137 protein-coding genes and 7 tRNA genes (1 of these 144 running past the window's edge) are annotated in these 177,990 nt (G+C 69.2%); 74 read left to right on the forward strand and 70 right to left on the reverse strand.

All coding sequences use genetic code 11. The features are described from left to right. Positions 1-1,183 carry the final stretch of an AAA family ATPase gene (locus ENSA7_RS15065; RefSeq protein ID WP_146157712.1) on the forward strand. The gene continues 2,831 nt to the left of window position 1, outside the view, so 1,183 of the gene's 4,014 nt are visible here — the last part of the coding sequence; the start codon falls outside the window, past its left edge; the stop codon is at positions 1,181-1,183. 2 nt (positions 1,184-1,185) lie between these two features. Beyond that, positions 1,186-2,199 (forward strand): mechanosensitive ion channel family protein, encoded by a 1,014-nt coding sequence (locus tag ENSA7_RS15070; RefSeq protein ID WP_106089981.1) that lies wholly within the window; start codon positions 1,186-1,188, stop codon positions 2,197-2,199. On the opposite strand, the gene ENSA7_RS15075 is transcribed toward ENSA7_RS15070, so the two are convergent. The 3 genes from ENSA7_RS15075 to ENSA7_RS15085 form a co-directional block, all read right to left on the reverse strand. Continuing rightward, entirely contained in the window at positions 2,185-3,924 is a 1,740-nt protein-coding gene (locus tag ENSA7_RS15075) for a fatty acyl-AMP ligase (protein ID WP_106089982.1), read from the reverse strand. The two genes, ENSA7_RS15070 and ENSA7_RS15075, sit on opposite strands and share 15 nt — an antisense overlap. Positions 3,925-3,989: 65 nt before the next feature. Continuing rightward, a complete protein-coding gene (locus tag ENSA7_RS15080) occupies positions 3,990-4,307 on the reverse strand; it encodes a 2Fe-2S iron-sulfur cluster-binding protein (RefSeq protein ID WP_106089983.1) in 318 nt (105 codons plus the stop codon). After that, positions 4,304-5,167 carry a decaprenyl-phosphate phosphoribosyltransferase gene (locus ENSA7_RS15085; RefSeq protein WP_106089984.1) on the reverse strand — a complete coding sequence of 288 codons (864 nt, stop codon included), beginning with the start codon at positions 5,165-5,167 and terminating at the stop codon, positions 4,304-4,306. Before ENSA7_RS15085 ends, ENSA7_RS15080 begins: the two co-directional genes overlap by 4 nt. A 121-nt stretch (positions 5,168-5,288) precedes the next feature. Between ENSA7_RS15085 and ENSA7_RS15090 the strand changes: the two genes are divergently transcribed. From ENSA7_RS15090 to ENSA7_RS15100, 3 genes are read left to right on the forward strand one after another with little or no spacing between them, the layout of a single operon-like run. Then, positions 5,289-9,233: a DUF3857 domain-containing protein gene (locus tag ENSA7_RS15090; protein ID WP_146157713.1), complete on the forward strand. Its 3,945-nt coding sequence runs from the start codon at positions 5,289-5,291 to the stop codon at positions 9,231-9,233. Between the two features lie 10 nt (positions 9,234-9,243). After that, positions 9,244-13,140 (forward strand): hypothetical protein, encoded by a 3,897-nt coding sequence (locus ENSA7_RS15095; RefSeq protein WP_106089986.1) that lies wholly within the window; start codon positions 9,244-9,246, stop codon positions 13,138-13,140. Between the two features lie 18 nt (positions 13,141-13,158). Next, on the forward strand, positions 13,159-14,319 hold the full coding sequence (locus ENSA7_RS15100) for a hypothetical protein (RefSeq protein WP_106089987.1): 1,161 nt from the start codon (positions 13,159-13,161) through the stop codon (positions 14,317-14,319). Positions 14,320-14,409: 90 nt separating this feature from the next. Here ENSA7_RS15100 and ENSA7_RS43670 read toward each other — a convergent pair whose 3' ends face one another. From ENSA7_RS43670 to ENSA7_RS15115, 3 genes are all read right to left on the reverse strand, one after another. Next, positions 14,410-16,110, reverse strand: a complete 1,701-nt coding sequence (locus tag ENSA7_RS43670) for an alpha/beta hydrolase (RefSeq protein WP_181233756.1) — start codon at positions 16,108-16,110, stop codon at positions 14,410-14,412. A gap of 140 nt (positions 16,111-16,250) precedes the next feature. Beyond that, a complete protein-coding gene (locus tag ENSA7_RS15110; protein WP_146157714.1) occupies positions 16,251-17,426 on the reverse strand; it encodes a hypothetical protein in 1,176 nt (391 codons plus the stop codon). Positions 17,427-17,781: 355 nt separating this feature from the next. Next, positions 17,782-19,686: a hypothetical protein gene (locus ENSA7_RS15115; protein ID WP_106089989.1), complete on the reverse strand. Its 1,905-nt coding sequence runs from the start codon at positions 19,684-19,686 to the stop codon at positions 17,782-17,784. 319 nt (positions 19,687-20,005) lie between these two features. Between ENSA7_RS15115 and ENSA7_RS15120 the strand changes: the two genes are divergently transcribed. Both ENSA7_RS15120 and ENSA7_RS15125 read left to right on the forward strand, forming a co-directional pair. Continuing rightward, on the forward strand, positions 20,006-21,475 hold the full coding sequence (locus tag ENSA7_RS15120; RefSeq protein ID WP_106089990.1) for a hypothetical protein: 1,470 nt from the start codon (positions 20,006-20,008) through the stop codon (positions 21,473-21,475). Continuing rightward, positions 21,472-22,740, forward strand: a complete 1,269-nt coding sequence (locus ENSA7_RS15125; protein WP_146157715.1) for a cytochrome c3 family protein — start codon at positions 21,472-21,474, stop codon at positions 22,738-22,740. Before ENSA7_RS15120 ends, ENSA7_RS15125 begins: the two co-directional genes overlap by 4 nt. 6 nt (positions 22,741-22,746) lie before the next feature. Here ENSA7_RS15125 and ENSA7_RS15130 read toward each other — a convergent pair whose 3' ends face one another. Genes ENSA7_RS15130 through ENSA7_RS15140 form a run of 3 tightly spaced genes read right to left on the reverse strand, consistent with a single transcriptional unit; the run spans position 22,747 to position 24,931 of the window. Then, the gene (locus ENSA7_RS15130) at positions 22,747-23,472 is read right to left on the reverse strand and encodes a hypothetical protein (protein WP_146157716.1); all 726 of its coding nucleotides are present in this window, start codon (positions 23,470-23,472) and stop codon (positions 22,747-22,749) included. A 60-nt stretch (positions 23,473-23,532) separates the two neighbouring features. Continuing rightward, positions 23,533-23,964, reverse strand: coding sequence for a hypothetical protein (locus tag ENSA7_RS15135; RefSeq protein ID WP_106089993.1), 432 nt, complete (start codon positions 23,962-23,964; stop codon positions 23,533-23,535). A 58-nt stretch (positions 23,965-24,022) separates the two neighbouring features. Further along, entirely contained in the window at positions 24,023-24,931 is a 909-nt protein-coding gene (locus tag ENSA7_RS15140; protein WP_146157717.1) for a hypothetical protein, read from the reverse strand. Positions 24,932-25,240: 309 nt separating this feature from the next. On the opposite strand from ENSA7_RS15140, the gene lepA reads away from it, so the two are divergent. The 3 genes from lepA to ENSA7_RS15155 all read left to right on the forward strand — a co-directional run bounded on the left by lepA (position 25,241) and on the right by ENSA7_RS15155 (position 30,488). Next, the gene (gene lepA / locus ENSA7_RS15145; protein WP_106089995.1) at positions 25,241-27,082 is read left to right on the forward strand and encodes a translation elongation factor 4; all 1,842 of its coding nucleotides are present in this window, start codon (positions 25,241-25,243) and stop codon (positions 27,080-27,082) included. An 8-nt stretch (positions 27,083-27,090) separates the two neighbouring features. Next, on the forward strand, positions 27,091-29,553 hold the full coding sequence (lepB, locus tag ENSA7_RS15150; RefSeq protein WP_106089996.1) for a signal peptidase I: 2,463 nt from the start codon (positions 27,091-27,093) through the stop codon (positions 29,551-29,553). 203 nt (positions 29,554-29,756) lie between these two features. Next, a complete protein-coding gene (locus tag ENSA7_RS15155; protein ID WP_106089997.1) occupies positions 29,757-30,488 on the forward strand; it encodes a hypothetical protein in 732 nt (243 codons plus the stop codon). Between the two features lie 18 nt (positions 30,489-30,506). Here ENSA7_RS15155 and ENSA7_RS15160 read toward each other — a convergent pair. Further along, positions 30,507-30,580: transfer RNA gene (locus ENSA7_RS15160), tRNA-Arg, on the reverse strand. Positions 30,581-30,691: 111 nt separating this feature from the next. Here ENSA7_RS15160 and ENSA7_RS15165 point away from each other — a divergent pair. The 3 genes from ENSA7_RS15165 (at position 30,692) to ENSA7_RS15175 (ending at position 34,456) form a co-directional block, all read left to right on the forward strand. Beyond that, a complete protein-coding gene (locus ENSA7_RS15165) occupies positions 30,692-31,801 on the forward strand; it encodes a hypothetical protein (protein ID WP_146157718.1) in 1,110 nt (369 codons plus the stop codon). A 197-nt stretch (positions 31,802-31,998) separates the two neighbouring features. Beyond that, positions 31,999-32,637: an MlaC/ttg2D family ABC transporter substrate-binding protein gene (locus ENSA7_RS15170; protein WP_244923810.1), complete on the forward strand. Its 639-nt coding sequence runs from the start codon at positions 31,999-32,001 to the stop codon at positions 32,635-32,637. A 13-nt stretch (positions 32,638-32,650) separates the two neighbouring features. Beyond that, complete coding sequence (locus ENSA7_RS15175; protein ID WP_106090000.1) at positions 32,651-34,456, forward strand: hypothetical protein; 1,806 nt, start codon at positions 32,651-32,653, stop codon at positions 34,454-34,456. Here ENSA7_RS15175 and ENSA7_RS15180 read toward each other — a convergent pair. Next, entirely contained in the window at positions 34,453-35,091 is a 639-nt protein-coding gene (locus ENSA7_RS15180; RefSeq protein WP_106090001.1) for a YqgE/AlgH family protein, read from the reverse strand. The genes ENSA7_RS15175 and ENSA7_RS15180 overlap by 4 nt on opposite strands. Positions 35,092-35,193: 102 nt before the next feature. Beyond that, a complete protein-coding gene (locus ENSA7_RS15185) occupies positions 35,194-37,047 on the reverse strand; it encodes a serine/threonine-protein kinase (protein WP_106090002.1) in 1,854 nt (617 codons plus the stop codon). Between the two features lie 268 nt (positions 37,048-37,315). Here ENSA7_RS15185 and ENSA7_RS15190 point away from each other — a divergent pair, with 268 nt between their 5' ends. Both ENSA7_RS15190 and ENSA7_RS15195 read left to right on the forward strand, forming a co-directional pair. Next, positions 37,316-38,524 carry a serine/threonine protein kinase gene (locus ENSA7_RS15190; protein WP_146157719.1) on the forward strand — a complete coding sequence of 403 codons (1,209 nt, stop codon included), beginning with the start codon at positions 37,316-37,318 and terminating at the stop codon, positions 38,522-38,524. 51 nt (positions 38,525-38,575) lie between these two features. Then, positions 38,576-38,659: transfer RNA gene (locus ENSA7_RS15195), tRNA-Leu, on the forward strand. Between the two features lie 528 nt (positions 38,660-39,187). On the opposite strand, the gene ENSA7_RS15200 is transcribed toward ENSA7_RS15195, so the two are convergent. The 7 genes from ENSA7_RS15200 to ENSA7_RS15235 all read right to left on the reverse strand — a co-directional run bounded on the left by ENSA7_RS15200 (position 39,188) and on the right by ENSA7_RS15235 (position 47,851). After that, entirely contained in the window at positions 39,188-40,051 is an 864-nt protein-coding gene (locus tag ENSA7_RS15200) for a DUF4097 family beta strand repeat-containing protein (protein ID WP_106090004.1), read from the reverse strand. 10 nt (positions 40,052-40,061) lie between these two features. Beyond that, positions 40,062-41,348: a hypothetical protein gene (locus ENSA7_RS15205; RefSeq protein WP_106090005.1), complete on the reverse strand. Its 1,287-nt coding sequence runs from the start codon at positions 41,346-41,348 to the stop codon at positions 40,062-40,064. Positions 41,349-41,378: 30 nt separating this feature from the next. Further along, positions 41,379-42,305 (reverse strand): isoaspartyl peptidase/L-asparaginase, encoded by a 927-nt coding sequence (locus tag ENSA7_RS15210; protein ID WP_106090006.1) that lies wholly within the window; start codon positions 42,303-42,305, stop codon positions 41,379-41,381. Then, positions 42,302-42,889, reverse strand: coding sequence for an rRNA maturation RNase YbeY (gene ybeY / locus ENSA7_RS15215; RefSeq protein ID WP_106090007.1), 588 nt, complete (start codon positions 42,887-42,889; stop codon positions 42,302-42,304). Before ybeY ends, ENSA7_RS15210 begins: the two co-directional genes overlap by 4 nt. Then, positions 42,886-44,826: an HD family phosphohydrolase gene (locus ENSA7_RS15220; RefSeq protein ID WP_106090008.1), complete on the reverse strand. Its 1,941-nt coding sequence runs from the start codon at positions 44,824-44,826 to the stop codon at positions 42,886-42,888. Before ENSA7_RS15220 ends, ybeY begins: the two co-directional genes overlap by 4 nt. Before the next feature lie 158 nt (positions 44,827-44,984). Further along, a complete protein-coding gene (locus ENSA7_RS15230; protein WP_146157720.1) occupies positions 44,985-46,724 on the reverse strand; it encodes a metallopeptidase TldD-related protein in 1,740 nt (579 codons plus the stop codon). 8 nt (positions 46,725-46,732) lie between these two features. After that, positions 46,733-47,851 carry a PhoH family protein gene (locus ENSA7_RS15235; protein ID WP_244923811.1) on the reverse strand — a complete coding sequence of 373 codons (1,119 nt, stop codon included), beginning with the start codon at positions 47,849-47,851 and terminating at the stop codon, positions 46,733-46,735. 266 nt (positions 47,852-48,117) lie between these two features. Between ENSA7_RS15235 and mazG the strand changes: the two genes are divergently transcribed. Next, positions 48,118-49,026, forward strand: coding sequence for a nucleoside triphosphate pyrophosphohydrolase (mazG, locus tag ENSA7_RS15240; protein WP_244923812.1), 909 nt, complete (start codon positions 48,118-48,120; stop codon positions 49,024-49,026). Positions 49,027-49,390: 364 nt separating this feature from the next. Beyond that, positions 49,391-49,993, forward strand: coding sequence for a major capsid protein (locus tag ENSA7_RS15245; RefSeq protein ID WP_146157721.1), 603 nt, complete (start codon positions 49,391-49,393; stop codon positions 49,991-49,993). A 23-nt stretch (positions 49,994-50,016) separates the two neighbouring features. On the opposite strand, the gene ENSA7_RS15250 is transcribed toward ENSA7_RS15245, so the two are convergent. The 3 genes from ENSA7_RS15250 to accD all read right to left on the reverse strand — a co-directional run bounded on the left by ENSA7_RS15250 (position 50,017) and on the right by accD (position 53,252). Next, on the reverse strand, positions 50,017-50,802 hold the full coding sequence (locus ENSA7_RS15250; RefSeq protein ID WP_146157722.1) for a hypothetical protein: 786 nt from the start codon (positions 50,800-50,802) through the stop codon (positions 50,017-50,019). A 256-nt stretch (positions 50,803-51,058) separates the two neighbouring features. Next, complete coding sequence (locus ENSA7_RS15255; protein ID WP_106090012.1) at positions 51,059-52,324, reverse strand: bifunctional folylpolyglutamate synthase/dihydrofolate synthase; 1,266 nt, start codon at positions 52,322-52,324, stop codon at positions 51,059-51,061. Positions 52,325-52,331: 7 nt separating this feature from the next. Continuing rightward, positions 52,332-53,252 (reverse strand): acetyl-CoA carboxylase, carboxyltransferase subunit beta, encoded by a 921-nt coding sequence (gene accD, locus ENSA7_RS15260; protein ID WP_106090013.1) that lies wholly within the window; start codon positions 53,250-53,252, stop codon positions 52,332-52,334. 251 nt (positions 53,253-53,503) lie between these two features. Between accD and ENSA7_RS15265 the strand changes: the two genes are divergently transcribed. From ENSA7_RS15265 to ENSA7_RS15275, 3 genes are read left to right on the forward strand one after another with little or no spacing between them, the layout of a single operon-like run. After that, a complete protein-coding gene (locus ENSA7_RS15265; protein WP_106090014.1) occupies positions 53,504-54,031 on the forward strand; it encodes a hypothetical protein in 528 nt (175 codons plus the stop codon). A gap of 24 nt (positions 54,032-54,055) precedes the next feature. Continuing rightward, complete coding sequence (gene purM, locus ENSA7_RS15270; protein ID WP_106090015.1) at positions 54,056-55,144, forward strand: phosphoribosylformylglycinamidine cyclo-ligase; 1,089 nt, start codon at positions 54,056-54,058, stop codon at positions 55,142-55,144. A 9-nt stretch (positions 55,145-55,153) separates the two neighbouring features. Further along, complete coding sequence (locus ENSA7_RS15275; protein WP_106090016.1) at positions 55,154-56,680, forward strand: phytoene desaturase family protein; 1,527 nt, start codon at positions 55,154-55,156, stop codon at positions 56,678-56,680. 19 nt (positions 56,681-56,699) lie between these two features. Here the strand turns inward: ENSA7_RS15275 and ygfZ are convergent, their stop codons facing one another. After that, positions 56,700-57,635, reverse strand: a complete 936-nt coding sequence (gene ygfZ / locus ENSA7_RS42270) for a CAF17-like 4Fe-4S cluster assembly/insertion protein YgfZ (protein WP_181233757.1) — start codon at positions 57,633-57,635, stop codon at positions 56,700-56,702. A 100-nt stretch (positions 57,636-57,735) separates the two neighbouring features. On the opposite strand from ygfZ, the gene ENSA7_RS15285 reads away from it, so the two are divergent. From ENSA7_RS15285 to ENSA7_RS15300, 3 genes are all read left to right on the forward strand, one after another. Continuing rightward, entirely contained in the window at positions 57,736-59,553 is a 1,818-nt protein-coding gene (locus ENSA7_RS15285; RefSeq protein ID WP_146157724.1) for a TolC family protein, read from the forward strand. A 12-nt stretch (positions 59,554-59,565) separates the two neighbouring features. Beyond that, positions 59,566-60,948, forward strand: a complete 1,383-nt coding sequence (locus tag ENSA7_RS15295) for a hypothetical protein (protein ID WP_181233758.1) — start codon at positions 59,566-59,568, stop codon at positions 60,946-60,948. Positions 60,949-61,106: 158 nt separating this feature from the next. Continuing rightward, positions 61,107-62,471, forward strand: a complete 1,365-nt coding sequence (locus tag ENSA7_RS15300) for a protein-disulfide reductase DsbD family protein (protein WP_181233759.1) — start codon at positions 61,107-61,109, stop codon at positions 62,469-62,471. A 12-nt stretch (positions 62,472-62,483) separates the two neighbouring features. Here the strand turns inward: ENSA7_RS15300 and ENSA7_RS15305 are convergent, their stop codons facing one another. The 3 genes from ENSA7_RS15305 to ENSA7_RS15315 are packed head-to-tail and all read right to left on the reverse strand — an operon-like array spanning position 62,484 to position 64,665. Continuing rightward, a complete protein-coding gene (locus tag ENSA7_RS15305; RefSeq protein ID WP_106090021.1) occupies positions 62,484-63,176 on the reverse strand; it encodes a glutaredoxin domain-containing protein in 693 nt (230 codons plus the stop codon). Between the two features lie 28 nt (positions 63,177-63,204). Next, positions 63,205-64,152: a tRNA glutamyl-Q(34) synthetase GluQRS gene (gene gluQRS / locus ENSA7_RS15310; RefSeq protein WP_106090022.1), complete on the reverse strand. Its 948-nt coding sequence runs from the start codon at positions 64,150-64,152 to the stop codon at positions 63,205-63,207. 9 nt (positions 64,153-64,161) lie between these two features. Beyond that, the gene (locus ENSA7_RS15315; RefSeq protein ID WP_106090023.1) at positions 64,162-64,665 is read right to left on the reverse strand and encodes a hypothetical protein; all 504 of its coding nucleotides are present in this window, start codon (positions 64,663-64,665) and stop codon (positions 64,162-64,164) included. 181 nt (positions 64,666-64,846) lie between these two features. On the opposite strand from ENSA7_RS15315, the gene fni reads away from it, so the two are divergent. The 10 genes from fni to ENSA7_RS43675 all read left to right on the forward strand — a co-directional run bounded on the left by fni (position 64,847) and on the right by ENSA7_RS43675 (position 76,978). Next, the gene (gene fni, locus ENSA7_RS15320) at positions 64,847-65,896 is read left to right on the forward strand and encodes a type 2 isopentenyl-diphosphate Delta-isomerase (protein WP_244923813.1); all 1,050 of its coding nucleotides are present in this window, start codon (positions 64,847-64,849) and stop codon (positions 65,894-65,896) included. Between the two features lie 4 nt (positions 65,897-65,900). Beyond that, on the forward strand, positions 65,901-66,872 hold the full coding sequence (gene mvk / locus ENSA7_RS15325) for a mevalonate kinase (protein WP_106090025.1): 972 nt from the start codon (positions 65,901-65,903) through the stop codon (positions 66,870-66,872). Between the two features lie 20 nt (positions 66,873-66,892). Continuing rightward, positions 66,893-67,912 carry a diphosphomevalonate decarboxylase gene (mvaD, locus tag ENSA7_RS15330; RefSeq protein ID WP_106090026.1) on the forward strand — a complete coding sequence of 340 codons (1,020 nt, stop codon included), beginning with the start codon at positions 66,893-66,895 and terminating at the stop codon, positions 67,910-67,912. 5 nt (positions 67,913-67,917) lie between these two features. Then, positions 67,918-70,224, forward strand: coding sequence for a hydroxymethylglutaryl-CoA reductase, degradative (locus ENSA7_RS15335; RefSeq protein ID WP_181233760.1), 2,307 nt, complete (start codon positions 67,918-67,920; stop codon positions 70,222-70,224). Positions 70,225-70,271: 47 nt separating this feature from the next. Then, positions 70,272-71,255, forward strand: coding sequence for a squalene synthase HpnC (gene hpnC, locus ENSA7_RS15340; protein WP_106090028.1), 984 nt, complete (start codon positions 70,272-70,274; stop codon positions 71,253-71,255). A 2-nt stretch (positions 71,256-71,257) separates the two neighbouring features. Further along, entirely contained in the window at positions 71,258-72,196 is a 939-nt protein-coding gene (locus ENSA7_RS15345) for a phytoene/squalene synthase family protein (protein ID WP_106090029.1), read from the forward strand. A gap of 42 nt (positions 72,197-72,238) precedes the next feature. Further along, positions 72,239-73,558, forward strand: a complete 1,320-nt coding sequence (locus ENSA7_RS15350; RefSeq protein WP_146157727.1) for an FG-GAP-like repeat-containing protein — start codon at positions 72,239-72,241, stop codon at positions 73,556-73,558. Between the two features lie 5 nt (positions 73,559-73,563). Continuing rightward, complete coding sequence (locus ENSA7_RS15355) at positions 73,564-74,523, forward strand: hypothetical protein (protein WP_106090031.1); 960 nt, start codon at positions 73,564-73,566, stop codon at positions 74,521-74,523. Positions 74,524-74,650: 127 nt separating this feature from the next. Then, entirely contained in the window at positions 74,651-76,006 is a 1,356-nt protein-coding gene (gene hpnE, locus ENSA7_RS15360) for a hydroxysqualene dehydroxylase HpnE (RefSeq protein ID WP_181233761.1), read from the forward strand. 75 nt (positions 76,007-76,081) lie between these two features. After that, complete coding sequence (locus tag ENSA7_RS43675; protein ID WP_181233762.1) at positions 76,082-76,978, forward strand: hypothetical protein; 897 nt, start codon at positions 76,082-76,084, stop codon at positions 76,976-76,978. Positions 76,979-76,988: 10 nt separating this feature from the next. Here the strand turns inward: ENSA7_RS43675 and ENSA7_RS15370 are convergent, their stop codons facing one another. Together ENSA7_RS15370 and ENSA7_RS15375 are read right to left on the reverse strand one after the other, a co-directional pair. Continuing rightward, entirely contained in the window at positions 76,989-78,119 is a 1,131-nt protein-coding gene (locus tag ENSA7_RS15370; protein ID WP_106090033.1) for an anhydro-N-acetylmuramic acid kinase, read from the reverse strand. Further along, entirely contained in the window at positions 78,116-78,676 is a 561-nt protein-coding gene (locus ENSA7_RS15375; protein WP_106090034.1) for an HAD hydrolase family protein, read from the reverse strand. The genes ENSA7_RS15370 and ENSA7_RS15375 overlap by 4 nt, the downstream gene beginning before the upstream one ends. Positions 78,677-78,894: 218 nt before the next feature. On the opposite strand from ENSA7_RS15375, the gene ENSA7_RS15380 reads away from it, so the two are divergent. Genes ENSA7_RS15380 through ENSA7_RS15390 form a run of 3 tightly spaced genes read left to right on the forward strand, consistent with a single transcriptional unit; the run spans position 78,895 to position 80,794 of the window. Beyond that, positions 78,895-79,395, forward strand: coding sequence for a response regulator (locus ENSA7_RS15380; RefSeq protein ID WP_106090035.1), 501 nt, complete (start codon positions 78,895-78,897; stop codon positions 79,393-79,395). After that, a complete protein-coding gene (locus ENSA7_RS15385) occupies positions 79,377-80,108 on the forward strand; it encodes an ATP-binding protein (protein WP_106090036.1) in 732 nt (243 codons plus the stop codon). Before ENSA7_RS15380 ends, ENSA7_RS15385 begins: the two co-directional genes overlap by 19 nt. Then, a complete protein-coding gene (locus ENSA7_RS15390; RefSeq protein ID WP_106090037.1) occupies positions 80,105-80,794 on the forward strand; it encodes a response regulator in 690 nt (229 codons plus the stop codon). Before ENSA7_RS15385 ends, ENSA7_RS15390 begins: the two co-directional genes overlap by 4 nt. Before the next feature lie 78 nt (positions 80,795-80,872). On the opposite strand, the gene ENSA7_RS15395 is transcribed toward ENSA7_RS15390, so the two are convergent. Next, positions 80,873-81,238 (reverse strand): response regulator transcription factor, encoded by a 366-nt coding sequence (locus ENSA7_RS15395; RefSeq protein ID WP_106090038.1) that lies wholly within the window; start codon positions 81,236-81,238, stop codon positions 80,873-80,875. A gap of 25 nt (positions 81,239-81,263) precedes the next feature. After that, a complete protein-coding gene (locus ENSA7_RS15400) occupies positions 81,264-82,703 on the reverse strand; it encodes a metallophosphoesterase (RefSeq protein ID WP_106090039.1) in 1,440 nt (479 codons plus the stop codon). A gap of 220 nt (positions 82,704-82,923) precedes the next feature. On the opposite strand from ENSA7_RS15400, the gene ENSA7_RS15405 reads away from it, so the two are divergent. Together ENSA7_RS15405 and ENSA7_RS15410 are read left to right on the forward strand one after the other, a co-directional pair. Next, positions 82,924-85,170, forward strand: coding sequence for a (Fe-S)-binding protein (locus ENSA7_RS15405; protein WP_106090040.1), 2,247 nt, complete (start codon positions 82,924-82,926; stop codon positions 85,168-85,170). After that, complete coding sequence (locus ENSA7_RS15410) at positions 85,167-85,484, forward strand: BolA family protein (protein ID WP_106090041.1); 318 nt, start codon at positions 85,167-85,169, stop codon at positions 85,482-85,484. Before ENSA7_RS15405 ends, ENSA7_RS15410 begins: the two co-directional genes overlap by 4 nt. Here the strand turns inward: ENSA7_RS15410 and ggt are convergent. Then, a complete protein-coding gene (gene ggt / locus ENSA7_RS15415) occupies positions 85,481-87,319 on the reverse strand; it encodes a gamma-glutamyltransferase (RefSeq protein WP_106090042.1) in 1,839 nt (612 codons plus the stop codon). The two genes, ENSA7_RS15410 and ggt, sit on opposite strands and share 4 nt — an antisense overlap. 234 nt (positions 87,320-87,553) lie before the next feature. Here ggt and ENSA7_RS15420 point away from each other — a divergent pair. From ENSA7_RS15420 to ENSA7_RS15450, 7 genes are all read left to right on the forward strand, one after another. Beyond that, positions 87,554-87,624 (forward strand) — tRNA-Gln (locus tag ENSA7_RS15420). 73 nt (positions 87,625-87,697) lie between these two features. Next, positions 87,698-87,769: transfer RNA gene (locus tag ENSA7_RS15425), tRNA-Glu, on the forward strand. Between the two features lie 102 nt (positions 87,770-87,871). After that, complete coding sequence (locus ENSA7_RS15430; protein WP_181233763.1) at positions 87,872-88,900, forward strand: N-formylglutamate amidohydrolase; 1,029 nt, start codon at positions 87,872-87,874, stop codon at positions 88,898-88,900. 280 nt (positions 88,901-89,180) lie between these two features. Beyond that, positions 89,181-89,810 carry a hypothetical protein gene (locus ENSA7_RS43680; protein ID WP_181233764.1) on the forward strand — a complete coding sequence of 210 codons (630 nt, stop codon included), beginning with the start codon at positions 89,181-89,183 and terminating at the stop codon, positions 89,808-89,810. A 171-nt stretch (positions 89,811-89,981) separates the two neighbouring features. Next, complete coding sequence (locus tag ENSA7_RS15440) at positions 89,982-90,962, forward strand: hypothetical protein (protein WP_106090044.1); 981 nt, start codon at positions 89,982-89,984, stop codon at positions 90,960-90,962. Between the two features lie 49 nt (positions 90,963-91,011). Beyond that, entirely contained in the window at positions 91,012-91,959 is a 948-nt protein-coding gene (locus ENSA7_RS15445) for a hypothetical protein (protein ID WP_146157728.1), read from the forward strand. Between the two features lie 11 nt (positions 91,960-91,970). After that, entirely contained in the window at positions 91,971-93,554 is a 1,584-nt protein-coding gene (locus tag ENSA7_RS15450) for a B12-binding domain-containing radical SAM protein (RefSeq protein ID WP_106090046.1), read from the forward strand. A gap of 25 nt (positions 93,555-93,579) precedes the next feature. Here the strand turns inward: ENSA7_RS15450 and ENSA7_RS15455 are convergent, their stop codons facing one another. Beyond that, positions 93,580-95,271 (reverse strand): hypothetical protein, encoded by a 1,692-nt coding sequence (locus tag ENSA7_RS15455; RefSeq protein WP_146157729.1) that lies wholly within the window; start codon positions 95,269-95,271, stop codon positions 93,580-93,582. Positions 95,272-95,414: 143 nt separating this feature from the next. Between ENSA7_RS15455 and ENSA7_RS15460 the strand changes: the two genes are divergently transcribed. The 4 genes from ENSA7_RS15460 to ENSA7_RS15475 all read left to right on the forward strand — a co-directional run bounded on the left by ENSA7_RS15460 (position 95,415) and on the right by ENSA7_RS15475 (position 98,761). After that, on the forward strand, positions 95,415-96,941 hold the full coding sequence (locus tag ENSA7_RS15460) for a L,D-transpeptidase (RefSeq protein WP_106090048.1): 1,527 nt from the start codon (positions 95,415-95,417) through the stop codon (positions 96,939-96,941). 50 nt (positions 96,942-96,991) lie between these two features. Beyond that, positions 96,992-97,492 (forward strand): DUF5329 family protein, encoded by a 501-nt coding sequence (locus ENSA7_RS15465; RefSeq protein ID WP_146157730.1) that lies wholly within the window; start codon positions 96,992-96,994, stop codon positions 97,490-97,492. Then, positions 97,489-97,890: a DUF423 domain-containing protein gene (locus ENSA7_RS15470; protein WP_106090050.1), complete on the forward strand. Its 402-nt coding sequence runs from the start codon at positions 97,489-97,491 to the stop codon at positions 97,888-97,890. The genes ENSA7_RS15465 and ENSA7_RS15470 overlap by 4 nt, the downstream gene beginning before the upstream one ends. A gap of 229 nt (positions 97,891-98,119) precedes the next feature. Further along, positions 98,120-98,761 carry an ATP-binding cassette domain-containing protein gene (locus ENSA7_RS15475; RefSeq protein WP_181233765.1) on the forward strand — a complete coding sequence of 214 codons (642 nt, stop codon included), beginning with the start codon at positions 98,120-98,122 and terminating at the stop codon, positions 98,759-98,761. Between the two features lie 241 nt (positions 98,762-99,002). On the opposite strand, the gene ENSA7_RS15480 is transcribed toward ENSA7_RS15475, so the two are convergent. The 10 genes from ENSA7_RS15480 to ENSA7_RS15525 form a co-directional block, all read right to left on the reverse strand. Further along, on the reverse strand, positions 99,003-99,557 hold the full coding sequence (locus ENSA7_RS15480) for an adenine phosphoribosyltransferase (RefSeq protein ID WP_181233766.1): 555 nt from the start codon (positions 99,555-99,557) through the stop codon (positions 99,003-99,005). A 3-nt stretch (positions 99,558-99,560) separates the two neighbouring features. Continuing rightward, positions 99,561-100,343: a 5'/3'-nucleotidase SurE gene (surE, locus tag ENSA7_RS15485; protein WP_181233767.1), complete on the reverse strand. Its 783-nt coding sequence runs from the start codon at positions 100,341-100,343 to the stop codon at positions 99,561-99,563. A 121-nt stretch (positions 100,344-100,464) separates the two neighbouring features. After that, positions 100,465-100,538 (reverse strand) — tRNA-Pro (locus ENSA7_RS15490). 403 nt (positions 100,539-100,941) lie between these two features. Next, complete coding sequence (locus tag ENSA7_RS15495; protein WP_106090053.1) at positions 100,942-101,469, reverse strand: MerR family transcriptional regulator; 528 nt, start codon at positions 101,467-101,469, stop codon at positions 100,942-100,944. Between the two features lie 14 nt (positions 101,470-101,483). Continuing rightward, on the reverse strand, positions 101,484-101,765 hold the full coding sequence (locus tag ENSA7_RS15500) for an integration host factor subunit alpha (protein WP_106090054.1): 282 nt from the start codon (positions 101,763-101,765) through the stop codon (positions 101,484-101,486). Positions 101,766-101,915: 150 nt separating this feature from the next. Beyond that, positions 101,916-102,272 (reverse strand): 50S ribosomal protein L20, encoded by a 357-nt coding sequence (rplT, locus tag ENSA7_RS15505; RefSeq protein WP_106090055.1) that lies wholly within the window; start codon positions 102,270-102,272, stop codon positions 101,916-101,918. Between the two features lie 11 nt (positions 102,273-102,283). Then, positions 102,284-102,487, reverse strand: coding sequence for a 50S ribosomal protein L35 (gene rpmI / locus ENSA7_RS15510; protein WP_052558020.1), 204 nt, complete (start codon positions 102,485-102,487; stop codon positions 102,284-102,286). A 151-nt stretch (positions 102,488-102,638) separates the two neighbouring features. Next, the gene (gene infC / locus ENSA7_RS15515) at positions 102,639-103,442 is read right to left on the reverse strand and encodes a translation initiation factor IF-3 (RefSeq protein ID WP_106090115.1); all 804 of its coding nucleotides are present in this window, start codon (positions 103,440-103,442) and stop codon (positions 102,639-102,641) included. A gap of 253 nt (positions 103,443-103,695) precedes the next feature. Continuing rightward, positions 103,696-103,767: transfer RNA gene (locus ENSA7_RS15520), tRNA-Val, on the reverse strand. Positions 103,768-103,888: 121 nt separating this feature from the next. Beyond that, on the reverse strand, positions 103,889-105,775 hold the full coding sequence (locus tag ENSA7_RS15525) for an AMP-dependent synthetase/ligase (protein ID WP_106090056.1): 1,887 nt from the start codon (positions 105,773-105,775) through the stop codon (positions 103,889-103,891). A 218-nt stretch (positions 105,776-105,993) separates the two neighbouring features. Here ENSA7_RS15525 and ENSA7_RS15530 point away from each other — a divergent pair, with 218 nt between their 5' ends. From ENSA7_RS15530 to ENSA7_RS15550, 5 genes are all read left to right on the forward strand, one after another. After that, entirely contained in the window at positions 105,994-107,838 is a 1,845-nt protein-coding gene (locus tag ENSA7_RS15530; protein WP_106090057.1) for a serine/threonine protein kinase, read from the forward strand. Between the two features lie 121 nt (positions 107,839-107,959). Next, positions 107,960-109,087: a hypothetical protein gene (locus ENSA7_RS15535; RefSeq protein ID WP_146157731.1), complete on the forward strand. Its 1,128-nt coding sequence runs from the start codon at positions 107,960-107,962 to the stop codon at positions 109,085-109,087. Between the two features lie 48 nt (positions 109,088-109,135). After that, positions 109,136-110,980, forward strand: coding sequence for a sigma 54-interacting transcriptional regulator (locus tag ENSA7_RS15540; RefSeq protein ID WP_106090059.1), 1,845 nt, complete (start codon positions 109,136-109,138; stop codon positions 110,978-110,980). Then, on the forward strand, positions 110,980-111,831 hold the full coding sequence (locus tag ENSA7_RS15545; protein WP_106090060.1) for a hypothetical protein: 852 nt from the start codon (positions 110,980-110,982) through the stop codon (positions 111,829-111,831). The genes ENSA7_RS15540 and ENSA7_RS15545 overlap by 1 nt, the downstream gene beginning before the upstream one ends. A 29-nt stretch (positions 111,832-111,860) precedes the next feature. Further along, on the forward strand, positions 111,861-114,062 hold the full coding sequence (locus tag ENSA7_RS15550) for a hypothetical protein (protein WP_106090061.1): 2,202 nt from the start codon (positions 111,861-111,863) through the stop codon (positions 114,060-114,062). 170 nt (positions 114,063-114,232) lie between these two features. On the opposite strand, the gene ENSA7_RS15555 is transcribed toward ENSA7_RS15550, so the two are convergent. Further along, on the reverse strand, positions 114,233-114,550 hold the full coding sequence (locus ENSA7_RS15555; protein WP_146157732.1) for a hypothetical protein: 318 nt from the start codon (positions 114,548-114,550) through the stop codon (positions 114,233-114,235). 350 nt (positions 114,551-114,900) lie between these two features. On the opposite strand from ENSA7_RS15555, the gene ENSA7_RS15560 reads away from it, so the two are divergent. Together ENSA7_RS15560 and ENSA7_RS15565 are read left to right on the forward strand one after the other, a co-directional pair. Continuing rightward, the gene (locus ENSA7_RS15560; protein WP_181233768.1) at positions 114,901-118,584 is read left to right on the forward strand and encodes a DEAD/DEAH box helicase; all 3,684 of its coding nucleotides are present in this window, start codon (positions 114,901-114,903) and stop codon (positions 118,582-118,584) included. A gap of 80 nt (positions 118,585-118,664) precedes the next feature. Continuing rightward, entirely contained in the window at positions 118,665-119,636 is a 972-nt protein-coding gene (locus ENSA7_RS15565) for a M14 family metallopeptidase (RefSeq protein ID WP_106090064.1), read from the forward strand. On the opposite strand, the gene ENSA7_RS15570 is transcribed toward ENSA7_RS15565, so the two are convergent. Both ENSA7_RS15570 and ENSA7_RS15575 read right to left on the reverse strand, forming a co-directional pair. After that, positions 119,605-121,515, reverse strand: a complete 1,911-nt coding sequence (locus ENSA7_RS15570; protein ID WP_106090065.1) for a serine/threonine protein kinase — start codon at positions 121,513-121,515, stop codon at positions 119,605-119,607. The genes ENSA7_RS15565 and ENSA7_RS15570 overlap by 32 nt on opposite strands. A gap of 27 nt (positions 121,516-121,542) precedes the next feature. Further along, positions 121,543-123,582 (reverse strand): serine/threonine-protein kinase, encoded by a 2,040-nt coding sequence (locus ENSA7_RS15575; protein WP_106090066.1) that lies wholly within the window; start codon positions 123,580-123,582, stop codon positions 121,543-121,545. 228 nt (positions 123,583-123,810) lie between these two features. Between ENSA7_RS15575 and hutH the strand changes: the two genes are divergently transcribed. Further along, positions 123,811-125,340, forward strand: a complete 1,530-nt coding sequence (gene hutH / locus ENSA7_RS15580) for a histidine ammonia-lyase (protein ID WP_106090067.1) — start codon at positions 123,811-123,813, stop codon at positions 125,338-125,340. Here the strand turns inward: hutH and ENSA7_RS15585 are convergent, their stop codons facing one another. Next, positions 125,341-126,966, reverse strand: coding sequence for a glycosyltransferase family protein (locus ENSA7_RS15585; protein WP_146157733.1), 1,626 nt, complete (start codon positions 126,964-126,966; stop codon positions 125,341-125,343). It lies immediately after the preceding gene. After that, positions 126,941-130,099 carry a BamA/TamA family outer membrane protein gene (locus tag ENSA7_RS15590; RefSeq protein ID WP_106090069.1) on the reverse strand — a complete coding sequence of 1,053 codons (3,159 nt, stop codon included), beginning with the start codon at positions 130,097-130,099 and terminating at the stop codon, positions 126,941-126,943. The genes ENSA7_RS15585 and ENSA7_RS15590 overlap by 26 nt, the downstream gene beginning before the upstream one ends. A 483-nt stretch (positions 130,100-130,582) precedes the next feature. On the opposite strand from ENSA7_RS15590, the gene ENSA7_RS15595 reads away from it, so the two are divergent. Continuing rightward, positions 130,583-132,940 (forward strand): OmpA family protein, encoded by a 2,358-nt coding sequence (locus tag ENSA7_RS15595; protein WP_181233769.1) that lies wholly within the window; start codon positions 130,583-130,585, stop codon positions 132,938-132,940. A 532-nt stretch (positions 132,941-133,472) separates the two neighbouring features. Here ENSA7_RS15595 and ENSA7_RS15600 read toward each other — a convergent pair. The 7 genes from ENSA7_RS15600 to ENSA7_RS15630 form a co-directional block, all read right to left on the reverse strand. After that, on the reverse strand, positions 133,473-134,228 hold the full coding sequence (locus ENSA7_RS15600; RefSeq protein ID WP_181233770.1) for an FHA domain-containing protein: 756 nt from the start codon (positions 134,226-134,228) through the stop codon (positions 133,473-133,475). Positions 134,229-134,315: 87 nt separating this feature from the next. Beyond that, positions 134,316-137,684, reverse strand: a complete 3,369-nt coding sequence (locus ENSA7_RS15605) for a hypothetical protein (protein ID WP_106090072.1) — start codon at positions 137,682-137,684, stop codon at positions 134,316-134,318. A 35-nt stretch (positions 137,685-137,719) separates the two neighbouring features. Next, positions 137,720-139,393 carry a YncE family protein gene (locus ENSA7_RS15610; RefSeq protein WP_106090073.1) on the reverse strand — a complete coding sequence of 558 codons (1,674 nt, stop codon included), beginning with the start codon at positions 139,391-139,393 and terminating at the stop codon, positions 137,720-137,722. A gap of 83 nt (positions 139,394-139,476) precedes the next feature. Next, entirely contained in the window at positions 139,477-140,289 is an 813-nt protein-coding gene (gene recO / locus ENSA7_RS15615) for a DNA repair protein RecO (protein WP_106090074.1), read from the reverse strand. 21 nt (positions 140,290-140,310) lie between these two features. After that, positions 140,311-141,666, reverse strand: coding sequence for a magnesium transporter (mgtE, locus tag ENSA7_RS15620; RefSeq protein WP_106090075.1), 1,356 nt, complete (start codon positions 141,664-141,666; stop codon positions 140,311-140,313). A 281-nt stretch (positions 141,667-141,947) separates the two neighbouring features. After that, the gene (locus ENSA7_RS15625) at positions 141,948-142,595 is read right to left on the reverse strand and encodes a helix-turn-helix domain-containing protein (protein WP_106090076.1); all 648 of its coding nucleotides are present in this window, start codon (positions 142,593-142,595) and stop codon (positions 141,948-141,950) included. A 105-nt stretch (positions 142,596-142,700) separates the two neighbouring features. After that, complete coding sequence (locus tag ENSA7_RS15630; protein WP_106090077.1) at positions 142,701-143,645, reverse strand: tetratricopeptide repeat protein; 945 nt, start codon at positions 143,643-143,645, stop codon at positions 142,701-142,703. Positions 143,646-143,740: 95 nt separating this feature from the next. On the opposite strand from ENSA7_RS15630, the gene ENSA7_RS15635 reads away from it, so the two are divergent. The 3 genes from ENSA7_RS15635 (at position 143,741) to ENSA7_RS15645 (ending at position 145,641) form a co-directional block, all read left to right on the forward strand. Further along, on the forward strand, positions 143,741-144,721 hold the full coding sequence (locus ENSA7_RS15635; protein ID WP_106090078.1) for a DHH family phosphoesterase: 981 nt from the start codon (positions 143,741-143,743) through the stop codon (positions 144,719-144,721). Further along, positions 144,721-145,236 carry a YkgJ family cysteine cluster protein gene (locus tag ENSA7_RS15640; protein WP_106090079.1) on the forward strand — a complete coding sequence of 172 codons (516 nt, stop codon included), beginning with the start codon at positions 144,721-144,723 and terminating at the stop codon, positions 145,234-145,236. Before ENSA7_RS15635 ends, ENSA7_RS15640 begins: the two co-directional genes overlap by 1 nt. Before the next feature lie 331 nt (positions 145,237-145,567). Beyond that, positions 145,568-145,641: transfer RNA gene (locus tag ENSA7_RS15645), tRNA-Met, on the forward strand. Positions 145,642-145,937: 296 nt separating this feature from the next. Here the strand turns inward: ENSA7_RS15645 and ENSA7_RS15650 are convergent. The 8 genes from ENSA7_RS15650 to ENSA7_RS15685 form a co-directional block, all read right to left on the reverse strand. Then, the gene (locus ENSA7_RS15650; protein WP_106090080.1) at positions 145,938-146,090 is read right to left on the reverse strand and encodes an addiction module protein; all 153 of its coding nucleotides are present in this window, start codon (positions 146,088-146,090) and stop codon (positions 145,938-145,940) included. 21 nt (positions 146,091-146,111) lie between these two features. Beyond that, positions 146,112-146,309: a hypothetical protein gene (locus ENSA7_RS15655; RefSeq protein WP_106090081.1), complete on the reverse strand. Its 198-nt coding sequence runs from the start codon at positions 146,307-146,309 to the stop codon at positions 146,112-146,114. A 5-nt stretch (positions 146,310-146,314) separates the two neighbouring features. Beyond that, positions 146,315-146,512, reverse strand: coding sequence for a hypothetical protein (locus ENSA7_RS15660; protein WP_106090082.1), 198 nt, complete (start codon positions 146,510-146,512; stop codon positions 146,315-146,317). Positions 146,513-146,603: 91 nt separating this feature from the next. Then, positions 146,604-146,996, reverse strand: coding sequence for an addiction module protein (locus tag ENSA7_RS15665; RefSeq protein WP_106090083.1), 393 nt, complete (start codon positions 146,994-146,996; stop codon positions 146,604-146,606). 11 nt (positions 146,997-147,007) lie between these two features. Then, a complete protein-coding gene (locus tag ENSA7_RS15670; RefSeq protein WP_146157735.1) occupies positions 147,008-148,162 on the reverse strand; it encodes a hypothetical protein in 1,155 nt (384 codons plus the stop codon). After that, positions 148,159-148,677, reverse strand: a complete 519-nt coding sequence (locus ENSA7_RS15675; RefSeq protein WP_181233771.1) for a DUF4365 domain-containing protein — start codon at positions 148,675-148,677, stop codon at positions 148,159-148,161. Before ENSA7_RS15675 ends, ENSA7_RS15670 begins: the two co-directional genes overlap by 4 nt. 320 nt (positions 148,678-148,997) lie before the next feature. Then, on the reverse strand, positions 148,998-150,152 hold the full coding sequence (locus ENSA7_RS15680) for a M14 family metallopeptidase (RefSeq protein ID WP_106090086.1): 1,155 nt from the start codon (positions 150,150-150,152) through the stop codon (positions 148,998-149,000). A 156-nt stretch (positions 150,153-150,308) separates the two neighbouring features. Further along, on the reverse strand, positions 150,309-152,231 hold the full coding sequence (locus tag ENSA7_RS15685) for a CBS domain-containing protein (RefSeq protein WP_106090087.1): 1,923 nt from the start codon (positions 152,229-152,231) through the stop codon (positions 150,309-150,311). Between the two features lie 123 nt (positions 152,232-152,354). Between ENSA7_RS15685 and dtd the strand changes: the two genes are divergently transcribed. Both dtd and ENSA7_RS15695 read left to right on the forward strand, forming a co-directional pair. Next, positions 152,355-152,807, forward strand: a complete 453-nt coding sequence (gene dtd / locus ENSA7_RS15690) for a D-aminoacyl-tRNA deacylase (protein ID WP_106090088.1) — start codon at positions 152,355-152,357, stop codon at positions 152,805-152,807. A gap of 41 nt (positions 152,808-152,848) precedes the next feature. Continuing rightward, on the forward strand, positions 152,849-154,030 hold the full coding sequence (locus ENSA7_RS15695) for a serine/threonine-protein kinase (protein WP_106090089.1): 1,182 nt from the start codon (positions 152,849-152,851) through the stop codon (positions 154,028-154,030). 30 nt (positions 154,031-154,060) lie between these two features. Here the strand turns inward: ENSA7_RS15695 and ENSA7_RS15700 are convergent, their stop codons facing one another. The 5 genes from ENSA7_RS15700 to ENSA7_RS15720 form a co-directional block, all read right to left on the reverse strand. Beyond that, positions 154,061-154,642 (reverse strand): hypothetical protein, encoded by a 582-nt coding sequence (locus ENSA7_RS15700; protein ID WP_106090090.1) that lies wholly within the window; start codon positions 154,640-154,642, stop codon positions 154,061-154,063. Positions 154,643-154,706: 64 nt separating this feature from the next. Continuing rightward, entirely contained in the window at positions 154,707-155,447 is a 741-nt protein-coding gene (locus tag ENSA7_RS15705) for an SDR family NAD(P)-dependent oxidoreductase (RefSeq protein ID WP_106090091.1), read from the reverse strand. Between the two features lie 7 nt (positions 155,448-155,454). Next, positions 155,455-156,888 carry an FAD-binding oxidoreductase gene (locus ENSA7_RS15710; RefSeq protein ID WP_106090092.1) on the reverse strand — a complete coding sequence of 478 codons (1,434 nt, stop codon included), beginning with the start codon at positions 156,886-156,888 and terminating at the stop codon, positions 155,455-155,457. 100 nt (positions 156,889-156,988) lie between these two features. Then, entirely contained in the window at positions 156,989-158,122 is a 1,134-nt protein-coding gene (locus ENSA7_RS15715) for a mechanosensitive ion channel family protein (RefSeq protein ID WP_106090093.1), read from the reverse strand. Positions 158,123-158,150: 28 nt separating this feature from the next. Then, positions 158,151-159,497 carry a KamA family radical SAM protein gene (locus ENSA7_RS15720; protein WP_443655656.1) on the reverse strand — a complete coding sequence of 449 codons (1,347 nt, stop codon included), beginning with the start codon at positions 159,495-159,497 and terminating at the stop codon, positions 158,151-158,153. A 116-nt stretch (positions 159,498-159,613) separates the two neighbouring features. Between ENSA7_RS15720 and ENSA7_RS15725 the strand changes: the two genes are divergently transcribed. The 8 genes from ENSA7_RS15725 to ENSA7_RS15755 all read left to right on the forward strand — a co-directional run bounded on the left by ENSA7_RS15725 (position 159,614) and on the right by ENSA7_RS15755 (position 166,610). Then, positions 159,614-160,216: an NADPH-dependent FMN reductase gene (locus ENSA7_RS15725; protein ID WP_181233773.1), complete on the forward strand. Its 603-nt coding sequence runs from the start codon at positions 159,614-159,616 to the stop codon at positions 160,214-160,216. A 17-nt stretch (positions 160,217-160,233) separates the two neighbouring features. Next, complete coding sequence (cutA, locus tag ENSA7_RS15730) at positions 160,234-160,560, forward strand: divalent-cation tolerance protein CutA (RefSeq protein WP_106090095.1); 327 nt, start codon at positions 160,234-160,236, stop codon at positions 160,558-160,560. A gap of 9 nt (positions 160,561-160,569) precedes the next feature. Beyond that, a complete protein-coding gene (locus ENSA7_RS15735) occupies positions 160,570-162,102 on the forward strand; it encodes a metallophosphoesterase family protein (protein ID WP_106090096.1) in 1,533 nt (510 codons plus the stop codon). Between the two features lie 156 nt (positions 162,103-162,258). Next, the gene (locus tag ENSA7_RS15740; RefSeq protein ID WP_244923815.1) at positions 162,259-162,864 is read left to right on the forward strand and encodes an RNA polymerase sigma factor; all 606 of its coding nucleotides are present in this window, start codon (positions 162,259-162,261) and stop codon (positions 162,862-162,864) included. Between the two features lie 11 nt (positions 162,865-162,875). Then, positions 162,876-163,565 carry a DUF1109 family protein gene (locus ENSA7_RS15745; protein WP_146157736.1) on the forward strand — a complete coding sequence of 230 codons (690 nt, stop codon included), beginning with the start codon at positions 162,876-162,878 and terminating at the stop codon, positions 163,563-163,565. 149 nt (positions 163,566-163,714) lie between these two features. After that, on the forward strand, positions 163,715-163,888 hold the full coding sequence (locus ENSA7_RS43685; protein ID WP_181233774.1) for a hypothetical protein: 174 nt from the start codon (positions 163,715-163,717) through the stop codon (positions 163,886-163,888). A gap of 156 nt (positions 163,889-164,044) precedes the next feature. Continuing rightward, entirely contained in the window at positions 164,045-165,820 is a 1,776-nt protein-coding gene (locus ENSA7_RS15750) for a hypothetical protein (protein WP_106090098.1), read from the forward strand. A 97-nt stretch (positions 165,821-165,917) separates the two neighbouring features. After that, entirely contained in the window at positions 165,918-166,610 is a 693-nt protein-coding gene (locus ENSA7_RS15755; protein WP_146157737.1) for a hypothetical protein, read from the forward strand. A 24-nt stretch (positions 166,611-166,634) separates the two neighbouring features. Here ENSA7_RS15755 and ENSA7_RS15760 read toward each other — a convergent pair whose 3' ends face one another. Both ENSA7_RS15760 and ENSA7_RS15765 read right to left on the reverse strand, forming a co-directional pair. Continuing rightward, positions 166,635-168,860: a prolyl oligopeptidase family serine peptidase gene (locus ENSA7_RS15760; protein WP_106090100.1), complete on the reverse strand. Its 2,226-nt coding sequence runs from the start codon at positions 168,858-168,860 to the stop codon at positions 166,635-166,637. An 85-nt stretch (positions 168,861-168,945) separates the two neighbouring features. Beyond that, on the reverse strand, positions 168,946-172,845 hold the full coding sequence (locus ENSA7_RS15765) for a serine/threonine-protein kinase (protein WP_106090101.1): 3,900 nt from the start codon (positions 172,843-172,845) through the stop codon (positions 168,946-168,948). Positions 172,846-172,980: 135 nt separating this feature from the next. Here ENSA7_RS15765 and ENSA7_RS15770 point away from each other — a divergent pair, with 135 nt between their 5' ends. The 3 genes from ENSA7_RS15770 to ENSA7_RS15780 all read left to right on the forward strand — a co-directional run bounded on the left by ENSA7_RS15770 (position 172,981) and on the right by ENSA7_RS15780 (position 177,193). Further along, positions 172,981-174,081, forward strand: a complete 1,101-nt coding sequence (locus ENSA7_RS15770; protein ID WP_106090102.1) for a hypothetical protein — start codon at positions 172,981-172,983, stop codon at positions 174,079-174,081. A gap of 69 nt (positions 174,082-174,150) precedes the next feature. After that, the gene (locus tag ENSA7_RS15775) at positions 174,151-175,320 is read left to right on the forward strand and encodes a DUF1365 family protein (protein WP_106090103.1); all 1,170 of its coding nucleotides are present in this window, start codon (positions 174,151-174,153) and stop codon (positions 175,318-175,320) included. A 94-nt stretch (positions 175,321-175,414) separates the two neighbouring features. Beyond that, positions 175,415-177,193: a C45 family autoproteolytic acyltransferase/hydrolase gene (locus tag ENSA7_RS15780; protein ID WP_146157738.1), complete on the forward strand. Its 1,779-nt coding sequence runs from the start codon at positions 175,415-175,417 to the stop codon at positions 177,191-177,193. Here the strand turns inward: ENSA7_RS15780 and ENSA7_RS15785 are convergent. After that, a complete protein-coding gene (locus ENSA7_RS15785; RefSeq protein WP_106090105.1) occupies positions 177,190-177,927 on the reverse strand; it encodes a pyridoxine 5'-phosphate synthase in 738 nt (245 codons plus the stop codon). The genes ENSA7_RS15780 and ENSA7_RS15785 overlap by 4 nt on opposite strands. Positions 177,928-177,990 lie beyond the last annotated feature (63 nt).

The following is a 177,990-nucleotide window of genomic DNA, read 5'->3' on the forward strand; positions in this document are numbered from 1 at the left end:
GGCGGAGATCGCCAGCGACATCCTCGACGAGATCACCGAGCTCGTGGTCGCGCATCGAGGCACGCTCAGCGCGGTGATCGGCGAGCGCGGGGCCGGCAAGAGCATGTTCTTGCGCAGGCTCGAGGCGGCGTTCGTGCGCGAGGCGCAGGACTTCTCGCAGGCACCGAACGATATGACGGGCGGAGCTGGCGAGGCAGGTCAACCCTCGTCGGTCGAGCGCCACGCAGAGTTTGGTCAGCTCACGATCCGGCGCATTCAGTGTCCGCCTGGCGGCTTCGACGAGCTGCAGCGGGCGGTCGCGGTGTCGATCGGGCTCGAGCCCGACACCCCGGCCGAGCGGGTCATCGCGGCGCTCTCGGAGCAGACGCCCCTGGTGTTTTTGATCGACGACGTCCACCGCCTGGTGAGGCCGGCGATCGGTGGCCTCGAGGGTCTCGATCGCTTCACCGACTTCGCCCGTGAGGTCGGTGGGGATGCGTCCTGGGTTGCGACGATCGGGGCGGCGGCGTGGCAGTACGTGTCGCGCTCGCGCGGCGATCGGGTGTTCTTCGATCAGGTCCTCAAGCTGCCGCGCTGGAACGAGCAGCAGATCGGCGAGCTGATCCGCGAGCGCAGCCAGTCCGCGGCGATCGACCCCAGCTTCGACGAGATCGTGATCCCTCGCCAGTACGACGTCACGACCACCCCGACCAGGCCGGGCGTGGGCAAGCCCGCCGAGATCGAAGACGAGCTGGCTGAGTCCAGCGAGTTCAGCGGCCGTCCCACCGACCGCGAGCGGGCCGAGGTCGGCTTCTACCGAATCTTGTGGGACCACGCGAAGGGCAACCCCGCGGTCGCGCTGCACTTCTGGCGCGAGTCGCTGTGCGTGGTCACCTCCCCGGACGGCGAGTCGGTGATCAAGGTCCGGCTGTTCAAGGAGCCGCCCGCGGCCGCGCTAGACGAGGTCGCCGCGACCTTGCACTTTGTCCTGCGCGGAGTCGTCCAGCTCGGGGTCGCCAGCCCAGAAGATCTCGTCGCGTGCACGCAGCTGCCTCCGGCCGACGTCTCCGACGCGCTGCGCTTCGCGGTCGCCCGCGGCTGGGTCGATCGCTTCGGCGAGCGCGGCGATCGGTTCTGCGTGACCTGGCATTGGTACCGGGCGATCACCGACATGCTTCGGCGTCAGCACCTGCTCGAGATCTAGCGATGATCAAGACCACCACACACACGCCTTCACGCTTCAGCTCGCGGATCGGGAGCGGCCTCATCGGACGGATCGGCCTGGCCGCGGGGTTCGGGGCCCTGGCCCCCCGCGTGGCCCTCGCCGGGCCCGAAGAGGCGCTCGGGGCCCCGCCCGACGCCGAGGTCATGGGCCAGTTCGCCGACATGGTCCGGTGGGGCGGCGTCTTGACCTCGATCGTGGTGTTGTTTGGGACCTGGCTGGTGATCCGGTTCGTCCGCGACCTCGTCGATCGCCTGAGCAAGCAATTCGCCAACCGCCGGCTGCTGCTTCAGAAGCTCGCCACGGTGTTTCAGTTCGTCGTCTACATCGGCGCGGGCGCCACGGTGATCTTGTTGAGCTTGCGGCTCACGCCGGAGGTGCTGACGGTGATCGGCGGGACCGTGGCCGTGTCGGTCGGGTTCGCGGCCAAGGACCTCGTCGCCTCGTTCATCGCGGGGATCATGATCATGGTCGATCGTCCGTTCCAGGTCGGCGACCGGATCACCTTCGGGGGTCAGTACGGCGACATCACGGCGATCGGCCTGCGCTCGGTTCGGCTGCAGACCCTCGACGACAACACCGTCACGATCCCCAACAACCTGTTCATCAACGACATCACCTCGAACGGCAACTACGGCGCGCTCGACATGCAGGTGGTGATGGACTTCTACATTGGCGTCGATCAGGACGTCACCCTGGCCCGCAGCATCGTCAACGAGGCCGCGGTCACCAGCCGCTATGTGTACCTGCCCAAGCCCGTGGTGGTGCTGGTCAACCAGCTGATCGCCGAGAACCACGTGGCGGTCCGGCTGCGGGTCAAGAGCTACGTGCTCGACACCAAGTACGAGAAGGCGTTCGAGACCGACGTGAACCTGCGGGTGCTCGGGGCGTTTCGCCAGCACGGCATCATGCCGCCCGCGGTCCTGCATCGGCAGCTCGACGGGCTCCCCGCGCCGACCAAGCCGGCCGTGCGTCCAACGATGTCACAAGCCGGCTGAGCCGCGCTCGCACAGGATGTCGAGCTCACCGTCGCGCAGCGCGGCCGCGTAGCGAAACCGGCGGAGCTTGCCGCTGGTGGTCTTGGCCACGCTGCGCTGGCGGATCAGCAAGACCCGATCGAGCGCGAGCTCGTGCTCGTCACGCACGCGGGCGAAGATCCGCTCGCACAGGGCGGCGCGCTGATCCTCGGGCATCGTGCGCCGCCCGGTCGCGGCCAGGCACACCTGGCGCTGCCCGTCTGCGAGGGTCGCCATGAACACCACGCAGTCGGCCGCCAGCGCGTCGCTTCCCTCGCCGACGCTGCGCTCGATGTCGTGGGGCTGGTGGATCTGCTCGCCAACCACGATCAGATCCGCGAGCCGCCCGGTGCCGAACAGCTCACCCGCGTGGATGAACCCGGTGTCGCCGGTCCGGAACCACTCGACGCTGGGATCGTCGTCGTGGATGTGAGCGGCGAACCGCTCGGCGCTGGTCTGGGCGTCGCCCCAGTAGCCGCGCCCGACCGACGGACCCCGCAGCCAGATCTCGCCCTCGCGGCCCTCGGCCTGGCGGGTGCAAGTCTGTGGATCGACGATCGCCAGCTGGTGCTCTCGCATCGGCGCCCCGCATGAGACATACGCGCGCGCGTTGGCGTGGGTGGGCGCCACGGGCTCGGCGACGCCGGTCCGCAGCGCGGCCTTGTCGAAGCACACGATCTTCGGCGCGAGCTCGAGCGGCCAGCCGCTGACCATGAGCGTGGCCTCGGCCATGCCAAAGCAGGGCATGAAGGTCTCGGGCCGAAACCCGCACGGGGCGAACCGCTCGCTGAAGCGCTCGAGCGTGGACGCGCGCAGCGGCTCGGCGCCCGACACCGTCAGCCGCCAGCTCGACAGATCGAGCCTCGCGAGGTCCTCGTCGCGGGCCTTGTCGACGCACAGGTCGTACGCAAAGTTGGGCCCGGTGCTGACCTGCGCGCCGAACGTGGAGATGTTCTCGAGCCACGCCATCGGCCGGCGCAAGAACGCGGTCGGTGACATCAACAGGGTCGTGCCACCATGAAACAGCGGATACAGCAGCGACCCGATCAGCCCCATGTCGTGATAAAACGGCAGCCAGCTGACGGTTCGCGCGCCCTCGGGCTGGGCGAAGATCTCGTGGGCGAGGCGCTGGTGCGCGTAGAGGTTGTCGTGGCCGATCATCACGCCCTTCGGCGTGCCGGTCGAGCCCGAGGTGTACTGCAAGAACGCCACGAGCCGCTCGAGGTCGGCGGGCCGGGTCCAGCGGTCGGCGTCGGCCTGGGTGACCTCGATCTCGTCGCTCGCGAGGATCTGCAGCGCCGCCGGGTCGCGCGCCTCGGCTCGGGCAAACTCGACGGTGGGGGCCAGCTCGGCGGTGGTCAGGATCAGGCGCGCGTCGGCGTCCCGGATGATCCTCGACACCCGCGGCATGGTCTTGACGGCCCGCTGCTTGTCGGGAGGAAACGCCGGGACCGCGACCAGGCCCGCGTACAGACACGCCAGAAACACCGCCGGGTACTCGAGCCCAAACGGATACAGCAGCAGCACGCGATCACCCGGCGCGGCGTGCTTGCCCAGCTCGACCGCCAGCGCGCGCGCGCGCCGATCCGCGTCGGCGTAGGTCAGGGTCTCGACCACGGCCTGGTCGACCAGCAGCTGGTAGAGCGGACGGTCGCCGTGTTCCTGGGCCCGGTCACGAAGCACGTCGACTAGCGAGGAGGCGGGCATCGAGGGCCAGGTTTTTCCAGCGCCCCGGCGACGTCAAGCGCGCAGCCCCCTGCACGCGCGAGCGATCAGGGGCAGGGCAAATCGCCGCCCCAGTGCGGGATCCACAGCTGCAGCTGGCCACCACGCGCGACGCGGGTCTTGCACGCCATTCGCCAGCCAGGATCGAGCTGCATGCGACGCTCGAGCTCACCGGGCGCGTCGAGCAGCTCTGCGCCCCGTACGACCCGCACCGCGCACGCTCGACACACACCCTGACCGCGACACGCGTTGCCGAGCGGCGCCTTGGCCCGGGCGGCTGCGGCCAACAGCGTGGTCCCGACGGGCACCTCCAGCGCCCCAAAGTCGCGGCCAAACTGAATCGTCGCCGCCGACGGCCGGGTCATGACCAGTACAGGACGACGCCGGTCACCACCAGCCAGACCGCGAAGTTACCCATGAACACCCAGTCGCGCAGCATCTCCTCCGTGGGGCTCTCGGCGTCGGGGCGCGCGGTGACCAGGTGGATGAAGCGCAGGATCCCGATGATCGGGAACGGCAGGGTGTAGATCAGCGGCGCGTCGCCGAAGGTCTGGGCGACGTGGGTGCTCTGGGTGTAGAGCCCGTAGACCACCGCCGTGAGCAGCGCCAGCGTATGCAGGATCCAGCGCAGCGCGTCGGCGCTGTAGTGCTCGAGCACCGAGCGGGTCTTCGAGCCGGACTGCGTGAGCTCGTGGGCCCGCTTGCCGAAGCCCAGGAACATCGCCAACAAGGCCGTGCAGCTGAGCAGCCAGGCCGACGGCGGGACCGAGATCACCAGCGCCCCCGACAACACCCGCAGCACGAACCCGGCGGCGATCGACAGCACGTCGAGGTAGGGCAGGTTCTTGGTGTAGAAGCAGTACCCGATGTTGAGCGCGAAGTAGCCGCCCAGCGTGGCCGCGTACAGGGGCTCGAGCGCGAACGCGGCAGCGAGCGCGAGCGGCACCGCGAGGATCGTGAAGTTGCGCGCGACGGTCGGCGGCAGCGTGCCAGAGGCGATTGGTCGGTGCTGCTTCTTGGGGTGCGCGCGGTCCTTCTCGACGTCGACGATGTCGTTGATCACGTAGACGCAGCCCGACACCAGGCAGAACAACGCGAACGCGGCCGCGACACGCCAGAGCGCGTCGAGGTCCAGGAGCTTCTGACCGAACACCAGCGGCACGCCAACGAAGGCGTTCTTGATCCACTGCTTCGGCCTCAGGGTCTTGAGCAGGCCCAGGAACACGGCGGGGCGAGACTATGGCACGACGCCGCCGGATGTTCCATCCTCCGGTCAACCGGACGTCCGCTGGCGCCCGCGCTGCCCGTGAGAACCGTCGCGGGTGTCCCTGGAGAAATTTCCGCTCATGCCGCGCTCTCCCGTCCGTCGCCGCCTGCCTGTTTGCTCTCTCGCGCTGGCGACCGTGCTCGCCCTGAGCTCGACCCAGGCCGAGGCGACGCCGGACGCCGCGCAGATCGGCTCTGGGTTCGTCGACTCGCAGATCGGGGGTGAGCTGGGCCTGGGCCTGGGCCTGGGCCTGGGTCCGGGTCCGGGGGCGGGGCCGACCAGCCTCGACCTCGACGCGCCGCTGTGGCAACCCGGCGTGCTCGATCCCGCGGCCGGCCACGTCGGTCGCTGGCAGCGTGAGCTCGAGCGTCGCCAGACGCTGCTCGCCGAGCATGCCGGGCGCGACCACGGGGCCGCGCTGGCGCTGCTCGGGCTGCTGCCCGCGCTGTCCGGCGAGGTCGATCGTGCCACGCTGGTCAGCTTCGTCGACGGGATCCGCGAGGATCGTCGCCGTCACCCTCTGGTCCGCTCGCTCGCGGCTGACCTGCGCGGCGAGCTGTACGAGGACGCGGGTGATCTCACCGCCGCGCAGGCGCTCTACGCCGAGCAGGGCCGGCTGCTGTCGTGGCGGATCGTCGGACCGTTCGACAACGCCAACCGCACCGGCCACGCGCAGGTGTTCGAGCCCGAGACCCAGGCCTGGACGCCGGATCAGAGCTTCGAGGGCAAGCTGGCCGGGGAGCCGCTCGACTGGCGCCCCTACGAGCCGCAGAACACGATGGGTGGCGGCTACATCTCGTTCGACGAGTTCCTGCGGCCCAACCAGTACGTGACGGCCTACGCGACCACGTGGGTTCGTGCGCCCAGCCAGACGAGCGCGGTGATCCACGTGGGGACCGGCGGCGCCCACAAGATCTGGGTGGGCGAGCAGCTCGTCGGCGAGGGCCAGACCTACCGAAGGCCCAACGCGCTGCAGGATGCCTACGCGATCACCCTGCAGCCGGGCTGGAACCGGGTCCTGATCAAGGTCGGCTGCGAAGCCGGGGCGTGGGGGTTCTACGCGCGGATCAGCGCGACCGACGGGGCGCCGATCCCGGGCCTCGAAGCCAGCGGATCCCCGCCCGTCGAGGCCACCGAGCTCCCCGCTGCGGCCCCCCGCGCGACCGAGCTCGATCCTGACGCGGTCCCGGCCAAGCCGCCGCTGTCGCTGCGCGGGCTGTTCGAGGCCGCCGTCGATCCCGATCAGAGCAAGCGCCCCAAGGGCGAGGATCTGCTCGCGCTCGCCGAATTTTACAGCTGGGTCGGCCCGTTCGCGCGCGAGGACTTCACCGCCCGCGATCACGCCCGTGAGGCCGACGCGGCCGTGCAGTCGCCCCGCAGCGCGCTGTTCCTGGCCCTGGCCGAAGATGACAGCGCGCGGGCTCGGGCGGCCTTCGAGCTCGGGGTCGCCCGCGCCGAGCAGCTGGGTGGGGCCGCCCGCGCCGAGCACTCGCAGATGCTCGTCGAGCTGGCCTACTCCAACGCAGCGCTGGGGCTCGAGCGCCGGGCGGAGGCGCTGATCGAGCAGGCCCGCCGCGTCGCCCCCGACGACGCGCTGATCGAGCTCGCGCTGCTCGATCAGCTCGCGTCCGACGGCTTTGATCTCGCGGCCATGAACTGGCTCGACGACCTCGCCGCCCGCTACCCCGACTCGGCCACGATCTTGCGCGAGCAGGCGAGCCGCGAGATCGGGCTGGGTCGGGTGCGCGAGGGCCTGGCGCTGCTCGAGCGGCACAGCAAGGCCCACGGGGGCGACGCGGCCGTAGTCGAGCAGCGGATCGACGCGCACCTGCGGCTCGGCGACATCGATCGGGCCGTGACCTTGGCCCGGAGCCTGGTCGCGGCGGCGCCCGGGCGGCCCAGCGCCTGGCGGCGGCTCGCGGGGATCGAAGAGGCGGCCACCAACTACCAGCTGGCCGTGGCCGCGCTCGAGACCGCCGTCGAGCTCGCGCCTCAAGATCCGCAATTGCACACGGCGCTCGGGTTCCTGCAGAGCCGCGCGGGCGATCAGGCCGGCAGCGTGCTCGCGCTGCAGCGCAGCCTCGAGCTCAACCCCCAGCAGCCGGAGCTGCGTGACCTCCTGACCACGCTCGGGGCCGCGGCCGACGACGTGTTCACCCGCTACGCCGTCGACCTCGAGGACGTGGTCGAGGCCGCCGACGAGGCCGGCACACCCGCGAGCTGGAAGGGTCGCGACTCGGCGGTGCTGCACCGCATGATCGCGACCCGGATCGGCAGCAGCGGGCTCGGCGAGCGACTGGATCACCGGATCATCAAGATCCTCGACGACCGCGGGATCGCCAGCCAGGCCCGCCACGACTTTGGCTACGAGCCCGACGAGAGCTACGTCGAGGTCCGGCGCGCCCGCGTATATCGGGCCGACGGCCGGATCGAGGACATCGGCGTGACCCGCCACTACTCGGTCGGGGCCGCCGGCTACCGCATGTACTACGATCAGCGCGGCGTCGCCGTGCAGTTCCCAGGCCTGCGCGTGGGCGACGTGATCGAGGTCGCGTTCGTGCGCCGCGACGTGGCCACCCGCAACAAGTTCGACGACTACTACGGCGACCTGATCCCGCTGCAGGGCCTCGAGCCCAGCCGCCACTTCGAGTACGTGCTCGAGGCCCCCACGCAGCTGAAGCTGCACTTCAACCACCCTGTCGCCAGCGAGGCAGGGGAGGGCGGCAACACCCAGATCTACCGGCTGACCCGCGACGACCGTCCAGGCCTGCGCTCGGAGGGCGGCATGCCCGGGTGGACCGAGATCGCCGAGTACCTGCACGTGAGCAGCTACGCGACCTGGGACGAGGTCGGCCGCTGGTACTGGGGCCTGGTCGAGGGCCAGCTGTTGATCGACGACGCGATCAAGGCCGGGGTCGCCTCGACGCTCGCCGAGCTGCCAAGCGACGCCAGCGAGCGCGACAAGATCGCCGCGCTGTACCGCCACGTGATCCGCGAGACTCGCTACGTCGGCCTCGAGTTTGGGATCCACGGCTACAAGCCATACCGGACCACCGACATCTACAATCGCCGGTTTGGCGACTGCAAGGACAAGGCGTCGCTGCTCAAGGTCATGCTCGGCGAGATCGGCGTGACCAGCCACCTGGTCCTGACCCGGACCCGCGACCTCGGCACGATCGCCGACAGCCCCGCGAGCCTCTCGGCCTTCAACCACGCGATCGTCTACGTCCCCAAGTACGACCTGTTCATGGACGGCACGGCCGAGCACTCGGGCGCGTTCGAGCTCCCGGCCGGGGATCAGGGCGCGAGCGTGGTCGTGATCGAAGACGGCAAGGGCGCCAGCTTTCGAACCATCCCCTACGCGACCCCGGATCAGAACTCCAGCGACTACGTCCAGCAGGTCCACCTGCAGCCCGACGGCAGCGCCGAGATCGATCACACCATGACCCTGATCGGGACCGACGCCGCGGCCTGGCGCGGGACCCTGGAGTCCAAGGAGAAGCGGGTGGAGCTGCTGACCAAGCAGCTGTCGGCGGCGTTCCCGGGCACCGAGGTCCGCACCGCCAAGTTCCCCGGGATCGAGGACATCCTCGCCCCGGTCCGGGTCGAGGCCAAGCTCACCACGCCCGGCTGGGCCCAGGTCCAGGGACCGGCGTCGGGTGGCGCTGGGCTGCGGTTTCGCGTGCTCGGCCACGAGGTCGAGCTGCTCCGATCGATCGCCCCGCAGGCGCGCCGCGACCAGCCGCTGGTGCTCGGCGTGCCCAACCGCGAGGTCCGCGAGATCGAGTACACGCTGCCGCGCGGGCTCGAGTTCAGTCACACCCCGCAGGCCACCCAGATCGACTCGCCGTTCGGGCGCTTCGTGCTGGAGATCGAGCCCCAGCCGCGCAGCGCCAAGATCACCACCACCCTCGAGTTCTCCCGCCCGCGGGTCGAGCCCAGCGAGTACGGGGCGTTCCGCGAGTTCCTGCGGGAAGTCGACGCCGCTCTCGCCCAAGCCTTTGAAGCCGCCCCGATCCGCTAGGAGCCCCACGATGACCATCCAAGCTCAGTCGCGTCGTCCACTGGCGACGCTGGCCCTGTACCTGCTGGTCTTGCTGATCCCGGGCACGCTGATCCTCAGCGGCTGCCGTCCCCGGGCCAGCGAGCAGATCTTCGATCAGAGCGCCGCGGCCGAGCACGCCGCCCGGCTCGAGGCCTGGCTCGCCAAGCACCCCGACGATCACCGCGCCCGGCTCGAGCTCGCCCACGTGTACTGGCTGCACTTGGCGGACCCCGAGTCTGCGACCACGCACCTGGATCTCCTGACCGCGCTCGACACCCCGCCGCCGCTCGCCCGGTTCTCGCGGGCGATGCTGGCCCAGAGCCACCTGGATCTCGATCGCGCCTGGTCCGAGCACGCGGCGCTGCTGCGCGAGGCGCCGGGCCACGAAGCACGCCGCGAGCGGAGCTTGGCGCTGGCGCTGACGCCGGTGGCCGCCCGCGCGCTCGACTCGCTCGACGGCCTGCGGCGTGACGACGCCGAGCAATTCATCGCGCTGTTCGACGCGCTCGATCTACACGCGCTCCCGGGCGAGGCCGTCGAGCAGCTGCTGAGCACCCGGGCGGCCCTCGCCCGGCGTGAGGGCGAGGACTACCGCGATTTTTATGCCCGCCAGGGCTGCGTGCAGGACTGGGTCGTCGGCGAGCTCGAGGGCTACCGCGGCCCGCTCGAGCTCGCGCGCCTGGAGATCGATCGCTCGTTCACCCCCGACACCACCGGGGCCCAGGCGACCCAGCTCTCGTGCGCGTTTCGGGTCCAAAACCCCGAGCCCGAGTCTGGGATCCGCCGGCTGCGGACCACCGTCGAGGTGCCCGCGACCGAGAGCGAGTTTCGGCTCGCGGTCGGGGCCCAGTATCCGGCGCGTGCCTACGTCGACGATCAGCTGGTCTGGGCCAGCGATCGCACGGATCGCTACCCCGTCGAGGCGCCGACCCTGGTCCTGCCCGTCGGCCCCGGGGTCCATCGGGTCGAGGTTCGCACGGCGATCCCCAGCGAGCGCGCGTGGGTGCTGCTGCGCGCGACCACCCTCGATGGTCGCAGCCTCGCGGTGAAAGCCGACACCCAGACCAAGGGGGACTGGCGGCTCGACATCGATCCGAGTCGGTCCGCGCAAGCGGGCGCCGAGCACATGCTCGAGATCCAGGCGTGGAGCGAGGGCGGCCTGGGCCTGCGGGGCCCCGTGTACGCGCCCCTGCGCGAGTTCTTGGCCCTCGACGACGCGCTCGCCGACGGCGACACCGATCGCGCCGAGCAGGTCGCGTCGAGCCTGCGGCTGGTCTCGCAGGGGTTCGCGGACGCGCACTTGATCCTCGCCGACTTCGAGCGCCGGGATCCCTCGCGCGGCAAGACCAGCTCGGGCACCCGCCAGCAGGCCGAGCTCGAGACCGCGCTCGGCCTCGATCCCTCGCTCGGTCGCGCGCAGCTGTCGCTGCTGTCGATGCGCCTCGATCGTGGCGAGGTCGCCGAGGTCGTCGAGGCGCTCGAGGACATCCCCGATGACGCGGTCTCGGGCGCGGGCAGCCTGCTGCTCTCGATGCTGCGCTTCGACGCCTACCGGCGCCGCGGCAGCGACTTTCAGGCCGAGCAGGCGCTCGCGGCCGCGAACGCGATCAACCCCGACAACTGCGAGGTGCTGATGGCGCGCCGCGAGCTGATCCGCGAGCGCACCCAGGTCGCGGCCGAGGATCAGCTCGCCGTCGAGCTCGCCAAGTGCCCCGGGAGCGTGGGGGTCCGCGCTCGGCTCGCGACCGAGCGCCAGCGCTACGACGACGCCCGCGCGCTGTGGACCGAGCGGCTCGGCCAGATCCCCGATGACCTCGACGCGATGGCGGCGCTCGCCGAGCTCGAGATCGCAGCCGGGGACTACGACCAGGCCGCGGCGTGGCAGCGCCAGATGCTCGAGGCCGCCCCGTACCGGGCCCTGTCCAACCTCGAGCTCGCCGACCTCGAGGCCCACGCGGGGGACAACGAGCTCGCCCGCGAGCTGCTGCTGAGCGCGATCGATCGCTACCCACACAGCTCGCGGCTCCGGGAGATCGCCCAGCGGATCGGGATCCCCGACGATCTGATGCGCTGGCGGATCGACGGCGCGACCGCGCTCGCCGAGTACCGCGGCGACGTCGAGCAGGGCCTCGCTTCTGAAGGCGTCAGCGAGGTGCTGCTGCTCGATCGCGAGGTCAGCATCCTCTACGCCAACGGCGGACACCGACACATCGTCCACCAGATGTTTCACATCCTCAGCGATCAAGCGATCGACGCCCACGGCGAGTTCAGCCAGCCCGGCGTCGAGCTGCTGACCATGCACTCGATCAAGCCCGACGGCACGATCGTCGAGCCCGAGTCGATCCCCGGCAAGGACGGCCTGAGCCTGCGTGGGTTGGCGATCGGGGACGTCGTCGAGATCGAGTTCACCTTTGATCGGGATCCCGAGTCGGCGCTGCCTGGCCACGTGGATCTCGGCCGGTTCCGGTTCCAGTCGCCCGAGGTCCCGTTTCATCGATCGGAGCTGATCGTCCTGACGCCGCAGGCGCTCGCCAGCAAGGTCGCGATCGAGGCGCGCAACAACCCGCCCACCGCGACTCGCCGCACCGTCACCCTGCGCGAGGGCGAGTTCAGCGAGCTGACCTTTCTCGCCCGCCAGGTCCCGCGCCTGGGCAGCGAGCCGGGGGCCCGCTCGATGCTCGACGAGCTGCCGATGATCCAGGTCCACGTGCCGCTGGTCCTCGACGACTGGCTCGATCAGCTGGCCGCGCAGCTGCGACCGGCCCAGCGCAGCAACCCCGAGCTGCGCACGCTCGCGCTCGATCTCACCAGCCAGTACTCCAGCACCTACGACAAGGTCGACGCGCTGTGGCGCTGGGTCGTCGACGAGATCGAAGACGGCGGCGACCTCTCGACGCCGGCCACGGTCACCCTCGCGGCCCGCCAGGGCAGTCGTCTGATGCTGCTGCGGGCCATGTGCGAGGCCGCGGGCATCGACAACCAGATGTGGCTGCTGCGCGATCGCTTCGGTCCGAGCATCTACGAGGGCGGCAACCCGCTGGTCGAGACCTACGACACGGCGATGCTCGCGGTGATCGAGCCAGGCAAGACCCCGCTGCTGGTCGGGACCAGCTCCGAGGTCGTGCCGATCGGCTACCTCTCGCCCAGCTACGCCAACGGCCGGGCGGTGCGCCTGCGGCTGCAGGACGACGAGCCGGCGGGCGGCTACGTCGAGGTGCCTGCGAACCCCGAGCGGCTCGCGGATCTGCGCCGCTGGGAGCTCGACGTCAACCTCGACCGCGACGGGTCTGGGCAGGTCAGCGGAACGATCGAGCTGCGTGGACTCGAGGCGATCATCTGGCGCAACGTGTTCGACCAGGTCGACGTCGATCGCCGGCCCGAGGTGTTCACCCAGGCCGAGCTCTCGCGCATGCTGCCGGGGGCCAGCTTGGATCTCGAGCGGCTCGAGTTCGAGAACGAGTGGGAGATCGAGCTGCCCTTGGTGATCAAGTTCGCCGCCAAGGCCCGCGGCGCTGGGGCCGTGCAGTCGGGTGAGCTGATCATGTTCGCGGCCGCGGTGCCGATCGACCCTGCGACGGCGTACACCCGCCTGGCCAAGCGGTGGAGCGGCATGGTCATCCCCTACGCGCCAGTGCTCGAGGCCCGGGTTCACTACGCGATCGAGGGCCGAAGCTTCTCCGAGGTGCCCGCCGACGTGAACGTGAGCGGCCCGCGGGGCAGCTACACGCGCGAGCTGGTCAGCGGCGGCGTCGGCCAGGGCGAGCTGGTGCTCGAGAGCCGCTCGAGCTTCGCAGCTGGCGTCGTCGACGTGGCGGACTACCCGGCGCTCACGCAATTCGCAGGTCAGCTGCAGGCGGCCGAGCAGCGGCTGCTGCGGGCCCGGTAGGTCCCGTATACTCTCGCGGTGGAGCGATTCTCAGGAGCCGACGAGCTCCCGATCATCCTCGACACGCTGGTCGCCCTCGTCGTCGGTGTGGTGGTGATCTGGGTGGCGCCGCCGCTGTGGTCGTGGTGGCTCGTCGGTCCGATCGCGGCGGTCGTGATCGCGGCTGGGACCGGCTCGCGCTACCGGGTGAGCGTCGACGACAGCGGCGTGCACGTGGTCCTGAGGCGGCTTTGGGTGGTGCCGGTCAAGCGGCTGCGCTATCGGCTCGACGCCTCCGTCGAGCTGTACCTGGGGTCGGACCTCCGACCGATCGGCCTGTGCGTGCAGCCCTACAGCTGCACGCCGGAATTCACCGCCACGTGCTTTCGTGGAGGCCGGCCGGTCCCCGAGCTCGAGCGGATCCGCGGTGAGATCGAAGCGGCGATCGTCCGGGCGCGGGCGCGGGTCGAGGTCGAGCAGCGGCAGCTTCAAGGCCCGCTGGCTGCGCTGGCCAGCGCGCTCGAGATCGACGAGCTCGCGCGTGGGCCAGGCCAACGGTTCCTCCGGGCGACATCCGTCGCGCCGTTCGAGCTCGGGGGCGTCCAGATCCCCACGGGCAGCACCGTCGAGCTCAACGACGCAGACACATGGCTCGACCCTCGCCGCGATGATCAGCTGCGGGGTATCTCGGTCTCGCGCCCGACTTTCGTGCCCCCGCTCGGCCGCGAGCTGCCGGCGGGCACCCGCTTGATCTTCGACGAGGCGCTCAGCCACGTCGCTCTGCTCGTCGTGTCGGGTGAGATCGACGTGGATGGGTTTTGCTGCAGCGGAGAGTGGGGGCTCAGCTTCACGCCCGACGGTGCGCTGCGCAGCTTCACGCTCGCCGGCCCGTGGACCACCCCGACCTGCACCTTGCCCGTCGATGTGTTGGTCCGTCGCACCCGGCGAGAGGACGGCACCCACGGCTGGCGCGTGATCTTGAACTGCGCGCTGTCGCTGCCGGGCGTGGGGCTGCGCAACGGCGACAGGCTGTACCTCGCCGCCGACGGATCGCTGGTGTCGTTCTTTCGCTCGGGCGGGAGCATCCGCGTCGGCGATCAAGAGCTCGAGTGTGGGGTCGTGGCGATCCCGCTGAGCGCGGCGGGGCACGTCGATCTGGTCGCCTGCCGTGAGCGACGCGTCCCGATGCGGCCCTGCTGAGTGGAGCAGCGGGCCTGCGCATTCAGGCGGCGCGGGCCGATGCGCAGGTCGTCAGGGCATGAACAGCCGCTGCGCCCGCAGGCCGACCGGTCATGGGCAGCCGGGTGGCGTGCTCGGGTCGTCTTGAAACTCGACGGTATCGAGGATGATACGACCATCTACGCTACCAAAGGACGGGCCGAAGTGCATCCGCAGGACGGAAATTTGTCGTGGATTGATCGTCGGACAGAACTCCGACAGTGGTATCCGAACGGTCTTCATGAACGTGCGGTGGGAGCAAAACCTCGACTGTCCATATGCATCCATGACCGAATAGTAGTCCTGGGCCGGGATCAGGCCAAGTTCGTCGAACGCCACCATTTCGCCGGACCCAGATTCCATCTCTATTGTGAATCTCAAGTCCATGACCGGCGACTCGTTTTCCACACACTCAGCGCCCATCCCGGTGTCCACTTCTACGACATCGATGGCGTTCGCCACACGGAAGCTCAGGTGCGTCGCCTCGCTGAGATCCAGCGCGCTCACATCCCAAGCGACATCGCCGTCCTCGTCCTGCCACGCGATCTGAAGCACCTGGGTTGTGTGACCGCGATTCCCAGGATCTCCCGTAAATACATCCGCCCAGTCCTGCTGCACGGCGGTAACGGGAGCAGCGAAGCCAGATACAACCACTGGCAGCCCCTCACTCGATGGAGTGATCTGGCCCAAGGCAACCCGCCCCATCGTATCCACAACTATCCGGCGGTCGGTCGTCTTGGTCGAAGGCGCAAATGCGGAGAAGATCATCGGACGCCCATCCGGATTCGCCGGCAGGTAGTCCCACCACTCGGACACCAATACTGGTCCGGGCACGATCTCACCTGTCAGGACGTCGCGGTCGGCGGATCGTCCGAGCAAGAAGTACCCCGTCGCGGCATCCATGTACTCAGCAGCGAGGGCGGCTCCCTTCTTCTCCGCCTCGGCCTCCGGGATCCCGGCGTAGACCTCCTCTTGGCTGACTTTCACGTTGTTACCGTCCTGGAGTGGCCCTCCTCCGAACGCCTCGTGCTCGACATCGTACATCCACAGCACGTACTTGTCCGCCGAGCCTTCAATCCCCAATTCCTCGGGGGACATGAGGTCGTAGTTCCGAATCGCGCCACCCGGCACGTCATTGTCGATGGAGCCTTGGAACACGACGAGAGGGACAGAAAGGTCTGCAGAAAGGTAGCGATCGCCGTCCACCTGTCGGGGAGCGATCCCAATGGCGACTCGCTGCCGGAACATCCCTTCTGGCGACAGCGGGTGCTCCGCCAGATAGCGCGTCGCCAGAAATGCACCTTCACCACCACTACTCTGCCCCGCAATTCCCAGGTCGCAGTTCAGCGACGCGCTGTGCTCCCATTCGAGGGCAAACCATCGTGCGATACACGCCATTCGTGCTCCGCGCGATGCGGCATTGGAACCCAGCGGACCATCGATGTTGGCAACGACGATGCCATTGGGGACAATGCGGCCCCAGATATGTTGATAGCCTCCAGTGATCTGGCCCGTGCCATGCTCGAATATCAAGAGCGGAAACTGGCCGTCCGGGAGCGGACCTCCGTCAAACTCCGCTGGGTGCTCGATGTAGATGTGCAGGTCACCGAACACGTAGTCGTCTGATAGCTTGAAGGTTCCCTCTGGGCCCTCTGCGATGTCAGCACAAAGCGCCATCGCCTCCGCGTCCGAGAGGAACAACTCCTCGGTGGTTCGGCCAGCGAACGGGCCGAACGGAGGTGGACCGGGCTCATCACACGCTCCATCGTCCATTCCGCCAGTCTCGGTTCCGCTACCTGTCTCACCGGTTCCGCCACCTGTCTCACCGGTCCCCCCGTCCACTCCACCTCCCGGGCACGCCAGCATGTTGGCAGCCAAAGCGACCGTGGACCACGCGCGTCGCCGTCGTTGGCTCATGGCCGGCTGCCCCCCACGACCCCTGTCGAGAACGTGATCACCAGTTCGCTCTCGAAGGAGGTCCGGACGAAGTCATCAATGCCGTCACCGTTGGTGTCGATGAAACTCAGGGAGTCATGCGCCGATTCGAACAGGAGTTCCTCCGACATCGAGTCTTGTAGATCTGTCAGCGCGTACACCTTCGAGCTACGCCACACGAGCACGTTGTCGACACCATCGCCGTCCACGTCCCCGAGCCCAACGAAGTGACCGCTCGAGAGCGAGAGTTCGATGCGCTGCCCGAGCGGTTCTGCGCTATCTCCGATCAGCAGAACCGCCTCCGAGTGGCCCCCGCGCCACGCGAGGAAGTCGTCGATTCCGTCACCGTCGACATCCCCCGAGCTGCCCCGGTCGAGTGTCGGAGCGGTAAGGCGCTCCGCATGGTCGACGAGGCCCGCTGTAGAGCTCCACAACACGGCCATCGGCGTCGGAGCGTCGAGATCCGGCGCCGCATCACAGCTTCCCACGGTTCCCAGGAACGCCGCGTCGAGACGTCCATCTCCGTTGTAGTCCCCCGGCGACGCGGACCAGTTCACTCCGCATCCCGGCGCCTCGAAAGTCTGCTTCGGCTCGCTCCATGTGTCCCCTTCGAGTGCGACCACGACGAACTCGGGAATGGTCTGTGCGATCCAGACCTCGCCCTCGGGCCCGGCGAGTTCCAACGTCCCGACAGGCCCCACAGTCGCCCCGGTATTGAGGACACTGGAGATGCCTCCGCTGTCCTTGGCAAGTATGGACGTCGTGGTGCTACCAGCGACGACCACTTCCACGCCGGGCTCGGCGGTGAGATTCGCCGCAGTCATCCAGCCCCCCCCCTCCATGGTCGGGATCAGGTTCGGGTCATTCTGCCCAAGAAACTCCAGCAGCAACAGCGCCCCGTCGACTCGCAGAAGCAGCTCCGCTCCGCCGTCGCCATCGAGATCGGAGGCCAGGTCGAGCTTGCCCGATGCAGGCAACGCAAAGCTCCGGGTGGCGAAGCAGTTCCCCGCGATCTCCATCTCCGGGCACGATGCGGAGCTGTCTGCGGACGACTCAGAGTTGCCGTCCATCGCGCCTGGCTGGCATGCAACCAGTACAGGCCCGAGCAGCACCGCCAGCTGGGCAACACCAACCACCTTTCGCGTCTGCGTCATGGCGTGGAGCATACGAGGCCCGCTGTACCGGGGCATGGGGCCAGACTACTCCCGTTATGGGCTCCTGTCTGGCCCATCGGACCGACGTTACCAGGAGAGCGCGCATGGTGCGCAATGGCGACCCGGAGTATCTGCTGCTTGCCGTGGCGAACGAAAACTCAGCCAAGGACAGCGACCTCGCCTTCGAAGGTGTGATCGTGCCGCTCGACGGTGACTTCGTCTCGCTCGATCTCTCCGATCCAGACAAGCCGGACGAGCCCCGCCGCTCCTGGCAGAGGCGCCCGCGCCGGTTGAAGCCTGAGGCGCTAGATCGCGTGGTGCGGCTTGGCCAAGCGGCCAAGACCTTCGCCGCTGACTACTCGGGCGCCTTCGCCTTGTGCACTTCCAGCGAGGCGGTGAAGGGCTCGCCGGGCACGCGCAGCCGAAACCCCGCGAGCCGCTCCTTCGCGCAGGCTTCATACGCGTCGAGCTGCGCGCGGCCGAGCTTGGCCCCGCTCGCGTTCAGCTCGACCAGCTTGTGCTCGTCAAAGCTCAGCGCCAACGTGACGCCGCGCTTGGGCAGCGGCGCCTCGAGCTCGGTCACGCACGCGATGATCGAGTCGCTAGTTCGCTCGAAGCGGGCCCACTCGTCGGCCGCAGGCTGGGGACCCCGGGTGACCGCGCGCGCGAACGCCAGCGAGTCTGGGCCAAGCTGCAGCCGCGCCGCGAGGGCCCGATCACCGGCCGGATCACCCACTGGATCACCCACGAGCGCAGCCCCAGGCACCCAGCCAACCGCCAAGAAGGCCGGCGTGAGCCCGCCCGAGACGGCCGCGAGCAGATCGACGAGCTGTTGGTGCTGCACGTTGGTGGCCAGGGACAGGCTCACGGTGTGCTCGCGCGGGTAGGCCCGGTGCAGCTCGGCGACCAGCCGCAGCAGGTCGCTGGGCAGCGTTGGCTTGGCGCTGAGCCAGCGACCGTCCACGCGCACCCGCGGACCTCGGCCGCTGAGCTGCACGTGGATCCGGCTGTCCCGCAGCGCTCGCGCGCCCGCGCCCAGATCCTCGGGGCCGGCAATGTAGAGCGGTAGCGCGACGACCACCGGGGGCTGGGCGTCTCGCAGCGCGGCCTCGTGGACCGCGAGCTCGATCACCGAGGTCCGGGCCGAGACCAGCGCGGCCAAGGTCGCGGCGTACTCGGGGGCCGGCACGTCGGGGGCGGAGGCCAGCAAGATCGTGCCCCGGCCATCGCGGACCAGCAGCGCCTCGATCGCCGCGCTCGCGGCGTCTTCGAGCGCGCGCGGATCGAGCTCACGCGGCGTCGTCGAGGTCGGCTCGAGCCGCAGCGATCCAGGCTCGAGCAGCACCACGGGCGCCAGGCTCTCCGCTTGGCCGGTCCCGCGGGGCACCTGCGACAGCACCCAGCCCGGGTCGCGCGGCCGCGGCAGCAGGGCCATGACCGTGTCGCGCAGCTCGGCCTCGCGGGGGGCTCGCGCGGCGACCACGGCCTGCCAGCGCGGGACCTGCTCGAGCGCGGCGCGGTGCCGCTCGAGCAGCGACCACAGCTCGCTCGGGCTGGGCAGCGGCGGCCGGGCGTGGGGGCCGAGATCGTCGAGCCACGCGGAGAGATCTTCTTGCTCGGCGTACAGCGCGTGCACGATCACATCGGCGCGCAGCTCCGGCTCGAGCTCGAGCGCCCCCTCGAGCACGCCGCGGACGTGATCGTAGAGGCGCCAGTGCGCGTTGTCGGCGATCCGCGGGTGACCGGTCTGGGTCAGCACCCGATAGGCCAGGGTCTGGGTGATCAGCGACTCGGCCGAGTCGGGCAAGAACATGTCGGCGCTGAGCAGCATGATCGCGTCGGCGACGAACCGCTGCTCGTCCTCACTGAGCGAGCCCGAAGCCGCGGCCGCGGCGAGATCTTCGAGGGCGTAGGCCTCGTCGAGCAGCCGGATCACGACCTCGCGGCTGGCCTCGATCCCCCGGGTGCTCGCGTAGCCGCCCAGGCTCAGCCACAGGCTCTCGCGGGCCTGCTGGTCGCCGGCGAAGCGGGCCCCGTCATACAGATCCAGCAGGCGATCCAGGCGCAGCAGCCGACCGCGCAGGCCCGCGTCTGCCAGCACCGCGAGCCGCTCGGGATCCTCGCTGGCGGTCGGCCCGACCGTCGAGGCGTCGATCCACCCGGCCGCGAGCAGCTCGCTGGCGGGGGCTCGTGTCCGGGCGCCGGATCCCAGGCAGCCACCGACCAGCAGCGCACCGAGCACGACGGCGCTGATCGGCATCCCGACCTCTCGCTGCCAGCGACTGACAACACCTCGGGCCAAGCGCTGCGAGGAGGGCGAGACGGGCGATCGGGGCAGCCGGGGTACTCGTGGCACGGGCGGGGCGGACATGGGCAGGACGAGAAAGTTCTCGCCCAAACAGTTAGCATGCTCGGCACGGATGATCCCAGGCGCGCCACAGCCAGGCCTCGCAGGTCGTGGCGCAGTCCATCACCTCAGCTCGCGCCACGGTCTGCGCCGACGCAGCCTGGGCTCGAGCGGTCGCGCCCGCCGGCCTCGGGGATGGCGCCACGCCGCGCTCAGCCAAGCTCGTTGCTGCGTGATCCTGAGCGCGTGCGCGTGGTTGATCCCGCGCGCGGCCGCGGCCACCGAGGTCCGCGTTGGCTCGCGCACGATCGGCGAGGGCTACGTGGTCATGGCCCCCGGACCCGAGCCGCGCTTGCTTCGGCGCACGCGGCTGGTCCAGTACGTCAACCTCGGCGTCTACGAGCTGCTCGCCCCGCGCGAGGTCGATCAGTGGCGCCGCGACGAGGCCGACGGGCAGATCGAGATCGTCGCGTCGATGCGGGTCCGCCACGACTTTGGCGACTTCACCCGCGACGCCGGCCCCGACTCTGGCCCGGTGCTGACCAGCGTCGACGGCCGCCAGATCGACCTGATGTACGGCTACGTGCAAGGTCGTCGCCTGGGTAATTTTTTCGACTTCAGAGCGGGGCGCCAGTTCGAGACCAGCGGTCTCGACTGGTACGCGTTCGACGGCGGCTGGGCCCGCGCCACCACCCCGGCCCACCTCGCGGTCGAGGTGTTCGGCGGGCTGCAGGTCAACGGCGCCCACGTGTTCGGCTGGCCGACCTGGCAGCTCGACGGGACCTCCGGCAACGAGCCCGCCGATCGGGCCGGCTCGCCGATGCTCGGCACCGCGATCTCGCTGGTCGAGTACCGCTGGATCCACGCCCGCGTGGCCTACCGTCGCACCTTCACGCCGGCCGGGATCAACCGCAACATCCTCGAGCCAACCGGGGCCGCCGATGGCTCGGTCAACGAAGGGGTGATCGGCGGCGTGGATCAAGAGCTGGTCTCGGCGACGGTGAACATGAACCTGGCCAAGGGCATCCTGTCGCCGTTCGCAGCCGCGCGCTTCAACCTTGGCACCCTGCGCCTCGATGATCTGTCGGTCGGGTTTGGCCTGGCGGTGTCCGAGCGCCACTCGATCCGCGCCCAGTACCTGCGGACCATCCCCAGCTTTGATCTGGACTCGATCTTCAACCTGTTCACGCTGCAGCCGTTCGAGGACGTGCGCCTGAGCTACCAGGTCCGGGCCGGGGGCGGCTGGACGCTGCTCGGGCGCGGGAGCGCGAGGATCTTCCGCAACCAGACCACGGCTGCGCTGGGCGTCGAGCCAGACGCTGCGGTGACGCTGGGGTGGGGTGGGGCGCTCGCGGCTTTGTGGCAACACAAGCGCTTCGCCGTGCGCACCGACGCGTTCGCGCAGGGCGGGGAGGGGGGTCTGCGCGCGGGCGGCAGCGTCGACGGTCAGGTGCGGGTGCTCAACGACCGGATCGGCATCGATCTGCGCAGCTACTTCACGCGCTACCAGGACGACCAGGTGCCCGAGCGCGAGGGCTTCGGTCTGTCGTTTCAGGTCGGCGCCGACTTCAAGCTGTGGGACGGCGTCCACCTCACGCTGCTCGCCGAGGAGCTGCTCACGCCCTACCTGACCCACGCGTTTCGGGGCCTGGCGAACCTCGCCGTCGACTGGAGCTTTCGCGCGGGGAGGCGTCGATCGTGAACCAGCGCGCGGCACTTTCTACCCGGTTGGCGTGCGTGTGCGCGCTGGTCCTGGCGTTCGCGCTGGGCCTGGCCGCGCCGCCGCTGGCCGACGCCTTTGGGCCCAAGCAGCCGATCAGCCAGCCACCAGCCACGGCCGCCCGCAGCGAGGGCCCGCGCCGCCCCGGCGGCCCCGTGTACCCCAAGCAAGACATCCGGGTCCGCATGGATCACGGCCTGCACCTGGCCGAGGGGATCAACTGCAAGCAGTGCCACCAGCGGATCGACCAGAGCCGGCTGTCGTCGCAGAACGACCTCCCGACCGGCGAGGCCTGCGACGCATGCCACGGCGATCAGCACCCGCGGGTGGCCGATGGTGAGCAGCCGCGCTGCGCCGAGTGTCACACCCACGTCGAGGACCAGCGGGTGACCGCGACCTCGATCTTCCCGCGCCCGCACCTGTCGTTCTCGCACCAGGCCCACCTCGCGCGGGGGACCGACTGCGCCACGTGTCACGGCGACATGACCAAGGTCGGGCGGGCCACGATCGCGCAGCTCCCCAAAGAGGCCGCGTGCCTGACCTGCCACGACGGCAACCAGGCCAGCGACAAGTGCAGCACCTGTCACCCGACCGGGCTCGACGGGCGGCTGCTCACGGTGATCGGCGACGACGCCACGATGCCCAAGTTGCTGCCCAAGGGCGCGACCGCGCGCGGGGCCGAGCACGACCTCGCGTTCGTCGAGGATCACCGCGGGATCGCCAAGGCCAACCCCGAGCTGTGTGCCAGCTGCCACGACGACAGCTTCTGCGCCGACTGCCACGCCGGTCCGATCAGGCCGATGCGGCTCCACGCGGGCGACTACCTGACCACCCATGCGATCGACGCCCGGGCCAACACCCAGGATTGCTCGAGCTGTCACCGGCTGCAGACCGAGTGCCGGGGCTGTCACCTGCGCATGGGCGTGACCGCGGAAGGAGAGGAGAGCGCGTTTGGGGTCGGGTCTCCGCTCCGGTTTCACCCCGGCGACTGGAGCGGCCCACCCGGCGCACCGCAGGGCCACGCGCTCCCGGCTCAGCGCAACATCTCGACCTGCGCCAGCTGCCACACCGAAGACGCGTGCCTGGCCTGCCACGCGACCACCCAGGCCGCCAGCCCCGGGCTCGGCTCCAGCCCACACGGCCCCGGGTTTGCCAGCTCGGCCCGGTGCACCGCCCTCGAGAGCCGCAACCGTCGCGTGTGCCTCAAGTGCCACGCGCCCGGCGACGTCGCGCTGGAGTGCCTGTAGCCGGGGTCAAAACACGACCTGAACGCCGACGCCCAGCCCCGCCTGCACCCGGCCCGGGTGCGCGTCGAAGTAGTAGGCCGCGTCCGCGTCGACGCGCACGGAGAACCGGGGCGCGACCGGCCCCCAGCGCTCGGGCAGCGGCGCGCGCAGACCCACCCCGAGCTGGACACCCGTCCGATGGCGGATGAACTCGCCGGTCCCCGCCAGGGTCGGGCCCGGGGCGCGGGCGAGATCGCCGAGCGTGGCCTCGTGCAGGTGGGTCGCGCCCAGAAACACCGTGGGCCGCACCCACTTGGTCCTCGGCGTGCGGACCTCGTAGCGAACCCCAAGCAAGATCTGCCCCGCGAGCAGCGCGGACGCGGCGTCATCGCTCGCGGCCGCGGCCGCGGCCACCGGGGGTCCGGCGCTGTCGGGCTCGCCCGGCGCTACTTCAGCGTGCGAGCCGAGGTGTCGAAAGCTGCTCGGCGCGGGGGCCGGGCGGGCGTTGCTGAACACGCCCTCACCCACGCTCGCCTCCAAATACAGCCCACGCCACAAGCGGACCCCCAGCCCGATCGACCCGCCGCCCCCAAGCGACGGCGCCCCACCAAACCGAGCCCCAGCGCGACCGCCAAGGTGCAGCTCGAACCGACGCTCGTCGAGCTCCGCCAGCGTCGGCGCGACCTTGGCAGGCGGGGCAGGCGGGGCAGGGGAGGCGCAGAGCAACGCAGCGGCGAGCAATCCAGCAGACATGCCGGACCCAACACCGGCCCACCGGCCAAGTGTCACCCTCGTCCGGCGCGCGCGCTCTCGCTAACCGTCGATCACGGAGTACACGGTGAACATCTCGACCTCGGTCATCGCGACCAGCCGATGCTCCCGCTCCGGGTGCACGCGGACCGGGGCCGCGGGCATGATCTCGACGCGATCGGTCTCGTCCCCGTCGATGACCTCGAGCACCGCGCGGCCGCCCGTCAACATCACGACCATGTCCTGCCGCCCGCGGGTCGAGACCAACACCTTCTCGCCCGCGCGGACCCGCAAGATCTTGCAGGTGTAGCCCTTGGCTTTGGCCCACACGAACTCGCCGCCAAACGAGCGCGCCTCGAACGGCTCGCCGTAGTCGTCCTGCTCCTGATCGTCCGCTTCCTCTTCCTCGTCCTCGACCTGCTTGGCGTCGGAGTCGGCGTCCGCGTCGATGTCGTCCTCATTCTCCAGGTCGACCTCGGGATCTACGTGGCTCATGGCGCCGCAACTCTACCCGTTCACTCGGGCGCGCGCGAGGGGCCGTGTGCGGGGTGCTCTAGTCGCCGGGTTTGGGGGTGGGCTTTTGCTTGGGCTTTTGTTTGGGCTTCTGGTTGGGTTTCTGGGCGTCCTTGCCCTTCTTGCCAGAATCGCCCTTCTCGGCGTCGCCCTCGGTCTCGTCGACGTAGACCTCTTCGTCGGGCTTGGCGGCCTCGCTGCCCTTGCGTTTTTGCTGGGCCAGGCGCGCGCGCCTTGCCGCGTCGTGATCCCAGGTGTCGACCTTGCCGTCGCCGTTGACGTCGTAGCCAATGCGGTCGATCTGCTTGCCGACGTAGTAGGTGAACATGTCGGCGCGGCCGTTGGCGTCGCGATCGGTCTCGACCCGAACCAGGCGGGCGTCGTCGTAGACCCGCCACGAGTCCGCGAAGCCGTCTTGATTGAGATCGAGCTCGTCGCGGATCAGCTTGCCCATCTCGTAGTAGCGACCCATGTCGATCCGACCGTCAAAGTCGGTGTCGTACTGCTCTCGGGTCACGTCGCCGCTGGGTGCGTAGTGGATGAACGCGTCGAGCCGACCATCGAAATTGAGATCGGCCTGCTTGCAGGCGATCTTCTCGCCGCCAGCGTCGGTGGCATACAGCGTGACGAGGTCGGCGTAGCCGTCTTGATTGACGTCGACCTGGTGCTCGCGCTTGTTGGTGCGATCGCACCGCTCGCCGTCGATCGTGAGGTACTTGAGATCTTTGGCGTTGCGGTTGCGCCCGGGCCCGTCCGGCTCGCCCTCGCCGACCGTGGCTCCCGGGTCGGGGCCGCCAGGCGCCGCCGGATCCGTGCCCGCCGCCGATTCGTCTGGCGCGTCGGTGTCGCCCTTCTTGCCCTTGTTCTTGCAGCCCGCGCCCAGCGTCAGCACCAACGCCGAGACCAGCACGAGAGCAGCCCCCGGATAACCATGACGACGAGTTCGCACGCTCCCCAAGGGTAGGCTGGCGGTTGCAACCGAGCAAGCGCCGACGCCGTCCCACCGCTCGGCCCAACCGCGAAGGATCGTCCCGCAACGGACATGCAAGCCGTCTTCCGTCGCAGGCGGCATCCCCGCCCACCCCGGGCTCCGCTCGAGCCGACAAGCGTTGTCGCCAGTCCACCGGTCCCAGAGTCCCCGGCAGCCACGTCCACGGCGCACTCCCACCAGGTCCACGCCGCGCCGCCGCCAGTCGGCGAAGTACCCAGCCGACTGTGGGGGGCCTAAAACCATGGTAGTAGCGCGCCCAACCGACCCATGAGCAGCACCGCCAAGCCCGCCGCAGACATCTACGAGCTGCCTGTCCGCGACCATATTCGTAGCTTCTGCATCATCGCGCACATCGACCACGGCAAGAGCACCCTGGCCGACCGGCTGATGGAGCACACCGGCCTGATCGCCGACCGTGACAAGACCGCCCAGTACCTCGATCGGATGGACATCGAGCGCGAGCGGGGCATCACGATCAAGGCCCAGGCCGTGCGCATGAACTACAAGGCCGACGACGGCCGCATCTACCAGCTCGACCTGATCGACACCCCCGGACACGTCGACTTCAACTACGAGGTCTCGCGCTCGCTCGCGGCCTGCGACGGCGCGCTGCTGGTGGTCGACGCGGCCCAGGGCGTCGAGGCTCAGACCCTCGCCAACGTCTACCTGGCGCTCGACGCCAACCTCGAGATCATCCCGGTCATCAACAAGATCGACCTCCCGAGCGCCGACATCGAGAAGGCCAAGAACGAGATCGAGGAGATGGTCGGGCTCGACGCCAGCCAGGCGATCTGTGTGTCGGCCAAGACGGGCGTCGGCATCGACGAGCTGCTCGAGGCGATCATTACCTATGTGCCGCCACCTCGGGCCGACCCCAGCGGGTCGGTCAAGGCGCTGATCATCGACTCGTGGTGGGACAACTACCGCGGCGTAATCTCACTGGTGCGCGTGATGTCCGGGACCTTGTTGCCGAAACAAGACGTCCGGTTCATGGCCACCAACAAGGTGTTCGATGTGCTCGAGGTCGGGGTGTTCGCGCCCGAGCCGCTGAAGCTGACCAAGCTCGAGGCCGGCGAGGTCGGGTTCTTGATCTGCAACGTCAAGGAGGTCGCGGACTCCAAGGTGGGCGACACGATCGTGCTCGCGGACGACCGCGTGAGCACGCCGCTGCCCGGGTTCAAGGTGGTCCAGCAGATGGTGTTCGCCGGGGTGTTCCCGACCGACAGCAACCAGTACGCCGACCTCCGCGACGCGCTCGGCAAGCTCACGCTCAACGACGCCAGCGTGACCTGGGAGCCCGAGACCTCCGACGCCCTGGGGTTCGGGTTTCGCCTGGGGTTCCTGGGCCTGCTGCACATGGAGATCATCCAAGAGCGGCTCGAGCGGGAGTACGACCTCGATCTGATCACCACCGCGCCCAGCGTGAAGTACCGGGTCACCCACCGCCACGGCGCCGTCGAGATCATCGACAACCCGGCCCGGTTCCCCGAGGCCGGCGACATCGAGATGATCGAAGAGCCCATGATCATCGGGCGGATCCAGCTGCCCGAGGAGCACCTCGGGCCGGTCATCAAGCTGTGCCAGGATCGTCGCGGCATCCAGCTGGATCTGACCTACATGACCGAGACCCGGGTCCAGCTGACCTACGAGCTGCCGCTGGGGGAGGTGGTGTTCGGCTTTTACGATCGGCTCAAGAGCGTCTCGCGCGGCTACGCCAGCTTGGACTACGACCACGGCGAGTACCGGCGCGCCGACCTGGTCCGCCTCGATCTGCTGGTCAACGGCGAGAAGGTCGACGCCTTGTCGCTGATCTCTCACCGCGACAACTCGTTCATGCGCGGCCGCGACCTGTGCGTGAAGATGAAAGAGGAGATTCCTCGCCAGCAGTTCGAGGTTGCGATCCAGGCCGCGATCGGGGGCCGGATCATCGCCCGAACCACCGTCAAGGCGCTGCGCAAGAACGTGCTGGCCAAGTGCTACGGCGGCGACGCCAGCCGCAAGCGCAAGCTGCTCGAGAAGCAAAAAAAGGGTAAGAAGCGCATGAAGGCGGTGGGGAACGTCGAGATCCCGCAGGGCGCCTTTCATGCGATCCTCAAGCTGGAGCAGTAGCTCGCCCGATGCCCGACGACGACACCCAGCACGCCGCGCGCGACGAGGCCGCCACGACCGAGGCCACCACGCCCGTCAGCGGCGACGCCAACTCCGAGGTCTCCGGGGAACCGCAGGGCCGCAACGCGCGCGCCAACGTCAAGCGCGGGCCGCGGGTCAGCCGTCGCTCCGCCGGTCACGTGCGCTCGGGCGCGCGCATGCTCAGCAGGGAAGCTGCGCGGATCCTTCGCAAGCACCGCGCGCGGATCGACGCCAAGGTCATCGCCGAGATCGAGGCGACGCTGGCCGAGATCGAGAGCATCCGATCGCAGCGGCCCGACGAAGATCTCGCGGCGCTCGAGTTCCAGGCCGAGCACCTCGACGAGCTGCTCCACCAGCACGCGTCGTTCGCCCGCAAGAGCGCGCTGCGAGACACGATCGAGAACATCGTGATCGCGGTGGTCGTCGCGCTCGGGGTCCGCTCGTGCATCTACGAGCCGTTCAAGATCCCAAGCGGCAGCATGATGCCGACGCTGCGGGCGGGCGATCACATCTTCGTCAACAAGTTCGCCTACGGCGTGCAGATCCCGCTGACCACCAAGGTCGTCGGCGAAGACTGGATCTCGGGCATCCAGCGCGGCGATGTGATCGTGTTCAGGTTTCCGCTCGACGAGTCCGATGACTTCATCAAGCGGGTGATCGGCCTGCCGGGCGACACGATCCGGGTCAACGCCGATCGCCGCAACATTGCGATCAAGCGGGCCGGCGCCGACAAGTTCGAGACCGTCGCGCGCGAGAAGATCGAAGACGAGAAGTGCCAGGCCGAGAACTCGACCCAGACGATCGAGAACTGCACGCTGTACCGCGAGACCCTCGACGAGCACACCTACCAGGTCCGCTACCGCGACGACCTGCGCAGCAACGATCCCAGCTTCCGCACCTTCGAGGTCCCCGACGGCTACTTGCTGGTGATGGGGGACAACCGCAACGCCTCGCACGACTCGCTGGCGTGGACGGTGAGCGGGGACACCGTGACCGCGGCCGGGCTGCTGTCGCGGCCTGACATCCGCGATCTGACCGCGATCGAGAACGAGCGGCTCGAGCTCCACGACGACGGGGACACGATCCGGTCCAACGACGACGGGCACCACGACGAGGTCCGCTACCTGGCCGAGCGCAGCGATCCGGCCCGCGACCTGACCCTCGAGGCCTGGCGGGCGCCGCCGATCGACGCGCGCGCGATCTTCGAGAGCCTCGCGGCCAACTACGGGGCCACGGAGACGACCACCTTTGCCACGCTGATGGGCAAGCAACTGGGCGCCGACGACGATCGGATCGCCGAGTACGGCGCCAAGCTCGGCGAGCTGCGCTACGCCAAGCACGAGGCGACCTCGGAGCTGGTGTTCTGGGCCCCGACCGCAGATGTCGTGTTTCGCCTCCACTGCGGCGTCAAGCGCTGCGCCAAGCCGGCGGATCTGGCCTCGCGGGCTGCTCAGGTGATCAAGTCGTTCGAGGCCAACCCCGACTACGACGCGCGTGAGCTGCTCACCTATGAGTACGGCCGCACCCAGACCTATCCGGGCCGGGGGCAGCGGGATACACGCTACCTCGAGCGTCGGTTTGGATCCGAGCACGACGGTGTGCGCATTCGGGCTTGGCGGGCACCCCATGAGGGTCTGGCGGTGCTGCGCGACGCCGCGCTGGCCGAGTACGGGGCTGGGCCGCTCGCACCGGCCATGCAGGCGCGCTACGAGCTCGCGGCGTTGGCGTCGACCGAGGCCGCCGTCGCCACGGATCTGGGCCCGCAGGCGTGGGTGCTCGAGCACGAGCACGGCTGGACGGTCGTGCACGCCGACGAGGACGAGCAAATGCTGTCCGTGCTCGACTGCGGGCCCAAGCGCTGCAAGTCGCGGACGGACGCGCTCGCCCTGGCGACGACCGTGGCCTCGCGGTTTCCGGTGGTCAACAAGGACCGCGATCGCCTGTCCGAGCTGCTCGGCCAGGCCGACGTCGGCGGGCTCCCGGAGCAGCCGCCCGTGGGGCCACCGATCGGCTATTTCTGGGACCACCTGACCGTCGTGGGCGTGGTCCTCGACGACAGCCACTCGGTCAACATCCAGGTCGAGATCGAGCCGGAAGGGGGCCTCGAGGCCGCTCTGGAGGCTCGCAAGCAGGAGCTGCGCGCACCCGAGGCGGTCGAGGGCCTCGGGCCCGTGGCCTGGTACGCGGACACGCCCAACGGCCACACGTTCTTGTTCAGTGTTCCGGAGACGAAGATGCTCGTCGAGCTGGCGTGCCGGCCGGGCCTGTGTCCGGACCGCGAGACCGCGCGCGCGCTGGCCGAGCGGGCCCGTGAGAAGGGCCTGGATCCCGAGAACTACCTGCAAAAGGGCGTCAGCCGACCGCGGCCATTCGTGCCACGCGGCAACGTCAAGGGCCGCGCCGAAGTCATCTGGTGGCCGAGCACTCGGTTCTGGAAGAACATCGACTGAGTTACGGCCGGAGTAACGGCTGGCGCGCGCCGTCTTGGCCCGAAAGACGGTCTATCGACGACTGCGGGCACGTAGACGTGGCTTGGGCGCCATCTGGGTCCCCCGCGCGTCCCAGATAAAACTCCGATAAGGTAGATTATGTAAAGTAAAATGACTGGCGACCGACGTAAGCTGGATTCTCGGCGCCGGCGTTAGCCCGCCCGATGAGCCGCCTGCACCTGCCGATCAAAGATCCCTGCCACGAGAACTGGGACGCGATGAGCCGCGAAGGTGAAGGTCGCCGGTTCTGCGAGTCCTGCACCAAGCACGTTCACGATCTCTCGGCGATGACGGAACGCAAGGCTCGCAGCGTGTTGGCTGACGAGAGCGCCAAGGGTCGAGTCTGTGTCCGCTACACCGCTGACACCGCTGGCAACATCAATTTCATCCCCCAGACCACGCCCGCCCCGAGCATCTGGCGCATGACGCTGGCCGCGGCTGGCATGAGCCTGGCGCTGCTGACCGGGTGTACAGATTCGACGCCCGACGAGGTCCAGGAGGATCGCTGCGTGTACGAAATTGGCCCCTGGGCGTTCACCGCTGCCCGTGGCGAAGGCACCTGCCCGTCGCCAGATGAGCCCCCGGACCACGTGTTGGTCGGCGAGATCGAGATCGAGCCTGAACCCGCGCCCGAGCCGGTTTACGAGCTCAAGGGTGACATCGGACCCGAGCCCGAGCTGCTGCCGGAGGTCGTGAACCCTGATCCAAGCCCGGTCAGGATGGGAAAGATCGCGGTGGCTCACCCGCCCGAGCCCGAGTCGATTCGTGAGCTGATGGGCGAAGCGCCCTCGATTGAGCCCTGCGACCCCCAGATCGAGCCGGCAAGGCCCGAACTGGAGAAGATGGGCGACGTCGCGTGGGCCCCAGATCCCGACGCCGATCCAGGTTCACAATAGCAGCAGCGACTCGAGTGATGCGCCCGGCAGGATTCGAACCTGCGGCCCCAGGTTTAGGAAACCTGTGCTCTATCCAACTGAGCTACGAGCGCGGTGCGTGAGCACGGACGCGGAGTGTGGCGGGCTCGGCCCGGCGACGCAAGTGGCCCCAGCGTCCAGCAAACCGCCAGCACTGGTGACCCGTCTTGGGTAGATTGCGGCTCGTGCATCGGATCCCTCGGACCGCGCCGCTGCCCGCGAGCTACCTGATCCCGGCGTTCGCGGCCGCGCTGTGGTGGGCGGTCATGACGATGGTCTCCGATCAACCCGCGGCGACCCAGCGCAGCCTCGTGTTTCTGGGTGGCCCGCTCGTGCTCTTGTTTGGTCTGCACGCGCGCCTGTTCGCGTTTCTCCACGCACCCGATCGGATCCGCTGGCTGCCCCTGCCGATCCCGGCCGCGCGTCACTGGCTAGCTGGGATCCAAGCCCACCTGCCCTCGTTCACGCTGGCTGCGATCCTGGCGGCTGGCGCGCTGTACCTGGCGTCAGGCACTGCGCTGGTGGTCGAATTCTGCTGGTTTGCGGTGATCGCGGGCCTGCTCGAGCCGTTCGCCTCGGCGATCGCTGCGATGTTCGGCCGTCGATTTCCCGAGCCCAGTCGCGTGCGCGAGCTTCAGCGCAGCCTCGGCGGCGGCTGGACCACGCCCGAGGCCGTCGTGCATCTGTATGCGCCCGCGCTCGCGCTCGGCTTGGCGGTGCTGCTGGCGATGCCGGGCCAGCTCTCGTGGGAGCGGTGGATCGACGGCCACTCGCTCGGGCCGACCCAGCTGGCGGTCAGCGTCATCCCCCTACTCGTCGCCGTTGGCCTGCGCTTGGCGGCCCCCGCGCTGTACCGCGCGGGCGTCTGGGAGGCGGTCCCGTGGCTGACCGAAGCCACCCGCACGCTGGCCGGGCCACCGCAGCCCGAGCCAACACCGAGCTGGGTCCGAAAGCTGCGCGATCCGTGGGCTCGGCTGATCATCGTGCAGTTCCTGCGGATGACGCCGCTGCCTTACCTGCGCCTGGCGATCGTCGTGGGGCTGGCGGTGCACGCCGCGCTGGCCGAGGGCGCACCCGGTGGACCCGGGATCGCCCTGAGCCTGGCGGCGATCGGCCTGTGGATTGTGCCCGCGGGCACAGTGGCGCGGGCCGGCGTCGCCAGGGCTCGGCTCGCGGGTGCCCTGCCCCTCTCACCCGCCAAACGGCGCGGTCGGAGCGGCTTCGCGGCCACCGCGGCGCTCGCCCTCCCAGCGGTGGCGCTGATCGGCGTGATCTTGCTGCGAGTCCTCGGGTGAGCTCGAGTGTCACTTCGATATGTCCAAGTAACTATTTGATACTACACACTTATCTGCATGCTTCGCGAGCTTTCGACGACTCGCCGCGCGTCAGCCCCGCCTGGCCATACCTGCTGAATACTGGTAGCTCCGGTACCGTCTTGGCCCCGCGAGCTGCGGTGATGTGTGCCGCGCCGACTACCGGAATTCAGAATCAAATGAACCGACTTCGCGCCCGTGTGTTCTCCGCCTCCCTGACTGGACTCCTCGGCCTCGGCGTCGTCGGTGGACTGCTTGCGACACCCGGTGTGGCGCAGGCGACTGAGACCTCCGCGATCGACGCGTTCCGGACCAAGCACGAGGCCGTCGTGAAGCTGGTCAAGGACAAGGCCACCGACGCCCAGCTGCAGGCCAAGGTCGACGAGCTGCTCGACTACGACTACCTCGCCAACGCAGCGCTCGGCGGCCCCGATCGCTACGCCCAGATCTGCGAGGCCCGCTGTGACGACTTCGCTGACCTCCTGACCCGGCTGATCCGCGAGAACTACCTGCGGATGATCCGCAAGGCCGAGAAGCACCCGGTCGAGTATCTCGACGAGGTCGCCGGCAAGAACGACGTCTACAAGGTCACGACCCAGGTCAAGATCGAGAAGAACGGGCGTGAGCAGACCGTCACGGTCGACTACGTGATGCACAAGGTCGACGGCAAGTGGCAGGTCCGCGACATCATCACCGAAGGTGTGAGCCTGGCCAAGACCTACCGGTACGAGATCAACAAGATCGCCAAGGAGCAAGGCATCGACGGGGTCATTCGCAAGCTCCAGGACAAGCTGGACGCGCTCGACGCTGGAGACTGATAAACTGGGTTTGATGGCCCCCCCAGAGGTGCCGGGCACTCCGTCTGGCTCGACCGCGCCCCGACTGATCGGGAGCGCGGTCATTTCGTTGGTTGTGCTGGCGCTTGGACTCGGCTGCACCGAGGCCAGGGTGATCGGCGAGGGGCAGTTCAGCCGTCCGATCGCGCTGGCGTCGGATCCGGGGGCGCCCCTGCCCCGTCTGGCCTGGCTCCCCGGTGAGGCCTGTCCGGGCCCGCTGGGTGGCTGCAGCAGCTTCTGCGTGGGCGCGCCCGATAGCTGCGATCCGTCCGCGTGCCGACCGTTGCTGATCGACAGCGGGACCCCGCTCTCGATCCTGCCGAGCCGCGACGGGACGCTGGGGTTTGGCAAAGAGTGCGTCGAGCTGCGGGCGGCGGGGGGTCTGCTCGACGACCCGATCGAGACGGTACTGGAAGCCTCGACGGCGTCATTTCGGCTGTACGAGGCGCCGATCGTGCGCGCGCCGGGGACCGAGGTGGCCGGCTGGGAATGGGAGGCGGGCGACGATCTCGACCCGATCGCGGCCGGGGGCGTGATCGGTGGCAACATCCTGCGCGACTTCGCCCTGGAGCTGCGTCACCTCGAAGGCGAGACGCCGAGCGTCGCCTTCTTCTCCGAATTCCCGGGGACCGAGACCGTGCTCGCTGATCAGGGCCGGGCTTACCTGCGCCTGCAGTACCCAGGTCGTTTGTTGGGGCGGCTGCGCAACGATAGTTGCGAGCTCGCGCCGGGTCTGGACTGCCGCCTGTCGGGCTTCAACTTCAACCAGGACAACCAAGACCTATTGTTCGAGAGCACCCGCGCGCTCGTCGATGCCTGCGTCGCGCCCCCGCCTTGCGCGGTCAAGTGGACGCAGGCCAATGGCTGCCAGCTCCGCAGTGGTGGTCTGGACTCGAGCGCGTGCCCGGCTGATCCAACCGAGCTCGGAGGCAGCGCGACGTTGCTGGTGGCGACCGGCGTGCCGGGCCTGGTGTTGTTCGAGGACAGCGCCGCCCGGCTGTTGGGCGCGCTCGATCAGCTGCCGAGCTGTGACACGCTCGCGCCCGAGTCGAGCGCGCCCGCGTGTACGCAGGCCGAGCCAGGTCGCCTGGTGTTGCCGGGCTGGCCGGCCCTCGATCAGCTACAGCGGCTGCGAGTGCGCTCGCTGGGAATTGTTCAGGGCCTCGACCAGTCGAGTGGCCCCGCACCTTGCCAGCGCTTGCGCGACCGGCTCAACGGCCTCGTGCGTCAATGCAAAGGTTTCGCAGCCGAAGGCCGCCCCGTGCGACCAAGCGCGAAGTCCGGCTCGTCGATCGCCGGGTCCGCGCTGGTCATAGGCGAGGTGATGCTGGGCGACGACCAGCTCGGCCCCGACACCAGCGCCTGGCTCAGCGCGCTGATCGTCCCGGCAACCGCGGCGCCCGTGCTCGCGCTGCGCCGCGAGATCGTGCCGGAGGGCGCCCAACCCGACGGGCTGATCGGCGGCGCCCTGCTCCGCAACACCGAGACGGTGCTCGACTTCACCGAGCCGGTCGAGAGCCCCGGCGTGCGCGTGCGCTGCCTGGATCCGGGGGGCCGGTGTCTGGCCGCGCCGGCCTGCGAGCCCGAGGGCGGCGGCGTCGAGTTCCCCGACGCCGACCCCGGCCGGACCAGCTGCTGCTTTGGACTCCCGAGCAACCTGATCGCCAGGGTCGTCCTCGAGGGCGAACAAAAGCAGGCGCCCCGGGTCGAGGACGCCTGCTGCTCGGCCCTCCCCCGCGCCGCGCTGGCCGACCTGCAGAGCCCGGCGCTGGATCTCTGCACCGACGTCGACGCGTTCTAATGCAGCCCGACGCTGCCCTGCATCCCGACCAGCCGCTGCGGATCGACCCCGATCGCGTGCAGAGCCTCGACCCACATTCGCTCTGGCTCGCAGTCGAACAGGAAGTCGACGTCGACGCCGACGTCGTCCTCGCCGTCTTCGACCACGGGGACGACGACCCAGCTGCCACCAGCGATCTCAGCCTCGAGCTGGCCGCCGCCCCAGCCGGCGTAGCCGAGCAGGAACATGAAGTGGGCGTCGTCGGCACCGAAGCGGAGATGGTCGGTTCGCTCGGTGCCATCGCCGTCGCGCTTGACGGACTCGAGCGAGGTCGTGAGCCACAACCCCGCCGCGAGCTGATCGGCCTCCGTGTCCCACTCGGGCTGATCATGGAGGAACCACCCGCGGATCTGCTCGACTGGGCCCCCGAGCCGCACGCGGCTGTCAGGGTCGCCAGCCCACTCGAGCGACAGGGACCGCGCCACCTCGAGCAGCGTGGTGCGCATGGGACTGTTGAGCACCAACCCGAGCGCACCGTCTTCGCCGTGATCGAGCAAGAACACGACAGAGCGGTGGAAATTCGGATCTAGCAGCTGCGGGACCGCGCACAGCAGATGCCGAGTGAGTCCGCGCTCGCTGCGATCGATGATGGTCACGAACTCAGCTTAGCCCATCGAAGAGGGCCCGCACACGCGCTCCAGCACAAAGCGTGGCTGGCATCAGATCAGCCCGCGTCCCCGTCTGTCGCCAGCCTGAGCTCACTCGTCCTTGTCTTTGTCCTTACCTTTGGCTTTTTTGCTCGCCTTCTTGGCTTGCTTGGCGGCCTCGTGCTCGCGCCGTTCGGCCGCCGCGGCGTCGTCCTCGGCCTGGTTGCGCGCGCGGTCGGCCGTGGTGTCGGTCTCGGCGTCGGTGACCGTGGAGGTGGACTCATCGGCGGGCGCGGTGCCGTCTGCTGGATTGTCGCCAGTCGGCGTGTTTTTTTCGTGCGTCGCCGCGCTGGAGTCGTCGGCGTCCGCCGCTTTCCTGCGTGGCTTGGGCGACCCCGACGGGGCGGCCGCGGGGGATCGCTCCGGTTGGACCGCGGGTGGCCGGGTGGGGCCGGGGGCCGGCGTGGGGATCGAGGTGGCTTCGGCCGGCGGGTCCGCCTGGGGTGGCGCCGCGTCGATCGCCGGGGTGACATCGCCGGTCGCCGCGACCGCGACCTGGTCCTGCTTGTGGTTGGGATCGGCTGGATCGTGCTCGGCGTGATCGCCGAACAGCATCATGCCGAGGCCGATCGCCGTGAACACCAACAGCAGCGCCACGCCTGCGGCTGCGAGCGGCACCCACGAGCGCGCGCGGTCGTTGCCGGGCGCGTACCCGCTCGCCACGATCGGGGCTGTGACTGACACGCCGACACCCGCGCTCGGGGCCGGATGAGACGCCGTCCATGTCACCTGGCTGCGACTGTTGGAACCTCCTGCATCGGTGCTGGCACCCGCGGGTTGTGGGGTCCCCGCCCCGAGGCTCTCGAACGCCCCCGTCGCGGGTTGACCGATGCCCGCGTGCGAGCCAGTGCGAGACGCGGAGGCGCGTCGTGCCCCAGTGACGGTAGCTGTCGCCGCGGCAACCGTCGCTCCGGTGCGCACAGGCGCGGGCGCGGGCTGCCAGGCCACACCAGATGCGGCGCCAACTGGCTCGCCCGCCGGGTCAGCAAGGACCTGGCCAACGGGCTCGACAGCCCGCTCCTCGGCGGACGCGGCGGCGATCAGCGAAGCCGCGGCCTCCAGCGCCTCGATAGCTTCCCGGGCGTCGGCGAAGCGATCCATCTTCGACTTCTCGAGCAGCTTGTCGACGACGCTGACGAGCGCACGCGGCACGGTCTCCGGCAGCGGCGGCGGCACCTCCATGATCTGCATGCGCAGCAGCTGAGCAGGATCGTCGGACGTGAACGGCGGCCGCCCGGCGAGCATCTCGTAGAAGATGAGTCCGGCCGCGTAGAGATCCGTGCGCGCGTCGACCTTGCCGCCCGCGGCCTGCTCGGGCGACATGTAGCGAGGCGTCCCAAACACGATCCCCTGGCGCGTCAGCTTCTCGGTGCCGCGCTCGTCGAGCAGCTTGGCGATCCCAAAGTCGACCAACTTGGCGATCTCGTCGCCGCGGAAGTCCGTGGTGATGAACACGTTCTCCGGCTTGAGGTCGCGGTGCACGATGCCGAAGTGATGGGCGTGCTCGAGCCCCGCGAGGATCTGCTTGGCGGTGTCGATCGTGGCGGCGGGCGACCACGCGTGACCGAGTCGGGCCTCGAGCTCGCTGCCCGCGAGCAGCTCCATGACCAGGTACTTGGTTCCGTCCTCGGTGGTCCCAAAGTCCGTGACCCGCACACAGTTGGGGTGGTCGAGGCGCGAGGCGCTGGTGGCCTCGCGATCGAAGCGCTTGGACACCGACGCGTCACGACCGATCTCCGGGTGCAGGACCTTGATCGCGACGTCACGATCGAGTCCCGTGTGGCGGGCCTTGAACACCGCCCCCATCCCGCCGACGCCAAGCAGCGAGTCCACGCGGTAGCGATCGTGGAGCGTGGCCCCGACGAGCGCCTCGAGGTCGGGGTGTAGATGCGCCGATTCGCTCACCGAGTCGTCCCCTCACCTGCCCCGAGCTCGGGACCGGACGGCATCGAGTATCCGAACGGAGCTGGCAAAACTCAACCGGCCGGGAGGATCGCTCGGCAACGTATGCTCCCTCACTCCTGGAACATCGCTCGGGTTGGCGTCAGCTCGCTGCCCCCGATGAACCCGTCTGCGTATGCGCCTGCAAGCGGTTGCGAAGCCTGACCCGAGCTGAGAACAACCTGCTTTGAACGCTTGTGAGTCGGAGGCTCGACGCGCTAGCTTGCTGTCGATGGTGCTGCAGCTCAACCCCGGGGACAGGTTCGACAAATTCGAGATTCTCTCGGTCGCCCGCAAGTACGACGGGTCGTGGGTCTATCGGTGCAACGCCGAGGGCTTCGATCATCCCGTCGCGGTCCGGATCTCGCTCGATCCCGTTCAGGCCGAAGAGACAGCCCGCCGCGCGCTGCGAGAGATCACGGTGCTCGAGGAGCTGACCAACAACCATGTGATCCGGGTGTTCGACTCGGGCATGGGCGGCAACGATCACTGGTACATCGTGATGGAGGCGCTCGACGGCGCCCGGCTCGATCACTGGCACGACTTCGATCGTCCCATGTCCGCGCCACAGGCCGTCGGGCTGGTCCATCAGGCCTGCCTCGGCCTGGCAGAGGTCCACGCGCGCGGGGTCGTGCACCGGGATCTCAAGCCCGCCAACTTGTGGGTCGAGCCCGACGGCAACCTCAAGATCATCGACTTCGCGTCGGCGCGCGGGTTCGGGGCTCAAGCGCTCGCGGGTGACAACGTGACCACGCAGCACGTGCTGGTTGGGACCCCGCAGTACGCCCCGCCCGAGCAGGTCTACTCGTCCACGCTGACCACCGCGAGCGACGTCTACTCGCTGGGCGTGATCCTCTACGAGCTGCTCTCGGGTCACTGTCCCTTCTGGGCCGACCGGACCCGCGCCGAGATCGTGCAGCTGCTAGCGGACGATCCCGTCGAGTGGATGAACGCCCACGTCAAGCGGCCGATCATCCCGCTGCGCCAGCACGAACACTGCAAGGACGTGCCCGAGAACCTCGCGGATCTGCTCGAGACCTGCCTGGCCAAAAAGCCCGAAGATCGGCCCAAGGACGCGGGCGTGCTCGCCAACTCGCTGGGCTGGGTGCTCCACCACGAGCTGGGCCAGATGCCGGTCGCGACCTTGTTGGTCACGGATCCAGGCGGCGGCGTGGCCTACCGGATGGTGCCCCCGGGTGCGCATCGGCTCGGGTTTGGGCCAGGCATGGACCTCCGCTTGCGCGCCGAAGGTGACGACGTCGCGTGGGCCTTGCTCGAGTGGGCGGGGCCGCCGAAGCAAGCCGAGCTGCGGGTCCTCGATCCGGGGCGCACGATCACGATCAACGGTCAGCCGATCTCGCCGCGGGCAGCGATCAACGCAGGCGACGAGATCGCGCTCGCCGGCTTTGGGCTGCGCCTGACCTATCCGCGCGAGGCGTGACGCGCCCGCTTGCGGGCGCCCGGTGGCCGTGTTAAAGCTCCGTTCCCGCTCGCCAGAGTGGCGAAATTGGTAGACGCAGCGGACTCAAAATCCGCCGGGGGCAACTCCTTGCCGGTTCGAGTCCGGCCTCTGGTACTCGCCCGGGACCCCCCTCCCGGGCGTTCTCTATTTTAAACCCCCACAGAGACCTTGGCACCGCGCCGAATGCAGCCGCTGGCGCGTCTGGTCGCTTCGCTCCTCGGGGCCGTTTGTTCGCGGGCGTATGTGTGGCCCCCTACAAGGGGGCTCGTCATGCCCCCACAGACGCCTTGGTACTGCGCCGACGCAGCCGTTTGTTCGCGGGCGTATGTGTGGCCCCCTACAAGGGGGCTCGTCATGCCCCACAGACGCCTTGGTGCTGCGCCGACGCAGCCGTTTGTTCGCGGGCGTATGTGTGGCCCCCTACAAGGGGGCTCGTCATGCCCCCACAGACGCCTTGGTACTGCGCCGACGCAGCCGTTTGTTCGCGGGCGTATGTGTGGCCCCCACAAGGGGGCTCGTCATGCCCCACAGACGCCTTGGTGCTGCGCCGACGCAGCCGTTTGTTCGCGGGCATATGTGTGGCCCCCTGAGAGGGGGCTCGAGCTCGATTGCCCCCACAGACAGCTTGGCACTGCGGATCCGTCAGGGATCCGTCGGGGGATCGGGGACCGCGAGCATGCCTAGCTCGACGCGGCCGCCGCCCGCTCGGATGTGGAGCTTGTTGGTCGCGGGTCCGATCGACCGCCGGTAGCTGCCCGCGCCCACGTGCGCGGCGGTGTCGAGCTCGATCACCAGCTCGCCCGCGCCCTCGATGTCGATGTCGTAGTTGTCGACGTCGGCGAGCATGACGGTGACCGAGCCGGTGGTGTCGATGACGAGGTCACGGGCGGCCTCGGCGTTGACGGTGACCGTGCCGATCCCGCTGTAGACATCTACGGCCGCGCTGGTGCTGAGCCGGACGGAGCCCCGCGCTGTCGTGACGCGCAGCTGCTCGGTGCCACCGAGGATCTCGACCGAGCCACCATCCAGATCGACCGAGACGTAGGCGTCGACGCCGCTGACGAACACGTCGCCGGTCCCGACGATCTCGTGGGCGAGGTCTCCGGCGGTCTGCACGTCGAGATGGTCGAGGCTCGTGATCTCACGGATCTCGACGGGCAGCACCGGGCTCAGGCGACCGACGGCGCCCCAGGTCTCCCAGGTCAGCTCGGCCTTGCGGGCGCTGGCCAGCGCGTCGTCGCCGCTGCCGCCGAGGCTGACCCACGTACCTTGCCAGTCGACAAAGCTGCGGGTCCCCTCGCCCGTGAGGATGAGCTCGGTCGCGGGCAGGTGCAGCTGCACGGTGTCGAGTCCAGCGAGGCTGGCCTCGTCGGCGAACTCGACGTCGCCGCGGAACCCAAACACGCACGCCCCTAGCACCAACGCCCCCAGCACCAACGCAGCGACCGGCGCGGCCCAGCTCAGGCGGCGGGTCCGGGGGCAGCTTGGGGTCGCGCGGGGGTCCATGGGGGATCGCTCAGAAGTAGGTCGACAGGTTGAGGCCGAGCTCGAGCTCGGTGGCGTAGCGAGGCAGCGCGCGGTTGGCCGAGTAGTAGCGAGTGGTGAGCGGGATCGCCACGCGCGGGGTCAGGTCGAGAGACACCCGATCGAGCACGAAGTAGCGCAGATCCAGCTGGGCGTAGGGCACCGCGCCAAGCTTAATGACTCGCCGTGGCCGCGCGGCGTCGGGGTCGAGCGGCGCACGGCCCCCGCTGGCGACGATCTGAACGATCGAGCCAGCCGCGAGGTCGACCCACAGGCGCTTGCGGTCGAACACGCGGTAGTCGACCCGGGCGCCGAGCTGCCACACCTGCGGGCCCTCGCTGCCGCCCGGCTTGACCGAGAGATCCGAGACGCCGACCGAGAACCTGCGGGCCGCCTGGCCCATCAGCGAGATGCTCCAGTCGTCGTAGAAGCCGGGCCGCCGGGTGTCGGCGCGGAAGCCCACGGTCATCATGCGGGTCACGCTCAGGCGCAGCCGGTGATCGAGCTTGGGCTCGACCTCCTTGTTGGTGGCGACCCGATAGGCGTCGGTGATCGCGTAGATCCACAGCAGCGGCGCAGCGCTCGAGAACACGCCATAGCCGATCAAGCGGGCGTACTCGGCCGGGAGCGGGCGGGTCCCGTCGTTGCCGAGCCGAAACAGCGCCGACGCGGCGATCATGCTGCCGACGGTGCCGAACAGCAGCCCGGTGCCCTTGCCCCCCTGCCCGTTGAGGAACTGGCCGAGGCCGGGGACCAGGGTCGACGCGAGCGGGCTCGCCCACGCGCGCCACCTGTGGGTGGGCGCGGAGGCGCTCGGCGGTGGGACGGGCTCGGCGACCGCGGCCGCGGCCAGCGTTTCCTCCGCGCGAGCGGCCTCGGCTGCGGCGCGATTGGCCGACCAGACCTCGACCGGGAGCACACGCTCACCGTCCCACGCCAAGCGCAGACCCGAGGCCACGACGACCGGGTCGACCGACTCGGGACCGTGGACGAAATAGACCCCCGGTGGGAGTTGCAGCTCGTCGGGTGGATCGGCGGCGTCGTCCCGCGTGAGTGGAGCGCCGACCGGGCGCCCGTCGGTGTCGAACACCTGGTACTCGCCCGGCTGTGCGGGCGCGAGCACGAGGGTTCCCGGTGGCACCAGCGTCGGCGGTTCGGGGGCGTCGGGCGCTTGGGGCTCGGCGGCGTCGTCCGTGGGCGGCGACGCGGAGACCGGCGCGGGCGAGGCCGCGTCAGGTGGTGCGAAGAGCAAGGTCAACGCGATCGCCGAGGCGAGCACCGGACACTCATACCACGAGGCGGGGCATGGCTACCCTGGCATGCTGGGGGCGGGCCCGACGGTCAGGGCGCCGACAACCTCGACGCCCTCGCGGGCCAGCGCCCAGCTCATGTGCGCGCTGCAGTGGGCCATGCCCACGCTGCCGTCGGGCCCGACCGCGATGAAGCCGACGGCGGCCCCGGTGTCGCGGTGGATCTCCTGGCACAGCTGCTCCGCGGCCGCTTGAATGCCGACGCCCGCGGCCGCCCGACGCAGGAGCTCATAGCAGCCCACGCGACCCATGATCGCTTCGCCGACGCCGGTTCCGAGCGCGGCGCCGAGGGTCGCGTCGGCGTAGAAGCCCGCGCCGATCAACGGGGTGTCGCCGACCCGGCCGGGGAGCTTGAGCAGCACCCCACCGGTCGACCCCAGCGCGCACAGCTGGCCCCGGCGGTCCAGGGCGATCGCACCGACCGTGTCGGCCCGGTTGTCGATCGAAGTCTGGCCCAGGCGGGCCTGCTCGTAGCGCTGCTCGGCCTTCTCGGTCCACACCAGCTCGCGGCCGAACCGACCCACGCCGCAGGCCTCGGCGAAGCGCCGGGCCCCGTCGCCGACCAGCAGCGCGTGCTTGCTGCGCTCCATCACCGCCCGCGCGAGCTCGCAGGCGTCGGCGAGCTCGTGGACGCTGGCGACCGCGCCGGACTGGCGATCGCGGGACCGCATGATCCCCGCGTCGACCTCGAACTGGCCGAGCGAAGTCATGCACGCGCCGCGGCCTGCGTTGAAGGCAGGATCGTCCTCGAGGCTGCGGACCGCCGCGATCGCTGCCTCGACGCACGCGTCTTCGCGATCGCCGAGCTCGATGAGCCGCCCGAGCCCGAGCGACGCGGCGCGCCGGGTCCCCGCGACGGCGGCCTCGTGCAGATCAGCCGCGTTGGTGCCCGCGCCGCCGTGAACCAAGACCAGCCCAGCGGTCACGCTTCGCCCTCCTCGCTGGTGTGGCTGCGCTCGACTACTTCGTCGATATCGTCGAGGTCGTCGAGGTCGCGCGAGCGCGCGAGTCGGGGCACGTAGGGCCGGGGTGGATCGGCGACCTGCAGGGCCCGAAGCACCCGCCGCTCGACCCGATGCATGCGCCGCCCCTCGACGCGATCGCGGTGATCATGGCCGAGCAAGTGCGCGAGCCCGTGCACGACCAACACGGTGGCCTCGTCGAGGCGGGCGGCGTCCGACGGCGCTCGGGCCTGGCGCTCGACGGCGTCCCAGTCGATCACGATGTCGCCGAGCGAGCCCCCTCCCCCGTCCCCCGCTTCAACCAGACGCACCGCAGGCCGAAACGAGAGCACGTCGGTCGGCCCGGTCTCGCCCATGTACGTCAGGTGGAGCTCGGCCATCTCGGCGTCATCGACGATCCGCAGGCCCAGCCAGCGCAGCTGATCCGCGTCGAGCCCGACCCGCTGCGCGGCGCGGCGAGTGCGACGCTCGAGCAGCGCGAGCACGCGGGGTCGCACGCGATCGCGCAAGCTGGGCGCCACGACAAACGACGGTGTATTCAGCATCATGAGTGGGCCAAGGTGATCTTGGTGTAGACCTGCCCGCCGACGAAGGCCTCGAACAGCTCCCGATCGAGCTTGCCCGCGTCGACCTCCATCTCGAGGATCGACAGGGCCCGCTCGAGCGGCACGGCGCGCTTGTAGGGGCGGTCTTTGGCGGTGAGCGCGTCGAAGATGTCGGCGATCGTCATCATGCGGGTCTGGACGGGGATCTGCGGGGCCGTGATGCCGTGGGGGTAGCCGCTGCCGTCGAGGTACTCGTGGTGCTTGCCAGCGATGTCTGGCACCCGGGTGAGCTTGCGGCCCCAGGGGATCTGCTCGAGGAAGTCGAAGGTGTGGCTCACGTGGCTCTGGATCTCGAGCCGCTCGGCGTGCGTCAGGCTGCCACGGGTGATCAGCAGCGACTCGAAGTCGCTCGGCTCGAGCAGCTGGATCTTGCGGTCACCGCCGTCCTCGAACGCCCGCTGCTCGAGGGCGCGAATGCCCGCGGAGCAGTCCTCGTTGAGGATCGACGGCTCGTTGGCGACCTCGACGAGGGCCTGCAGCTGATCGACCTCGGTCAGCATCGCCGCGAGTCGGGCGTTGAACTCGGCCTCGGTCTCGGCCTCGCGGCCCTCGACCGATCGCAGCCGGCCCTGCAGCAGGTGCAGGCGCATGGCCGTGCGCATGTGATCGAAGCGGCTCAGGACCCGGGCGCGCTGCTCGGGATACAGCTTCTTGGCCTTGGTCAGCACGTCCTCGCGGACGCTGACCTTGCCGAAGTCGTGGAGCAGCGCGGCGTACTCGAGCTCGCGCATGGCGTCGCGATCAAAGCGGATGTCGACCAGCGAGCCGGTGGTCGAGCGATCGACGACCTCGGCCAGCCCCAGGGTCAGCGCGGCGACCCGCTCGCTGTGGCCGCTGGTGGTTGGATCCCGCTGCTCGATCGCCTTGACGCTGGCGCGCACGAAGCCGGCGAACAGCGCCTCGATCTCGGCGTAGAGCCGGGTGTTGTCGAGCGCTACCGCCCCCTGGGCCGCCAGCGCTCGACACAGGCGCTCGGCCTCGGCGTCGAACGGGACCACCCGGCGATCGAAGTCCTCGGGCTCGCGCAGCGGCCGGGTGTCGTGCGGGTTCATGCGCGCGTTGATCAGCTGGATCGCGCCGAGCACCTCGCCGTCGGGCGGGCGCATCGGGACCGTGAGCATCGATCGGGTCTGGTAGCCGAGCCGCTGATCGAAGCTGCGATCGTGAGGGAAGCTGCGCCCGTTGCAGCTGCGATCGGCCACGTCGGGGCTGTAGCAGTCACGCAGGGTGATCGGCTCACCAGTCAGCACGCAGGCCCCGACGACCGAGCCCTCGTTGATCGCCAGCTCGAACGCGTCGAACCGCGCGTTGGGCAGCGAGCCGTTCTCGGCGAACCGAAACCGCAGCTTGGAGGGCTTGGCCGACCGGGCTGACGACTCGCTGTCTTGCCCGTCCTCGCGCTCTTTGGGGGCCTCGACCACGTAGATCGAGCCCGCGTCGGCGCCCGTGATCCGCCGGGCCTCCGTCAGGATCAGCTCGAGCAGCAGGCCCGGATCGCGCTCGGTGACCAGCGCCGCGCCAACGTCGAGCAGCTTGTCGACCATCTCGGCGCGGCGACGCTGGCGGGCGGCGCTGAGTGCCGATCGGACGGCGTGATCGACGACGAGCGGCGTGGCTGGCAGTGACAACAGCTGGACCCGCTCCCCGGAGAGCCCCGCGAGCGCGCGGGCGAGCGCGTCGCCAGCCCCGACGATCAGGGCGACGTCAAACCCGGGAGACAACTCGGCGCCCGCGGCGAGCACCGCCAGCTCGGCGCCGCGCTGATGGATCCGGACGCTGTCGACGCCGACGCGCTCGATCTGCGCGGGGTCGAAGCGACGCTCGATGCGAGCGAGCACCCCAGCGAACTCGCCGATCGGTGCAGTGATGGGCTCATCCATGGGGCGCTCGATTATAGCCGCCATCGCGCGAATTCCCCGACCCTGATCGAGATTCCTCCCCCTGCCTACGCCCAAACCCACGCCCAAACCCACGCCCAAACCCAAGCCCAGACCCAAGCCCAGACCCAAGCCAGATCAGATGCGAACCCAGCTGTGAATCACGACGGTTCGCGTCGGCGCCGACGACGACCGCGCTCACGCAGCCTGCCCACGCGGCCGCCCGAGCCGTCGTCCGCGAACGGCGGCGGCAACAGCGGCTCGTGGAAGCCCGAGCGGCTAGCCTGCTGAAGCTCGACCTCCGACAGCAAGATCGCGGGCGCGACCCCGCCGACCGGCACCGAGCCGCTCTCGGCGTAGCAGTAGCCGTGGTCGACGCCGAGCTCGCCGCCGAACGCGACAATGCGTTGCAGCGCCGACAGCGGCGTGCCGATCAGCTCGAGATCTCGGACCCGATGGCGCGCGCCGGTCTCGACATTGAGCAGCTCGACGTGGGCCAGCTCGCCCTTGAACACCTGAAAGTCGTAGCTGTCTGTGGCGGTCTCGCCCGCGCGCACACGATGGATGATCGCGGCGTAGCGCCGGCCCTGGGCCCGAGCGAGCTCGGTGAGCTGGGCCTCGAGCGCGGCCGACGTCGCGTGATGCTGCGGATCACTCTCGACGATGAGGTTGCCCATGCGGGCCATGGGCCGCTCGACGCCCGCGCTGCGACCGTGCCCGTTGGAGCGCGCGGGCGGGCGCTTGGCCGAGCCGGGCGACTTGGCCGAGCCGGGCACGTGCTGATCGGGCAGCGGCGTGCGGTTGCGGAGGAACCCGACCAGCACCCCGTCGCGGACCAGCTCGGCCCGCTGGGCGAGCACCCCCTCGTCGTCGACCCGGTAGCTGCCCCACAGCGAGCGCCCGCCGAGCTCGACGATGCTGGGATCGTCGACCACGTGCAGACCAACCGGCAAGATCCGCTCGCCGAGCATGTGGGCGAAGGTTCGGGTCTCGCCGCGGGCCACCAGCCGGTTGCCCTCGAGCCGATGCCCGAGCGCCTCGTGGAACATGGTGCTGGCGGCCTGGCCCGAGAGCAGCGCCGGGCCAATGAACGACCCTGGGCTGGCAGCCTCGCGCAGCTCGTGGAGCTCGGCGATGACCTCGTCGAACAGCGCGGTCATGGTTGCCTCGTCGAGCATCTCGTCGATCGAGCGACCCGGCCACGCCCGGCTGACCTCGACGTAGACGCCGTCGTCCGTCAGCACGAACCCGCGGACCTCGAACTCGAGCCACAGGTCGGAGCTGCGGACCAGGCTGCCCTCGCTGTCGACCAGCCAGCGGTGCATTCGCTCGCCGCGGATGCACACGGTCGGATCGTAGAACTCGGGGTGATCGAGCAGCCGCCGCGAGAGCGTGACCAGCTCCTGGGTCCAGCGCTGGATCGGGAGCGGCGTGTCGTCGAGGTCCTCGATGTGACGAACGGGCTGCTCGCGGGTGAAGCTCGCAACCTCGTCCCGCAGGTACTCCGAGATCATGGCCTTGCGGTGCTCGTAGTAGTCCTCGAGCGCCTCGTCGAATTTGATCTGCGTCAGCTTCCACAGCGCGCAGCGCAGCGCCATCGGCTCGAGATCGTCGGGCGCCAGCAGCCAGTCGGCGCTCTCTCGATCGCCCTCGTCGCCCGCGAGGCCGCCGTCGAGCACGTTGTCGAACTCGTGTGAGCCAACTCGGACGTCGACGGCGAGGCTGCCGACCTCGCGGTCACGCCGTCGCATCAACGAGCCGTGCGCGGCCTCGAGCAGCAGCTCACGCCGCCGCCGCAACACGTAGCGCAGGTGGTACGGACGCGGACTTCCGGGTACCCGCAGACCCTGGCGCGAGCGCTGCAGCTCGGCGGCCATCGCGTGGAGGATCGGATCGCTCACGCTCACGCTCACTTGTCGCCGCCGTCGAGTCCGGCCTCGGTCGCCGCCTGCGGATCTTGCGAGCCGGCTCCCCCACCAGGCTCGCCGTTGCCCGGCGACAACGCGTGATTCGGGCTCGCGCCGTTGGCGTTGCCGCGCCGACCGTCGCGTCGCTCGGCGCGGTCGCGGGAGTCGGCCTCGTAGGCGCGGACGATGTCTTGCACGAGCGGGTGTCGCATCACGTCGTTGGGGCTGAACGGGCAGACGGACACGGATGAGATCCCGGACAGCACCCGGATCGCGTGGTTGAGCCCGCTGCGCTCGCGGCCGTCGAGGTCCCGCTGCGAAGGATCACCGGTGACGACGGTGAAGGTCCCGACGCCGATCCGCGTGAGCAGCATCTTCATTTGCTCGCGCGTGGTGTTCTGGGCCTCGTCGAGGATCACGAACGCGTCGTTGAGCGTACGCCCGCGCATGTAGGCCAGCGGGGCCACCTCGATCACGCCCTGCTCCATCATGCGCTGGACCTTGGGGCCGTCGAGCATGTCGTACAGGCCGTCGTAGAGCGGGCGCATGTACGGGCTGACCTTCTCTTCGAGGGTGCCCGGCAAGAACCCCAGGTTCTCGCCAGCCTCCACGGCGGGGCGGCTGAGGATGATCCGGCGGACCTGCTTGTCCTGCAGCCGACGCACGGCCATGGCGACCGCGAGGAAGGTCTTCCCGGTGCCTGCGGGGCCGACCCCAAACACCAGGTTGTTGCGGCGCATGGCGTCGACGTAGCGCTTTTGCGCGAGGCTGCGCGGCGCGATGTTCTTGCCGCTGCTCTTGGCGATGATCACGTCATCGTAGACGCCGGTCAGCACCGCCTTGCCGTCTTGCCGGAGGATCTCGATGCCACGCGCGACGTCGGTTGGCAGCATCGGGCGCCCCGCGCGAGCGAGACTAAACATCTGCTCGAGCAGCCGCGTGACCAGGTCGAACCCCTCGGGATCGCCGGCCAGCGTGACCTCGGTGCCACGCAGGTGCAACGCCACGCCGGTGGCGCGCTCGAGCTCGGCGACGACCCGCTTGGATTCGGTTGGAGAGCCAAGCACGAGCTGCAGCGCGCGCTGATCGTTGAACACGAGCTTTCGGGTCTCGGAACTCAAAATAATACCCTTACCAAGCGTGACCCTGCAGCGCGCCACAGCCAACCGGGCGCGCGATCACCATTGGAGCAACGAAGGGAAGGTCGCCGCCGCGTCGACACCCGGGTTCTCTTCAGGGATGCCCGCAAGCGAAGGTACCCGCGGGCTCGGCGGCGTGGTTGTCGTGGTATTGCACGAGGGGCCGACAAGCTACCACGCCGCGGGCGCCGGTCAACGTCGACCCGAACACGCCCGCTGCGGCCCAATCCACAGGAGCAAGACCGGTCTTGGCTGACGATCCCACCCACACCTACGACCCCGACGAGGTCCTCGATCACCGCGTTCACGGGCTGCGAGACGGGCTCGACGGCGTGCGCGACCTGATGGACCGCCTGCTCGGCGAGGACGGGTGTCCGTGGGACCGCGAGCAGTCGCTCGCAAGCTTGCGCCCGTACCTGCTCGAGGAAGCCCACGAGGTGCTCGAGGCGCTCGACCACGACGACCCCGACGAGCACCGCCGCGAGCTCGGGGACTTGCTGTTTCAGATCGTGTTCCACGCGGCGCTGCGCGAGCGCGAGCAGCAGTTCGATCTCGACGGCGTGGTCGAGGCGATCCGCAGCAAGATGCTGCGTCGACACCCGCACGTGTTTGGCCCCGACGGTGGCGCGGCCACGCTCACGCCCGAACAGGTCGAGGCCAATTGGGCGCAGATCAAGGTCGCAGAGCGGCAGGCGGCCAGGGCTCGGGCGCGGGCCAGGCTGGGATCTTCGCAAGATCCTCAACCAGACGCGCAGATCCCCGACCCGCTCGCGGGGGTGCCCGCCTCGCTCCCCGCGATGCAGCGAGCGTGGCGGCTGCAGAACAAGGCCGCCGCCGTGGGCTTCGACTGGCCCGACGTCGAGGGCCCGCTGCACAAGGCCCACGAAGAATTCGACGAGCTCGACGAGGCGATCGAAGCTGGAGATCCCGTGGCGATCGAAGAAGAGTTTGGTGATCTGCTGTTCGTGCTGATCCGGCTCGGGACCAAGCTCGGGATCGAGGCCGAGGCCGCGCTGCGGATCGCCAACCGAAAGTTCGAGCGACGGTTCGGCCACATCATGCGGCGGTGTCACGAGCGCAACGTTGATCCGACGACCGCTGGGCTGGAGATCCTCGACGAGTTCTGGGACGAAGCCAAACGGCTCGAGCGCGGTTGAGGGGTCTCGCCCCCAAGGGGGCGCGCGAGCCCAGTAAAACTCTGGCTAGTGTGCTCGCCAGCGCTGTGAGACCCGTGACAGGGTCGTCGCGCGTCGGCTCCATGGTCGTGCAACCAATGCCGTGGGTTGTCGTTGTTGTCGATGGAGCTCGCTGCGGATCGCCATCGGGCGCGCAGCTGGCCCGACTCCGGAACCGTGGCTGGCCCTGGCCCCTCACTTGCAGCGCTGTTCACCATTCCACCCGCCGCGCGTGCTGGTCCACCCGCCGCGCGTGCTGGTCCACCCGCCGCGCGCGCTGGTCCACCCGCCGCGCGCGCTGGCGGGGCTCCCCTTCCCGACTCATAGTTTCACGAGGAGCGAGTTCATGGCGGTTCCCAATAGCATGGCCTTGCAGCACGGTTATCGGCACCTTGGGCCCGACGTTCAAAACCGCGCTGCGCCTCACCTCAGCGTCGCCGTCGACGCGCTGAACATGGCGCTGCTGACCCTGGATGGATCTCCCGATGAAGGTCGAGACGCCAAGCAGGGTCGAGCCGCCACCGCTCGCCACTTCCTCGCCGAGGCTGCCCTCGGTCTCGCTCGCGCCCGGGTCTACATCCCGGGCGTTCGCACATACGCGGTCAACGTCGTCACCGCCACCGAGCGCGACGTCGATCGCGAGCTCACCCGCCTCCACGAGCTCACCACCAAGTTGCTGTGGCGCAATCACCAGGTGCTTCCGGCCCGCACCCAGGCCTCGCCGCTCGACCCCGAGGACGAGGCGCAGCTCGCCGCGATGGTCCGCGAGCTCGCCACCCATGCCCGGATCGATCGAGCCATGCGTCACAAGTGGCTGGTCGCGGCCGCGCTGTTCGGCGGACTGGCGCCGGTCCTGGGGGTGGCGCTGTACCTGCTCGCCGCCGTCAGCGGCACGGTCGCGGTGGTCGAGCTGGCGCGAGGCGCCCCGCCGCTGTTGCCAGCGGCCTGACGCGTCTGCTCGATTGCGGTGGGCTATCCGGCCGGTAGGAACGGCCCGGCGTCGGACCCCGACTCGCCGCCAGCGTCGGGCGTGCTCGGTGGTGGCGGCGGCACGCTCGGCGTCTGATTGGGGCTGTCGGGGAACTCCACCACCAGCACGGTGTAGCCGTTGTTCCCGGCCTCGAACCGCCAGGTGGGCGTGACCTCCCAGCGCAGATCCAGGACCACCAGCACGTCCTTGCCCGCGCGGTTGACCTTGACCTCGTTGACCGGCGTGTTGAAGAACTTGGTGATCAGCTTGCGGCGATTGTTGCGGATCTTGACCGAGGTCCGCGGGAGCTTGATGGTCACCCGCGCGCTGTCGGTGGTGACATCGGGCTCGACCATGGCGCTGAGCTGAAAGAACACCCGCGAGCTCGCGTCGCCGCGCTCGAACCCGGTCCAGGTCAGCACCGCCGACGCGCCGCCGACCTCCGTGGGCGCGAACGGGGGCAGGTTTCCGCCGCCGAGCGAGACGCCCTGGTAGTAGCCGATCGGGTTGACGGCGTAGAAGGGATCTTCCTCGACCGAGCCGATGTAGTTGGGCCCGAGCGAGCCGCCGCGACTGTAGGACCAGTTGGTCTTCAGATCGGTGTCGGGCGTCCGCTGATCGATGACCAGCGGATCCGCGGGCGTGGCGTCGATCCGGCTGCTGGTTGGCGGTGGCGGGGCGGCGTTGGCTCGGCCGCTCGCTTCGTCGCCGCTGCTCGGCGGTGGCGGTGGGGGCCCAGCCCAGGCGGTGCCGGCGACCAGGAGCAGGGCTGCAGTTCCGGAGGTCACCACTAAACGTCGAGGGCCCATATCCGGGATCGTAGCTAGGCCTGGGCGACTTTTCCAAGAATCTACCGACTGCCCCTGCCCGAAGGTCCTGCACCTGCTTTTATGTTCACTGCCCGGGCTCGCAAAGGTGCCCCCTGCCCGAAGGTCCTGTACCACCCGATCAGGGGGGATCACCGAGCAGGCGTTCAGCCGGCGAAAGGTGCCCCTGCCCGAAGGTCCTGTACCACCCGATCAGGGGGGATCACCGAGCAAGCGTTCAGCGGCGCGACACCGGATCACTGAGTTCTGGCCCATCGAGGCAAACCCCGCCCGCGGCCGTCGACGGCGCCAACTGTGCACGAATCACCCCAACCAGGAAGTGTGACCCACACACGACGAGCCTGGCGCCAGCCGCGAGACGCCGGCGCATCGCGTCCAGCAACGCACGATCCCCTGCGCTCGAATACCGCGGCTCACCGGGCTCGGCGAAGCCTCCCAGATCGTACGCCCCCTCTCCCGCTGGTGGCACCAACCACAGCGGACCGAGCTCGCGCAGCATCGCCGCCATCGCCGGGGCCGGCTTGTCGGCCATGGTCCCAAACACGATCGCGTCCGGCCAGATCAGCAGCCCCCGCAGCGCGGCGCACAGCGCCTCGACGCCGTCGAGGTTGTGGGCGACGTCGAGCCACAGCTCGCCGTCGCCAACCCCCACCTGCTCCAGCCGCCCCGCCCAGCGTACCCCGTCGAGGTGCGCGAGCGTGGCAGCGGGGACGAGCTGCCCCAGCAGCGCCAGCGCCAGCGCGCCGTTGTGCCGTTGGTGGGGCCCTCGCAGACCCACGGGCGGCGCGGCCAAGGGCGTGACGAAGGACAGCGCGGCCCCAAACTCGCGGGCTCGATCCTCGATCGCAAGCCGGGCCGCCGTCGGCTGCTCCACGCTGAAGACTGGCAGCGCGCGGCGGATCACCGCGGCCTTCTCGGCAGCGATCTGCTCGAGCGTGTCCCCGAGGTACGCCTGGTGATCCAGGCCGAAGCGCGCGAAGCCAACGACGTCGGCGCGCACGGCCGAGGTCGCGTCGAGTCGGCCCCCGAGCCCGGCCTCGAGCACGACGACCTTGCAGCCGGCGTCGACGAAGCGGAGCAGGGCGATCGCGGTCAAGACCTCGAAGAAGGTCAGCGCGACGCCGAGCGTGGCCTCGACGGCGGCGAGGCGATCGACGCCAGCTTGGACCTGCTCGTCGGCGATCGCCTGACCATCGACGCGGATCCGCTCGCCGATCCGCTCGAGGTGCGGACTGGTGAACAGGCCGACGGGACCCCGCCCCTGCTCATGACCCAGACCAGGACCCAGCTGCCGCAACCCATGATCGAGCATCGCCGCCGTCGAGCCCTTGCCGTTGGTCCCGACGATCTGAACCACCGTAAACGGCGGGCGCTCGCGCAGCCCAGGCAGCAGCGCGTCCAACACCCGCTCGATCGCGTCGAGCCCCAGCCGCACACCGATCGTCCTGCGGGCGAACAGCGCCACGCGCCAGTCGACGCTCATGTGCGGCTCAGGGCGCGCTGGCCTCGTCGCGGATGATCACGCCGTCGGTCATCGTCTGGTTGGCGCGCGGGATGTGCTCACCGAAGCCGAGCAGGCGCAACAACAGCCCGATCTGGTCGCGCATCTCGAGCCGACTGACGATGCGATCGACCATGCCGTGCTCGAGCAGGAACTCGCTGGTCTGGAACCCCTCGGGCAGCTCCTGGCCGATCGTCTGCTGAATGACCCGCGGCCCCGCGAACCCGATCAGCGCGCGCGGCTCGGCGAGGATCAGATCACCGAGAAACGCGAAGCTGGCCGCGACGCCGCCCGTGGTCGGATGCAGCAGCACGGAGATGTAGGGCAGCCCGGCCTCGCGCAGCTTGGCGCGCGCGGCCGAGGTCTTGGCCATCTGCATGAGCGACAAGATGCCCTCTTGCATGCGGGCGCCGCCGGAGGCCGAGAACACCAGCGCCGGGAGGCCCTGCTCGAGCGCGCGCTCGAACACCAGCGTGACCTTCTCGCCGACGACCGAGCCCATCGAGCCACCCATGAACTCGAAGGCGAAGAAGCCGAGCGAGGCCTCGACCCCGTCGACCTTGCCGGTGCCACACACGAACGCGTCGTTGCGGCCGCTCTTCTTGGTCGCCGCGTCGAGCCGATCTTTGTAGCGCTTGGAGTCCGTGAACTCGAGCGGGTCCCCCGAGCACAGGTGTTCGTGGTGCTCGACCCAGGTGCCAGGATCGACGGTCGTGGCGATCCGCTCGCCCGTTGGCATCACGTGGTGGTGGCCGCAGACGGGACACACGCGCAGGTTTTGAACGAGCTCCTCCGTGTAGGTAATTTCGCTACAAGAATCGCATTTGGTCCAAAGACCAGCCGGAACGGACACTTTGCCGCCGGGTTCGGGTCGCTCGAGAGCGTCTTTCTTGCGTCGCCACCAGGCCATGGTCTGTAATTCCCGTCCGCGAGAGCGCGGCCGGGGTATCATCCCCTCGGCACAACTTGCACGCAAGGCGTGCAAAGCTTCGCGCTCACGCGGCCCGAAGCGTGAAGGATTGTCTGTTCGTGAGTATCGCCAGTAAGCAAACCGACGCTCCCGACAGGTCGGGGCGGCTCGCGGCAGGGCCCTGGCGGTCGGTGACAGATCCAGGCGAAGACGCAGCGGGGCCGGCTCTCCCGCACGGGTCACTGGCGTCCGTGGGGCGCGCGCTTCAGAACATCTTCGAGCGCTACAGCGGCAGCGCGGTCCGGCGGGTGGTCGGGGTGTCGGACGAGTACGGGATCGACGGGCTCTACGTGGCGTTCATCGTCATGCGTGAGCGAACCGCGTGGCCAGCGATGCGCAGTGAAGATCGCCAGGCCCTCGAGCTCGCGTCGCGGCTGATGTCGGGGTTTGCGATGCTGCCCAGCTCCACGTACATGCAGGTGCCGCCGGCCGAGGTCGAGGTGCTCGTCGATCGGATCATGACCTCGGTCGCGCAGTGGGCCCGGCAGCGGCTCAGCTCGGATCTCAAGCGCGAGTACATGGCCCTGCTCGAGGAGTACGCCGAGCGCCTGCGTCCCCTGCTCGAAGACCAGCGTCCCGGCGCGATCAACGATCCCCTGGCGGACCGTCCGGCGATCACGATCGCGCTGATGGAGGCGTTCGAGCAGTGGCTGGCCGCCGACAGCACGCTCCCTGCGCGCCGCCACATGCTGGCGATCCTCGAGGGGTTGTTTGGCTAGAGGCCGCTTGGTAAGTCGGCGCCGATGACCGACGCCAAGCCACTGACCTACGCGAGCGCGGGCGTCGACATCGAAGCCGGCAACGAGGCCGTGCGGCGGATCAAGGCGCTGGTCGAGACCACCCGGCGGCCCGAGCAGATCGACGGGCTGGGCGGGTTCGCAGGCATGATGGCGCTGCCAACCGGGCTGCGCGAGCCGGTGTTGGTCTCGTGCACCGACGGCGTCGGCACCAAGATCCTCGTTGCCATCGCGATGGATCAGCACCACAGCGTCGGCATTGATCTCGTGGCAATGAACGTCAACGACCTGCTGTGCACGGGCGCGCGGCCGCTGTTCTTGCTCGACTACATTGCGACGGGGCGGCTCGAGCCGGGCAAGATCGAGCAGCTGGTCGCGGGCGTGGTCGCCGGCTGCCGTCAAGCTGGGTGCGCGCTGCTCGGGGGCGAGACCGCCGAGCTGCCGGGCATGTACGCCGACGGGCACTACGACCTGGCCGCGACGGCGGTGGGTGTGGTCGAGCGCGGGGAGATCTGGGGCCCGCAGCGCACGGAAGCGGGTGACGTGGTGCTCGCGCTGCCCAGCTCCGGGCTGCACAGCAACGGCTACTCACTGGCCCGCAAGGCGCTGCTGTCTGCTGAGCATGGCGCCCTGGACCTCGCGGATCCGCTGCCGGGCGCCGGGCCCGAGGATCCCCAGACGGTCGGCGAGGCGCTGCTCGAGCCCACGCGGATCTACGAGCCCGCGTTCGCGGCCCTGCGCGCGCTGGCGGGCGGGCCCGTGCACGCGGCGGCGCACATCACCGGTGGCGGGCTGATCGAGAACCCCCCGCGGGCGATCCACGACGGCCTGACAATCGAGATCGATCTCGAGTCGATCGAGCAGCCCGCGGTGCTCCGGGCCGTGGTCGCGTGTGGGGTCGCGCGGGCCGAGCTGCTGCGCACCTTCAACTGCGGGATCGGCATGCTGCTGGTGGTCGACCCGCGCCGCGCCGACGAGGTCCTGGCGGCCTGTGACGCGGCCGGCCAGCCCGCGGTCGGCGTGGGTCAGCTGGTGGCGCGAGGGCCGAGCGACCCCGCGGTGCGGATCACGGGCGCCATCCATGGCTTAGACTGAACTCCTACTTTGGCCAGCGCGACGACCAACCACTACGATCTGATCGTGCTCGGCACCGACTTCGCCGGGCTGGTCGCGGCGGCGCTGGTTGCCCGCCGCGGCAAGCGGGTGCTGGTGATCCCGCACGGCCCGATCGACGGCCGCTATCGGCTCGCGCGTCGGGGCTTCGCGCTCGACACCGCGCCGCTCGTGCACCTGGGCTGCCCGGCCGTACAGCGAGTGTTCGAAGAGCTGGGCCTGTGGACGCAGATCCGCCGCGAGCACCGACCGCTGGGCGAGCTGCTGCACTACGCGCTGGCTGACCATCGGCTCGACGCCGAGCCCAACGACTCGAGCTGGCTGCGAGAGACCCACCGAGAGTGGCCCGAAGATCCCGTCGCCGAGGCGTGGGAGCACCGTCGGCAGTGGAGCGAGGCGACCGACGAGCTGCTCGACGATCTGCTCGGATCCGACAGCGCGCTGGTCCCCGATGGGTTCTGGAGTCGCCGGTTTCTGGCCCGGGTGTCGAATCAGCTGCCGGCCGCCGACTTCGACGAGCTCGGGCCGCTCACCGCTGGGCACCCGCTGCGCGCCCAGTCGCGCGCGCTCGAGGCCTGGCTGCAGCACCTGAGCCCGGCGCAGCTGGGCAAGGCCGCGAGCCTGCGGATCTCGAGGCTGTGGGAGCGCGGCCCCGAAGACCGCAGCGGCGGCGGACCGGGCCTGCGCGAGCAGCTAGTTCAGCGGCTCGAGCTCAAGTCTGGCGAGGTCAAGTCGAACCTGCGGATCGCCGAGATCATGCACAAGCGCGGCCGCGTCACGGGGATCACCCTGCTCGGCAAGCGCGACCGCTACGGCTGCGATCACATGCTGATCGCCACGGATCCGCGCCGGCTGATCGACGGGCCGCTGGTCGCCGCGTCGCTGCCCAAACCGCTGCAGGTCAGCCTCGACAACATCGAGAGCGCCGCGCGGCGGTTCGTGCTCCACCTCGACATCGACGAGCGTGGGATCGGGCCGGGGCTCGAGGGCCTGGTCGTGTGCGTGCCCGAGCGGGCGATCGAGACCAACGAGGGCGCGGGGATGACCTACCTGCGGCTCGAGCCGGGGCCCGGACAAGAGGGTGTTCGGAGCGTGTCGATCGTCCGCGTGCTGGGGCCGGACGAGTCGACCGACGATGTCCGCGAGCGGATCTTGGATGAGCTCGAGCAGCGCGGGGTGCTGCCGTTCGCGCGCCCGTGGCTGCGGTTGATCCACTCGCCCCACGACGGCCGCGAGGCGACCGACGGCGCCGGTCAGCGGCTTGAGGCGTTCGGCGCCGACACGGCCCTGCGCGTGCCGATGGACCCGCTGTACCGGCTGCGTGGGGCCGCGCCGAGTCTGGGTGTGGGGATGCTGCCGCACTCGTCGGGGATCAAGAACCTGTACTTCGCGTCGCGCATGACCTACCCGGGGCTGGGGCTCGAGGGGGAGTTCGCGGCGGGCTGGGCGGCCGCGGGCGCGGTCGCGGCGGCCGGGCGCGCGGGGCTGGGCCGCAACCTGTTCCTTGGTCGGGGCTGAGCGGGTCGGGGCTGAGCGCTCAGCGACGGCCGCCGAGGGTCACCGTCGCTGCCTGCTGGCGACCGGCGCGACCGGGGTCGTCACCCAGCGGTGGGCTTTGAACCGTGATCGTGAGCTCGTCGGCGTGCAGCTGGGCGCCTGGCTTGGCGTGGGCGCGGCGGACGATCGCCAGGCCCTCGAGCGCCTGGGTGTGGCTGGTCAGGTGACCGACCTGGGCGCCGTCGACCTGCAGCGCGATCGGCAGCGGCGACGTGGGCGCGGCGGACAGCTTCACGCGGACCATGACGCGGTTGACCTGGCCGCGGTTGTGGATGCGCGAGAGCGGCTCTTGACCCAAGAAGCAGCCCTTGTCGTACGAGACGGCGTCGACGAACCCGACCTCGGGCGGGAACCGGTCCGCCGCGATCTCGAACCCCCAGGCCGGACGCCCGTGGGCGATCCGGGCGGCGGTGAACGCCTCGGTATCGGCCGGCTCGCCGATCTTGGCGAGCGCCGTGCTCAGGGCCGACTCGGGACCGACCAGCACGACCCCCGGCAACGGGTGGGTGCCCGCGAACGCGCGGACCCCAGCCGGCAGCGCGCCGAGCTGCTCGGGCGTCAGCGTCGCGGCCTCGGTCCATGCGATCGCGCAGGCATGATCGGTCAATGGCTCGAGCTCGACGTCGTCCATGATGATGTGCGCGTCGAGCTTGGCGGTCACGTCCGGGGCGATCTCGGCCGGCAGCAACAGCCACGGCTCGTCCTCCGTGACCGCCAGGACCAGCACCTCGCTGATGATCTTGCCCTTGACGGTGAGCAGCGTGGCCGCCGTCGCGCGCCCAGGTGTGAGCTCACCGACGTCGGCGCTGAGCAGGCCCTGGAGGAAACGCGTGGCGTCGTCGCCCGTGACGCGGACCACGGCGCGAGCTTGGTTCGGGAGCGTGGCGAGCAGGGCGTGTCGGATCGTCGCGGTCACGCCAGCACCATGGCAAGCCTGGTTCCGGGCCGCAACGCGGTCGCGGATCAGGGCGCGCGCGCGGCTTGCCTGGCCCCGAGCGGCGGTGTAGGGGTTGCCGATGCGATCGCGTCGTGAGCGAGTCCCGGCCCCTGGCCGTCCCCGGGTCGCGCTCACTTGTCTGACGGTGGTGCTGCTGACCGCCACCACGGTCCGCGCCGCGCCGCCGCCCTCCCCCGCTGATCCCGTCGCGGATCCGATCGCCGAACCCGCCGCCGTCGGGCCGGTCGTCGAAGGTCCCAGCGCGCCGCCGCCCGTGCTCGACGGGCCCCCGCCGGCCTCGAAGCAGCTGCCCGAGCCGCGCACCGGTCACGCGCCCCCGCTGGTGTTCAGCGGAGCGCCGGGGTCTCAGGGCGGGCTGCTCGGCACCGACGATCCCGTGCGCGCGCTGTTCGAGATGCCCCCGTCGACGCGCGACGACGCCTACGGCCCGCGCCCGGCTGGGATCCCCTCGCTGAGCCGCGAGCAGATCGTGCGCTACGGCCTCGACAACCCCTACGTCAAGGCGGCGGATCAGAACATCGAGGCCATGCGCGCGCTGCTGCGGATGGCCAAGTTCGCGTGGGTGCCGATCGTGCGGACGTCCGCGGTGCTGACCCCGGGCGCGGCGATCGAGTGCGACGACGTCTCGCTGCAGGGCGAAAACGGACAGCCGTTCTCCTATCAGTATTGCCGGGCCGCAGGCGACCCCGCGACCGGCCTCGGTCGCGACGGTGGCGACCCCGCCGACCTCCAGACCGTCGGCGGCTACTTCGACCGCATCGCCCAGGCTGGGATCGCGCTGCGGCTCAGCGCTGAATTCGTCGTGCCGATCACGACCTTCGGGAAGATCCTGAGCGCCAAGAAGCTCGCGACGCAGGGCGTCGAGATCGCACGGCTGCAGCACCTGGCGACCGAGCAAGAGACGCTGCTGCGCATCTACGAGGCCCACGCCGCGCTGTTGCTCGCGCGCGAGAGCGTCGGGATCCTCGACGAGGCGTGGGGGATCATCGGGGCCGAGCGGGTCAAGATCGAGACCGAGCTGGGGATCGGGCCCGACGGCGAGCCCGCGTTCGATGCCGATCCCGAGTCGCTCAACCTCGATCGAGACCCCGACGATCTTACCCGGCTCGAGGTCGGGGAGATCGAGCTGGCCGGGCGCATGCGCGAGGCTCGAATGATCGAGGCCAAGGCGCTGGCCAGCCTGTGGGCGATCGCCGGCAGCGCGGCCCCGCGCGGGTTCGACGTCGCCGAGCAGCGCCTGGCCCCCGACACGATCGAAGGCGGGCTGGCCGAGCTCGACCACTATCGAACGCTGGCCCTGAAGAACCGACCCGAGGCCAAGCTCGCCGACGCCGGCGTCGAGGCCCGCAAGGTCCAGGAGAAGCTCGCGCGCACCAACTTCTTGCCGGATCTCGGGGCCGTCGTGCGGCTTGGCTACGGCTACGCCAACAAGGCCACGCCGGAGATGCGGACGCTCAACTACACCGGCCGACTCAACTACTCGAACGTGTACTTCGGGCTGGCGATGAGCTGGAACCTGGACTTTCACAACAACGCGTTCGCGCTGCAGCGAGCCCGGGCCCAGCGCCGCGAGGCCGAGTACCAGCGCGAGGCGGCCCAGCGACTGCTGGCGCTCGAGGTCGAGGACGCCTACCGCGGGGTCATCGACGCCGAGCAGCAGCTGCGCTTCGCCGAGCTCGCGCGTGACAAGTCGTGGCGGCTGGTCATCTCGGAGCAGACCAGCGGCACGATCGGCGCGAGCAACTTCGAGGATCTCCGCAAGGCGCTGACGAAGTGGGCGGAGTTCGAGTTTCAGCGGTTCGAGGCGGTCATGAAGCGCAACGTCGCGCTGGCCCGGCTCAGCCGCGCGGTCGGTGTGCCGCTGACCTCGCACTGATACACTGCGCGAGTGACGAACTTTTCTGGACGTGGTCAAAACCGAACGATCCTGAGCCTGACGCTGGCGGTCAGCTCGCTCGCCTGCAAACCCCCGCCGGCCGTCGACGACGCGGGGAGCGAGACAGCCGGTGATGGCGACGGCGATCCGACCGGCGACGGCGACGGCGATCCGACTGGCGACGGCGACGGCGATCCGACCGGCGACGGCGACGGCGATCCGACCGGCGATGGTGATGGCGATCCAACCGGCGACGGCGACGGTGATCCATCCGGCTGCGCTGGGGCGCTCGACATCCTGCTCGTGGTCGACAACTCGGGGACCATGGGTGAGGCCCAGGCGCGACTCGCCGCCAGCATGGCTGGGCTCATCGATCCGCTCGACGCGGCGGGGGTCGACTGGCGGATCGGTGTGACCACGACCGACAACGGCAACCCATGGTGCCCGCCGGGGCAGACCACACCGGAGGCCGGGAACTTGGTGTTGAGCTCGTGCAAGAGCCGCCTGGGCGACTTCAACTTCAACAACGGACAGATCGACGCCAGCGACCTCGCGTGCAACGACGTGTGCGAATTTGCCAACGTGGCGATCGCTCCGACGACCACCGAGGTCGACGACACTCCGGCCCCGCGCCGCTGGGTCGAGCGCATCGACGGGGTCAGCAACTTGGCCGATGATCTCGACCCCGCCGCCGCGCTGGCCTGTCTGGTGCCGATGGGCATCAACGGATGTGGCTTCGAACAGCAGCTCGAGTCCGGGTACCTCGCGCTGGTCCGAGCCCAGAACGCGGACGAGATGAACTATGGGTTCCTGCGCAGCGACGCCAGCTTGCTGGTGATCATCGTGAGCGACGAGGTCGACTGCTCCTACAACAAGGGCTGGTCCGAGATCTTCGAGCCGGACGGCAACAAGGTGTTTTGGTCCGATCCCAACTCGCAGTTCCCGACCAGCGCCGTGTGCTGGAACGCGGGCGTGGAGTGCGTCGGTGATCCCAGCAGCTACGCCAGCTGCGATCCGGCGGACTTCGACGTCAATGCAGAGAGCGCGGCGAGTGACGCCGACGCGGTGCTGCATCCCGTCGGCCGCTATGACGCCTTGCTGGATGGCCTCGAGGCTCAGCTGCAGGCGCTCGATCCCACTGCTGCGGTGCAGCTGTCGGTGATCGGGGGCGCGGCCGGGGATGGGACGTTGGTGTACGCGGCGTCACCCGACTCGAACTTCCAAAACTCGTTTGGGATCGGTCCAGGGTGCAGCGCCGGGGACATGGAGGCGCTGCCGCCCGTGCGCATGCGCGAGGTCGTCGAGCACAGCGGCGGCCAGCTTCAGTCGATCTGCGCGGACAGCTACGCGGGGACCCTCGGTAAGCTGGTCGAGCCGTTTACGGCCTGCCCGTAGCGGCAAACGCGACGCTCGGCTGGTCGGCAAATTGCTGCGCGCCTCGACTCGGCGGCCACAGCACGTGATCCAGCCCGCGGCGCAGATCTCGCGTCTGCCTCGATCCCCCAAAAGAGTAGGTCGCGGCGGCCGGCGGGCAGCGTATGATTTGCTCGCCCATGACCTGGGAAAACCTGATCGACCCCACCCTGCTTCGACCCCTGCTGGCCAACGCCGCGTCCGACTGCGGGGGCCTCGGCACCTACGCGTGGGCCTTCGGCCAGGGGGTGCTCGTCGACCTCACGCCGTGCGTGTACCCGCTGATCCCGGTGACGGTCGCGGTGTTCGGGGCCAAGGGGGTCAGCAAGGGGCGCGCGCTGTTCCTGGCGGCGTCCTACGTGCTCGGCATGGCCGCGCTCTACACCAGCTTGGGTGTCGGGGTCGCGCTCGCGGCCGGGGGCGTGGGGTTTGGGACCTGGCTGGCCAACCCGTGGGTCGTGGGCCCGCTGGTGCTGGTGTTGCTCGCGCTCGCGGCCAGCATGTTTGGCGCGTTCGAGCTTCAGCTGCCCTCGGCGCTGGAGAACAAGCTGGCCAACGTCGGCGGCGCGGGTCCATTCGGCGCGTTCTTGATGGGCCTGGTCAGCGGCCTGGTCTCGGCGCCCTGCACGGGGCCGGTGCTGCTCAACCTCCTGGCCTACATCGCGGTCTCGGCTGATCGTCCTGGCGGGGTGCTGTACGGCGGCTCGCTGCTGTTCACCTACGCGCTGGGCATGGGCACGCTGTTCTTCGCGGTCGCGCTCGGGGCCAGCTTGTTCAAGCCTGGGCCGTGGATGGACCACATCAAGAGCGTGTTTGGGATCGCGCTGATCGTGATGGCGTTCTACTTCATGCGGCCGCTGAGCCCGGCGCTCTCGGACTTCGTGATCAACCCGCAGTGGGGTCTGTGGCTGGGCCTGGGGCTCACGGTCGCGGGCGTGGCTGCAGGCGCGGTCCACCGCAGCTTCCACGGTCCCCTGAGCGAGAAGCTGATCAAGGGCACGGCCGTGGCGGTCGCCTCGTTCGGCAGCATCTTGATGCTCAACAACATCTTGTGGGTCGAGCTGACCGCCGACTGGCACGAGGTCGAGACCATGGACGAGCTCGAGGCCGCGGTCGCGCGGGCCGACGAGGCCGGCAAGCCGATCCTGATCGACTTTGGCGCGTCGTGGTGCAACCCCTGCCACGAGCTCGAGGCCAAGACCTTCTCGGCGCCCGAGGTCGAGGCCGAGCTGGCCAAGTACGAGCTCGTGAAGATCGACGTCAGCGATCCAAGCGATGAGCAACAGGCGATGCAGTCGGCGTTTCACGCGGCCGAGCTGCCCAGCGTGGTCGTGTACACCGCCGGCTCCGGGCTCGGCGAGCGGATGGCCGACGTCCGCGCGGGCAAGGCCCAGCCCGAGCCGGCGATGCACGTGACCACCTTCATCGACGCGCCAGCGTTCCTCGAGCGGCTGTCGGGCACGGGCGCGCCCGATCCCCGGGCGGGGATCTGCAGCCGCAGCTGAGCGGTCAGCGCCTCACAGCAGCTTCTCGATCGCGTTCTTGTCGAACCCCCGCAGCAGCTCGCCGCCGATGTCGATCATCGGCACCGAGCCGGTCGGGACGCCCTTGGCCTTGGCCTTGGCCTGCAGCTCGGCGGCGGCCGTGCGGTCCTTCTCGATGTCCTTGGCCACGTACTCGACGCCCTTGCGATCGAGGTACTTCTCGAGCTGCTTGCAGACCCCGCACCACGAGGTCTTGTAGACGATGATCGGCGCCTCGCGGTTGGCGATCTGCTCGAGCGACTCGAGGTCGGTGGGCATCGCGTAGACCGACGAGCGCCCGGTCCCGAGCACGGCCGTCTCGAACTCGTCGCGGTCGACGGGATCGAGCGCGAACCGGCCGTCGGGCAGCGGCGCGTCGAGGTTGGCGACCCAGACTTTTCCGGGCGGGGCCGCGGCTCCGAACACGTTGACCCCGACCCGCGCCCGGGCTTCCGCCGGGACCTCGGCGAGGCTGGTGCAGTCGGCGAACACGCCTCGCTCGCCCGCGTAGGTGAGCACGAACTGGTCGGTGTTGGGGTCGAACACGGGCGGCTCGGCCTTGGCCGGGGTCGCGCGCTCGGCCGCGTCGGCCTGGGGTGGGCGCTCGGGCCCGCACGCGAACACGGCGAGCAGCGAGAGCGACAGGAGACAGGCGCGCGGGGATGGTTGCAGGGCGCGTGGAAGCATGACGAAGGCCGAGTATAGCGGGTGGGGTTCAGCTCGGGCGGGGTTGCGCGTGGGCGAGCTCGGGCACCCCGAGCAGCGGCCCCGGATCGCGCGGGACCCGAGCGAGATCAAAGTCTGCGAGCAGCTCGCGAGGCTCGACACCGTCGCGTTCGTGAGCGGTGTCCAGCAGCCCAGCAGAGACAGCCAGCGCCGCGACGACGCGGCGGGGATCGACTCCCGCGGCCCGCAGGGCCGACAGATCCGGCGCCCCGTGACGCTTGTTGAGCTTGTAGCCGTCGGCGCCGACGATCAGCGGTGCGTGGGCGAAGCTCGGCGTGGGCACCCCCAAGCTGCGTTGCAGCAGGATCTGTCGGGCGGTGCTGTCGATCAGATCGGCGCCGCGCAGCACGTGGGTGACCCCCATCGCGGCGTCGTCGACCACGACGGCGAGCTGATACGCCCAGGCCCCGTCCGCGCGTCGCAGCACGAACTCGCCGACCTCGACCGCGACGTCCTGGCCGCGACGTCCGGCGATCTGATCGTCAAACCAGACCTCGCCGGACGGGACCCGCCAGCGCTGCGACGCGGGCTTGCCCGGGCGACTGGGCCCCGCGCGACAGGTGCCCGGATAGATCGGCTCGGCGCCGTGGGGCGCCGACGCGACCTCGCGCAGCTCCCTGCGCGTACACGTGCACGCGAAGGTGTCGAGCTGGGCGAGCGCGGCCGCATACAGATCACCGCGCTCGGACTGGCGGTACGGGCCGTTCGGGCCGCCGACGTCGGGCCCCTCGTCCCAGTCGAGCCCCAGCCAGCGCAGCTCCTCGAGCTGCCGCGCCTCGTGCTCGGGCCGGCTGCGCTGCGGATCCAGATCTTCCACGCGCAGCACGAACCGACCACCGGCGGCCCGGACCTGCAGCCACGCGAGCAGAGCCGTGCGCGCGTTGCCGAGGTGGAGCCGCCCCGTCGGGCTTGGTGCGTAGCGACCGACGACCGTCATGGATCTCGACTACGACCGCGGGAGATAGCGACTCGGCAGCAGGCCGCCGTCGGTCTCATCCGTCCACGCCAGCGACACCACCCACCAGCGCTCGCCGTGCCGGACCAGCTGCAATGAATTGATCCCGCGGCGAACTTCACCGGCGTCGGCGCTGCGCTCGTAGGTGCTGAACACCTGGGCGAGATCCGCGAAGACTTCGGTGCGGCGGGTCAGCTCGCGCTCGGTGAAGGCCGTGAGCGCGCCGGTCTCGACCGCGGCCGTGGTCCGGGCCACGTAGTCGTCGATCGAGCTGAGCTCACGGTGATCGGGGTGGCGCTTGTCCGAGACGCCCGGCTGGACCCGCACCATCACCGCGCTGGGGTCGAACAAGCCGCGAAAACGATCCCAGTCGGGCCCGCGGCCATGCTCGAAGGACACGGACGCATACAGCGCGTTGACGATCCCGTCGAGCGAGTCGACGTCGTGGGCGTCGCTGGCCGGGCGGGTGTGGGTTTCAGGAGGTGGTTCGTCCATCGTGTCTCGTGCTGGAGCACCAAGCGTATCACCCCAACGTATCAGCAAGTATGACCCGGTCGCCGCGAACGCACCCGGCCGGGCAGCGCCGCCCACCCGACCAGCGGCGTGTGCACCAGGGCACACCGCTGCGCGGGGTTTTGGGATTGTCGCTGCGCCGAAAAGGTGGCATTTGCGGCGGGTGGCGGACCGGCTCGATATCTCACAGCGAAAGAAAGACCACCTGGCGCTCTGCGCGGGCGACAACGTTGGGTTTCGCGAGAAGACTGCCCTATTCGAGCAATGTGAGCTGGTCCACTGCGCGCTGCCGGAGATGCACGCGGACGAGGTCGACTCGCGGGTCGAGCTGCTCGGCAAGACCCTCGCGGCGCCGGTGGTGATCTCGGCGATGACCGGCGGGACCGACGAGGCCGCGAAGATCAACAAGGACCTGGCCCAGGTCGCCGACGAGCTCGGCCTGGCCATGGGCCTGGGCAGCCAGCGGGCGATGTTCGAGCGACCCGAGACGGCGTGGACCTTCGAGGTTCGCGACCGGGCGCCAAACCTGCTGCTGTTCGGCAACCTCGGCCTGGTCCAGGCCCGCAAGATGAGCACCGACGAGATCCGCAAGCTGTGCGCGGACGTCGGCGCCGACGCGCTGTGCATTCACCTCAACCCGGCCATGGAGATCGTGCAGCCGGGCGGTGATCGGGACTTTGGCGGCGGCCTCGAGCTGTTTCGGCGGCTGGTCGACGAGCTGGGGATCCCGGTGATCGCCAAGGAGACTGGCTGCGGCATCTCGCGCGGGGTCGCCCAGATGATCCGTTCGACTGGGGTCGAGCACTTCGACGTCTCGGGCTCGGGCGGGACCAGCTGGGTCGCCGTCGAGGCCCATCGGGCTCAGGACGAAGAACAAAAGCGGCTGGCCCAGGAGCTGTGGGACTGGGGCATCCCGACCGCGGCCTCGGTGCTGCAGCTGCGCGGGCTCGGGGTCAAGGCGATCGCTACGGGCGGGCTACGCAACGGCACCCACGTAGCCAAGGCCGTGGCGCTGGGGGCGATCGCGGGTGGGCTCGCGGCGCCCGTGCTCAAGGCTCACCGCGCTGGCGGGGTCGACGGCGCCCGCGAGTTCCTGAGCGGGGTGATCACGACGGTGCGCTCGCTGATGCTGCTGACCGGGTCGCGCACGGTCGCGGAGCTGCAGCGGGCGCAGCTGATGCTCGGGCCTGACCTCGCGCGCTGGCAGCCCTGACGCCATGACGCTCGAGCTCCAGCGCACGGCCCTCGCCTGCGGCAAGGTCATCCTCCTGGGTGAGCACTCGGTGGTCTACGGGCAACCGGCGCTCGCGGCTGGGCTCGCGCGTGGGCTGAGCTTGCACGCAGCTCCGCTGGCCGATCCCAGCGCCGCGATCGAGCTGTCGATCCCCAGCTGGGCGCTGGATCTTCGCCTGACGCCCGACACCGATCACCCGGTCGCGCGGGCTTGCCTCGAGGTCCTGGCCCACTGCGACGGGCCCGTGACCGGCTGGCGGATCGACGGTGAGGCCCGGATCCCGTGTCGCGCGGGGCTGGGCTCGTCGGCCGCGCTGACGGTCGCGCTGGCTCGGCTCGCGCTCGGGCCCCAGACCAGCGGCGAGCCCGATCTCGACGACGTGGTCGCGGCCTCGCTGGTCGGCGAGCGAGTGTTTCATGGCACGCCTTCCGGGATCGACAGCGCGGTCGCGGCTCGCGGTGGGGTCGTCGCGTTCGAGCGTGGATCGAGCGGCAGCGGCGAGCCCGTCGAGCTCGGCGCGCCGGTGTCGCTGGTCGTGATCCCCAGCGGGATCCCCCGCCAGACCGGGGCGCTCGTGGCCGGGGTTCGGACCCGACGCGATCGCATGCCCGCGGTCATCGATCCGGTGATCGGCGCGCTCGGTCAGCTCGTCGGGTGTGGGCGCGCGGCGCTGGGCGCTGGCGATCTGCACGCGCTGGCCGAGCTGACCACCGTCGCCCATGAGCTGCTGTCGGCGCTCGGGGTCTCGCTGCCGGAGCTGGACCACCTGTGCGCGGCCGCGGTCCGCCACGGCGCGCTCGCGGCCAAGCTGACCGGGGCCGGCGGAGGCGGCTGCGTGATCGCCCTGTGCGATACTCGAGCCGCCGCGCAGGCGGTCGTCTCCGGCCTCACGGGCGAGCGCCCTGCCCTCCCGGCCCCGTTCTTCGTCGAGCTCGAGTCACGCCAATCCTCCTGACCATCCTGTCCATCCTGACCATGAGCCATCCACGTCCATGCCGGGCCACCGCCCACTCCAACATCGCGCTGGTCAAGTACTGGGGAAAGCGCGAGGGCGACGATCCAGCCCTCAACCTCCCGGCGGTCGGCTCGCTGTCGATGACCCTGGACGTGCTGCGCAGCGAGACCGTGGTGGCGCCGGCCGAGCGCGACGGGTTCGATCTCGACGGCGCGACGATCGAGGGCAAGCCAGCGGCCAAGGTGTTCGCGCAGCTGGATCGCGTGTGGGGCCTGGCCGGTCTGCACGGTGAGCGCCCGGCGTGCTCGGTCCGCTCGATCAACCACCTGCCCACGGCGGCCGGGCTCGCGAGCTCGGCCTCGGGCTTCGCGGCGCTCACGATCGCGGCCGCGGGCAGCTTCGGCGTGTGTGAGCAGCTCGACGGGCCCACGCGGGCGCGGCTCTCGACCTGGGCGCGGATGGGCTCGGGCAGCGCCGCCCGCTCGGTGTGGGGTGGGTTCGTGCGGCTCGACGCGGGCGTCCGGGCCGACGGCCGCGACTGCGTGGCCCGCCAGCTGTGCGGCGCCGATCACTGGGATCTGCGCCTGCTGGTCGTCCACACCGCGCGCGGCGCCAAGCAAGTCGGCTCGACCGGCGGCATGGAGTCGTCGCGGCTGACCTCGCCCTACTACCCGGCCTGGGTCGAGAGCTCGGCGGCCGACCTCGACGACGCCCAGGCCGCCCTCGAGGCCCGGCAGTTCGAGGCGCTAGGCGAGGTCATGGAGCACTCGTGCTTCAAGATGCACGCGTGCATGCTAGCGACCCGCCCGCCCCTGATGTACTGGAACGGCGCGACGCTCGAGGTCATCCGCGCGGTCTGGTCGATCCGTGAGTCCGGTGGTCCGCGCGGGTTCGTGACCTCCGACGCGGGGCCCCACGTCAAGGTCCTGTGCGAGGCTGTCCACGCGCCCGCGCTGGCCGAGCAGCTGCGCGCGGTCGCAGGCGTGCACGAGGTCCAGGTCGTGGCGCCCGGTCCCGACGCCAGCCTCGAGCTGTTGTGATGCCCATGACCTCGTCCACCCAAGGTCCCCTCTGTGGCCCCGTCTCTGCCCCCGGAAAGGCGTTCCTGATCGGCGAGTACGCCGTGCTCGAGGGTCACGAAGCGGTGGTCACCGCCGTCGATGTCCGCGCCTACGCCCACGCGCCGCGAGACCAGCACGGCGAGCGCCCGGATCCGACCAGCCCGTTCGTGGCCGCGGCCGTCGAGCTGGTCACTGGCTGGCTGCGCGGCCACGATCACGAGGTCCCCAAGCCCGACTCGCTGCCAGTCGTGACCACCGTCGGGTTCACGACCGGGGCCCGCAAGCTCGGCCTGGGCTCGAGCGCCGCGGTCACGACCGCGGTCGTCGGCTGGTACCTGCGGGCCGCGGGCCTCGATCTGAACGCCCCCCAGGCTCGTCAGGCGGCCATGAACATCGCCCGCGAGGCCCACACGATGGCGCAGGAGGGCCGCGGCAGCGGAGCCGACGTGGCCACGGCGGTCTACGGCGGCACGGTTCGGTTCGCGCTCGGCGGCGGGGTCCAGCCGCTGTCGCTGCCGGGCTGGTTGACGATCGGGTTCTTCGACGCGGGCGCGCCAGCCAGCACGGGCTCGTTGGTCAAGGCGGTCGAAGCCGGCGCGCGCCGGGATCGGGCCAGCTACGAGCTGGCGATCACGGAGCTGGCGTCGGCGAGCCGTCGGTTTCAGTCCGGGCTCGACGAGCAGTCCGACCCCGCGACCGCGTTCGGCATGATCCAGGAGGCCTGCGCGGTCCACAACGAGGGCCTGCGCGCGCTCGCGTCGCTGGCCAAGTCCCCGATCATGTCCGAGCGGATCGAGACGATCCTCGGGGCCTCGCAGTGGGCTGAGCTGGCGGCCAAGCCCTCGGGGGCCGGCGGCGGCGATCTGGTCGTGGTGTTCGCCCGCGACAGCGCGCAGCTCGATCGGGTCGCCGTCGATCTCTACCACCGCTTCGGGATCGCGCTGGTCCGCAAGCTCGAGACCGACGCGAACGGGCTGCGGGCCGAGCCGCGCCCGCCGGTCAACTCGCGGATCCACGGGCTGTTCAAGCGCAGCGTGACGCAGCGGCGCGAGGCCGTCGCGCTCGCGACCGGGCTCGACCCGGCTCGGTTCAAGGACGCCGACGCGACCGCGCTCGATCTAGAGACCGCCAACCACATGGTCGAGAACGTGGTCGGGTTCTTGACCCTGCCAATGGGGATCGCCACCAACTTCTGCCTCAACGGCCGCGACTACCTGGTGCCGATGTGCGTCGAGGAGGCGTCGGTGATCGCGGCGGCCTCGAACGCCGCCAAAATGATCCGCGCGGGCGGGGGCTTCAGCGGCTTCTCCGATCCACCCTGGATGATCGCCCAGGTCCAGCTGGTCCGCGTCGGGCACGACTCGATCGAGGACGTCGCCGAGTGGGTCCGCGCGGACAAGGCCGGTCTGCTCGAGCTCGCGGATGACTCGCACCCGCGGCTGCTCGCCCGGGGCGGCGGCGCCCGGGGCATGGAGGTCCGCACCCTCGACACCGACACGATCGTCGTGCACATGCTGATCGACTGTCGCGACGCGATGGGGGCCAACCTGCTCAACACCGTGGCCGAAGCGATCGCGCCGCGGCTCGAGCAGCTCAGCGGCTGGCGCTCGGTGCTGCGGATTCTCAGCAACCTGGCCGATCGACGGGCATCGCACGTGAGCTGCCGAATCCCCGCCGCGGTGCTCGAGGCCAACGACATCGACGGTCCGCTGGTCGCCGAGCGGATCGAAGAGGCCTCGCGCTTCGCCGAGCTCGACCCCTATCGGGCGACGACCCACAACAAGGGGATCATGAACGGCGTCGACGCGGTCGTGCTCGCAACCGGCAACGACTGGCGCGCGATGGAGGCGTCCGCCCACGCGTTCGCGGTCAAAGACGGACGCTACGGTCCGCTCGCGACCTGGCGCGCGATCAAGGGCGAGGCCGGCCGCACGATCGCGCTTCAGGGTGACATCAGCATCCCGACGGCGGTCGGGACCGTGGGCGGCGCGACGCGAACGCACCCGACAGCGCGGCTTGCGCTGGACATCTTGGGCCAGCCGATGGGCGGCGAGCTGGGCCTGGTCATGGCCGCCGCGGGGCTCGCGTCGAACCTCGCCGCCTTGCGAGCCCTGGCGACCGAAGGCATTCAGCGCGGGCATATGTCGCTGCACGCCCGGACTGTCGCGATGGCAGCGGGCGCACGCGGCGCGGAGGTAGAATCGATCGCCCAGCGGCTGATCGATGTGGGCGAGATCAAACCCGAGCGCGCCGAAGCTCTGTTAGGTCAGCTGCGGGCGGGCGACGACTGACCCCCTCTCGGCTTCCGCCCTCCGCCTTCACTGCGACGACCAAGACCATGGCCACGGGATCCCACACCACCACACCGCGCCTGTTCGCGGTCCCGCTCGCTCACCCCCGCGAGGAGGTCGACGCGCTGCCCGACGCACCCGACGGGGCGCCGCCGGGGCCGTGGACCAAAGAAGCCGCCTACCGGTTTTGCGAGCGGCTCGCGACCAACCACTACGAGAATTTCCCGGTCGCCTCGCGGTTCGTGCCCGCGCCGCTGCGACCCCACCTGTGGGCGATCTACACGTTCGCGCGCACGGCCGATGACTTCGCCGACGAGCCGCGCTTCGAGGGCCGCCGCCGCCAGGCGATCGACGCGTGGGAGCTGTACCTCGAGGCCTGCTACCACCGCGACGTCGATCACCCGGTGTTCATGGCCCTGCGCGACACGGTCCGCCGCCACAACATCCCGATCGGCCCGTTCAAGGCGCTGCTGATGGCGTTCCGCATGGATCTGACCAAGCACCGCTACGCCTCGTTCGCCGAGCTGCGCCACTACTGCACGCACTCGGCCGAGCCTGTCGGGCAGCTCGTGCTGTACGTCCACGGCCACCGCCAGCCCGAGCTGCACCGGTTCTCCGACGAGGTCTGCACGGCCTTGCAGATCGCCAACTTCCTGCAGGATCTCAGCGTCGATATCCCGCGCGGGCGCTGCTACATCCCGCAAGAGGATCTGATCCACTTTGGGGTGACCTGGGATCAGCTGCAGGCCGGCCGCCACACCACCGAGTTCAAGGAGCTCATGCGCTTCTCGTGCGCGCGGGTCCGGACCATGTTCTTGCGTGGCCGCCCCGTGATCCGCAAGGTCTCGCCGGGCCTGTCGCTCGAGCTCGAGGCCACCTGGCGCGGCGGCATGAAGATCCTCGACCTGATCGAGGCCCGCGACTTCGAGGTCCTCGACTACCGTCCCACGCTCGACAAGCGCGACGTCGTCGACATCGCCGGCCGCTCGCTGTTCACGTTTGGCCGGCGGTTCGTGCGGGGCGAGGTCTAGGCATGGCGCTCCCGCTCGACGTGCAGGCGCTGGTCGAGCGCGCCCAGTCGTTGATGCGCCGGGTGACCGCGCGATCGTCCTCGAACTTCAAGTTTGCGTTCTTGTTCTTGAGCCCCGCGCAGCGCGACGCGCTGACCCAGGTCTATCAATTTTGCCGGGTCGTCGACGACATCGTCGACGAGCGCCCGCCGGGGGCCGAGGGGCGCGCGCAGGCCGAGGCCGAGCTGGCCGCGTGGAGCCAGGAGGTCGCCCATATCTATGAGCGCTCGGGTCCGATCCGGACCGATCTCGGCCAGGCCCTGGCCGGGACGATCGAGCACTTCGCCCTGCCCCGCTACGCGTTCGACGAGATCATCGCCGGCTGCGCGATGGATCTCGACATCACGACCTACCCCGATCTCGAGAGCCTCGAGCTGTACTGCTATCGCGTGGCCTCGTGCGTGGGGATCTTGTGCATCGGGATCTTCGGGGATCAGTCCGAGCTCGCGCAGCGCTACGCCAAGCACCTCGGGCTGGCCCTGCAGTACACCAACATCTTGCGGGACGTCGGTGAGGACGCCGCGCGCGGCCGGGTGTACCTGCCGATCGATCTGCTCACCCGCCACGGCCTGAGCGAAGAAGACGCGCTGCGCTGCACCTACGATCGTCGGTTCCTGGCGATGGCCCAGGAATTCCACGACATCGCCGAGTCCGAGTACCAAAAGGCGTGGGCCGAGCTGCCCAACATGCCCAACCTGCGCCCGCTGTTGCCCGCCGAGATCATGGGCCGCACCTACCACCAGCTGCTGGCCGAGCTGCGGTCCCGCCGGTTCGACGTGTTCACCCACCGGGCCGCCCTGCGCCGCCGAGACAAGCTCAAGGTCGCCGCGATCTCGCTCGCGTTGACCAGTCTCCCACTCGAGCTCCCGGGCGCGCGCGCGGTCCGATCCGTGCTGGCTTGATCCGGCCCGACCAGGTCACCGCCGCTCTGATACAGTACCCGCGTGAGCCCACGCCCCTGCTCTCGCTCGCTCGTCGTCGCGGGCATGTTGTCTGCGCTCGGCGGTCTCTCGTGCTTTGACGGCGTCGGCACGGTCGGCGCGGTCTGTGAGGTCGACCAGCAGTGCGGGCTCGATCAGTCCTGCGACAACTCGGTGTGTGGCGTGTGCGGTGACGGCACGATCCAGCCAGGTGAGCTGTGCTTCGGCGCCTCGTCCGAAGAGAACGTGTTCGGCGAGGTCACCGACCTGCTGGCCTTCGATCCCGAGGGCGACGGGTTCCCGCTGCTGATCGCCACCGTCAACAGCAACTGCGCCAACCCACCGATGACGGGCCCCCCGACCGCGCAAGGCGACTCGTGCTGGGACGTCTTCGCGCTGGTCGCCGACGACGACAACTTCGAGGCGATCAACGGCCTCGATCCCGAGAACAAGCGCGACGGACGGGTCCCGCAGGCCAGCTCGGGCAACTTCGACGGCTCGGGGACCAGCGACATCGCGCTGGCGGTGTTCCCCAACGACCCTCTGGTCGACCCCTCGCAGCTGGTCATCGCCTACAACTTTGGCGTCGACCCCGTCGCGATGATCGAAGAGATCGACATCAGCCTGCAGGTGCGCTCGATCCACGCCGCCGACATGAACGGCGACGGGCTCGACGATCTGCTGGTTGGCGGCCAGCTGTCGAGCTCGCTCGCGCTCTACATCGCCCAGCCTGGGGTCGGCTTCGAGGCCGAGCGGCTGCTGGTCACGCTGCCGGCCCCGCGCCCGGCCCCACCCGTCGACATGGACAACGACGGCGATCTCGACGTGGTCCTGATCTCGGAGCTCGAGCCGAGCGTCCGGGTCGAGCTCAACAACGGCGCTGGCATGCTCACGCCCCAGCCGCGCCTGATGATCGAGTCTCCGCTCGTGCCCCGGGACGTCGCCACCGCCGACTTCGACCGCGACGGCAACGTCGACGTGGTCGTGTTCATCTCGGCGCCGTTCAACCAGACCGAGATCCTGTCCGAGGTCCGCGTCTACCGGGGCCTGGGTGACGGCAGCTTGGAGCTCCAGGCGACCTTGCCCGGCGGCGAGCTGCCGATCTCGGGCGTGGCCGCCGACGTCAACTTCGACGGCTGGCCCGACATCGTCGTCGCCGACATCCAGGAGGACAAGCTCCCCGTCCACATCAACCGCGCAGGCAGCTTCCCCGACTTCGTGACGATCGACGTGGCCGCGGCTCCGCGCGCGCTGATGTTCGAGGACTTCAACCTCGACGATGTCCCTGATCTGGTGATCGGCAACGCCAACGGCGTGGTCGCGGTCGTGCCCTCGGAGAACTGAGCCCCATGAAGACGCCGACGCCGACGACTCCTCCGATCCGCGCGCTCACGGCCGCGGCCGTCACGCTCGCGCTCGCGCTCGCGCCGATCGGTGGCCTGCGCGTGGCTCATGCGGCGCCAGCCAACGACGACGATGCCGACGCCGACGCCGACGACGACGACGACGACGACCAGGCCATGAGCGAGGCCAAGCAGCTGTTCGACGCTGGCGTCACCCGCTACTCCGCCGCCCAGTACGGCGAGGCTGTCGGGCTCTGGCTCGAGGCCTACGACCTGATCCCGCCGAGCTTCGAGAACCGCCTGATCAAGGCCGAGCTGATCTACAACGTCGCGCGGGCCCAGCAAAAATGGTTCGAGATCGACAAGGACGTGCAGCACCTGCGGCAGTCTCGGGAGATCCTGGGCCGCTACCTGGGCGAGGTCGACGATCTCTACGGTGAGCAAGCGGCGATCGAGCGCGAGAAGATCGAAGAACAGATCGCCGAGGTCGACGAGCAGATCGCCGACTGGGAGGCCGAGCAGGCCCGCCGTGAAGCCGAGCTGGCCGAGCGCATGCGGCCCAAATTCGACGAGGACGCGGACACCCGCGAGGCCAAGCGCAACAAGGCCATGCTCGGCGCGGGCGCGGGGCTGAGCGCGCTCGGCTTCGGAGGGATCGGCCTGCTGGTCACGGGGATCGTGCTCGCGGGTGGCGCCCAGGCGCAGACCGGCGGTCTCCCGCTCGAGGCTGACATTCCCGCGCGCGAGGCCGCGATCACCCGGGGCGAGTCGGGCAACGCGTTGATGGTCACGGGCACCCTCGTCGCGGGGGTGTTCCTGGCGGCCGGGATCCCGTTGCTCGCGGTTGGGGTGGCCTCGGAGAAGAAGCGCAAGGCACGGCGCGCCGAGGCCGGGGTCGACGTCGCGCAGCTCGGGCCCGCGTGGATCCCTGGTGGTGCCGGGCTGTCGATCGGTGGGCGGTTCTAGATCGTTCGCAAACCACGGCCTCGCAGAGACGTGGATCACGTCATGGGCGTGGGCCCGTCCATCCCTGTGATCTGGGCCATCGTGGATGGGCGCCAAGCGGCGGCCTCGGCAGTACGCTGCGGCGAGCATGGGCGGGGGATCACGCACGATCGTCGTTGGTGGGGGCTTCGCCGGGTTGGCGGCGGCCGTGCGGCTGGTCGCGGCTGGCCGCGAGGTGCTCGTGGTCGAGGCTGCCAAGCACGGCGGCGGTCGGTCGCGGTCGTTTCACGACAAGGTGACAGGCCGCGAGATCGACAACGGCCAGCACCTGATGATGGGCTGCTACTGGGAGACGCTGTCGTTCATGCGCGCGATCGGGGTGCCCGACGACGCGCTCGAGGTGCAGTCCAACCTCGCGATGACCATGCTCAAGCCTGGCGGGGCCCGGGTCGAGCTGACGTGCCCGCCCTTGCCTGCCCCGCTGCACCTCGCCGGTGGACTGATCGGCATGCGGGGGATCGGGATGCTGCACCGCGCGGCGGCGCTTCGGGCCGGGCTGTTGCTGCGCGGTGAGATCGCCCGACCCGACGACAACGAGACCTGCGACGCGTGGCTGCGGCGGCTCGGGCAGACGCCGCCGATCCGGGCCGCGTTCTGGGAGCCGCTGATCTGGGCGGTGCTCAACGACGATCCGCTGGTCGCCTCGGCGGCGATGCTGATCGCCGTGCTCGAGCGGGCGTTCATGGGCTCGCGCGCGGCGTCGAGCCTGGTCGTGCCGCGGCTGCCGCTGTCGTCCGTGTATGTCCAGCGCGCGGTCGACTACATCGAGGCGCGCGGCGGCGAGGTCCGGTTCGCCAGCCCCGCTCGCAAGCTCGAGCTCGACGCGGACGGCCGCGTCGCCGGGCTGACCCTCAAGTCTGGCGAGACCGTGGCGACCGAACAGATCGTGACCGCGGTGCCGCCCCAGGTGTTGCTCGAGCTGCTGCCCGAGGCCGCCCGCGAGCACCTGGTGTTTCGCGACGTCGCGCGACTCGAGGCCTCACCGATCGTCAACCTGTGGGTGACCCTCGACGAGCCGCTGCTGGACCGGCCGTTCGTGGGCTTGATCGCGAGTCCGCTGCACTGGCTGTGGGATCGCGACCGCATCGAAGCCGGCACCAGCGGGCGCCCGACCGCGGGAGACAGCCTGTTGTCGGTCACGATCTCGGGCGCGCGTGGGTTCGTCGATGATCAACCCGAGGCCCTGCGCGAGCTGTTCCTCGGCGAGATCGCCCGATTTTTTCCGCGCGCGCGGCCACAGATCCGCGGGTTTCGTGTGGTCAAAGAGAAGCGCGCGACGATCAGTCACGCGGTCGGGACCTATCGCCGTCGCCCCGAGACGCAGTCGCCGATCCCAGGTCTGCTGCTCGCGGGCGACTGGGTCCGCACCGGGCTGCCCGCGACGATCGAGAGCGCCGTGCAGAGCGGCCACGATGCGGCGGCGCGCGTGCTCAGCGGTCGCTAGCAAGAGCCTTCGCGAGCGAGTGCGAATCCGGACGAGCGGGCCAAATCCGGCTCGGTACCGGCTATCCTCCACGCGATGGCTCGGACGCTTCCTCTCGCCTCGTGCCCGGCGCTGCTGATCGCGGTGGCGTCGTGCCTGCTGATCGGCTGCGGGCGATCGACGCCAGACCCGGCCGAGGGCACCCCGCGACCGATCGACGATCCCGCCGAGATCGCGGAGCTGGAGGCCGCCGCGCGCGCCAAGCCCAAGCCGAAGCCCAAGTGGAAGCGGGCCCCGCCGCCGATGCCCGAGACCTTCGCCGCGTTCGAGCGGCCGGACCTCGGCCGGCTCGACGGCGGGTGGCTGGTCGAGAGCGAGATCCCCGGCCAGCGGGTCCTGTGGCTGGTCGAGGAGGCCGGGACCAAGCTCGTCGAGGTTGACCATCGCGGCCGCGAGCGCGTGTTTGGGCTGTCGTTGTCCTCGCCCTGCGCGCTGCGACTGACCGATGAGCGCGGCCAGACGCGGACCCGGGTGATCGCGATGCGAGATCAGCAGGGTCAGCCCCAGCTCGTCACCCCCCAGCCCGGCGCGACCGCGATCGTCGGCCAGGACGGCTCCATGCTCGCCTGTGTCGGCCACCGGACCTACCAGATCGCCGCCGATGGCCGCTGTCGCTACACGACCGAGATGCTGGGCTCCTGGACCGAGCCCGCCACACCGAGCGAGGCGTGCGAGCTCACCAAGGACGACGAGGGCGGCGTGTTGGTGATCGCCGAGCAGCGCCTGCGCGAGCAGGACGGGCTGTGGATCGCCCAGGGCCTCGACCTCGCCCGCGCGACCCGGGTCGCCAGCCGCCAAGCTGGGCTCGCCGCCCTCGCTGAGCCAGCGCCGGAGCCGGAGCCCGAACCCGAGCCCGAGCCCGAACCCGAACCCGAACCCGACGCTGACCGGAAGCCCGAGCTCGAGCAGCCGCCCAGCGCCCCGACCCCATGACCAGCCTGATCTAGGGCTTCCGGGGGTACGCGATGTGCCCGAGCACGCATGCCTCGCGCGCCCCGGTGACCCGCGGGAGCGAGCTCGGGAGCCCCGCGACCGTGCGAGCGGCGATCAGCGCGATCGCGGCGCTCTCGTGGCAGCTGGCCGCGAACACACCGCTGCGCGGGCGCTCGACCGGGAGCGCCAGCGACTCTTGCGTCAGCCGCAGCAAGGTCGGGTTCTTGGCGCCGCCGCCCGTCAACAGCAGATCCCGGACCCCGTCGAGTTCGGCCGCGGCCCGCGAGATCGCGCGCGCGGTCACGGCCAACACCGAGGTCAGCAGGTCGCGGTCGGGCACCTTCGAGAACCGCTCGTGGAGGCGGGTCGCGTACGCACGACCAAAGTCCTCGCGGCCGGTCGAGCGCGGCGGCGGCTTCTGAAAGAACGCGTGGGCGAGCACGTAGTCGACGATGTTCTCGTCGACCTTCCCGCCGCGGCTGAGCACGCCGTCACGATCATAGTCGAGGTCGCCCGAGCTCAGGCGATTCGCCAGGCAGTCCGAGATCATCATGCCGGGCCCGATGTCGTAGCCGACCACGTCATCGAGCGCCGCGGTCACGTGAGTGATGTTGGCGATCCCGCCCACGTTGACGACCAGGCGGCCGGCGTGCTCGGCCGCGGTGAAGAACCAGTGCGCGAACGGGACGATCGGCGCCCCCTCTCCGCCATGAAACATGTCAGCTGCGCGCAGATCGGCGACGACCGGCTTGCCGAGCGCCTCGGCGAGCACCACCGAGCTGCCGATCTGAAGCGTGTTGGGGGTCGTGTGGCCGAGGCTCTGGGTCGCCGACGGCGGGCCGTGCCAGACCGTCTGCCCGTGCATCCCGACCACGCTGCAGCGCTGCCAACCGTCGAGCTTGCGGACCGCCTCGGCGGTCCGACGCGGCAGCTCGGCGTGCAGCTCCGACAGCCGCGCCAGCGACATCGAGGTCGGGTTGGTCAGCTCGGCCTGCAGCGCGGCGTCGAACGGCACGTGGGCGTGGCCGAGCAAGCGCGGCTCGTGCCGGTCGTGAACCGACGCGAGCTCGAGCAGGACCGCGTCGACGCCGTCCCCAGAGGTCCCGCTCATGGTCCCGACCGCGAGGATCGGCCCGTTCACGCGGGCCCTCGCGCGCTCGCCTGGCGGTCGAGCAGGCGGGGGTTGTCGGCGCTGCGCAGCCGCAGCTCGAGCTCCTCGATCGCCCGCGCGCCGCCAACCGCCTGCAGCACCAGGTGCGCGGCGGATAGCGCCCCGGGGTGGGCGTCGGCGACCGCGACCCCCAGCCCGACGCGCTCGAATACCGGCGCGTCGTCGAGGCCGTCGCCCACGTGCAGCACGTGCTCGGGACGGACGCCGCCATGACGCGCACAGATCTGCTCGAGCGCGGCGATCTTGTCGGTCACGCCCAGCCAGTCGGTCGCGCAGCCCAGGTGCTCGACTCGGCGGCGGGCCGACGCTGTCTTGTTGCGCGACAGCGGCACGACCGTCAGGCCGGCCCGGGCGATTCGTAGCAGCGCCTCCCCGTCGCGAACGCTGTAGCGCTGAACCCATCCGACGGGCTCGCCCGCCCACCAGGTGGTCGCGTCGGTCAGGGTCCCGTCGATGTCGAAGGTGAGCAGCTCGATCGAGGCCAGCCGCGCGCGCTGGTCCTCGCTCTTTGCTTGGGAGCTCGGCATGGGGGCGAGCTTAGCGGCAACGCGCGCGGTCTGGCGCACGTTGGTTCAGTCGCACGCCGCGACGTGGCGATGGCGCCCGACCAACACCAGCGGTGATGCAGCGCGAGCGGGGCTCGAGCTCGGGCCGGGTTGCGATTCTCCGCAAAAAGCGCACTATGAGCATGCGGTCAAAATCACTATCGTGATCACCGCAGTCGGAGCAGCTGCCGCCCCCCACCATGAACACCGTCGATCCCACGCCGAATGACGGCCCTTCCCCGGGTGGGCGCCTGCTGATCGTCGACGATGAAGCTGTCATTCGCTTCGTGCTTCGCTGCGAGCTCGAGCAGCGTGGGTACATCGTCACCGAGGTCGAGGACGGGCGCCGCGCGCTCGAGCAATTCTCGACCGACCCGAGCTGCTGGATCGGCGCCTTTGTCGACCTCCTGCTGCCCGACGCGCACGGTGACGAGCTCATCGATCAGCTGCTCGCGGTTCGGCCCGATCTGCCCGTAGTGTTGATGACGGGGGACTGTGACCCCAGCACCGAGCGCATGGCGAAGGAGCGGCAGCTAACGATCCTTCGCAAGCCGTTCCCGCTCGAGCGCCTGCGACCACTCTTGCAAGACATGCGGCGCCAGGCCCAGGCCAGCGCCGCCGCCAATCTGATCACCAACTCGGAGACCGACGCGGCCACCAGCGCCGACGCCAAGGCCGAGACGTGGGAACGTCCCTCGTGAGCCCGATCGAAGACGAAGCGCCCCCACCGGATGTCGACGAGCTCGACGAACTCATCGAGCCCGAGCCGCGGCCTGACCCCGCCCGCGCCGAGGGTGCCCTGCGGCAGGCCCGACACCAGATCCGCAATGAGCTGCAGCTGCTGACCAGCCTCCACGCGCTGCACATTCGACGCGTCGACGATCCCCGGGCCCGCCACGAGCTGATCCGCTGCTATCGTCGCGTCGGCGTGGTCGGGGTCGTGCACCAGCTCACCGCCGACTCGGGCGGCACCGTCAGCGCAGATCGCTGTCTGCACACGGTGGCCGAATTCCTCGAGGCCAGCGCGCGGACCATGCAGGGCAACTGCTTCGAGCTGACCCTCGACTTCGAGCCGATGCGCTGGAACCACCATCACGCGACCCGCATCGCGCTGATCGTCGACGAGCTGTTCTCGAACGCGATCGATCACGCCCTCCCCCACACCGCCCGGGCCGAGCTGGCCCTCGAGCTCCGACAGATCGACGACCGCACCTGCCTGCGCGTCCGCGACTGGGGCCCGGGGTTGCCGGACGACTTCGAGGCGGCGAACAATGACAGCCTGGGTCTGCCCATGGTCTGCGCCGTCGCGCAGCAGCTCGGCGGATCTCTCGAGCTCACCTCTGCGCCCGGTGGCGGCACCGAGGCCCGTCTGTGGCTTCCGACGAATCTAGCGATCGACGAGGTGCAAGCATGACGAGCGAAGAAAAGCCCCGGCGAGCCCGCGCGATCATTGTCGAGGACGAGTGGATCGTCGCTCGCGATCTCCAGCACATCCTCGAAGAGATCGGCCTGCAGATCCTGCGACTGGTGCGGCGTCCCAGTGATCTGATGCCCGTGGTCGAGGAGCTGCGCCCGGACTTGTTGGTGCTCGACATCGATCTCGACGCCGAGATCGACGGCATCGAGCTCGCCGAGCAGGTCCAAAAGAACTTCCCGACCTGCGCGCTGCTGTTCGTCTCGGCCCACGCCGAGCCCGAGACCCTGGCCCGGATCCGCCGGGTCGACGCCCACGGCTTCGTCGTCAAGCCGTTCGCCCGTCCGCAGCTCGAGGCCGCCGTCGAGGTCGCGCTCGCGCGGGTCGATCGCACCGCCGACAACGCCCAGGCCGCGCTGCGAGAGATCGCCCGGGTGCTCGCAGACGCGGGCGCCCTGCCCCACGAGCGACGCAACCGCGACTGGCGTCAGATCCCCGGGCTCGACGAGCTGTCCCCGCGCGAGGTGCAGGTGCTCGAGGCGCTGCTGGCCCACCGCCGCCCGCCGCAGATCGCCGAGGACCTGGGGATCTCCCCGCACACGGTCCGCAACCACCTCAAGTCGATCTACGCCAAGTGCGGCGTGCGCTCGCAGGCCGAGCTGCTGCAGCTGATCGTCGAGGCTTGAGGCGCTGCAGACCCGGCGGGTGATCCCGCAGCGCAGCCCCAGCGGGCGATCCCGCAGCGCAGCCCCAGCCGCGGGGGGTCACAGCGCCTTGTGGATCTTGGACAGGAGCTCGTCGAGCGCGAACGGCTTGGTCACGTAGTACTTCGCGCCCACGTTGATGCCCTCGACGACGCTGCGCGGATCGTTCTTGGCGGTCAAGAAGATCACCGGGACCGAGCGCGTGCCGTCGTTGCGCTTGAGGGCCTTGACGAAGGTCATGCCGTCGAGCCGCGGCATCATGACGTCGCAGATGATGAGATCCGGCTGCTCGTTGTCGAGGGCCGTCAACCCTTGGACACCGTCGGTCGCCTGCGTGACCCGGTAGCCCTTGGCGGTCAACGCCTTGACGAGCAGAGTCTGGACCGCGGGATCGTCTTCGACGATGAGAATGTGCTCACCTGCCACGCGGACACGCTAACACAGTCCGCGTTCACTCGGCGGCTTCGACTGCCCCCCGCGGATCGAGTCGCGGATCCAATTTGGGAGGTTGTCGCGGCTCGTGCTGGGGGCTCGGATCTGGCGGCACCTGCATGCGGTCGAGGATCGTCACGCCACCGTTGCGCCAACGGCGGAGCTCAACCTCGCACAGCTGCTCGCCTCGCGCGTCCCGGCGGACGATCAGGTGGGAGCCATCGAGCCAGCTGCCGCTGTTGCCGTAGATGACCGATCCACGTTGTTCCACGCTGCCGCGGTGGCTGTGGCCCATCAGCACGATCCGCGTGCCCGTGACCTCGCCGACGCTCGACGCGACCTCCAGCATGTCGCGGGCCACGTTGCGCGGGGATCGTCGGCGCTTGACCTGAAGGGCAGCCAGCGCCCCGAGCCCGAGGCCGAGCGGAGCCGCGATCGCCAGCGACCAGCCGAGTGACCAAAAGATCAGAGGCACCAACAACGCGGGCGCGATCACGGCGATCGCGAGATCGAGCGCGGTGACCGACAACACGCCGCCGACGCTGGCCGAGCTGGGCGGCGGCGCCATGTTCTCGAGGGCCGTCAGCGCGCTCATCTGCAGGCCCGCGTTCTTGGCCAGCTTGGCGAGCCGCTCTTCGTGGGCGGCCCGCCCAGCCTTGTCGACCCGGCCGCTGCGAACCCACAGCCCGAGCATCCCGCCGACCATGCGCAGGTACAAAAACACGACCCGGAGCATGAACCGCCAGCCGCGAGCGATCGCCCAGCGGAAGTAGTCCATGGTCGTGAACCGGTCGGCCGCGTCGTAGTCGATCTCCGGCATCCGGTTGGTGAAGCGCCGGGTCGCGACCTCGGCGACGCTCTGAACCAGGCGCCCCCCGCGGGTCGGAGACAGCTGCGCATGGGTCGAGCAAGCCGGATCGAACAGGTGCCCGTGCTCGATCCAGGCCCCGCCCTCGCGCACGAACCACGGCACGAAGCGCACCTGCCCGGCGCCGACCTCACCGAGTGTCGTGATCCCCGTCGCCGTGATCCGCTCGGCCAGCTGCTCGGGATCGTCGCCGTCGTCGAGCGCGCCCTCGAGCCGAGACGCGAACGCGCGGCCGACCTCGGGGTACAGGAACTCGGCGTCATGGTTGCCCGCCACGAACACGATTGAATTCCCCGCGTCGAGGAACCCGACCAGCGCGTCCTCGACACCGGGGTACGCGTCGAGCACGGCGTGCAGGCGCTCGACCGCGAGCTCCACGGGATCTTGCGCGCCATCGCCGATCTCGACGTTCCAAAAGTCGATGAAGTCGCCGTTGATGACCAGCTGCCAGCTGCCCAGCCGCGCGTAGTGGTCCAGGAACTGCGGCAGGGTCTCGTCGAGTCGCGCGGCGAGGTGGACGAACTCCCCCCGGGTCCGCGCCTTGAGGTGGGAGCCCAGGTGCAGGTCGCTGATCAACAGGAGGTCGCGCACAGTCGGGTACCAGACTCACGGGCAGGCTAGCAGCGCTTGGGCCGACGCGCTGCGGTTTGGTTGGCCGAAACGAAACGGCGCGCTCACTCGTGGGCCAGGGGATCCGCGACCAAGCACCCAGGCCCGGCAACCGCCCCATGCCTGTGGTATAGCCCGCGCGCGTGTTTGGTCGCCGCCGCGGTATACCCGCCAGGGCGACAGACGCCCGCAGGAGCCCACCATGCCCAAGCTCATCGCCTTCGCGCTGGTCGTTGCCTTTGCCCTCGGACTGTTCACCTGGAACCTGTCCAAGTTCATCAAGATCGCCGCGCTCGGACGGCCCGCCAACCTCGAGGAGACATGGGGTGAGCGGATCGCCAGCCTGATGACCTTCTTCTTTGGCCAGCGCAAGGTCATGGAGGAGCGCCGCAGCTGGCACCACCTCGCGCTGTACTGGGGCTTCTTGGTCCTGCAGATCGGGCTGCTCGACATGCTCTTCACCGGGCTGTTCGGCGAGTGGGGCTTCACCTTTGGCACGCTGATCGGCGAGACCGGCCATGCCTGGCTCAAGTTCGGGGTCGACATCGGCAACACGGTCGTCGCGCTCGCGCTGATCTACGCGTTCGTGCGGCGGCTCGTGATCAAGCCCAGCTTCGTGCCCGCCAACCTCGACGCGATGCTGATCCTCAGCGCGATCACGCTGATCGTGATCACGCACTTCGGCCACCACGTCTACGAGATGGCCCACACGCGGATGATGGAGGACGGCTCGCTGGTCTCCTACGCGATCGGCTCGGGCCTCGGGCTGTACTCGGGTCCGCCGATCAGCGAGGCCCTGCCTGGCGGCGGCGGCTCGGGCTTGTTCGTCTCGACCAATGGCGACACCGCCAGCGTCATCGCCGAGGCCCACTGGTGGGGGCACATGTGCGTGGTCCTGGCGTTCCTCAACTACTTGCCGTTCTCCAAGCACATCCACGTGCTCGGCTCGGGGCCCAACATCTTGCTGCGGCGCCAGGGCCAGCAGGGGATCATGCCCAAGCTGCAGCTCATGCCGCCCGAGCCGGCGGAGGACGCCGAGGAGACGGACGACGAGGAGGAGGCCCCGATCCCGTGGGAGAACTGGGGCGTCGGGCGGATCGAAGACTTCGACTGGAAGTCGCTGATCGACAACTACGCGTGCACCGAGTGCGCCCGCTGCACCATGTACTGCCCCGCGTTTGCGACCCACAAGCCGCTCTCGCCGATGCACCTGATCCACGATCTCAAGGACGAGATGAAGGACCGCGGCGGCCTGCTGGTTCAGCTCCGCACCGCCGGCGGCCAGCTGCCGATCTACGATCCAGACACGGGGGAAGAGAGCTTCCCCGAGGATCTCGAACCCGAGGCATCGGCCCACAAGCCGCTCCCCGAGACCGCGCGCACCGACAAGATCGCCGAGATCAAGCAGCAGCTGCAGGCCGCCCCGCCGCTGGTCGGCGGCCGCATCAAGGACGAGACCCTGTGGGCCTGCACCACCTGCGGCGCCTGCGAAGAGGTCTGCCCGGTGTTCATCCAGCACCCGCTCAAGATCCTGCAGATGCGCACGCGGATCGTGCTCAACGACGAAGAGGGCCGGACCCCCGGCGACATCACCCGCGTGATCGGCAACATCGCCGAGGGTCAGGGCAACCCGTGGAACGACAACGGCGATCGCATGGCCTGGGCCGAGGGCCTCGACGTCCCCACGATCGAGGACAAGCCCAACGCCGAGTGGCTGTTGTTCGTCGGCTGCGCCGGCGCCCTCGACGACGGCGCCAAGAAGACAACCCAGGCGCTGGTTCGCATCCTCCACGCCGCGCAGGTCGACTTCGCCGTGCTCGGCAAGCAGGAGAAGTGCACCGGTGACACGCTGCGGCGGCTCGGCGCCGAGGACAAGTTCCAGGAGCTCGCCGCCGAGCAGGTTGCGACCTTCAACGAGCACCAGGTCACCAAGGTCATAGCGACCTGCCCACACTGCTTCCACGTGATCAAGAACGAGTACCCGCAGTTCGGCGGCGACTACGAGGTCGTGCATCACGCCGAGCTGATCGCCAAGCTGCTCGAGGACGGCAAGCTCAAGGTCGACCAGCCCTTGACCAAGAAGCTGACCTACCACGACTCGTGCTACCTCGGCCGCTGGAACAAGGTCTACGACGCGCCGCGCAAGTCGATCGAGCGATCGCTGGGCGGCAAGGGCACCTTCGTCGAGCTCGAGCGCAACCGCGAGCATGGGTTTTGCTGTGGCGCTGGCGGCGGCCGCATGTGGGTCGAAGAAGAGAAGGACAAGCGCGTCAACGTCAACCGCAGCCAGGAGATCGTCAACGCCGAGGTCGACGCCGTCGCGGTCGGCTGCCCGTTCTGCAAGACCATGATCTCCGACGGCATGAAGCACTTCGACAAGGACGAGGACATCGAGGTGCTCGACATCGCCCAGGTCGTCGCCAGCACCCTCGCGGAGCCCCGCGCATGATCGCCGATCAGATCCACGACGAGCTGGTTCGGGCGTTCGCGCCCGAGCTGCTCGACGTGATCAACGAGTCGGGCAACCACAACGTCCCCAAGGGCTCCGAGACCCACTTCAAGGTCGTCATCGTGAGCGACGCGTTCGCCGGCCAGTCGCCCGTGGCCCGCCACCGCGCCGTCAACAAGGCCCTGGCTGCCCAGCTCGCCGGGGGCGTGCACGCGCTGTCGATCCAGGCCCACACCCCGGCGCAGTGGGTCGAGCGCGGCGGCCAAGTCCCCGCCTCGCCGCCCTGCCTAGGCGGCTCCAAGGCCGACCGCTAGTACGCGGCCGCGGACCCACCGTCGCGGGCCACGTCCGCGACCGCCTTGATCTCCCCGCTCGCGGGATCCACCGAGATACAGTTCGCGTGCCCGATCCTCCAGCCGCGGGTCTTGAGCTCGTGGCCCTTCTTCTCGAGCGCCTTCTTCAGGGCCGGGTCCATGCCCTCCTCGTACCAGATGTTGTCGGGCTTCCACTGGTGGTGGATCCGAGACTCCCGGACCGCGTCCTCGAGCGGGCGATCGTAGTCGATCAGCTGAATGATGATCTGCGCGACCGTGGTCGTGATCGTGGGCCCACCGGGTGACCCGACCACGGCGCGGAGCTTCCCGTCTTTGACCACGATCGTCGGGGTCATGCTGCTGAGCATCCGCTTGCCCGGCGCGATCGCGTTCTGCGGGCCCTGGATCAGCCCGAACATGTTTGGCGCCCCGACCTTGGCCGTGAAGTCGTCCATCTCGTTGTTCAGGATCACCCCGGTCCCCGGCACCACGACCTTCGAGCCGAACCCGCCGTTGAGCGTGTAGGTGTTGGCGACCGCGAGCCCGTCGGCGTCGACGACCGAGAAGTGGGTGGTCTGCTCGGACTCGACGACCTCGACCCCTGCCCCGACCTGGTCCGACGGCGTGGCCTTCTTCGGGTTGATGTCGGCGACGCGCTCGTCGATGTAGCTGACGTCGAGCAGCGTCTGCATGGGGATCTTCACGAAGTCCGGATCGCCGAGCAGCAGGTTGCGGTCGGCGTAGGTGCGCCGGAGGATCTCCACGTAGGCGTGGACGTGCGCGGGCGAGTGCCAGGCCAGGCGCTCGAGCTGCATGACCTCGCTGGCGGCGAGGATCTGGCGCAGGACCACCCCGCCCGCTGACGGCGGCGGCATCGCGATGATCTCGTGGCCGTGGTAGTCGAACACCAGCGGCTCGCGCTCGACGGCCTGGTAGTTGGCGAGATCCTCGACCGTCCAGATCCCGCCGAGATCCTGCACCTGTGTGGCGAGGTAGGCCGCGAAGTCCCCGGCGTAGAAGCCGTCGCGCCCGTGATCGGCGATCCGTTGCAGGGTGGCCGCGAGCTCGGGCTGACGCCACACGTCGCCCGCCGCGTAGTTGCTGCCATCGGGCTTGCGAAACGCGGCCGCGCTGGCGTCGAGGCCGGCGTCGGCCATCCGCTGGCTGCCCCACTCGAGATCGTCGGCGTGGGTCTCGTCGAGGGTCCACCCGTCGCGCGCCAGCGCGACCGCAGGCTCGACGACCTGTCGCCACTCGAGCTTGCCCCACTGCTGATGCGCGTACCAAAACCCGGCCACGTCACCGGGGATCCCGGCCGCCTTGGCGCCCGTGCGGCTCTGATCGGTGAGCTCGCCCGCGTCGTCGAGGTACATGTCCGCGGACGCGGCTCCGGGCGCGGTCTCGCGATAGTCGACGGCCTTGCTGACGCCGTCGGGGAACCGCAGGACCATGAACCCGCCGCCGCCGATGTTGCCGGCCGACGGGTGGGTGACGGACAGCGCGAACCCCACCGCGACCGCCGCGTCGACTGCGTTGCCCCCAGCCTGGAGGATCTCCACGCCGATCCGGCTCGCGTTGGACTCGGCGCTGGCGACCGCGCCCTGCTTGCCTCGGGCGATCTCGACCTGGTCCTGGGCCGGGGCCGGATCTCCGACCGGATCGAGGCGCAGCAGCAGCTCGGGCTTGTCCGCGCTCGGGCCCGACGGGCCGGGATCGACGCTTTCGCTGGTGCTCGGGGTCTCGCTGGGGCTGCTGTCCTTGCAGGCCACGCCAAGCGACACAGCGCCAGCGAGCAGGACCGCGAACGGGAGCGACAGATGGCCGGATCGACGCATGAGCGGGAGGTTACTCCATGGGCGTGGGCCCCGGCGTCGGCCAACCCGCACAGCCGTGGCACAGACGAAAAATGCGTCTTTGACGCCGCGACAAAGCATCTTGACAGCCGATGGCCACTAGTCCATCTTCCCCCGGCCTCGAAAGGGGCTCCTACCACGACCTCCGGGCTCATCCGCTGGGCCCACCGCATCCGCTTCACTCCCTGGCTCGCAGGGACCGCGGTTCTGCACTGTTCGGGTATCGTCTAATGGTAGGACAGCGGATTCTGATTCCGCCAATCAAGGTTCGAGTCCTTGTACCCGAACTCAGCTTCCTGACCGCTCCTCGTGCTCCCTGAGCACACCCCTTACTCACCTACTTTGACTTCACACGCACTAGGCCCTGTGGTCTAGCGGTTAGGACGGCGGCCTCTCACGCCGCAATCCCGGGTTCAAGTCCCGGCAGGGTCAGCGCAGGGCCCTCGCACTCAGTGCGAGGGCCCTTTCTTTTTTTGCCCGCCAGCGACCGCCTGGCCCACGTTTCCAAACCTGTCTAGTATTCGAGCTGGGAACGTGAGCGAACTCGGGAGCACGGAGACGATCGGGGCTGGCGACGTCGGGGCTGAGCCTGGTGAGCCGCTGCCCTTCGAGTTTCGCCCGGGGGTCCGCGCGTGCCCGCTGATCATCAGCTTTCCGCATGTCGGGCTCGACTGGCCTGCGAGCCTGGGGCCGCGGCCGCAGGTCAGCTTTCCGCGCAACGCGGACTACGCCGTCGACCGGCTGTACGTGCGGGCCGAGGCCCTGGGAGCCGCCACGGTGCGCGCTCGCTACTCGCGGGTCGTCGTCGATCTCAACCGGGCGCACGACGACGTGAGCGCCGAGATCGTCCCTGATCACCCCGCCCCGCGACCGCGCGAGGCTGCGTTTGGCGCGGCCCCACCCAGCTCGAGCGGCGGCCGAAAGATCCGCAACCGAGGGGTGGTGTGGCGCAGCGCGGTCGGCAACATCCCGCTGCTGACCACGCTGACCTACGCGCAGTTCTCCCACCGGCTCGATCGCTATTACCACCCCTACCACCGCGCGCTGCGGCTGCTGATCGAGCGGCGTCGCCGGCAGTTCGGCTACGCGATCGTGCTCGACGCCCACTCGATGCCGAGCACGGTCGGCGGAGATCTCGTGCTCGGCACCCGATCGGGCGACGCGTGTGGGCCCGCGCTGTCCGAGCTGGCCATGCAGGCGCTCGGTGGCCTGTGCACCCGGCAGCGAGGTCTGTTTGGGTCGAGCTGGCCGCTCGCCGTCGCGCTCGACGATCCGTATCGCGGCGGGCAGATCGCCGGCTCGCTGGGCCGGCCCCACGAGCACGTCCACGCGCTTCAGCTCGAGGTCAACCGCGCGCTGTACATGGACGAGTATCGGCTGGAGCCCAGCCCGATCCCCGATCCTCGCGAACTGGATCAGATCCGATCGACGGCGCCGTGGTCGCGGACAGCGCAGGGGCACACGCGTGACCAGCGACGCCTGCTGGCGCTGGTCAGCGCCATCGACACGCTGGTCATGGAGCTGAGCCGCGATCGAGACCAGCTCGCCCACCTGGCTCAGTGAGCGCTCAATGGGCGCGCTCACTGAGCCACGAGCGTGGGCCGAGCGCGGCGCCGTCGGCATCGTGCCGGATACACAGATCGCACGAAGCTGCCACTTTGCTGGATCATCGGCGCTCGACTGAACAGGAGTCGGGCTGTTTTGAACCAAGCTGATGCTTCCCTTGTGTGCGCTGCCCCGCTGACGCTACACTGGGCGTAGATCGTTGGGGCGAGCGTCGGTGCTCGTCTCGCCACGTGACCGATAGCGCGTGGACCTGAGGACGATGAAAGGACTCGCGGCCGTGAACCAAGCCAACAAAGAAGCGGATGCCTTTGATGACCTGCTCGGTCAGCTCGTAGACGAGCTGGCGATGACTCCGGCAGCAGAGCCGGAGCCGGAGCCCGAACCAGAGCCAGTGCCCGCGCCGGCCGCCAACCAGGCCCCGCCCGACGCGGCCCAGATCCAGTACGTCGCTCCCCCTCCGCCAAAGAGCAACACGCTAGCGATCGTGGGGATCCTCGGTGGCGCGATCGCGGTGGTCGGTGTCGCGGCGATCATCTTCCTTGGCAAGGGCAAGGAAGAGGCAGTCGCTGAAACGGACAAGGCGGCCGACACCGAGAAAGCCGACGAGAAGAAGGCGGACGAGAAGCAGGCCGAAGAGCCCGTTCCGCCGCCGCCCGGCGCGACGCCGCCACCCGTCGAAGCGGCAGGGCAACCGGTCGATCCCAACGCGGTCCCGGCCGCGGTCGATCCGAACGCGCCGCCCGTCGACCCCAACGCGCCCGTCGACCCCAACGCCGCAGCTGCTGAACCACCCGCAGAGGACGACAAGCCCAAGAAGAAGTCGACCAAGCGACGGAAGCGGAACAAGTCGAGCTCGACCAAGACGACCAAGACGACCAAGACCAAGGACGCGTTCGAGGATCTGTGATGACGCGACTGCGTTGCAGTCCCGACCTCTGATCCGGCGTCGCTCGTGACGGCAGCACGTGGCGCCGTCATTTAGAGAGTGGGCTCCCTCGTTCCGATCACCGTCCTGACAAGCTGAAGAATTTCCATGCGCTCGTTTCGTGTATCCGTTGCCCTTCTTTTGACCTGTTGCGTGCCCAGCGTCGCGCTCGCCCAGGTGCCGCCGCCGCCCTCGGGCCCGGTCGCGCCCCAGCCCCAGCCCCAGCCAACGGCGCAGCCGGATCCCCAACCAACGGCGCAGCCGCAGCCAACCGGCGAGCTCAGCGAAGACGAGAAGGTCGAGCAGGCCAAGCAGAAGTACATGCAGGCTGAAGGTCTGGCCAACCAGGGGCGCTGGGTCGAGGCCGTGCCCTTCTACGAAGAGGCCTACTACCTGGTCCCCGGCAAGCACGGGTTCGCCCACAAGGTTGGCGTCGCGGCCTGGAACGCGGGCGACTGCGACAAGGCCAACTCGTACCTCAAGCACTTCCTGCAGTACGGCGACCCGGAGAAGCAAGGCGACAAGTTCGACGAGGCCAAGCAGATCCTCGGTGAGATCTCGGTGTCCGGGTGCGCGACCCCAACGAGCACCACGACCACGACCACCACCAACACCTCGGAGCCGACCGACAACGACAACCCGCTCGACGACAGCACCACGGTGGTGCGCCAGCAAGAGGCCAAGAAGGCCCGCGAGGCCAAGAAGAGCGAGAAGCGTGGCCTGCTGGTCGGCGGCGCGGTGCTGACTGGCTTTGGGATCGCGGGCGTGGCCGTGGGCATCACCGGCCTGGCGATCGCCAGCGGGTCGGCCAACCAGCTCGGTGAGCTGTCCACCAACCAGACGAACTCGGGCTTCCCCGTCGGTGACTACGCGTGCCGTGACGACGACGCCGGGTGCCCCTCGCAGCTCGAGTCACGCATGGCAACCGGCAACACGCTCGGCTACGTCGGCCTGATCGTCGGCGGCGTCGCGCTTGGGGCCGGCGCCGCGATGTTGGCGGTCTACATGATCAACAAGAAGAAGAGCGGCGGAGGCACGACCGCCAGCATCGGCAAGCGCAAGGTCGAGCTCACCGCGCTCGGGCCGTCGCTCCTGCCCGGCGGCGCCGGGGCTGTCGCCGAGCTGCGGTTCTAGTCGCCTCGCTCGTCCCCTGCCCGTCTACTTGTCCATCAGCGAGTCCATCATGCGCCTGCTCCGTGTCCCCGTCGCCCTCCTGCTGACCCTCTCGCTCCCGAGTCTCGCGTTCGCGCAGCATCCCCTGGCCCCGCTGAACCCGGTGGTGGCGCCGTCGGAGGAGCTCAGCGAAGACGAGAAGATCGAGAAGGCCAAGGGCCTCTACGTCGAGGCCGAGCGGCTCGCCGCCGAAGACAATTGGGACGCCGCGGTCATCCTCTACGAGCAGGCCTACTACCTGGTCCCGGGCAAGCACGGGTTCGCCCACAAGGTCGGCGTCGCCGCGTGGAAGGTCCACGACTGCGACAAGGCCTACGACTACATGACCCACTTCGTCGAGTACGCCGACGCTGAGAAGCAAGGCGACAAGATCGGCGAAGCCCAGCAGATCCTCGACGAGATCGCGGCCACCAAGTGCCGCACCCCCGAGGCCGCACCCGAGCCCAAGCCCGAGCCCAAAGAAGCGACCGACGTGGAAGATCCGTTCGCGGTCAGCAACGGCACCGCGGACAAGCCCGACAAGAACAAGAAGAAGGGTGGCAACGGCCTGCTCGCTGGCGGCGCCGTGTTGATCACCCTCGGCGTCGGCGGCGTGGTGCTCGGTGGCGTGGGCGCGGGCATGGCCACGGGCGCGGGCAACCGGCTCGACGAGCTGGCCTCGACCAACACCAACACCGGCTACTCGGCGGGCGACTACGCGTGCCGCGATCCCGAGGTCGACTGTCCCGTCACCCTCGAGAGTCGCCTGGGCACTGGTAAGGCGCTCACCTATGTGGGCTTCATCGGCGGCGGTGCGCTGCTGGTGGCTGGCATCGCGCTGATCGCCCTCCACGCCAAGAAGAAGAAGGGCGGCGCCAGCGACCAGGCCAAGGCCAAGACCAAGGGCGTCGAGCTGACCGCGATCGGGCCGGCCATGCTCCCGGGTGGCGGCGGGGCCATGGCCGAGCTGCGTTTCTGAGCTGACCTGGTTTGGGCCGCGGGGACAAGACCAACGAACGGGCGCTGATCCAGCGCCGTCGCGCGCGTGAGATCGGCACCTTGGGGCTCGGACGCCCCGCGCCGATCGTGCTGGCGTACCCCAGCCCCTACCACGTGGGGATGTCGAGCCTCGGGTTTCAGACCCTATACCGGGCGCTCAACGAGGACGGCCCTGGCTGCCATCGCGCGTTCTTGCCGGATCGCTGGGAGCGAATGTCGCTGGCGTGGCCGCAGCCGCGCCGGCCGATCCTCAGCTACGAGACCGAGCAGCCGCTGTCGAGCTACCGGATCATCGGCCTGTCGGTCGCCTACGAGCTCGAGATCAGCGGCGTGATCCGGCTGCTCGAGGGCGCAGGGATCCCGCTGCTCGCCGCCGACCGAGGCCCGCGGGATCCGATCATCATCGGTGGCGGACCGCTGACCAACAGCAACCCCAGCGTGCTGCTGCCCTTCGTCGATCTCTTGATCGCCGGTGAGGCCGAGGCGCTGCTGCCCGAGGCCGTCGCCCGGATCGAGCAGAGCCGCGATCGTCAGGCGGCGATCGATGCGGTCGCCGAGCTCCCCCACACGATCCGCGGTGAGGTCGAGCCGGGTCACTTCGAGCCGCTGCCGAGCATGGCCAACGCGCCCGCCAAGCTGTTGCCCGCACGCTCGGCGATCGTCAGCCCGGATACCGAGCTCAGCGAGATGTTCTTGATCGAGCCCGAGCGCGGCTGCTCGCGCCGCTGCACCTTCTGTGTGATGCGCGGGGCGACCACTGGCGGCATGCGCCTGCTCGACATCGAGACCCCGCTGGCGCTGATCCCCGACCACGCCAAGAAGGTCGGTCTGGTCGGCGCCGCGGTCACGGATCACCCGCAGCTCGAGCAGCTCGTCGCCCGGATCGTCGAGCGCGGCAAGGGCATCGGGATCTCCAGCCTGCGCGCCGATCGTCTGACCCCCAGCTTGCTCCGCGGGCTCGCGGACGGCGGCTACCGGACGATCACCGTCGCGTCCGACGGGATCAGCGAGCGCATGCGCCTGGCCCTCGATCGCAAGGTCACCGAGGCCGAGCTGCTGCGCGCCGCCAAGCTGATCAGCGCTGGCGGATTTCACCGCATGAAGGTCTACCAAATGATGGGCGCACCCGGTGAGACCGACGACGACGCCGACGAGCTGATCCGGTTCAGCCTCGAGCTCGCCAAGATCGTCCGCCTGACCCTGACCTTCTCGACCTTCGTCGCCAAGCGCAACACGCCGCTCGACGGCTCGCCCTTCTTTGGCGTCAAGCCTGCGCAAGCGCGGCTCGATCGGATCCGCCAGGGCCTCAAGGGCAAGGTCGAGCTGCGCCCGCAGCCACCCAAGTGGGCGTGGATCGAGTACCTGTTGGCGCAGGGCGGACCCGAGGTTGGCCACGCCGCGATCGAAGCCGTGCACGCGGGCGCGAGCTACCGCGACTGGGCGCGCGCGCTCGAGTCACTGGCCCCGACCGAGCGTGCCCCGTGCTACGGCGACGAGTGGTTGGTCGCGCGTCGGACGGGCAAGGCGGCCGAGCGCCCCCGGTTGCCAGTGCTGCCACCTCGCGCACCAGCTTGACTCTGTTGTGGCGTAGGTCCGTGGCTTACGAATCCGGACCGAGTCGAGCACGAAGCTGAGCCTGGTGACGTGGGATCTCGGCGACGGTCGCCTCGTGCCAGGGGTTGAGCTGCGCCGCGGCCCGCTCCATGCGGCCGGGGTCGGCGTCGAGCAGCGCTGCGCTGCGCTGTTCGAGGTGCAGCAACCATGCGTGGGCGGCGAGGCCTGCGATCAATACGGCGATCCACTGCCAGTTTGGGGGCCAGCTCGGGGGCCAGCTCGGACGCGGCGAGCCGCGAGCCGCGAGCCCGGTCCGGCGGCGCAGCTCGAGGATCACGAGCGTGGCCAGCGGCAGGCCGACCACGGCGGCGACGGTGAGCGTCAACTTCAAGGGCAGCGCGCGCTGAGCCCAAGCCTGGGCCCAGTTGCCCGGATCGAAGCCGAGCCCGAGCGCGATCACCAGGCGGTCGCCATCCATGATCGCCGAGCACACGTTGGGATCGACGATCGACGCCGCGAACAACAAGATGGTCGGAGCCACCGCCAGCAGCGTCGCCGCGCCCAGGCGCCGTCGCCAGCGACGCCGCTCGCTCGGCGCCTGGCCGGCGAGCCACCGCGAGATCCACACGACCCCCGGCAACAACAAGGGCACCGCGTCCAGCAGCTTGCGCGGACCAAAGGCCGTGCCGCCGGCCCACGTCCGGGTCCCCAACACCCGAAACGGCTCGATCTCCCGGGTCCCGGCGTCCAGCCAGATCTGCGCGGCGAACAGGACCAGCAACAATGCCGCCCCCCGCTCGCGCCCGGCCACGCCGATCGCCAGGCCGAGCAGCCCAAGCACCAAGACGGGGCACCAGATCAGCGCGCCGTGGTGGGTCGAGAGCAAGAACGCGCGCACGTGGTGGCTGACCTCGCCGCCGTAGTCGCCCAGCCCGCCGTACATCCAGATCTGCATGCGCAAGACCAGCAGCGGCCAGATCGAGAACGCCGCGCCGCTCACCGCCCCGTGGCGCACGAGCAACTCGAGCCGGTCGATCACGGACATCTCGGCGCTCGCTAGCCAGCGCTCGTGGGCCACGAGCACGGCCAGGATCGCCAGCTGCGGCCGCACGGCGGTCGCGAGCCCAGCGTACAGCGCCAGCTCCACGGGCCGGCGCAGGCTCGCCGACGCGCGCTCGGGATCGGCTGCGGCGTGCTCGATCGCGTCGAACCAGCGCATGGTCAGCACGGCGACCACCGCGGCTCCCCACAGATGCGGACGCAGCGGCGACTCGGCCGCGTAGTACAGCAGCGGCGTGCCGAGCAACAACGCGACGCTGGCCAGCGTCGCCGTGTGACGATCGACCCGGATCAGCAGCCACCGATGGACCCGTGCGACCAACCACGCCACGACGATCAGCGCCCAGCAGCGCAGCCCCAACAGCGGCACTGTCCAGGTCGCGGCCCGCTCGGACACGCCATCGCCGACCAACATCAGCCCCGCCAGCCGGCCCAGCAGCCAGCCGGGGGCTTGCAAGAAGCTCGCGCCGGCCGGCCAGTGGTTGGAGACGACCCCGCGCTCGGTCACGAACGCGAACAGCGGTGACATGCGCAGCGCCGCGAACTCGTCGTCATAGAGCAGGTCGCGGGCCTCGAAGATCGCGTGCAGGTGGGCCTGCATCCCGGCGCTGTCGGCGTTGTCGGTCAGGATGTTGACCCATGGCGCGCTGATCGCCGCGATCGCCACGACGGCGATCACGAACAGCGCCAAGCCGCGGCCGCGGCCGCGGAATGACGGAGCTCCGTCGCTCGTATGTTTTTGGGTCGGCGTGCAGCGATGATAGCGTGAGCGCCGACGCTCGCAGCTCTCCCCTGCCCCGATCCTAAGTTTTCCGGCGCGCCATGCTGATCTCCGCCACGCTCTTCGCCCACACGCTGCAGGTCCTCACTGGACTCGAGCCCGGCCCCACCGCCGACGAAGCCACGATCGAGCCCACCGACGTCGCCTACGTCCAGGCCGCGTGGCCCGAGACCGTCGTCCGCGCGCGCCCCTGGGTGCCGCACCGCCGGGTCGCAACCGTATCCGACGGAACCCGCTTCGTGGTCCGCGGCGTCGTGCAGAGCCGCGATGACAAGGGCTGCAGCGGCAAGCCCTGGTACGCCGTGTTCCCGTTTGGCTTCGTGTGCTCGGAGCAGGTCGAGGTCAGCAAGCGGGGCCCGACGCCCGGCGCGGCGATGCAGCTGAGCGGCGATCAGCGGGTCCCCTTCACCTACGCGTTCGTCCGCACCGACGGGGTCCCGATGTACAACGGCTACGCCGACATCGACGCGGGCGTGCCGACCCGACCGCTGACCAAGGGCATGAGCCTCGTCATCGCCCGCAGCCTCGAGTACGACGGCGCCGAGTGGGTCCAGACCGAAGACGGCGCGCTGGTCCCCAAGGCGGGGATCCGGTACGGCGGCCAGGGCAGCGAGTGGGCCGGGGTCGAGCTGACCGGGCACCACGCCGGCCCCAGCTTCGCGTGGACCAACCTCAGGAAGGGCACCCCGGTCCGCGCCGCGCCCGACGCTGGCGCCGAGCGGGTCACCGAGCTCGACCTGCGGACCCGCGTGCCGCTGCTCGAGCGCCACGACGCCGGGCGCGATCGGTTCTGGCGAGTCGGCGATGGGCTCTGGATCGACGCCGATCACCTCAACGAGGTCCACCTCGCCGCCTCGGCCCCGCCCGACGTACTCGACGACTGGCGCGGGCAGAACACCGGCAATGATCAGTGGCTCGACGTCGATCTCGGTGAGCAGGTGCTGGTCGCCTACCGCGGCGGTCGAGCCGTGTTTGCGACCATGGTGTCGTCGGGCAAGGGCATGCCGACCCCGCGCGGCAACTACCCCGTGTGGGCCAAGGTCGCGGCCACGACCATGGCCAACCAGGCCTACGAGGACAACCCCTACATGGTCCAGGGCGTGCCGTGGGTGCTGTTGTTCCAGGGCCACAACGCCTTGCACGGGGCCTACTGGCACGACAACTTTGGCAACCGCAAGAGCCACGGCTGCGTCAACCTGGCCCCCTACGACGCGCGCTACGTGTTCGAGTGGACCGGGCCCACGCTCCCGCACGGGTGGACCGGGTACCTGCCCAGTGATCTGCAGCGATCGGTCGTCGTCCACGTGCGGGACTCGAGCGCCGCCAACGAGTTCGTCCAAGATCGTCCGATCGGCCCGCCCGATCGCGAGGCGGAGACCGCCCGGGCCGACGAGGCCGAGCAGCGCCGGGCCGCGTCGGCGATCGATCGCACCCCGCAGTATGATCCGGCGTTCGTCCCCGGTGGCGTGGTGCTCGAGCCCGATGACGCGCAGCTGCTCGACCCGGGCAACGGCGCCGCCGCGCCGCGGCTCGAGCCCCGCGGGGCCCCGGGGATCGGCGGCTTGTGAGCCACGCAGCGGGTTTGGGGGCGGCGGCCGGGCGCGCTACGCTGGCGTTCGTGCAGCTCCCACGCACGCAGGTGTTGGCACCGCTGCTCGTGGTGGCGCTCGCGTGCCACGAGGAGCCGTCCCCGATCCGCCACGAGCCGATGCGACCGCCCGCTGCGAGCGTGCCCCCCGCTGCACCGTCTGTCTCCGCTGCCAGTGACGATCCAGCAGCCGCCGAGCCCCCGGCGCCCGTGGCCGAGCGCCCGCCGGCCGACCCCGCGATCACCAAGGCGATCGATCTGATCGGCGGCAGCGGGCTGCGCTTCATCGATCAAGCCGACGACGACGACAGCAAGCCCAGCGAGTACACAGCCGAGCAGTTCGCGTCGATGTTGCGGACCAAGTGGGACTGGATCGGGTACGACATCGCCGAGCTCGACACGTGGCTCGAAGAGATCGGCTCGCGCAGCTTCAAGACCAACCTGCCCTACCAGGTGGTGCTCACCGACGGCACCCACGTCGAGCTGCGGGGCTGGCTCGATCAACGACTCGCGGCGAGCGACGAACCATGAACCGGATCAACCAGCGTATGACCTTGGTGCTCGCGGGCGTGCTCGGCCTGCTCGGCGTCGCCGCGGGGGCCTTTGGCGCGCACGGGCTCGAGTCGCGGCTGTCCGTCGAGCAGCTCGAGTGGTGGCAGACGGCGGCGCGCTACCAGCAGATCCACGCGCTCGCGCTGCTCGCGGTCGGCTGGGGCGCCGGCCCCTGGTCGCGCTGGCGGAGCGGCTCGGCGCTGTGCTTTTTCGTCGGCGTCGTGGTGTTCGCGGGCACGCTCTACGCGATGGCGCTGGGCGGCCCGCGAGTCCTCGGCGCCGTGACCCCGATCGGTGGTTTGGCTTTGATCACTGGCTGGACCCTGATCGCCGTCCACGCCATCCGCGTGGTCCCGAGCGAGTCCACTCGCGGGTGATCTCCAACAAATTTCGCTGACACCGAAACCCACCTCGCCGGCCGCGTGTCCGAATCTGCGGAGAGGAAGACGCACCGCTCCGAGTCGCATCTCCTGCCCGTGGGTGAGTTGATTCCCTCGTCCCACCCGCGGCGCAGGAGATTTTTTGTCGAGCGGCCGGCCACAGCCTGGCCTGGCAAGCTCTGGTGCGACGCTTGCGGTCCAGGCTCGGTTGGGCTGGACTCGAGTTGTGAGCCTGCCGCTGCGCGCCGTCGATCTCAGCAAGCGTTACGCCGACCGCGTGGTCCTCGACGGCGTGTCCCTCGAGCTGCGAGCGGGCGAGGTCGTGGCCTTGCTCGGACCCAACGGCGCTGGCAAGTCCACGCTGATCGGCTGCGCGTGCGGGACCGTGATCCCCGACGCGGGCACGATCGAGATCGCGGGCCACGATCTGCGCGCGGCCCCGATCCAGGCCCGTCGGGCGCTGCGCTACCTGGCCCAGGAATCCGACCTCCCGCCGGGGCTCACCGGTCGCGAGCTGCTCGAGTTTCACGCCGACGTGTTCGACGCTCGCACCTCGCTAGCCGAGGCCGAGCGGCTCGCCGGCCTCGGGTCCGCGCTGGATCTGCTGGCCACCACCTACAGCGTGGGCATGCGTCGCCGCCTCGCGTTCGCGGCCCTCGCTTGCGGCGACGCTGCCCTGTACGTGCTCGACGAGCCCTTCGCCGGAGTCGACGGCGAGAGCTGTGCCCGCCTCGCCGCGTGGCTGGTCGAGCGGCGCGCAGCCGGAGCCGCGATCCTGCTCGCGGCCCACGACCAAGACAGCGCCCTCCTCGACACCCTAGACGCCCGCCCCTTCAGTCTCAGCCCAGAGCAAAGCGGGCCCGACTGAAGGTAAAGAGAACGAGGGTGGGTTCGACTGAAGGTAAAAGAGAGCGAAGCGTTCCGAAGGCGGACCCGACCTAGAGCCCGAGCGAAGCGAGGGTAGGTTCGACTGAAGGTAAAAGAGAGCGAAGCGTTCCGAAGGCGGACCCGACCTAGAGCCCGAGCGAAGCGAGGGTGGCGACGCGCGCGGAGGCGAAGCCGAGCACGGGTCGCGTCGGGTTCGACTGAAGGTAAAGACAGCCCAGCCCCTAAAATTGTAAGAGCGCCTCGACGCGGACGTCGCCTTGGCGGGCTCGGCCGCCGAGCCCGACCAGCTCGATCATGAACAGCTGGGCGAGGACCTTGCCGCCGAGTCGCTCGATCAAGTTGGTGGTCGCGGCCGCGGTCCCGCCGGTCGCCAGCAAATCGTCGACGATCAGCACCCGGGCCCCCTCGCGCAGCGCGTCAGCGTGCAGCTGCAGCGTGTTGCTGGCGTACTCGAGCGCGTAGTCTTCGGCGATCGTCGCGGCCGGGAGCTTGCCGGGCTTGCGCGCGGGCACGAACCCGATCCCGAGCCGATGCGCGAGGATCGGCCCAAACCAAAATCCGCGGGCCTCCATCCCCACGTTCGCGTCGATGTCCCCGATCAAGTCGCGGATCCGATGCAGGTGCAGGTCGACCGCGATCGCAAACGTGGCCGGATCTGCGAGCACCGGGGTGATGTCGCGGAACAAGATCCCCTCGGTCGGGAAGTCCGGGATCGTGCGGATCTTGCTCTGCAGCTGAGAGATCTGGGCGGCGTGCTCGCTGGTCTCGTTGGTCATGGCTTAGTCCTGGGGGGCCGAGGGGTCTGAGGAGCTGGAGATCCACGCGGCCCAGTCACCGAGGTCAGGCGCGGTGATGTCGATCTCGAGGGGGGTGAGCGCCGCGTAGCCTTGGCCCACCAAGCCCGTGTCCGATTCGTCGTCGGGATCGCCCGAGATCGGCGCGGGCGGACCGCCGATCCAAAAGTAGCTGCGACCCGCGAGATCCTCCCGCTCGGCGACCTGGTCGCGATAGCGGCGGTGGCCCAGGCGAGCGGCGCGGAGCCCCTTGGTCCCGCCCTCGCGCGGGACGTTGAGGTTGAGCAGGTGCCGGGTCCCCGCCTTGGCCTCGGCGAGCAAGCGGGGCACCAGCTGGCGCACGAAGGGCAGCGCGACCTCGGGCTTGGCGTCGGCCTGGACCGACACGGCGAGCGACGAGCTGCCCCGCAGCAGGCCCTCTCGCGCGGCGCCGACGGTGCCCGAGTAGAACACGTCGGCGCCGAGGTTGTAGCCAGGGTTGACGCCCGAGAGCACCAGGTCGGGCAGTCGCTCACACAGGTGCAGGCAGGCCAGGTACACGCAGTCGACCGGGGTCCCCGAGACCGCGTACCAGCGCTCGCCGAACTCCGGTGCCCGCTCGCTGCGTAGCGACGACCGCAGCGAGATCGCGTGGCTGAAGCCCGACCGCTCCTCGTTGGGCGCGCACACCAACACCTCGCCGAACTCGGCCGCGACCTCGGCCAGGACCCGCAGGCCCGGCGCCCGGATTCCGTCGTCGTTCGAGACCAAGATCAGCGGACGGCTCACGTCCCCCATGTATCAAGTTTTGCCGGCTCCACCCAAGTCGCCGCCCCAGTTGTCGGGCCGCCGGTCCACGCCGGTGCGCAAAAAAAAGCGAGCGATCCGTGAGGACCGCTCGCTACGCCGTTCGGGGCGAAAGGATTCGAACCTTCGACCCCTTGACCCCCAGTCAAGTGCGCTACCAGACTGCGCTACGCCCCGGCGGGAGACGGCTCATAACAGCTCGATATCCCCACGGCAAGTGCCACCTGCTTCGCAACTCGAGCCCCGTTCGAGGGGGCCGCTCACACCCGCGAGACAGCGCCGGCAGCCTGGCCACCCAAGCCCTCTTCGAGGGGGCCGCTCACACCCTCGCGGACAGTGCCGGCAGCCTCGCCGCCAGGGCCCGTTCGAGGGGGCCACTCACACCCTCGCGGACAGTGCCGGCAGCCTCGCCGGCAGCCTCGCCGCCAGAGCCCCTTCGAGGGGGCCACTCACACCCACGGTGTCCGTGCCGGCAGCCTCGCTGCCAGAGCCCCCTTCGAGGGGGCCACTCACACCCTCGCGGACAGATCCCCCAAGCAAAGTCTCAGGTGCCTGTGGGGGTCTAATGAGTCCTAATGAGTCAGGTGCGATCCCGGTCTGGGCGTCGCAGCAGCTGCTGATCGACCGCGGCTCCCTCGCTGTCGCCGAGCGCCCCTCGCTCGCGGACGAACTGGGCGGGATCGGCTGCGAGATCGGCGGGCTCAGGATCGGCCCGGATGACGCCCGCGAGCTGATCGAGCTGCTCACGAACCCCCGCGAGCGATCGACGTGCGAGGTACAGCCCGCCAACGGGGGCGCGCGCGATCTTCGAGGTGCCGCCGCGCAGCTCCTGGCGGGCCCCCGCGATCGTGAACTTGCGCGCGTAGAGCAGGTGCTTGATCCGCAGCAGGTTCTCGACGTCCTTGCGCCGGTACACGCGCTGCTGCGAGCGCGACTTCTGCGGCTTGATCAGCGAGAACTCGCTCTCCCAGTAGCGCAGGACATGGGCCGCCACGTCGACGATCTCCGCGACCTCGCCGATCTTGAAGTACAGCTTGTCGGTGCCGAGCTCGAGGCTGCCCGAGCCTGACTTCTTGGCCCCGCGGGCTGTCTTGGGCGAGTCACTCATGCTGCCCGCCGGCCCTACTCGCCGTTGAGGGCGGTCTTGAGCACGTTGCTGGGCTTGAAGGTCAGGACCCGCCGCGCCTCGATCGTGATCTCTTGACCGGTCTGCGGGTTCCGGCCCGGGCGAGGCTTCTTTTCCCGCACGACGAAGTTGCCAAAGCCCGAGACCTTGATCTTCTCGCCGGTCTCCAGCACCACCTTGATGGTGTCGAAGACCTGATCGACCAGATCGGCGGCTTCCTTCTTGGAGAAGCCCCCCACCTGTTCGCAGACCTTGTCAACGATGTCGGCCTTGGTCATCGACGTCCTCGTCACGATCCTCGCTCGCTTCGGGCCCGCACGCAAGCGTTGGTTCCGCGCGGGCGCACGCACAAACAACGAGACCCGGGCCTTGTGAGCCCGAGTCTGCGTGAGAGCGGTCGCTGCCCCGCCAAGCTCCCCGTGGGGGGCCTATTGCTGGGCCGCTTGCGCGGTGGCGACGACCTTGGCGAAGCCGGCAGGGTCGAACACGGCGAGATCGGCGAGCACCTTGCGGTCGAGCTCGATGCCGGCCTTGTTGCAGCCGTCGATCAGGCGGCTGTAGCTGACGCCCTGTCGACGTGCGGCCGCGTTGATGCGGACGATCCACAGCCGTCGCATGGTCCGCTTCTTCTGCTTGCGGCCCGTGTAGGCGTGCATCCACGCGTGGTGCACGGCCTCGACGGCGCGTCGGTACATGGTGCGACGACCGGCCCGAAAGCCGCTGGCGGCCTTGAGAATCCGGTTGCGACGACGGCGAGCTTTAAATCCTCGTTTTGCGCGGGGCATGGCTCACTTCCTCACTTGGCGCCGTAGGGCAGCAGTTGGTGAACACGAACCTCGTCCGGCTTCGAGGCGATGGTCGTGCCACGCAGCTTGCGGATCCGGCTAGGGCTCTTCTTGGTCAGGATATGGTTCTTGTGGGAGTGCTTCCGCTTGACCTTGCCGGTCGCGGTGAAGCGAAAACGCTTCTTGGCTCCACTGTGGGACTTCATCTTGGGCATGTCGTGAACCTCGACGTCGCGCCTGGGCCTCAATGGGCACCAGGGCTCGGTTGTCTACACTAGTGATGCGTGGCCCGCAAGGCCACGGAGCGGACTCCGTGGACCGTGCGAGGCGAGCGTCAGCGCACTAGACGCTGCTGAGGACTGGCAGTTAGGAAGCGGGTGCCTCGGCGGCGTCGTCGTCGTCATCGTCATCGTCGGCGTCGTCGTCGTCGTCGACATCATCGTCATCGTCGACATCATCGTCATCGTCGACATCATCGTCATCGTCCCCGTCGAGATCGTCGAGATCGTCGTCGAGATCGTCCTCGTCCTCGTCGTCACCCTCGGTCGGCTTGTCATCGGACTTGCCGTCCGCGCCGGCCTCGAGCTTGGGACGCGCGGGCTTGGGCTTGGCGGGACCACCGTCACGCCGGGGCTTGGGCGCGAGGATCATGTTCATCCGGTTGCCCTCCATGCTCGGCATCTGGATGACCGTCGCCAGATCCATGACCGCCTTGACGACACGGTTGAGCACGTCACGTCCCGTCTCCGGGTGGGTGATCTCGCGGCCTCGAAACTGGACCAACAGGCGAACCTTGTTGTTGTCCTCGAGGAAGCGTCGCGCGTGCTTGACCTTGAAGTCGAAGTCGTGGTCGTGGGTCTTGGGCCGGAACTTGACCTCTTTGAGCTCCTGCGTCTTCTTGTTCTTCTTGGTCTCGCGTTCGCGCTTGGCGGTCTCGTACTTGAACTTGCCATAGTCCAAGATCTTGCAAACTGGCGGGGTGGTCTTGGGGTTGACCTCCACCAGCTGCAGGCTCTGTTCTTCAGCGCGGCGCATGGCGTCCTGGGTGGGCATGATGCCCAGCTGGGAACCATCCGCATCAATCACGCGGACCTCGCGAACCCGGATTCGCCGTCCGACTCGGTGAGTCTCCCTTTTACGCGGTGCGGGCCTCGAGCGTTTGCGTCCGATTTTCTCGTTCTCCTGAAATTCTGTAGGTGACCCGGGCCGTGCCGACGAGCGGCGAGCGGTCCGGGTCGGCGGCACGTTGTCCCGTCCCGCTACTTTCGTCAAGCACCCAGTTCGAGACTAAACAGTTTTAGATACGTGGGCCAGGGGCGGGCCGCGGGTGGACACAGCCCGATATTTCTGCGCGTGCGCCCACAAACACGAAGACCCCGGCCGCTGGCCGGGGTCTTCGTGCTCGACCTGGGTCGAGGGTCTTTAGGGCTGGGCGGCTTTGAACCGCCGGCCTCTACCGTGTCAAGGTAGCGCTCTACCCCTGAGCTACAGCCCTGTGTGTCACGCTTCGTTTGGGGACGGGTAGGTATCGCGGCGACGAACACAGGTCAAGCGAAGTCTGCATCGCGCGAAAGACGCCGCCCGATGCGCGCCGTTGCAGCGCTCACAGCCTTCCCTCACGACCCCGTGTAGAGCCCGTTGATCAAGCTGGCGTAGCGGGCTTCGACGCTCTTGCGCTTGAGCTTCTGGGTCGGCGTGACCTGCTCGGGCGGGAACGGCTCGGGCAGGATCGCAAAGCGCTTGATGGTCTCGTAGCGGGGCAAGGTCTCGTTCAGCTCGTGGACATAGGCCGCGACGATCTCCCGGATCCTGGGGTGGCGAGCGAGATCTGCGTAGACCCGGCAGCCGAGCCGCTCGCGGGTGGCGATCGCCAGCATCTCGGCCTCGTCTAGGCTCACGAGCGCGACGAGGTGGGGTCGCCGATCGCCGGTCACGAGCACGTCGCCGACCCCGTCGCGGGCGCGCAGCTGGCCCTCGAGCTTCTGCGGAGCCACGTTCTTGCCGCCCGCCGTGATGATCAAATCCTTGAGGCGATCGGTGATCCGCAAGAACCCGTCGCTGATCTCGCCGACGTCGCCCGTGTGCAGCCACCCGTCGGCGTCGATGATCGAGGTGTCTGGTGGACCGCCGGGGACGTGGTAGCCGGCCATCGTGTTGTGGCCGCGCAACAAGATCTCACCCGCCGGTCCCACGAGGACCTCGCAGCCCGGCAGCGCCGGCCCGACCGAGCCAAACCGAAACCGGTCCGGACGGTTGACGTTGGTCGCCCCGGTGGTCTCGGTCAGCCCGTAGCCCTCGAGGATCAGCAGACCGAGCGCGTGAAAGAATTCGGCGTTGCCGCGCCCGAGCGGCGCCGCGCCAGACACGAAGAACCGCAGCTTCCCGCCGAACCGGGCCCTGATCGGCCGAAACGCAGCCTTGTCGGCGACGCGGAGCTTGGCCGCGAGCACCGGAGAGATCGCCTGGCCGCGCTGGCGACACGCGCTGACCCGGCGACCCACGTCGAAGGCCATGTCGAACAGCTTGCGCTCGACGGAATTGCGCTCGTGCAGCTCGGCCTCGATCTTGCGCTGCAGCTTCTCGTAGAAGCGTGGGACCGCGCCCACGTAGGTCGGGGCGACCTCGCGCATGTCGGCGATCGCCGTCTCCATGCCGCCACAGAACGCCGTGACCGCCCCGCTCTCGACCGCCGCCCACAGCAGGTGGCGGGCAAAGATGTGCGCCAGCGGCAGCATCAACAGCTGCTGATCCGTCCGATCGACCGCGATGCTGTTCTTGATCGCCCAGGCCTCGTAGACGAGGTTCTTGTGGGTCAGCACCGCCCCCTTGGGCCGGCCTGTGGTCCCCGAGGTGTAGACGATCGTGAACACGTCCTCGTGCCCGATCCCCGCGATCGCCGACTCGATCTGGGTGTGGGCGTCGTTGACCCCCGCGAGCGCGGTGCGACCGGCCTCGCGGACCGCGTCGAGGGTCGTTCGGGCCGCGCCCCGGTCGCCAGGATCGTCGCCAGGATCGTCGCCTGAGTTGTCGCCGGGCTCGTCGCCGGCCGCGATGCAGATCGTCTGGATCGCCGGGGAGTCCGGGGGCAGCCGCTGCAACATGTTGGGGCGCTCGACGATCAGCAGCGTGGCCCCGCTGTCGGCGAGCATGAACGCGATCTCGGGACCCGCCGTGGTCGCGTAGATCGGCACGGACACCCCACCGCAAAGCGCGATGGCGAGGTCACACAGGGCCCACTCGACCCGGGTGTTCGCCATCAAGGCAACCCGGTCACCCGGCCCGACCCCGCACCGCGTGATCAGACCCGCCGCGATCTCACGAGCCGCGATCTCCCAGCCTCGCCAACTCAACGGCCGCCACAGCCCGTCCCGCTTGTAGCGAAGGGCGGTCAGCTCGGGGGTCTTGCGAACCCGCCCGAGGAACATCTGCATCAAGTTTGGATAGTTGAGCCCTTCAGAAGGCCGCGGGACGAAGCTCCGGGGGACGACGCTGCGCTCGGTCATGAGGTTCGGCGCAGGCAGGATACCCGAGGCCGACCCATGCACCGCAATGGGCGGCGACGGCCAACCGAGTTGGCGCCGCGGGACTGCCGCTCATTCGTCTCAGCGTGAAGCCGAGTGCGCATCGCGGTGGACGTCGGCAGGTTTTCGACCGACCATCGGCGTGGGGGTCTGTCGACCCGAATCACGCCCGCGACTCGAGTCGCGCGGTCGCTGCACTCATGCCGAGCCTCGCCGGGCAAAAGCTCGACAAGTACGACATGCTCGAAGAGGTCGGGCATGGGGGCATGGCCGTGGTCTATCGCGGACGCGACACGATTTTGGATCGTGAGGTCGCGGTCAAGGTCTTGCATGCCCACCTCGCAGATCGCGAAGAGTCGCGGCGTCGGCTGCAGCGCGAAGCCAAGACCGTCGCGCGGCTGCACCACGACAACATCGTCGAGATCTTCGACTCCTCGGATCCAAGCCGGGCCCACGAGAGCTACATCGTCTGCGAGTTCATCCACGGGGTGACGCTGCGCGACTGGCTCGACGATCGCTGGGTCCCCCACCCCGTGCTCGCGGCGATGATCGCCCACCGACTGTGCCTGCCGCTCGAGCACGCGCACTCGCTGGGGATCGTGCACCGGGACATCAAGCCCGAGAACGTGATGATCCGCGAGGACGGCTGCCTCAAGCTGATGGACTTCGGGATCGCGCAGATCCTCGACACCCAGCGGCTCACGACCACAGGTCAGCTGCTGGGCAGCCCGGCCTACATGGCGCCCGAGCTGATCAAGGGTGGACCGGTCGACAAGCGCATCGACATCTTCGCGCTCGGCGTGATGCTGTATCAGCTCGCCACGGGCGAGCTTCCGTTCGCCGGTCGCAACCCCGCGCAGGTGCTCAACCGGATCCTCGAGGGTGACTACAAGCCGCCGCGCCAGGTCGATCCCAAGGTCGACGAGGACCTCGCGGCGATCATCGCCACCGCGTTGGCGCTCAAGCCAACCGACCGCTACCAGAGCGCCAACAGCCTGGCGAAGGCGCTCGAGGGGTACCTCGAGAGCCTCGCGGTCGAGGCCCTGCCCGAGGAGCTCGCGGCTTACTTCAACAACCCCGAGCAGTACACCGACGACGTCGACGCCCGCGTGTGCCGAGAGCTGATGCGCCGGGCCACCCGGGCGATGCGCGACGGAAACGGCGCCCGCGCGCTCAAGCTCCTCGCCCGTGTCCTCGAGATCGAGCCCAGCAACAAGCGCGCGGCCGCGATGCTCGACAGGGTCCGGATCCGCGGTCAGCGGATGCGTCAGGCCATGGCGTTTGGCGGCGCCGTCGCGCTGATCGGCATCGTCGCGGCGGGCGTGCTGCTGCTGCAGCCGGCCGCGCCCAAGCCCGGCCGCGTCCACAGCCAGGAGGTCGGCGCGGACGGATCATCTCAGGACTACATCATCCCCCAGCTCGATCCCCAGCTGCAGCCCCCGGTGTTCGAGGCCGAGACCGACGGCGGTGAGGCCGGCGACGGGACCGAGACCGGCCCGATCGAGACCGACGGCGACGGGGGCGGTCGCACCACTGGCGGCGCGCGACCGGACGCCAGCGTGACGTGCACCGTCCAGGTCCAAGATCTCCCGGCCGCGCTCCTCGCTGGCGGGGACTATCAGCTGTTCGTGCCCAAGCAGGGGGTCAAGCCGCTGTCTCGCACCGGCCAGGTCCAGATCGAGGTGACCGAGTACACCACGATCCGGCTCACGGGCGACACCTATACTGGCTCGGCCGTGCTCGCGCCGGACGAGTGTCGCAGCGGCGTCGTCCAGGTCCTGCCAGCCGGGCCCAAGCCCGCGAATTTGGACTTCCAGCCCGGCGCGATCCCGCTGACGCAGCTGATCGTCAGCTGCGTCAAGGGCTGCGCGCACGACAAGCGCACCGCGAACAACTTTCCCAAGCTCGATTTTCGGCGGGGGGAGACCGAGATGGTCGTCAAGCTGGAATTCAAGTCGGCCGGGTACCGGGCGAAGACCGAAGAATTCAAGCTCACCCCGGGCAATAACCCGATCCGCATCAACCTCGAGAAGTTTGACGAGTAGCGGGTTGGCCCCAGCGTTCGTGCGCTCGGGTGTGTGGCGCCGGAAAATCCGGTAGGCTCCGCGTCCAACGGGCGCCCGGATGCTCCGACGACACACCAGCGCATCTCGAAGGATGTGGAGCGTGATATGCGCCGCCGTCTCGTTCTCGCTTGGTGCGCAGCCCGTGCTCGCCGCCCCACCCAAGAAGGCCGGCCCCGAGCCCGCCGCGGCGCCGGGCGACGGCTCCGACGTCAAACTCCGGATCGACCGCGCGATCGAGGCCTGGCGCAAGGGCGACTGGACCGAGGTCCGTGATCTCCTCGAGCCGATCATCCGCACCCAGGAGATCGAAGACGAGTTCCAGCGCGAGTCGGCGCTGCGCTACCTGGCCGAGGCCACGCTCCTCGATGAGGGCCTCGAGCAGACCGAGCGGGCCGAACAGGCCAAGGAGTACATCACCCGCCTGCTCGACGGCAGCCCCGACTGGACGCCACCGAGCGGCCTTCACGGTCGTGCGTTCTACGACCTCGTCGCCCGGGTCCGCAGCGAGCGTGACGCGCAGCTGGCCGAGGCGTGTCGGGGCCAGCTGTTGGCCTGCGAAGCCGATCTGACCGAGCTCAACGTCGACTACCGGGCCGCGCAAGACAAGATCGGCGCCCTGCAAGAAGACCTGGCCAACGAGGACGTGTTCATGACCGAGGTCGTCAAGCGCAACCGCGGCCTGGCGTTCCTCCCGTTTGGGGTCGGGCACTTCACCAACGGCAACCTCGGGATCGGCGGCGGGTTCTTGGCTCTCGAGCTGGTCGCTGGGGGCGCGGCGCTGGGGCTGCTGGTCTATCGCTCGACCGTGTTCGGCTGCGTCCGCACCGACGGCTTCAACCCCAAGTCGCTCGAGTGCAAGGCCGACAACATTCAAGAGCAAGACATCCCCGCCCGCCAGGACGCGGTCGAGACGATCCGCAGCGCCGAGACCATCATGGGCTGGGTGTTCGTCAGCTCGATCGTCTTGGACCTCACCCTCGCGCAGGTCCTGTTCAAGCCGATCGAGGTGATCGAGCGGGGCAAGAAGACCCGCCGCGAGCTCGACGCCGAGCTCGACGCGACCGAGGCCACGGACGGCTCCAAGCGCAAAAAGGCCAGCCCCGGTGAGCGACCAGCCCCGACCGAGGGCGCGTCACCTCCCGAAGACCCCAGTGTTAGGCTCAGGGTTCGGCCGCACCCCGTGTTCATGCCCGCGGGGCTCGGCCTCGGCGTGACCTTGCAGTTTTGATCCCCGCCTGCCCCGATCCCCGCCTGCCCCGATCGACTCCGTACTCACATGCCGCACCTTCAGTACACGGCCCCCGACGGCAAGCCTACTCGCCTCGAGATCGTCCGCCGCCTCACCACGATCGGCTCGTCCCGGGACAGCGACGTGATCATCGACAGCCCCGACGTCGCGCCCGCGCACGCGACCTTGAGCCACGAGCCCGGTCGCTACCGGCTCGAGTCCACGGCCCGGTCCAACCCCTTCTTCGTCAACGGCAAGAAGACCCGCAGCCTGGATCTGCGCCACGGCGAGCTGTTCGTGATCGGCGATCGAGAGCTGACCTTCTCGGCGCTCGACGAGGTCGCGGGCACCCAGCGGACCGACGCGATCCACGACGAGACCGCCCTGCAGCTGGCGGCCATGCACAAGCTGCAAAATTTCTCGCGGCTGCTGTCGGAGCCGGCCGACCTCGACGGGCTGCTCGACGAGCTCATCGATCAGGTCGTGAGCCTGACCCACGCGAGCAAGGGCTTCTTGGTGCTGGCGGGCGCGAGCAACCCCGAGGACCCCACCGGCTACGAGATCCGGGTGGCCCGCAACCTCGAGCGCGAGCCCGTCGACGATCCCGCGGCGCTGCTGTCCGACGACATCATCAGCGCGGTCATCTCCAGCAAGAAGCCGCAGATCATCTCGGACGCGCTGCACGACACCCGGTTCCAGAACAGCCTCTCGGTCATCAACCTCAAGCTGTCGAGCGTCATGTGTGCGCCGCTGCTGGTCCGCGGCGAGCTGCTCGGGCTGATCTACGTCGGCAACAACGACATCATCGATCTGTTCACGACCGAGCAGCTCGAGACCCTCGAGGTGTTCGCCAGCCAGGCCGCGCTGTTCATCAAGAACGCGACGCTGCTCAACGAGCTGCGCACGGAGAAGACCGAGCTGGCCGAGCGGCTCGAGAACGTCAAGTTCGGCTCGATCATCGGCGCCTGTCCGCAGATGATCGAGGTCTACAAGCGGGTCGAGAAGGTCGCCAGCACCGACATCACCGTGCTGGTGACCGGCGAGACCGGCACCGGTAAGGAGCTCATCGCCCACGAGATCCACGATCGCTCGCCCCGCGCCAAGGGCCCGTTCGTGACCGTCAACTGCGGGGCGATCCCCGAGAACCTGATCGAGTCGGAGCTGTTCGGCCACGTCAAGGGCGCGTTCACGGGCGCGATCGCAACCCAGATTGGCAAGTTCCAGGCCGCGGATCGGGGCACGATCTTCCTCGACGAGATCGGCGAGATGCCGCTGGCCCTGCAGGTCAAGCTGCTGCGGGTGCTGCAAGAGCGGCAGATCCAGCGGGTCGGCGACGCCAAGACCGTGCCGATCGACGTGCGGGTCGTGGCCGCGACCAACCGGGAGCTGCGCCGCGAGGTCGACGAGGGCAACTTCCGCGAGGATCTGTATTTTCGCTTGAACGTGATCGGGGTCGAGCTGCCGCCGCTGCGCCAGCGCGGGACCGACGTGCTGCTCGTCGCCCGCTACCTGGTCAGCCGGTTCACCAAGGAGTTCGGCAACCGCTTCGATCCCCAGAGCTGCTTCGACGAGAGCGCCGAGCGGGCGATGATCAATTTTTCGTGGCCCGGCAACATTCGCCAGCTCGAGAACCACCTCAAGAAAGCCATGGTCCTGGCCGAGGGGCCGAGGATCGGCGCCGCCGATCTCGACCTCGACGTGCCCGCCGGGGCGGCCTCGCCCGAGGACGTGATCCCGCTGGCCGAGGCCCGCGACAACTGGCAGCGGGCCTACATCGACAAGGTCCTGGCGCTCAACAACGGCAACCGGACCAAGACCGCCCGCGACCTCGGCGTCGACCCGCGCACGATCTTCCGCCACCTCGAGAAGCTCGAGAAAGAAAAAGACAGCTGATGCGCGACACGGGTGGCCTGAAGTCTCGGTCAGCGGGTCGGCGTCGCTCCGCCCTCGCCGTCGTTGGTGCGGTGATCGGGCTGCTCGCCCTGCCCGCCCTCGCGGTCGTCGGCGGGGTCTCGTGCCTGATCCCAGACCACGACATCCAGGTCCTGACGACCGACGTCAACCGTTACCCGGTTCGGTTCGTCGAGGGCATCCCGCTGTCCGACGAGGCCCGCTGCGCGTGCTCGGAGACCAGCTGCGAGTGCCCGATGGCGCCGCTGACCTCGGTCCCGCCGTTCTTGGATCCCGACGACCCTGCCTATCAGTTCTGCATCTGCGGGGAGAACCGGGTCGACACCAACCGACTCCCGGGCGTGACGCTCTACGTCGAGGACCAGGACGAGGTCGACGGCGAAGCGGACGACCCCCTGCGCGCCGCGGCGCTGCTCGACTGGGATCCGACCCTCGGGGACACCGCGGTCGACTACGTCGCGTATCGAAACTACCTCGATCCCCGCGAGATCCTGGCGCTGTACTACACGCCGTTCGAGACCTCGGTGCTCAAGCGGCCCCGGCCCTACGTCCGGGCGATCACGCTCAGCGACCTCGAGGGCTTTGATCTGTGCAACGGCGCCGGACGCCCGGTCGGCCCCGGGTTTCATACCCTGTCGATCATCACCAGCGACCGCCTGTGGTTCAAGCGGGAGACCCAGGTCAGCGAGACCGGCAGCGAGTCGATGGAGGTGGTCCAGGAGGGCGTGCCCGACATCGCGGCGGGGGCGACCTACGACGTCCAGACCTACGTGTTCAAGTGCCTCGAAGAGGGGGACGACTTTTGCAAGTGCGCCGACACGACGGAGCCGTAACAGGTGTTGGAGCGGGTCTTGGACCAGCCTTGCTGGTCGCCAGCGTGGCCTTGCTGGCGCCGGCTTGCAGCACCGTCGACCGGGGCCCGGTCGCGCAGTGTGAAGACGACATCGACTGCGGGGACGGTGCGGTGTGTTCGCTGGCGCTGGGCAACATCTGCGTGCCCGAGGCCCCGCCGCCGCAGACCGTGATCGGCCTGGATATCCAGGAGGGCAACATTCGCATCGAGCTGCGCGGCTGCGATCCCGAGGTCAGCCGGCAGGTCCAGGGCACCGAGCTGCGGGTCGAGAAGCACGACTCGCTGGTCAAGAGCTACAGCGTGCGCGCCAACGAGGTCCAGTCGGTGCTCAATTGCGGCGGCAACAGCTGCGAGGACGGGGTGTGCGACGAGGATACCCTGACGTGCACCAGGACGAGCGACGCGCTGCTCGGTCTCAGCATGATCTCGCGGCTCGGGCTCGCCGAGCTGACCAGCCCGCAAAAGAGCTACGTCACCGCCCCCGATCCGCCGCTGCCCGAGGGTGAGCTACCGGCCCCCGCCGAGTTCACGTGGCCGAGCTACGACTCCACGGAAGCCAAGGCCCACGCGGCGCTGCGGCTTCGGGTCACGCCGCCGCTCGAGGCGCTCACCCGCAGCCACTATCAGCGGGTCATCGCCGAGGACGCCGCGCCCGAGCTCGAGACCTCGGCGGTGATCCGTTGTCAGCGAGCGATCTTCGGCAACGAGGGGTCCGTGCGCACGCTCGCCGGCACCCCGGTCAGCGGGGCCAACGTCGAGTTCATCCACAACGAGCCGATCGCCACCAGCGCGACCGTGCTCGGCACCGGAGCCGCCTGCGTCGACACCGAAGACTGCCTGCCCGGCTGGGCGTGCAACGGCGCGGGGACCTGTGGCCTCGATCTCACCGGGGTCTCGGCCGGCTCCAGCGTCAGCATCGAAGATCCGCCGGGGGCCCTGGCGCCCGCGTACCTGCACACCTACTGCGAGGGGATCGTGGCCCCGGTCGAGCCGCTGATCCGCCAGTTTCGAGTCAGCGTCACGCCGCCCGCGAGCACCGGCCTGCCCAACGCGATCTACAGCCTCGCGCAGGGCTTCCTCGACCCGCCACAGCCCGGCACCTTGACCGAGGTCAACATTCAGGACGTCGATGGGGCCACGAGCCTGTGCCTGCCCGACTGGCAGCCGACCCAGACCATCGCGTTCTCACTCAGCGGCACACCGGTCGCGTTGGCCGAGACCGATCTCGGCGTCTACGCCTGCTGCTCGACCGAGTGTCTGCCCAGCGCCGAGACCGAAGACGGGCCCACGCCGCCGCCGTCGATCGAGAGCTGTCAGAGCTTCGACAACGCCCGGTTCGACACCCGCTGGCACAACCTGGATCTGGTCGAGTGGGCGGTCGCGGGCTGCATCCCGACCGCGACCTACAGCGACGGATCCAGCGGCGGCGTGGTCCGCAACGTCAGCGAGTGCGCCGACGAAGGCTGCAGCGTCGACCTGAGCCCGGGCATGCTCGACGACCCCGGCCGCAAGTACACGGTGTCGATCCTGCAGCCGGTCGGCTCGGTGTTTCGCTCGCAGACCTTTCAAGTCACGGTCGATCCCGAGACCACCAGCTTCGAGCCCTTCGAGCTCCAGCCGCGGGTACTGCTGCGCGGCCAGATCTCCTGCGCAAGTGGCGCTGACGGTTGTAGTGCGGAGAACGCGATCTTCGCAGCCGAGCGGCTGCGCGCCGACACCGACGGCAGCGATCTCCCGGGCCCCTTCTATTTTCAGGCGCGAGTCGACGCCAATGGATCCTTCGTGCTCCCGGTCGACCCCGGTCTCTACGTCGTCACCGCCTACCCCGCCGTCGGACAGTCCGGCGGCCCCGCGCCGTTCGAGGTGCTCGATCTGCGCGAAGGTTCACCCGAGCTGACCTCGGTCGACGGCGTGTGGAACGCGATCGTGGCCGAGCCCTTCGAGCTCGATGACGGCGTGCTGGTTCGGGTTCAGCTCAGCGGCTTCGACGTCTCGACCCGGGTGACGCCGCTGGACACGGGCTCTTGGGCATCCCAGTCCAATTTCCCGGCCGAGATCGATCTGAACGCGGCGTTGACGTGCCATGGCTCGTCCTCTCGTGGGTGCCTGATCCGCCGGATCCGGCCCACGGACACGCCGATCTCGCTGCTGATCTCCGGACGCTTCGAATTTACGACCCGCGACCGTGGCAGCGATCAGTGCTCCGGGTGATCGGCGAGGGGCGAAGACGCAGCCAACGGCGACCAGCGCGACCTTCGGGTCGCGTTGTGCGACCGCGTGTCATGCGCCACACGTCGGACAGGATCGACACGTGAGGCCCCCTGCGCGCTTGACCGGCGGGCGCGATCCTGAAACACTTCGCGCACCTGACCAAGCCTCAATCACCGAGCCGAAAACGCGTATTTACGTGGATTCGCATCATCGGTGCGGTCGCCCTGATCATCTTCGCCCTCTGGGGCGTGGGTCTCGGGATCTGGCAGCAAATCCCAGGATTGCCAGAAGACCAAGCCGATTGCTTTTATCGCGTGGAACTCATGCGTACGAGGCTCCTTGCCCTGTTGGACCGTTCCCCTCTGCGGGCCGGCGCAGGAACCGAGGCCGACGAAGACTTTGCCAACCTCCTCCGCGAGACCCGCGCGGCCTGTGGTAGTGCAAGCCCCGAACTGGCGCATAAACTCGAGCGAATCACGAATGAACACGCTCGGGAGCGTGAGCGGAGGCGGCAATCCGCCACAGCGCGTGCGGAGCTCAGCGCGCTCGAAGGTTCCCCTCGATGACCGAGACCACGAGGTCCGACCAAGCTTCGGACCAAGCGCAACTCTCCAGCGAATCTGACAACCCAGGCACCGAGACCGCCACCACCCCGCCCGGGGAAGGTGCAGTCACGGCGATGGATGACTCCGAGGCCGTCGCCTCTGAGCCCTCTGACGACGCCGGTTCCCCCGCTAGCACTTCTGCTAGCTCCCCTGACCCCGAAGGCGCAGCGGTCGAACCGGCCGAGCCAGTCGACCCGGCCGAGCCAGTCAAATCGGCCGAGCCAGTCGCGCCAGTGGCCGAGGCCGGATCGTGGCCGAGCGCCGCGGCGCCGGAGGTCGAACCAGAGCCTGCGCCCAGCACCTGGGAAGAGCTCGAGCTGCCAGCGAGGCTGCAATCTGCGGTCGAGACGCTGGGCTGGACGGCGCCCACGCCGGTCCAGGGCCGGACCTTCGCAACGATGGTGGCGGGCACGGACGTGCTCGTTCAGTCGCAGACGGGCAGCGGCAAGACCGGCGCGTTCTGCCTGCCGTGGTTGGCCAGTCGGTTCGAGTTTGGCCCCGCCAAGCAGACGGGCGTGCAGCTGATCGTGCTGCTGCCCACGCGCGAGCTCGCCAAGCAGGTCTGCGACGAGCTGGTTCGGCTGGCGGTCGACAGCCCCGTCGATGTGCTGCCGGTCTACGGCGGCACCGCCATGGCCCCGCAGCTCGACGCGCTCGCGGCTGGGGTCCACGCGGTCGTCGGCACGCCCGGGCGCATCCTCGATCACATCCGCCGGCGCTCGCTCGATCTGTCCCGGGTTCGCACGGTCGTGCTCGACGAGTGCGACGAGATGCTCTCGATGGGCTTCCTCGAGGACATCCGGGCGATCCTCAGCGCGTGTCCGCAGGACCGCCAGACCTGCCTGTTCTCGGCCACGGTGCCGCGCGACATCGAGCGGATCGCCCGTCGCAACATGCGGACACCCGTCCGCATCGAGCTGTCGGGCGATGAGATCGCCGCCGCCGAGATCGATCACGCCTACTACCCGACCTCGGGCACGATCAAGACCCGCGACCTGCTCGACATCATCATCCTCGAGGACCCCACGGTCGCGATCGTGTTCTGCAACACCCGCGAGGAGACCCGCCTGGTCGCCAACGTGCTGCAGAAGAACGGGTACTCGGCGCACGCGCTGTCGAGTGATCTGACCCAGGCCGCGCGCGAGCAGGTCATGGGCAAGTTCCGTGATCGCAAGCTGCGGTTCCTGGTCGCAACCGACGTGGCCGCGCGTGGCATCGACGTGTCGCACGTCAGCCACGTGATCAACTACTCGTTCCCCGAGAACGCCGAGGTCTACGTCCACCGAACCGGCCGGACCGGTCGCGCGGGGCGTGCCGGGCAGGCGCTGAGCATCGTCTCGCCCCTCGAATTTGGCAGCTTCTACACGCTGACCAAGAGCTACAAGAGCATCCAGTTCACCGAGCGCAAGCTGCCGCCGGCCGACGATCTCGCGGCCACGCGGACCGAGGTCAAGCTCGATCGCATCAGCCACGACTACTCGCAGCCGGTCTCCCCCGAGTGGCTGCTGCTCGCGCGTCGCCTGGTCGAAGATCCCCGTGGCGAGCGCGTCGTCGCCTACTTGTTGCACGAGGCGATCGAGAGCAACCGCGTGCGCACCCGCGAGCAGGTCGACCTCGACGACGCGGCCGACAGCCAGTCGACCGACTCGCGCCAAGACCACGGCGGTGATCGGGATGATCGCCGATCGGATCGCGGCCGAGACCGCTACCGCAGCGACGACTCGGGCCCGCGCGGTCGCAGCTCGGGCCGCGGTGACGATCGCGGCGGCCGCGGAGGACGTGGGGAGCGCTCGCGTGACCGTGACCGTGACCGTGACCGGGGCCGGCATCGCTCCGGCGATCGGGATCGCGTGGGGGGCCCTGGCGAGCGCGAGCGCCCCAGCGCCCGTGATGAGGGTGGCCACTCGGCCAGCGTCGATCTCGCGGCCGAGCCGGTCGAGCGGCGCGACAGCAGCAGCGAGGACGAGCCTCGTCGTCGTCGGCGGCGACGCAGCCGCGAGGACGAGGTCCAGGTCGAGACCCCGAGCGCCGAGCAACCGCCAGCCGCCAAGGCTGAGGCGCCTGAGGCCCCGTCGGGCGCTGCCGCGAGTGACTCGGGCGCCGAGCCGCCCGGTGAGCTCCCCAAACCGGTCCCCAGTCAGGAGTCCGCCGACGCGGACGCGCCCGCCTCCGAGTCCGAGCGCACGTCCGAGTCCGAGGGCGAGGCCGCCGCGCCTGCGAGCGAGGACGCCAGCGAGGCCAGCGAAGACGACGACGGCAAGCCCAAGAAGCGCCGACGCCGACGCCGACGCCGCTCGCAGTCCGGCGAGGACGGGGCCGAGGACAGCTCCGGCGAGGCCACCCGGGTCGCGGCCGAGGACCGCTCCGGTGACGGCGGTGACGGCGTTGACGGCGACGACGACGAGCAGGGCCAGGCCGACGAGCAGGATGACGTGACGGCAGATGGCTCACCGCGGCGCAAGCGACGACGGCGTCGTCGTCGGCGCGGTGGCAAGTCCGACGGTGAGCAGGCGCCCGCCTCGACACAGGCCCCGAGCGAGGCATTCTCGGCGAGGGCGAGGGCGAGTGACGGCGCAGCGCGAGGTGAAGGCGGCTCCCGCCGACGCCGCCGACGCCATCGTGGCGACGACGCGCCCCGTGACGAGGTCGCACCCGAGCCGCCGCGGGTCTCGCAGGACGAGATCGTCATCGACATCGACATCGATGAGCTCAGCGCGGTCCGCACCGAGTTCGGCGAGATCGACGAGCTCGACGAGCTGACCCTCAAGGGCCGACGCCGGGCCGTCCTCGATGATCTGACCGACGAGGTCGAGGTCGAGGACCTGACCGAGCGCGACGCCGAGGACGACGGCGACACCGAGCAAGACGGCGACGACGAGCTCGAGACCGGCGATCACGAGCCGTCCGGCGAGCAGCCGCTCGCTGCCGACCCAGGCGTGGCGAGCTCGCCCGCCGATGCGGACGCTCTCTCGGTCGCGGCAGCCCCCACCAGTGACGGGCCGGTGGCCGAAGCCCAGCCGGCCGCGGCCGCGGGCTCCGAAGCGTCGGAAGACGCCGAAGACGCCGAAGACGCCGAGGGCGACAAGAAGAAGCGCAGGCGCAGGCGCCGACGCAAGAAGGCCGCGGTCGTGACGCCCGAGCTGACGTGTCCCCCACACAAGGACTTTTGGGAGCTCTGGGCCGGCAAGTTCACGGCCGCCGACTTCGTCCGTGAAGAGGACAGCAAGGACGCCGAGACCGAGGCTGACGCCGAGGACGAGGACGAGGTCGAGGTCGCTCGGCCCGCGGCCCCGTTCGCGGCGCCCGAGGCGGAGGATTCGTTGGTCCCGCTGATCCCCGTGATCCAGGACGCGCCGGTCGACGACTCGCTGGTGCGGGTCGGGCTCAACATCGGCCGCCGACACGGCCACAAGGCGGCCCACGTCCGCGCGCTGCTCCGGCGCCTGACCGGGCTGCACGGCAAAGCGGTCAAGGATCTGACCGTCCGCGATGACAACAGCTTGTTCCGGATGGACGTGCGCCACTTCGAGACCGTGGTCGCGCGACTCGACGGCAGCGTGGTCGACTCGATCGAGCTGACCCTGGTCCAGATCTCGGATCTCGACGCGGACGCGGCCCCGCTGCGCCTGCCGGATGACCAGGCTGCGACCATCGTCGCCGCGAACGCGCTCGCCGACGTGCTCGACCCGAGCGACAAGCCCAGCGACAGCCCGGGCGACGACAAGCCGAGCGACGGGGCCAGCGAGTCCGAGCTGGCCGCGGCCGCTCAGCAAGCCAAGCCTGAGCCTGAGCCTGAGCCCTCAGCCGACGAGAAGCCGTCGGAGGTGGACGAGCCTCAGCCCGAGGCGAGCCCGGCGCTCGTCACCCATGAGGGCGAGGCGATCGAGCCGATCGCCGCTGGCCCCGAAGAAGGCTGACGTCTGCGCTCGCGGTCGGGCCCCGCGCTGTGGGGCTCGATCTCGGCGCTCGCGTTGGCGCACAATTGCCGGGCGGAGCCATGCGAGAGTTCGACAGCTATCCGACGCCCGAGGCGCGCGAGCGCGAGCTCGCCGATCTCGTGGCCAAAGCCAGCGCGACGATCCCCGGCACCGAGCTGATCGAGTACGGGCGCAGCGTCGAGCACCGCCCACTCCACGTCGTCCGGGTCCCCTCCCCGGCTGCTGGCGCAGTCCCAAGGGTGCTGGTCTGCGCCAACACCCACGGGCCCGAGTTCATCGGCAATCGGGTCTGCGTGGGCATGCTCGCCAAGCTCATCGAGGATCCGCCGCCGCCGCTTCGCCGTCTGCACGAGCGCGCCGAGCTGTGGCTCGCGCCGTGCCTCAACCCCGACGGATACGCCCGGACCCACGCGCTCGACGGCGTCGGCTCACTCGCGCGGCTACGCCACAACCATCGCGGCGTGGACCTCAACCGCAACTGGCCGCTGCCGGCTGGCGCCCGACGTCTGCCGCTGCCGGGCGCCGGGAGCTCGACCCCCGGCGACGCGACCTACCGGGGCCCCGCGCCCCTGAGCGAGCCCGAGACCGCGGCCCTCGATCAGCTGCTCACCAGCCAAAAATTTCACGCGAGCGCCAACCTGCACAGCTTCATGGGCACCTTGTTTCCCCCGCGGGTCCGGACCCGCGCCGACTCGCTGGCCTACGCGCGCCTGTGCGAGGCCCTGCGCCAGGCCCAGCCCCACACCCGCTACCTGCGGATCGCCAGCCGCGTGTTCGACACCTTCACGGGCGAGCAAGAGGACCACCAGCACCACACCCACGGGTGCTGGTCGGTCTGCGTGGAGTGCTTCTCGTTCCGCGCCAGCTTGGCCCAGAGCTTTGCGAGGCGGGTGCCGCTGTTCTGGCGGTTCAACCCCCGCGATCCACGACCGTGGGTCGACAACGACGTCCCGGCGGTCGCGGCGTTCTTGCTCGCCGCCCTCGATCTGCCGCCGCCGGTCAGCCCCCGCGCGAGCCGAACGGATCCTTGAGATCCGGGGACACCCGCCGCGGTGGCTTCTTGGTCTTGGCGTCTTCTTTGGGCGTAGGCGTGGGATCCGGGGCGGGATCGGCCTTCTTCTTGGACGAGACGTTCTTCTTGGGCGCGGCCTTTTGGATCGGCTCGAGCACGTACTCGAACTTCTTGTCGGAGTCCGGGACGATCTCGATCGTCAGTGGCTCGAAGCCGGCGGCCCGGAGCGTTAGTGAGAGCCGCTCGGTCGATTTCTCGACGCCCACGCCCTCGGGCGTGTTGGTCTTGCCGTAGCTGCCGTTGTCGCGCGGATCGAGGATCGAGGCGATCACCGGGTTGCCGTCCGCGTCGCTGGTCATGATGTGGTACGTGACCGTCTCGGTCCCGACCGCGATCTCCTTGACCTTCTCCGGCTCCTCGACCACGGGCTGCGGCTCGGGAGCGGGGACGGCCTTCTCTTCCGGAGCCTTGGCCACGGCGACGGGATCGGTGGCGGGGTCGGCTGGCTTGTCGCCATTGAGCCCACCAAAGCCGATGAACGCACCGACGCCAGCAGCGACGAGCGCGAGCCCGCCGACCAGCCCGAAGATCAGGCCCTTCTTGGACCCCCCTTGCTCCTCCTCGGTCGCCGACATCGGCGGGACCGTGCCGGGGAGCATGGCCGCGCGGCTGCCAGTGAACGCCATCTCGCCGGTCGAGGGCCGGGCGATGTTCTCGTTAACGAACGCGACCGCGGCCGCGCCCGTTCCGACCGCCTCGAGCGCGGCGGCCATCTCTCGCATGTCGGCGAACCGCAGCTCGCGGTCTTTTTGCATGGCCTTGAGGATGATCGCCTCGACCTCGGCCGGAATGTCGGCGTCGGGGACCACGGCCGACGGGGCCTCGGGGACCTCGAACATGTGCTTGGTCAGGATCCCCATGAAGGTGTCCGCGGTGAACGGAACCCGACCCGTGAGCAGCTCGTAGAGGATCACGCCGAGGGCGTAGATGTCGACGCGGTGATCCGGCTTGGCCCCCTGCGCCTGCTCGGGCGACATGTACTCGGGGGTGCCAAAGATCATGCCCGTGCGCGTGAGGCCCTTGCCCTCACCCTCCTCTTCGGAAGTGACCTTGGCGATGCCGAAGTCGAGGACCTTGATGAAGTCCTCGTTCTTGCCCCGCGCGATCCGGTAGCAGTTCTCCGGCTTCATGTCGCGGTGGATGATGCCCGCGTCGTGAGCAGCCGCGAGCGCGCGACAGACCTGCAGCATGATGTGCTTGACCCGCGGCCACGGCAGCCGCCCGTGGGTCTTGACGGTGTCGGACAGGTCCTCCCCGTTGAGGAACTCCATGATGAAGAACACGGAGCCGTCAGGCGTGTCGCCGAAGTCGGTGATCTCGACGACGTTCTCTTGGCTGATCATCGAGGCCGCGCGGGCCTCCTGCAGGAACCGCTCGCGCAGGTCGTCTTTGTGGGCGAACTCGTGGCTGAGGACCTTGACGGCGAACTTCTTGCCGATCTGGGCGTGTTCGCCCAGGTAGACGGTGCCCATGCCACCTTCGCCGAGCTTCTTGATGACCCGGTAGCGACCCAAGAGCACCACGCCGATCAGGTCATGGACGCTCTGGCTCTGCGAGGGTGTGGGCGCGACGGCCTCGGGCACGGCCGGGCTCGCGTTCATGGAGATCATCGTGCCGCCGCTGCCGAGGTCCTCGGTCGCCTGCGGTGCCGCGATTGGGGGCGGGGCCGCTGACAAGACCGTGGACTTGGGCATGGGCGGAGGTGCGCCCGCGACCATCGTGCCCTTTCCACCGGCACCACCACGCGGAGGCGGAGCGGGTGGCTTGCTGGCGCTGGCGATCATCGTGCCCCCGCCTGCGGGTACATTTAGGTCGGGGTTCGCTTTGGGTTCAGCCATGAGTCGCTCGTCAGTTCAGAGGCCGGCTCAGCCTACCGTATTTTCGTCAGGCCGGCTGTTGGGCACATTGAGTTTCGTGGGCATCGCGGGGTCTCGCAACACGGCTCCACCCCCGGTCATCCTGGAGTGTGCCGCCACGCATTGCGGCTGCTCAATCCCGCGCGTGCGGCCTTCGACCGCGGCGTTTGTGGGGGTATTCGCCCGATCGGGACCCACGCGACCGGCGCGAGCGGCCACCCGCCCATCTTCGTGAACGCGCTCGCCGAGCACGGATGGTCCCGATTCGATGGATCCCGTCGCGCCCGAGGCTCGGGCGTCTCGTCGCTGCAGCCAACGCATGAACCCGATTGTGACCAGCGCGGCGAAGATCGCCGCGCCCAGGGCGACCAAGATCAGCGGCGCGTGACGACCACGGATCCCCCCGCGCGGGGGCTTGCCGAGCGGCCGCGTGGACTCGGGTGTGGGGGTGCGAGAGACCAGCGGGGTGCCGGCTGGAGGCGGCGGCCGAACTTTGGACGGGACCCCGTCCCGAATGATGATGCTGGGCCGCTTGCGGGGATCTTTCGGCTCCGGGGCCTCGAGCTTGCCCGGCTTGGCGGAGAAGCTTCCGGTCGCGGGTCCGTCGAGCTCGGTGTCGTGGGCGCGCGCGACCGAGCCCGAGCCGATCATGATCGTCGCCCGCCGAACGATGTCCTGCTCGGCGACGACGGGTGGGGGCGCGTGTGGTTGGGCCCAGCCGGCCTGCACGGCGTGGCCGCGCGCGTCGGAGGCTGGCTCGAGATCGTTGGTCGCCGCGGCCTGGATCAGCTGCGCCGCCTCGAGCGCAGAGCTCGGACGCTCGTCCCGATTCTTCGCCAGCAGCTTGGCGACGGCCGCCTCCAGGCTCGGGTACGCAGCCAGGCGTGGGTCGACTTCGCGCAGCCGTGGCGCGAGCTCGAACACCTGCTTGCTCATGGTCCCCGTCGGCGAGTCCGCGCTCAGCGGGACCCGCCCGGTGAGCGCCTCGAACAGCACGATCCCCAGCGCGTAGAGATCCGATCGGGCGTCGAGCTCGTCGCCTCGGGCCTGCTCGGGCGACATGTACTCGGGCGTGCCGACGATCGCGCCGACGGCCGTTAGGCGGACCTTTCGGCGGAGGATCTGCGCGATACCGAAGTCGAGCAGCTTGACCTGCTCGGCCGCCGCGTCGCTGGCCGAGACCAAGAACACATTATCGGGCTTGAGATCGCGATGGATGACCCCCGCCCGATGTGCGGCCGCCAATCCCCGGGCCATGTCACACGCGATCCCGACCGCGCGGGCCGGATCGATCGGACCGGTCTGGGCGAGCTCGCGGGCCAAGCTGCGGCCAGCGAGGAACTCCATCACGCAGTACGGGCTGCCGCCCGGCGTGGTCCCGTAGTCGAGGATGTCGACGACGTTGGTGTGCTTGACGCTCGAGGCGATCCGAGCCTCCTGCTCGAACCGCTTGGCGACCTCCGGCTTTTGCGAGTAGCGGCGCCGCAACACCTTGATCGCCAGATCGCGACCGATCAGCAGGTGCACGGCCTTGTAGACCAGGCCCATGCCGCCCGCGCCGATCTGGTGCTCGACCCGATAGCGATCGCCAAGCACGACCCCGAGCAGCCTCTCTTCCTCGCCGGCGTCCAAGCTCGAGTCGAAGCTCGATGGCAGCCGCCAACCCTCGGTCGCGACGGCGGCAGAGCCGTCTTGCGGGGCGTGCCAGCCGGGGTTGCTGGCTTGCGGGCCGATCTTCGCGACGCCGCTCGATGACGGCTCACGCGGTGGCACCGCGGCGAGCGTGCCGACCGCCCCCATGCCTGCGCCCATGCCCGAACCCGAGCTCGCGCCGACCCGCAGCGGCCCCGAGCCGACCCGGATCGGACCCGAGCCCGCGCGCAGCGGACCCGAGCCGACCCGCAGCGGACCCGAGCCGACTCGCTCCGACGCTGGCTGCACTCGATCGACCTCTGCATCGGACTCGGGCGGAACCCAACGGAGCACCGAGCCGGACGCGGACGCGCCGACGCTAGGACTCGTGAGCTCGCCGAGCGGTGAGCCGTCCATCGGACAGAAGCTAGGCTCACCCTCGTAGCGAGCCCCGCAATGCGGGCAGACTCGCATTCACGTCTAGCGTAGACGTCTGGATTGGGGCGGTCAACGCGGACTGTGGCCCAGATCGCGGTTTGGTTGGGGCCGCGCCGACCCCGAGCGCGTGAGCTCACCGAGGCCGCGCCCAGGTCGGAAACCGGTAGGAAACGACCCAGCTCCCGAGCGGCCATGATATCGCACCTCATGCCCGTAAAAGCGGTGATCGTCGGACGCCAGATCGACATCGAAGAAGTCCACCGCGTCGCCCGACGTGGCGCGGACGCGACCCTTCACGAGGCCGCCGAGTCCAACCTGCTGCGCACGCGTGCCCTGCTCGAACGCGCACTCGCCGACGGTGCGACTGTCTATGGGGTCAACACGGGGTTCGGCGCGCTGTCGGGGGTCAAGGTCCCCACGGCGCGGCTGCAGGACCTGCAACGCAACCTCCTGCGCAGCCACGCGGTTGGGGTCGGTGAGCCGCTGGGGGCCGACGTGGTCCGAGCGCTGCTGATGTTGCGGGCCCACACCCTGGCGCTGGGTGCTTCGGGCGTGCGCCCCCTGGTGCCTCAGCGCCTGCTCGAGCTGCTGCGAGCCGGCGTGGTCCCGGTCGTCCCGTGCCAGGGGAGCGTCGGCGCCAGCGGTGACCTCGCGCCGCTCGCCCACCTCGCGCTGCCGCTGATCGGCGAGGGCGAGGCCTGGCTCGACGGCCAGCGCATGTCGGGCGCCGACGCGCTGCGCGAGCGAGGGATCGACCCGCTCGATCTCGCCGCCAAAGAGGGACTCTCGCTCATCAACGGCACCCAGGTCACGACCGCGATCACGGCGCTGGCGCTGGCGGATGCCCGCGAGTTGGTCGAGGCCGCCGACATCATCGGGGCCTCGAGCCTCGACGCGCTGCTCGGCACCACCGCGTGCCTGGACGCCCGCATTCACGCAGGCAAGCCGCACCCCGGCCAGATCCACAGCGCCGAGCTGATCGCGAAGCTGCTCGCCGGCTCGCCGCTCAACCAGTCCCACGCCGACTGTGGCCGGGTTCAGGACGCCTACTCGATGCGCTGCATGCCGCAGGTGCACGGGTCGGTCCGCGCGGCGATCGACTACGCGGCCGCGGCCGTCAACATCGAGCTCAACAGCTTCACCGACAACCCGCTGGTGCTGCTGCGCGATCCCAACGATCACGCGGCTGGGTTCGACGTGCTCAGCGGCGGCAATTTCCACGCGTGCAGCGTGGCGCTGCCAGCCGACCACATGACCGCCGCGCTGACGACCCTCGCGACGATCAGCGAGCGGCGCACGGATCGGCTGTGCACGGCCGCCCACTCCCGCGGACTCCCGGCGTTCTTGACCAACGACCCCGGGGTCGAGAGCGGGTTCATGATGGCCCAGGTCACCGCCGCCGCGCTGGCCAGCGAGTGCAAGTCGATGTCGTTCCCGGCCAGCACCGACTCGATCCCGACCTCGGCCGGCAAGGAGGACCACGTCAGCATGGGGCCGATCGCCGCCCGCAAGCTCGCGGCTGTGGTTCGCAACCTCGCGCACGTCCTCGCAATCGAGGCCGCCGCCGCGGCGCGGGCCATGGATCTGCGCGACCACCCGAGCAGCCCGGCCCTGGTGCGGGTTCACGCGGTGATCCGCGAGCACGTGGCCCCGTTCACGGGTGATCGGAGCATGACCGCCGAGCTCGAGTCGCTCGCGCAGGCGATCCTCGACGGCGCGCTGCGTCAGGCGCTGTGACTACCTGCGCTTCCACAGCTGGACCCGACCGATCCGCACGCGACGGTCGCGACGGTAGTGGGCGCGCAAGAACTCGTGGAGCTGCTTGAACTCGCGGTGCGGGACGGTCGAGCCCAGGACCACGTAGGCCGGACGCGAGGCTTCTAGGTCGACAATCAGCTGGTCCGCGTACGCGGACTCGACGAAGCGCAGCGGCTTCGCGGGCCGCCGCCAGGTGTCGTCGTTGGGCTGGCTCAGGACCCCCAGGGACTTGTAGATGCGGCTGCCCGACAGCCGCCCGGTCAGCGGGTAGACGTCCCACAGGTGCCAGCCCCACATCCAGATCCGATCGTCGGGCTCGGTGTGGGCCAGGAGGTGCTTGGCGATCCGGCGACCGCCCAGGTCATGGGGCCGGGCGCGATCGAGGCGAACGTGCTCGAGCATCAGCAAGGCGCGAACGACGAGCACCAGGCCCAGCGACAGGGCCAGCGCGCGCGGGATCCAGTGGACCGTGCAGCGCCGCCCCAGCAGCCCGCAGGGGGCCGCCGCGAGCAGGCACAGCGGCGCGGCGACGGCCAGGAAGTAGCCCTTGTAGAACCGAAACCCGAGGCTGGCCGCGACCAGGGTCGCGAGCAGCCACGCGAACACGAAGCCGAGCTCGCGCAGGGTCTTTGCCTGCTCGGGGTCGAGCGACGCGCCGCCTCGCCAGGCCGCCACGCGATCGGCGAGCGCGCGCGCGCTCGAGAACGCGGCCAGGACCAGCGCCAAGCCCAGGAAGTGCGCGAGGGCCAGCGCGCCCTCCCACGCCGAGCTGCCCAGCCCAGCCTCGCGCGCGCCCAGGTACCGGAGCGCCCAGCGACTCAGGAAGTAGCCGTTGAACAGCGCGCCGAACTGACCGGCGGCCAGGTACTGCGCGACGATCGGCAGGTGCGCGAGGCCGAACCCGAGCAGCACCCAGCCGGGATCGATCATTCGCTCGCGCACGGCCCCCCACCCTGCTCCCCGCCCTGACCTGGACGCGGGCGTGGACGAGTCCGCGCCGCCGAAGGTGGCGATCAGCAGCAGCGGCACCAACACGACACCATTGGGCTGCTTGCACAGCGTTGCGAAGCCCGCAAACGCGCCCGCGAGCATCCACAGGGTCGGCCGCCAGCGGTCCGAGCGTGCGCGCAGGGCCTCGACGCCGAGCCAGAAGCACGCGATCTGAGGCAGGTTGGCCCAGGTCACGTAGTTGGCGTCCATCGAGTCGAGGTGGGCGTCGTGCAGGGCGTAGAGCCCGGCGCTCGTCAGCGCGCCGAGCTTGCCCCACAGCCGCCAGCCGAGCCCGGCCACGCACGCCAGCCCGAGCAGCGCCCACAGGTTCGCGGCGATCTGAAACCGGGCGATGTCTCGCGCCTCGGGGCCCGCGAACCACTTGGCCAGGTAGAAGCTGCCCGGGGCCTTGAACTCGAGGGTGTCGACGTAGGGCAGGCCCCCGTGCTCGAGCACCATCGCGTTGTAGAGGATCCCGGCGACATCGTGGGACGCGAACCCGCCCTGGGTGAACCCCGGCGCGCGCAGCCACGCCGAGGCCACCACGATCGCGACCAACCCGATGATCGTCAGCGCGGTCGCGACCTGACTAGAACGGGTGGCTGAAGGTGACATTGATATTGAATGGCGGCAGCAAGCGATCGACGTCGTCGATACCCTGCACCTCGGCGAGGTAGTCGGGCAAGGTCTCGCCCAGGCAGGTCGCGCCGCCCCGGCGGCCGAGCGGCACGGCGGCGTCGACCCGCAGCAGCTGCGGGGCCACGCCGAGCCACGTGAACCGGGCGGCCAGGCCGTAGCCAACCTGCCCGTACCAGCTGTCGGACCCGAACCAGCCGCCATAGTCGTCGCAGCCCGACATAGACGTGACCCCGCCGAACAGCGCGCCGCTGATGGTCCGCACGAAGATCAGGTTGAGCAGGGGGATCCGCAGATCATCGAGGATCACGTGGCGGTACTCGACCAGCGAGCGGGCGACCGCGCGACCGTAGAGCTCGTTGGAGGTGAAGCCCGTCAGGGCGCCGATCCCACCGCCGCGGTTGAGGCTGCGAAACTCGAGCCGCGAGGCCAGCGGCACCACCAGGCCGACCTCGACGAGGGTCGCAAGCACATGGTTGTGCGCGAGCGGCCACATCTGCGCCCAGCCTGCGTCGAAGTTGAGCGAGAAGCGGTGGTCGTCGCTGCCGTCGAGCCGAATGGTCTGAGATCCCGAGATCCCCCCGTAGACGATGTGCCCGCGCTCGGGCCAGCCGCCGTACTTATAGGTGCTGTGGCTGAGGCTCAGGCGCTCGACCAGGCGCATACCGCCGGCCTGGTCGAGCCCGCCGGTGTTGAGCCACGCGACCGAATTGGTGTTGCTCAGCCGCAGGCGTCGCTGCTGGCGGTTGCGCTTGGCCCCAAAGTAAAAATTGAAGCGGGTCCGGCCGCCGAGGTTGGCCTCGCCGTTGGTATACGCATAGAACTCCGCGGTCCGCCGCAGGTCTCGCCGCAAGCTGGCCTCGAACGCGATCGCAGCCGAGATCGCGTTGAAGCGGGCCTGGGTGGTGCTGGCGGTTGCGAGCTCCGAGGCCGCGACCGAGAACCCAAACCCCCGATACACAAACCGGGTCTTGGCCGGAATCCGGTTGTTGAACAGCGGATCGCTGCTGTCGCCTCGCGCGCTGCGGGTCGCGCCGCCGGGGATCCGCGAGACCTCGACCAAGCGCGCGCGTGGATCGAGACGGACCGACTCGAGCCGCCGCTCGGTGCTCAGCGTGAACACGTGCTGGGCCACGCTCGGTTGATCGAGCAAGTCGGCCCCGGGTGCAGCCTCGCCGTTCCACACGAGGTAGTGATCGTGACCGCCGCGCTCGCGCACGTAGACTTGGATCGGCTCGACCAGCGGACGATCGCTGTCGCGCGAGATCGTGATCTCGTGGTGCCAGCGGCCGTCGTCGGCCTTGCGCGAGCGGACGTCGGTGATCGCGTAGTCGACCTCGGGATAGGGCCCGAGCCACTGGTCGAAGAACCACCCGAGCTCGCGGCCCCAGGCCCGCTCGGCGACCACCCGCGGATCGCTGTCGGGGTTGTGGCCCAGCTCGGCGTAGAGCCCAGCCAGCTGCGGATCGTCGAGCAAGTCCGACAGCTTCTCGTGGATCCGCCGGCCGCTGGGCAGCTCGTTGGCGAAGAACAGCGGGTGATGGCGGACCGGCCACTGATCTTCGCTGCCGCGGAAGTACGCCGAAGAGAACGACGCCTGGCCCGAGTACAAGAAGCTGTCGATCGCGGGGACGAAGGTCCAGGCGGCGAGCAGATCGACGGCGTACTCGTCACGCAGATCTCGCGCGCGCTGCCACAGCTGCGCGAGCACGACCCCGAACGCGCCCGAGAGCCAGAGGTCGGTCGAGCTGTCGTGGCGGCCCGAGAAGTGGGCGTAGGCCAGCAGATCGCAGATCGAACGGGCGACCTGGATGTCGTGAAATTTGGCGAGCCGCTTGGTCGCAAACAGCTCGAGGTACTGATCGCTGACCATCACCGCGGTCGGGTGGAACATCGAGACGTCGCTGCGCAGCGGGCCCTGGACCACGGTCAGCTCGGCGTCGGGAGGCGGCTCGATGCTGACGACGGACGCGATGTCGATCGCCGCGCTGGCGATCGACAGCACGTGCCCCGCGACGTCGTGGATCGGGTGAAACAAATTCTCGTTCGGGTACTGATCGCCGGGTCGGACCGAGATGTGCAGCACCCGGACGCGCACGCCCCGATGCCAGGTCTCGGTGTGATGCCAGCGCGGGCCCCAGAACACCGACGGGTAGGCGATCACGGCGCGGGGATCGATCGCCTCGCGGGTGACGACGAGCTCCTGCCCGTCGAGCGCCTTGGCCTCGGCCGTGGTCGGCTCGCTGCCGGGCTCCCAGCTGGGGACCGCGCCGAACCGAGCGCGCTCGACCACCCACTCGACCGGGGTGACGACGCGCCCGCCAGACGGCAGCCACACGCCGCCGCGGGCCGGCTCGCTCGGCAGCGGCGCGATCGCTCCCGACAGGCTGCAGCGACGCCACACGCAGCCGAGCGGCCAGTAGCGATGCGGGACCTCGACGCGGTACTCGACGGTGACCTCGGTGACCCCGGCCGGCAGCTCGATCACGAGGTCGCGGCGGGCCCCGACCCGCGTGGGGGTGAGCTCGCGGCCGTCGGCGTGGACGCTCGCGATGATCGTGCGCGCGCGCTCGGACGGCCCCGCGACGTAGGTCGACAGCGCGATCTCATCGAGCTCGCGCGGCTCGTCGCGCAGCAGCTCGGCGTAGTCGAGCAGGACCAAATGCTGGTTCGCGTGGGCCGGCCCGGTGAGCTCGTAGCGGGCGCGGCCTTCGACCTCCGCGCGGCGGCGGGCGATCCGGTCACCCTCGCGCGGGCGATCTCCGCCCCGCCACACCGTCAGCTCGACGTGGACCCGCGCGACCGTGGCTTCCGATTTCTTGGGGTCCGCGGGCGCCGGAGTCTCGGTCTCAACGTCGGCGTCGGCGTCGGCGTCGGCGCCGGTCTCGGCCTCGGGAACGTCCGCGCTGTCGACCGCAGGATCCTCGACGTCGAGCGCCGGGTCGTCCGGGCGCGCTGCACTGTCTGGCGCAGCTCGGCCCGCGTCGTCGATCTCCGGACCTTCGCCGGGCGCCGCGACGGCTCGCGCCCCCGCCCCATCGAGCCACGCGACCAGCGGCGCGACGAGGGTGAACACCAACATCGCGACGGCGATCCCCACCACCGAGATCATTCGACGAGCGAACGGACGCTGGGGTGCGAGCGGATCGAGAGGAGCCACGATCAAACTCGGGCTTGGGCTGCGTCGCTGCGGTCGCACGTCGAAGTGTCGGCGCAGCTTAACGCGAGCGCTGGTCCACGTCGCCTCCGCCGTGTGCGCGAGCGCAGGAGTCGGATGTCGCGGTTCAATGACCGTGTCCGCAGATTCCTTCAAGGGAAATCAGCTCCGCGCCCAACTACCCAAAATCGGCTCCCAGTGGCCGGTCTGTGCTCTTCCACCGAACCACGGGCGTGCTCGCGGGAGCTGCTTGGCCGCGGGATCTGGCGGGGGTCTCCTGTGCACCTGGCCAGGCGCCGAGGACTTGGGCCCCCGGACACCCGCGGGTCCCAGCGCCGCCTCGCTCGCCGCCTCGTTCGCCCCTCGATCGCCGATCGATCAACTCCAGGAAGCGACACCGAGTTTGACACCTGCACGCTGACATACGACGCTATTTACATGCGCCGTCTGTCCATTCATCTGCTCGCGTCGGGCCTTGCTGCGAGCACCCTGTTGTTGCTCCCCGGTCTCGCGTTCGCGGGTCCACCTTCGCTGCCCGAAGGCAGCGACGTCGAAGAGGATGCCGGCGACGCCGGGCCAGGCGATGACGGCGACGAGATGCTCACCGCCGACGGTCAGCCCATGCCGACCGACACGGTGCCCGCAGGCCCAGGCGAAGACGTGACGGATGACGGCGCCGACGCTGAGCTCGGCGGCGCGTTCGATGCCGACGCCGACGCCGAGCTGGACACCTCACTCGACTCGTCGTTCGGCACCGACACCGCAGGCAGCAGCGACACCGCGGGCGCAGCGGACACGTCAATGGGCACGCTCGGGCTCGAGGGCGACTCGGGTCCGGGCATGGTCGCCGGTCGCCGTGAGCCGGTCATGAACTCGCTGCGCGGCCCGGTCGGTCTGTTCTACACCTCGCTGGCCGACGTCGGTGGCAAGTACACGTTTCGCTTCCAGCTCCACAGCGACTTCTTCGTCAAGAACAACTTCTTTTGTTGTGAGGGCACGTCCGAGGGTGACCGCCACGCCCGACTCCGCGGCGCCGTCAACCTCGGCTTCACCTTCACCGAGTGGACCGAGGTCTACTTCAACATCAACAGCTCGGCGAACCGCAACACCCGCAACCAGGGCGCCCGTCAAGATCCACCCTCCGTGTTCGCCCTGGGCGACATGAACTTCGGCGTCAAGGGTGCGTACCAGTTCCTCAACGGCGGCGTCGGCCTCGGCGGCCAGCTCGGGCTCGGGCTGATCTCGGGCAGCGAGCGGCTGCGGACCTCGCGAGTCAACTTCGACTTCGCGGTGATCCTTGGCGCCGATCTTCGCTACCTGACCCAAAAAGAGATCCCGGTCCGGATCACCGGCAACGTCGGCTGGACCCTCGACAACTCGCGCAAGCTGGTCGACTGGGCCTCGGTCGACGACCTGCTCTCGCGCGAGGTCCTGCGCTTCTCCTCGGGCGTCAACCACAGCCGCGTCACCACCAAGATCGCCGTCGACTTCCCGATCCGGCTGGGCAAGAACAAGCAGTACGGCCTCGATCCGGTCATCGAGTACAACTGGGACATCGCCACCTACCAGGAGCAGGCGTTCGTCGAGCTCACCGAGCAATTCGGCGGCTCGCCGCTCAAGCGCTCGCAGGCGTGGATGACCCTGGGCCTGCGCGCCAACGTCTATGACGGGCTGTTCCTCAGCGCCGCCGTCGACGTCGGCACGACCTCGCCCAGCTACGAATTCGGCCCGCCGGTCCCGCCCTACCAGGTCATCCTCGGGCTCGGCTGGAGCTTCGATCCCAAGCCGCGGATCAAGCAGGTCCCGGTCCCCATGGACAACGGCAGCTCGCAGCCGGTCCTCGAAGGCCGGATCCTCGGCCGCGTCGTCGACCTCGAGGGCAACCCGATCGCCGACGCCAAGGTCAGCTTCCCCGGGCTCGCCGCCAACGTGATCCTGACCGACACCGTCGGCATGTTCACCAGCTTCCGGTTCCCCGAAGGTCCGGTCTCGATCAGCGTCGAGCTGCCTGACGGCACCGTCGTCGAGCAGATGGCCGACGTCCGTGTCGGCGAGGACGCGCAGGTCGACATCGTCGCCGACGTCGCGGCCGGCACCGGCGAAGACCCGGTGTTCGACGGCACCTTCATGGGCAAGGACGGGCTCGGGATCCCGGTCACCGTCGCGCTCGACGGCATGGGCATCCAAGAGAGCTTCGAGTCCGACGCGACCGGCCGGATTGCGATCGCGCTCCCGCTCGGCGAGTACACGGCCACGATCACCGCCGCCGGCTACGAGCCCAAGACCGTCTCGTTCTCGCTCACCGAAGACGGCGCGATCGTCAGCGAGACCCTGTCGCCAGCTGGCGCAGGTGGTGGCGGTGGCAGCAACGCCGCCGTCATCGACACCCCGCTGATCTCGGGCAACAAGTACCGACTCCGGGTCAAGCGAGGCCCCCACTACAGCGGTGACGACGTCGACGTCGATCGCAGCGCCGAGTCGCTCGATCAGCTCGCCTCGTTCATCGGTCAGCACCCGGAGTACGGCAAGATCGAGGTCCGCGTGCACACCGACGACCGCGGCAACCCCAAGAAGCGCAGCCAAGCCCGCGCCGACGCGGTCGTCGCCTACCTGGTCGGCAAGGGCGTCGCCGCCAGCCGGCTCGAGGCCAAGGGCTGGGGCGACAAGGACCCGGTCGCCGTCAACATCACCTCCGACGGCCGCGCCAAGAACAACCGCACCGAGTTCAAGGTCCGCGACTACGACGAGTCGAAAGCCACGCCCTCCGGCGGCGGCAGTGACGACAGCGACGACTAGCTCTCATCGCGCGTCGTACCCGGGGGTCGGGCGTGACTGTTGAGCAGCGCGCACGCCCCCTGCCAACCTTCTGTGTCCTCATCGTTCTCGGCCGGCGGCGCCGCTCTCAGCATCGAGCGGCACTCGAGCCGCCGGCGCCTTCGTTTGCTGAGCTCGCAACTGTGCTGACCCACGACAGGGTTTGTCTCTCGGCCATATACGGGCAACAGCCCGGTCCCCGCCTGTCCGCCCGGTCCCCGCCTGTCCGCCCGGTCCCCGCCTGTCTGCATCGGAGCACATCCCCGATCAACGTGGAGCGCACACAAGGCCGCAGATGACCCCAACCCGGCGTATCTACGCACGTGGAGATTAGCGAAGCCACGCCCGGTCGGGCCAAGCCAATCTATCGAGGAAGCTGCGAACCGAGACTGAAGTGGACCTAGCCGGGTTGGGGTCATCTGCAGCCCGTGCGCGGTCCCCCGCCGGCACCCCAGTCACTGCGCACGACCTCGAAGCCCCCCACCCCCCAGATCGCCCAGATCCGGCGTCAAACTCAGTTCTTCCCGTAGGCGTCGAAGATCTCCGCCACCTCGGTCATCAATTTGGCCGGCACATCCTGCCCCTCGCGCGCCATCGTCCGCAGCGCGTTCTCGTAGTCCTGCAGTCCCGATCCAGGTACCCGCGGGATCCGATCGAGCGCGCCTTGGACCTGCTTGATCACCTTTGGCTGCATGATCCAGCCCTTGGCCGCGTGGAGTCGAAACACGCGATCCAGCCACACACCGCTCGAGGTCTTCTCCGCCAGCTGAACCAGACAGTTGACCGCCGATTGAGCCGTCGGGTGGTCGACGGGGACCTTGGCCGAGGCGAGCTGGTTGGTCAGCGCCAACGCATAGCGCTCGGCCTCTTTGAACTTGCCCATGCTCAGGCTCTTCTCGACCAGCGCGCCGATCAGCGAGGGAAACTTCGAGTCCTCGCCCGGGCCGATCGTGCGTCGCAGGGCGTCGGACGACTCGTCGTCGTCGAGCTCGGTCTCGACGAACGAGATGACCTCGTGGCCGATCCGGACCTTGTCACCGTGATGCAGGGTGATCTTGCCGTCGAGCTGCTCGCCGTTGACGAAGGTGCCGTTGCGACTCTTGAGGTCCTCGAGCACCGCCAGATCATCGCTGACGTGGAAGCGGGCGTGGTAGCGGCTGATCAGGTCATCGTCGAGAGTCAGCCAGCAGTCTGCGCTGCGGCCCACGTCAACCGTGCCCTCGGGTAGCTTGAGGGTACGTGCCCCGATCTTCAGACGGTACTGGGCCACCGCCACGACGATAACTCAAAAACTGGTGATCGTGGCGAGGGCACAGGCGCTCGCGCAGGGACCGACATGCGGGCTTTGCGGTGCGGGTCAGCGAACGCCGATGAACGCCTGGTCCGCGTCGATCAGGTCACCAAGGGTCACGCGCACGACCTGTCCGCGGATCGACGAGGTGGTCCCCGGCCCGCTGCCGTCGACGATGTAGGCGACGTTCGACTGAGGCCCGGGGACGATTCGGATCGGGTAGGTCACCGGCCGAGCTTCGAGGGTGAGCTGGTCGGCGAAGGCGCCGTAGCCGGTGCCGAGCCGCCACTCCACGCGGTAGCCCCGAGGGATCCGCGAGCGCCTGAACCTGGCCGCTTCGGCCGGCCAGATCGCGTCTTCCCAGGTCGCGGTTGCCAGGCTCGGGACGTCCGCGCTGAGGGTCTCGAGCGCGCTGAGATCCAGGACGATGCTGAACACCGGGTTGGAGAAGCGCAGCGCGCTGACCGGGAAGCCCTCGTAGACGAACTGGTGGAACGCAGTGGCCGCGCGCGGCGAGACGATCCGGCACGGGTTCGCGCTGCTGGGCTGGACGCTCTGATCGTCAGCGCAGGTCGGGATCGCCAGCCAGTCGAGGTCGTCGGGGCTGTCAGAGGGCGGCAGCGGCAGCCGACTGGTGAGCAACCGCGAGATGTCGGCGTTGACCGTCGGTCGGCACTCGAACACCCCGGGCTGGTCGTCGAGTTCGACCGCTTCGACGAGATCCGGGAGGAACCCGACCCCGGGCCCGGTGACCCGAAATGCATCTTGCAGGGCGACCTGGTAGCGAACGAATTCGCCGAAGCAGGCCGGCCCGGGCAGCGGACGTAGCGTGCACTCGTCGCCCTCGCACGGCCGCCGGCAGCGGGAGTCGACGCAGATCCCCTCGCTGCACTCGTCGTCTGCTGCGCAGCCGCCGTCGGGCTGCTGCGCGGTGCAGACAAACTGATCCTCGAACTCCGCGACCGGGGCCTGACCGCTCAACAGCAAGCTTGGCTCCGGGCAGCACTCGAGCTCGCTCGTCACCCCACACGCCGCCTCGCTGAAGCCTGCGAGGCAGGCACAGTCGCCGTTGGCCATCGACACGCTGTTGGCCGGGCAGGCGTCCTCGGGCGTGCGCGCGCGCAGGTACGAGATCCGCGGCTGGCCCATGGGCTCGATCCACAGCTCGTCTTGATAGGCGCGGGTGATCGTGTACTCGCGGTGGGCCTCGCCGCAGGGATCGGAGATGAACTCGCCGCAGGTCTCGCGCAGCTTGGCGAGGCTCTTGGTGTAGGCGTCGGCCGAGACGCAGATCCCCCTGCTGTTCGCGGCCGTGTCGCTCTCGAGCAAGCACCGTCGCCCGTCCCCGCAGTCGTCGTCGTCGGTGCAGCCGACGATCACCAGCTTGTCGCCAGCGAGGACGCCGTTGTCACAAAAGTCTGCGCTGCTATCGAGGATCCGGGCCTCGGGCGCGGCGCAGGTGCCGTCGCTCGAGCTCGCGCCCTCGCAGTCGACCCGCCCCGTCGAGGACGACGTGGCCGGGATCGTGCCCTCCCACTCGAGCGACCACACCTGGCTGCCGGAGTTGCCCCAGCTGCGGTAGTCGTGGACGACCACCCGCGGGACCGCCTTGTCGTAGAGGGGTTCGTCGCCAGCCCCGAGCCGATCGAGGTCACCGCCGACGTCGAGCCGCGTGAACCTGTCTTCGTCGTCGGCGTAGTAGGCGTCGATCCGACGCAGCGTGGGCGCGAGCTGGCGGGTGATCCCCGATCCATTCGCGATCGCTCGCCCCGGCTCATCGTCCTGGACGACTGGCAGCTGCGCGCTCGGATCTTGGGTGGGCTGCGGCCACAGCGAGTGAGCGAACAGCCGAACTTCCATGATCGACGCCGGATCGTTGACACCCAGATCAGCGGCCTCGGTCTCGCCGTTGGCCCGCTCCTGGTTGATCATCGCGTAGACCGCAAAGCCACCGGAGGTCACGCCGACCGCGACCGTGCCGGGCTCGGTCGAAGGCCCGCTGTTGGGGACCCCCGTGTAGGCCTTGCGGAACATCCAGTCGGTCACCTCTTCACCGCGACCGGGGCGGATCCCGGGCCCGCGAGAGAAGCCCCGACGCTCGGCCGGCTGGCCTTCGTTGGGGGACTGGGTGACCCCGACGCACGCGACCGCGGCCGCCTTGGGCACGATGCTGGGGTCGAGCTGGGTCTCGCACTCGATCCCGATGCTGTCTTCGGCGGCGGGCAGCTCACGGCCCACGACCCGCGTCGATCCGTCGCCGGCCACGATGTACAGGAACTGGCTGAACGGCGAGCCTTGAGCGTCGATGCTGGCGTTGACCGCCGGGCTCACGCGGATGCCCTTGATCCCGCCTGCGTCGCTGAGCGCGAGCTGGTTGGTGGTCGGCTGCCACTGGCCCGAGTCCCCGATCGGGATCTCGAACAAGATGTCGGAGCCCAGCCCGCCGACGAACAGGCGCTGACCTTCGATCGCAGCGTCGGCGTCGTCGTAGCCCGAGCCGTCGGGGGTGCCGCCGGGCTCCGGGTCTTCGCTCGGCAGCGGGACCTCGAGCGAGAGCTCGAGCGCCTGCACGAACGGGCCGTCGGCGTCGACCATGACCGAGCTCGGCAGCTCGCCCTCGAACTGCGCCGGACACTCGAGCGGACAGGTCGGGTTCACGCCCGTGTCGACCACCGTGACGCCGCCGAACCCATCGCTGGAGAACTGGCGGCTCTGCAGGATCTCCCCGTTTTGGAGGTTGATCTCGGCGACGAGGTTGCAGGTTGGAAAGCTGACGTAGGCGCTGGCGCGGACCAGCGGATCACACAGGCCCGTCAGCGTCTGCCCGGGGCCGAGCCCGGGCGCCTGCGTGAGGCTGTCGGGGACCGCGAGCACCTGCCCCGGTCGGGCCCCGAGCGGGCGCCGGGTCTGCTGCTCGGGGTCGTAGGTGGTCGGGATCAGGGTCGTGACCAGGCTGCTGGGCTCGTCGATCGGATCGGCGGAGCCCAGCGCGATCCCTGCGAGCGCTGGCGCGTCGAGCAGGGTCAGATCACAGCTGCCGACGTTGGCCGAGATCACCCGGCAGCCGTCGTCGCTGGCGTCGAGATCCGTGGGCAGGATCCCCGCCGGGATGAAGTTGTAGCCGGGGACCTCGACGTTCAGGTCGACCAAGCGGTTCGAGCACTTGGTGAACATCGCAATCTCGTTGCGCTCGGAGTTGGCGACGAAGCCGACGAGGTGGGGGTTGTCGGACGTGCAGCTGCCGGTCTCCTGTTGGCACACGTTCAGCGGCAGCGGCTGGGCCACGCAGTTCTCGTCGTTGACGTCGCACTCGACCACCGCGCAGACCAGCGTGACGTCGGTCGGGCGATCGAGCACGCGGTTGGGCAGGTCGGGCGGATCGTCGGCCTGGCAGCCGAGGCCGAAGATCGCCACCGCGGCGACCACCGCCGACACAGATGCCCAGGATCCTCGTGCGAAACGGCGCCGGCTCATTGTACGTAGGGCTCCTGCAGGCCGATCCGCGCGACCTGGGTGAAACGCGCCGGATCCGACGCGTCCATGCTGATCACGCTGATCGTCGCGTCGAGGCTGTTGGCCACATACACGACCTCCCGCGCGAGGTCGACGGTCATGGCGTCCGGGCCGATCCCCGCGCGCGACAACCCGACGACCGTCAGGCTGGCGAGATCGACGATGAACACCTCGCCGCTGCGAAAGCAGGTCACGAGCCCGTACTCGACGGTGCCGTCGTCGTAGATCACGAAGCTGGTCGGCTGCGCGCAGATCTCCACGAGGCCAGCCGGGACATCGAGGGGCTCGCCGTCGACGCCGAGCGAGGTGTCGACGCGGAGCAGCGCGCCGGGGTTGCTCTCGACCACATACAGCTCGTCGCCGCTGCGCGAGAACGCCATGTCCGCCAAGATCGGTCGGGCGACGGCCGGGACCAGCACTTGCGGCAGCCCGCCGACGTCGAAGTCAGAGACGGGCTCGAGCTGCGGCTCACACACGATCCCGCCGTCCACGCCGAGGTTGTCGGGCCCCACGCAGGTCTGGTCGGACCCGCACAGCGGCTTGTGGGTGAGCGCCCGGACCACCCGAACCTCCGCGTCCCAGCGCATGCCCGCGTAGACGAGCGGGCCGGGATCTTGAACGTCGCACTCGTCGCTGCCGCCGACCACGGTCCCAGGTCGCTCGGCCAGACCGAACCCGCCTTGAAACCCGAACGACACGTTTGGGATCGCGAGCAGGTTGGGCTGGTGGACGATCGCGGGGCGTCCGTCACCGCCGACGACCAGCCCGTTCAAAGCCAGCAGCGTGAGGTCGGCGTCGCCCTGGTGGGACACGTAGGCCAGCGGCTGCTCCGCCTGCGGGCTGACCAGGACGCGAAACGGCTCACGAGCGAGCCGAGCCGCGTCGGGATCGTTGCGCAGGAACCTCAGGCGGTGATCGTCATCGCAGCGCCGGCTGCCGCGCTCGTCGCTGGCCTGGCCGCACTCGATCTCGAGGTCGTAGCCGGTCGTGCTGCCCGACAGCTCCGCGTAGGTGATGCTTGGATCCCCGCGCACGGGGATCAGCAACATCGACTCGTCACCGCCGGGGTTGCCCATGTCCCAGGCCACCGCCGGGCCCGGGAAGTTGCCAAACTGGATGGTCGCGCGATCGAGGATGAACGGCTCCTCGAGGCACTCGATCACCTGAGGCAGGTTGGCCACCCGCCGACACGGGACAAACTTGCCCGGCCGGTACGCCGGGTCGTCGGCGTCGTCGTACTGCTGCGAGCCGCCGGCCTCGTCGTAGGCCGCCTGGATGTCGGCCGCCTGCGAGAGGATCTCCGTCGAGCTGACGGCGTCCCAGAACAGATCGAGGTTGACCGCCACCAGCGAGCCAGCGTTGTAGCGGCGATCGCTGTTGGCGTTGGTCACCAGTAGCCACGAGGCAGGCGTCCGGCACTGACCGACGCTGGTACAGATGTCGCCCTCGCTGCTGCAGGCGCCGCTGTCATCACACGGCTCGGTCGGCTCCGACGACACCCGCGGGTCCAGCAGCAGCCCCGACGGAAACGCGAGCGCCCCCGAAGGCGGCTCGAACCCCGGGTTGGCCTGGCCGCAGCTGGTCGCCAGCGCCGTCACGCATATCAACGCGGCGACCGACGAGGTGGCCACCGTCCTCCGCAGGCCAGCTGGTGCGCGCCGCATGAAGCGGGAACGTATCAAGAACGCGGGTGAATTCCAGCCTGTAAGGGCGCTCATTCGGATCCGTCGTGGGTGTTGGGCTCGGGTCGCGCGGCGATCTGTGCAAAAAAGGCCAGCGAGCGCAGCGGCGCACGCAGGTGCGGCTGGATCAGCTCACGGCACAGGTCACGCAGGCCCCGCCGGATCTCTCGATCGGCCTGGGCGTAGGCGCCGTCGCGGGCCTGAGGATCGGCGTGGAGCAGCGTCGACGCCAAGTCCAGGACCGGCGCCGGCAACCGTCGCGCTCCGCTCGCGTGGGTCGGACACGCGACGCCCCCCCGCACCAGCGAGAACGCGACGCCGTCGTCGGTCGCGTCGGCGGGGGCTCCACACACGCTGCAGTGATCGAGCGCGGGCAGCAGGCCCAGGCTGTCGAGCAGCCCGAGCTCGTAGCGGCGCAGCAACGCGGGCTTGTGGGCCTGGGTCGGGGTGTGGTCCTGCCCTGCCCAGGTCATCGCGTCTTCGATCGCTTCGCACAGGCGCCCGAAGGTGGTCGGATCGGCGGCGCTCCCCCCGACCAGCTGATCGCTCAGCTCGCACAGGTACCCGACGTACGCGAAGGCCTCGAGATCGCGGCCGAGCCCGCTGTGGTCGAAGCTCGGCGTGAAGCTCACCAACACGGCCAGCGATCCGCGCCCGCGATCGAGCCCGATCTCACCGCGCGCGCCGATCGGCAGCCCGCCCGGGAACCGCCGACGGCTGCGCCGAGCCCCGCGCGCGATGCAGTCGATCTTCCCGCGCCCGGGCGTCAACACCACCACGATCAGATCCGACTCGCGCAGCGCTCGGGTCCGCAGCACCACCGCGGGGGTGAGGATCTCGCTCATGATCCAGGCTCCCAGATCAGTTCAGATCGGCACGTTGAGCAGCACCGTCGCCAGCCAAAAGTAGAACATCAAGCCCAGGATATCGACGGCGGTGGTCACGAACGGCCCGGTCGAGACCGCGGGATCGATCTTGAGCCGGTTCATGAGCAGCGGGATCGAGGTTCCGACCGTGGCGGCGATCGTCATCGAGCCCATCATGCCCGCCATCAGCACGATCCCGAGCCGCACCGGATCCACGTTCGAGGTCCCGACGAACGGCGCGAGCAGGGCGATCAGCAGCCCATACATGGCCCCGAGCGACAGCCCCAGGCCCATCTCACGAAACACCAGACGCCCGAGCGCGCCGCTCTCCACGTAGCCGACCGCCAGCCCGCGCACGACGATCGTCGAGCTCTGGGTGCCGACGTTGCCGCCCATGCCCGCGACCACCGGCATGAACAGCGCGAGCACGGGCACGGCCTCGAGCGCGCCCTCGAACCCCGACAGCGCGACCGCGACCAGGACCCCGCCGATCGCCGCCGCCAACAGCCAGGGCATGCGGGCGCGAAAGCTCGACCAGAACGACCGGGTCTCGAACAGCTCTTCGCCGGCGCCGGCCATCTTGAGGATGTCCTCGGTCGCCTCTTCGCGGATCACGTCGACGATGTCGTCGATCGTCACCACCCCGACCAGGCGGCGCTGATCGTCGACGACCGGGACCGCGACCAGGTCGTAGCGCATCGCTACATCGGCGACGTCCTCTTGATCAGCCTCGCGGTCGACGTAGACCAGCTCGGGCTCCATGATCTCGCGGATCGAGTCGTCGCGCCGCCCGGTCAGCAGCTTGCGCAGCGAGACCACGCCGACCAGGCGCTCGTCCTCGTCGATCACGTACACATAAAAGGCCTGATCTGGCGGATCCTCGACCTCTTGGACGACGCGGGTCGCCTCGGCCACGGTCGCGCTGTCGTAGACCCGGATGTAGTCCAGCGACATGATGCCGCCAGCGCTGTTCTCGTCGTAGCCGAGCAGCTGCTCGACCTCGTCGGCGTCCTCGGGGTCGAGGCGGGTCAGGATCTGCCGCAGCCGGCTCTCTTCGACTCGGCCCAAGATGTCGGCGACGTCGTCCGAGTCGAGGTCGTCGAGCAGGATCGCGACCTCTTCGGGTGCGAGCCGGCGCACGATCTCGGCGGCCGTCTCCTCGCGCAGCTCGGCGAACACGGCCGCGCGACGCTCGACCGACAGCATCTGCAGGACCCGGTCTTGATCTTCGGGGGTCGCGTTGTCGAGCTGGGCCGCGATCTGAACTTCGTCCAGACGCTGCAGGATCCGGGCGACCCGGCGAGTCTCCTTGCGTCGCAGCGGACGCATGAGATCGATCTGCTTGCGACGAGCCATGGCCAGGTCCTGGGAGCGCCATGGTACTGGGTTCGCGCCCAGCCCACGAACCCGCGACTAGCCCCTGCCCTCGGTGAACCAGTCCACGAATGCCGTCCGCAAGCGGGCGAGGAGCCTCGCCCGAGCTGACTAGCCCGCTGCCCTGAGTGACCCAGTCCACGAATGCCGTCCGCAAGCGAGCGAGGAGCCTCGCCCGAGCTGACTAGCCCGCTGCCCTGAGTGGACCAGTCCACGAATGCCGTCCACAAGCGGGCGAGGAGCCTCGCCCGAGCTGAAAACACTCAGGACTTGATGATGATCGACTCGGCTTGGCCGCTCGCCAGCGTGAACGCGATGAACACGACGAGCGCGACGAGCAAGGCCACGACCAGCCACATCAGGATCCGCGCGCTCGGGAGCTTGCCGATCCACTGAGCCAGCCACGCGTCGACGACGCTCGCTCGGCGCGGCGCCGACCGCCGAGGCCGCGCGGCCGCGAGCTTGTTGTCGACCGCACCGCCGCTGTTGCTCTCGCGTCGACGCGCCCGCAGCTTGGCCCGCTCACGCTCATAGAGCAGACCGAGCACCGTGTCCGGGTCGAGCTCGAGCGACCGCGCACAGCAGCGCAAGAACCCCTTCGTGAACACCATGCCCGGCAGCTCTTCGTAGCGATCGGCTTCGAGCAGCTCGAGCTGGACCCGTGGGATCTTGGTCAGGGCGGCGAGCTGCTCGAGGCTCATGCCCCGTCGCTTGCGCTGCGCCTGCAGGTATGGCCCCGGGCTCTGGTGCCCCTCGGCGCCCGGCTCGGCTCGCGCCGCGGGGTCCTTGGGGTACTCGAGCTCCCTGCGTCGCTTTTGGCCCTTGGCTCGCCCCCGCCCGCCGGGCTGGCCCTCGGCGTTCGCTACCGTCTCGGGAACCACGACCCGGAGGCGACCTGTGTCAGCTGGCATCCGCGCGAGTGTGCAGTCCACCCCGACGACCCGGCAAGCACTCTGGCGCCAGGCGCGCCGTGAGTCCGCGGCGGCGCGTCTGAGCGAGCCTCCGACCGATCAGGTTCACCCGGAGGGCGGTCGCGCATCGGCCGCTGCCAGCGACATGAACTGCCGGCACGCATTTGCGAGGCAGCTGCGCGGGGCCAACTCGAGACAGTCAGCGAACGCGTCGCTGGCGCCCTGCCCGTGGCCCAGGCGCATCCGAGCGATCCCGGCGACCCGGTGGGCGTCCTGAATCGGACAGCGCTCGTCATCGATCACCCGCTGGGCCTCCTCGAGGGCCTGCTCGGTCATGTCGAAGTCCAGGTAGACCTGCGCGAGCCGGTAGCGACCCACGCAGTAGTCGGGGTTCATCAGCACCGACTGGCGCAGCTCGGTCATCGCCTGGACCAGGTCGCCCTGCTCGTAGAACGCCCAACCGAGGTTGGCCAGCGCCGAGTACTTCTCCGTGTAGAACTGAGTTCCAAGCGCGAGCTCGAGCTCCGAGCGGGCTCGCTCGTGATCGTGGAAGTACAGCGAGATCACGGCCATCGAGTTGAAGGCCCGTCCAAGGCTCGGATCATTCTCGCCGTACGACGCGGCCGCCTTGGTGAACGACTCGTGCGCCGCCCGATGCAGCTCGTCGGCTCGCAGCCGCTGCTCGTCCGCCGCCTGGTCGGTCAGGCACATCTCCGACTCGATGAACTCGATGATCATGCGGCCCTCGTGGAGCTTGATCAGGCCCATCAAGTAGTGCGCGTTGCCGTGATCGGGGATCGCCTCGAGCGCGAACTCCAGCTGCTTCTTGGCGTCGTCGAACGAGCCGGTCTGGGCCGAGCCCAGCGCGATCTCATAATGGTTGTCGGCCGAGTCGCGCAGCTGCTCGGGGCTGCGCTTGTCATCGTGAGCGCACCCCAGGGTCACGGCGGCCCACAATGCCAGACCCAGGACGCCCAGGGCCCGGTGTCGGACGCGCGGGGTCGGCTCTGGGTGGGGGATGCCGGCCAAGACGTGGGGTCGCAATTGCATCGTCGCCGACGCTAGCAGCGAGCCCCCGCGGCCCCAAAGAAACCGACAAATGCGGGGTGGACCTGGTGGAACTACCCCCCTACCCTGCCCGGCGCATGCGCGTTCACGTGCTCCATCACGGCCGCTGCTTCGACGGTGCCGCCTCTGCGGCGCTGTTCGGGGCGTTCATGCGGGCGCGCCATGGCTCGCAGATCGAGCTGGTCCACCTGCCCAAGCATCACCGCCGCGGGGACCCGTTCCAAGACACCGACTTCGCGGGGGCCGACGAGGCCGCCGTCGTCGACTTCCGCTACACCCAGCACCCGCAGCTGACCTGGTACTTCGACCACCATCGCTCGGCGTTCCAGCTGCCGGGCGACCGCGCCCACTTCGAGGCGCACCCCCAGCACGGGCTCCAGCGCTTTCATGATCCGGCCGCGCCCAGCTGCACCGGGTACCTCGCCAAGATCGCCGGCGAGCAGTTTGGGTTCGACAGCTCGGGGTGCGCCGAGCTGATCCGGTGGGCCGAGATCATCGACTCGGCCGGTTTTCCCAGCCCCGAGGCCGCGGTGCTCTACCAGGACCCGGCCATGCACCTCGCGGCGTGGATCCAGACCGCCGACGATCCCCAGGCGATCGCGACCTTCATCGAGGAGCTCATCGTCACCCCGCTCGCGACCTTGGCCCAGGCCGAGTGGGTCCGCGAGATCGTCGAGCCGCGGCTGATCGCCCACCGCCAGGACATCGAGCTGATCCGCCGGATCGGCCGGACCGAGGCCGGCGTGTTCTCCTATGATCTGCTCGACGAGGATCCCCGGATCCTCAGCCACTTCATCCCCTACTACCTGGCTCCGGGCGCGCACTACAGCCTGGGGGTCTACGCCCACCCCGACGGGGATCTGCGCCTGTCCGTCGGCTTCAACCCTTGGTTCGAGCGCGGGCTCCGGACCCACGACCTGGCCCAGCTGTGCGAGCGGCACGGGGGCGGCGGGCATCCGTTCGTCGCGGGGGCCTCGTTTGATCTGGACCAGGTCGACCAGCTGCGGGCCGCGCAGGCGGACATCCTGGCGACCCTCCGGGATCCTGCGATCTCGTGATGTCGGGCTCGGATCACCTCGTCCAGCTGCGCGCCCGCGTGGACCAGCATTTTGAGCAGGCCGTGGCGCGCAGCCCCGACAGCTTCGCGTGTCGGGCGGGGTGTGACCGGTGCTGCGGTCAGCGGTTCAGCGTGTTCGAGGTCGAGGCGGCGCCGATCCGCGCCGCGCTCGCGCAGCTTGCCAGCGCGGATCCGCCGCTGCGAGAGCGGATCCGTGAGCAAGGTCGAGATCTCGAGTCGAGCAGCTGCGCGCTGCTCGTCGATGGGCGGTGCAGCGTGTACGAGCAGCGCCCGATGATCTGTCGCTCGCACGGGCTGCCGGTCGCCGTTGCCGACCCTGAGCGGGTCGATGGGCCGCTGCGCGTGGATCACTGCCCGCTCAACTTCGTCGAGTCGAGCCCGCCGCGGGCCAGCGTGTTGATCCTCGACGCCGTGAACCGGCCGCTCGCGGTGATCGCCGAGCTGAGCGCCCCCGGTCAGCCACGCGTCGCGCTGGCGGACCTGGCTGGGTCGTAGGGCGCGTCGTTTTCAGCTCGGGCCAGGCTGTTTTGACCGAAAGGATCCTCGTCCGAGTGCAATGAACACTTGGGACGCTTGGAAACCAGGAGGTCAGGATGCGAGGAGCGAGCTGGAAAATTTGGATCGCCGCGATGGTGCTCGGGGTGCTGCACGTCGCGCTGGCTGGGTGAGCGGGCGTGATCGCCGTGGCCTGTGGATCCTGTGAGAATGACGCCCAGTGCCCGCTGTCGGGGCGATCGGGGGAATTTTTGCTCAATTTCGATCTGGGTCTTGACCGGGCCCTCGCTTGCAACTAAATACCGCTTCCCGCGGCACTCGCCGCGTCCACTGCGGGGTGGAGCAGCCAGGTAGCTCGCCGGGCTCATAACCCGGAGGCCACAGGTTCAAATCCTGTCCCCGCTACTCACTGAAGGGCTCGCAGATAACCTCTGCGGGCCCTTTTCCTAATTCATGCTCCGGGCGGTGGCGCGGGTTCCGTAGAAGGTCTCGAGCGCCGCGATGCCCCGGGTGCATGTAAACGCAGCGTCGTGGTGAGCGACGGTCGTCACCGAACAGACGAGTCTCCGTAGCGTCACTACGTCGGTGACCCGGGATAGCGGGCGTCGATTAGCACTTCGGCGTGCGGAACGACTCGACCAGCTTTCACATCCGCGAGCCCGCGCTCGATCATCGCCACGACATCAGCGTCATACGCGCTGTCACTCACGGGCTTCCTCGAACTCCACCGGGATGCTCTCGCCACGCCGGATCGCCGCGAGCCGCCGCTGCGCTTCCGCGAGCCAGGCTGCTTCGATCTCCTCCGGCGGAGAGCCGTCACCGATGCTGTCGGCGAGAATCGCAGCGAGCGTCACTCGCTCACGATCGGATGCATTTCAAATCCTGGTGATGAAGGTGTGCCGCCGGCGGTGCACCTGGCCATCGGTCCCGGGCTTGTCGAGTCCGGCGCGACGCTCGTGCTCGCGCACCCGCGCGGCGTGAAAGCTGCTCGCGTGCTCGAGGTCGTCGTCACCGTCGCCTTCATGAACGTCGCTCGGCGAGTAGGCATGGCGATCTCGACGGCGCCAACGCAATCACGTCAGCTATCCGCCTTCGTCACCGATCGAATCTCGGCCAGAATCTCGCGCAGTGTTCCTTGAATCTGGCTCTGCTGCGCCGCCTGACGCTCGAGTAGAGCGGGCAGCTTGATGACCACGACGATGGCCGTGATGACCAGCGCGATGAAGACGAGGTTTAGCAGTAGGCCGATCAGAGCAACGGTGCTTTCAGCGAGCATGCCCAACCATACTGGAGATCTCGCCGCGGAAGTCGGCACGCCCCCGACCGTCCCGGCGCGCGCAGACTGGACGCGTCGGGCCAGACGCGCTTCACTTCTTCGAACCGTAGCGAGCTTCGAGCCGCGCCATGACTTCAGCGTGCGGGACCACGCGCCCGGCTTCGACGTCTGCGAGCCCGCGCTCAATCTTGGCGATCACCCGGTCGCGCTCGGCGTCGTCGCTCGTGGGTCGGGCCTCAGAGATGCGGTGGGATCGTAGCGTCGCCATGACAGAGCCGTGCTCCACAGACCGGTGTGTACGAGGAGAGAGCGGGCGCAGCCGCGCCATCATCTCCTCGGAGTCGACCAGCCCAAGCTCGCCCTGGTCGATCGCTTCCGCGCGGCGCTTCGCCTCGGCGACCCAAGCCGCCTCGATCTCTTTGGACGAGGAGCCGTCGCCGATGCTGTCGACCAGAATCTTGCTGCCATTTGCCGTGACTCCCACGAAGCTGGCTCCTACTCCGACGTGTCCTCAGCTGGCACGACCCTCAGATTCCGCGGGCTGAACAGTCGGTACTGGCGACCCTCCTTGCCGAGCTCTCCCACGACACTCACTTTGAGATCATGAGTGTGCGCGAGGCCGGCCGTCTTGTATTGGCCCGGCGGGAGTCCGACCAGCACTTTCAGAATCTGCCGGTCGATGGTGGCTGCGATCGTGATGTCGCCTTCGTTCGCTTCGACTCCACGCGCTAGCTTGATGATGTAGCCCTCCAATTCGAAGTCTTCGCGGGCCTGCGTTTCGGCCAAGAAGTCCGCCGCCTGCCCGAGCACGTCGAGATCCGAGTTCTGGAAGAGCACGGGCTCCGCCGCGGGACGGGGAGCTGACAGTCCCCAAGCAACGGAGACTTCGACCCCTCCGTCAGACGCGTCGCCGTTGGTGACCGACAGTGCGCGACACAGTTCGACGCTCACGCCCTGCTCGACCGCATCGCGAAAGGGGTCCAAGGTCTCGGAGATGATCGAGTTCACCAGAGCGCGGCGCGCCGCGCTGAGGGCAGTCAGCAGCGACGACGTGACCCGCCGACCAAATGGTTCGGGTTGTGTCGGCGCTCCGAACAGGAAGCTCCCCTGGGTGCCGCCGACCTGCGGGGGCAACGGGACCAGCACACGGACGACGAAGCTCCCAGGTTCCGTCTGCCCAAACATGGCTTCACGCAGAAACTTCGTTACTTTGTTTGAGCGTCGCCCCGAGTAGCTGGGCTTCGGAACCGAAGATGCGGCGAGCGACGCGGCCACCATCAGATTCTGCGCCACGGTGAAAAGCGCCGTTCCGTCGGCGAGCGGCAACGCGGCATCTTCGCGGCCCGTCCGCCGCACGCGAACGACATCAGTGCGATATTCTCGCAGATCGGCGAGCACCTGGTGAGCAGGTCGCCGTTCAACCTCGCCTATGATGTTCACCAGCCGGGCGACTTGCCATCCAAAATCTGGTGCTTCGGCCAACAACGGCACCTGAGCCTCAGCGCCGCCCCGAGCCATGAGGATAGCGACGGGAAAATTGCCGTGGCGAAACTCGTGTTCCTGAGTCCATCCGTGCGCGCGCAAGTAGCCGACAAGCGCGCTGGGCTCGACTGGGCGACCATGTCGGATATCGGATGCCGAGATCTTCAAGTCAGCTCTCCGTGCGCAACCCTGTACATCAGCTGCGTCAACGACTCGGGAGAGAAGAACTCGGTCATGGTGACGGTGACGTTGTCGGCGTTGGAGGTGGGCGGCTCCCCCCGCAGGTTCTTCCAATACGCGACCCGTCGGAGAATCAGACTCTTTTCGCTCCATTTCAGCCGACTCGACCACTGCCTAGGGACGTAGAGCACGACAAGGACTGCGGGAGTGATCCGGCCAGGATCTCGAAGGTCATTGTAGTTCTTGATCGAGATTGGGAACTTGAGCGCGCCATCCTTTGGAGCGGCGACGCAAGAGCACTTCACCTGAAGCGCCACGCTGGGCGACCTTCCCGCTGCGACCTGCCCGTTCCATTTCACGTTGCCCGTCGCCATGACAAGCAAGTCTACGCTGTCGTAGTCATCGTCAAGCGACTGAACTGAAAAGCCGGCGGCAGCAGCGACGGCCCGAACGTACGCCAGAGAGAAGTTCTCTTGGAGTTGTGTCTCGGGCAGGTTGGCCACCGCCAGACTCTACCAAACCCAGATCTCACCACGCGTTTGCCTGGCGCTCGCGCGATCGCAGTCTTGATCTCCGACAGATGCCGAGTGCCGCCGCTGCCGCCACGCCGCCAGACACCGCCGTCTGGCGCCGGCCCGGCACGTACGCTGGATGACATCACGCAAATCCTCCTTCACGCCCGTATTCGGGCACGCGGATCCTAGCGATCGAATCGCAGCGCGAGCTCGGCTCGCTCCGACTCAGGCAACCGCATGGCCGCCTCGAGCACACGGTTGGCCTCATCCACCACGTCCCCAGGATACCCCCTGCCCCGCACCCCGGCTCACGCAACGTCGTCGTCGTCGTCGCTGACCGCGTCGCCGGCGACCCCGCCGCGGCCGCGTCGGGTGCTCTGCACCTGTCGCCGCCGCGCGACCACCAGCTCGTCGCCGCCACCAACATCTTTGCGATACCCAAACATCCGCAGCACCTGCTTGACCACGGGCCGATTGGCGACGCGCCCGACCCGGAGTTCGTCCCCACCCGCGACCAGGTCAGCCTCGACGTCGACCCCCGGCAAGTACGACAGCAACCCGTCGACCTTGAGCTTGCGCAGCGCCGCCGACAGCTGCAGCTGCGCGGGGCCGAGATCGCGGGCGACAAAGAACCCATCCTCGCCGAGCCCCTGGTAGAGCGGCATCAAGATCCGCCCAGCCGAGGGCGAGTCGACCTCGCCGCTGCGATCGATCGCCAATCGCTGCCCCCGTCCGATCCCCTGAAAATTATAGAAGCCCGGATCCATGCGGAACTCGTCCGCGGGGGTGATCGGGTGGCGATAGACGATCTCGACCGCGCGCGGCAGACCGGCCGCCGCCTGGGCCAGCCTGGCTTCGAAGCGGCCGATCTCGGGCACGTCCGCGCGCGCGACCAGACCCGCGGACACCAGCGAGATCCAGATCGCGGCGACGTTGTTCTCGACCGTGCGCGGATCCTCGTGCTGCCCGGCCTCGAACCCGACGGCGATGTGGCCCCGGTCGGCGAGGTAGCCGAGCAGCGTGCCCTCGACGGCCTCCTCGAGCCCGAAGATGATCGGGACCCGCAGCTCGTAGGCGATCGGCCGGTTGCGCAGGGTGTCGGCGACGACCGAGAACGGCGGGCCCTCGGCCGAGAAGCTGTGCAGATCCATGACCACCAGCGGGTGATCGAAGGTCTCGTCGAGCCGGTCGAAGATGTTCAGCAGCTCGCGCTGCTCGATGTCCTCCGTCGACTCGTCAGCGTGGGCCGTGTCCCGCAGCCGCGCGAGGTGCTCGGGGAACCACCGCCGGTTGAGGTCCCGGGTCATGTAGCGGACGTTCTGCGAGAGCGCGCGCAGGTTCCCGGCCAGCCCCAACACCCGCCCGCGCACGAGCACTCGACGCTGGCGCAGCTCGTTGAGCACCCGCTCGACGGCGATGACCCCGGCCGGCTCGTTGCCGTGGATCCCACCCACGACGACCATGGTGGGCCCCGGCCGCTGTCCCTCGTGTGAGCCGATCCAGCGGCGGGTCAGCGTCGCGCCCTCGGGCGGCCACTTGGACCCGGACGGGGCGGCAGCACCACCACCACCGCTGCGTCGATCAGCCTCGGACCTGTCCCGCCCCCCGCTATTGAGCACTCACGTCCCTCGCAGATAATTCTCGAGCAGCCGACTGGAGACCGCGATCAGATCGTGTTCGGTCACGATCCCGACGAGCTTGTCACCATCGACCACAGGCAGCGATCCGACCTTCTGATCGCGCATGATCTCCAACACCTCGAGGGTCGTGGTGTTGGGCGCGACAGTGATCGGGTCAGTCTTCATGATCTCTCGCACGGCCACCTTCTCGGATCCGACCCGATCGAGGTGCCCGCGGGCGACCAGACGTAACACGGCACGGTGCGAGATCAAGCCGACCAGCTTGCCGTCGTCTTCGACGGGGATGTGGCGAATGCGCTCCCAGTCCATCAGGCTCGCGGCGAGGTCCACGAGATCCTCGGGATGCAACGTAAACAGGTCCGTGGTCATGAACTGACCCGCGGTCAGGTAGTTCTCGCGCACATCGCTGACCTTCTCGAACGCGGCGGGCTCCCAGGTGTGCACGGGATCGCCGACCTGCTGGTGCTCGAGCATCGCGTTGGTGAGCGCGCGGGACCGGGCATCGCGCGGGCCGTTGGTCGGCATCGTGGCCAGCGAGTTGATCGCCCATTGCGCACCCGTGATGCCCTTTTTGACCCGCTCTTCGACCACGCCGAGGTAGCGATCGATGTCGGCGACGTCGATCGAGTGGGCGCTGAGCCCCTCGCGGGCGAGCGGCAGCAACACGTCGAGCAGCAGCCGCGGGGCCTCGTACACGCGGCCGTCGATCCAGGTCAGGCGCGAGTCGAGCCCGTAGCGCGCGGCCGAGAAGAAGTTGTGCTTCGCGTCATCAAAGTCCATCTCCTTGCTGATATCGGGGATGTCGGCGGACAGCCCGGACATCAAGCCGAAGTAGAACGCCGCGCTGCCGACCTCGTCGATCACGCTGGGGCCCGCGGGCAGGGCTCGGTTCTCGATCCGCAGGTGCGGCTTGCCGCTGGGAGAGATCCCGTAGCAGGCCCGGTTCCACCGGTAGACGGTGCCGTTGTGGAGGCGCAGGGCCTTGAGCTCGGGCGCCTTGCCGTCGCGGACCCGCTCCATCGGATCTTCGTCGAGCGCGGTCGACAGCACCACGCGAAACCGAGCGATGTCTTCGCGAAAGATCTCCAGCGCCGAGCTCTCGACCCAGCGATCACCGAAGCCGACGCGCGGTCGGGCGCTGCGAGCTTTGTGGGCGTCGTTGCGGGTGTCGACGGAGTGATGGAAGAGCGCGACGCGGGTCTCGTTCCACAGCCGCTTGCCCATGAGCACGGGCGAGTTGACGGCCGACGCGAGGACCGGCGCGGTCACGACCTGCGCGAGGTTGTAGAGCGGGGCGAACTCGTTGGCGTCGACCTGAAAGTGGATCTGAAAGCTGGTGTTGGCGGCCTCGAGCATGACGTTGTCATGGGTCAGCTCGAGCTCGTCCTTGCCCTTGATCAGCACGTGAAAGTCTTGGCCCCCACGCATGCGCTGCATCGCTCGGTTCAACGCGAAGTAGCGCGGCAGCGGGGTCATGTTCGACATCGCCAGATCGGGCTTGCGCAGGGTCGGCAGGATGCCTGCGAGCACGATCCTGGCCCCGTGCACGGCCGCGGCTTTGCGGGCGACGCCGATCACCTCTTCAATCTCGCGCTCGAGCACGCGCAGGCAGCCACCGTGAAAGTCTTGGGGCGAGAGGTTGGCCTCGAGGTTGAACTTCGCCAGCTCCGTGGTCAGCCGTGGATCGTTGGCGGTCTCGAGCACCTCGGTCGCAACCGGCGCGACCGAGAGGGCGTCGTCGACGAGGAACATCTCTTGCTCGGCCCCGATCCGGCGCAGGCCGGTCTCGATCATGCCGCGCTCGATCACCTGCTCGAGCGCGTGGAGGTCGGCGAGAATGGCGCGCATGAACGCCCGCAGCTCGGCATCATCGTTGGCGTCGGTGACCTCTTGTTCGCCCATCTGACCTCACGGTACGCAAGCCGCGGGCCCGCGTGCAAGTCGCCGTGAGCTGAATCCTGGTACGATTGTGTGGCGGGGTGTCGGCATGCCAGGTCGATCCCGCGCGACCGCTACCATCAGCCGATGAGGACGATCATCCAGCGGGTCAGCCGGGCGGCCGTGACCGTGGACGGTGAGCTGGTGGGTAGCATCGGCGCAGGGGTGGTGGCGCTGGTCGGTGTCGAGCGAGGCGACGGGCTCGCCGACGCCCAGGCGACCGCCCGCAAGCTCGCCAGCCTGCGAATGTTTCCCGGTGCCAAGCCGATGGATCGCTGCCTGACCGACGTCGGTGGCGCGGCGCTGGTCATCAGCCAGTTCACGCTGGCCGGCAGCCTCCGCAAGGGCCGACGCCCGAGCTTCGACCGCGCCGAGGATCCCCAGCTGGCCGAGCCGCTGTATCTGGAAGTCGCGCAGCAGCTGCGCGAGGCCGGGATTCCGACCCAGACCGGACAATTCGGGGCGCACATGCAGGTCGAGCTGGTCAACGATGGGCCCGTCACGCTGCTGATCTTCACGGACGCTGGCGTGATCGTCTGACAGCCCTTGCTTTTGCCAGCGCAGATCTCGAAAGTCAGCCGGTGCCCCGGAAAGGCCTACAGCGCTACCAGATCATGGAGCGGCTTGGTTCGGGGAGCCAAGGGCACACCTACCGGGCGATCGACCGCGAGACCAGCGAAGAGGTGGCGATCAAGGTCCTCTCGCTCGGCACCGCGACCGAGTGGAAGGCGTTCGAGCTGTTCGAGCGCGAGGCCGAGGTGCTCGGCGGCCTGCGCCACCCTGGGATCCCGCGCTACCGGGACCACTTCGCCAGTGAGGACAGCGGCGACTACTTCCTGGTCATGGACCTCGTGACCGGACACAGCCTGGCGACCGAGCTCGGCAGCACCGGGCGGTTCGACGAGGTCCGCCTGCGCCGGATCATGATCGGCGTGCTCGAGATCCTGGAGTACCTGCACGGGCGGGTGCCGCAGGTGATCCACCGTGACATCAAGCCGGCCAACATCGTCGTGGGTGAGGGTGACAGGGTCCACTTGGTCGACTTCGGCGGGGTCAGGGTCGTGACCCGGCTCGAGGGCGGCTCGACGATGATCGGGACCTTTGGGTACATGGCTCCGGAGCAGCTCCACGGTGACGCCGGGCCGGGCGTGGATCTATACGCGCTGGGGGCCACGATCGTCGCGCTGGCGACCGGTCGCCCGGCCGACGAGCTGCCCCGCGAGGGCCTGTCGATCGATCTCGATCAGCTGGTCCTGCCCGAGCGCCTGCGCCCGGTGTTGCGGGGCCTGCTCGAGCCCGACCCGCGTGATCGCGTGCGCTCGGTCGCCCAGGCACGCGCGCTGCTCGACGGCCGGGACGCTCGCGCTGACGGCCAGCGCCCGCCCACGTCCACGCCCACCGGTTCTAACTCGACGCAGGCGCCGACCGCCGCCCTGGCCGTGCCGGGCCTGGTCCAAGAGCTGGCGCAGACGCCCCGGCCAATGTCGATCTTCGTGTGGCTGTTCGCGCTCGCGGGCGCGGGCGCGCTGGTCGTGATCGAGTACGCGCTGCTGCCGATCGTGTACCTGTTCTTGCGGGCCGTCGCCGACAACAAGCAGAACAAGGGCCAGAAGATCGACGACGACAAAGCCGGCATCACCTCGGTGCGCGACCTTCGACGCTCGACCCAGCGCCAGCGCGAGCTGGTCGCTCACGTGATCCGGGGGACCTCGCCGCTGCGCGACGATCCGCCTGCCCTGCCCCCTGGCCCCGACGATCGCTGACGGATCGCTGACGCGACGGGGACGGCCGAGTCAGAGCGTCGGCGTCCGCTTGGGCAGCGGCTTGGGCGGCGTCTCCAAGTGCTCGCTGCGCTCGACCAGCATCTGCACGCTCGCGAGGTGTCGCTCGACCAGCGCCTCGAGGTAGGTCGCCTGCGAGGCGAACACGCTGGCGGCCTCTCCAGTCAGGACCCGCAGATCGTGATCGAGGCAGGCCTCGAACTCCCACAGATCCCAGCGCTCGTCGTTGGAGACGTACAGCCAGCCGCCGAGCTGCGCGGCGGCGTCGCGCAGGCACTTGCTGCTCCACACCAGCACCGACAGCCGGACGCCCGACACCTGCGACTCGTCACCGCGCTGACGATCCAGCGCCCAGCGCAGCATCAACAGCAACATCTGCGCCCGGCGCAGGCTGTTGAGCGCGGTCTTCCAGCGCTCGATCTCCGGCGCGTCGGGCAGCTGGGCATCGGCGGTCTGCCAGCGCACGCGGACCAGGTCGTTGCCGCCCGCGAGCCCACACGCGCCGCACTCCCAGGCCCGCTCGCCGGGGGCGAGGTGATCGAGCAGATCGGATCCACACGCGCGGCAGCGGTGGCGCTGGAGGACGGGACGCACGGGGCTTGCGACACTCTATCGAAGTCGGGGCGGCCCCGCTCGGCCCATGCGCCGTCTGTCAGGCTCAAAAGCCAATGCGTCGCATCACGAACCGGGGCAGGCAACGGATGACCAGCATGATCCAGCGCCAGATCCACGGCGCATAGACGACCGGCGAGCCGCGGTCGATCGCCCGCAGGACCCTGGCTGCGACCGCATCGGGCTCGCCAGCGAAGGGCGGCGGCTGGAGGTTCGCGGTCATGCCCGTCTTCACGAAGCCCGGCTTGACGCAGATCGTCTGCAGCCCCTGGGCCCGGAATTTGTGGTCGAGCCCCTCGAGGTAGGCCGAGAGCCCGGCCTTGGCGGCCCCGTAGATGACGACAGGCTTGCGCCCGCGGTCTCCGGCGACCGAGCTGAACACGCACAGCTTGCCGCCGCCGCCACCGAGCAGGACGGCCCGGGCGCGCTCGCAAAAGCCCACGGTGTTGGCGAAGTCGATGGTTGCGAGCCGCAGCGCCAGCTCGGGGTCGGCCTCGAGCTGGTCCTGGGTGGCGAACAGCCCGGCGGTCACGACGACGCAGTCGAGCTTGCCGAACCCCTCGGTGGCCGCGCTCAGGGCTGGCGCGAAGCTGCTGGGATCCGCGAGGTCACAGATCGCCGTGAGCACGGGCGCGTCGGTGCCGGACCGCGCCTGCAGATCGGCCGCCGAGCGCTCGAGCTGCTCGGCGTCGCGCCCGAGCAGCACCAGCCGATCGCCCCGCGCCGCCATCAAGCGCGCGAGTGAGCGGCCCATCCCTTTTGTCGCACCGAGGATCGCTACGTGCATTGGGCTGCTAGATATCACGGTCTTGGCCGCCCGCCGGATCGCCGAGCACCCGCACCGACTGGGCGCTGCGCATGCGCAGGTCCGGGTCCCAGCGCCGCCGCACCTCCATGAAGCGATCCAGGCGCTCGCCCTCCATGGCCCGAAAGTGGTCGGGCCGGGTGAACGAGTCCTTGGCCAGGTAGATCCGCCCACCCTCGGCCAGCGTGGCCTCGTTGAGCCGATCGACGAGCGCCTGCGTGTCCGTGCGAACCGGGATGTCCAGCGCGATCGAGATCCCGCGGGTGGGAAACGACAGCATCGCGTCGCTCTGCGGGCCGCAGTCCTTGATCACGCACAGGAACGAGGTGCCGCCCGGGGTCGAGGTCAGGACCTCGAGGAACCGGCGCGCGGCCTCGGGCCCAGCTTCATCGGGCAGCACGCACTGATACTGCGTAAACCCCTTGCGGCCGTACGCGCGGTTCCAGTGGCGGACCTTGTCGAGCGGGTAGAAGAACGACTCCCAGTGCACGGGCTTTTGCCGGTGGGTGGGCTTCCAGTACACGCCTGCGTTGAACGCCCGCACGGTCACCGGGTTGAGCGTCCAGCTGGGCAGCATGATCGGCACGGTCAGGCGCGAGAACGGGGTGGCGAGCTTGCTCGGCGCTTCGTCTGGGGTCGCCCATCGGCCGCGAAACAGCACCCCGCGCCCGAGCCGACGACCCTTGGACACGCAGTCGATCCAGCCCATGGTCATCGGCCACTCGCTGGCCGATTGCTTGAGCAGGCCGATGTACTCGCCGATGTCGCCGACGCGCAGGGTCTCGCCCCAGATCCACGAACTCGGGATCCGGTCCATGCGAAACTCGACCTCGAGCACGTGCCCGGTCAGGCCCATGCCCCCGATCGTGGCCAGGAACAGATCGGGGTGCTCGGTCTTCGAGCACCACAGGACCCGACCGTCGGGGACCCGCATCAGCAAGCGCGTGACATGCTGGCCGAAGCAGCCCGCGACGTGGTGGTTCTTGCCGTGCACGTCGGCCGCGACGGCCCCGCCCAGGGTCACGAACTGCGTGCCCGGGGTGACCGGCGGAAACCACCCGCGGGGGATGAACAGCCGGTTGATCTCGTGGAGGCTGAGCCCGGCCTCCGCTCGCATCAGGCCCGTGTCCGGGTCGAAGCCGAGGATCCTGTCGGCGAGCACGGTGCCCGCGACCTCGAGCACCCCCGGCGGCGGCTGGGCCGAGTCTCCGTAGGCTCGACCCAGGCCGCGCGAGAGCACCCGGCCGGCCGTGAGCGCGCGCAGATCCTCGGACAAGACCTCGACCCCGGGCCGCGCGAGGTTGCCCCACCCGACCAGCGTCGGCTCGGCACCCGCCGCGAGCACGGGGCCCTCGACCAGCTGGCCTTGCACGACCGCGAGGTTGGGCCGCTCGGTGTGGAGCACGCTGTCCGCCGTCCCCATTCGCAGCCGAGCTTACGAGCGCGCTCGATCCGTCACAAGCGCTGGGGCACGTTTGCACAAAAACGACTGGGCAGCTGGCCGCTGGAACCACGGTGACCGCTCACCGCGGCAATTCGCGCTGCATGGCCTCGGGCGCCCCAGGCGGCAGGCTCTCGATATAGAGACTCTGGCTCGGGAACGCGAAGCTGAGGCCGATCTCCTGGAATCGCCGCATGAACTCCAGCAGCAGCTCCTGGCGGACCTGCATGTACTCGTCCCAGCGGGTCGTGGTCGTGAACGCGTAGACGAAGATGTCGAGGCTGCTGGCGCCAAAGTTGGTGAAGTTCACCAGCATGAAGTCCTGCGAGACCCGCTTGTCGCCCTCGAGCACCGCGCGGATTTGATTGACGCCGGCCTGCAGCTGCTCGGGCGTGGCGCTGTAGGTCACGCCGAGCGTCAGCTTGATCCGACGCTTGCGCATGCGCGACCAGTTGTTGATCGCGGTGGTCGTGAGCGCCGAGTTGGGCACGGTGATCAAGCTGTTGGCGAAGGTTCGGATCCGTGTGACCCGCAGGCCGACGGCCTCCACGGTGCCCTCCTGCTCCCCGATCTCGACCCAGTCGCCGATCTGAAACGGCCGATCGACGAAGATCACGATCGAGCCGAACAAGTTGGCGATCGTGTCCTTCGAGGCCAGGGCGATCGCCGCGCCGCCGATCCCGAGCCCGGCCAGGACCGAGCCGACCTGCCCGCCGAGGTTCTGGATGATCGCCAACACCCCGACGATCAGGATCGTCAGCTTGGCGATGGTCTTGACCACCGGGACCAGCTGATCGTCGAAGGTGCTGTCGGTGGTCTTGGCCCGGTCGCCCCAGATCGCCGTGAGCCGATTGGTGACCCGCAACCCAAACCACATCAGGAGCGGCAGCTCCGAGGCCAGGAACAGCCCGTAGTTGAAGCGCGCGTCGGCGTCGTCAGCCTCGGCCCGGAGCACGCTCTCGGCGTTGTCGGCTGTGATGATCACGTAGCCGATCCACAGCGAGGCGACGATGATCGACCACCGCAGCGGACCGTCGAGCGCGGACAGCACCGCGCCGCGAATCGAGGTCGAATCGGCCCGCTTGGCGACTCGGGACAAGATCAGGTTGATCAACGCGGAAAGCAACAGCCCGACGACGACCGCGAGCAGTACATGTCCGATCTGCTCCACGCTGATGTCGCTGCCAAACAGCTCAGTATCTAGAAACTCCTGCATGGGACGCCTGCTTGGTCCCCTAACAAAATCAATGGATGACGTCGAGCCGGCGCCCCGGCGCCGCGCGCAGCCGGTTCGGCGCAGACTCGAAAAAGAACCGCTGATCGCCGAACGCCGGGCGTAGCTCGTCGAACCACGCCGCGCGGCGATCGTACTTTGCGTAGAACGGCTGGCGAACCCACGCGGGGTCGCGCGCTTGCAGGAACGACAGCGCGAACACGCGCTCGCCGGCGACATCGGCGACCCCGTCGATTGCGATCTTGCCCGCAAATGTCGACATCGACGGGCCGCGAACCGTTCGCGCGAGGCCCCCGACCTGCTGGTAGGCCTCACGAAAGACCTGCCACGCGCGCGCCAGCGGGACCTGAAAGTAGTCCTGGGGGCCGGTGTCGCGCTCGACGAACATGTAGTACGGGACGCAGCCCAGCCGGACGCCAGCGGTCCACAGCTGGGCCCACGTCTGCGGATCGTCGTTGATGTGGCGCAGCAGCGGGGCCTGCATGCGGATCTGCGCACCAGTGCTGCGGATCCGCGCGATCGCCCGCTGGGCGATCGCCGTGCCCAGCTCGCGAGGATGCGCATAGTGGCCCATGATCGAGAGGTGACGCCCGCTCGCGGTCACCCGCTCGAACACCCGCAAAAGCGCGTCGGCGTCTGGATCCGTCACGAATCGCTGTGGCCAATAGGCGACCGACTTGGTCCCGATCCGCACGTCGACGTGCTCGAACTCCGGGGCCAGCAATGGCTCGAGATAGCGCTCGAGCGTGCTCGCGCCCATGACCAGCGGATCGCCGCCGGTGACCAACACTTCACCTACCTCCGGGTGGGCCCGCAGATAGGCGGTGAGGTCGGCGGTCTCGCGGGCCTCGAACTTCATGTCGGTCAGGCCCACGAATTGCGCCCAGCGAAAACAAAAGGTGCAGTAGGCGTGGCAGGTCTGGCCCTGGCCGGGGAAGAACAGCAAGGTGTTGCGATACTTGTGCTGCATGCCCGGGAGCCGCCGGCCATTCAGGCTCGGGACGTTGTGGGTCAGCTGACCGCCGGGGTGCGGGTTCAGGCGCAGGCGGACCTCGTCGGCCGCGGCCTTGATCTGCGCGCTCGGGGCCCCGCCATCGACGAGGGCGGCCATTTGCGCGTAATCCGCGGAACTCAGCATCTCGCGCTGGACGAAGGTCATCTGGAACATTGGATCGTCGGGCACCCGCGCCCAGTCGATCAGCTCGCGGACCACGTAGTGATTGGTCTTGAACGGCAGCACCGTCGAGACCACCCGGATCGCGCGCTCGAGCTCCGCGGGCAGGCCCGCCCACTCGGGCAGCCGCCCGACGTTGGCCCGCGTGATCGCGCGGAATCGGGACGGCTCGAACGTCGACACGCTAGACACGCGCGAATGCAATGCCAGAAAGCTCGAGCGTCCACAACCCGACGGTGCGTGACCAGCGGCGCCCGCTTCGACGTTGCAGGCCCGCGAGCGGCGTTCTACACACGACCATGGCACCGAAGATCCTGGTCGTGTGCGGCTCGAGTCGCGAAGACGGATACCTCGAGCAGGTCGTCGGTCTGGCCGCCGTCGCGGCCCGAATGGCCGGCGCCGAGGTGCGCGAGCTGTCGCTGCGGGCCGTGCAGCTGCCCGTGATGATCTGGGGCGACCCCGACCAGACCGCCAACCCAGACGTGTCCCTGGTCCGCGAGCTGGCCGGGTGGGCCGACGGCTTCGTGATCGGCACGCCCGAGTACCACGGCAACATGAGCGGCGCGCTCAAGAACTGGTTCGACTTTCTGCACGCGGAGCTCGCCGGCAAGTTCGCCGGCGTCGTGGCCACGACCGGCGGGGGCACCGGCGACATGTCGATCACGGCTGTCAAGACCTGTTTTCAGTGGTGCCACGGGTTTGTGCTGCCGTTCCACGCGGCCGCGAGCCCGACCGCGTTCGAGGGCGAGATGCTGACCGACGCGCGGGTCATCGATCGCGTCGAGCGGGTCGGGCACGACGTGGTTCGCTACGCGCCGGTGATCGCCGCCGCGTTCGAGCGGGCCCAGGGGCTCGACGGACCGGCCGCGGGCGTGGCGGGGCTCCACGCGGACCCCGGTTGATGCGAGACTCCTGGCCCATGCCCGACGTCGGACTTCGTCTGCTGCTGTGCACGGCCCCGAGCGAGGCGGCCCCCGGCCTCGCCCGCGCGCTGCTCGAAGCCAAGCTGATCGGCTGCGCCAACTTGCTCCCTGCGGTCCGCTCGCTGTACTGGTGGGAGGGCGAGATCCAGGACGACACCGAGCTCTTGATGTTGATGGAGTGTACGGACACGCGCGCCGATCAAGCTGTCGCGGCGTTGGCTGCGGCCCACCCCTACGACGTCCCCAAGATCCTCGTCATCGAGCCCACCGCGGTCACCGAGCCCTACCTCGAGTGGCTGCGCAGTGTCGCTCCGCCACGCTAATTCCACACCATGCACGATCTCTTCGTCGTCAGCGACCTGCACCTTGGCCGCGGCAAAAACCCTCACACCGGGCGCTATCACGAGCTCGAAGCGTTTTTCTATGACGACGACTTCCGCAGCTTTTGCCAGTGGCTGATCGACGACGCCCACAAGCGCAACGCCCAGATCCGGCTGATCATCAACGGCGACGCGTTTGATCTGCTGCGCATTGATCGGCCCCCACAGACCCCCGAGGCGACCTTCGTGGAGCGGCGCTTCGGCCCGTTCATGACCCCCGATCGGGCCGCGCGGGACATCACGGATGTACTCGACGGTCACCCGGGCTTCGTCGATGGGCTCGCGCGGGTGCTCGCGGCCGGTCACGACGTCGTGATCTTGCCGGGCAACCACGACATCGAGATTCAGTGGCCGGCCGTGCGCCGCCAGATCGAGCGGGCCGTGCTCGGGCGGGTCCGGGACCAGCTCACCCACGGCCGCGAGGTCGACGACGCCGCCACCCGCCTCCGGTTTCCCCCGTGGTTTTGGTACGAGCCGGGGCGCGTGTGGCTCGAGCATGGCTGCCAGTACGACCCCGAGAACGCGTTCGCGTACTGGCTGCGGGGCCCCCTCGACGAGGCGCCGCACGCCGTCCACGAGGCCGAGTACGACATGCCGCTCGGCAACTTTTTTCAGCGCTACCTGTTCAATGGGTTCGGGGCGATCACCTTCATCGTGCCCAGCACCCGCGCCAACATGCGCTACGCCAAGTGGCTGCTGGCCAACACCCCGCACCTGATCACCCGCGCGGTGCTCAGCCACGCCCGGTTCTGGCCGCAGGTGATTCGTCGGATCGCGCAGAGTCAAAAGCACGCGCGCCGGGTCTACCGCGAGACCCACGAGCGCGCGCTGGCCCAGCTCGCCGCGCTGCCCGAGGCCGGCGCGCTCGGGGACAAGCTGATCGAGATCGACGCGCTCAAAGAGCGCAGCGCCAGCGTGGTCGAGGCCGTCAGCACCCTGACCCGCCAGACCCTGCGGGTGCTGTTGGTCATCGTCGCGCTCGCCGGGCTGGCGTTCGGGCTGTGGTTCGCGGGGTTTCACGCGATCGCGGAGCTCAAGGGCGGGTTCATGCTCAAGGCCATGCTGTTCTTGCTGCTCGACTTCGCGTTCTTGGTCGCGACGATCTTTGGGATCGGCTGGGGGTTGTTTCGCAGCCCCCGCCCCAGCTCGTCGCCGCTGCGGCGCGCGGCCCAGAAGATCGTGGATCTGCTCGATGTCCCGATCGTCAGCTTTGGCCACACCCATGACGAGGTCCTGTGGGCGCTGCAGCGGCCCAGCGGCGGGCGAGCCTGGTACTACAACACCGGGACCTGGCTGGCCGTGTTCACCCACGACGTCTTGATGCCGCGTGAGCGGGTCCAGTTCACGTTCTTGCGGATCCGCGGGCACGAGCCCGAGCTGCTGTACTGGAGCCCCGGCCGCGGCAGCGCGGCCCCGGTGATCTTGCTCGACGAGCGCAACCCCAAGGCCGAGCCCCGCCGCCAGGGCGCGCCCGATCCGATCTAGACATGACCCCCACAGACACCGTGGAAGCTCGCCGACTGCAGCCGCTGGCGCGTCTGGTCGCTTCGCTCCTCGGGGCCGTTTGTTCGCAGGGGTATGTGTGGCCCCCTTCAAGGGGGCTCTGAACACATTTTCCTGTGTCCATGGACGCATGACGTGGTGACGGATGATCGCAGCGACGAAGCCCTGATGACCGCGTATGTCGGCGGTGATGCTCGGGCGTTGCGCGAGCTGTTTCGGCGGCACGCGCCGCGGCTGATCCGCGTGATGGCGGGTCACCTTGGCTCGACCGCCGACGCCCAAGATGTGGTTCAAGCTGCGTTCTTGAACCTGCACCGCGCGCGCCGGGACTTTCGGGCGGGGTCGCGCCTGCAGCCGTGGCTGTACACGATCGCGTACAACCTGATGCGCGACCACCATCGCTATCGGGGGCGACGGCCCGAGCTGCTGACCGAGCCGACGGGGCCCGGTGGGCATGACACGCGCCCTAGCCAGGCGCCGGGGCCCGACGCGGATCTGTACGCCGCGCCGATCCGTCGGGCTCTGGCTCAGCTACCCGAGGCCCAGCGCGAGGTGATCGTGCTGCACTGGTTCGCGGGCTTCTCGTTCGCCGAGGTCGCCGACCTGGTCGGAGCCCGGCGCACGGCGGTCAAGGTCCGCGCCCACCGGGGCTATAAGCGGCTGCGCGAGCTGCTTGGGCCCGAGTATCTGGAGCTGGGCGGCGCCGACAGCGAGGCCGTAACCGTCCAGGAGCCGAAGGCATAAGCGTGACGTCGATGGCCGAACCGACCCCAGAGCCTGCCGAGCTCGGCGCCATGTTCGAGGCGCTGGAGGCTCAGCTCGAAGCGCCGGTGGGCTTGGCAGAAGGTCTGCGTCAGCGCTCGACGTGGGCGCGAAGCGCCGCCCTGCTTGGAGTCGCGCTCGCGATGGTCACGGTGATCTCGCTCGGGCTGCGCCGGGTGGATCTCGCGCTCCATCCCCTGCCCCGTTTGCTCGGTACGCTCGCGGCGCTGGCTGCGGCGGTGCTCGCTGCCGGGCTCGTTGTCCTGCGTCCGGTGCATCGCCGCCGGCTCTCGGGTTGGTGGGTCGCCCTGGTCGCCGGGGCGGCTGTGCTCGCGCCCGCGATCGTGTCCAGCTTGCCGGCGGCCCATGCCGATCACCCGGCTTCGGTGATCGGGGTGGGTGCGGACCTGGTGCCGCGGGCGCTCGGCTGCTTCGCGTTCGGGTTGGGCTTCGCCCTGACGGCGGTCGCGGCCGCGTACCTGCTCGAGCGCTCGGCGCTGCGCCGCCGCGGGCCGGCGGTGCTGGCCCTGTTGGGCGCCGGGGCCCTGGGAAACTTGGTGCTGGTGTTGCACTGCCCGATCGTGGCGCCGATCCACCAATGGGCCGGGCACGCGACGGTCAGCTTGGTGCTCTTGGTCGCGGCTGTGGTCGCGGTTTCTTGGAGGAGTCTTGGTCGGGGGTGAGCACCTGCTTGGTTGTGCGCGGGGATCATCGCTCCGGCGGCGCACCGCGCACGGGCTGTAGTCGACCCCAAGTCGTTGGGGGGGATGTCGCCGATCCGAACACGCGAGCGGTGTTGCAGCGTGACGAGGTAGACAGGCAAGGCACTGCCATGGACGAAACCTCCAACTCCGCCGCGCCCTCCGTCCGCATCGTGCGGCTCGTCATCGATGAGCTATTTGGGCCTGGGTCGTCGCCGATCGACATCGACATCGAGTTCGAGCTCGACCAGCGCGTGACGGTGCTGCATGGGCGCAATGGGTCGGGGAAGACGATCACGGTTTGACGAGCCGCAACCCCCAATCGAGGCCGATCAGTGCTCGATTCGCGGGCTCGGGCACAGGTGCGAGAAAGACGCTTGCGTGTTACGCGCAAGTCATGCTACCCATGCCTGGTGGTGGACATCGTCTGTTTGCGTGCTGGGCGAGCGCTTTCGTTGGGTGTGGCGTGGCTGCTTGGCTGCGTCTCCGATGACACGACCCTCGGGCCCGACGCCCACGGGACCGCCGACGACACGGCGACGGGGACCGGCGACGACACGGGTGCCGGGGCCTGCGATCCCTACGAGCCCAACGACAACGTCGCCGACGCGACGCCGATCGACCCCGACACAACCCTCGACGCCGCGCTGTGCTCGGGCAGAGACGACGTCGATTGGTGGACCTTCACGCTGCCCGAGGCCGCCTACGTCGGCGTCGAGGTGCTGTTCGCCAAAGATCAGCAAGACGTCAGCCTCGAGCTGTGGCAGGGCGCGAACCTGCTCGATAGCTCGGCGGACGGCGCCGACATCCTGGCGATCCACGATCGGCTCGGGGCGGGTACGTACGAGATCCTGGTCGAGCGACAGGACGGAAGTCCCAAGTACACGCTAAAGACCTACGCGCTGCCGAGCCAGATGGTGATGGGCGACGGCACCGCGACTCGGGTGTTTTGTCCCCGCTTTGATCTCGACAACGACTATGAGGATGCCAGCGTGCAGGCCGACATGCGCGAGGACTTTGGGCTCGACGACTCGCCTGATCGGTGGCGGCCCGAAGCCATGTTGGTGCGGGTGCTCGACAACCAGGGCGACGTCCTCAAGGCCTGGGGGCCGCTGAACGCCGACGGGTGCACCTCGCAGCTCACAACGCCGTCGCCGAATGATACGCAGTTCGAGCTGGAGTACGTGTTGTGGTCGGTGTTCTGGCGACCAAACAGTCCACAGACGTTCGTGATCACGTACGACTGTGACGAGCTCAAGCCATGTGTGCTCCCGCGTCGCTCGTTCGCGTGGACGACACCGGCGGGGGCGGCGGTGGTGGATACGCAGTTCATCGCGTCGGGGGATGAAGGACAGGAATTGCGCGAGGCGCTGCTCGTGTATTGGGCGACGGCGTTCTCCGAGTCGCGCGTCTCGATGGAGCGCGACGCGCATATTTATGCGCGGAGTCTTGGATCGGCCGACCTTGGTGGGGGCGTGTATATGGCTTGTCCGACGGGGTATTGTCCGAATGGGGCGACCTGCGAAACTCGGCCGGTCCCTGGTTTTGACCACTGCCGGCCGAAGTCGCGCGGGACGGCGAATGTCGGCGGGCGCCCGACCCTGGACATCGCCGCGAACGATCCGGCGGGTGACGGCGCCCCCGAGACCAAGTTCACGATCGCTCACGAACTGGGTCACGTCCAAACGTTGTGGGCCGCTGGCTACGGCAGCATGCCGGTCGACGTCAACTACGGGTGGTGCTCGTCGATTATCGGCAGCGACTCCACGCACACCGCGGACTCACCAGAATGGCAGAGTGTCGCGCTCAGCGAAGGATTCGCCGATTTCTATGCCACCGCGGTCTTCAACCGACTCGAACCCGGGGCGTGGTTTGGAGCCGAGGACGTCGAAAATGACACCCAGCGCTACCAAGCGCAGTGTCAGGCGAGCCTCGACAGCCTGATCATGAAGGGCAAGTGTGCTCAACCCGGTGACGCGACGCTGTGTACGGATCCAGGCGGCAGCAACGAGATCGACTGGGCGGGCACGCTCTGGGACTTCGCCAAGGTCGTGGGGACGCCCCAACTTTCCGACGTGCTATCGTTGCTGGTGGAAGCCATGCACTCAGGAGCCTGGGACCCCGGCTCGACCACCATCGATGCCTACAACACGATATTGCAAGCCGCCTTCCAGCGCTTTCCCGCCAACGCAGGAGACTTCGATGCAGCCGCACAAGCCAATGGCACCAACCGCTAATTTTGGGTCCCTGCTCGCCATCACATTGGCGATGTCACTCGGATGCGCCCCACCGCTCCCCTCCGAAGAAAGCGCCGACGAGGACAACGTGCCCGACATGCCAGCCGACCTCCCACCGGAGCCCGAAGAGTTTGCAGGCATCCTCTACACCCAGGGCTTCCCCGCGCCGCCGAGCCGATTTGTGCTGTGCGATACGGGCGAGTTCGTCGAGTGGGTATTTCCCTGGTCGCTCGAAGAGGCTTGGTCGGGGTCGTGCGACGGCGTGTACCATCGCGTGCGTGGCCGGCTCGACCGTGATTTCGACCCACCGCGTCTGATCGTCGACCCGATCGTCGAGTCCCGCTGGTGCGAGCCCGATGACTGCGGCGGAGGCTGTGTGCCGCAGTTGGACACTTGCTACGCTGAGCACGACGTCCCCAACGGGTGTGACCCGCTCATCTCACAGTGCGGTGACGACCGATGTATCCCGGAGCGCTTCTGGTACGCCACCGAAGTCTCGGGTTGGATGTTCCACGTGTGTACTAGTGAAGACAAGACGGGTGTGACCGGCGATGCCTGCAACTACACAGACAGCCCAAAGGGCGAGATCGACGACTGCGCCGACAACCACCGCTGCTGGAACCCCGAGGGCGACACCACCTCGCCCGGCACCTGCGTCCCCTACTGCGACGTCGAGGGAGAACTCGGCCCCGCTTGCGACGGCGCGTGCATCCCATGCAGCGCGACCGAGCGCGGCCTATGCGTCAGCGGCTGCTCGGGCGAGGACTGCCGCGTCGACGAGTTTTGCTAGTACGGCCCGCCGCTACACTGAGTCTCAGCCGCCGAAGTCTGCGGGCAACGTCATCTCCAGCTGATCAGCCAAGAACCCCCACAGATCCGCCCACTCCTCGATCTGCTTGGCCGTCGGCTTACCAGCCCCGTGCCCGGCCTTGGTCTCGATCCGGATCATGACAGGCGCCGCCCCGTTGTGCGCCGCCTGCAGCCGCGCGGCGAACTTGAAGCTGTGCGAGGGCACCACCCGATCGTCGTGATCGGCGGTGTAGACCATGGTCGCCGGATACGCGGTGCCGTCGACCAGGTTGTGATACGGCGAGTACTCGAGCAGCGCCTTGAACTGCTCGGGATCATCCGCGCTGCCGTAGTCGCTGGTCCACGCCCAGCCGATCGTGAACAGGTGAAAGCGCAGCATGTCCATGACGCCGACCCCAGCGAGCACCGCCCCGAACAAGTCGGGCCGCTGGGTCATCGCCGCGCCGACCAGCAGGCCGCCGTTGCTGCGCCCGCCTATCGCGAGCTTGTCGGGCCGCGTCCAGCCGCTGTCGATCAGGTATTCGGCGGCGCCGATGAAGTCGTCGAACACGTTTTGCTTGGTGAGCTTGGTCCCCGCGTCGTGCCACGCCTCGCCGTACTCGCCGCCGCCACGCAAGTTGGGCTGAGCATAGACGCCCCCCATCTCCAGCCAGATCAGATCCGGGACCGAGAACCGCGGGGTCAACGAGATGTTGAAGCCGCCGTAGCCATACAGGTATGTGGGCGAGTCACCGGTCGGTTTTTGGCCCTTCTTGTGGATCAAGAACATCGGGATCTTGGTCCCGTCCTTGCTCGCGTAGAACACTTGCTCGGTCTCGTAGCGGCTGGCATCAAACGCCAGCGTGGGCTCGCGCCACAGCTCGCTCACGCCCGTGTCGACGTCGTAGCGATAGATCGCGTAGGGCTGGGTGAAGCTCATCAGCCCATAGAAAGTCTGCTTGGCGTCCTGCTTGCCGCCAAACCCGTAGACCGTGGAGATCGGCTCGGGCAGCGCGATCGTGCGCTGCTGCTTGCCAGCTAGATCATGGACGCGCACCTCGTTCTTGGCGTCGACCATGTACTTGGCGAACAGCCGCCCACCCGTGAAGCTGACCGACTGCAAGGTGTGCTGCGAATCTTGGGGGATGACCTCGACGAGCTCGAGCGCGGGCGCGGGTGCCTGACCGGCGGCGGCCTTGACGTAGGCGCCGACGTCGGCCTTGACGACCCGGCCGCGCGGCGCGTCGAGGTTGGTGAAGAAGTAGAACACCCCGCCCTCGTTGCCGATGAACGAGTAGTTGGCTTCGAGCTCGTCGATCAGCTTGACGACCTTGCCCGAGAGCGCGCCACCGCGGCCGAGCGCGGCCACGTACAACATGTTGCGCACGTCGGTGCCGACCGAGACGTCGATCACCAGCCACTTGCCGTCCTCGGTGACGTCGCCGTCAAACTGCCAGTCGGGCTGCTCGGGGTCCGCGTAGATCAGCTTGTCGGCCGCCTGCTTGGCGCCGAGCTGGTGGTAGTAGAGCTTTTGGTTCTTGTTGACCTGCTCGAACTCGTCGCCCTGCGCGGGCGGATCGTAGGCCCCATAGAAAAAGCCCTTGTTGTCGGGGGTCCACGAGATCCCGGTGAACTTGCTCCACTCGAGCAGGTCGGGCCTGTCCTTGCCCGTCGCGACCTCGCGGACCTTCCAGCGCTGCCAGTCGGAGCCGGCGTCGGACAGCGCGTACGCGGCCAGCTTGCCGTCATGGCTGACGTTGATGCTGCCGACCGCGGTGGTCCCGTCGGCGCTCAGGGCGTTGGGATCGAGCAGCAGCTTGGGCTCGCCGTCCAGCGTGTCGGACCAGTAGTAGACCGACTGGTTTTGCAGGCCGTCGTTCTTGCTGAAAAAGAACCGCCCGCCCTCTTGCCACGGGGTGCCGTAGCGCTCGTGGTTCCACAGGCTCTCGAGCTTGGCCTGGATCGCGGCGCGCTCTTCAATGGTCTCGAGGTAGCCAAACGTGACGGCGTTCTCGGCCTCGACCCACTCGCGGGTCTGCGCGGAGTCGAGATCCTCTAGCCAGCGATAGGGATCGGCGATGCCGACGCCGTGGAGATCGTCGACCTGCGGCGACACCCGCGCGACCGGGTACACCCACGGCGACTCGACCTTCTCGCTCACCGCGTCCTCCGTGGCCGCTGGCGCAGCGGTGTCGGGGTTTTGGGTGTCTCCGGTGTCACACGCGAGCGCGAGCGACCAACACACAGACATGGACAGCAGGGACAACGATCGCTTTGACATGGGGTCACAATTTGGTGGGACAACCGCGGGGGAACAAGGCTTGTAGCGTCCCGGGTCACTCGCGTGCAAGCGGGCGGGCGGGCGCGACGAGGGCGATGAAGCCGTCTGGGTCCTCGATGTCTTCGAGCTCGAAGTAGCCGGCAGCGTGCGCCGCATGAGCGGGGCCCTCGGCTTGGTCGCCCAACAGCTGGGCCTGGCGAGCGCGGACGGCCGCGAGCTGGCCCCGCATGCCTTGGGTCTGAAACTGCTCGGCCGCAGACGCCCACGCCGCGAGGGCGCCCGCGGCGTCGCCCTCGAGCGACGCCAGCCCCGCCTCGATCACGTCCACGTGCCCCATCAACGTCGGGTTGTTCGCGGCCCGGAGCTTGGCAGCCCAGCGCCGCGCGCGGCGAACATGGCCCCGGTCGTCAGTGTGGATGGCCGCGATCAGATGACAGCGACACAGCAGCTCGATCACGTTGTAGCGGGCGAGCAAGTGCTCGGACAAGAACGTGCGCTTCATCTGCGCGAGCGTCTGATTGGCCAGCTCGATCGCCTGGGCGTGCTGGCCCTCGTGCAACAGAATTCGGACCTGGGCATAGAACGCCCAGACATCGCCGAACAAGTAGCGACCTGGCTTCCACAGGTCGAGCGCGGCTGTCAGCACGCTGCGGGCCTGCGCGGGCTTGCCAGCGAGCACCAGCGCGACGGCCATGAACGACGACACCTCGACCAGCTCCTGCATGTCGCCGCGCTCGCGGGCCCGCTCGGTCGTGCCCTTGGCCCGGGTCCAGAACTCGCGCAGGCGACCCTGGCAGATCAGCGTCCACATGTGATGGATCTGCGCGGTGCGACGGTCCCAGGCGGCCCCGGGCACGCCCTCGAGCCGCTCGATCACGTTGGTGTGTAGCTCGCCGCTGATCGGGTAGCGGCGCTCGAACCAGTGGACGCTGGCTTCACACAGATCGATGAAGCCCTCGAGCTGCGGATCGCCGATCTCGGCGGCGAGCTCCCGCGCCACGCCCATGTGCTGCTCGACCCGTCGCCAGTCGGCTCCGGCGACGTCGATCACACACTGGTAGGCGAGCGCCCGCGCGACCCGGTAGGGCTCACCAGCGCGCAGCGCCAGCCGCAGGTTGCGGAAGTGAAACAGCGCGCTCAGCAGGGTCTCTTGGGTGGACAGGCCGTTGACCACCGCGAAACAGGTGTCGATCTGATCGAGCAACCCCGGCTCGACCTCGGACGCGTCGCGCTGGACGAACGCGAACCCGCGCATGCGCATCCGAGCCTGCTCCCACAGCAGAGCCGAGACCGACGCGAGCGGGCCCGACGGGAGCTGCAGCGCGACCGAGCGCAGCAGCACGTCGAGCTGCGCGAGGCCCTCGTCGACGTGACCGGTCTTGATCAGCTGATCGGCGGCCAGGCGCCGACACTCGCGGGCCCGCGCTGGATCGGCGTGGACGGCATCCCTTGGGTGCTCGGCGTCGTTGGCCAGCGACAGCAACAGCTGCGCGGCCTCATACCCGCGGCCCACGTTGATCAGCTGCTCGGCCAGGCCCATGCGCAGATCCGCGACGCGCCGGGGATCGGCGTCGTCGGCCAGCAACTCCAAGGTCGTGCGGAACAGCGCCACCGCGCGCTGGAACGCCAGCGAGTTGGCCGCGAGCTCGGCCGCGCGCTCGTAGTAGTCGGCCGCGCGTGCACGATCGCCGCCGCGGTCGAAGTGCTCGGCCAGCGCCTCGGGGTCGCAGGCGAAGTGCTCGAGCGAGGCGGCCAGGCGCTGGTGCACGCCCCTCAGCGCGTCGAGCTCGAGCTCGCCGACCGCGACCTCCCGGATCCGAGCGTGCGCGGTCTCCAGGGTCCCGGGCGCCCCACCCTCGCCGCTGCGAGCGATCAACAGCTCGGCCTCGCGCAGGCCCGGGAGCAGCGCCATGGGATCTTCGAGCTCGCTGGCCCGGAACGCGACCCTGCGGTCGACCGGTCCGCCCGCGACGGCGACGACCTCGAGCAGGCGCCGGCTGTCGGGATCCAGCTTCAGGATCCGACGCACGACGATCTGGTCGAGCTCCTCGGTCGCAAAGTCGGACGAGCCGCCGTGGCTGAGCTGAATCAGCTGGCCGACGAAGAACGGGTTGCCCTGGGCCCGCGAGGCCACGAACTCGGCCGTCACCGGATCGTAGTCGTCACCCATGAGCGCCCGGGCCAGGTCCTGGGTCTCACCCGGGGCGAGCGGGCCAATGAACAGCTCGTGGGTGTCACGCGCCGCGATCGAGGCCGCGCCGGTCAACACCTGCAGCGCCTCGTTGCTGTCGAGCTCGTCGCGGTAGGTGACCACGAGCAACATCGGCGGGGCATCGGGCGGCGCGAGCAACGAGTTCAGCAGCTGCGCGCTGTCGACGTTGGCCCAGTGAAAATCATCGATGAACACGATCAGCGGGCGCCGCTTGGCGACCCCCGTGAACAGCTGGCGCAGGGACTCGAACGCGCGCTGGCGTAGCTCGTGGGCGTCGAGCCCGCTGATCCGGGTCCGGTCGACCCGCCACAGATCATCGAGCACCGGGAACAAGCGCGCGAGCGCGACCGGGTGCCCGGGCTCGAGCGCGATCAGGGACTCGCGGGGGATCTGCCGGAGGTGGACCGAGAGCGCGTCGATCACCGGATCGAGGCCCTTGTAGGGGACCGACTCGCGCTCGAGGCAGCGACCCTTGAGCACGACCGCCTGCTCCCGATCTTGGACACGGGCCAGAAACTCGCGGACCAGCGCGGACTTGCCGTAGCCGCTCGGCCCACGCAGCAGCACCGTGGCCTGCCCTGGGCTGGATGCCGACTCCGGCTGGTCACGAACGCGGACCCGCTCGAACGCGGCCTCGAGCGTCGCCAGCTCGCGGGCGCGACCGATGAACGGCGCCCGGCCCCGCACCATGCTGTCGTCGTCGGACTCGAGCGAGCCCCAGCCGAGCCCGGATCCCGTGTCGGTGCGGCCATCCAGGATCGCCAGGATCTCGCGGGCGCTGGGCCGGTCTTCGGGCTTGCGCGCCAGCATTCGGCGGCACAGCGCGGCGAGGTCGGGCGGGATCTCGGCGACGAACTCGTCGATCTCCGGCGCCTCGTACTCGCGCTTGGCGAACAGCAGGTGGGTGAGGTTGCCCTGAAACGGCCGGCGCCCGCTCAGGCACTCGTAGAGCATGACCCCGACCGCGTACCAGTCGGCGGCCGGCCCGGCGCGCTCGAGCCCGGCCTGCTCGGGGCTCATGTACGCGGGCGTGCCCATGATCTGATCGTCGGGGGTGTCGGGCTGGGCCTCCGAGTGATCCTGGATCAGCCCGAAGTCGAGCACGACGACCCGGCCCTCGGTCGTGACCAGCACGTTGGAGGGCTTGAGGTCCCGATGAATGCAGCCGTGCTGGTGGAGGTGACGGACGCCCGCGACCAGCTGTCTCACCGCCCGGCGCAGCCGCGCGAGGTTGGGCAGCTGGCCCTCCGGCGTTCGCCCGCGCACATAGTCATCGAAGCTGACCCCGTCGATCAGCTCCATGGTGAAGAAGCTGACCGAGTCCGGCAGCACGACGAGCTCGCCGAGCGCGACGAGGTTCTCGTGCGCGACGCCGGCCAGCGCCCGGAACTCTTGCTTGAACCGATACAGCAAGCTCGCGCTGGTCCGCTCGAGGTACTTGAGCGCGACCAACTCGCCGGACCCAGCTCCGCCGACCCGCCGGGCCGCGAACACCTGCCCCATGCCGCCGGCCCCGAGCTCATGCTCGACCCTGAACTCACCCAGCTGATCGCCCGGGTTCACGGCCGGCCGATCGTTGGGGCCGAGCGCGGCGATCGTGTCGAGGGCGGTGTCGGTCCGAGGTCCGTGCTCGGTCACCAGGTTCTCACCGCTGCGGGTGACCGACGTCGTGTCCAGCCGCAAGCCCGAGTCGCTGTGCTCCCTGTGCTCCGGTAGGCCGTCGGCCGTGTCCGGGCCTTGCATGGCCGACAACCTATCACGTGTTTTGGTGTGCGAGATGCACCCAAATCAAGGCCGGTGGCGACGCGTGGGTCGCTCACCTGGACGCCGCTGCGTGAGCCACATCGCCTTGCGCGCCGCCCGTGGTAGCTTCTCCCCGTGGCCAGCGACGATCGGGAGCCGGGCGAGCAGGGCGAGGATCTCGGGGACCTCGTCGAAGAGCTGTTCAACGACATCGACAAGGTTCGGCGGCTGCTCAAGCGGGCGTTCCCCGGCACCCAGCCGAGCGAGGACGAAGTTCGGGCCCGACGCGACAAGCTGCGGCGGGCCGACGTCGAGCCCGGCCTCGAGCGGATGCACCAAGACGGGGAGCCGAACGAGGCCGAGCGCGAGGCCGCCGAGCGACAAGAGAGCGCCCGCGGAGCGCACACGATCTACGCGGTCACCGCTCGCCACAACCGGACCAAGCCGTTCGAGTCGGACTGGGTCGGGCACACCCAGTCCGTCCGGGTGACCCTGCCGTTGACCCACGAACAGGCCCAGCCGATCTGGACCCACCTCGGGGTCGTCAAGGCCGAGGACCACCTGATGTTCACGGTCGCCGAGGTCGTCGCTGGTTACGCGGCGATGTTCGGCGCGGAGCCCAAGGTCGCCCGCGTGGATCTGATCACCGGGGCGCGTCACTACGATCTGGATCGGTTCGCGCCGCTGTCGGTGTTCCTGGCCTACGAGCACGTCGAGGACAAGCACGCCAGCTTCTATGTGTACGAGAGCGGCAGCGCCCAGGGTAACCCCGCGGTGCTGTACTGGGCGCCGACCATGGGCGCGAAGATCATCGCCCAAGCTGGGTTTCAGTTCACGCCCTTCTCCTGCGCCGAAGACTGGTACTCGGGCAAGCTGATCATGAACCGCGCGAAGACGGAGCCGAGCGTGCTCTCGATCTCGATCTCGCAGGTCAAGGACGGCACCCGCCACTACATCGACCTCACCGCCAGCTACGCGGTCGTCGAGCCTGGCAAGGTCGTGTGGCCGGTCGCCCACCAGATCCAAGCTGCGCTGCGGGTGTTTGCGATCGCCCAGGCCATGGGCTGCAAGCTCGACGTCTGGGAGTGGGGCCTCGGCCAGATCGGCCGCAGCGCGTTCGACTGGATCGCCGAGCCACCCCAGCGCGGCACCAGCCAAGGCTACTCCGGCTGCTCCCGAGCTGTTGTCAGCTCGGGCCAGGCTTCTGGCCCGCTTGCGGACGGTGTCGTGGATTGATTCGGTTGGGGACCGCCTGATCATACGTCCCGCGCATACACCTGCAGATCGCGGTGCTACCGTCGCGGCATGGCTGATCTCGATCTGGAAAACCCCGAACATCTGTGTGAGCTGCTGCGCCGCTGCTTGCCGGGGTTCGACGACGAGACGGCCGCGCGCGTGGGTGGCCACGTCGAGGCGCTCGAGCGCAGTGACAACGACATCTTTGGCTTGGTCGGCAGCGGTCGTCGGGGCTCGGCCGCGCCGGTCGAACCAACGCCGGCCGCGGACCAAGCCGGAGATCTCCCCCTCGACATGGGCGGAGCGGGCCAGCTGCTCGAAGACCCGTTGCTCGACTCGGGGGACGGCGGCGTCGAGCTAGCCCGGGTCCCCGTGCTCGCGCGTCGCGGGTGGACGGAGCTCGATCGCGTCGCGGCCAAGGGGCGCCACGTGGTCTACGCGCTCGAGGCCAAGCACGTGCGCCGCAAGCCTATCCGTGCGGGCTTCACCGCCGACTGCCAGTCGGTGCGGGTGAGACTGCCGCTGGCCAAGCCTGCCAAGGACGCGTTCATCGGCACCTGGATCGGCACCGTCGAAGCCAAGGATCACCTCGCGTTCTCGGTTGAACAGGTCGCCGACTACTACGAGCGCGCCTGCGCTGACCGGCCGTCGCTGGCCCGGGTGGACCTGATCACGGGCGCGCGGTTTCGCGGGCGACGGTTCTCGCCGGTCTCGATCTACCTCGCCTACCGCAGCAACGACGCTGACGCCAAGCCCTGCTTCTACCTGCTCGAGGGCGGCAGCGCGTCTGGAAATCCCGAGGCCATGTACGTCAGCCGCTCGATCGAGACCGGGATCAAGTCCAAGGCCAAGTTCGAGTTCACCCCGTTCGCGTGCCGCAACAACTGGTACGACGGCGGCCTCGAGATGAGCCCGGATCTGCGCGAGCCGGCCTGTGTGCACTTGAAGATCGCCCAGACCCGCGATGGTCGCCGCGAGTACCTTCGGGTGTCGGTGACCTACTCACCAGTTCGCGAGCTGCGGCGGGTCCTGCATCCGTTCGAGCAGCAGATCGAGGCCGGCCTGCGGGTGCTGGCGATCGCCGACGAGGCCGGCTGCCAGCTGAAGGTCGGCGCCGGGGGCGTGCTGCAGCACTCGCTCGGGCCCATGGTCAGCTCGATGATCCCGTGGGACGAGCAGCCAAGCGGCAGCCCGACGGCGCTCGAGCGCGACACCTTCTGCGGCTGCCCCAAGAAGTGAGCGCCTGCAAGCGGGCGAGGAGCCTCGCCCGAGCGCAAAACACAGGGCGGGCCCGAGTGCACGCCGCCTGTGGGGGGTATATACATCCCCCGCCGTGGCTCGCCCGTTCCAAACCCAGGCCCAAGAGGGCCGCAGCGTGTTCGCGCTGCTGCGCGTGCTCGCGATCGTGGGTGGCACCTTCGCCGTGCTGCTCGCCCTGATGTACTCGGGCTACGTCGGCTACACCGCGCTCGAGCCTGAAGAGGTCGAGTCCGGGCAGCACGAGCTGGTCGTCGATGAGTCTGGCCGGCGGGTCGACTACGGGCGCTCGTGGCTGGCCCGCCGCGGCGGCCTGTGGGTGATGCACTTCGAGGGCTCGCCGACCGACATCGGCGACGCCCACGGGCACCTCGCCGGGCGCCTGTTTCGAAACATCGACACCCGCGTCGACGCGCTGCTCGAGCAGCGCTACCGCGGCTACATCGAGAGCTGGGCCGAGCTCATGCTCCTGCGCTGGGACTACCGGGGGGCCGACGCGGCGCTCAGCGCCGAGCATGCCGCCCAGGCCGATCGCCAAAACCAGGCTGAGCACGCGGATCAGGCCACCCACACCGACTATCGCCGCGAGCTGTCGGCGCTCGCGGCGGCCCTGCCCGATGACGGCGAGGGCGAACTCGAGCCCTACCACCGCCTGTTTCTGTACCAGTGCCTGTTTGATCTGACCCAGCGTCTGCAGGACGTGGTCATTGAAGGCAGCATGTTCGCGGTCGCGCCACGGGCGACCAGCGGCGGGGTCGAGGCCGGCAACCTGGTGATCGGTCGGACCCTGAGCATCGATCTCGGCACCGACTTCGAGGCCGATCGGGTCGTCGCGTTCTACTACCCGGACGGCAAGTACCCGTTCGTGTCGATCGGCTGGGCCGGCCTGATCGGCGTCGTCACCGGGATCAACGCGCGCGGGATCTTCGTGGCCGCCAACCCCGCCCGAACCGACGACGCCCGCGAAGAGGATCCGATCCCGCTGCCGCTGGTGCTGCGGCGTGTGCTCGAAGAGGCTGACACCCTCGAGCAGGCCGTGCAGATCATCGAGGCCGCCCAGCTGCGCACGGCCGGGGTCGTGCTGATCGGCGACGGCGTGCAGCGTCAGGCCCTCGTGCTCGAGGCCACCGCGCGCGTCGACGAGGACACCCGCCACATCCGCGGCGACGACGAGCAGGCCGTGTGGGCCACCGATCACATGATCCGCGAGGTGTTCGAGGCCGACGCGCACAACGAGCGGATCCGTCGGACAACCTCGTCAGGCTACCGCTACGATCGCCTCGCCGAGCTGCTCGCCACCCCCGGCAACTTCGCGCCCGAGGACGCCGTGGCGATCCTCCGTGACCGCCGGGGCCTCGACAACGTCGAGCTCGGGCTCGGCAACCGCAACGCGCTCGAAAACCTCCACACCATGCAGTCGGTCGTGGTCGACGCCACCTCCATGGTTCTGTGGGTCGCCGAGGGCCCGTCCACGCTCGGCCGCTACCGGGCCTTCGATCTGCGCTACTTGCTGAGCCGACAGGGCTCGCGACCCGCCGCGCTGGCCGACTTCCCCGCGGATCGCCTGCTCTACTCCGAGGAGTACCGCGACTATCAAGAGGCCCTCGAGGGCCTCGAGTACGCGCGTGAGCTGCTCTCGCTCGACCGCCCCGACGAGGCGCTCGCGGCCGCGCGGGTGTCACTGGCGCTGGCCCCCGACATCGGCGAGCTGCACCGGCTGCTCGGAGACATCGAGCGCGAGCTCGATCACGCCGAGCAGGCGAAGACCCACTACCGTCGCTACCTCGAGCTGATCCCCGGCCGCCAGCGCGACCAAGAGCGGGTCAAGGGCATCATCGAAGAGCTCGGCGGCTAGGCGCTCAGGAGCTCGAGGTACTCGCGGACGACGACCTCGAGGCCGACGAAGATCGCACGAGACAACAGCGCGTGGCCGATCGAGACCTCGTCGAGGTGCGGCAGCGTGGCGAACAGGCCGAGGTTGTCGAGGTCGAGGTCGTGGCCTGCGTTGATGCCGAGTCCAAGCGCGTGGGCATGCTCGGCGGCGGCGACGTAGCGCTCGAAGCTGCGCAGGCCGTCGTCGCGCCCGCGCAGGTATGCCTGGGCGAACGGCTCGGTGTAGAGCTCCACGCGATCGGACCCCAGCTCGGCGGCCCAGTCGATCGCGGCGCGCTCGGGCTCGACGAACAGGCTCACGCGCACGCCCGCCTGCTTCAGACGCGCGATGCAGGGGCTGAGCAAGTCTCGATCGCGCTGGGGGATCCAGCCGGCCTCGCTGGTGATCTCGCCGGGCCGGACCGGGACGAGGGTGCACTGTTCAGGGCGCAGCTCGACGACGCGATCGATCAGCTCGGGCCGCGGATCGCCCTCGATGTTGTACTCGACCCGACCGCGGTGGGGCGCGAGGTACTCGTGAACGTCGACGACGTCTTGCGCGGTGATGTGGCGCTGATCTTCGCGGGGATGCACGGTGATCCCCGGGACGCCCGCGCGCACGCAGACGTCTACGGCCTCGACCACGCTGGGCACGCTGCCGCCCCGCGAGTTGCGGACGGTGGCGACCTTGTTGACGTTGACGCTGAGCCTGACCACGGCGGTGGTTTACTCGCGATGGGGGTCGAGCCCAAGCGCCCTCCGCTCCCCTCCGCTCCCCTC

The sequence above is a fragment of the Enhygromyxa salina genome (assembly GCF_002994635.1).
GTDB lineage: Bacteria > Myxococcota_A > Polyangia > Nannocystales > Nannocystaceae > Plesiocystis > Plesiocystis salina_B.

What these genes read in the sequence shown, in the direction of transcription:
- ENSA7_RS15070 (WP_106089981.1), top strand. Translation starts at nt 1,186, where the DNA reads ATGATCAAGACCACCACACACACGCCTTCACGCTTCAGCTCGCGGATC.
- ENSA7_RS15075 (WP_106089982.1), bottom strand. Translation starts at nt 3,924, where the DNA reads ATGCCCGCCTCCTCGCTAGTCGACGTGCTTCGTGACCGGGCCCAGGAA.
- ENSA7_RS15080 (WP_106089983.1), bottom strand. Translation starts at nt 4,307, where the DNA reads ATGACCCGGCCGTCGGCGGCGACGATTCAGTTTGGCCGCGACTTTGGG.
- ENSA7_RS15090 (WP_146157713.1), top strand. Translation starts at nt 5,289, where the DNA reads ATGCCGCGCTCTCCCGTCCGTCGCCGCCTGCCTGTTTGCTCTCTCGCG.
- ENSA7_RS15095 (WP_106089986.1), top strand. Translation starts at nt 9,244, where the DNA reads ATGACCATCCAAGCTCAGTCGCGTCGTCCACTGGCGACGCTGGCCCTG.
- ENSA7_RS43670 (WP_181233756.1), bottom strand. Translation starts at nt 16,110, where the DNA reads ATGGACGATGGAGCGTGTGATGAGCCCGGTCCACCTCCGTTCGGCCCG.
- ENSA7_RS15110 (WP_146157714.1), bottom strand. Translation starts at nt 17,426, where the DNA reads ATGACGCAGACGCGAAAGGTGGTTGGTGTTGCCCAGCTGGCGGTGCTG.
- ENSA7_RS15115 (WP_106089989.1), bottom strand. Translation starts at nt 19,686, where the DNA reads ATGCCGATCAGCGCCGTCGTGCTCGGTGCGCTGCTGGTCGGTGGCTGC.
- ENSA7_RS15130 (WP_146157716.1), bottom strand. Translation starts at nt 23,472, where the DNA reads ATGTCTGCTGGATTGCTCGCCGCTGCGTTGCTCTGCGCCTCCCCTGCC.
- ENSA7_RS15135 (WP_106089993.1), bottom strand. Translation starts at nt 23,964, where the DNA reads ATGAGCCACGTAGATCCCGAGGTCGACCTGGAGAATGAGGACGACATC.
- lepA (WP_106089995.1), top strand. Translation starts at nt 25,241, where the DNA reads ATGAGCAGCACCGCCAAGCCCGCCGCAGACATCTACGAGCTGCCTGTC.
- lepB (WP_106089996.1), top strand. Translation starts at nt 27,091, where the DNA reads ATGCCCGACGACGACACCCAGCACGCCGCGCGCGACGAGGCCGCCACG.
- ENSA7_RS15155 (WP_106089997.1), top strand. Translation starts at nt 29,757, where the DNA reads ATGAGCCGCCTGCACCTGCCGATCAAAGATCCCTGCCACGAGAACTGG.
- ENSA7_RS15170 (WP_244923810.1), top strand. Translation starts at nt 31,999, where the DNA reads ATGAACCGACTTCGCGCCCGTGTGTTCTCCGCCTCCCTGACTGGACTC.
- ENSA7_RS15175 (WP_106090000.1), top strand. Translation starts at nt 32,651, where the DNA reads ATGGCCCCCCCAGAGGTGCCGGGCACTCCGTCTGGCTCGACCGCGCCC.
- ENSA7_RS15190 (WP_146157719.1), top strand. Translation starts at nt 37,316, where the DNA reads ATGGTGCTGCAGCTCAACCCCGGGGACAGGTTCGACAAATTCGAGATT.
- ENSA7_RS15200 (WP_106090004.1), bottom strand. Translation starts at nt 40,051, where the DNA reads ATGGACCCCCGCGCGACCCCAAGCTGCCCCCGGACCCGCCGCCTGAGC.
- ybeY (WP_106090007.1), bottom strand. Translation starts at nt 42,889, where the DNA reads ATGATGCTGAATACACCGTCGTTTGTCGTGGCGCCCAGCTTGCGCGAT.
- ENSA7_RS15220 (WP_106090008.1), bottom strand. Translation starts at nt 44,826, where the DNA reads ATGGATGAGCCCATCACTGCACCGATCGGCGAGTTCGCTGGGGTGCTC.
- ENSA7_RS15245 (WP_146157721.1), top strand. Translation starts at nt 49,391, where the DNA reads ATGGCGGTTCCCAATAGCATGGCCTTGCAGCACGGTTATCGGCACCTT.
- ENSA7_RS15255 (WP_106090012.1), bottom strand. Translation starts at nt 52,324, where the DNA reads ATGAGCGTCGACTGGCGCGTGGCGCTGTTCGCCCGCAGGACGATCGGT.
- accD (WP_106090013.1), bottom strand. Translation starts at nt 53,252, where the DNA reads ATGGCCTGGTGGCGACGCAAGAAAGACGCTCTCGAGCGACCCGAACCC.
- purM (WP_106090015.1), top strand. Translation starts at nt 54,056, where the DNA reads ATGACCGACGCCAAGCCACTGACCTACGCGAGCGCGGGCGTCGACATC.
- ENSA7_RS15285 (WP_146157724.1), top strand. Translation starts at nt 57,736, where the DNA reads ATGCGATCGCGTCGTGAGCGAGTCCCGGCCCCTGGCCGTCCCCGGGTC.
- ENSA7_RS15300 (WP_181233759.1), top strand. Translation starts at nt 61,107, where the DNA reads ATGACCTGGGAAAACCTGATCGACCCCACCCTGCTTCGACCCCTGCTG.
- ENSA7_RS15305 (WP_106090021.1), bottom strand. Translation starts at nt 63,176, where the DNA reads ATGCTTCCACGCGCCCTGCAACCATCCCCGCGCGCCTGTCTCCTGTCG.
- gluQRS (WP_106090022.1), bottom strand. Translation starts at nt 64,152, where the DNA reads ATGACGGTCGTCGGTCGCTACGCACCAAGCCCGACGGGGCGGCTCCAC.
- ENSA7_RS15315 (WP_106090023.1), bottom strand. Translation starts at nt 64,665, where the DNA reads ATGGACGAACCACCTCCTGAAACCCACACCCGCCCGGCCAGCGACGCC.
- mvk (WP_106090025.1), top strand. Translation starts at nt 65,901, where the DNA reads ATGACGCTCGAGCTCCAGCGCACGGCCCTCGCCTGCGGCAAGGTCATC.
- mvaD (WP_106090026.1), top strand. Translation starts at nt 66,893, where the DNA reads ATGAGCCATCCACGTCCATGCCGGGCCACCGCCCACTCCAACATCGCG.
- ENSA7_RS15335 (WP_181233760.1), top strand. Translation starts at nt 67,918, where the DNA reads ATGACCTCGTCCACCCAAGGTCCCCTCTGTGGCCCCGTCTCTGCCCCC.
- hpnC (WP_106090028.1), top strand. Translation starts at nt 70,272, where the DNA reads ATGGCCACGGGATCCCACACCACCACACCGCGCCTGTTCGCGGTCCCG.
- ENSA7_RS15345 (WP_106090029.1), top strand. Translation starts at nt 71,258, where the DNA reads ATGGCGCTCCCGCTCGACGTGCAGGCGCTGGTCGAGCGCGCCCAGTCG.
- ENSA7_RS15355 (WP_106090031.1), top strand. Translation starts at nt 73,564, where the DNA reads ATGAAGACGCCGACGCCGACGACTCCTCCGATCCGCGCGCTCACGGCC.
- hpnE (WP_181233761.1), top strand. Translation starts at nt 74,651, where the DNA reads ATGGGCGGGGGATCACGCACGATCGTCGTTGGTGGGGGCTTCGCCGGG.
- ENSA7_RS43675 (WP_181233762.1), top strand. Translation starts at nt 76,082, where the DNA reads ATGGCTCGGACGCTTCCTCTCGCCTCGTGCCCGGCGCTGCTGATCGCG.
- ENSA7_RS15375 (WP_106090034.1), bottom strand. Translation starts at nt 78,676, where the DNA reads ATGCCGAGCTCCCAAGCAAAGAGCGAGGACCAGCGCGCGCGGCTGGCC.
- ENSA7_RS15380 (WP_106090035.1), top strand. Translation starts at nt 78,895, where the DNA reads ATGAACACCGTCGATCCCACGCCGAATGACGGCCCTTCCCCGGGTGGG.
- ENSA7_RS15390 (WP_106090037.1), top strand. Translation starts at nt 80,105, where the DNA reads ATGACGAGCGAAGAAAAGCCCCGGCGAGCCCGCGCGATCATTGTCGAG.
- ENSA7_RS15405 (WP_106090040.1), top strand. Translation starts at nt 82,924, where the DNA reads ATGCCCAAGCTCATCGCCTTCGCGCTGGTCGTTGCCTTTGCCCTCGGA.
- ENSA7_RS15410 (WP_106090041.1), top strand. Translation starts at nt 85,167, where the DNA reads ATGATCGCCGATCAGATCCACGACGAGCTGGTTCGGGCGTTCGCGCCC.
- ggt (WP_106090042.1), bottom strand. Translation starts at nt 87,319, where the DNA reads ATGCGTCGATCCGGCCATCTGTCGCTCCCGTTCGCGGTCCTGCTCGCT.
- ENSA7_RS15445 (WP_146157728.1), top strand. Translation starts at nt 91,012, where the DNA reads ATGCGCCTGCTCCGTGTCCCCGTCGCCCTCCTGCTGACCCTCTCGCTC.
- ENSA7_RS15460 (WP_106090048.1), top strand. Translation starts at nt 95,415, where the DNA reads ATGCTGATCTCCGCCACGCTCTTCGCCCACACGCTGCAGGTCCTCACT.
- ENSA7_RS15470 (WP_106090050.1), top strand. Translation starts at nt 97,489, where the DNA reads ATGAACCGGATCAACCAGCGTATGACCTTGGTGCTCGCGGGCGTGCTC.
- ENSA7_RS15480 (WP_181233766.1), bottom strand. Translation starts at nt 99,557, where the DNA reads ATGACCAACGAGACCAGCGAGCACGCCGCCCAGATCTCTCAGCTGCAG.
- ENSA7_RS15495 (WP_106090053.1), bottom strand. Translation starts at nt 101,469, where the DNA reads ATGAGTGACTCGCCCAAGACAGCCCGCGGGGCCAAGAAGTCAGGCTCG.
- ENSA7_RS15500 (WP_106090054.1), bottom strand. Translation starts at nt 101,765, where the DNA reads ATGACCAAGGCCGACATCGTTGACAAGGTCTGCGAACAGGTGGGGGGC.
- rplT (WP_106090055.1), bottom strand. Translation starts at nt 102,272, where the DNA reads ATGCCCCGCGCAAAACGAGGATTTAAAGCTCGCCGTCGTCGCAACCGG.
- rpmI (WP_052558020.1), bottom strand. Translation starts at nt 102,487, where the DNA reads ATGCCCAAGATGAAGTCCCACAGTGGAGCCAAGAAGCGTTTTCGCTTC.
- ENSA7_RS15525 (WP_106090056.1), bottom strand. Translation starts at nt 105,775, where the DNA reads ATGACCGAGCGCAGCGTCGTCCCCCGGAGCTTCGTCCCGCGGCCTTCT.
- ENSA7_RS15530 (WP_106090057.1), top strand. Translation starts at nt 105,994, where the DNA reads ATGCCGAGCCTCGCCGGGCAAAAGCTCGACAAGTACGACATGCTCGAA.
- ENSA7_RS15540 (WP_106090059.1), top strand. Translation starts at nt 109,136, where the DNA reads ATGCCGCACCTTCAGTACACGGCCCCCGACGGCAAGCCTACTCGCCTC.
- ENSA7_RS15545 (WP_106090060.1), top strand. Translation starts at nt 110,980, where the DNA reads ATGCGCGACACGGGTGGCCTGAAGTCTCGGTCAGCGGGTCGGCGTCGC.
- ENSA7_RS15565 (WP_106090064.1), top strand. Translation starts at nt 118,665, where the DNA reads ATGCGAGAGTTCGACAGCTATCCGACGCCCGAGGCGCGCGAGCGCGAG.
- ENSA7_RS15570 (WP_106090065.1), bottom strand. Translation starts at nt 121,515, where the DNA reads ATGGCTGAACCCAAAGCGAACCCCGACCTAAATGTACCCGCAGGCGGG.
- ENSA7_RS15575 (WP_106090066.1), bottom strand. Translation starts at nt 123,582, where the DNA reads ATGGACGGCTCACCGCTCGGCGAGCTCACGAGTCCTAGCGTCGGCGCG.
- hutH (WP_106090067.1), top strand. Translation starts at nt 123,811, where the DNA reads ATGCCCGTAAAAGCGGTGATCGTCGGACGCCAGATCGACATCGAAGAA.
- ENSA7_RS15585 (WP_146157733.1), bottom strand. Translation starts at nt 126,966, where the DNA reads ATGTCACCTTCAGCCACCCGTTCTAGTCAGGTCGCGACCGCGCTGACG.
- ENSA7_RS15590 (WP_106090069.1), bottom strand. Translation starts at nt 130,099, where the DNA reads ATGATCTCGGTGGTGGGGATCGCCGTCGCGATGTTGGTGTTCACCCTC.
- ENSA7_RS15595 (WP_181233769.1), top strand. Translation starts at nt 130,583, where the DNA reads ATGCGCCGTCTGTCCATTCATCTGCTCGCGTCGGGCCTTGCTGCGAGC.
- recO (WP_106090074.1), bottom strand. Translation starts at nt 140,289, where the DNA reads ATGAGCGAGATCCTCACCCCCGCGGTGGTGCTGCGGACCCGAGCGCTG.
- mgtE (WP_106090075.1), bottom strand. Translation starts at nt 141,666, where the DNA reads ATGGCTCGTCGCAAGCAGATCGATCTCATGCGTCCGCTGCGACGCAAG.
- ENSA7_RS15625 (WP_106090076.1), bottom strand. Translation starts at nt 142,595, where the DNA reads ATGCCAGCTGACACAGGTCGCCTCCGGGTCGTGGTTCCCGAGACGGTA.
- ENSA7_RS15630 (WP_106090077.1), bottom strand. Translation starts at nt 143,645, where the DNA reads ATGCAATTGCGACCCCACGTCTTGGCCGGCATCCCCCACCCAGAGCCG.
- ENSA7_RS15635 (WP_106090078.1), top strand. Translation starts at nt 143,741, where the DNA reads ATGCGCGTTCACGTGCTCCATCACGGCCGCTGCTTCGACGGTGCCGCC.
- ENSA7_RS15640 (WP_106090079.1), top strand. Translation starts at nt 144,721, where the DNA reads ATGTCGGGCTCGGATCACCTCGTCCAGCTGCGCGCCCGCGTGGACCAG.
- ENSA7_RS15660 (WP_106090082.1), bottom strand. Translation starts at nt 146,512, where the DNA reads ATGCTCGCTGAAAGCACCGTTGCTCTGATCGGCCTACTGCTAAACCTC.
- ENSA7_RS15680 (WP_106090086.1), bottom strand. Translation starts at nt 150,152, where the DNA reads ATGGTCGTCGTGGGTGGGATCCACGGCAACGAGCCGGCCGGGGTCATC.
- ENSA7_RS15685 (WP_106090087.1), bottom strand. Translation starts at nt 152,231, where the DNA reads ATGGGCGAACAAGAGGTCACCGACGCCAACGATGATGCCGAGCTGCGG.
- dtd (WP_106090088.1), top strand. Translation starts at nt 152,355, where the DNA reads ATGAGGACGATCATCCAGCGGGTCAGCCGGGCGGCCGTGACCGTGGAC.
- ENSA7_RS15705 (WP_106090091.1), bottom strand. Translation starts at nt 155,447, where the DNA reads ATGCACGTAGCGATCCTCGGTGCGACAAAAGGGATGGGCCGCTCACTC.
- ENSA7_RS15710 (WP_106090092.1), bottom strand. Translation starts at nt 156,888, where the DNA reads ATGGGGACGGCGGACAGCGTGCTCCACACCGAGCGGCCCAACCTCGCG.
- ENSA7_RS15715 (WP_106090093.1), bottom strand. Translation starts at nt 158,122, where the DNA reads ATGCAGGAGTTTCTAGATACTGAGCTGTTTGGCAGCGACATCAGCGTG.
- ENSA7_RS15725 (WP_181233773.1), top strand. Translation starts at nt 159,614, where the DNA reads ATGGCACCGAAGATCCTGGTCGTGTGCGGCTCGAGTCGCGAAGACGGA.
- cutA (WP_106090095.1), top strand. Translation starts at nt 160,234, where the DNA reads ATGCCCGACGTCGGACTTCGTCTGCTGCTGTGCACGGCCCCGAGCGAG.
- ENSA7_RS15735 (WP_106090096.1), top strand. Translation starts at nt 160,570, where the DNA reads ATGCACGATCTCTTCGTCGTCAGCGACCTGCACCTTGGCCGCGGCAAA.
- ENSA7_RS15745 (WP_146157736.1), top strand. Translation starts at nt 162,876, where the DNA reads ATGGCCGAACCGACCCCAGAGCCTGCCGAGCTCGGCGCCATGTTCGAG.
- ENSA7_RS43685 (WP_181233774.1), top strand. Translation starts at nt 163,715, where the DNA reads ATGGACGAAACCTCCAACTCCGCCGCGCCCTCCGTCCGCATCGTGCGG.
- ENSA7_RS15755 (WP_146157737.1), top strand. Translation starts at nt 165,918, where the DNA reads ATGCCAGCCGACCTCCCACCGGAGCCCGAAGAGTTTGCAGGCATCCTC.
- ENSA7_RS15760 (WP_106090100.1), bottom strand. Translation starts at nt 168,860, where the DNA reads ATGTCTGTGTGTTGGTCGCTCGCGCTCGCGTGTGACACCGGAGACACC.
- ENSA7_RS15765 (WP_106090101.1), bottom strand. Translation starts at nt 172,845, where the DNA reads ATGCAAGGCCCGGACACGGCCGACGGCCTACCGGAGCACAGGGAGCAC.
- ENSA7_RS15775 (WP_106090103.1), top strand. Translation starts at nt 174,151, where the DNA reads ATGGCTGATCTCGATCTGGAAAACCCCGAACATCTGTGTGAGCTGCTG.